The 230686-nt window shown below is 54.4% G+C and carries 167 protein-coding genes and 1 riboswitch (1 of these 168 cut by a window edge); of the genes, 87 read left to right on the top strand and 80 right to left on the bottom strand.

The features are described from left to right. The 6 genes from ABD920_RS11515 to ABD920_RS11490 form a co-directional block, all read left to right on the top strand. On the top strand, positions 1-428 hold the 3' portion of the coding sequence (locus tag ABD920_RS11515; RefSeq protein ID WP_345159141.1) for a hypothetical protein. Its footprint begins 202 nt before the window's first position; only the last 428 of its 630 coding nucleotides appear in the window; its start codon lies beyond the left edge, outside the window; the stop codon is at positions 426-428. Next, complete coding sequence (locus tag ABD920_RS11510; RefSeq protein WP_345159140.1) at positions 421-1530, top strand: DUF4097 family beta strand repeat-containing protein; 1110 nt, start codon at positions 421-423, stop codon at positions 1528-1530. The genes ABD920_RS11515 and ABD920_RS11510 overlap by 8 nt, the downstream gene beginning before the upstream one ends. A gap of 107 nt (positions 1531-1637) precedes the next feature. Further along, a complete protein-coding gene (locus ABD920_RS11505; RefSeq protein WP_345159138.1) occupies positions 1638-2084 on the top strand; it encodes a RidA family protein in 447 nt (148 codons plus the stop codon). Between the two features lie 18 nt (positions 2085-2102). Continuing rightward, entirely contained in the window at positions 2103-3920 is a 1818-nt protein-coding gene (locus ABD920_RS11500) for a MutS-related protein (protein WP_345159137.1), read from the top strand. 66 nt (positions 3921-3986) lie between these two features. After that, complete coding sequence (locus ABD920_RS11495) at positions 3987-4229, top strand: hypothetical protein (protein ID WP_345159136.1); 243 nt, start codon at positions 3987-3989, stop codon at positions 4227-4229. Between the two features lie 235 nt (positions 4230-4464). Next, entirely contained in the window at positions 4465-5865 is a 1401-nt protein-coding gene (locus tag ABD920_RS11490; protein ID WP_345159135.1) for a hypothetical protein, read from the top strand. An 80-nt stretch (positions 5866-5945) separates the two neighbouring features. Here the strand turns inward: ABD920_RS11490 and tsf are convergent, their stop codons facing one another. The 6 genes from tsf to ABD920_RS11460 all read right to left on the bottom strand — a co-directional run bounded on the left by tsf (position 5946) and on the right by ABD920_RS11460 (position 10633). Then, entirely contained in the window at positions 5946-6779 is an 834-nt protein-coding gene (gene tsf / locus ABD920_RS11485; RefSeq protein WP_345159133.1) for a translation elongation factor Ts, read from the bottom strand. A 200-nt stretch (positions 6780-6979) separates the two neighbouring features. Next, positions 6980-7747, bottom strand: coding sequence for a 30S ribosomal protein S2 (rpsB, locus tag ABD920_RS11480; RefSeq protein ID WP_345159131.1), 768 nt, complete (start codon positions 7745-7747; stop codon positions 6980-6982). A gap of 21 nt (positions 7748-7768) precedes the next feature. Further along, positions 7769-8155 (bottom strand): 30S ribosomal protein S9, encoded by a 387-nt coding sequence (rpsI, locus tag ABD920_RS11475; protein WP_345159130.1) that lies wholly within the window; start codon positions 8153-8155, stop codon positions 7769-7771. Positions 8156-8159: 4 nt separating this feature from the next. Beyond that, positions 8160-8609 carry a 50S ribosomal protein L13 gene (gene rplM / locus ABD920_RS11470; protein WP_161890047.1) on the bottom strand — a complete coding sequence of 150 codons (450 nt, stop codon included), beginning with the start codon at positions 8607-8609 and terminating at the stop codon, positions 8160-8162. Positions 8610-8838: 229 nt separating this feature from the next. After that, the gene (locus tag ABD920_RS11465; protein ID WP_345159125.1) at positions 8839-10266 is read right to left on the bottom strand and encodes a M56 family metallopeptidase; all 1428 of its coding nucleotides are present in this window, start codon (positions 10264-10266) and stop codon (positions 8839-8841) included. 1 nt (position 10267) lies between these two features. After that, on the bottom strand, positions 10268-10633 hold the full coding sequence (locus ABD920_RS11460; protein WP_345159123.1) for a BlaI/MecI/CopY family transcriptional regulator: 366 nt from the start codon (positions 10631-10633) through the stop codon (positions 10268-10270). 193 nt (positions 10634-10826) lie between these two features. Between ABD920_RS11460 and ABD920_RS11455 the strand changes: the two genes are divergently transcribed. Then, positions 10827-11807 carry an NAD(P)H-quinone oxidoreductase gene (locus tag ABD920_RS11455; protein ID WP_345159120.1) on the top strand — a complete coding sequence of 327 codons (981 nt, stop codon included), beginning with the start codon at positions 10827-10829 and terminating at the stop codon, positions 11805-11807. 239 nt (positions 11808-12046) lie between these two features. Here ABD920_RS11455 and ABD920_RS11450 read toward each other — a convergent pair whose 3' ends face one another. The 5 genes from ABD920_RS11450 to recA form a co-directional block, all read right to left on the bottom strand. Next, positions 12047-12766, bottom strand: coding sequence for an RluA family pseudouridine synthase (locus ABD920_RS11450; RefSeq protein ID WP_345159829.1), 720 nt, complete (start codon positions 12764-12766; stop codon positions 12047-12049). Between the two features lie 293 nt (positions 12767-13059). Further along, positions 13060-14097, bottom strand: coding sequence for a sensor histidine kinase (locus ABD920_RS11445; protein WP_345159119.1), 1038 nt, complete (start codon positions 14095-14097; stop codon positions 13060-13062). Between the two features lie 3 nt (positions 14098-14100). Continuing rightward, positions 14101-14790: a response regulator transcription factor gene (locus ABD920_RS11440; protein WP_345159118.1), complete on the bottom strand. Its 690-nt coding sequence runs from the start codon at positions 14788-14790 to the stop codon at positions 14101-14103. Between the two features lie 345 nt (positions 14791-15135). After that, the gene (locus tag ABD920_RS11435; protein WP_345159116.1) at positions 15136-15948 is read right to left on the bottom strand and encodes a DUF3108 domain-containing protein; all 813 of its coding nucleotides are present in this window, start codon (positions 15946-15948) and stop codon (positions 15136-15138) included. A 186-nt stretch (positions 15949-16134) separates the two neighbouring features. After that, positions 16135-17193: a recombinase RecA gene (recA, locus tag ABD920_RS11430; RefSeq protein ID WP_345159113.1), complete on the bottom strand. Its 1059-nt coding sequence runs from the start codon at positions 17191-17193 to the stop codon at positions 16135-16137. A gap of 160 nt (positions 17194-17353) precedes the next feature. Here recA and ABD920_RS11425 point away from each other — a divergent pair, with 160 nt between their 5' ends. Further along, a complete protein-coding gene (locus ABD920_RS11425) occupies positions 17354-18505 on the top strand; it encodes a hypothetical protein (protein ID WP_345159111.1) in 1152 nt (383 codons plus the stop codon). A gap of 34 nt (positions 18506-18539) precedes the next feature. Here ABD920_RS11425 and ABD920_RS11420 read toward each other — a convergent pair whose 3' ends face one another. Beyond that, on the bottom strand, positions 18540-19169 hold the full coding sequence (locus ABD920_RS11420; RefSeq protein WP_345159109.1) for a GNAT family N-acetyltransferase: 630 nt from the start codon (positions 19167-19169) through the stop codon (positions 18540-18542). A gap of 203 nt (positions 19170-19372) precedes the next feature. Between ABD920_RS11420 and ABD920_RS11415 the strand changes: the two genes are divergently transcribed. Continuing rightward, on the top strand, positions 19373-19540 hold the full coding sequence (locus tag ABD920_RS11415) for an SDR family NAD(P)-dependent oxidoreductase (protein WP_345159107.1): 168 nt from the start codon (positions 19373-19375) through the stop codon (positions 19538-19540). A 325-nt stretch (positions 19541-19865) separates the two neighbouring features. Here ABD920_RS11415 and ABD920_RS11410 read toward each other — a convergent pair whose 3' ends face one another. From ABD920_RS11410 to ABD920_RS11370, 9 genes are all read right to left on the bottom strand, one after another. After that, positions 19866-20294, bottom strand: coding sequence for a hypothetical protein (locus ABD920_RS11410; RefSeq protein WP_345159105.1), 429 nt, complete (start codon positions 20292-20294; stop codon positions 19866-19868). A 191-nt stretch (positions 20295-20485) separates the two neighbouring features. After that, on the bottom strand, positions 20486-21451 hold the full coding sequence (locus ABD920_RS11405) for an AAA family ATPase (RefSeq protein ID WP_345159103.1): 966 nt from the start codon (positions 21449-21451) through the stop codon (positions 20486-20488). A 7-nt stretch (positions 21452-21458) separates the two neighbouring features. Beyond that, positions 21459-22826 carry a peptidylprolyl isomerase gene (locus ABD920_RS11400; RefSeq protein WP_345159101.1) on the bottom strand — a complete coding sequence of 456 codons (1368 nt, stop codon included), beginning with the start codon at positions 22824-22826 and terminating at the stop codon, positions 21459-21461. A gap of 177 nt (positions 22827-23003) precedes the next feature. Next, positions 23004-25319 (bottom strand): peptidylprolyl isomerase, encoded by a 2316-nt coding sequence (locus tag ABD920_RS11395; RefSeq protein ID WP_345159100.1) that lies wholly within the window; start codon positions 25317-25319, stop codon positions 23004-23006. Between the two features lie 162 nt (positions 25320-25481). Next, positions 25482-25895 (bottom strand): ATP-binding protein, encoded by a 414-nt coding sequence (locus ABD920_RS11390; protein WP_345159098.1) that lies wholly within the window; start codon positions 25893-25895, stop codon positions 25482-25484. Beyond that, positions 25888-26226 carry an STAS domain-containing protein gene (locus ABD920_RS11385; protein WP_345159097.1) on the bottom strand — a complete coding sequence of 113 codons (339 nt, stop codon included), beginning with the start codon at positions 26224-26226 and terminating at the stop codon, positions 25888-25890. The genes ABD920_RS11390 and ABD920_RS11385 overlap by 8 nt, the downstream gene beginning before the upstream one ends. Positions 26227-26246: 20 nt before the next feature. Beyond that, complete coding sequence (locus tag ABD920_RS11380) at positions 26247-28343, bottom strand: GAF domain-containing SpoIIE family protein phosphatase (protein WP_345159096.1); 2097 nt, start codon at positions 28341-28343, stop codon at positions 26247-26249. A 342-nt stretch (positions 28344-28685) separates the two neighbouring features. After that, a complete protein-coding gene (gene guaB / locus ABD920_RS11375; RefSeq protein WP_345159094.1) occupies positions 28686-30155 on the bottom strand; it encodes an IMP dehydrogenase in 1470 nt (489 codons plus the stop codon). A 384-nt stretch (positions 30156-30539) separates the two neighbouring features. Next, positions 30540-30857: a rhodanese-like domain-containing protein gene (locus tag ABD920_RS11370; protein ID WP_345159092.1), complete on the bottom strand. Its 318-nt coding sequence runs from the start codon at positions 30855-30857 to the stop codon at positions 30540-30542. A gap of 130 nt (positions 30858-30987) precedes the next feature. Here ABD920_RS11370 and pnuC point away from each other — a divergent pair, with 130 nt between their 5' ends. The 4 genes from pnuC (at position 30988) to ABD920_RS11350 (ending at position 33514) form a co-directional block, all read left to right on the top strand. Continuing rightward, on the top strand, positions 30988-31614 hold the full coding sequence (pnuC, locus tag ABD920_RS11365) for a nicotinamide riboside transporter PnuC (protein WP_345159090.1): 627 nt from the start codon (positions 30988-30990) through the stop codon (positions 31612-31614). 121 nt (positions 31615-31735) lie between these two features. After that, positions 31736-31912: a hypothetical protein gene (locus ABD920_RS11360; protein WP_345159089.1), complete on the top strand. Its 177-nt coding sequence runs from the start codon at positions 31736-31738 to the stop codon at positions 31910-31912. Between the two features lie 189 nt (positions 31913-32101). After that, positions 32102-32635 carry an AAA family ATPase gene (locus ABD920_RS11355; protein ID WP_345159087.1) on the top strand — a complete coding sequence of 178 codons (534 nt, stop codon included), beginning with the start codon at positions 32102-32104 and terminating at the stop codon, positions 32633-32635. A gap of 3 nt (positions 32636-32638) precedes the next feature. After that, a complete protein-coding gene (locus ABD920_RS11350; protein ID WP_345159086.1) occupies positions 32639-33514 on the top strand; it encodes an aldose 1-epimerase family protein in 876 nt (291 codons plus the stop codon). 81 nt (positions 33515-33595) lie between these two features. Here ABD920_RS11350 and ABD920_RS11345 read toward each other — a convergent pair whose 3' ends face one another. Further along, positions 33596-33844 carry a hypothetical protein gene (locus tag ABD920_RS11345; protein WP_345159085.1) on the bottom strand — a complete coding sequence of 83 codons (249 nt, stop codon included), beginning with the start codon at positions 33842-33844 and terminating at the stop codon, positions 33596-33598. Between the two features lie 229 nt (positions 33845-34073). Next, positions 34074-34170: riboswitch (TPP riboswitch) on the top strand. A gap of 58 nt (positions 34171-34228) precedes the next feature. Here ABD920_RS11345 and ABD920_RS11340 point away from each other — a divergent pair. After that, complete coding sequence (locus tag ABD920_RS11340; RefSeq protein ID WP_345159083.1) at positions 34229-36700, top strand: TonB-dependent receptor; 2472 nt, start codon at positions 34229-34231, stop codon at positions 36698-36700. Positions 36701-36844: 144 nt separating this feature from the next. After that, complete coding sequence (locus tag ABD920_RS11335) at positions 36845-38023, top strand: acyl-CoA dehydrogenase family protein (RefSeq protein WP_345159081.1); 1179 nt, start codon at positions 36845-36847, stop codon at positions 38021-38023. A gap of 139 nt (positions 38024-38162) precedes the next feature. On the opposite strand, the gene ABD920_RS11330 is transcribed toward ABD920_RS11335, so the two are convergent. Beyond that, positions 38163-38660, bottom strand: a complete 498-nt coding sequence (locus tag ABD920_RS11330) for a phospholipase D-like domain-containing protein (protein WP_345159080.1) — start codon at positions 38658-38660, stop codon at positions 38163-38165. Positions 38661-38868: 208 nt separating this feature from the next. On the opposite strand from ABD920_RS11330, the gene ruvB reads away from it, so the two are divergent. Both ruvB and queG read left to right on the top strand, forming a co-directional pair. After that, complete coding sequence (gene ruvB, locus ABD920_RS11325) at positions 38869-39915, top strand: Holliday junction branch migration DNA helicase RuvB (protein ID WP_345159078.1); 1047 nt, start codon at positions 38869-38871, stop codon at positions 39913-39915. Positions 39916-40258: 343 nt separating this feature from the next. Further along, on the top strand, positions 40259-41203 hold the full coding sequence (gene queG, locus ABD920_RS11320; RefSeq protein ID WP_345159077.1) for a tRNA epoxyqueuosine(34) reductase QueG: 945 nt from the start codon (positions 40259-40261) through the stop codon (positions 41201-41203). 7 nt (positions 41204-41210) lie between these two features. On the opposite strand, the gene ABD920_RS11315 is transcribed toward queG, so the two are convergent. The 3 genes from ABD920_RS11315 to ABD920_RS11305 all read right to left on the bottom strand — a co-directional run bounded on the left by ABD920_RS11315 (position 41211) and on the right by ABD920_RS11305 (position 43377). Beyond that, complete coding sequence (locus tag ABD920_RS11315) at positions 41211-41402, bottom strand: hypothetical protein (RefSeq protein WP_345159076.1); 192 nt, start codon at positions 41400-41402, stop codon at positions 41211-41213. Positions 41403-41826: 424 nt separating this feature from the next. Beyond that, positions 41827-42627, bottom strand: a complete 801-nt coding sequence (locus ABD920_RS11310) for a ferritin-like domain-containing protein (RefSeq protein ID WP_345159074.1) — start codon at positions 42625-42627, stop codon at positions 41827-41829. An 18-nt stretch (positions 42628-42645) separates the two neighbouring features. Then, complete coding sequence (locus ABD920_RS11305) at positions 42646-43377, bottom strand: ferritin-like domain-containing protein (protein ID WP_345159073.1); 732 nt, start codon at positions 43375-43377, stop codon at positions 42646-42648. A 442-nt stretch (positions 43378-43819) separates the two neighbouring features. Between ABD920_RS11305 and ABD920_RS11300 the strand changes: the two genes are divergently transcribed. Further along, a complete protein-coding gene (locus ABD920_RS11300) occupies positions 43820-45262 on the top strand; it encodes a BatD family protein (RefSeq protein ID WP_345159072.1) in 1443 nt (480 codons plus the stop codon). A 2-nt stretch (positions 45263-45264) separates the two neighbouring features. After that, positions 45265-46344, top strand: a complete 1080-nt coding sequence (gene aroC / locus ABD920_RS11295; protein ID WP_345159070.1) for a chorismate synthase — start codon at positions 45265-45267, stop codon at positions 46342-46344. A gap of 202 nt (positions 46345-46546) precedes the next feature. Here the strand turns inward: aroC and ABD920_RS11290 are convergent, their stop codons facing one another. From ABD920_RS11290 to ABD920_RS11280, 3 genes are all read right to left on the bottom strand, one after another. Further along, positions 46547-47029 carry an ATP-binding cassette domain-containing protein gene (locus ABD920_RS11290; RefSeq protein WP_345159068.1) on the bottom strand — a complete coding sequence of 161 codons (483 nt, stop codon included), beginning with the start codon at positions 47027-47029 and terminating at the stop codon, positions 46547-46549. Beyond that, complete coding sequence (locus ABD920_RS11285; RefSeq protein ID WP_345159066.1) at positions 47022-47342, bottom strand: hypothetical protein; 321 nt, start codon at positions 47340-47342, stop codon at positions 47022-47024. Before ABD920_RS11285 ends, ABD920_RS11290 begins: the two co-directional genes overlap by 8 nt. A gap of 123 nt (positions 47343-47465) precedes the next feature. Continuing rightward, on the bottom strand, positions 47466-48854 hold the full coding sequence (locus tag ABD920_RS11280; RefSeq protein WP_345159064.1) for a sodium:proton antiporter: 1389 nt from the start codon (positions 48852-48854) through the stop codon (positions 47466-47468). Positions 48855-49209: 355 nt separating this feature from the next. Here ABD920_RS11280 and ABD920_RS11275 point away from each other — a divergent pair, with 355 nt between their 5' ends. Next, a complete protein-coding gene (locus ABD920_RS11275) occupies positions 49210-49821 on the top strand; it encodes a NifU family protein (protein ID WP_345159062.1) in 612 nt (203 codons plus the stop codon). A 739-nt stretch (positions 49822-50560) separates the two neighbouring features. Here ABD920_RS11275 and secDF read toward each other — a convergent pair. The 6 genes from secDF to ABD920_RS11245 form a co-directional block, all read right to left on the bottom strand. Continuing rightward, entirely contained in the window at positions 50561-53584 is a 3024-nt protein-coding gene (gene secDF, locus ABD920_RS11270; protein WP_345159061.1) for a protein translocase subunit SecDF, read from the bottom strand. Positions 53585-53756: 172 nt separating this feature from the next. Then, positions 53757-54089 (bottom strand): RNA methyltransferase, encoded by a 333-nt coding sequence (locus ABD920_RS11265; protein ID WP_345159059.1) that lies wholly within the window; start codon positions 54087-54089, stop codon positions 53757-53759. A gap of 97 nt (positions 54090-54186) precedes the next feature. After that, positions 54187-54879, bottom strand: a complete 693-nt coding sequence (locus tag ABD920_RS11260; protein ID WP_345159057.1) for a potassium channel family protein — start codon at positions 54877-54879, stop codon at positions 54187-54189. Then, positions 54876-55496: a uridine kinase gene (gene udk / locus ABD920_RS11255; protein WP_345159055.1), complete on the bottom strand. Its 621-nt coding sequence runs from the start codon at positions 55494-55496 to the stop codon at positions 54876-54878. The genes ABD920_RS11260 and udk overlap by 4 nt, the downstream gene beginning before the upstream one ends. A gap of 104 nt (positions 55497-55600) precedes the next feature. Continuing rightward, positions 55601-56179, bottom strand: a complete 579-nt coding sequence (locus ABD920_RS11250) for a non-canonical purine NTP diphosphatase (protein ID WP_345159054.1) — start codon at positions 56177-56179, stop codon at positions 55601-55603. A 186-nt stretch (positions 56180-56365) separates the two neighbouring features. Then, a complete protein-coding gene (locus ABD920_RS11245; protein ID WP_345159053.1) occupies positions 56366-56881 on the bottom strand; it encodes a phosphoribosyltransferase family protein in 516 nt (171 codons plus the stop codon). Between the two features lie 184 nt (positions 56882-57065). On the opposite strand from ABD920_RS11245, the gene ABD920_RS11240 reads away from it, so the two are divergent. From ABD920_RS11240 to hemC, 4 genes are all read left to right on the top strand, one after another. Further along, positions 57066-57311: a type B 50S ribosomal protein L31 gene (locus ABD920_RS11240; RefSeq protein ID WP_345159051.1), complete on the top strand. Its 246-nt coding sequence runs from the start codon at positions 57066-57068 to the stop codon at positions 57309-57311. 78 nt (positions 57312-57389) lie between these two features. After that, on the top strand, positions 57390-58583 hold the full coding sequence (locus tag ABD920_RS11235; protein ID WP_345159049.1) for a GlmU family protein: 1194 nt from the start codon (positions 57390-57392) through the stop codon (positions 58581-58583). Positions 58584-58770: 187 nt separating this feature from the next. After that, on the top strand, positions 58771-59895 hold the full coding sequence (locus ABD920_RS11230; RefSeq protein WP_345159048.1) for a DNA polymerase III subunit: 1125 nt from the start codon (positions 58771-58773) through the stop codon (positions 59893-59895). 115 nt (positions 59896-60010) lie between these two features. Beyond that, positions 60011-60964: a hydroxymethylbilane synthase gene (hemC, locus tag ABD920_RS11225; RefSeq protein WP_345159046.1), complete on the top strand. Its 954-nt coding sequence runs from the start codon at positions 60011-60013 to the stop codon at positions 60962-60964. A gap of 226 nt (positions 60965-61190) precedes the next feature. On the opposite strand, the gene ABD920_RS11220 is transcribed toward hemC, so the two are convergent. Beyond that, a complete protein-coding gene (locus tag ABD920_RS11220; RefSeq protein ID WP_345159045.1) occupies positions 61191-62744 on the bottom strand; it encodes an alanine/glycine:cation symporter family protein in 1554 nt (517 codons plus the stop codon). Positions 62745-63189: 445 nt separating this feature from the next. Here ABD920_RS11220 and ABD920_RS11215 point away from each other — a divergent pair, with 445 nt between their 5' ends. From ABD920_RS11215 to ABD920_RS11195, 5 genes are all read left to right on the top strand, one after another. Then, positions 63190-63837, top strand: coding sequence for a peptidylprolyl isomerase (locus ABD920_RS11215; protein WP_345159044.1), 648 nt, complete (start codon positions 63190-63192; stop codon positions 63835-63837). Between the two features lie 5 nt (positions 63838-63842). Next, entirely contained in the window at positions 63843-64757 is a 915-nt protein-coding gene (locus tag ABD920_RS11210) for an SDR family oxidoreductase (protein ID WP_345159043.1), read from the top strand. A 168-nt stretch (positions 64758-64925) separates the two neighbouring features. Beyond that, positions 64926-66578 carry a sodium-dependent transporter gene (locus ABD920_RS11205; RefSeq protein WP_345159042.1) on the top strand — a complete coding sequence of 551 codons (1653 nt, stop codon included), beginning with the start codon at positions 64926-64928 and terminating at the stop codon, positions 66576-66578. 5 nt (positions 66579-66583) lie between these two features. Next, a complete protein-coding gene (locus tag ABD920_RS11200) occupies positions 66584-66745 on the top strand; it encodes a hypothetical protein (RefSeq protein WP_345159041.1) in 162 nt (53 codons plus the stop codon). 7 nt (positions 66746-66752) lie between these two features. Beyond that, positions 66753-67703, top strand: coding sequence for a ComEA family DNA-binding protein (locus tag ABD920_RS11195; protein ID WP_345159040.1), 951 nt, complete (start codon positions 66753-66755; stop codon positions 67701-67703). A 101-nt stretch (positions 67704-67804) separates the two neighbouring features. Here ABD920_RS11195 and ABD920_RS11190 read toward each other — a convergent pair whose 3' ends face one another. After that, positions 67805-68305, bottom strand: a complete 501-nt coding sequence (locus ABD920_RS11190) for an NUDIX hydrolase (protein WP_345159039.1) — start codon at positions 68303-68305, stop codon at positions 67805-67807. 295 nt (positions 68306-68600) lie between these two features. Here ABD920_RS11190 and ABD920_RS11185 point away from each other — a divergent pair, with 295 nt between their 5' ends. The 3 genes from ABD920_RS11185 (at position 68601) to ABD920_RS11175 (ending at position 74535) form a co-directional block, all read left to right on the top strand. Then, complete coding sequence (locus ABD920_RS11185) at positions 68601-72539, top strand: AAA domain-containing protein (RefSeq protein ID WP_345159037.1); 3939 nt, start codon at positions 68601-68603, stop codon at positions 72537-72539. A gap of 179 nt (positions 72540-72718) precedes the next feature. Continuing rightward, entirely contained in the window at positions 72719-73576 is an 858-nt protein-coding gene (locus ABD920_RS11180) for an SdiA-regulated/phytase-like domain-containing protein (RefSeq protein WP_345159035.1), read from the top strand. Positions 73577-73662: 86 nt separating this feature from the next. Further along, the gene (locus ABD920_RS11175) at positions 73663-74535 is read left to right on the top strand and encodes an SDR family oxidoreductase (RefSeq protein WP_345159034.1); all 873 of its coding nucleotides are present in this window, start codon (positions 73663-73665) and stop codon (positions 74533-74535) included. 80 nt (positions 74536-74615) lie between these two features. Here the strand turns inward: ABD920_RS11175 and ABD920_RS11170 are convergent, their stop codons facing one another. Then, entirely contained in the window at positions 74616-76205 is a 1590-nt protein-coding gene (locus ABD920_RS11170; RefSeq protein ID WP_345159032.1) for a hypothetical protein, read from the bottom strand. A 10-nt stretch (positions 76206-76215) separates the two neighbouring features. Between ABD920_RS11170 and ABD920_RS11165 the strand changes: the two genes are divergently transcribed. Continuing rightward, positions 76216-76632, top strand: a complete 417-nt coding sequence (locus tag ABD920_RS11165; protein WP_345159030.1) for a hypothetical protein — start codon at positions 76216-76218, stop codon at positions 76630-76632. A gap of 437 nt (positions 76633-77069) precedes the next feature. Then, positions 77070-77261, top strand: coding sequence for a cold-shock protein (locus ABD920_RS11160; RefSeq protein ID WP_115565521.1), 192 nt, complete (start codon positions 77070-77072; stop codon positions 77259-77261). A 56-nt stretch (positions 77262-77317) separates the two neighbouring features. Here the strand turns inward: ABD920_RS11160 and ABD920_RS11155 are convergent, their stop codons facing one another. The 3 genes from ABD920_RS11155 to ABD920_RS11145 form a co-directional block, all read right to left on the bottom strand. Further along, the gene (locus tag ABD920_RS11155) at positions 77318-78418 is read right to left on the bottom strand and encodes an endonuclease/exonuclease/phosphatase family protein (protein ID WP_345159028.1); all 1101 of its coding nucleotides are present in this window, start codon (positions 78416-78418) and stop codon (positions 77318-77320) included. A 173-nt stretch (positions 78419-78591) separates the two neighbouring features. Next, a complete protein-coding gene (locus tag ABD920_RS11150) occupies positions 78592-79068 on the bottom strand; it encodes a gliding motility lipoprotein GldH (protein WP_345159027.1) in 477 nt (158 codons plus the stop codon). Further along, the gene (locus ABD920_RS11145; RefSeq protein WP_345159026.1) at positions 79061-80419 is read right to left on the bottom strand and encodes a PSP1 domain-containing protein; all 1359 of its coding nucleotides are present in this window, start codon (positions 80417-80419) and stop codon (positions 79061-79063) included. Before ABD920_RS11145 ends, ABD920_RS11150 begins: the two co-directional genes overlap by 8 nt. Positions 80420-80769: 350 nt before the next feature. On the opposite strand from ABD920_RS11145, the gene ABD920_RS11140 reads away from it, so the two are divergent. Together ABD920_RS11140 and ABD920_RS11135 are read left to right on the top strand one after the other, a co-directional pair. Beyond that, complete coding sequence (locus ABD920_RS11140) at positions 80770-82185, top strand: lipopolysaccharide biosynthesis protein (protein WP_345159025.1); 1416 nt, start codon at positions 80770-80772, stop codon at positions 82183-82185. Next, a complete protein-coding gene (locus ABD920_RS11135; RefSeq protein ID WP_345159024.1) occupies positions 82182-83216 on the top strand; it encodes a hypothetical protein in 1035 nt (344 codons plus the stop codon). The genes ABD920_RS11140 and ABD920_RS11135 overlap by 4 nt, the downstream gene beginning before the upstream one ends. 38 nt (positions 83217-83254) lie before the next feature. On the opposite strand, the gene ABD920_RS11130 is transcribed toward ABD920_RS11135, so the two are convergent. Further along, positions 83255-84412: a zinc-dependent alcohol dehydrogenase gene (locus tag ABD920_RS11130; protein ID WP_345159022.1), complete on the bottom strand. Its 1158-nt coding sequence runs from the start codon at positions 84410-84412 to the stop codon at positions 83255-83257. Positions 84413-84591: 179 nt separating this feature from the next. Here ABD920_RS11130 and ABD920_RS11125 point away from each other — a divergent pair, with 179 nt between their 5' ends. Together ABD920_RS11125 and ABD920_RS11120 are read left to right on the top strand one after the other, a co-directional pair. Beyond that, positions 84592-85461: a GNAT family N-acetyltransferase gene (locus ABD920_RS11125; RefSeq protein WP_345159020.1), complete on the top strand. Its 870-nt coding sequence runs from the start codon at positions 84592-84594 to the stop codon at positions 85459-85461. 176 nt (positions 85462-85637) lie between these two features. Continuing rightward, complete coding sequence (locus tag ABD920_RS11120) at positions 85638-85961, top strand: DMT family transporter (protein WP_425568608.1); 324 nt, start codon at positions 85638-85640, stop codon at positions 85959-85961. Between the two features lie 8 nt (positions 85962-85969). Here the strand turns inward: ABD920_RS11120 and ABD920_RS11115 are convergent, their stop codons facing one another. From ABD920_RS11115 to rsfS, 5 genes are all read right to left on the bottom strand, one after another. Further along, complete coding sequence (locus ABD920_RS11115) at positions 85970-86800, bottom strand: hypothetical protein (protein ID WP_345159019.1); 831 nt, start codon at positions 86798-86800, stop codon at positions 85970-85972. Continuing rightward, entirely contained in the window at positions 86790-87560 is a 771-nt protein-coding gene (locus tag ABD920_RS11110; protein WP_345159017.1) for a UDP-2,3-diacylglucosamine diphosphatase, read from the bottom strand. The genes ABD920_RS11115 and ABD920_RS11110 overlap by 11 nt, the downstream gene beginning before the upstream one ends. Next, positions 87544-88197 carry a LutC/YkgG family protein gene (locus ABD920_RS11105; protein WP_345159015.1) on the bottom strand — a complete coding sequence of 218 codons (654 nt, stop codon included), beginning with the start codon at positions 88195-88197 and terminating at the stop codon, positions 87544-87546. Before ABD920_RS11105 ends, ABD920_RS11110 begins: the two co-directional genes overlap by 17 nt. 11 nt (positions 88198-88208) lie before the next feature. Beyond that, complete coding sequence (gene ftsH, locus ABD920_RS11100; RefSeq protein ID WP_345159014.1) at positions 88209-90347, bottom strand: ATP-dependent zinc metalloprotease FtsH; 2139 nt, start codon at positions 90345-90347, stop codon at positions 88209-88211. 68 nt (positions 90348-90415) lie between these two features. Then, positions 90416-90790, bottom strand: a complete 375-nt coding sequence (gene rsfS / locus ABD920_RS11095) for a ribosome silencing factor (RefSeq protein ID WP_345159013.1) — start codon at positions 90788-90790, stop codon at positions 90416-90418. A gap of 50 nt (positions 90791-90840) precedes the next feature. Here rsfS and ABD920_RS11090 point away from each other — a divergent pair, with 50 nt between their 5' ends. From ABD920_RS11090 to rlmB, 5 genes are all read left to right on the top strand, one after another. Then, positions 90841-91590, top strand: coding sequence for a biotin--[acetyl-CoA-carboxylase] ligase (locus ABD920_RS11090; RefSeq protein WP_345159011.1), 750 nt, complete (start codon positions 90841-90843; stop codon positions 91588-91590). 584 nt (positions 91591-92174) lie between these two features. Continuing rightward, on the top strand, positions 92175-92765 hold the full coding sequence (locus tag ABD920_RS11085; RefSeq protein WP_345159009.1) for a T9SS type A sorting domain-containing protein: 591 nt from the start codon (positions 92175-92177) through the stop codon (positions 92763-92765). A gap of 125 nt (positions 92766-92890) precedes the next feature. Next, entirely contained in the window at positions 92891-95845 is a 2955-nt protein-coding gene (locus ABD920_RS11080; RefSeq protein WP_345159008.1) for a glycosyltransferase family 117 protein, read from the top strand. 91 nt (positions 95846-95936) lie between these two features. Next, complete coding sequence (locus tag ABD920_RS11075; protein WP_345159006.1) at positions 95937-97169, top strand: GWxTD domain-containing protein; 1233 nt, start codon at positions 95937-95939, stop codon at positions 97167-97169. Further along, a complete protein-coding gene (gene rlmB, locus ABD920_RS11070) occupies positions 97142-97966 on the top strand; it encodes a 23S rRNA (guanosine(2251)-2'-O)-methyltransferase RlmB (protein ID WP_345159004.1) in 825 nt (274 codons plus the stop codon). The genes ABD920_RS11075 and rlmB overlap by 28 nt, the downstream gene beginning before the upstream one ends. A gap of 141 nt (positions 97967-98107) precedes the next feature. Here rlmB and ABD920_RS11065 read toward each other — a convergent pair whose 3' ends face one another. Then, on the bottom strand, positions 98108-99184 hold the full coding sequence (locus ABD920_RS11065; protein WP_345159002.1) for a mannose-1-phosphate guanylyltransferase: 1077 nt from the start codon (positions 99182-99184) through the stop codon (positions 98108-98110). A 2-nt stretch (positions 99185-99186) separates the two neighbouring features. Further along, positions 99187-100158 carry a KpsF/GutQ family sugar-phosphate isomerase gene (locus ABD920_RS11060; RefSeq protein ID WP_345159001.1) on the bottom strand — a complete coding sequence of 324 codons (972 nt, stop codon included), beginning with the start codon at positions 100156-100158 and terminating at the stop codon, positions 99187-99189. Positions 100159-100220: 62 nt separating this feature from the next. Here ABD920_RS11060 and recQ point away from each other — a divergent pair, with 62 nt between their 5' ends. Together recQ and purD are read left to right on the top strand one after the other, a co-directional pair. Next, on the top strand, positions 100221-102401 hold the full coding sequence (gene recQ, locus ABD920_RS11055) for a DNA helicase RecQ (RefSeq protein WP_345159000.1): 2181 nt from the start codon (positions 100221-100223) through the stop codon (positions 102399-102401). Positions 102402-102559: 158 nt separating this feature from the next. Further along, on the top strand, positions 102560-103849 hold the full coding sequence (purD, locus tag ABD920_RS11050) for a phosphoribosylamine--glycine ligase (protein ID WP_345158998.1): 1290 nt from the start codon (positions 102560-102562) through the stop codon (positions 103847-103849). Between the two features lie 79 nt (positions 103850-103928). Here purD and ABD920_RS11045 read toward each other — a convergent pair whose 3' ends face one another. After that, the gene (locus ABD920_RS11045; protein ID WP_345159826.1) at positions 103929-104342 is read right to left on the bottom strand and encodes a BrxA/BrxB family bacilliredoxin; all 414 of its coding nucleotides are present in this window, start codon (positions 104340-104342) and stop codon (positions 103929-103931) included. 328 nt (positions 104343-104670) lie between these two features. On the opposite strand from ABD920_RS11045, the gene ABD920_RS11040 reads away from it, so the two are divergent. Beyond that, a complete protein-coding gene (locus tag ABD920_RS11040) occupies positions 104671-105063 on the top strand; it encodes a hypothetical protein (RefSeq protein ID WP_345158996.1) in 393 nt (130 codons plus the stop codon). A gap of 101 nt (positions 105064-105164) precedes the next feature. Here the strand turns inward: ABD920_RS11040 and ABD920_RS11035 are convergent, their stop codons facing one another. The 5 genes from ABD920_RS11035 to ABD920_RS11015 form a co-directional block, all read right to left on the bottom strand. After that, the gene (locus ABD920_RS11035) at positions 105165-107426 is read right to left on the bottom strand and encodes a glycoside hydrolase family 20 protein (protein WP_345158995.1); all 2262 of its coding nucleotides are present in this window, start codon (positions 107424-107426) and stop codon (positions 105165-105167) included. Between the two features lie 28 nt (positions 107427-107454). Then, the gene (locus ABD920_RS11030) at positions 107455-108777 is read right to left on the bottom strand and encodes a sugar MFS transporter (RefSeq protein ID WP_345158993.1); all 1323 of its coding nucleotides are present in this window, start codon (positions 108775-108777) and stop codon (positions 107455-107457) included. 88 nt (positions 108778-108865) lie between these two features. Beyond that, the gene (locus ABD920_RS11025) at positions 108866-109741 is read right to left on the bottom strand and encodes an ROK family protein (protein ID WP_345158991.1); all 876 of its coding nucleotides are present in this window, start codon (positions 109739-109741) and stop codon (positions 108866-108868) included. A 154-nt stretch (positions 109742-109895) separates the two neighbouring features. Beyond that, positions 109896-111821 carry a glucosamine-6-phosphate deaminase gene (gene nagB / locus ABD920_RS11020; RefSeq protein ID WP_345158990.1) on the bottom strand — a complete coding sequence of 642 codons (1926 nt, stop codon included), beginning with the start codon at positions 111819-111821 and terminating at the stop codon, positions 109896-109898. A gap of 66 nt (positions 111822-111887) precedes the next feature. Beyond that, positions 111888-113138: an ROK family transcriptional regulator gene (locus tag ABD920_RS11015; RefSeq protein ID WP_345158988.1), complete on the bottom strand. Its 1251-nt coding sequence runs from the start codon at positions 113136-113138 to the stop codon at positions 111888-111890. A 409-nt stretch (positions 113139-113547) separates the two neighbouring features. On the opposite strand from ABD920_RS11015, the gene ABD920_RS11010 reads away from it, so the two are divergent. From ABD920_RS11010 to ABD920_RS10980, 7 genes are all read left to right on the top strand, one after another. Further along, a complete protein-coding gene (locus ABD920_RS11010; protein WP_345158987.1) occupies positions 113548-116901 on the top strand; it encodes a SusC/RagA family TonB-linked outer membrane protein in 3354 nt (1117 codons plus the stop codon). Positions 116902-116927: 26 nt separating this feature from the next. Next, the gene (locus ABD920_RS11005) at positions 116928-118688 is read left to right on the top strand and encodes a RagB/SusD family nutrient uptake outer membrane protein (protein WP_345158986.1); all 1761 of its coding nucleotides are present in this window, start codon (positions 116928-116930) and stop codon (positions 118686-118688) included. Between the two features lie 236 nt (positions 118689-118924). Further along, positions 118925-122503, top strand: a complete 3579-nt coding sequence (locus tag ABD920_RS11000; protein ID WP_345158985.1) for a VCBS repeat-containing protein — start codon at positions 118925-118927, stop codon at positions 122501-122503. Positions 122504-123764: 1261 nt separating this feature from the next. Continuing rightward, on the top strand, positions 123765-126881 hold the full coding sequence (locus ABD920_RS10995) for a SusC/RagA family TonB-linked outer membrane protein (RefSeq protein ID WP_345158984.1): 3117 nt from the start codon (positions 123765-123767) through the stop codon (positions 126879-126881). Positions 126882-126905: 24 nt separating this feature from the next. After that, complete coding sequence (locus ABD920_RS10990; protein ID WP_345158982.1) at positions 126906-128495, top strand: RagB/SusD family nutrient uptake outer membrane protein; 1590 nt, start codon at positions 126906-126908, stop codon at positions 128493-128495. A 113-nt stretch (positions 128496-128608) separates the two neighbouring features. Next, positions 128609-129169 carry a DUF6252 domain-containing protein gene (locus tag ABD920_RS10985; RefSeq protein ID WP_345158980.1) on the top strand — a complete coding sequence of 187 codons (561 nt, stop codon included), beginning with the start codon at positions 128609-128611 and terminating at the stop codon, positions 129167-129169. Between the two features lie 153 nt (positions 129170-129322). Further along, positions 129323-132868: a VCBS repeat-containing protein gene (locus ABD920_RS10980; protein WP_345158979.1), complete on the top strand. Its 3546-nt coding sequence runs from the start codon at positions 129323-129325 to the stop codon at positions 132866-132868. Between the two features lie 2 nt (positions 132869-132870). On the opposite strand, the gene ABD920_RS10975 is transcribed toward ABD920_RS10980, so the two are convergent. The 11 genes from ABD920_RS10975 to ABD920_RS10925 all read right to left on the bottom strand — a co-directional run bounded on the left by ABD920_RS10975 (position 132871) and on the right by ABD920_RS10925 (position 155873). Next, the gene (locus tag ABD920_RS10975; RefSeq protein ID WP_345158978.1) at positions 132871-135159 is read right to left on the bottom strand and encodes an FG-GAP-like repeat-containing protein; all 2289 of its coding nucleotides are present in this window, start codon (positions 135157-135159) and stop codon (positions 132871-132873) included. 36 nt (positions 135160-135195) lie between these two features. Continuing rightward, positions 135196-138645, bottom strand: coding sequence for a CRTAC1 family protein (locus ABD920_RS10970; protein WP_345158976.1), 3450 nt, complete (start codon positions 138643-138645; stop codon positions 135196-135198). 202 nt (positions 138646-138847) lie between these two features. Then, a complete protein-coding gene (locus tag ABD920_RS10965) occupies positions 138848-140197 on the bottom strand; it encodes a vanadium-dependent haloperoxidase (protein WP_345158974.1) in 1350 nt (449 codons plus the stop codon). Positions 140198-140438: 241 nt separating this feature from the next. Beyond that, positions 140439-143948 carry a VCBS repeat-containing protein gene (locus ABD920_RS10960; RefSeq protein WP_345158972.1) on the bottom strand — a complete coding sequence of 1170 codons (3510 nt, stop codon included), beginning with the start codon at positions 143946-143948 and terminating at the stop codon, positions 140439-140441. 461 nt (positions 143949-144409) lie between these two features. Further along, positions 144410-145216, bottom strand: a complete 807-nt coding sequence (locus tag ABD920_RS10955) for a phosphatidylinositol-specific phospholipase C/glycerophosphodiester phosphodiesterase family protein (protein WP_345158971.1) — start codon at positions 145214-145216, stop codon at positions 144410-144412. A 252-nt stretch (positions 145217-145468) separates the two neighbouring features. Then, positions 145469-146323, bottom strand: coding sequence for an endonuclease/exonuclease/phosphatase family protein (locus ABD920_RS10950; RefSeq protein ID WP_345158970.1), 855 nt, complete (start codon positions 146321-146323; stop codon positions 145469-145471). A gap of 108 nt (positions 146324-146431) precedes the next feature. Beyond that, positions 146432-148231, bottom strand: a complete 1800-nt coding sequence (locus tag ABD920_RS10945) for a RagB/SusD family nutrient uptake outer membrane protein (protein WP_345158969.1) — start codon at positions 148229-148231, stop codon at positions 146432-146434. Between the two features lie 11 nt (positions 148232-148242). Then, on the bottom strand, positions 148243-151554 hold the full coding sequence (locus ABD920_RS10940) for a SusC/RagA family TonB-linked outer membrane protein (protein ID WP_345158967.1): 3312 nt from the start codon (positions 151552-151554) through the stop codon (positions 148243-148245). Positions 151555-152010: 456 nt separating this feature from the next. Then, a complete protein-coding gene (locus tag ABD920_RS10935; protein ID WP_345158965.1) occupies positions 152011-152889 on the bottom strand; it encodes an inositol oxygenase family protein in 879 nt (292 codons plus the stop codon). A gap of 181 nt (positions 152890-153070) precedes the next feature. Next, positions 153071-154942 (bottom strand): sodium:solute symporter family transporter, encoded by a 1872-nt coding sequence (locus tag ABD920_RS10930; RefSeq protein ID WP_345158963.1) that lies wholly within the window; start codon positions 154940-154942, stop codon positions 153071-153073. 364 nt (positions 154943-155306) lie between these two features. Then, entirely contained in the window at positions 155307-155873 is a 567-nt protein-coding gene (locus ABD920_RS10925; protein ID WP_345158961.1) for an RNA polymerase sigma-70 factor, read from the bottom strand. 259 nt (positions 155874-156132) lie between these two features. Here ABD920_RS10925 and ABD920_RS10920 point away from each other — a divergent pair, with 259 nt between their 5' ends. From ABD920_RS10920 to ABD920_RS10845, 16 genes are all read left to right on the top strand, one after another. Continuing rightward, on the top strand, positions 156133-157149 hold the full coding sequence (locus ABD920_RS10920; RefSeq protein WP_345158960.1) for a FecR family protein: 1017 nt from the start codon (positions 156133-156135) through the stop codon (positions 157147-157149). A 147-nt stretch (positions 157150-157296) separates the two neighbouring features. Beyond that, positions 157297-160752 carry a SusC/RagA family TonB-linked outer membrane protein gene (locus ABD920_RS10915; protein WP_345158958.1) on the top strand — a complete coding sequence of 1152 codons (3456 nt, stop codon included), beginning with the start codon at positions 157297-157299 and terminating at the stop codon, positions 160750-160752. A 20-nt stretch (positions 160753-160772) separates the two neighbouring features. Further along, a complete protein-coding gene (locus ABD920_RS10910) occupies positions 160773-162350 on the top strand; it encodes a SusD/RagB family nutrient-binding outer membrane lipoprotein (protein ID WP_345158956.1) in 1578 nt (525 codons plus the stop codon). A gap of 163 nt (positions 162351-162513) precedes the next feature. Continuing rightward, on the top strand, positions 162514-163464 hold the full coding sequence (locus ABD920_RS10905) for an RraA family protein (protein WP_345158955.1): 951 nt from the start codon (positions 162514-162516) through the stop codon (positions 163462-163464). 36 nt (positions 163465-163500) lie between these two features. Next, on the top strand, positions 163501-164784 hold the full coding sequence (locus ABD920_RS10900; RefSeq protein ID WP_345158953.1) for a mandelate racemase/muconate lactonizing enzyme family protein: 1284 nt from the start codon (positions 163501-163503) through the stop codon (positions 164782-164784). A gap of 269 nt (positions 164785-165053) precedes the next feature. Next, positions 165054-166559: a mandelate racemase/muconate lactonizing enzyme family protein gene (locus ABD920_RS10895; protein ID WP_345158952.1), complete on the top strand. Its 1506-nt coding sequence runs from the start codon at positions 165054-165056 to the stop codon at positions 166557-166559. 213 nt (positions 166560-166772) lie between these two features. After that, positions 166773-167705 carry an RraA family protein gene (locus tag ABD920_RS10890; protein WP_345158950.1) on the top strand — a complete coding sequence of 311 codons (933 nt, stop codon included), beginning with the start codon at positions 166773-166775 and terminating at the stop codon, positions 167703-167705. A gap of 186 nt (positions 167706-167891) precedes the next feature. Continuing rightward, positions 167892-168824, top strand: a complete 933-nt coding sequence (locus tag ABD920_RS10885; protein WP_345158949.1) for an RraA family protein — start codon at positions 167892-167894, stop codon at positions 168822-168824. Between the two features lie 50 nt (positions 168825-168874). Continuing rightward, positions 168875-170395, top strand: a complete 1521-nt coding sequence (locus ABD920_RS10880) for a mandelate racemase/muconate lactonizing enzyme family protein (RefSeq protein ID WP_345158947.1) — start codon at positions 168875-168877, stop codon at positions 170393-170395. 150 nt (positions 170396-170545) lie between these two features. Next, positions 170546-171607, top strand: a complete 1062-nt coding sequence (locus tag ABD920_RS10875; RefSeq protein WP_345159824.1) for a bile acid:sodium symporter family protein — start codon at positions 170546-170548, stop codon at positions 171605-171607. 112 nt (positions 171608-171719) lie between these two features. Next, complete coding sequence (locus tag ABD920_RS10870) at positions 171720-172148, top strand: nuclear transport factor 2 family protein (RefSeq protein WP_345158946.1); 429 nt, start codon at positions 171720-171722, stop codon at positions 172146-172148. A 242-nt stretch (positions 172149-172390) separates the two neighbouring features. Further along, positions 172391-175570, top strand: coding sequence for a SusC/RagA family TonB-linked outer membrane protein (locus tag ABD920_RS10865; RefSeq protein ID WP_345158945.1), 3180 nt, complete (start codon positions 172391-172393; stop codon positions 175568-175570). A gap of 42 nt (positions 175571-175612) precedes the next feature. Further along, entirely contained in the window at positions 175613-177157 is a 1545-nt protein-coding gene (locus tag ABD920_RS10860) for a RagB/SusD family nutrient uptake outer membrane protein (RefSeq protein WP_345158944.1), read from the top strand. A 313-nt stretch (positions 177158-177470) separates the two neighbouring features. Further along, complete coding sequence (locus ABD920_RS10855) at positions 177471-181010, top strand: VCBS repeat-containing protein (RefSeq protein WP_345158943.1); 3540 nt, start codon at positions 177471-177473, stop codon at positions 181008-181010. Between the two features lie 212 nt (positions 181011-181222). Then, positions 181223-182884 carry an AGE family epimerase/isomerase gene (locus tag ABD920_RS10850; protein WP_345158941.1) on the top strand — a complete coding sequence of 554 codons (1662 nt, stop codon included), beginning with the start codon at positions 181223-181225 and terminating at the stop codon, positions 182882-182884. A 566-nt stretch (positions 182885-183450) separates the two neighbouring features. Further along, positions 183451-186840 (top strand): ThuA domain-containing protein, encoded by a 3390-nt coding sequence (locus ABD920_RS10845; RefSeq protein ID WP_345158939.1) that lies wholly within the window; start codon positions 183451-183453, stop codon positions 186838-186840. Between the two features lie 212 nt (positions 186841-187052). Here ABD920_RS10845 and ABD920_RS10840 read toward each other — a convergent pair whose 3' ends face one another. The 3 genes from ABD920_RS10840 to ABD920_RS10830 form a co-directional block, all read right to left on the bottom strand. Further along, on the bottom strand, positions 187053-188012 hold the full coding sequence (locus ABD920_RS10840; protein WP_345158937.1) for a sugar phosphate isomerase/epimerase family protein: 960 nt from the start codon (positions 188010-188012) through the stop codon (positions 187053-187055). A gap of 89 nt (positions 188013-188101) precedes the next feature. Continuing rightward, on the bottom strand, positions 188102-189613 hold the full coding sequence (locus ABD920_RS10835) for a DUF1593 domain-containing protein (RefSeq protein ID WP_345158936.1): 1512 nt from the start codon (positions 189611-189613) through the stop codon (positions 188102-188104). Between the two features lie 57 nt (positions 189614-189670). After that, complete coding sequence (locus ABD920_RS10830) at positions 189671-191587, bottom strand: glycoside hydrolase family 3 protein (protein ID WP_345158934.1); 1917 nt, start codon at positions 191585-191587, stop codon at positions 189671-189673. A 123-nt stretch (positions 191588-191710) separates the two neighbouring features. On the opposite strand from ABD920_RS10830, the gene ABD920_RS10825 reads away from it, so the two are divergent. After that, positions 191711-192478, top strand: coding sequence for an NUDIX hydrolase (locus ABD920_RS10825; protein WP_345158933.1), 768 nt, complete (start codon positions 191711-191713; stop codon positions 192476-192478). A gap of 256 nt (positions 192479-192734) precedes the next feature. Beyond that, positions 192735-193280, top strand: a complete 546-nt coding sequence (locus ABD920_RS10820; RefSeq protein ID WP_345158932.1) for a TlpA family protein disulfide reductase — start codon at positions 192735-192737, stop codon at positions 193278-193280. Between the two features lie 87 nt (positions 193281-193367). Here the strand turns inward: ABD920_RS10820 and ABD920_RS10815 are convergent, their stop codons facing one another. After that, positions 193368-194129: a creatininase family protein gene (locus tag ABD920_RS10815; RefSeq protein ID WP_345158930.1), complete on the bottom strand. Its 762-nt coding sequence runs from the start codon at positions 194127-194129 to the stop codon at positions 193368-193370. 340 nt (positions 194130-194469) lie between these two features. Here ABD920_RS10815 and ABD920_RS10810 point away from each other — a divergent pair, with 340 nt between their 5' ends. The 4 genes from ABD920_RS10810 to ABD920_RS10795 all read left to right on the top strand — a co-directional run bounded on the left by ABD920_RS10810 (position 194470) and on the right by ABD920_RS10795 (position 199848). Beyond that, on the top strand, positions 194470-195345 hold the full coding sequence (locus tag ABD920_RS10810; protein WP_345158928.1) for a creatininase family protein: 876 nt from the start codon (positions 194470-194472) through the stop codon (positions 195343-195345). Positions 195346-195405: 60 nt separating this feature from the next. Then, positions 195406-196581 (top strand): acyltransferase family protein, encoded by a 1176-nt coding sequence (locus tag ABD920_RS10805; RefSeq protein WP_345158926.1) that lies wholly within the window; start codon positions 195406-195408, stop codon positions 196579-196581. 55 nt (positions 196582-196636) lie between these two features. Then, a complete protein-coding gene (locus ABD920_RS10800) occupies positions 196637-197563 on the top strand; it encodes a ChbG/HpnK family deacetylase (protein ID WP_345158924.1) in 927 nt (308 codons plus the stop codon). A gap of 107 nt (positions 197564-197670) precedes the next feature. After that, entirely contained in the window at positions 197671-199848 is a 2178-nt protein-coding gene (locus ABD920_RS10795; RefSeq protein WP_345158922.1) for a carbohydrate binding family 9 domain-containing protein, read from the top strand. A 228-nt stretch (positions 199849-200076) separates the two neighbouring features. On the opposite strand, the gene ABD920_RS10790 is transcribed toward ABD920_RS10795, so the two are convergent. From ABD920_RS10790 to ABD920_RS10780, 3 genes are all read right to left on the bottom strand, one after another. Then, positions 200077-201624: an FAD-dependent oxidoreductase gene (locus tag ABD920_RS10790; protein ID WP_345158920.1), complete on the bottom strand. Its 1548-nt coding sequence runs from the start codon at positions 201622-201624 to the stop codon at positions 200077-200079. Positions 201625-201633: 9 nt separating this feature from the next. After that, positions 201634-202026: a hypothetical protein gene (locus ABD920_RS10785; RefSeq protein ID WP_345158917.1), complete on the bottom strand. Its 393-nt coding sequence runs from the start codon at positions 202024-202026 to the stop codon at positions 201634-201636. A gap of 513 nt (positions 202027-202539) precedes the next feature. Further along, positions 202540-203832 carry a hypothetical protein gene (locus tag ABD920_RS10780; RefSeq protein ID WP_345158915.1) on the bottom strand — a complete coding sequence of 431 codons (1293 nt, stop codon included), beginning with the start codon at positions 203830-203832 and terminating at the stop codon, positions 202540-202542. 185 nt (positions 203833-204017) lie between these two features. Between ABD920_RS10780 and ABD920_RS10775 the strand changes: the two genes are divergently transcribed. Then, on the top strand, positions 204018-204194 hold the full coding sequence (locus ABD920_RS10775; protein WP_345158913.1) for a hypothetical protein: 177 nt from the start codon (positions 204018-204020) through the stop codon (positions 204192-204194). A gap of 60 nt (positions 204195-204254) precedes the next feature. On the opposite strand, the gene ABD920_RS10770 is transcribed toward ABD920_RS10775, so the two are convergent. From ABD920_RS10770 to ABD920_RS10760, 3 genes are all read right to left on the bottom strand, one after another. Next, the gene (locus tag ABD920_RS10770; protein ID WP_345158911.1) at positions 204255-204893 is read right to left on the bottom strand and encodes a DapH/DapD/GlmU-related protein; all 639 of its coding nucleotides are present in this window, start codon (positions 204891-204893) and stop codon (positions 204255-204257) included. Positions 204894-204935: 42 nt separating this feature from the next. Beyond that, on the bottom strand, positions 204936-205904 hold the full coding sequence (locus tag ABD920_RS10765) for a nitrilase family protein (RefSeq protein ID WP_345158909.1): 969 nt from the start codon (positions 205902-205904) through the stop codon (positions 204936-204938). Positions 205905-206227: 323 nt separating this feature from the next. Then, a complete protein-coding gene (locus ABD920_RS10760) occupies positions 206228-209089 on the bottom strand; it encodes a TonB-dependent receptor (protein WP_345158908.1) in 2862 nt (953 codons plus the stop codon). Between the two features lie 821 nt (positions 209090-209910). Here ABD920_RS10760 and ABD920_RS10755 point away from each other — a divergent pair. Further along, the gene (locus ABD920_RS10755) at positions 209911-210774 is read left to right on the top strand and encodes a chromate resistance protein ChrB domain-containing protein (protein ID WP_345158907.1); all 864 of its coding nucleotides are present in this window, start codon (positions 209911-209913) and stop codon (positions 210772-210774) included. A 240-nt stretch (positions 210775-211014) separates the two neighbouring features. After that, positions 211015-212376: a chromate efflux transporter gene (gene chrA, locus ABD920_RS10750; RefSeq protein WP_345158905.1), complete on the top strand. Its 1362-nt coding sequence runs from the start codon at positions 211015-211017 to the stop codon at positions 212374-212376. Between the two features lie 86 nt (positions 212377-212462). Here the strand turns inward: chrA and ABD920_RS10745 are convergent, their stop codons facing one another. The 3 genes from ABD920_RS10745 to ABD920_RS10735 form a co-directional block, all read right to left on the bottom strand. Then, entirely contained in the window at positions 212463-212927 is a 465-nt protein-coding gene (locus ABD920_RS10745) for an RrF2 family transcriptional regulator (RefSeq protein WP_345158903.1), read from the bottom strand. A gap of 254 nt (positions 212928-213181) precedes the next feature. Next, the gene (locus tag ABD920_RS10740) at positions 213182-213673 is read right to left on the bottom strand and encodes a DUF2231 domain-containing protein (RefSeq protein ID WP_345158901.1); all 492 of its coding nucleotides are present in this window, start codon (positions 213671-213673) and stop codon (positions 213182-213184) included. Position 213674: 1 nt separating this feature from the next. Then, positions 213675-213992, bottom strand: coding sequence for a hypothetical protein (locus ABD920_RS10735; RefSeq protein WP_345158900.1), 318 nt, complete (start codon positions 213990-213992; stop codon positions 213675-213677). A 356-nt stretch (positions 213993-214348) separates the two neighbouring features. Between ABD920_RS10735 and ABD920_RS10730 the strand changes: the two genes are divergently transcribed. The 5 genes from ABD920_RS10730 to ABD920_RS10710 all read left to right on the top strand — a co-directional run bounded on the left by ABD920_RS10730 (position 214349) and on the right by ABD920_RS10710 (position 222257). Next, positions 214349-215449: a DUF4856 domain-containing protein gene (locus ABD920_RS10730; RefSeq protein WP_345158898.1), complete on the top strand. Its 1101-nt coding sequence runs from the start codon at positions 214349-214351 to the stop codon at positions 215447-215449. A gap of 96 nt (positions 215450-215545) precedes the next feature. Beyond that, positions 215546-216661, top strand: coding sequence for an imelysin family protein (locus tag ABD920_RS10725; protein WP_345158897.1), 1116 nt, complete (start codon positions 215546-215548; stop codon positions 216659-216661). A 335-nt stretch (positions 216662-216996) separates the two neighbouring features. Further along, positions 216997-218370 (top strand): HTTM domain-containing protein, encoded by a 1374-nt coding sequence (locus tag ABD920_RS10720; protein WP_345158896.1) that lies wholly within the window; start codon positions 216997-216999, stop codon positions 218368-218370. Positions 218371-218376: 6 nt separating this feature from the next. Next, positions 218377-220803: a TonB-dependent receptor domain-containing protein gene (locus tag ABD920_RS10715; RefSeq protein ID WP_345158894.1), complete on the top strand. Its 2427-nt coding sequence runs from the start codon at positions 218377-218379 to the stop codon at positions 220801-220803. A gap of 329 nt (positions 220804-221132) precedes the next feature. Next, positions 221133-222257, top strand: coding sequence for a sugar phosphate isomerase/epimerase family protein (locus ABD920_RS10710; RefSeq protein ID WP_345158893.1), 1125 nt, complete (start codon positions 221133-221135; stop codon positions 222255-222257). 167 nt (positions 222258-222424) lie between these two features. Here ABD920_RS10710 and ABD920_RS10705 read toward each other — a convergent pair whose 3' ends face one another. Beyond that, positions 222425-222604, bottom strand: coding sequence for a hypothetical protein (locus ABD920_RS10705; protein WP_345158891.1), 180 nt, complete (start codon positions 222602-222604; stop codon positions 222425-222427). Between the two features lie 153 nt (positions 222605-222757). Between ABD920_RS10705 and ABD920_RS10700 the strand changes: the two genes are divergently transcribed. From ABD920_RS10700 to ABD920_RS10685, 4 genes are all read left to right on the top strand, one after another. Beyond that, positions 222758-223090, top strand: a complete 333-nt coding sequence (locus ABD920_RS10700) for a hypothetical protein (RefSeq protein WP_345158890.1) — start codon at positions 222758-222760, stop codon at positions 223088-223090. Positions 223091-223548: 458 nt separating this feature from the next. Further along, a complete protein-coding gene (locus ABD920_RS10695) occupies positions 223549-225714 on the top strand; it encodes a glycoside hydrolase family 20 zincin-like fold domain-containing protein (protein WP_345158889.1) in 2166 nt (721 codons plus the stop codon). Positions 225715-226058: 344 nt separating this feature from the next. Further along, a complete protein-coding gene (locus ABD920_RS10690; RefSeq protein ID WP_345158888.1) occupies positions 226059-226373 on the top strand; it encodes a hypothetical protein in 315 nt (104 codons plus the stop codon). Between the two features lie 439 nt (positions 226374-226812). Further along, the gene (locus ABD920_RS10685; protein ID WP_345158887.1) at positions 226813-230352 is read left to right on the top strand and encodes an SIR2 family protein; all 3540 of its coding nucleotides are present in this window, start codon (positions 226813-226815) and stop codon (positions 230350-230352) included. Positions 230353-230686 lie beyond the last annotated feature (334 nt).

Here is a 230686-nt window from a genome sequence, read left to right as displayed (position 1 = left end):
TGCTGGTGGGCTGCGGCCTCACGCTGTTCCTGATGAAGCAGCAGGCGCCGGAAAGCGGCAATACGCTGGCCGTGACACAGCCTGCCGCCTCCAGCATTGCGCCCGAATTGGCAGAGGTGGAAGCCTACTACGTGAGCCAGATCCGGGAGAAGAAAAGCAAGTTGAGCGAATATGACCTGCAGGTGCTGGGCCTGGACGGGCAGCAGGAAATTGATGCGGAACTGGCCCGCCTCGACAGCAGCTACATCCAGCTGAAAAAGCAATTATATACCAACCCGAATACAGATGAGATAATGAGTGCCATGATCCAGAACCTGCAGATACGGATCCGGGTGCTGAACCGACAACTGGAAGTACTTCAGAATTTGAATCAAATTGACGAGCAACCTGACCTAGAACCTCAAAAAGATGAGACCACAAATGTATAATTCTCTACACCGCCTGCTGCTGCTCACCATAGCATCTACCATGGCGCTGGCCCCGGTTATGGCCCAGTCCCCATGTCCGGAGCCCTCACCCGCCCCGGTTCCCGTAGCCCACCGCCAGGCATTGGCCATGGTTATACCCCAAACAGGTACGCACAGCCAGACAGGTACCCAAAACGAGGGGCAGCATACAGCCGAACAACCCGATGCCGCAGCCGCCTACGATGTGGAAAAGCGCAAGACGATCGACAAGACCTTTAAGGTAAGCCGGGCGGACATGCTCAACATCGAGAACAAATTCGGAAAGGTGCACATCAACACCTGGGCTAAAAACGAGATGCACGTGAAAGTAGACATCATTGCCCGCGCCGGCTCCGAAAGTAAGGCCCAGGAGGTGCTCGACAATATAAAAGTGGCAGAGAGCCGCGAGGGAAACACGATCGCTTTCAGAACCATTATTGAGCCGATGCGCATCTCCGGCAACAACAGCAAAGGCTTCGAGGTGAACTACACCATCAGCATGCCCGAGGAAAACCCGCTGACCGTGAAGAACAGCTTCGGGGATGTGTACGTGGCCGCCCTGAAGGGCAAAGCGGACATAAACGTGAAATACGGCTCTTTTAAAAGCGACAGGCTGGGCAACGCCGGCAATAACGTGAAGATCGCGTACGGCTCCGGCTCCTGTGGCTTCATCAACGGCGGAAACATGGACATCGCCTATGCAGATATGGACCTGGAGGGCGCTAACAACCTGCAGGGCACATCGAAGTACAGCGACTTTAAGATGGGCAGCCTGGGCGAAGTAATGGAAATGGATGTGAAATACGGCTCTTTCAAGGTAGACAACATCAGCCGAAACATCCGGAAAATAACGCTTGACAGCGGCTTTACGCCTATCAGCCTGAATTTTGCCCCGAACACCAACTTCAACTTTGACGTGAGCGTGCAGTTTGCTGATTTCAATTACGATAAGTCAGTCGTTAACATCACCTCGCTTGAAAAAGGCCATACCTCCGCAGCCTATAAAGGAGCTTTCGGAGGCACTTCTCCCAAAGGCATGGTGAGCATCAACTCCAAATACGGCGAGGTGAAGTTCACGAAATAAAAATTCATACTTGTTTGTTTAAGGTGAGCAAAGGAGCTGGCAGATTGCCGGCTCTTTTGCTTTTTACGTATGCCGGTGGATCATCCGTATTATCGTTATCTTTGGATATGGCGAAAAATAAACCAGTCCTTCCCTCTTCCAAAGCCCCGGAGCCGGTGGGGCTGTACCCGCATGCGCGGCGCGTGGGCAACCTGCTGTTCCTGTCAGGCGTAGGCCCGCGTGAGCGGGGCAAGAAAGAGATACCGGGGGTTGAGCTGGACGAGGCGGGGAACATTCTGTCTTACGACATCGAGGCGCAGTGCCACGCGGTGTTCCGGAACGTGCGCTATATACTGGAGGAGGCCGGGTCCGGCTGGGCAAACTTAGTGGACGTAACTGTGTTCCTGACGAATATGCAGGACGACTTCGGGATATATAACCGCATCTATGCTGAGTACTTCCAGGACAACCAGCCCTGCCGCACCACGGTAGAGGTAAATAAACTGCCTACGCCCATTGCCATCGAGCTCAAGTGCATTGCCACCATCGATGCGGACGGGCAGGGGCAGCAGTAATCAAAACAAAACAAGTCTGTGAGCGAAACAAGAGAAAACCTATATATAAACCGCGCCAGCACCTTCGCCGGGCAGGAGAAGCGCGCCTCCTCTAAATCGAAGTTGGTGTCGTGGCTGCGGGTGGGGGTGTTTGTAGGCGGCGTGGCGGCGGCGTACTATTTTTTCAGGCAGGACAACACGCTTGCCGGCACTTTAACCGTGCTGTTGTTTTACGCGCTGTTCGTGGTGGTGCTGCGCTGGCACAGCCGGCTCGACTTTCTGTACCAGCAACTGGTGCTGCTGCGGCGCGTGAACGAGCAGGAGGTGGAGCGGCTGCAAGGCAAGCTCAGGCATTTCGATGGTGGGGATGTTTTTATAGACAGTCACCACCCTTATACTTCCGACCTCGATATCTTCGGCCAGAACTCGCTTTTTCAGCTCATGAACCGCTCTGTTACCAGCATCGGCAAAGCCAGGCTGGCCAGTTGGTTTCGGGTGGCGGCGGCCCCGGCGGAGGTGCTGCAACGGCAGGAGGCGGTGGCAGAGCTGGCACAGCCGCAGCAACCGGACTGGCTGCAGGCCCTGCTGGCCCTCCCGATGCACTACAAGCACGACCAGGAGCCAGCCGATAAGTTCATCGCATGGTTTTCCGGCACAGCTTTTTTCAGGCAGCACCCTTGGGTGAAGGTGCTGCTGCTAGTGCTTCCGGTCCTGACGCTGGCGGCAATTGCGGCCTGGCTGTATGGGTACAGCGGCTGGATTGCGGTGGCTTTGCTGCTGGCACAGTATGGGGTGGCCCACCGTTTCCGGGCGGAGCGGGATGAGTATTATGAGAAGAGCATCGGCATATATGAGGCTATGCGCAGCTACACCCGGCAACTGCAGCATATAGAGCAGCACACCTTCACGTCGGAAAGGCTACAGCAGTTGCGGCAGGGGCTGCAGCAATCCGGCACCACCGCCTCGGCCAGTCTGCACCAACTGGCCAACATCATCGATTACTTCTCCTGGCGCCTGAGCACCCTGATGGCATTTTTCCTGAACAACACCCTGATGTGGGACTTTATATGGATGTACCGGCTGGAGCACTGGAAGGACAGGTACCTGAAGCAGCTCACGGCGTCATTGGATATACTGGCGGAGATCGAGGCGTTGGCAAGTATGGCCGCTTTCCGGCACGCCCACCCGGGCTATGTGGTGCCGCAGCTCAGCCAGCAGCCATTCGAGCTGAGGGCAACAGCCCTGGCGCACCCACTGATCTTTTCCGTTGCGCCTGTCGCCAACGATTTCGAGACAGAGGGCGCTGGCCATACCATCGTGATCACGGGCTCCAACATGTCGGGCAAAACCACTTTCTTGCGTACGGTAGGCATCAACATGGTGATGGCTTTGATGGGCGCGCCGGTCTGTGCCAGGCGTTTCCTGGTGGCCCCGGCGCAGGTATATACCGCCATGCGCACCGCCGATAACCTGGCGGAGAACACCTCTTCATTCTATGCCGAGCTGAAACGCTTGCGCATGCTGCTGGAACTGACGGAACAAGGGGTGCCCGTCTTTTACCTGCTCGACGAGATCCTGAAAGGAACCAATTCCCGCGACCGCCACCTGGGGGCCATGTCGCTTATCCGGCAGTTGCACCACCGCAACGCCTCCGGGCTCATCTCCACTCATGATTTGGAGTTGGGCGCGATGGAGGAAGAGCTGCCGCAGAGCGTGCAGAACTACAGCTTCAACAGCGACATTATCGGGGATGAAATCATCTTCGACTACAAACTGACCAAAGGCATTTGCCGCAGCTTTAACGCCAGCAAGCTCATGCAACTCATGGGCATCGACATCAAAGAAGAGGCCTTGTGAATTTAAACATCACATATAGTCCGCAAACCACGAAAAACGAAAAACTACACACGAAACACGACATATATGAGAATAGTAGCAGATATACCTAACCCGGATATGAAGGTCACGCTGATGGCCTGGAACGGGAAATACCTCATTAAGCTGGAGAAGGCCGACTTTGAGCAGACCTACAAAGTAAGCGAGATGGACGTGATGGGCGACGCCGGCGCCAAAGAGCTGCTGGACGAAAAGTTTCTGGAAGCCGCCCTCAACCGCTTCACAGACATGCGCGATGCGTTTGTATCGACGGTAAGGCGGAACGGGTAGCTGAACATGTAAGCTTTGGCAACCGTGCCTGCTTATTTATTTCACTAGTATGATTACAGCATCTACTGAAGCTGCTGTTGGAACCAATAATATTATTTGGTAGGAATATATTAATTTATTTGATAAATACAATTAATCTGCTACATTTAGCTTACGCTGATCAGCATGATATGTCTGCTGTATAGGCGCTATATAGAAGAAAAGGATCGATCAATTATTTGAATATCATTCACCTATGAAAACAGCAAATCACCTTTTCTATTCCATATCCGTGTCTGCGCTTGTTCTCCTGAACTCCGGCTGTTTAAAACATGATAAAGATATTCCTGAGCCTGAAATCAGTGTTATTTCTGAAGAAAACACAGGTGTAGCGCCTACTATTGTCGGCAATATTCCAGAAACATACCACCCAATGGATTATGCTGAAGAGCAGGAAAGGTTCGATTGGGAAAACCTCGCATACTTACCTTTCCCCCCGGGTAATGAGCTTGTTCCTATGCCATGGAGCGACCAAGCAAAAAGACAGTTCAGCGACGACATACGCTATGATTATAGAAAGTCTGATGGATGGGAATTATATCAAAGCACATTTTCATCCAAGTTCAAGGAAGCCCATATAGCATTCAGTCTGTATAATAAGTACAGGGGAATCCTGAGGTATTATTATTATGTAGGGTCAGGTACGGAAAAGTATCGTGATTATAAGATCCTGCAAAACTGTGTGGTTTCTTCAGAAGGATCTCCCCTGCTGAACTTTACAAGCCAATACATCATCGACATAAATCAGAATACAGCTTATTCTTATAGCTTTGAGCCCCAAGATTTTGCTGGTTCAGCATGGTACGCTGTTGAGTATGAACTGGCGTTTGACAAGAACATTTATAGTAAGGGCGCTGACTTTCAGATGGGTTCTTTCTTTTCCATGAAAAAGAAGAACTCCCTTTCCATCAATGGGAAGGAACAGGATGAGTTGAATGCAAAGGTTCGCGCGTTCGGTATAGATAAATCAGCCGAGAATATAACTTCAGCTGATGCATGTTACATCGTATACGGCGACAGGGATTTTAATCAAATCGCAAGCACGGACATCAATTATTTTGATAGGTTAGATGACAAGCACATACTCAGCGGTGTACTGTCCAAACCAGCAGCAATGCACATAAAATGGGGCGCAAAGTTAGATTTACAATTACCACCAAATGGCATTGGAGTATCAGATGAGAGTTTCTTTGTCAGCGGTTCTAACCTTTCGCGTATTCAGGGAAAGGCACCATATTATGAGAAGGCTTTAGGAGTATTTTATTTGGACAGGAAGCCTTTGTACGCTGTATCAGAAAATACTGAAAAGAGTCATCCTTACGAGTATACACTTGATGTGAGTTCGGTAGAATACCTGTTTAACCCTTCGCTTTTAGAAATAGCCGACGTAAACAACTTGAAACAAGAATTAGTAGCTACAGAACAGGAGTCCCTGATGCAAAATAATAACTTGGCTAATCTATATACAGGTCAGGTATTAAAATCAACCAAGCCTTTGTATATACAAGGGGTCAGGGTCAGTTTTGATGTTGTCCCTAAAGATGGAGGAGGTAAGGTGCATATGATCAAGACCTTTAGGGCTGATCTGAAAAGTTAGATTAAAAAGGAGTAAATACATCAGCCACAAAAAAAGCCCGCTGTAAAGCGGGCTTTTTATATAGGAACGGTTATATATAATTAACCGATAGCAACACGCTTAAACTCCGATACCGTCATGCCTTTGCTTGTCTTGTCAAGCAGCTGGGCAATGGAAAGCGAAGAGTCTTTCACGAACTCCTGGTTCAGCAGAGTGTTTTCTTTGTAGAACTTGTTCAGCTTGCCCTGTGCGATTTTCTCCAGCATCGCCTCTGGCTTGCCTTCGGCACGCGCCTGCTCTTTGCCGATCTCGATCTCACGCTCGATCGTGGCAGCATCCACACCGTCTTTGTCCAGCGCGATTGGCTTCATGGCAGCAATCTGCATCGCAATGTCTTTTCCAACTTCTGTTACCTCGGTGCCTCCGGTGTTTGTTAAACCTACCAGCACGCCCAGTTTGCCGTTCGAGTGGTTGTAAGAAACCACCTTCTCAGCAGAAACCTTCTCGTAAGACACCACATCGATTTTCTCACCGATCTTACCCATCAGGTCCGTGATGTGGTCCTGCAGCGAACGGCCGTCCGCCTGGGGTACTGCCAGTAATTCTTCTTTAGAAGCAGCTTTTGAAGAAACAGCCGTCTGCAAAACTGTCTGCGCCAGGTTACGGAAGTCCTCTACCTTCGAAACAGGCTCAGTTTCGCAGGCCAGTGCTACCACGATGCCTGTCGAGCCGTCTTCGCTCACCTGCGTCAGAACGATACCTTCAGAAGTCACGTTGTCGGCACGCTTGCTTGCAATTTTCTGACCTGCCTTGCGCAGGATATCTTTCGCTGCCTCAAAGTCGCCGTTGGCTTCTGTAAGCGCTTTCTTGCAATCCATCATACCTGCACCAGTTTCCTGGCGAAGTCTGTTAACGTCTTGTGCTGTAATAGCCATTTTTCTATAATTAAAAATTATGAATTAAAATTAGAAACTCTTCATGAGCGTATGGAAGAAGCGAACCATCTATAGACGATGGCTCAGAACGGGTACAAATCAAGCCCTTGTCTTCTTCCTTACTCCCCTAAAACAAACTGAACATTGAAGCAGCTTTTGCCCAATGTTCAGTTTGGTATAGTGCAATATAAACTTCAGGCTTATTGCTCGTCAGCTTCCTGCTTTGCTTTGATGCCTTCTTCTTCAGAACGCTTGCGCTCCGTCTCCTCTTTGTCGACCTTACGCTCAGACAGGCCCTCTTCGATTGCCTTGCCTACCAGCGACACGATCAGGGATACTGACTTGGACGCATCGTCGTTTGCAGGGATCGGGAAGTCTACCAGCTCCGGGTTCGAGTTGGTGTCGCAGATCGCGAATACCGGCAGGTTCAGTTTCTGAGCCTCCTTTACCGCAATGTGCTCACGCTTTACGTCCACTACAAACAGTGCAGCAGGCAGGCGCGACAGGTCAGCGATACCACCCAACACGCGGTCAAGCTTCTCACGCTCACGGGAAAGCATCAGCTTCTCACGCTTTGCAAGGGCTTTCGACTGCTCCGGGTCTTTCATCATCTTGTCGATGGTCGACATCTTCTTCAGCGACTTGCGCACGGTGGCGAAGTTCGTCAGCATACCACCCAGCCAACGGTCGGTTACATAGGGCATCTTCAGGCGCTTTGCCTCTTCTGCCACAATTTCCTGCGCCTGCTTTTTGGTAGCTACGAATAAGATTTTACGACCAGACTTGGCGATGTTCCTGATGGCGGCCGTAGCCTCATCAAGCGCAACCAGTGTTTTGTTCAGGTCAATGATATGAATTCCGTTCTTCTCCATGAAGATGTACGGAGCCATTTTCGGATCCCACTTGCGGGTAAGGTGGCCAAAATGAACACCTGCCTCAAGTAATTCTTTATAATTAGTACTTGCCATGTTGTTGATACACCTAAAATATTAACGTTTACTGAACTGGAATGAACGACGTGCTTTGCGCTTACCGAACTTCTTACGCTCTACCATGCGTGGGTCACGCGTGATGAAGCCTTCCTTGCGGAGAGCCGGTTTCGTTTCGGCGTTTTCAACTACCAGTGCTTTAGAGATAGCAAGTCTAAGTGCTTCAGCCTGGCCGCTTACACCACCACCTTTTAGATTGGCTTTTATATCGTATTTGCCAATGAGATCCAAGGTTTTGAACGGCTGATTCACAATAGTTTGAAGTACTTCGCTCGGGAAGTAATTCTTGATATCTCTACCGTTAATAGTGATATTCCCTTGCCCGGCCGTCATGTAGATACGAGCCACCGAGGTTTTTCTTCTACCAGATGTATTGATAACTTCCATTAAATTAAATATTGAGGGTTAGTTCTTTTGGTTGCTGTGCGGCATAAGGATGCTCGCTTCCAGCAAATACATGCAGATTGCGGAACAGCTCGCTGCCCAATCTGTTTTTTGGCAACATGCCGCGTACTGCGCGCTCTACTAACAGGGTAGACGATTTCGCTTTCAGCTCGCGTGGAGAAGTCCGCTTCTGACCGCCTGGGTAACCAGTGTGTGTCAGGTAGTACTTCTGGTCCCACTTGCGACCTGTAAAGCGCGTGTCATCAGCATTGATGATGATCACATTGTCTCCGCAGTCAACATGAGGAGTGTACGAAGGCTTGTGTTTGCCCTTCAGGATCTTGGCAACTTCCGATGCCACACGACCCAGGCTTCCTTGCCCGGCATCCACAATCACCCAGCCTTTGTTGGCTGACTGCTTGTTGAGGTACTGGGTTTTGTAACTTAAATGGTCCATTCTTGGTGGTTGTAAGCGATTTATTTATTTAATTATCTATTCTTCAAGTCTTTGAAAAATGGACACAAAGATAGAAGTTAATATTTGTATATGCAACAGATGCTTTAGAAATATACTGTGTAACAGGTAAATAGTAGGGGCAGCCGGAGGATATATAAACCAGGACAAAAGCAGAGGGGCTGAGGAATCACTTGTTCCTTCAGCCCCTCTATTAGCTATACAGGTTACTTTACTTGTTGTCTTTCCTCACGGGCGGAGGCGGAGGCGGAAGAACCGGCAACATCCCGTACTTCGCTTCAGCAGCGGCTACGCTCTTGCTGTCGCTCATATCATAGGTCTCCGATTCGCCGGATTGCAAATAAATGATCACCTCATTCATCCTATTGCCCGTCCAGCCAAGCTGTCTTACCGCCGTGTTTCGCTTCAGAAAAGCCTTGTAATCTGCCGGCAGGTTTGCTGCATCCGGTATATAGAGCGGGTCGGGCACGGATGGCGGCGGGGGCGGCAGGAGCTTTTTGTTAAACTGCAGCACCTCCGGAGAATTCTGGTTTTTCTTGGTGGTGACCGCAATCACTCCGTTGGCTGCCCTGTCTACAAACACCTTGGTAGCGCTTTCGCCTTTCAGCACATTCACGCTGTGGATTTCTTCCGGGTCTAACTGCTCCACCGCCTCGCTTGTCGCTTCCTTCCCATCAATATAGTAGATCGCAGTGGTATCCAACGCGCTTGCTTGGGTGGCGCCCTGTTCCTTTGCTGCAGCAGCGGTATCGGCAGGCGAGGCTGTCTCTGCCCCTTCTTCGCTGCAGGCTGCAAACAGTAGTGGGGCTGCCACAAGCGGTACAAGCACGGCATATCGGGCGACATGCAGCAGGGAAGACTGTTTTTTGTTCATCATGGCAATGCGTTTTTTTAGTTGTAGAAAATTGAATTGTGTGGCAATGGCTGGCTCCGGGGCACCCACCACTTTCAGGAGCAGGTACTGGTACGCTTTCCGGTCCATGCCGGTGCGCACCACGTGCTGGTCGGCGATGAACTCCAGGTTCTCTTTGACGGCATTTTTAAGAAGCCACGCGCCCGGGTTGAACCAGTAAAAGACGGTGCTCCACTCTGCCAGCAGCACGTCCAGCGTGTGCCAGCCTGTTACATGCACCTGCTCATGCCGCAGAATCGACTCCAGTTCTTCCGGCGAATGCTGTGCCGGATTCAGGTAAATGGTCTGCCAGAAGGAGAAGGCCTGGGTTATATGCCTGGTTCGTCGGAAGCCGATGCCCTTGTGGTTTCCGGGCGCAGAGGCAGCATGGATCCTGTGAAGCGATACAAGCTGCAGCAACAACCTGATGGCCATGATGCCGGTGCCAAGCCAGAACCCAAACAGGGGGATATCCCAGGGGTCTAACGCCGGCGCGTGTGCAGGCGCCGCGGTTGCTGTAACCCAAGCGGGCAGCGTTCCCATATAAGTGCTGGCTAGTTCCTGGTGCTGGCGGAATAGCCCCGAAACATCGATCAGAGGGTAGAGCGCTGCGAACAGAATGCCGAACACCAGGAAGAGGCGGTTCAGGTGGTAGAACGTGAGTCTGCGCAACGCCACATGGTAGGCCATGTAGAACAGCGCCAGCGCCACATTCGCTTTCAGCAGGTAGAGGATCAAGGCTGGCATGTCATTCTGCTTTCCTGTTCTCGATCATGTCTATAATCTCCTTCAACTCCTCTGCGCTGATTTTCTGGTCCCTGGCAAAAAACGCCACCAGTTCCTTATAGGAGTTTTTAAAATAGTCTCCCACAAAGCCTTTCATAAAGCGCTTTTTATAATCTTCCGCATGGATGAGCGGCGCGTAGCGGTAGGTGTTTCCCAGTTTCTCGCTCGAGAGATACCCTTTTTTCTCCAGGTTCTTGACCGTGGAGGCCAGCGTGGTATAGGGCGGCTTCGGCTCCGGCAGTTTCTCCAGAAAGTCTTTGATGAAGCCGCCGTCCTGTGCCCATATCACCAGCATGGCCTCCTCTTCTTGCTGCGTTAGCTTTTCCATAGTTCTACGATGTTTTCGTATAGTTACGAAATGTTCGTAGTAATAGCTATGGGAATTGTCTTTATTTTAAATTTCTTTTTACAAACAGGTTGATTCAGGGACCTGACGGGGGATTATCTCAGGAGGCTCTATATAGAAATATCCTTCTTGCATGCTCTTGCGTCTTACATTCTATATACCTAAAGCGAACAGGATGAAAGCGATACTTGTGAAACAACCGGGCGGCCCGGAGCAGCTGGTGCTGGGGGAGCACGAGCAACCCTTGCCCGGCCCTTCTGAATTGCTGGTGCGGGTGCACGCCACCGCCCTGAACCGGGCCGACACGCTGCAGCGACAGGGCAAGTACCCGCCACCTAAAGGCGCGAGCCCGCTGTTGGGGCTCGAGATCGCCGGCGTGGTGGAAGAGGCGGGCATCCGCTGCACGCGGTTTAAGAATGGCGATGAGGTGTTTGGCCTGCTGCCCGGCGGCGGATACGCCGAGTACGCGATCATCCAGGAGGATATGGCCTTGCCTGTGCCGGCAAACCTGACGATGGAAGAGGCCGCTGCCATCCCCGAAGTGTTCCTGACGGCATACCAGGCGCTGGTGTGGCTGGGCAGGCTGCAGGCCGGGGAGCGGGTGCTGGTGCATGCCGGGGCAAGCGGGGTGGGCACGGCGGCCATCCAGCTGGCGCGGGCGCTGCAGGCCGAGGTGCTGGTCACGGCCTCGGAGCAAAAACTGCAGGCCTGCCTGGACCTGGGGGCGCACCGGGCCATTAATTACAAGGAAGTGCCTTTTGAGGACGAGGTGCTGGCCCACACCAACAGCGAAGGCGTGGACGTGATCGTGGATTTTATCGGCGGCCCGTACTTCAACGCCAACATCGAGTGCCTGCGCCTGGATGGGCGGCTGGTGCTGCTGGCGACCTTAGGCAGCGGCAAAGTAGAAGCCTTTGATCTGCGTAAAGTGCTGGCAAAGCGCCTGCACATCATGGGCTCCACGCTGCGCTCTCGCACCCGCGGCTACCAGGCGCAGCTAACAGAGGAGATGTGGGCCTTTGCCAAACCGCATTTCGAGAGCGGCCGCATCAAGCCCGTGATCGATTCCGTCTTCGACTGGCAGCAGGTGGCGGAGGCGCACCGGTATATGGAGCAGAACAGGAACATTGGCAAAATTGTGCTGCGGGTCAGCTAACACCACTAAACCGATCCGGTGCAAAAGCCACTGCGCCTTATCTCTCCAATTTATATATACGAAGGGAGACACTCAGAAGCCTGTAGTCCGTTTGGTCAGCGTGAGAAACCTGTGCCATATAAGCTTCTCCTCCCGTTGACCAGGACGATGCACAGCTGGTCGTTTATATATAGGTGCAGGCGCTTTTGTTATATGGCAAGGGGAAAGGATCAACTTTGGTGAAGCGAGCGCCTCAGGCCTTACGAGTTCACCCGAAGCTGCTTCACGAGCACGGCGAAATCCTTCGGGTAAGGCGCTTCCACTTTCACGGGCTCCCCGTTGAGCAGCACAAAGCCCAGGTTAAACGAGTGCAGGGCGAAGCGCTTGATAAGCGGCAGTTCCTCTGTTTGCTCCTTCAGGTTGTAGGCCTTTTTGCGCTTCAGGCTGCTGAGGTACAGTTTCTCCCCGCCATATAGCTCATCGTTCACGATGGGGGCCTGCAGGTAGGCGAGGTGCACGCGTATCTGGTGCAGGCGGCCCGTTACCGGGAGGCACTCCACCAGCGTGTGCCGGCTAAAGTTTTCCAGGGTATTGAAATAAGTCTCTGCTGGCTTGCCCTGCGGGGTGAGTTTGGCGACTCCTTTCGCGCTTGTCGCGATGGAGCGGTTTACCAGCTGCTCCTCAAACGTATGGTTTCCCCAAACCACCGCATGGTACACTTTATATACCTCGCGCGCCTCGAATTGCATGGCCAGGTGGCGGTACGCTGCCGCGTTTTTAGCAAAAGCCAGGCAGCCGGAGGTGTCTTTGTCCAGGCGGTGGCAGGCCTGCAGTTCCGGGTTATACTGGCGGGCAATCTTGAGCAGGTTGGTGGAGTTGGGGGTGCGGTCCTCCAGCGTCGACAGGAACGGAGGCTTGTTTACAACAATATAATCCTCATTCTCAAATATAATCAGGTCTTCAAAAACCGGGTATTTCATGTGCTGCTGCGCTTTGATCAGGCACGGCTCTATAAACTGCTGTGCGTCCTGCAAAGGTACGCTTTTTTGATTGTTGATTGTCAGTTGCTAATTGCTGATTGTCAGTTGTCGATTGTTGAGATTAAGTCGTTAAATGGATGAATGGTTCTATGGTTAAAGCGCCAGCCATATATGATTTATATATCGGAGTTAAGCAGGATATATAATTTCATAAGCGAAAAGAACTGTATATACCTCTGCTCATCAATAAGAACATGCCAAAGCAATCAACAATTAACAATCAAACACCCAAATCAATCCTTCGCCTTTTGCAGTTTGAAGCGGATGGTGGTGCCTTTGCCGATCTCGCTTTTAACGGAGATAAAGGAGCGGTGCGCCTCCACGATGTGTTTGCAGATGGCCAGGCCGAGGCCGGTGCTGGTGGTGTCGCGGGCGCGGCTCTTGTCGATGCGGTAGAAGCGCTCGAAGATGCGGTTGATGTGCTCCAGGGCAATGCCCTTGCCGTCGTCTTTCACGGTGATGGTGTACTTTTTGCGGCCCTCGTTAAAGTCGACCCAGATGTTGCCGCCTTTGTGGCCGTACTTGATGGCATTGTCGAGGAGGTTGGTGAACACCTGCCGGATGCGGTTGGGGTCCGCGAACAGCAGGACCTTCTCGTCTGGCGGGGTCTCTAAATGGAACGTGATCTCGTGCTGCGCGGCCTTTTGCTCCAGTTGCTCGAACACTTCCCGCACCAGCGGCACCACATCAAAGTTGCGCTTCTGCATTTTCACCACGCCTTTCTCAAACTGCGAGATGCTGATCAGGTCCTGCACGAGCACATCCAGGCCATCCAGGCTCTTGGCCGCTTTCAGCAGGAACTTGTCGCGCACGTTCGGGTCGTCCATGGCGCCGTCCAGCAAGGTGTGGATGAAGCCCTGCGCCGCAAAAATCGGGGTTTTCAGCTCATGCGACACATCGGCCAGGAACTCGCTGCGCATGGCCTGCAACTGCTTCAGCTCGTCTATCTCCTGCTGCTTCCGCTCGGCAATCAGGTAAATGTCCTCTTTTATTTTCCGGAGCGGGTCAGCGGTAAACGTCGATTTGCTCTCTACTTTCTTGAAGTCCTGGCGCCTCAGCTTGTCCAGGCTAGAGTACACGTTTTTCACCTCCCTGAAAACCAGCGCCTCGTATGAAAAATGCACCAGTATAAAGCAGCTGATAAACACCAGCACCAGCGCCACCAGCAGGCCCTGGGACGAGAAGTAACTGGCTAAAGCAAGAAAGGCGGTGAGCACAAAAGCTACCGCCAGGGAGATGAAAAAAGCAAGCGTACGCGAGTTGAAATTCATGCACTAGTCATTGTTGAACTTGTAGCCGACGCCTTTGATGGTTTTGATGTTCTCTTCCCCGATTTTCTCCCGCACTTTCCGCACGTGCACGTCCACTGTCCGGGCAATCACATACACGTCGGTGCCCCACACATTGTTAAGGAGCTCCTCGCGGCTGAACACCTTGTTGGGCGTGGCCGCCAGGAACGACAGCAGCTCGAATTCCTTTTTGGGAAGTGTGATTTTGGTGTCGCCTTTATATACGGCAAAGCTGGTGCGGTCTATGCGCAGATCGCCTACCTCTATCACTTTGTTTTCCTCTTCCTGCAGCGCATCGCGCCGGGTAAAGGCCGCCAGCCGGCTAAGCAGCGCCCTCGGTTTGATGGGTTTGGTGATAAAGTCGTCGGCGCCGGCCTCGAAGGCGGCCACTTCGGAGAACTCTTCGGAACGGGCCGTCAGGAAAATGATGTGTGTGTTGCGGAACTCGTCCATCTCGCGCAGCTGGCGGCAGGCGGCCACGCCGTCCAGCACCGGCATCATCACATCCATCAGGATAATGTCCGGCTTCACGGCTTTTGCCACTTCAATGGCTTTGCTGCCGTTTCCCGCCTCCGATACCTCATACCCCTCACGTGTCAGGTTGTACTGTAGCATCTCCACGATGTCCGGATCGTCGTCTACTACCAATATCTTATAGTGTGTTGCAGTTTGCACGTTACAGTAGAATTAGCGTTGAATGGGACCGGCGCAGGCAGCTTAAATGGATATGCTATAGCAAGTAGCCTAAAGTGCTTTTATATGCTGCATATACCAGCTGCTCTACCTGATTCCGATGTAAATATATCACTCCTGCCTGCAATAAATTATCTCTTAATTAAATCATAATGTTTTGTTAACACAGGCCCTGAGTCGCATCGGCACAGGGAGCAACGGCTGAATTTTGCTTGCTGCATTGGCGCCTTCCTATTATATATTTCGCTGTTCTATATAACTGCAAAAGCTGCGTTTTGTCTGCGTGCCGCCTTATAAGTAAAAAAGCCGGCTGTGCAGCCGGCTTTTTTACTTCTGCGCGATCAGCGCTGTCTTGTGTTTCAGGTTCTTGTACTCGTAGAGGTTCACGTTTACAGAGCCGACAAACATCTCGGCCTGTATCAGCACTGGTATTTTGTTTTTGTCGTCGGAGAGGTACACAGTGATGGCGTCCTCGCCTTTAAACAGCTTGTTGTTTGGCATCCGGGGCACCAGTTTGATGGCCCGGATGTCTCCTGCCTTGGTGCTCACCACCTCGCGGCCTTTGTAGGTCACCTGCATGTCAAAGCTCTCCTCGTCGAAAAAGCCCCGCACGTTTATCTTGTCGCCCACACGCATCTTGTCATAGTCGAAGGTGCGCAGGTAGTAGAAGCCGCTCACGATATCCTGCGCGTTATCCGGCACCTTAAAGTTTTCTGTGTGCTTTGGCTTGTTCTTTTTCTTTTTCTCTACAAATGCCGTGTTTTGGTAATGGTCAAAGTCCACTGTCTCGCGCTTGCGGTAGTTGCCTTCCTCAATGTTGCGGAACGAGCGCTGCGGCACGATGGCGGCGGTGTCTATATAGGACTGCCAGGTGTCCCGTATCCGGATGAACAGATCGAAGGAGCTGTTGGTCTTGCCGGTAACGGTGGCGCGGTAGCAGGGTCTGTCGTTGATGCGGTGCAGGTTTGGGGCGATGTCTATCACAGCCTCTGCCGCCGTTATGGGGCCATAATGCACTTTGTACTTCAGGACTTCTCCTGAAGAGAAACTCTCATTCGGAATGCTGCGCATCCGGTCCTTTGTGGCAAAGGCAGCCAGTATCAGTGTCAGTATAAGGAGCCCGGGGAAAAACTTTTTCATAATGCCTTCAGTTGCGGATGAGTCTAATGCTTAGACTTTACGCTATTCAAGTTTTGTACCAACTGTGTCGTGTTGGCTTAAGGTAAACATACTTTAGGTGCCAATCAATTCAAAAATAAATAAAAAAGGGCGCTGTATTACTACAACGCCCTTCTCCGGATACTATTTTAGGTTCGCGAATAATGTTCATTCAGCATCCTCTGCGGCAGCGGCGGCAGAGTCGTCCAGCACGGCGGCCACTTTTGCCGGCTCGCCTTTCACGATGGCCCTGATCTTGGCTTCTATCTCCTCCATCAGTTCGGGGTTGTCGAGCAGGATCTGCTTCACGCCATCACGGCCCTGGCCCAGCCTGTTGCCATCGTAAGAGAACCAGGAGCCTGACTTGTTCACGATGTTCAGGTCCACGCCCAGGTCAAGGATCTCGCCTACTTTGGAGATGCCCTCGCCGTACATGATGTCAAATTCCACCACCTTGAAAGGAGGCGCCACTTTGTTCTTCACCACTTTCACGCGGGTGCGGTTACCGGTAATGTTGTCAGCGCTCTCCTTGATCTGGCCGATACGCCGGATATCCAAACGCACGGAGGCGTAGAACTTCAGCGCGTTACCGCCTGTGGTTGTCTCCGGGTTTCCGAACATCACCCCGATCTTCTCGCGCAACTGGTTGATGAAGATACAGGTACAGCCGGTTTTGTTGATGGTACCCGTCAGCTTGCGCAGTGCCTGCGACATCAGGCGGGCCTGCAGACCCATCTTGCTGTCTCCCATGTCGCCTTCCAGTTCGCCTTTCGGCACCAGGGCGGCAACAGAGTCAATTACGATGATATCGATAGCGCCGGAGCGGATCAGGTGGTCCGCAATCTCCAGGGCCTGCTCCCCGTTGTCAGGCTGCGAGATCAGGAGGTTGTCTATGTCAATGCCAAGTTTCTGGGCATAGGTCTTGTCAAAAGCGTGCTCCGCATCGATGAACGCCGCCAGGCCGCCTTTCTTCTGTGCCTCGGCAATGCAGTGCATGGTAAGCGTGGTCTTACCGGAGGATTCCGGCCCGTAGATCTCCACGACACGGCCACGTGGCAAACCGCCGATACCTAAAGCAATATCAAGCCCAAGCGAGCCGGTAGATATGGCAGGTATGTCTTCCACCTTGTTATCGCTCAACCTCATGACAGTGCCCTTGCCATAAGTTTTGTCAAGCTTGTCCATGGTCAGCTGTAGCGCTTTAAGTTTTTCGTTGCTTACACTCATGTGTTTTTCTTATTTAGCTTTATATTGAAGGTGAAATTACTACTTTCGGAGCCAACTTGCAAAAAAGTAGACAGGAATTTTGCTAATTTTTTTAGCTGGTTAACGCCATCTGATTACAACAACCTCCTGCTGCTTTTTGTGCCATCTGTTATGCTTTTTTATGGGCCTCGCCAGACTTTTATTTCTGTGTTTTTTCCTGATATATAGCCTCTTTGCCCATGCCCAGCTAAGCAACCGCGCCTTGCGCCACTCCATACCGGTAAATGCCAGCGATGCTAATGAAATTAGGATTGGTGTGCAGGCTTTGGGCTTCTCCAGGAACAACGAATACTTCAATAAGATTGCCGACGGCTACACGTTTTTCGGCTACCACCTCAACCCGAAACTCATTTACTACCCGGCTCCGTTTGTGCGCCTCGAGGCGGGTATTTTCCTGTGGAAGGACTTCGGCAGTTCCGGCTACCAGGACATAGCGCCCACCTTCACCGCCAAGATTCAGAAGGAAAACTGGGCGCTGCTGTTCGGGACGCTGGAGGGCAACCTGAACCATGGCTATATAGAGCCACTGTATGATTTCGAGCGCGTGATCACGAACCGGCTCGAGAACGGCCTGCAATATCAACTCAACACGCACGCGGTGGCGCTGGACGCATGGCTCGACTGGAACCATATGCTGTATAGGGGGGAGGAAGACCAGGAAAAGGTAAACGGCGGGGCTGCGCTGAACTTCCTGCTGCTGGAGCGGCAGGGCCGGAAGAACCTGGACGACACGCTGCGGCTGTCGTTGCCCGTGCAGTTCACGGCCCAGCACCAAGGCGGCCAGATAGACGCCTCCGACCTGCCGCTCACCACAGTGGCCAACGCAGCGGTGGGGTTTGGGCTGGAGAAGGTATATAACCGGAAGGTGCTGCACCGGCTTTACACCAGCAACTATATAGTCGGCTTCAAGGATTTCTCGAACGAGTACCAGCTGCCATACCGGCAGGGGCACGGAATTTACCTGAACATGGGGGCAGACACGAAATACCAGGATTTTATGCTTAGCTACTGGCAGGGCGACGGCTATATATCCGAGTTGGGAGGGAAGCTCTACCAGTCGGCGTCCACCACCTACAAGTACCCGGGTTACGTGCAGGAGGAGCGCCGCCTCCTGATCCTACGCCTGATGAAAGACATCGAGATCATCGAAAACCTGCACCTGACGCTGCGCCTGGAGCCTGTGGTAGACCTCGACAACCCAAAACTGGAGTTCTCCAACGCCTTCTACCTTACTTTCGACACAGAGTTTTTTGTGGCCAGGCCACGGAGGTAAAGCGAAGTCCGATAGCAACTCCGGCTATATATAATCAGGCCAGCGCCTCAGAGTTGGCCTGTTCCTGCTGCTGCGCCTGCTCAAAATCATGGCGCGTGATGCCGTAGTAGCTGAGGTCCAGCAGTTCGTCCGAGTCGGTGCCCCGGTAGTCGTTGCGGAACAGGCCCTCCTTCAGAAAGCCGCTTTCTTCCGCCAGCTCGCCGTACGCTAAGTTCGCGTTGGTGCAGCGCATATATACCTTGTTCATCCTGAGCGCGCCGAAAGCAAACTGAAGCACCGCCTGCAAGGCTTCTTTGGCCAAATGCCTGCTGCCGGGCCACTCGTTGAAGTAAAGGGCTACCTCTGCCTTCGGGATGCTGCGTTCCAGGTTCTTCAGAGCAATGTTGCCTATATAGGCGTCTCCTTCTTTCTGCCACACGCCAAAGTCGAAGGTGCGGCGGTTGTCCCACTCCGTGCGAAGCTGCCGGACCTGTACCCGCGCATCCTCCAGTGCCCGCACCCGTGCCAGGCGGTCCGCAAAGGCAGGGTTCAGGTATTCCGGGTTTTCCTTGAGCAGGTGCATGAAGTCCCCCTCGTCGCCCTCCTGGTAAGGCCGGAGGATAAGATGCGCTGTATCCAGTTGCTCCTCGAAGGAGCCGGGTGACGTGTTGTATAAAAAATTCATAGGCTGCTTCTTTTAAGGGTTGAGGTGTAGGTTATATATAAACTATATATAAATGTGCGGGGCGCTGTAGTCTAACATACGCGAACCACCGGAAAATGTATTTAAGCCCCGCGGCTGCGGCGCATGCGTTAACTGTGCGGGAGCGTTTGCCGTTAATACAAACTACCTGAGCACCAAAATAACCTATTAAAACTGAAAACAAAATGGGAAACAGACTTGAAGGGAAAGTAGCCATCGTGACGGGCGGTGGCTCCGGTATCGGCGAGGCCATCGCAAAGAAGTTCGCCAAGGAGGGAGCCAGCGTGGTGGTGGCCGGCCTGCCCGAAGACCCGGTGGAAGACGTGGCAAAAAGCAGGCGGAAGAAGACCTGAACCTCGAACACTCCAATGGCAGCCATATCTCCATCCGGAAGTAAAATGGCAAGGAGGATAAATTCGGGGCTATATATTGTATGTAGCTCCGAACATATTATGTATAGCTATATAACGCCGTTTGCTATATATAAGACCGGGTGGTCGTCGATGACTGAAAACCTGTCCTTCTCAGGAAGGAAATAAATTACTCTTGCAGAAATTCCTCTCCTGGCAAGTGCAGTGCAGCTTCAACGGTGCCATTGAAGCTATATATAATAAATACAGCCGCTGCCCCGAAAGGCAGCGGCTGTATTTATTATACCGCAATCGAAGCGATGTAAATTTACGCGTTCAGGTACGGGTAGTTAAAGTGCTTCGGGCTGTGCAGTTGCTGCTGGGCCATCATCACCTCCAGGGTGTGCGCCGTTTCCTTGAAGTACTCCAGCCGGCGGTACAGCATCTCTTTCTGCAGCACAATGCCCGTGGCGGTTCTCATATAGGCTTTCTTGTCTTCCAGCACGCGGTGCATCACGTCATTTACCTGCGTCTCGTTCTGAAGGTACCACTGCTGGAAGTCCTGCAGCCGCTTCGCTCCCGGCGTATCCGACCTGAAATCCAGCCCGTGCAGGCGCAGCACGTCGGCCAGCAGGTCTATCTCCAGCGGAATAGAGGTGTTGTAAGGCATCGTGCCTGTTTCCAGTTTGCTGTTGAGGATGCCGACCACGGTGGCCAGGTTCTCTTTAAAGCGAAAGAATAAAGCAGCCGCTTCCATATATATAAAGGGGTAGGGTGATATATAAATTACGGTGCAAAAGTACACCGATTTGAGTTACATGCAATGTGCCGTGGATGAATGGCTGGATTGCTAAATTGTTAAAATGGCTTAATTGTTAAATGGTTGATTTGTTGTTTTTCAAATTTTCTGATCCAACCATCTAGCCATCCAGCCATTTAACTATTTAATCAAAGCAACTCCTGGATGATGCGCTCCACGGTAACGCCCTCTGCCTCGGCTTTGAAGTTGCGCACAATGCGGTGGCGGAGAATCGGGAAAGCGACGGCCTGCACGTCCTCAATGTCGGGGCTGTACTTGCCGTTGAGCAGGGCATTGCATTTGGCGCCCACAATCAGGTGCTGCGAGGCCCTCGGCCCTGCGCCCCACTCCAGGTACTGGTTTGCCTGCGAAGAAGCCATCGGCATGTTGGGGCGGGTCTGGTGCACCAGCTTTACGGCATACTCCACCACGTTGTCTACCACCGGCACGCGGCGCACCAACTGCTGAAAGGCAATGATGTCATCGGCATGCAGGATCCTGTTCAGGCTGCTGACCGCGGCGCCCGTCGTGTTCTTCACGATCTGCAACTCCGACTCGTAGCTGGGGTAGTCCAGTGTGATGTTGAACATGAAGCGGTCGAGCTGCGCCTCCGGAAGGGGATAGGTGCCTTCCTGCTCAATCGGGTTTTGGGTGGCCAGCACAAAGAAGGGCCTTGGCAGGCTATACCGGTGGCCTGCCACCGTTACTGCGTGCTCCTGCATGGCCTCCAGCAGCGCCGCCTGCGTCTTGGGCGGGGTGCGGTTAATCTCGTCGGCCAGCACGATGTTGGCGAACACCGGGCCTGTGATGAACTTGAAGTTGCGGTCTTTGTCCAGCGTCTCCGCCCCGACGATGTCGGAGGGCATCAGGTCGGGCGTGAACTGCACCCGGTTGAAGCTCATGTCCAGGGAGGACGCGATGGTATGGATCAGGAGCGTTTTGGCAAGCCCCGGAACGCCCACCAGCAGGCAGTGCCCCTGACAAAAAACAGCTGTAAGTACTAACCGTACTACTTCCTCCTGCCCTACAATCACTTTCGAGATTTCGGAAGTGAGTTCCTTATATACGTGGTAGAGCGCGTCGGCTGCTTCTTTGTCGGAGGTAAACTGCTTCATAGTCTGGTTATTGCATGAGTTGCTGGAGACCACCGCAATCCTGGTACTCCGGATCAATTTCGATAAACACGGTCCCGAGGTTTTTACGGAACCAGGCGTCTACAGCCTTGCTGCGCTTCTCGGCCAGTGCGGCGTTCGAGATGCGCTGGTAATCATCCTGCAGGTTGGCCAGGTGCGGCTTCGACTTCCCTTTCAGGTAGATGATCCGCACAGCCTCTTTGCCATCCGCCGTTGTAAACGGGATCGGTCTTGTTATCTCGTCCACCTCCATGGTGTCGATCACGAAGAAGATGGCCGGGTCCACCTGGTCCATGGATATATAGTTACTGCCCGAGGCGCCGTTCTTCATCATCCCGCCATTGTCTTTGGTGACTTTGTCATCGGAGAAGTCTTTGGCTGCCTGCGCAAACGTAATGCTGTCGTTCAGGATCAGGGTCCGAATGCTGTCTAACTCAGCCACCGCCTCCTGCACGTCCACTGTGGCTGTGGCAGGCTTGATGAGGATATGGCGGGTGTTGAACTCCTGCCCGCGGCGCTCGATCAGCTGAATCAGGTGAAAGCCGAACTGCGACTCCACCACATTGGAGATACCGCCCGGCTCCAGGCGCATGGAGGCTGCCTCGTACTCCGGCACCAGCTCTTTCTTCTTGAAGAAACCCAACTCCCCGCCGGCCTGCGCCGAGCCTGGGTCTTGGGAGTACTGCTTCGCCAGCGTGGCAAAATCCTCACCGGCCAGTATACGCTTGCGCAGTGCCTCCAGTTGCTCCCGGGCCGCCTGCTTCTGCGTCTTGCTGATGGTGGCGAATTTCACGATCTGGCCAAGCTCCACTTCGCTCGAGAAGTAAGGCAGGCTGTCCGTCGGAATGTCGTTGAAGTATTTCCGGATCTCCTTGGGGGTTACGGTTACTTTGCCCGTGATCTCCTCCTGCATCCGCTCCATCACCATCTGCTCGCGCACCGTGCGGCGCAGGTCCTCTTTCAGCTGGTTGATGCTTTTGTTGTAGTACTGCTCCAGGCGCTCCACGCCGCCTACCTGGCTGGCAAGGTACTGGATGCGGCGGTCGAGCTGGTCTGCCACCAGCGCTTCCTCCACCACGATAGAGTCTATCTCGGCGCGGGCCAGCAACAGCTTGTCCTGCAGGAGCGACCGGAATATCTCGCACTTCAGCTCCTCGTTGGGCTGCTGCTTCGACTGCTGCAGGTACTGCAGGTAGCCAAACTCCACGTCGGAACGCAGGATAACGTGGTTATCTACCTTCGCGATAATGCCATCCACCTTGCGCTGCACCGGGGCCTGGGCATACGCAGAGGATGTGAAAGCCAGGAGGCAGATGACCGCAAAGGCTGTTTTGGCAAAAGATGATATATTTTTCAAAATGGTAACAATTGATATGGACACGTGCGCTTATAGCCTGTTTAAACTTTGTCCGGGAAAGCGCCATTTTGCGGCGCTGGATAAAGTTTTCGCAGGCCCTTAAGCCAAACGCACAATTTACTGCTTTATTCTGACTTAAGCCGTATATGCGGCTGCAAAAAAGGGGCCAGACGGATGTTACTGCTTCACCATCTTATCCACTTCCTCCTGCCGCACGCTCACAGGATACTTCTCGCGCAGCTGGTCTACCCATTGCTGCTCGAGGTAGTTCTGGTAATCAGAGATCGCGAGGCCGCGCACTTCGTGGAGTTCTTTGTAGGCAGGCTCCAGCACATCCTCAATAATCACGAGATACTCCCTGCCATTCTGCTGAAGGCTATAGGTTCCTTTCTCCCATTTCAAAGAGTCCAGGACCTTGTTTTCGCCCTTCTGGAACTTCTTCTCCGTAATCTGCACGCCGAGCGGGTTTTTGCTCTCAGCATTTAGCTTATCGGCGAGGGCGCCCAGCTCTGTGGTATGAAGCGTGAAGGACACGCGGCGGTTACGGCGGCGGCCGGTCTCTGTGTTATCGGGGCCAGCCTGCTCTTTTTGCCCCAGGCTGTGCGTGCTGAGCCGGGAGGCCGGTATGCCCTGAGCCGCCAGATAAGCAGCGGCCTTTTCGGCACGGAGAATTGCCAGTTTCTTGCTGGCTTTGGCTTCGCGGGCGTCTGCATGGCCTTTTATATCCACTGTCAGGCTTTCGTTTCCCTTCAGCAGCCCGGCCAGTTCATTTAGCTTGGCGGTGCCTTCCGGCGTCAGCGTCGCCTTGTTCTGCTCAAACAGGATATCGGTCAGGCGGGCGAAGTTAACGGGGTAGCGGCGATTGCTCAGTTGCTGCCGTGCCTGCTCCAGCAGTTTTTCGTTGGCGGCGCTTATCACCGTAGCCTGCACACGCGGCCCCCACTTGTACTTCTCCCTGTTCTGCTCGAAAAAGGCTTTTAGCCCCACGGAGTCCTCGATCGCTTTCGCCCACACTTTCTCATCCATCATCTGGAACAGCAGGATACCGTCGTGGTACTCCTGCACCAGCATCCTGAAGTCGGGGTGCTTGTTCTCCAGGTTGGCCTTTTCGTACTCCATCAGGCTTTTGTCCACGTAGGCATCGTAGAGCAGGCGCATGGCATGGGCGGCGGTGCCGCTGGCGCGTGGCTGCTGTGCCTTGTGCGCATATTGCCAGAAGCTGCCCACAGTGTAAGGCTTGCCCTGTATGGTGAACAACGTCTGCTCCTGCGCTTTGTCCGTCTCGTCATACGCCCATTTACCCTGCAGTAACTCCTCGGTGGCTTTGGCGATGGCGGCGGCTTTCGCCTCCTCATTCTCCTGAAACGCGTTCTCCCCCTTGATGCGCTTCATGAAAGCCGTTTTGTTCAGCTCTGAGCGGGAGTCTTTCGCTATCTTGTTGCGCAGGTTCTGCTCCATTTCCTCGAAAGGCAGCAGCCCGCGTTTCTCGATCAGTTTGATAATGTGCCAGCCATAGGGCGTGAGCACCGGCTCCGCCACATCGCCCGGGTTCTGCAGGCCAAAGGCGGCGTCCTCGAAAGAAGGGATCATGCGCCCCGTGCCAAACCAGGGGAGCTCTCCGCCGTTGTTGGCCGAGTTCGCATCCTCCGAGAACTCAGCGGCCAGTTTGTCCCAGTCCTCGTTCCGCTGCACGCGTTTATATATGGCGTCCACGCGCTGCTTTGCTGCCAGCGAATCGGCTTTGGGGATGCCCGGGGTGGCCCGCACCATAATGTGCGCCACCTGTACCTCGCCCTTTGCCTGCCGCTTGTCGTTTACCTTCACGAGGTGATAGCCGAAGCGCGTGCGCACCGGCATCGACACCTCGCCCACCGGGGTTTTATAGGCGGCGTCCTCAAACGGATAAACCATCTGCAGGGCCGTGAAGTAGCCCAGGTTCCCCTTGTTGTCAGCGGCAGACGGGTCCTGAGAGTTTTCCTGGGCCAGCTTGCCGAAATCCTCACCGGCTAGTGCCCGCCTGCGCAGGTCCATGGCGCGGTTGTAGGCGGCCAGGGTGTCTTCCGGGGCAGCGTCAGGGGCCATGCTGATGAGGATGTGCGAGGCGTTCACCTCCTGCTTCATGCGTTCATATGCCTCCTGCACCAGCTTGTCTGTCACGCTCTTCTCCGTCAGGTAGGGCTGTGCCAGCTGCTCCTTGTAGCCTTCCAGCTCGCGCTTAAACGCCGTGGTGGTGTCCAGTCCCTTGCTCTCCGCCTCCATCACCTTCAGCTTGAAGTTGGTGTACAGGTTCAGGTAGTCGGTGATGCTCTGGCGGGTGTAGGCGTCTTCGTTGCCGCTGTTGTTCTTGTCGTACACATAGCGGAACTCCGAGATAGAAACAGGCTGGGTGCCAAGGGTGGCGATGGCGGGTTCTTGACTGTCGTTCTTCTTGGTTGCGGTGCAGCCGGCTATCAGCAGGGCTGCCGCCGCAACAAGTAAGGGATTGCTGCGCATAGGTTATTTTAAGACAAAATCTTTCTTTCGCTGACCGGGATCAGATCATGCAATTTTAGTTAATTTTTCTGACAGATAAGTCAAAAAGCATAACCATAATCCAATAGCAAATGGTTTCGTTCCCGATAACGGATAATGCGCTGGTATAGTGTGCGGTTGGCTTTATTTGATCTTCTTAAACAGCAGGCAGGTGTTGTGGGATCCGTTGCTGCTGAACTCCACTTTGTCCATAATGCGGTTGACGAGCGCGATGCCCACCCCGCCTTTTTTGCCGAGCCGGATGTTCTCCTCTATGTCTGGCTCCTTGTAGTTAGAGCGCTCAAAGGCCAGGCCCTCGTCTGAGATCTCGAACTTAAGCGTATCGTCCTTTACCCGGATGATCTGGACGACAATATATTTCTTGGGGTCTTCGTGGTTGGCGTGGATAATCAGGTTGGCGCATATCTCATCCACGGCCAGCACAATCTGGTTCAGCAGGATGTCGGAAAGGGATAGGGCGCGCAGGTACTCCGTGACAAAGTCGCGTATTAACTTCAGGTTCTTCTTCGTACAGTTTACCCGAATGGAGTTATTCATTGGCAATACTCCTTGCTTCCTCGTAATCCGTTACGATCGTCATGAGCAGGTCGAGGCCGAGTATCTCGAACACGTTGCGCACCTTGTCCTGCATGTTGTAAAAAATCAGTTTGATGTGGGCGTCCTCGAAGCGCTGCAGGTGCGAGATAAACACCCCGAGGCCGGCGGAGGAGATATAGTGGAGATTCTTGCAATCGACCAGAATCTTGCTGTACTCCATTATTTCGGGGTCAGAGAGCTCTTCGTCCAGCATCACCGAGGAGCTGGCGTCCAGTTCACCATCAAGCGTCATGATGATGGTGTTTTCCTTGATTTCATGTGTTATTTTCATCGGCTTCCTTTACGGGTTTATCATTTGTTAGGTTCAACGGGTTTAAACTTAATCACCATCAGCGTCTGGTCGTCGTAGAGGTTGTCGGGGCCCGTAAAATCCTGCAGGTCGTTGATGATGGCGAACTTGATATCCTCCGCCTCCAGGTGGTACGTCTGCTGCAGCATATACTTCAACCGGTCTTCGCCGTATTCCTCGTTTTGGGAGTTGCGGGCCTCCACGATCCCATCCGTGTAGATCACCATCACATCGCTCGGGTTGTAGTCGTAGTACATCTCCCGAATATGGTTGGCGTAGCTCTTGTCCCGGATAATGCCGAGCCCCAGGCCGTCGGTCTGGAAGTAGAACACGTCATCCATCATGGCGTTGTAGTATAACGTATGACAGTGGCCGGCCCGTGCAAACATGAAGCCTTTCATGCTGTAATCGATGATATAAAGCGCCGAGGTGATAAAGGAGGTGCGCTCCAGGCACCGGCTCAGGGCGCTGTTGGCCTGCTTCATGAACTCGCTCGGGGCCATATCCTGCTGCATCAGGCCGTGGAAGATCCCCTTCATCTGGGCCATATGGAACGCGGCTGAGATACCCTTGCCCGACACGTCTCCGATGATGATGGCGATGCGCGACTCGCTCAGCTGCAGGAAGTCGTAAAAATCCCCGCCCACCTCTTTGGCCGCCACGGCATGCGTGCTTATCTCAAACCAGCTATCAACCGGAAAGTTTTTCGGGATCAGGCTTTCCTGCACCTGCGTGGCAATCTTCAGCTCCTCCTTGTAGCGCTCGTTCTGCAGCGACTCCGCCACCAGCCGCAGGTTCTCGATGGTGAGGATGGTCTGGCTGGTGAAGGTGCGCAGCACGTTCACGGTCTCGCGGTCAAAGCCCTGCTCGATGTCCTTGAGCAGGTACAGCACCCCGGCCAGGTGCTTCTTGGACTTGATGGGGAGGATGATGAGCGACTTCCAGGGCAGCATCAGGTCGCGGAAACCCGGGTTGCGGTTGAGGTTGTTGTTGATATAATCGATGTTGTGGATGTTGTAGGCCAGCAGCAGGTGCCGGATGCGCTTGATCTGGTCGTTGTTGACGTTGAGCATGTGCGTTACCTGCGGTTCGCTGTTGCGCACCAGCTCAAACCAGGCTGCGCTGGCATCGGAGGCTTTGATGGTGCTCTCGAACAGCATGTCATATACCTGCGCCTCGCTTTGCCCCTGCTGGATCGACTGGCTCAGGCGCTGGAAGTTCAGCAGGTCCTCGCTCTTCTGCTCAAACACGCTGGAGGTGGGCAGACTGAACAGCGACACCAGGAAAGCGGCCAGGGTATAGAAGCTCACAAACATCATGGCCAGCAGCAGGAAGCCCACGTTGGTGTAGTCGATCACCAGGTCCGGGTTGCCGGCCATGCCCCTGAAGAAGCGCAGGAAGATGTAGCAGCTCAGCAGGATGGCGCCCAGCAGCACCAGCGAGCGGCTCTTGTTGTTGAAGGTGAGGTAGGCCACCCACTTCAGGTTGGTGCAAAGGAAGAGGATGTAAAACCCCATCAGGGCCAGCAGCGGGAGAAAGATATAGCTGGTGTAGCGGAAGTTGAAGAGGGTGAGCAAAAGCGTGGCGCCCAGCAAAAGCTCAAACCAGTCCCAGGCGATCTGCAGGAACTTGTTCTTGTGGTAGAGCAGCAATTGCCGCCATATATAAAAGGCCTTCGCCAGGAACACCACCAGCAGGCCGAAGTTGATCTGGTACACCAGGTGCAGCAGCAACGGGGATTCCGTGTCGGCGTAGTTGGTCATCACCCTGTAGGCCAGGAAAAGGGCCACGCTCAGGTAGGCCGCCACGGCTGCTTTCGAGAACAGGTTCCAGAGGTAGCCGATGAAGTCGATGCCCTTCAGGGCATCGGTGCTCAGGCGCTGGAAAAGGAAAACAGCCACGATGAACACAACGATCAGCAGGTTGTTGATAAAGGGCAGCGAAATCCTGGCCGTGCCCTCCTGCCGCAGGCTTTCAGCCGACAGCAAGACGTTTGCTAACAGCAGAGCCCAACTGACGACAGCAGAAGTAACCAGTAAAGATTTCGCATTCGTCTTGTAAAGCATAAAACGGGTCTCCCCTGTCTTGTTTTCCTGCAACAGGATATGGCTACTTTTTGATGTAATATTAGTGAAAGGTAATAATTTTTTCTGCTCTTTGGCCAAGGTGTAAGATAGAGTTAGGAAAACCAACTTGCATAACGTAAAACGAAAGAAGGAGGTTAGCTTGTGCCAACCCGCTTCTTCCGCATTATATATGGCCGCTGACGGTGTAAAGAGGCACAGGATCTTCCAGGGTAGCTAATAGCGGGACAATTGCCCGTTGCTCCACACTTCTTTAACGGAAGCTGCCCTGGTCAACCCATATATGTATATGTCAGCCACGTGCCCTCATATACACATATGGGTTGACCAGGGGAAGGTGCCTTGGGAATGGGATGCCTAGCGGCTGTAGTTCGGGGCCTCGCGCACAATCTGCACATCATGCGGATGGCTTTCGCGGAGACCGGCGCCCGTGATCTTCACCATCCTGGCTTCCTGCAGCCTCGCAATGTTGGGCGTGCCGCAGTAACCCATGCCGGCGCGTATGCCGCCTGCCAGCTGGTAAATCACTTCCTGCACCAGTCCTTTGAAAGGCACGCGCCCTACGATGCCTTCCGGCACCAGCTTTTTGGCGTTCGTCTCGTTGCTCTGGAAGTAGCGGTCTTTCGAGCCTTCCTCCATTGCCTCCACGGAGCCCATGCCGCGGTATGTCTTAAACTTGCGTCCCTCGTACAGGATCATCTCGCCCGGGGCTTCCTCCGTGCCTGCCAGCAGCGACCCGATCATCACGGTGCTCGCCCCGCCGGCCAGCGCCTTTACGATATCGCCCGAGAACTTGATGCCTCCGTCCGCAATAACCGGAATGCCCGTGCCCTGCAAGCCTCGCACGGCCTCCATCACAGCCGTAAGCTGCGGCACCCCGATGCCCGCGATGACGCGGGTGGTGCAGATGGAGCCGGGGCCCACGCCCACTTTCACGGCATCGGCGCCTGCGTCGGCAAGCGCCCTTGCGCCCTCGGCTGTGGCGATGTTGCCGGCAATCAGGTCCACATCCGGGAAAAGGTCCTTAATTTTCCGGACAGCCTCCAGCACACCCTTTGAGTGGCCGTGCGCCGTGTCAATGCTGATCACATCCACGCCAGCCTCTACCAGCGCCTTCACGCGGTCCAGCACATCGGGCGTAACGCCAACGGCGGCCCCCACGCGCAGGCGGCCAAACTCATCTTTGCAGGCAAATGGCCTGTCTTTTTTCTTCAGGATGTCTTTATAGGTAATGAGGCCCACCAGCTTGCCTTCCTCATCCACCACCGGCAGTTTCTCGATCTTGTACTCCTGCAGGATGTCCTCGGCCTTCGACATGTCGGTGCCCTTTGCTGCCGTGATGAGGTTCTGGGTGGTCATGACCGACGACACGCCTTGCGTCAGGTCCTTCTCGAAGCGCAGGTCGCGGTTGGTGATGATGCCCGTCAGCTTGCCCGAATCATTGATGATCGGGATGCCGCCAATCTTGTTGTCGGTCATGATCTGCACGGCGTCGCCGAGGGTGGCGTTCTCGTTGAGCGTGATCGGGTCCAGGATCATGCCGCTCTCCGAGCGCTTCACCTTTCGCACCTGCTGCGCCTGCTTCTTGATCGACATGTTCTTGTGGATGATGCCGAGCCCGCCTTCCTGCGCCATCGCAATCGCCAGGTCAGCCTCTGTCACCGTGTCCATGGCCGCTGAAACAAGCGGGATGTTGATGCGGATATTGCGCGTAAGCTGCGAAGAAGTATCTGTTTGGTTGGGGAGTACCTCGGAGTAAGCCGGGAGGAGAAGCACGTCATCGTAGGTGAGCGCCTCAAATAAAATCTTAGACTGATCGGAGATCATGGCAAATAATTTAGGGGTTGTTATTTGCCGCGTAAAACTACGAAATTTTCTTTACAATAAGCTGCAAGGGGGTATATATATTTTAAGAGGCCGGCTGGGCCTTAATTGTTGATTGATAATTGTTAATTGGTGGATGAAGCATTTTTATATATAACTCGGCTTGATAGGAGACGCATGTTTAAATATAACCGGGGCTTATATATAACTTGCTATATGGGCTAGGTTTATATATAAAGTAATACATATTTTCGGGTCATATATAACTGCCATTTCTGTAGCTCTGCAGATGTTCATCGAAAGCTACGTTAGAGCATACTCAACGTCTATATAACATACAGCCGCCGTAACGGTATATAGCAATTAACAATAATCAATCAACAATCATCAATACGTCGGCATGGTGGGATCTATATGGGTGGCCCAGGCGTGGATGCCGCCTTTCAGGTTGAGGAGGTTGTCGTAGCCCAGGCGCTGCGTGAGGTAGTGGATTGCCTGGGCGCTCCGGAAGCCGTGGTGGCAGATCATCACGACCGGTATATCGCGGCGGATGCGGCTTGCCTGCTTCGGCAGCTCGCCCAGCGGAACAAGCTCGCCGCCCAGGTTGCACAGCTCAAACTCTGCCGGCTCGCGCACGTCCACCAACTGCAGGTTGGTGCTGCGCGACAACCGCTCCTTCAGTTCCTGTGCCGTGATCTCGTCCATGTTCTCTATGCTTCTTTCAGGTGTGAGGGTATCTGTTTAGCGCGACTACTTTCCAGTTTGTTTCGCGCAGCCCTCAAATTTAAGCAGCCGTTTGTTTACATCCCACGCCCCGCGCTTGTAAATTGCACCAATGGATATTCTGCAGAACATGACGGAGGCCTTGCGGGCCATGAACCTGATCGAGCTGGTTGGCGTGCTGACGGGCATCGTGAATGTGTGGCTGGCGGCCCGGCAGAACATATGGACGTGGCCTGTGGGGCTGGTGAGCGTGAGCATGTACGTGCTGGTGTTTTACGATGCCCGCCTGTATGCCGACATGGGCCTCAACGCCTTTTATTTTGTCACGAGCCTGTACGGCTGGTATATATGGCTGTACGGCGGCAAGAACCACAGCGAGCGAAAGGTCGGGCACGTGCGCAGGAAAGAACTCGCGGTGCTGCTCGGGCTGGGGGCCGTGTTCACGGTAGGGCTGGGTTACTTCCTGGACAACTACACCAATGCAGACCTCTCTTACGCCGATGCCGGCACCACCGCTATCAGCCTGATCGGGTACTGGATGATGGCCAAAAAGCAACTGGAGAACTGGCTTGTGTGGCTGGTGGTGGATGTGCTGTATGTGGGGATATATTTTTATAAAGAGCTGTATCTCACAAGTTTCCTCTACTTTGTGTTTCTGCTGCTGTGCGTCAAAGGCTACCGCGACTGGCAAAAGGATTTACAGGTCCGGAGGCCTGCAGCTGTAGAAGCTGGTGCATAATACTACAATTTCGTCTTTTTGTGAAAGTCCCGAAGCAGCCGCATCTCGTACATGTTAGCAGATACTGTTTCTGCGATCCCGCATTTGGGCGTAGCTTTTTTAACCACCAACCCTGCAGCATATGAGACAACGTAAACTGGAGTTACCTGAAGAGTTGAAGTTTGAGAACCGTTTGAAATGGGGCTACGAGTCTCCTGACGAAAGCCCGAAGCAAGTGCAGTTGAACCAGCATGGCGAGCAGCAACCGAAGGTAGTGGAGGTATATAACTTTTACGACTACAGCTTCTCGAGTAACTGACAACATACGAACAGCGTTAAGCAGAAAGAGGAAGGTGCGCAGGCACCTTCCTCTTTCTGCTTAAACTCTATCCTTTAAGGCGGCTGGATGGAAGTCGATTGGTAGCTGAAAGACGGCTTTCCTATATAATTCCAATACCTGCGGCTTTTATGCTACGTGTTTGTAAAGCATTTTCACGACCTTTGCCCTATGCTGAAAGTCGCCATAACCGGGCCGGAGTCTACGGGCAAGTCTACGCTGTCGGAGCAACTGGCCCGGCACTACGGCACGGTGTGGGTGCCGGAGTACGCCCGGACCTACGTCGGTAACCTGGGGCGGCCCTACACCTTGGCCGATATAGAAGCCATTGCCTGGGGGCAACTGGCCCTGGAGCAGGAGGTACAGCAGCAGGCGAGGCACCTGCTTTTCTCCGACACAGACCTGCTGGTGCTCCGGATATGGAGCGAGCATGCCTTTGGCCACTGCCCCGCCTGGATGCTAGAGAAACTAAAGCATCAGAACTACAACCTTTGCCTGCTGATGGGCGTTGATTTGCCCTGGGAGCCGGACCCACAGCGCGAGCACCCGCACCTGCGCCAGTTCTTCTACGACTGGTACAAGCGGGAACTGCAGGCGCTGGGGGTGCCCTTTGTGGAGATATATGGCCAACGGGAGGAGCGCTTGCAACTGGCCCGCCAGCACGTGGACGCGCTGCTTCAAACTCATCACCTTCTGAACAAATAAACGATGTTATATTTCTTAGAGAACGACCTGTATAAAGTGGGGGTAGAGAGCCTGGGGGCTGAGCTGCAGCACTTCGTGAAGAAAGACGAGGACCTGGAGCTGATCTGGGTCGCCGACCCCGCGGTCTGGGCGGCTCATGCGCCCAACCTGTTCCCGATTGTAGGGGAATTGCCGAACCAGCAGTATACCTACAACGGCAAAACCTACCACATGAAACGCCACGGCTTTGCCCGCCGCAGCGAGTTTAAACTGGTGGAAGAGCACCACGAAAAGCTGGTGTTCGAGCTAACCTCCAGCGAGGAGACGCTGGCGCAGTACCCGTTTAAGTTCAGGCTTCTGATCGCGTACCGGCTGGAGCAGAACGCGCTCTCCGTTACCTACCAGGTCACCAACACCGACCACGAGAAAATGTACTTCGCGGTAGGCGGGCACCCCGGCTTTAACGTGCCCCTGTACCCGAACGAGCGATACGAAGACTATTACCTGGAGTTTGAAAAGGAGGAAACCGCCAGCCGCCACCTGCTGAGCGACCAGGGCCTGCTGAACGGCGACACGGAGCGCCTGCTGGAGCAAACCAACATCCTGCCCCTCGACCGCAGCTTGTTCGACAAGGACGCTGTTGTGCTGGAGCGCCTGAATTCGGAGAAAGTGACGCTGGCGAGCCGTTCCAATCCGCGCCGGCTTGAGATGTCCTTCGAGGGCTTCCCGTACTTTGGGATCTGGGCCAAGCCGGGTCCTGCACCCTATGTTTGCCTGGAGCCCTGGTGCGGCATCGCCAGCAGGGTGGGAGACAGCGGTGAGTTGCAGGAGAAGGAAGGCATGAACGAGCTGCGCCCCGGGCAGATTTTTGAGCGCACGTTTACTGTTACCGTGCTCTAAAACGTACGGTTATATATAACGGGCGCGGCCCCCACTGAATTGATCAATTCAGTGGGGGCCGCGCTCGTTACGGGGCCGCGCTTAATGCAGCGAAGGCTCCGGAAACTTGGGTACTTTGATATTTCTGAAATCGTACTTCGGCTCAAAATCATTCAAGGGCAGTGATATGCCGGGTGGCAGGTCCAGGTCTGGCAAATCGTCGCCAAGCGGCTCGCCTCCGTCATCGTCGTTGTCAGTGGATGGTGGGCGGTTAAATCTCTTGCGCGGAGCGAATGCATAGTAGGCCAGTATGGTTAAAAGGGCTACGGTGTACAAAATGCTGATCATCATCGCGGTATAAGGTTAATACATTCCTGAGTTATGGTGTTTGTGCTACGGCAGAAAGTTCGCGCTCACTGGGCGAACAGCACGCTGCCCCGATAGTTTTTACAACGTACTTTTGCCCTAACTGGTTATCTGTAAAGGCAAATTTTGAGCAGGTGTTCAGCAGCAGCAGCGAAAACCTTTTTGGGGTGCCCTGAATCTTGCTTTGCATCAGAGCCAAAAGCCTCTTATCTTTGAGGGAGTTTAGGGGTGCCTTAATATAACGGGCTGAGATCATACCCATTGAACCTGATCCGGGTAATGCCGGCGAAGGGAAAACACGGTAAGGGAAATTTAACAGGATGCTAACCCCTGGCAGTCCTGTATGTTTCACCAATTCATTTCAAAACAATGCGTAATTTTTTGATTGCAGTGGCAGCTATGCTGTTGCCCTTGCAGCTGCTTGCCCAGTATCAACTGAGCGGGCGCGTAACCAGTGCAGCCCAGGGCGAGGCCCTGGCCGGAGCCAACGTGGTGCTGGAGAACACCGGCACAGGCGTGCCTGCAGGGGCCAACGGCACCTTCTCCTTCCCAAACCTGCCCGCCGGAAACTATACTCTGAGGGTGAGTTACCTCGGTTTCGAGCAGAAGCGGGTAGCGGTGGCCCTCGAGCAGGACACGGAGATAACCGTGGCGCTGCAGCCGCAGGCCCTCCGGGCGAGCGAGGTAGTGGTGCAGGCCACCCGCGCCGACGAGCGCACCGGAACAACCTTCACGAACGTGACCCAGGAGGAGATCGCCGCGCGTAACTTCGGGCAGGACCTGCCTTATTTGCTGGAGCAGGTACCCTCGGTGGTGGTGAACTCTGATGCTGGCGCAGGCGTAGGCTATACCGGCATCCGCATCCGGGGCTCCGACATCACCCGCATCAACGTGACGGTAAACGGCATCCCGATAAATGATGCGGAGAGCCATGGCGTGTTCTTTGTGAACATGCCGGACTTTGCCTCCTCGGTGCAGGACATACAGGTGCAGCGCGGGGTCGGGACCTCTACCAACGGGGCCGGTGCCTTTGGGGCCAGCCTCAACATCCAGACGCAGCAGGTGCGGCGCGAGGCCTATGCCGAAACAGACCACACCTACGGCTCCTTCGACACCTGGCGCAACAACGTGCGCTTCGGCACCGGCCTGATCAACGGAAAGTTCGCCTTCGACGGCCGCCTGTCACGCATTAAATCGGATGGGTATGTAGACCGTGCCTCTTCTGATCTCAAATCCTTCTATTTTTCGGGTGGCTATTACGGCGATAAAACCTCCGTCAAGTTCATCACTTTCTCCGGCAAAGAACAGACCTACCAGGCCTGGTACGGCACGCCCGAGGCGCTGGTATATGGCAACGCCGCCGACCTGCAAGCCTATATAAACCGCAACTATATAGGAGGCGCTGACTCTGCCAACCTCGTCAACTCGGGCCGCCGCTACAACTACTACACCTACGACAACGAGACGGACAATTACCAGCAGGATCACTACCAATTGCACCTGTCGCATGATTTTATGCCGGGCCTGAGCTTTTCGGGTGCGCTGCATTATACCTACGGGCGTGGCTATTATGAACAGTTCCGTGCAGACGATGACCTGGCAGATTATGGCCTGGCAGACGTGATGATCGGCGGCGATACCGTCTCCACCACCGACCTTATCCGCCGCCGCTGGCTTGATAACGACTTCTACGGCGTAACCTATGCATTGCAGTACAACCCGGATAACCGCCTGAACGCCACGCTGGGCGGCGCCTGGAACAGGTATGACGGGCGTCACTTCGGGGAGATTATCTGGGCGCGCTTTGCCTCCACCTCCAACATCCGGGACCATTACTACGACAACGACGGCCAGAAAACCGACTTCAACATCTTTGCGAAGGTGAACTATGGCCTGACGGAGAAGCTGTTTGTGTTCGGCGACCTGCAGTTGCGGAAAGTGAATTACGCTTTCCTTGGCTTCGACCATAACCTGTCCAACATCACGCAGGAGGCAGACTATACCTTCTGGAACCCAAAGGCCGGGGTAACCTATAACCTGCAGCCGGGGCACCAGTTATATGCCTCCTACGCAATAGGGAACCGGGAGCCCGTGCGCGACGATTTCACGGAATCCTCGCCCAGCAGCCGGCCGAAGCATGAAACGCTGCGCAACGTGGAGGCAGGATACCGTGGCCATATGGCCTTAACAGAACTCGCCGGGCAGTCGCTCTCAGCGGACGTGGAGTTGAACTACTTCTATATGAATTACAAAAACCAGCTGGTGCTGACGGGGCAGATCAACGACGTGGGCGCCTACACCCGCACTAACATCGACGACAGCTACCGCCAGGGCGTAGAGTTGGCAGGTGCGCTGCGCTTGGGAGAAGCCGCCACCCTGAGCAGCAACCTTGCCTTCAGCCAGAACAAAATCAGCGACTTCAGAGAGTATATAGACGACTACGGAACGGGAGACCAGGCGCAGAACAACTACAGCGAAACCACGATTGCCTTCTCGCCGAGCTGGGTAACGACGAACCAACTGGAGGTGCAGGTGCTGAAAGGGCTGCAGGCGGCGTTTATATATAAAACCGTGAGCAAGCAGTACCTCGACAACACCGAGAACGACAGCCGCATCATCCCGGCCTACCAGGTAGGCGATCTGCGGTTCCGCTATAAACTCAGCTTCAAAAGCCTACTGAAGGAACTGGAGCTGGGGCTGCTGGTCAACAACGTATTCAATGAGAAATATGCCGCCAACGGCTACACGTTCAGTTATATATATGGCGAGCAGATTACGGAGAACTTTTATTACCCGCAGGCCACGCGCAATTACCTGCTGTCTGTCGGGCTGAAATTTTAGGAGTTTGTTGATTATATATATAGGAAAAGCCTTGCCATCTGGTAAGGCTTTTTTTATGGATTGGCGGCTAATTTGCTAACTTGCTTATATAGATTGTTTCAGTGCTGAACAACAATCCACAACAAACAATAAACAAGCAAGACCATGGCCTACGAATCCGCTGGAGCACCAGACTACTTCAACATCGACGACCTGCTTACCGACGAGCACAAACTCATCCGGCAGACGATGCGCGACTTTGTGAAACGTGAAATCTCTCCCTATATAGAGCAGTGGGCGCAGGAGGCGCATTTTCCATCTGAGATCGTGAAGAAGTTCGGTGACGTAGGCGCTTTCGGCCCGACCATCCCGACGGAGTATGGCGGCGGCGGGATGGATTATATCAGCTACGGCATCATCATGCAGGAGATTGAGCGCGGCGACTCCGGTATGCGCTCCACGGCGTCGGTGCAGGGTTCGCTGGTGATGTATCCGATTTACAAATATGGGTCGGAGGAGCAGCGGAAGAAGTTTCTGCCCAAACTGGCCAGCGGCGAGTGGCTGGGCTGCTTTGGCTTGACGGAACCCGATTACGGATCCAATCCCGGCGGTATGGTCACCAACATCAAAGACATGGGCGACCATTACCTGCTCAACGGGGCCAAGATGTGGATCTCGAACTCGCCGGAATGCCAGGTGGCGGTGGTGTGGGCCAAGAACGAGGAAGGCCGCATCAAAGGTCTGATCGTGGAGCGCGGCATGGAAGGTTTCTCGACTCCGGAGATTCACAACAAATGGAGCCTGCGCGCCAGCACCACTGGCGAGCTGGTGTTCGATAACGTGAAAGTGCCGAAAGAAAACCTGCTGCCCAACATCGACGGCCTGAAAGGCCCGCTCGGCTGCCTCGACTCTGCCCGCTACGGCATCTCGTGGGGTGCTGTCGGGGCCGCCATCGACTGCTACGAATCCGCCCGGAAGTACAGCCTGGAGCGCATCCAGTTCGACAAGCCGATTGGTGCTTTCCAACTGATACAGAAGAAACTGGCCGAAATGCTGACCGAGATCACCAAAGCGCAGTTGCTGACCTGGCGGCTGGGCACCCTCATGAACGAAGGTAAGGCCAGCACGCAGCAGATTTCAATGGCCAAGCGCAACAACGTGGATATGGCCCTGCACGTCGCCCGCGAGGCGCGGCAGATACACGGCGGCATGGGCATCACCGGCGAGTACCCGATCATGCGGCATATGATGAACCTGGAATCCGTGATCACCTACGAAGGAACCCACGACATTCACCTGCTCATCACTGGCGCTGACATCACCGGCATACAAGCGTTCAAGTAGGCGTTTTGTTTGTTATTCGTTTATCGTTTTTCGGGTGGGATATATAGGCACGGAATTATTTTGACTGTTCAGTATATAGGAGCCTCGCAGGTACTCGCGGTGTCCGGAGGTCCCGCAAGCGTCTGGAAGAGAGAATTACTTATAAAGTTTCTTCAAACCCGTCTTTGCCATGGGAGGTGAAGGGCGTCATGCGGTCCCAGAGCTTGTCAAATTCCCTACGGTAATCCTGCACGATGCCGGGGTTGTCGGTAACCAGCACGTTCTCGTGGTTGTACAAGGCGGCGCTGCGGGTCCAGTTGTAGCTGCCGGTCAGCACTTGTGTATCGTCGAAAATAGCGAACTTGTGGTGCATATGGCTACGCGTTTTATCCACCCGCACCTCCAGCCCCTTGGCGGCCAGTTCCCTTATATCGGAGCCTTTGTCATACAGCTTATCATTGTCAGAAATTATTTTTATGCGGATACCGCTGCGGTGGGCACGCACAATGGCATCCGAGATGCGGTCGTCGCTAATGGTAAACACGCAGATCTTAATGGATTGCACAGCTTCATCTATGCCGGTAACAATGGCGTTCAGGCAATCGTCGCCAGGGCTGAAGAAGGCGTGGCTGTTAATTTTTTGCTGGGTTGGGCGCATGGCTTCTAATGTTACAAGTGAAGGTACATGGGATGGAAGAGGTTATATAGTAAAACTTTAAATTGCTAATCAAATTAGATTTATAAAGTTTATATATAAAATAATTAGCAAAAATCAGTAAATTCGTAAACTGAAAGGGAGCAAATCAGCAGCCGCAACTGTTATCTTTCAGTACAGCAGAAGCTGCAGAAAAAGTAGAAGATAGAAGATGAGAGAAGATTATCTCACTGGCGAGAAAGACAACCTGACGCCAGCCGAACGCGACATAGACAAGGCGCTCCGCCCGCTCAGTTTTGCCGATTTTACAGGACAAGCGAAAGTGGTGGAGAACCTGAAAATATTTGTGCTGGCGGCCCGGCGCCGGGGCGAGGCGCTGGACCACGTGCTGCTGCACGGGCCTCCGGGGCTGGGTAAGACCACACTGTCCCACATCATCGCGGCAGAGCTGAACTCGGGTATTAAAATGACCTCCGGTCCGGTGCTCGACAAGCCAAGCGATCTGGCGGGCCTGCTGACGAACCTGGAAGTAAACGACGTGCTTTTTATCGATGAGATCCACCGCCTGAACCCGATCGTGGAGGAGTACCTGTACTCGGCCATGGAGGATTACAAAATTGACATCATGCTGGACTCCGGCCCGAACGCTCGTTCCGTGCAGATCAGCCTGAACCCATTTACGCTGATCGGGGCCACCACGCGCTCCGGCTTGCTGACGGCGCCGCTGCGCGCGCGCTTCAGCATCAACAGCCGCCTGGAATATTATGATTCGGAGCTGCTGACCTCCATCGTGAAGCGTTCGTCTATGCTGCTGGGAGCACCCATCCACGACGACGCGGCCTTTGAGATTGCCCGCCGCAGCCGGGGTACGCCCCGTATCGCCAACAACCTGCTGCGCCGCACCCGCGATTTCGCACAGGTAAAAGGCGACGGAACCATCTCGGTAGATATTGCCAAGTTTGCCCTGCACGCACTCGACGTGGACCACAACGGCCTCGACGATATGGACAAACGCATCCTGCTTTGCATCATAGATAAATACAAAGGCGGCCCGGTGGGAATCTCCACCATCGCGACGGCATGCGGTGAGGAAGCCGAGACGATTGAAGAAGTATATGAGCCGTTCCTGATTCAGGAGGGATATATAAAGCGCACCGCCCGCGGCCGTGAGGCGACAGAGGCAGCGTACAGGCACTTAGGGAAAATCCCGCCGCAGCACGTGGCAGCAGGCGGCTTGTTCGACCAGACTGAAAATTAATAGCTGTTTGTGATTACGTTTATATATAAAAAAGCAGGCTCAAGGCCTGCTTTTTTTGTTGCTGCTTCATTGGGTTGTCTGTTCAAACGCTTGCGGGAGCTACGCACGCCGCAAGCGTTTAGCAAGCGCGGGATGTTGAGATTGAGACATTAGAAGATTGGATTATTTAGATTTATATATAAACCTTATCAGCAGAGACCGAGCATAAACTTCTGCAGACCTCGCGGCGTGCGTAGCTCCCGCGAGCTTCTGGGCTTGCACAAAGTAGCTTATACCGCATACGGATTTATTTTACCTTAATTTTGTTGAAGCAATTGAACGCAGCTGATTTTTACCATTCATTTTGAACAAAGCAACTTACACCCACCTGATCAAGCAGAAGGCCACGGAACTGGGTTTCATGTATTGCGGCATCTCGAAAGCTGATTTTCTGGAGGAGGAAGCGCCACGGCTGGAGCGCTGGCTGAACCAGAACATGCATGGGCAGATGCACTACATGGAGAACCACTTTGACAAGCGCCTGGACCCGCGCCTGCTCGTGGACGGGGCCAAGTCGGTGGTGTCGCTGCTGCTGAACTATTTTCCCGGGGAGGAGAACCAGCAGCCGGAGGAGGGGACCTACAAGATCTCGAAATACGCCTACGGCACCGACTACCACTTTGTCATCAAAGACAAGCTGAAGGAGCTGCTGGAGTATATAAACGAGGAGATTGGGGAAGTAGGCGGCCGCTGCTTTGTAGACTCGGCGCCGGTGCTGGACAAAGCCTGGGCAAAGAAAAGCGGCCTGGGCTGGGTGGGCAAAAACAGCAACCTCATCACCCCGCAGGTCGGCAGCTTCTATTTTATCGCCGAGCTGATCATAGACCTGGAACTAGAGCCGGACGGACCCATCAAAGATTACTGCGGCTCCTGCACGCGCTGCCTCGACGCCTGCCCCACCGGCGCTATCACCGAGCCGTATGTGGTGGATGGCAGCAAATGCATCTCATATTTCACGATTGAACTGAAGGATCAGCTGCCGCAGGAAATGGAGGGGAAGTTCGGGAACTGGGTTTTTGGCTGCGATATATGCCAGGATGTGTGTCCCTGGAACCGCTTCAGCAAACCCCACCGCGAGCCTGCCTTTGCGCCGCACCCCCACCTGAAAGAGATGAAGGCAAGCGACTGGCAGGAACTGACGCAGGAGGTGTTTTCACAATTGTTCAGGAAGTCGGCAGTGAAGCGCACCGGCTACAAGGGCTTGTTGCGGAACATCCAGTTTGTGGAGCAGCGGCCTGAAAACAAGTAAGCGGCGCCTACGCCTGCGATCTGGTGAAGACCTTGTTCAGGATAAGGAGGTACATTCCTGAGAACTGATCATAGCACCACTGCTTTAGTTGCTGTAGCTCTTCCGCTGCCAACACTTTGAATGCTTTTCTTAATTCCTTCTCAAACAGCATCTTATCGAAACTCACTTTCAATAAAATTGTCTTAATGTACTCTAACATCTTCTTGTGATACACTTTGATGGTTAACGGTATATCTTTTATACGTTGCAAAGTTATCAAAGTAAGTAGTCACTTACAAATTTATGTAAGATTTTTTAGATTAGATATGGTAAGTTGTTGTTTAGGAATGCTTTATCGATTGATAACAGTTGTTATATACGAAATAGACCGGTGAGTATTGTTATCGATAATGAGACTGAACAGGGTTGTTGATCCCATGGGAGATCATTCTCCTGTAAGGAGCCTTAGAAGGATGAGAGGCAAGGGCGCCAGTGCTACAACAGAAACTGTAAACTTCCATCCCAAAACCAGGCTTTCCTAAACTAATTCATGTGGCTTTATATCTACAGTTGATCATCCATATATAAATAAAGCCACCAGATGGCGGCTTTATTTATATATGCATGTATTGGTGGTGTTGGCTCTATGCGATAAAAAGTGAGGCGATGTTCAAGACTGCCTCCTTCGAAAGCGGCTCGTCAAAAGCCTCGGTTACGCTGGCGGCGGCAACACCGGAAACGGCGGCCACATCTATGCCGGCCTGCATGGTCTCGGCCTCCCCGTCATATACCGCCTGTGTAGGCACCGGCATGCCTGCACCGCGCTCGTCGTTCGTGATCCAGCCTTTCAGTCCGCGTATTCTGCGCACAATAGCGGCATGGCGCGCCTCTACGGCATGTATTTGCAAAGCAGCGGTCAGCACTTCATTGCTGCCCACCAGATTGGCAGCCTGTCCTTTGTAGGCACGCACGCCGGTGTCTTCAAACGCCTGCGAGAGTGCCAGGTAAGTTTGCGGGTTCGAGTTCCAGTCAGGGAACGCGCCGCCAGCTGAGAAATCGAACGTGGGCTTGTCTACCGGCGTGGCGCCGAGGCTTGTGAGCGCGCTCTTCAGAAACGCCACGTGCGCCACCTCATGGTCGCGGACATCCTCGAAAAACGCCCTGTTCTCGCTCGCAATGGCGCCGCTTGCCGCTAAACCCTGCATATAAAAATCAGCCTCCAGGTACTCCAGTGTAAGGGCGTAGTTCAGCACGTCCGCAATGCCGTTGCTCGACTGGCCGTAGGCTTTTTTAAACATGGAGCCCATGGCAATGGGCACTGCTGCCAGCGCTACTTTTTTACCGAAACTGCCGAAGCTGCTGAATGCCTGGCGGCGGGAAGCAAGGCGGTCATATACCTCGCCGTCCACTTTCTCTATATCCTGTATAATTTTAAATATATTCATATCCTTATCTCCTGTTGCTTATTTAGGTAAGTTGCTGAAGTTGATTTCTGTTGCGATGAAAGCGGATGCGGCGCCCAGTACCTCTGTCGGCGACATAGCTCTGTCTAAGCCGTTTGCGTCTATCATCTCGGCGCCGTACGCCCTGGTGTTGTTGCTGATCAGGTCGTGGATGGCGGCTGCGTGCCTCGCCTCCACTGATACAATCTTACCTGCCAGCAGGAGATAGTCCAGGCCTGCGCCTGTGTCTGTGAACAGCTTACCGGCTCCGTTATATGCGGCAACTCCCAAATCCTCGAACGTTTTGGCTGTCTGCAGCACGCTGTTCTTGTCCTTAAAGTTGATGGCGCTGAAATCTACCTCCAGGGCCGGGATAGCGTTGGAGCCCAGCGCCTTCTTGAAGAAATCGCGGTGCGCCACCTCATGGGCTTTCAGGTCCTGCATCACCATCATCTCGTCAGCAGAAAGCGCCGAAGCCGACTCTGCTACCACGGCGGTATAGAACGCCGCTTCCAGTTGCTCCAAAGCATAGGCGTAATTCAGGATCCCTACGTCGCCGGAACCCAGGTCCACGGCTTCTTCGTTCATGGGCGGGGTTACCTCGTCGTCATCGTCGCAGGAGGTGGTGAGCAAAAGTGTCGTGGCCGCTGCCGTGGCACCAGCATATCGGAAAAACGTGCGCCGCTGCATGGAGCCTCCCAGTGATTTCATCAGCCCTCCTGCTTTCTCTTCAGGCTTTGTCTGTTCTGTCATAATTTTACTGTTTTAGATGGATAATAATCATTTCGGCTGGCAAGCCTCGGAAACCATAGACCAGGGCACCAGTTTCTTTTTGATTGTAGCTGACCTACGGCGGTGCTTCCGGAGCGGATTTGGGCGGCTGCAAAAAAAATAAGGGTGGCGCAACATCGTTATATATGGGCAGGAGCTTTTGTGCCGGGGAAAGCCCACTGGAAATAAACTGACCTGCAGAAGCGGCATGATAGTTACATATTAATCTTGACGTGGATGTGAAGTTGCGGGGCATGGATGTCCTGCATCAAAGGGAACTCTGTACAGCCTGATTTGCGCGGCTTTGCAGCCATTTCCTTCGCCACGCCTGGGCTCCTGCTCCCGGCATTGCAGCTGCGCCTTTATATATTTATTATATTTGCTTTGTGCAAAGCATCCCTTTGTCTGTCCCGAACTCTTTGCTATGCGGTTTTTTGCTCTTGTTTTCCTGTTTTGTGTTGCGCTTGTTGTGCCTGCCCTGGCCCAGAAGATCGGCATTGAGTTAGGCAAGAGCCCGCTGCCCATCAACCAGTACTATACCATCTCCATCAAGCTGCAGGACCAGCCCCTGAAAGAGTACACCCCCTTCCCGGAGATAGAGGGTTTTAAGAAAAGCAACAGGTACTCCTCCACCAAAACCATCATCACGGGCGGCAAAACAACCACCGTGCTGACTGTTGTGCAGAATTATGCGGCCCTGGAGGAGGGGGAGTATGCCGTGCGGCCTTTCTCGATGAAAGTGAACGGGCAGATGGTGCAGTCGCAGGGGATGGCGATAAAAGTCACGCCCATGCAGGCCAATGCGCCCCAGGCCCTGAACCTGCCGAACCTGATCCTGGAGAACGATGACGCCCCCCCCGTGGAAGACGAGCCGGAGTTCATTGACAAGGAGGACAATGCCTTCATGACGATCTACACAAATAAAAAAGAGGTGTTTGTGGGGGAGGGTGTGAACGTGGTGCTGTATTTTTACCTGGCGGAGGCCGATCAGCCCCTGCTCGACTTTCATGATTTCGCCAACCAGCTGTCGGGTATCCTGAAGCAGATGAAGCAGCCGCACACCTGGGAGGAGACGTTTGACTATACCGAGATCACGCCTGAAAACGTGGTGGTGCAGGGCGAGCCTTACCTGCGGTTTAAGCTATATGAGGCCGTGCTCTTCCCGCTTAACCTGGAGCCGCTCCACTTTCCGCAGCTGAAGCTGCAGATGATCAAGTACAAGGTGGCCAAGAACCCGAGCCTGCTGACACAGGACCGGCAGGAGGGTTACAAGATGTTCTACTCGCGGGAGCGGGTGATACCCGTGAAAGAGCTGCCGCCGCACCCGCTGCGCGACGTGGTGCCCGTGGGGGATTACCGGCTGCGCGAAAGCCTGTCGAAGAAAAATATAGCTGTAAACAAGAGTTTTACTTATCTTTTCGAGGTGGAAGGGGAGGGGAACCTGGCGGCCATTATGCCGCCTGTGCCGGAAGTGCCGCCAGGGCTGGAGTTTTACCCGCCCAATGTGCGGCAGGATATAACCAAGCGCGCAGGCCGTGTGGTGGGTTCCAAATCGTTTGCCTACGCTGTGCTGCCGCGCCAGCCCGGGCACTACGACATGCGCGGAACGCTGCACTGGGTCTACTTTAACCCCACCACGGCAGCCTACGACACCCTGCGACCGTCGCTGCGGGTGCAGGTGACCGGCCGAAGCGCCAACAGCAATGGCGTAGCATTAACCAGAGACTTGGGATCATTTTATAATATCATCGAAAACGAAGACAACACGCTGGTGAACATGCACCTTCTCGACGAGATAAAGCGCTACACCAACATGATCCTGCTGGTGCTGCTGGCGGTGTCTGCCTTTGTTTTCCTAAAGAAATAGATATGAGCAATACCTACGGAAAGCTTTTCCGCATCACAACATTCGGCGAGTCGCATGGGGCGGCTGTGGGCGTTATCGTAGATGGCTGCCCGGCCGGGCTGGACATCAGCGCCGCTGAGATCCAGCACGCCCTGGACCGCCGCCGCCCGGGCCAGTCCGCCATCACGACGCCGCGCCAGGAAGAAGACAAAGTAACGATCCTCTCCGGGGTGTTCGAGGACAAGACGCAGGGCACGCCCATCGCCATGGTCGTGAACAACAAAGACCAGCACAGCCACGACTACAGCCATATACAGCACGCTTTCAGGCCCTCGCACGCCGACTACACCTACACCGCCAAATACGGCACCCGCGATTACCGCGGGGGCGGGCGCAGCTCGGCACGCGAAACGGTAGCCCGTGTGGCCGCAGGCGCCCTGGCAGCCAAACTGCTGCAGAAGCATGGCATCACGGTGCGGGCCTATGTCTCGCAGGTGGGCAAAATCAAACTGGCCAAGCCCTACACGGAGCTCGACCTGGACCAGATAGACGCCAACATTGTGCGCTGCCCCGACGGCTCCACGGCAGCCCGCATGATCGGGCTGATCGAGGACGCCCGCGACAGCCTCGACACCATCGGCGGTGTGGTGAGCTGCGTGATCCAGGGCGTGCCGGCCGGTTTGGGCGAGCCTGTGTTTGATAAGCTGCACGCCGAGCTAGGCAAGGCCATGCTGAGCATCAACGCCGTGAAGGGCTTTGAGTACGGGAGCGGTTTCGAAGGCGTGAAGATGCGCGGCTCGGAGCACAACGACGAGTTCTATACGGACGACGAGGGCAAGATCCGCACCCGGACCAATTACTCCGGCGGCATACAGGGCGGCATCAGCAACGGCCAGGACATCTACTTCAATGTGGCTTTTAAGCCGGTGGCCACTATCCTGCAGCCGCAGCAAACCATCAACGACGCAGGCGAAGACATCACCCTGAAAGGCAAGGGCCGCCACGACCCCTGCGTGCTGCCGCGCGCCGTGCCGATCGTGGACGCCATGGCCGCGCTGGTAGTAGCCGACTTTATGATGCGCCAGCAGGCCAGTAAATTATAACTTATTTTTCCGCAGCAGTGCCTGCAGGCATATAGCCCCGGTCGATGAGTTCGTCCGGATGTGTAATAAGCCTGCAGGCGCCGTCTGCCAACAGGATCAGCCGGTTGCTTACCCGGAGCACCGCCCGGTAATCGTGGTCGGTGATAAGGAACCCTTTGGTGGGCAGGTGGCTTCGGAGCAGCTCCTCAATCTGTTCTACATATTAGGGCTCCACCCCCGAGAAAGGCTCATCCAGCAGCAGGAACTTCACGTCGAGCTGCAGCAGCAGGAGCAACTCAAAATACCGCAGCTCCCCCTTTGACAGTTCATCAGCGCGTTTGGAAAGGTGCTGCCGTATCCGGCTATCACTTTCTATCTTTGCTTGCTTGTCCTTCTGCGGGAGGTAAAGGCGTGAGATGGCGGAGAGCGTCAGATTCTTTGGCAGGAAATCACGCTGCGGCAGGTAAGCGAGCAGGTTCGCGTGCCGGTATGGCTTTTGGTATACCGCGCCGTCTATGGCAATGTGCTTGTTATCCGTGTGTTTGGTGCCGAAGATGATTTTCAGCAAAGTCGTTTTCCCGCAGCCATTCCGCCCCAGCAGGCCTACAATTTCCCCTGTTTCGCACTTCAGGTACACATCGCTCAGTAGCCTCCTCTCCCCAATGGCGTACAGCACACTGTCCACCTCCAGTATATGCCTAACCATGCAGCAGGATGGCTCTAAGCAGATACAAAAGAACAACCAGCAGCAGGTTTGCCACCAGAGCGGCTACGGCCAGCTGCACCCTGCCCAGCCCCTGGTTATGGTAAAAGTAATATTGCCCGCTGTAGCGCTGCTCATATAGGTACAGGGCGACCAGGAAGTCCCCCGTGGTGAGGAACAGGCTAAACGTGTTCATCAACCCGATGGCCCCGTTCTCCCGAAGCGGGATGGAGAGCGTGGCCACCAGCAGCGAAAAGGGCAGGTTAAAGCTGAGGATGCTTCTGTAATAGTGGGAAAGCAGCTTTAGCTTTGTCATTTAGGCCGGTTCGGGTGCTATACGGAAGGTAGGTATAATTTTGGAAAACGCCTAAACCCAAAGCGCCACCCTTTTCAGAGGGTGGCGCTTTGGGTTCGCATCAGGTTTATATAGGCTGGGCCATTAAAACAGCCGCAGGTGCACCACCAGGAACCAGATCAGAATAAGGGCCGGCAGCAGGAACGGAATCGAGTAACGGATGATGTAAGCGAAGAAAGAAGGCATCCTGATACCCGCGCTTTCCGCAATCGCTTTCACCATAAAATTAGGGCCGTTGCCTATATAGGTGAAAGCGCCGAAAAGCACAGCCGCCAGGGAGATGGCTTCTAACTGAACCAGGGTTTCCAGGCCAGGTGCGCCGGTGCCCGTGGCAAATTGCCGCACGTCTACCGGCATGTTCTGCGCCATATCGTACTTGGCCATGGCCAGCGACAGGAAGTTGGCATAGGTCGGGGCGTTATCCAGGAAGCCGGAAAGAGAGCCCGTTGCCCAGTACAGGAAGTTTGGTGTGATGAACTGCGCGTACTCCGGCGCCGAGGCAATGGCGGCGGAAAGCTGCAGGGCGGGCATCATGGTGAAGAAGATACCGAAGAACAGGAATACCACTTCCAGGATCGGGTGGAAATTGAACTGGTTTCCTGCCAGCGCAGTCTTGCTGGAGTAGCGGAAGCACATGAAGGCCGCCGCCAGCTGAATAATCTCACGCAGGTAAGAGATCTTGCCCCCGTCATACGGAATGTGCGGCAGCCCCTCCACCACATTGGGGTCCAGGAAAACAGCGCCGATGATTATGCCCAGCCAGAAAAGGTTGCGCTTCCCACTGACGTAAAACTCTGTTTTCTCCCTGTTTTTCGCCACCACTTCCGCCTTGGGTTTGTAATTTTCCTTGTTACGCCTGTCCAGCACATAGAAAATAACGCAAAGGACAAGGATGGAGAGCATCCAGGGGACGAACAGATGCTGCAGCGTCCAGAAAAACGGCACCCCTTTCAGAAAACCGATGAACAGCGGCGGGTCACCGAGCGGCGTGAGCAACCCGCCGGCGTTACTCACAATAAAGATGAAGAAGATGATCTGGTACGGTTTGATGCGGTGCACGTTCAGGCGGATGAACGGGCGGATGAGGAGCAGCGAGGCTCCCGTGGTGCCCACAAAGTTGGCCAGCACAGCCCCTATAGCCACCAGTGCCACGTTCATCAGCGGTGTGGCATTTGCGTTGATGTTGATATATATGCCCCCGGCGGCTATATAGAGCGAACTTAGCAGCACGGCGAAAGTAATGTATTCCGCTGCGGTATGCACGGGCATATGATAATCCTGAAGCGCAAACAGGTAGTAGGCGAGCACGGTCAGACCAAGTGTAACGGCTACAGTTTTGTAATTGTGCTCCCAGAAATGGCCAAAGAAGATCGGGCCGGCGGCAATCATCCCGATGAGGAGCAGGAAAGGGATAATGAGGAAAACCGGAAGCGCATGCTGGGCCTGCGCCAGCAGAATAAAGTTGGTTAGCATGTTTGGAAATGTGCGGTGTTACGTCAGTTCGAATTTGCTTGCAGCGCAAAGATACGTTTTCTGAGGTAAATAGCTATTGAATACAGGCGCTTACACGCGTGCGGCTGTTGTCCCGGGGTGGCATAACAGGAAGGGCGGGCAAGCCAAAAACCACCTGGCGGAAGTGCAGCTCATTGGGCGGGGCAGTAAACGGAAACGGTAAAAATCATTGTGTGCCTGACCGGGAGTGGCTGGCAGAGGAGAATGCCCATTCCTGCTGCGGCCATATTCGCGCATTGCTACTTCTCAGAAATATTAGTTAATTTTGGAAACTTTCGGATATAACCTTAGGTTTTAACACTAAACAAGGAATCTCATGATAGAAAATAAAGAAAAAGTAGTTTCTGTGTACGCGGAAGCTAACCCAAACCCGGAGTCAATGAAGTTTGTGATGAACGTGCAGCTGCTGCCCGACGGCCAGAGCGTGGATTATCCCAACCTGGAGAGCGCTATGGAGTCGCCGCTGGCACAGGAGCTGTTCAACTTCGACTATGTTTCGCGCGTGTTCATCGCCAGTAACTTCGTGACGGTTACCAAAAACTCAGACCTCGAGTGGAGCAAGCTGATCCCGGAACTGCGCACCTTCCTCAAGTCTTACGTGGAGTCAGGCGGCCCTGCCTTCAACGAGGGCTTCACGGCCAGCAAACCGGAGACCACCGCCACGAACGGCGAGGCCTCCGCAGAAGACGCCGAGATCTCTAAAAAGGTAATCGACCTGCTAGAGAACTATGTGCGCCCTGCAGTGGAGCAGGATGGCGGTAACATCACCTTTAAGTCGTACCACGATGGTGTCGTGACGGTATTCCTGCAGGGGTCCTGCAGCGGTTGCCCATCGGCCACCGTTACACTGAAGGCCGGTATCGAAAACCTGCTGAAGCGCATGGTGCCTGAGGTAAAAGAGGTGGTAGCGGATGGCGTGACGATCTAAGTATCTACCTATATAGCATATTATATAGCAGGAAGCCAGCCTCTTACGGGGCTGGCTTCTTTATATATAGCTGTATGCCGGTGAAGGCTTGGAGAGCATCGGCATAAGCATGCGACCAGAATTAATTTACTTTCTTTTGTCAACCTGAAAGGATCTTGTGGGCAAGCCGCATTAGCTTAACCTCCATTCTACTAAGGTTCTTCCAGAATGACAGTTATTTTTTATGCTTTACTAATTCCGTTCCCACACATATAGTAAATTAACAGAGGGAGTTTATCATGCTAACGTAAACTTGGGAACTAAATTTAGCGCAATTCGCAGATATAATGATCTTTATGCAAAAGAATATATAATGCGTTGCTGGCACAAAGCGACACTTTTTCCAGTTTTTCCTTGAGGTGCCGGGGGTAGGGGCCCTCTATTTGTAAGTGATGTGGTGCCGAACGAAGTGAGGCAGCCCGCAGCGGAGCGAATAGAGGGCCCCTACCCCCGGCAGCTTCACTTACACAGCGCCGAGGGGGGAAACGAGGCCTCTCGGCCTGAGAGCACCACACTTAGCTATAGAATATGAAAGTTGTGAAGCCGGAGGGGTGGACAATTGTTAGAAGCTTAGGCAGAACAATTCCCCAGTCCACGTTCATGCTAAGAAATTGCCGGGCTATATATAGCCAAGACACCTTACATCATAAAAAAGCCCGAAGCAACTGCTCCGGGCTTTTCTGTTTTTATATATGGTTTATTAACGGGCCGAACGCGCTACCTGCGGTGCGGCAACAGGCGCTTCCTCATCCCGGATGGTGTCCACTACGATTGGCGTAGCAATGAACAGGGAAGAGTACGTGCCGAACATCACACCGATGATCATGGCCAGGGAGAAGCCGCGAAGCACTTCACCACCGAAAATGAACAGGATCACGACCACCAGGAACAGCGTCAGGGACGTGATGATGGTACGGCTGAAAGTGCTGATCAGGGCCGGGTTCACAACCTCTCTCACGCGCGAACGCGGGTTGTCGTGCATGTACTCACGCACACGGTCGAAGATCACCACGGTGTCGTTGATAGAGAAACCGATGATGGTCAACACCGCCGCGATAAATACCTGGTCAATTTCGTACGAGATGCCGAACAGGTCCAGGATAGAGAACACCGCGATAATCATGAGGGCGTCGTGCAGCAAGGCCACCACACCACCCAGCGAGAACTGCCACTTGCGGAAGCGTAGCATTACATACAGGAAGATTCCCACCAGCGCCAGCAGCATCGCGATCAGGGCCGTGTTCTGAATATCGTCGGCCATGGTAGCACCTACCTTAGAAGAACTCAGCACCTCCGGAGACAGGTTGTTATACTCCTGCAAGCCGGTCATCATGGCGGCTTTCACCTGCTCATCGGCCTGTATGCTTTCGTCGTCTGCCAGCCAGCTTGTCGTGATCTTCAGTCGGTTAGGCGAGTCATAGGTCTTCACCTCTGTGCCTGCCTCCTTGAAGTCGTCTACCAACGCGGTGCGGACATCAGATGCCGGTACAGCCTGGTCAAACTCTACTACATAAGAACGGCCCCCTTTGAAGTCAACACCCAGGTTAGGGCCGCCGTTGATGTACATCGCTACAAAGCCAAAGGCCAGGATGGCCAGCGAGAAGGCATATGCAGGTTTTCTGTACTTCATCACGTCAAATGTAATGTTCCGGAACATCTTATCCGCCAGTGAGGTGGAGAAAGCCAGCCTGCCGCCTTTCTTGAACGTATTCTCAACAAACAGCCTGGAGATAAACACGGATGTAAAGAAAGACGTCACAATACCGATCATCAGCGTAATGGCAAAGCCTTTTACAGGGCCGGAGCCGAAGAAGTAAAGAATAAAGCCAACGAGGAAAGTGGTCACGTTCGCATCCAAGATCGTGCTGAAGGCCTTTTCATACCCTTTGTTGATAACCTCGCGCATACTCAGGCCTTTGGCGGCCTCCTCGCGCATACGCTCAAAAATAAGCACGTTCGCGTCCACGGCCATACCCAGCGTGAGCACGATACCGGCGATACCGGGCAGGGTAAGGGCAGCACTAAACTGTGCCAGTACACCCAGAATAAAGAACACGTTGAAAAGGAGGGCCAGGTCAGCAATAAAACCGCCGCGGCTGTAGTAGGCAATCATGAAGATCACGACAATTCCAAATCCAGCCAGTGTAGAGATTAGGCCCTGGTTGATAGCTTCCTGTCCCAAGGATGGACCCACTACGGCTTCTTCCACGATACGGGTAGGGGCCGGCATTTTACCTGCCTTCAGGATGTTCGCCAGGTCCTGGGCTTCCTCCACGGTGAAGTTACCGGAGATGGAGGAACTACCGCCCGTTATCTCACCTTGCACCACCGGGGCCGAGTACACATAATCATCCAGTACGATGGCTACCTGGCGGCCTACGTTGTCACCTGTCAGGCGGGCCCATTTCTTGGCGCCGGTCGGGTTCATCGTCATGCTGATCTCAGGGCGGCCTGTCTGGTCAAAGTCCTGGCGGGCGTCGTTTATCACATCACCCGTCATCGGGGCATTTCCACCGCGTCCTTTTTTGATCGCGTAGAACTCCACAAACTCCTGGCGGTTCTCACCGGCAACAGGCTTCACGCCCCACAGGAACTTCATGTTCGGAGGGAAAATGGCGCGCACCTCAGGACGGCTGAAGATGTCGTTGATTTTAGCCGTGTCGCGCACGTTGGCACCGATGCCGCTTGGCATCTGTGTGAACAGGCTGGCCAGCACGCCTGTTTGCGGTGCGGCGGCACTGTCGAGCGCAGTTGCGTTGGTGTCGGCTGGGGTGGCGGCGGCAATGGTTGCCGAGTCGCCTGCAGCGGTAGAGTCGCCGGTGGCGGCCTGAGCCAGCACATCCTGGTCAGCCTCCTGTACGGTGGCTTGCTTGGCGGCGGCAGAGGCAAGCGCGTCCTGTTCGTTATCGGCGGTGTTGCCGGCGGCCAGGTTCAGTTTGCCGGCCTGCTGCTGCTTGTCCAGGTACTGGCCAAGTTGCATAAAGTACGGGCTGAATTCCTGTGGCGACCACACTTCCCAGAACTCCAGGTTTGCCATACCCTGCAACAGGTTGCGTACGCGGTCAGGGTTGTCGATACCGGGCAACTCGATCTGGATGCGGCCGGTGCCTTTCAGGCGCTGTATGTTTGGCTGGTTCACGCCGAACTTGTCGATTCGGGTGCGCAGGATGTTGAAAGAGCGGTCAATGGCGTCTTCCACTTCGGCCTCAATCACCTCCACCACTTCTTCGTTGGAAGACTCGTAGCTGATTTTGCCACGGTTGGCGGTGTTGGAGAAGATGCGGCTCAGGCGGCCATTCGGCTCAATCTCGCGGTAAGCCTCCGCGAAAAGCGTGGTAAAGCTCTCCTGGCTGTTTTTCTGCAGTTCCTGCGCGCGGTCCAGCGCCTTCAGGAAGTTCGGGTCTTTGCTGTTGCCCGACATCGAGCGGATGATCTCTACAGGAGAAACCTCCAGCACCACGTGCATCCCGCCTTTCAGGTCGAGGCCAAGGCCCAACTCGTTCTCTTTTACTTCCTGGTAGGTCATGCCCATATACACAGGCTCTTTCCAGATCGAATCGAGGTAGCTTTGCAGTTTTTGTTGGTTTACGTTGCCCTGTGCATCCGTGGCATATAGCTCAGCCTTGTTCTGCACACTGCGGGCAACAAAGGAGAATGACAGGTAGTAGAGGCAAAGCGCCGATACAATCACTGTCAGAACGATGATTAACGTTTTGTTCCGCATTGTTATTTAATAATAGAAAATAGGTATATATGAAATCGTAAAAGCTATGGTTTTCTCCCGGCTATATATCCAAAATGTAAACAGGACGGAATGCGTTCCGTGAGCGGCAGAATATTAGCCGGCGGGCACGCACAGGAAAGCAGGGAGCGGTAAAGCGAGAGGAAGGTACACCCTAGGGGGCGTTGGGCTGAATGATGATGGGGAAAAGCCGGGCCACAAAGCCGGCGCCAGGCGGCACCGCGGTGTAGGCAGGCAGCAGTTCGTCGGTCGGGTTAGGGAATGTCGGCTGTTGTGGCAGCGGCACCACGGCCTGCTGCAGGTTGAGGGCTACGAAAGAGGTGGTTGCCTCCAGCGACACCTTTTGCTTTACAACCGTCTTATTGTCTGAGGCGGGGGCCTTGACCTGCTCGGAGGCTGGTTGCTGCGCCGCGCCGTTTGCCGCTGAGGTATATGCCACCACTTCCTGACCGTTGAGCATGAGCGCCCACAGCAGGGTGAAAGACATCAGAAGATGCTTCACATGGCAGGATATGGTTTTTTTCTTCGGCATTTGTAGTGTACAATCACAAATGTAATGCCTTTTATCAGAAAAAAAGAAATACTTAGCGGTTTATATCTATAAAGCGCTTTACGTCGTGTTTTTTGCCGATAAGGATCAGGATGTCAGACGGATAAATGATGGTGTCAGCTTTCGGTACACCGATGACGTGCTCTACCTGTGTGGGCTTCCCGTCCAATATCTCCTCGAAAAAGCGCTTGATGGTAATCAGGTTCAGGTTGTACTTCTCGCGGAGTGATATTTTGGCGATGTTGCGGTTGGCGATGTTGCGCGGGGCGTTAATCTCCACGATCTCGTAGTTGTCCGGCAGCGACAGGAAGGTGCGGATGCTGGGCTGCAGCAGGCGCTCGGCCACCGTTTTGCCCACCTCGCCCTCCGGCGACAGGATTTCCTGCACGCCCATCTTCTCCAGGATGCGGCGCTGCTGCTTGTTGGAGGCGCGCGTGATCACGCGCTTCACGTTCAGTTCCTGCAGGTTGGCCGTGGTGATCAGCAGGGCCTCGAAGTCTTCGCCGATGGCCACGATCACCGCGTCCGTGTCCTGGATGTTCTGTGCCTCCAGCGCCCGGATGTCCGTGGCGTCGAGCGCCACGGCATAGGCCACTTCGTCCTTGATGGCCTCCACATGATCCTCGTTGTTGTCAATAGCGATCACCTCGGCGCCGCGCTCTGCCAGCGTGGTGGCGATGGACCTGCCGAATATACCGAGTCCGATTACAGCAAACTTGTGCCTCATGCTTTTATTTTTGCGTTCAAAAAGGTAGTAATCACGTCCAGCCCCCGCTCGAAGTGGTTGTTGTTCGGGATGATGATGTCAGCGTCGTTTTTATACGGCTTTATATACTTTTCGTAGGTGGGGGCCACGTGGTTGGTGTAGCGGTACAGCACGTCGTCCAGGTCGTAGCCGCGCTCAATGCGGTCGCGCGTGATGCGGCGCTGCAGCTTAATGTACTCCTTGGCGTCTATATATACCTTCAGGTCCAGCAACTTGGCCACCTCCTCGAAGTAGAACACGAAAATACCCTCCACCACCACAATCGGCGCCGGCCTGAACTCCAGCTGCCTCGGCACGGTGTCGGGGTTGTTAAAGGTGTACTCTGTGCGGTAAACGGTTTCGCCCTGGCTCACTTTCAGGATGTCGTGGGCGTAGGCCTCGTCGTCGATGCAGGAGGGCAGGTCGAAGTTAACGACGCCGTTTTGGTCGCTGGCCTGGTGCTCGCGCGATTTGTAATAGTTGTCCTGGGAGATGAGGCATATGTTTTGCGGCGCGAACGACGTCAGCAGTTTGTTCAAAAAGGTGGTTTTCCCTGAAGCACTCCCTCCTGTAATCCCGACGATAAATGGCTTTTGCATAGGAAGCTATGGTTTCAGACTACAAAATTAAGATATAAAGCAGAACAAGGCCACAAGCTTGCCTTTTTTTATAATTTTATATGGGTATGTAGGGCAAGGCGCGATCAAAGCGCCTTCAGGAACCCAACCAGTTGCCGCACTGCCCTGCCGCGATGGCTGATGGCGTTTTTCTCTTCAGAACTCATCTCGGCGAAGGTGCGGTCGTAGCCGTCGGGCACAAACACGGGGTCGTAGCCAAAACCCTTATCGCCTTTCCACGCGTCGCTGATGGTGCCCTCCACGGTGCCTTCGAACTGGTGCTGCCGCCCGTCTAAAATCAGGGTGATGCTGGTGCGGAAGCGGGCCTTGCGGTTTTGGTGCGGTGCCAGGTTCTGCAGCAGGAGGCGGATGTTATCGCTGTCGGAGCGCTGCGGCCCGGCGTAGCGGGCGGAGTAAACGCCGGGCGCCCCCCCCAGCGCCTCCACCTCCAGGCCGGTGTCGTCGGCGAAGCAGCTCACGTTGTAATGCTGCCACACGTATTCGGCCTTTTGTCGCGAGTTGCCCTCCAGCGTCTCCTGGTCCTCGGCCAGTTCCTCGTGGCAGCCGATGTCCTGCAGCGTCAGCAGCTCAAACTTCCCCTCCAGCATCTGGCTCACCTCCGCTGCTTTATGCCTGTTGTTGGTGGCAAAACAAAGTCTTTTCATCTTGTTAATTGCTGGTTGTTAGTTGCTGATTGTTAATTGTTGAATGGTTAAATTGCTCAATGGTTAAATGGCTGCCTTCAGGCATGATAGTATACTTAATGTAAGTAATATATATGAGCACATTAAATATAAATGACCACTCAAACAATCAACAACCAGCAATTTAAAAATTAAGCCATTTAACAATCAATTCAGATACGCGCCGTAGTTCTCCTCGTCCAGGTGCACCATGATGTGCTCGTTGAGGGTGGTGGCCAGCGAGTAGCCGGTGTAGGTGGCGGCAACCGGGTAAAGCGGGTGGTGGCGGTCGACGAGCGTGGCGACCTCCAGTTTTTTAGGGGCGTGCGACAGGAAGGAGTTAAGCGCGTAGGCCAGCGTTTTGCCGGTGTTCAGCACATCGTCCACCAGCACCACGACCTTGTCTGTCAAAGCGGGGCGCTCCGGTTCCAGCGCGACAGGCTCCTGCAGCGGAGCGGTTTTGTTTATCGAGATCCGCAGCAGCTGCACCTGGAGGGGGGAGATTTGCTGTAGCCTTTGGGCCAGCATGGAGGCCAGCGTGAAGCCGTTCGGGTGGATGCCCGCCAGCACAAGCTCCTGCTCTTCGAAGTTCTGCTCGTACATCTGGTAGGCCATGCGCGTGATCTTCTGCTCGATCTGCGCCTTGTCCAGGATCAGGTTCTGGGGATGTGGAGATGGTGTCATACGGGTCAGGGCTATGGTTGGGCCAACAGACGGGGTTGGCGAAGGCAAATTTAAGAAGATATTCGCATCAGCCACCGGAATTAAATCGCGTGCAAAATAATTTGGTGCTTAGCGTTTTACTTTCCGGAAATCTTGTTAAATTTGCAGTCCGATTCAGGATTAAGGTTAATTAACGTTTATAATAATGAAAAAAGGCATTCACCCAGCATACAGAGAGGTGGTTTTTCAGGATACTTCCAGCGACTACAAGTTCATCACGCGCTCTACCATGAACTCTGATGAGACCATCACCATGGAAGACGGCAAAGTATACCCGGTTATCAAAGTCGAGGTATCTTCTGCTTCGCACCCTTTCTACACTGGTAAAAACCTGTTTGTGGATACTGCGGGCCGTATCGACAAGTTCAAGCAGCGTTATCAGAAAAAATAAGCTGCTTTTTCCGGTTAAAACGTTTTAAAAGAAAGGTCTTCCTGAAATTATCGGGGAGACTTTTTTATTTTTGCCGCTATGAACATCATTCTTTTCGATGACCCCGCCATCCGGCAGAACCTGCTCCCGCTTACATTTACAAGGCCAGTGGCAGACCTGCGGGTGGGCATCCTCACCATCGCAGAGAAGTGGGGTATGCATCTGGGGGAGAACATTTCTTACCTCACGCAGCCCTACCTGCAGCCAAAGTTCAACACCATTTTTGGCACGATCAATTTATATATAAACGGGGCAGTGTGTCCCGACGAGCAACTGCTGGAGGCTGTCCGCGGCCTTAAAATCGGCGAGGCCCTGTATGATGGTGAAACGCTTGTGGCGGCTAACGGCGACAACCTGGAGGTGCATACCCTGGCAGAGCTGACTTCTCATATATCCTCCGGAAGAAAGGAATGCGGCCAGTGCACCATCATACAGGAACTGTGGGACATTTTCCTGCAGAACGGCCAGCAGATCCGCAGCGACTTTAAATTGCTGACAGCCGGACGCCAGAGCCAGCCCGTGAACGACAGGCACACGATGACATATGGGGAGGAGAATATTTTCATAGAGGAAGGCGTGAAGATACGCGCGGCTGTGCTGAACGCGGAAAATGGCCCCATTTATATAGGCCCGAACGCGGTGGTGCAGGAAGGAGCGCTGATTAGGGGGCCGTTTGCCCTGTGCGAGGGCAGTTATGTGAGCATGGGCGCCAAAATGCGCGGCGACGTCACCATCGGCCCCTTCTGCAAGGTAGGCGGCGAGGTAAGCGCCTCGGTTATCATGGCCTACAGCAACAAGGGGCACGACGGCTATTTGGGCAACTCCGTGATTGGCCAGTGGTGCAACCTGGGCGCCGACACCAACACCTCCAACCTGAAGAACAACTACGCTGAGGTAAAGATCTGGAGCTATGCCCAACGCGGGTTCAAAAACACCGGACAGCAGTTTTGCGGGCTCATGATGGGCGACCACAGCAAGTGCAGTATCAACACCATGTTTAACACAGGCACGGTGGTGGGCGTGAGCGCCAATATATTCGGGGCTGGCTTTCCGCACACGTTCATTCCCTCCTTCAGTTGGGGTGGCGCTGCCGGATTCGAAGTTTATCAAATGCACAAAGCAATGGAGGTGGCCAAAAAAGTGATGGAGCGCCGCAGCGTCCCTTTTGATGAGGTGGAGCAGGCGGTGCTGTCAGAAATATTCGTGCAAACGCAGGAGAACCGCATCTGGTAAACTGGTTGCTGATTGTTAATGGTTGATTGTTGTTTGGTTGGATGGGTAACTCGCTGAGTTCATGAATTTATCCAATAGGAAGCCAGTTTAAAGAATGATGAAAAGTTGCAGACCAAGTAAGAGCAAACACGAGAACAGTCATATAGCAAGCAACAATCAACAATTCACAACTAATAATTAATTTAAAGTGCAATTCGCAAATATCATAGGTCATCAGGAAACAAAGGAACTGCTGCTGAAATCGGTGCAGCAGAACCATGTGGCGCACGCACAGCTTTTCCTGGGGCAGGAGGGGAGCGCGAACCTGGCGCTGGCGCTGGCTTACGCCACCTATATAAACTGCGAGAATAAGCAGCCTGCCGACTCCTGCGGCACCTGCGGCAGCTGCACCAAGATGAACAAACTGGTGCACCCGGACTTCAACTTCGTGCTGCCTGTCACTACCACAAAATCGGTGAGCAAAGATGCGCTGAGCAGCAAGTTCATGAACGAGTGGCGCGAGTTTGCGCTGGCCAGTCCGTACCAGGGCCTGAACGAGTGGATGCAGTACATTGGGGCGGAAAACAAGCAGGGCAACATCTCGAAAGACGAGAGCCGGCAGTTGGTAAAACTGGTGTCGCTGAAGGCCTTTGAGGGGGCCTATAAAATCGTGGTGATCTGGCTGCCAGAGCTCCTGCACCCCTCTGCGGCCAACGCCCTGCTGAAGCTGCTGGAGGAGCCGCCGGCCCAGACGCTGTTCCTGCTGGTGTCGCAGTCGGCGGAGAAACTGCTGGCCACCATCACTTCCCGCACACAAATCATGCGGGTGCGCAACTTCACAGAGCAGGAGGTCATAGCTTACCTGCAGCAGCATTTCAACTCCGACGAAACCACCGCCTACCAGGTGGCACAACTGGCGGAGGGTAACCTGAACGCCGCCGCCAAGCTCACCTCCGAGATCAGTAGCGATTACTTCACCTTCTTCACCGAGTGGATGCGCCAATGCTACAGCTACAAGTTCGATAAGCTGATCGATATGAGTGACAAGTTCCAGACGCTGGGGCGCGAGAACCAGAAAAACTTCCTGCTCTATGCCCTCGGCCTGTTCCGGAAAGTCATGCTCTTCGGCGTGGACGGCGCCCTGATCTCTTTTCTCCCGCCTGCGGAGCTGGATTTTGTGCAGAAGTTCTCGAAGGTGATCACAGAAGCCAATGCCGGCCAACTGACCGAGGAACTGAACCAGGCGCATTACCACATCGAGCGGAACGCAAACCCGAAAATGGTTTTTGTGGATTCCTCTATACAGATTGCCGGTTACCTGCGTAAAAGTTGAACGGATGAATTGTTAGATGGTTAAATTGTAGGTTTTAATAATATAGAACTTGACCATTTAACAATTGAACCGCTAAAGCACATCAGGCTCCGGATAGAAGCAACAGAAATCATATATGGTAGAAGATATAAAGGACAGAATCATACGCATCGGTACACGCGGCAGCAAGCTGGCGTTGTGGCAGGCTGAGGCCGCCGCTGAAAAACTGCAGGCCGCCGGCCTTAAGACAGAGCTGGTCATCATCAGCACGAAAGGCGACCAGGTGCTGGATAAGTCACTGGATAAAATCGGCTCCAAGGGCGTTTTCACGGAAGAGCTGGAGGTGAGTCTGCGCGAAGGGGAAGTAGAGATTGCGGTGCACAGCGCCAAGGATGTGCAGTCCACGATCCCGGCCGACCTGGAGTTAATTGCCTTTATGGAGCGCGAGCAGGTGAACGACGTGATCCTGAGCTTCGACCCTGCTTTTAAGCTGGAGCGTGCGAGCAGCGCCGTTATTGGCACCTCCTCTACCCGCCGCAGGGCGCTGCTGAAGAAGTACTACCCCAACATATCCACGGCCGAATCGAGGGGAAACCTGCAGACGCGCCTGCGCAAACTGGAAGAGAAGCAGTTCGATGCCCTGATGCTGGCCTATGCCGGCGTGGTGCGGATGGGCTACGACCACCTGATAGTGCACACGTTCCCGGAAGATGAGTTTGTGCCCGCCGCCGGGCAGGGCAGCGTCGCCATTGAGTGCGCCCGGAACCTGGCCCCGGAGCTAAAGCAGGCCATCAAACAAGCGCTGGACCACACCGACACACACCTGTGCCTGCTGGCCGAGCGCGGCTTCCTGCGGACAATGGAAGGGGGGTGCAGCATCCCGTCTTTCGCGCTGGCTACGCTTGGTAATGGAGGCATCAGCATCACCGGGGGCCTGATTAGCCTGGATGGGCAAACGCTGCTGCAGGAAACACACACAGGCGCTGCGGAGAAAGCAGAGCAATTAGGCGAGCAACTGGCTACGGCCGTTCTGAACCAGGGCGGCGACGCTATCCTGAAAAGCATCAAGGCGCAGCGCAGCGAAGCATAACAAGAGCAGGCGGCCTATATAAAAAGGGAGCGCAGCCATATATGGCTGCGCTCCCTTTTTATATATCGCTCTTCCTTACGGCTGAAGCTAACGACTTAGGTCAGATCATATATACATCATTCCAGAGTAAATATATTACTGCCCCTCATTATAAGACAGCGCAGCTATATATAGAAGACAGTTAAGGCGACCTGGTATTATGTCAAGCACCAGATATCCAAAACGCCTAAACCTGCGCGGCTTCTACGGCGCGCTCGGTTAAGGGCTGCTTTTTAGAGGACCGGGCATATACCAGGAACGCCTGCATCTCCCGCTTCACGGTGGGGGCAAGCAGGTAAAGGCCGATCATGTTGGGAATACTCATCGCAAACAGCATCGCATCCGAAAACGCCACCACGCTGCCCAGTTGCATGGGGGCGCCCAGAATGATAAAGATACAGAAGAGAACCTTAAAGCTAATGTCTGCGGCCCGCGTGTTGCCGAAAAGGTAGGTCCAGGACTTCAGGCCATAATATGACCAGGTGATCATGGTGGAGAAGGCGAAAAGGATGACGGCACCGGCCAGCACCAGCGGAAACCAACTGATCACGGTGGCAAACGAGGCGGACGTGAGGGCGATGCCATCGCCGATATCCATGTTGTAGGCCCCTGTCACCACAATCACAAGCGCCGTCATGGTGCAGACGATCACGGTGTCGATAAACGGCTCCAGCGAGGCCACAAAGCCCTCCGTCACAGGCACGTTCGTCCGCACCGCCGAATGGGCGATAGAGGCCGAGCCAATCCCGGCCTCGTTAGAGAAAAGCCCCCGGCGCAGGCCCTGTATCATCACGCCCACCACGCCGCCACCGACGGCGCTGGCGGTGAAGGCGCCTTCGAAAATGGCAGCAAACGCAGCGGGTATGGCTGTGAAATTGACCAGGAGCACCACAATGGCGGCCAGTATATAGATGCCGCACATCAGAGGCACTATCTTCTCCGTTACCTGCGCAATGCTCTTCATCCCGCCGATGATGACGAGCCCCACGAGCACCGACATGATCAGCCCAAAGATCCAGGCGTTGCCGGCGGCGAAGAAAGAGGCCTCCCCGCCCGTTACGCTCACAAACTGCTGTGTGGCCTGGTTAATCTGGAACATGTTGCCGGCCCCGATGGAGCCGCCGATGCACATCAGGGCAAAAAAAGCGGCCAGAAACTTACCGGTTCTGCCCATGCCCCTCTCGCCAAGGCCTTTGCTGAGGTACTGCATCGGGCCACCCGACACGGTGCCGTCGGCGTGCACATCGCGGTACTTCACGCCGAGCGTGCACGACACAAACTTAGAGGACATGCCCAGCAGACCCGCCATGATCATCCAGAAGGTAGCGCCGGGGCCGCCAAGGGAGATGGCGATGGCCACCCCGGCGATGTTCCCCAAGCCCACCGTGCCCGATACCGCGGCCGTGAGCGCCTGGAAGTGCGACACTTCGCCGGGTGCGCCGGGCTGGTTGTATTTGCCGCGCACAATGTCGAGGGCATGCCTGAAACCCCGGACATTGATAAAACCCAGGTAAAGCGTGAAGAACACGGCACCGGCCAGCAGCCACACCAGGATAAGCGGAATGGGGGTGCCGGCAATGGTTACTTCATAAAAGATGATGTCAGAGATGAACTGTGCGGTCGGGGCAACGGCGGCGTCTATTTTTTCATCGATGGAGAGAGCGGGTGCTGCCGGCGCCTGTGCCGAAACGGTGTTGCCAAAAGCCAAGGAAAGTACTGTGAACAGTATCGTTTTATTCATTAGGTAGGATAAGTTGATTTATATGTATCTTAAAGATAGTCACTTTTAAGGGTATTCTGAAAAATGTACCTGATTTACCCCGGGTAGTGCAAACTATGGTTTATATATCACAACCGGATTGCGTAACGCGGCTAGGCGAGTCGCGGTAGGAGGGCGGGCAGTTTAAATGAGCAGCTGCTATATATAATCCTGCCACCAAAAGCGCTGACGACTACTTGCTTCAACCCCGATTCTCCGCTGCGTGTCCTTTTCCGGGTGAAACGGGACGGAGGGTGCATTGAGGTATATAGACGCTGCCGACGCGCCTCCCGCTGCTGTCAGGCGCCTGGGGGAAGGGCGCAGAAAATGACGGGAAAAAGAAATACAGTGCGAAAAAGGCTTAAATTTGAGAACCTGTAAACTATATATGGGTAAAGGACGATTCACTAAATTGATATTGTAGAACATGAAACTGCTGAAAAGTATTGCCTGTGTCATCCTGCTGGGGATGCTGGCACCTGCCCTTGTGCTGGCCCAGAAACTGAAAGGCAAAGACAAACTCGTAACGATTGAGACGCCGCAGGGCGAAATAAAGCTGGTCCTGTTTGAGGACACCCCGCAGCACCGGGCTAACTTCCTGAAGCTTGCCGAGGAGGGCTTTTACGACGGCACCACCTTTCACCGGATCGTGGACGGGTTCATGATCCAGGGGGGCGACCCCAACAGCAAAGACGACGTGCCCGGCAACGACGGCATGGGAAACCCCGGCTACACGGTTCCTACAGAAATCAACCCTGCCCATAAACATATATATGGCGCCGTGGCCGCTGCCCGCCAGGACGACCGGGTAAACCCTTCCAAGGCCTCCAGCGGCTCCCAGTTTTATATTGTCGAGAATTCAGACGGCACGCCGATGCTGGACGGGGTATATACCGTTTTCGGGCAGGTGGTAGACGGCCTGGACGTGGTGGGTAAAATTGCGGAGCAGCCCAAGGATGGCCGCGACCGCCCCCTGAGCGATATAAAAATGAAGGTGAAGGTGGAGAACGTGAAACGGAAGAAGATCGCCAGGAAATACAACTACGATTACAGCACGCAAACTCTGCAGAAATAAAACGCATGAAAAAGATCCTGATTACGGGCTCCAACGGCCTGCTGGGCCAGAAGCTGGCCGAACTGCTGCTGCCCAGGCAGGGGGTAGAGGTACTGGCCACCAGCCGCGGGGAAAACAAGCTGGCCGAGAGACTCCCCACGCTGCCGTTCCGGAGCATGGACGTGACCAGGCCGGAGCAGATAGAGCGGGTGGTGAGCGAGTTCCGCCCGACCCATATCATCCACACTGCCGCCATGACGAACGTAGACGAGTGCGAAGCAAACCACGAGGGGGCGTTGCTCCTGAACCGGGATGCCGTGCTGTATATAGCATGGGCTTGTGAGCGGTATGGCGTGCACCTGACACACGTATCTACCGACTTTATCTTTGACGGCGCGAACGGCCCTTATGACGAGGAGGCAAGCGGAAACCCGGTGAACTTCTACGGCAAGACCAAACTGCAGGCAGAGGAAATCGTGAAGCAGGCGAAGTGCAAATGGGCCATTGTGCGCACGGTGCTGGTATATGGCGTGGCGCACGACTACGGCCGCACCAACATCGTGCTGTGGGTGCGGGACAGCCTGCGGGCGGGCAGGGGCATCAAAGTGGTGACCGACCAGTACCGCACCCCGACGCTGGCCGAGGACCTGGCGATGGGGTGCTGGCTTGTGGTGGAGAAGGACGCGACCGGAATCTTCCATATAGCAGGGAGCGAGATGCTGACGCCTTACGAGATGGCCATGCAGGTAGCGGAGTTCTTTGCGCTGGATAATTCCATGATCGACAAGGCCGACAGCAGTACCTTCACACAGCAGGCCAAACGCCCTCCCCGCACCGGCTTCCGCATAGGCAAGGCGCAGGCAGAACTCGGCTACCGGCCGCACACTTTTCAGGAGGGCATCCGGATGGTAGCAGCGCAGGCCGCTGAGGAAGCACCCTGACGGGCAAACGCGGCAGGAGCGGCCTGTCGCGTTTGCCCGGCGCAATATTAAAATATTTGATTTTTATGGCGCTACCGGATGCTTTGTCTATATTGTATCCTTTATTTCAGCCTGAAAAAAGCAACACCATCATCAACCTAAACCAATCAAACACTTCTACCTTCCTTTATGAGTGCTAACAAAGAATCGTGGGGTTCACGGGTCGGCCTGATCCTGGCCATGGCCGGTAACGCAGTGGGCCTCGGAAACTTCCTCCGTTTTCCGGTGCAGGCGGTGCAGAATGGCGGGGGCGCCTTTATCATTCCCTATCTTATCTGCTTCCTGGTGATGGGGATTCCGCTGCTTTGGATAGAGTGGTCGATGGGCCGCTTCGGGGGCAAGTTCGGGCACCATTCCACGCCTTTCATCGTGGACACCATGGGCAAGAACCGCCTCTGGAAATATATCGGGGTGTTCGGAATCTGGACGAACATCGCGGTGGCCGCTTATTACTGCTATATCGAGTCCTGGACGCTTTCTTATGTCTTCCATTCCGTTATTGGCACCTTCAGCGGTATGGACCAGGATGCCGTTTCAAGTTTTTTCGTGGAGTACACTAGCCTGGGCATCTCTACACTGGGCATCCCGTACGAGCCCATCGTGTTCTATGTGATTTGCCTGCTGCTCAACACCTGGATACTCTCGCAGGGACTGGCTGCCGGGGTGGAGCGGGTGGCCAAGGTCGGCATGCCGCTGCTCATCCTGTTCGGCCTGTTCCTGGCCTTCAAAGGCGTTACGATCACGGCCGGTGAAAACGGCGCGATCAACGACAGCTCTGTCGGCCTCAACTTCCTCTGGACTCCCAATTTTGACCAGTTATGGTCGCCGACCGTGTGGCTGGCCGCTGCCGGCCAGATCTTCTTCACCCTGTCGGTGGGCATGGGCACCGTGCATTGCTACGCGTCCTATGTCCGCTCGAAAGACGATATCGCCCTGAACGCCATGTCGGCCGGCTGGATGAACGAGTTTGTGGAAGTGGTGCTGGGCGGCGCGATCCTGATCCCGATCTCCATCGGTTACCTGGGCATCGACCGGGTGACGGAACTCGTGCAGAGCGGTGGCCTGGGGCTTGCCTTCCGGTCCTTGCCTTACCTGTTCTACCAGTGGGGCGACATCCTGGGCGCCGTGTCCGGCGTGATGTGGTTTGGCCTCCTGTTCTTCGCCGGCATCACGTCGTCGCTGGCCATGGGCACCCCCTGGATCGGCTTCCTGCAGGACGAGTTTAACTGGAAGCGCAAATCCGCAGCCTGGTCGTTTGGCCTATTCGTTTTCCTGCTGGGCATGCCCACCGTGCTGTTCTTTAAGTATGGCGTGTTCGATGAGTATGACTACTGGGCCGGTACCGTGTCGCTGGTGGTGTTCGCCCTGTTTGAGTCTATCCTGTTCGCCTGGGTATTCGGAATGGACAAAGGCTGGCGCGAAATCATCTCCGGCTCCGACATCAACGTGCCCGGTATATATAAATTCATCATTAAGTTCATCACGCCGCTGTTGCTGCTGTGGGTGTTCCTGGGCTCCCTGTTCACGCCAAAGGGCGGCGACTGGGGAGCTGCCATCAGCGGCACCTGGGTGCTGGACAACAGTTCCATCATCAACAAGCTAAAGAACACCGACCTGAAGGAAAAGCTGGCTTCAGCCACAGATCCTGCCTTGATCGAGCAGTTACAGGACACGCTGTTCTTCGTGAATGCTTCGCGCATCCTGTTACTGGCAGTTTGGGTCGCCCTGGCGCTGCTGGTGTATATGGCCTACAAAAAAAGAGTTAGGGAAGGAAGAATCTAAAAGATATGAATACATCTGCACTTATCGTGATGCTCACCACCATTGGCCTGGTCACTTTCTTGATGATCTACTTCTTTATGAAAGTGATCAACACGCCCCCGAGGCCGGAGCCGGACTCCTATATCGACAACGATGACGAAGCGGACCGGCAGGTACCCGGCCATTAGCATCTAAATGAAGAGCATCAGGCACTGGATCCGGCGCTACTTCGGCTTTTCACAAGGCGAGGTAAACGGCTTCCTGTGGCTGTTAGGTTTGATGGTGCTGCTGATGGCGGCACCATTTCTCTTTCACGCCCTCCGCGCACCCGCCTTCAATAGCAGCAGCGCCTCCGACAGGCAAACGCTGGACAGCCTGGTGGCGCAACTGGAGGCGCGGCAGCCTGCGCCCGGCAACAACCGGTACAGGGTGCCCACGGTGGCGCTTCGCCCGTTTAACCCCAACCAACTGACCGTGGAGGAGTGGCAGGCGTTCGGTCTGCCCAAATACCTCGCGCAGCGCATCCTCAATTACCGCAGCAAGGTCGGGGACTTCAGCTACAGGGCGGAGCTGGGGAGGATATATGGCCTACCCGACTCTGTGTTCCGGAAACTGCAGCCCTATATCCAACTGCCCGAGGAGCGGCCCAGCAGATACAAGCGCCAGCCCTATGCGGCGCGCAGCGAGCGGCCGGCGCCCGTCCCTGATTGGGGCAGTAACCGCCCTGCGCGCGAGAAATTCATCCTGGCCCCTTTCAACATCAACACCGCCGACACCGCGCAGCTGAAGCAGATCCGGGGCATCGGGTCCAAATTGTCGGCGCGCATTGTGAAGTACCGGGACGGGTTGGGCGGTTTCCATAGCGCGGCCCAGCTGCAGGAGGTATATGGCCTGCAGCCGGAGATAGTGGACAGCCTGCAGAAGTACACGTTTGTGCCGGATGTATATACGCCGCAGCAGCTGAGCATAAATACCGCCACCGCCGACGAACTGAAGCTACACCCCTATATAACCTCCAATGTAGCCAGGGCGCTGGTGGCCTACCGCGAGCAGCACGGAATTTATGAGGAGCTGGAGGATGTACGGAAGGTGAAGCTCGTAACGCCTGAGCTCTATGAAAAGCTGAAGCCCTACCTCCGGTTGTGAGAGGTGTTATATAACCTTATATAGTGTGGAGAGAATATGTTGAATACCTGTTTCTGAAGCACGCTGCAGCGCCTCCCGCGGGCGAAGATTTGTGCCGCGGATTATAGAGAGCCGCGATGCGAAGGCAGTGCCTTCATCAGCTCGGTGGCTTTTTCCAGCGCTTGCCGCTCGCTCTTAAACGTCAGCAGCTCCTTCGCCTGCTCTGCCGGCACCCAGCGCGCCTCGTTTACTTCCCGGTCATGGTCGCTCACCTGCCCGGCTATATAGCGCAGCAGGAAAAAGTGGACGAACTTATGGAACCGCACGCGCTGCCGGCCCTGATCCCCCACGTACCAGTAATCTATCGTTTCAATTTTCTGAAGCAACTCCGTCTCGATACCCGCCTCTTCCCGCACTTCGCGCACAGCCGTTATCTCAGGTGTTTCACCTGCATCCACCAATCCCTTCGGGAGTTGCCACCGCTCTTCTGGGTCAACCGAGATCAGCGCCACCTCCACGCCGGCAGCACCGATGCGGAAAGCAACGCCGCCCGAGGAGACCTGGTTCACCACGGGGAGCTTTGGCCCCTGCGGAAATAAACTTAGCTGTTGCGGCTTTGTCATGGGGAGCATACTGCCGGATAGTGCAGTATACCTTTCTTTACTCGTCTGCAGCCCGCCGGGTTTTAGCCTGCCTGCCCTGCCGAAACACTGCCGGTTAGCGGTGGGAGCGATGGTAGAAGCTGAAGTGCCGGCATACGGGAAACCAATAAAACAGGGAGCTGATCGTTTCTCCGTCTAAGCACCTTTTCCAACACATCCAGAGGGTCCCGCACTTCCAACTCAACCCAAATCATAGTAACTTGCTTTTTTTTGATAGACTATTGCACACGTATCTCCGTTAACGGGGCAGCGACACATGAAAGACATCCTTAAAAACTACCGACGCAGGTTACTCAACTTAGGCTCCAGCAACAGAGCCCTGCTGCTGCTGCGCCTTTCGCGGGAGATGCACGTGGATGTGGAGGCGCTCGATTTCCTGAACAGCCAGCCAGCCTTTTCCGTGATTGAGAAACTACTGTCCGGCAAAAGCCGGGTCAGCCTGACCCCGTATGCCGACAGCCGCCATGCCCCGGTGGCGCCTGTCAGCCAGCGGCTGCGCTATATACGGCGCAAGGCAGAGATGATTTTCGAGGAGCGCGGCAGCCGCGAGCTATATATAGGATGGCCTTTTGTGCACGGCAAATTCTCTGATGGCACGGCCGTGCGCTCTCCGCTGCTGTTTTTCCCGGTGCGGCTGCAGGTAAATGCGGCGCAGGAGTGGGAATTGGTACCCGATGCCTCGCAGCCGCCGCAGTTTAACCAGAGCTTCCTGCTGGCCTACGCCCACTATATGGGCACCCCGCTGGCCGAGCCCCTCACCGAACTGGACCTGGGCACGCTGCCGCGCCAGCCGCTGGAATTCCGGACGCAGGTATATGAGCTGCTGAAGGCGCATCAGTTGGAAGTCAATGTCGGGAGCGGGTTTTTTGCAGACAAGCTCACCCCTTTCCGCGATTATAAGAAAGCTGATTTTGAGGGCGCGCATCAGCCGGGGCAACTGCACCTCGTGCAGGAGGCGGTGCTGGGCATATACCCGCAGGCGGCTTCTTACCTGCTTTCGGACTATGACGAGCTGCTGGAGCGGGACGGGTTGCAGGAGATGGAAGACCTTTTTGCCCCGGCGCCCGCAGAGAGCACACCGGCCGTTAACCAGGCGCAGCAGACGTTCACGGTGTTTGAGATGGATGCCTCGCAGGAGGCGGCGCTGCAGGCCGTGAAGCAGGGCAAGTCGCTGGTGGTGCAGGGGCCGCCGGGCACAGGCAAGTCGCAGCTCATCTGTAACCTGATATCGGACTTCACGGCGCGCGGCAAAAAGGTGCTGGTGGTGAGCCAGAAGCGTGCCGCCCTCGACGTCGTGTACAAGCGCCTGTCGCAGAAAGGGATGGGGCCGTTCACGGGTCTGGTGCATGATATCAACGCCGACCGCAGCGGCATATATGGCCAGCTGCTCCGGCAGATCGAAGCCATCGACGACTATAAAAAGCAGAACCTCGCCCTCAACAGCCTCTACACCGACCGGCAGTTTCTGGAAGTGAGCCGCGGCATCAACAGGTGCCTGCTAAAGCTTGGTTCTTTCAAGCAGGCCCTCTTCGACACCAGCCGCTGCGGCTGGTCTGCGAAAGAACTCTACCTGCGCAGCAGCCTGCAAGCCCCGCACATCCTGCTCCCGACCGACTTCCGTTATTTTACCGCCGCCACCGTCTCCGAGTTCCTGCCGCGCCTGCGGGAGTACCTGCAGGAGGCCGTGCCTTTTCAGAACGAGCACTTTATCTGGAAAGAGCGGCACAGCATGAAGGGGTTTGGCTGGCCGCAGCGGCAGCAACTGGAGCAGACCATCCGGGAGTTGCCGGCGCAGTATGCCGAGCTGCAGCAACAGATGAGCAGCCTGAGCGGCTATGCCTTTACATTGGCGAACCTCTCCACCTACAAAGTGGCGCTTCAGAACATCACAGAGCTTCAAAAGCTGCTGCAATTGCCAGGCGTGCTGCCAACGGTGCAGGCGCTGCTGCAGGGGCAGGTGAAGCCGGAGGAACTGCAACTGCAGGTGGTGAAGGTGCAAAAGCTATATATGGCCACGCCCGCACCGGACAGTACCATTCCCGCGTTGCAGCTGCCAGCCCTGAAGAAGGCGATCGCGGCATACGGCGAGCAGCGCGCAGACTGGCTCAGAAGCGTCGGGTGGCTTTTCTCGGAGGAGAAAAGGCTGCTGCAACAGGCGCTGGCGCTCTACCGGCAGGAGCTGAGCGAAGAGAACGTGGAGTTGCTGCAGCAGCGGCTGGCACTGCGGCAGCAGGCGCAGGAGCAGCTACAGCAGCTGAACAAAAGCATTGGCTACTCGTTGCAGGTCACGGATCCGAAAGAGACGGTGCTGCAGCAGCTGAAGGCCGTGGAGCAGGCGCTCGCGGTGCACAAACTGCTGCGCCAGCTGCACCGCGAGAAAGTGCTGGCAGAGGAACTGCTGCAAAAGGTGGATTTGGTCACGCACCTGAAGGAGCTGAGCCAGGGCATTCAAAACTTCGCGGTACGCTACGCCGAGTGGCTGAAATGGCTGCCGGAGGCGCAGGTAAAGGCGCTGGTGGCGCAGCCGCAACACAGCGGGAAACTGCTGGAGGGTTTACAGAAGCACTTCGAGTCGCTGGTGGCCCACGACACGGTATATGCCGCGCTCACGAAGCCGGAGCGGGAGGTGGCGCAACTGCTGATGGTGGAGTGCGGCGCCTCGGCGGAAGCGGGGGAGGAGCTGTTCCTGAACAGCCTGTACCTGGCCTGGATAAACGAGCTGGAGACCGAGCACCCGGAGCTGCGAATGCCCTCCAGCGGTGAGCTGGAACGCCTGGAGGCCGAGCTGCAGGAGCTGTTGCTCGAAAAACAGCGCCTTAGCGGGGAGATTGTCCTGTCGCAGTTGCGGGAGCAGACTTATACGCACCTGGAACAGAACCGCCTCGGCAACACCGTGACGTACCGCAGGCTGCAGGCGCAGGTGAGCAAGAAGCGCAGCCTGTACCCCATCCGGAAGCTGTTCTCGCTCTTCTCCGGCGAGATGCTGGACCTGGTGCCCTGCTGGCTGGCCTCGCCTGAAACCGTGTCGGCGGTGCTGCCACTGGAGGCTTGCTTCGACCTGGTGATTTTCGATGAAGCCTCACAATGCTATGCCGAGTCCGGCATCCCGGCCATGCAGCGCGGGCAGCAGGTGGTGGTGGCCGGCGACGAGCAGCAGCTGAAACCGTCGGACTTATACCGTGCCCGCTGGAGCGCAAATGAGCAGGAGGAGGCGGAGGAGCTGTCGGCAGAATCGCTGTTGCAGCTGTGCAGCCTCTACCTGCCCCAGGTCATGCTCACGCAGCACTACCGCAGCCGCTACCCGGAACTGATCGAGTTCTCGAACCACTACTTCTACGGCCATAAACTGGAGCTGATCCCGGAGCTGCAGGACGCCAACTCCCGTACGCCAGCGATCCAGTTTGTGAAGGTGTACGGCCTGTGGCAGGATAACGCAAACCTCCCGGAGGCGGAGAAAGTGGTGGAGCTGGTGCTGCAGTTCCTGCAGGCGGGGCAGGAGGAGATCGGCGTCATCACCTTCAACTACACCCAACAAATGCTGGTGCAGGACCTGCTGGAGGACAAGGTGCGGGAGCAGGGCATCCCTTTGCCGGCCTCTGTGCTGGTGAAGAACATTGAGAACATACAGGGGGATGAGAAGGAAGTGATCATCCTCTCCATAGGCTATGCGCCCGATGCACAGGGGCGGCTGGCGATGCAGTTCGGCAGCCTGAACCAGGCCGGTGGCGAGAACCGCCTGAACGTGGCCATCACCCGCGCCAAACAGCAGGTGCTGGTGGTGAGCAGCATCCGGGCAGAGCAGCTGCAGGTGGAGAACACGCTGCATCTGGGGCCGAAGCTGCTGCAGGCCTACCTGCAGTATGCGCAGCAGGTAAGCCGCCGGTACTTCGAGTACAAGCCCAGGCAAACCGCCCTCGCCACGCAGGTGCCGATGCTGAAAGCACGGCTGCAGGAGGAAATCGAATCGCTGGGGCAGGAAGTGCCTTTCGCCGACCTCACCCGCAAGCAGGACCAGCAGTACACGGGCGTGGTGCTGACGGATGATGATCTATACTACAGCCACCTCTCGGTGCGCCACTCGCACGCCGATGTGCCGCAACTGCTGCGGCAGCGGCACTGGCCATTCCTGAAGGTATACAGCCGCCAGTTCTGGGCCGACCGGGAGGAGGTGCTGCGCAGGCTCAGGGCTATATGATGTCTATATATAAATCTGCCTTTGCAATTCCCTTTTTATATATAGATGCTGATCAAAAACCGGTACCGACCTTGCTGCGCCGTTTGACCGGCAGGCTGATGGCAAAAACACGCACCAGCGGCGAAAACTTATATATACCGGTATTCGCAATGCCCTGTTTTTAGATAATCCATATATAAATGCTCATCAAACTCTTCACGGTATATGTGTACCTGCAGGCCGTATTCTGCGGCTGCGGCTCCGACAGGCGCAACAGCGACTTCGAACGGCTGAGGAAGGACTACCAGGTGCAGGTGCAGCGCATCAGCCGCCTCGACAGCCGCATTTCCGAAAGCTCCGGGCTCGCCCATGCCACCGATTCCACTTTCTGGACGCACGGCGATGGCGGATCCCCGAGCGAGTTGTACCGCTTCAGCCTGGAGGGGGAGTTGCTGCAGACGGTGCCGCTCCGGGTGCCGAACCACGACTGGGAAGATATAGCCGAGGATGGGCAGGGGAGTTTATATATAGGGGACGTGGGGAACAACTCCAACAACCGCCAGAACCTGCAGGTATATAAAGTGCGGCCGGCGGGAATGGCCGTGACAGACAGCATCCGATTCCGCTACGCCGACCAAGTGGCATTCCCGCCCCCGCTGCCGCAGCGCCACTACGACCTTGAGGGCTTCTTTTATCAGGCCGACAGCCTGCATCTTTTTACCAAAAGCCGGGCACTCCGCGAAACAGTCACAAGGCGCTATGCCTTGCCGGCCACAGGCGGAAACTACACGCTACAGCCGCAGGAAGAACTTCGGCTAAAATCACCGGTAACGGCAGCGGCCATTTCCCCCTCACAGGACCAGTTTGCGCTGCTGGGCTACGGCAGGCTATACCTGTTCGGGATGGAAGATGGCCTTGTTAGCCTAAGCGGCAAACGAAGCTGCCTGCCCATCGGTAAAACCGGCCAGGCCGAAGCGGTTTTATATCTATCCCCGACCCAGCTCCTCCTCACCAACGAGAACGGAAAACTGTACCTGGTAACGCTGCAAAAGAAATAACGCCCTGTTACGAACACCCGCAAGCCGCCTCAAGAACAGAACCGCCCCTAAGCCGTAGTAGAAGGAAACAACGACACGAATTATATATGCATACTACGATACTAGTAACAGGGGCAACAGGCACTGTAGGCAGAGAGGTGGTCATACAACTCTCCATCATTGATGGCGTACGGGTTCGGGCAGGAGTGCATTCCATCATAAAAGGCGAGAACCTGAAGCGCCTGCCGGATGTGGAAGTATGTGAGATGAATTTCAAGGACCGGGACTCGCTGCATGCTGCCTTTACGCATGTAGACAAGGTTTTTCTGATAACTCCCTTCTCTGATGACCAGGTGGAGATGGCAAAGACCCTGGTGGATGAGGCAAAGAAAGCGAACGTGAAGCACATCGTGAAGCTTTCTGTCATAGGGGCGGATACGGAGCCGGGCCTGCAGTTAGGGCGCTGGCACCGTGAGGTCGAACAGTATATCATAGACAGCGGTATCGCCTATACGTTTCTGCGGCCGTCCTCCTTCATGCAGAACTACTCCAACTTCGACGCTTCAACCATCCAAAAAGAAGGCCGGTTCTATCATTCGACAGGCAACGGCAAAGTGAGCTGCATTGATGTAAGGGACATCGCCGCCGCCGGTGTAGAGGCGCTTATCGGGACAGGGCACGAGGGGAAGGCCTATGAGCTTACTGGGCCGGAGGCGCTCACGAACCAGGAGGTGGCCGGCATCATCAGTGAGGTAACCGGAAGGCAGGTGGAGTTTGTGGATGTGCCGGAAGACGCTGCAAAAAGCACCATGCTACAGCACCATATGCCCGAGTGGATGGTGAACGCAATGCTGGAGTTGGAGCGATCGTACAAGGAAAACCAGTTCAGCGAGACCACCGACACCGTGCAGCAGCTGACAGGCCGCCCACCCCATTCTTTCCGGCAGTTTGCTGAAGACTACAAAGAGTGCTTCGTGTAGCGGCAATTTGCTGAGGCGATGACATAAAAAAGCCACTCCCGTAACAGGAGTGGCTTTCTGGTTATATATAGGCGAGACTGCTATTGGTCTCTGTCCATGTTTCTGTAACGCTCACTGCGTCGGGACTCGAAACGGTCCTGATCGCTGCGGCCTGAACCGGAAGCACCGTATCCGCGCTGACTGCCCTGGTCCTGGCTGCCGTAGCCACGGTAGTTCTCACGTGAGCTGGATCCGCGGTTATCGCTGTAGTACGATGTGCCGCTGTCCATGGAGCCGTAACGGCTTTGATCGCCACCACGGCCGCCCTGTCCGTATCCGCCGGCACTATAGCCACTTTGCCCATATCGGCCTGAGAAATCGCCGCCCTGGCCGGAAGAACTGCCGGATCCGTAGCCGTAGCCACCGCTCATGCCGCGGCTGCTGTTGCTATCGCCGTAGCCGCCCCTTTCTGATCTGTCAGACGAGCCGGAGCCATAGCCGCCGCCCCTGCTTGAGCGATCACCGCCGTAAGCAGAAGAGCCGTAGCCTCCCTGGCCATAGTCGCTACCCTGTGAGCCATAGCGGGCAGCGCGTCCGCTTTGGCTGCTGGTGCCATATTCATCGTTATAAGAGCCGCCTCTAGAGCCGCCGTAACCACCCTGGCTGCTGTAGCCACCCTGCATCGAGCGTTGCGAGTCGTAGCCCCTGGATGATCCCTGGTTGTCGCTGTCGTACTCGCTCATGCCTCTGGACGAGCCGTAGCCCATGGAGCCATAACGGTCTCTGTCGCCGTAACTGCCGCTACCGGATGACCTTGTCGGGCCTGAGCCTGTGAAGCTGGAGCCATATCCGCCCTGGCCGGAACCATAGCCGCCGCTCTGGGAGCCATAGTCCTGCGAGGCAGACCCGTAATTGCCCTGGGAGCCATAACCGCCCTGGCCACGTGAGCCCTGCTGGTTGTAGCGGCCCATGCCACCTTGGTCGTTCATCATGCCGTAGCCTCTGTCACGGTCCTGGTTGCCGCTTTGCCATGAGCCGCTGTAGCCACCCTGGTTGCTACCGTAGCCGCTCTGGCCTCCGTAGCCTCCCTGAGAGCCATAGCCGCCGGATTGGGAGCTGCCGCCCTGGCCATACCCTCCGCCGTAGGAGGAAGAGCCGCCCTGGCCGCCCCTTGAACCCTGGTTGCCGAAGCCTCTGCTCTGGCCACTTTCGTAGCTGCCGTAGCCTCCCTGAGAAGAGCTGCCCTCCATGCCGAAACCACCCGATGTTCCCCCGGAGATGATTCCGCCCTGGTTATCGCCCTCTCTGTCTTGGTAGCCGCCTTGCATGCCGCCTCTGCTGGCTCCAAAGTCCTGATCCTGGTTTCTCACGCGGTTACCTTCCATGCCGCCCTGGCTGCCATAGTTAAACCCTCCCTGTGAGCCGGAGTCGTACTGGGAACCGTAGCCGCCGTATCCACTGCCACTCTGGCCACCGGAGCTGCCCTGGGAGCCGTAATCGCCCTGGTAACCATAGCCGCTCTGGCCGCCATAGTTGCTGTTCTGCGATCCATACCCATAGCCTCCCTGCGAGCCGTAGCCACTGTTCTGGCTGCCCTGGCTACCGCCAGATCGCTGGTCATAAATCTGGTTGCCGTAGCTTCCCTGGCCGGTGCCTGTTTGTGAGGTTTGGTCTGAACTTCCGCTGCTCATAGAGCCATAGTTGCCGTATTCGGAAAGCTGGCCCTGGCCGCGGCCGGAGTCTGAAGTGCTGCCGGATGATGAACTGCTTCCGGCAGATTTACTGGCTGAGCCTGTTGCTCCTGAAGATGATTTCCCGCTCTTGGAATCAGATGTTTTACTGTCCTTTTTAGAGCTGGAAGTGGAGCCTGCCTTGGCTTTCGTTGAAGATGATTTTGAGCCGGAGGCAGATGAGGATTTATTGCTATCGTCTTTCGCTGAAGTGGATGAGGTAGAAGAGCCGGATGTGGCACCCATACCAGAGTTCTGGTTAGATCCGAATCCGCTGGTGCTGCTTCCGCCGCTGTTATTGCTACTATTGCTTGCAGTGCTGCCTGATGACGAACCCTGCATGCTAGACGAATTATCTGATGAATTTTTCGCTTGGCTCGAGTTCTGATTTTTCTCTGTGTCTTCCATAGTTTGTTCTCCTTAGATAATAGTTAAAAATTAAGTTTGTTGAAGGCCCCACACAGGGTTAGCCACAGGGGCGCAGATGTGGCACTCGTATGTTTCAGTTACACCAAAATACATAGTGATGATGCTGTTTTACAGTGTAACTGAATGTCTTAACTATACGAACTGCACGGCACATAGTTATTACAGGGCATCTCTTCTAAGTCCTGTTGCAAGCGTGAACCATATAGGGTAAGACAGGCGAGAAAGGAAGCCCGGCAGGGCGCGGACGGACTACGATAACAGGGCGCAGATCTGGCTGAAAAGCCCTTGGAAACAGGGTAAGTAACTGAGGGTGTTTCAGTTATTTATTTTTGAAAACAGGTAATTATTTCAGAACAAATAATTACCTTTGCTACATTAATTAATTAATTTATTATAATGAAAACAGGTAAAGTAAAGTTCTTCAACGTTTCTAAAGGTTTCGGTTTCATTGTTGCTGATGACACTAACCAAGACATCTTCGTGCACCAGTCTGGTCTGATCCACGAAATTCGCGAGAATGACCGCGTGTCCTTCGAAGTGAAGGATGGCAAAAAAGGATTGAATGCTATTAACGTAGAGCGTATCTAAGTTAAAGACATATAGTGCCGCAAGGCAAACATTCATCTATTTTGACCCGCTCAGTGCTACTGAGCGGGTTTTTTATCTTCCAGCTTTTCCATGTTGCGCTCTTCGCCCTTCTCAAGCCCCTCCTGTATCAGTTCGTTGGCTTCCTGGCGGTCTTCCTGGCCGGCCACCGGGTGCTCCTGCGCCTCTTCGTGCTGTGGCTCATAGTTGAGTGTGATGGCTATCGGGAAATGGTCTGATCCGAACTTTTCCAACCTTCTCAGGGAAACCAGCCTGAAGGCCGGATCATAGAACACGTGGTCCAGGGGGTAGCGGAAGAGGGGGACCAGCGCACTGTACGTATTGTAGAAGCCGCGGCCCACGCGTGGGTCAATTGTGCCGCTTATCTCTTTAAACAGCTTCGTGGTTTTAGACCAGGCCACGTCATTCAGGTCGCCGGCCACCACGCTGGGGTACTTCGTCTTCTTCAGTTCCTTGGCCACCAGCAGCAGTTCCGCCTCCCGGGTCTCCGTGTTTTTCATCAGGCGGGGAGGCTGTGGGTGCACCGTAAAGAGATCGAACTTCTTGCCGCTCGGGAGCTCTACCACGGTGTGGAACGACGGGATGCCGTCTTCAACCAGGTACCTGATCTTGCTTTCGTGCAGCTTTAGCTTGCTCCACAGCAGCATGCCGTAGGTATTGTCCAGTGGCTTCTTAATGGTGTAGGGGTAGTGTTTTTCAAGCTCGTGCCGCACATTCTCATGCCATGCCTCGTCTGGCTCGTTCATCACCAGCATGTCCGGGTCCTCCTTTAGCACCAACTGCAGGAACTTATCATACTTCCTGTTCACCATGCGCACATTCGAGATCATCAGGGTGAAAGCATTGCGGGGTGTGGCCTGCTCGGTGCGCAGTGCCTCTACCTTTGCCACGCGGGTAAAGTTGTAGATATAGCGCACCTCGTTCAATACACCCAGTACCCAAAATGCAACCATGGCTGTTTCTGCGGCCCCCTCCACACCGAATATTGCCACATACGCTATGATGACGGCGGAAAGCAATACGGCGACGTGAAGGCGCGGGAAATCCAGCACCCTTATCCACCACAATGGCGTCCGGATAAGCGGAAGAAAGGAGAAGAGGGAGAAAACAAAGCCAAGTGTAATGAGGGTGCTTTTCATTGTCTTTAGGTGCTAATGGGCTAGTACATACTGCTGCAAAACATGTTTTGTTGTCTGTGTAAAAGCTATCAAGGAAGAAGGCGGATACCAGGCAAAATCAAAGAGCATATATAAAAACAGCCCCTGCCAAGCACCAATTGCCTGGCAGGGGCTGTTTGAAGGCGCCTGGAACGTTACTGCGCGGATGCTTTGGCTACCCGCACGCCTATCGCCAGCACCTGGGGCAAGGGGTCACGGCGCATATACTGCGTAAGCTTTAGCTTATAAGTACCCGCCTTGGGGAAACGGATCTCCTTCAGCGCAGGTGTCTGCAGGTCATAGGTGTCGCTGGAGCCGCTGCCAAGCGGCTTTCCCGTTTTAGGGTCCATCAGCAGCAACTCATGTAGCGACGCTGACAGCTGCGTGCTGTCAGGCCCTATGAGCTGGTGGCGCAGGTACAGGTTGTAGTAATCGTACTGCAGGTTGTACCGCACATTAAAGAAAATGGTATATACTGCCGCGGTATCCTGTATCTCAAACTCAAAAACAGGGGTATTGTCAATTTGCCAGTTACCTTCAGGCAGCTCCACGTTCTGCTCATATATACGGTCCGGGTCGCAGCTAGCCAACAGCAGCAAAGCTGCTACCCATATCACGACGATTCTAAGCATCAGTGCGCGGCGGTTTAGGTTGGTCCGGCTTTTTGCCCCTGAAAGGCTTACGCGGCCGTGGTTTCCTGTTAGGCTGCCCTTCAGCCCCCGGCTGGGGAGCAGGCGCCTGCGAATCTGGTTTCACCGCCTTGGGTGGCCTGTTTTCCCTAACTTCACGGCCTTCTTTGGGTTCGCGGTTTTCCCTGCCTTCGCGTGGCATTCTCCCGTCTTTGCTGCGGCTTCGGTTGCGCGGGGGGCGTTGCTGCCTTCCAGCTCCCTCTTTCTGCTCACCAGGCTGGCCCGGTATTCTTTCCTGCTTCAGTGCCTGCTCCTGCGCCACAGCCTGCTCAGGCGGTGAACCCTCACCAAATGGCCTTTTGCTTTTCTTCTTTTTCTTCTTTTTACTTTTGAACTTGTCATCCAGGCGCTCCAGGTTTCCTTCTACCTGCGCCACGAACTCATTCTGCTTCGGCTCATCCGGCACTGACACCAGCAGGGCCTCTACGGCCACCCCTTTGGCATTTTCCTCGAGAATCTCCTGCACCCGCTCCACCGGCACCGGGTACCAGTTGTTGTCGCCTTTGTAGCCAAACCACATCATCCGTTTAAAGATATCCGTCTTCTGTAGCATGGCGTCGCCCTGCTGTGTCTGCAAAGGGCGGTTAACGGTAGGGATATCCTTCAGGGCCGACATATAGGTCTCCAGCTCATAGTTGAGGCAGCACTTCAGGCGCCCGCACTGCCCTGAGAGCTTGCTCGGGTTGAGCGAGAGGTTCTGGTATCGGGCAGCAGTGGTGGAAACGCTTTTGAAGTCTGTGAGCCAGGTAGAGCAGCAGAGTTCGCGGCCGCAGGAGCCGATGCCCCCCAGTCGCCCGGCCTCGTGGCGCAGGCTGATCTGGCGCATCTCGATGCGCACCTTGAACTCGTCGGCCAGTTTTTTGATCAGGTCCCGGAAGTCTACGCGGTCGTCGGCGGAGTAGTAGAAGGTCGCCTTGCTTTTGTCTGCCTGGTACTCTACATCCGACAGCTTCATCCGCAGCCGGAGTTGCTGTATAATTTCGCGGCCGCGGTACATGGTGCCGGCCTCCAGGTCGCGCACCTCCTCGAACTTCTCCATGTCGCGCTCGTTGGCGATGCGGTAGATGCTGCGGATCTCCTCATTGTTGTCCACCTTCTTCTTCAGCATCTGCAGGCGCACCAACTCGCCTTTAAGCGACACGAAACCGATATGGTGGCCATTGGGCACGTCTACTACCACCGCGTCGCCGGTTGTCAGGTCCAGCCGACTGGCATTGCGGAAGAAGTCTTTGCGGCCTCCTTTAAATCTTACTTCGATGATATCGAACTCCTCAAACGACGTTGGTAATTCCATGTCGCTGAGCCAGTCGAATACGTTTAAACGGTTGCAACCTCCTGTGCTGCACCCGCCGTTGCTTTTGCAGCCGCTTACGCCGGTGCTGCATCCGCCACTAGAACATGAACTACATCCCACTTTTATATCTCCTTATATAGCTAGGCTATTCTTGTTTTCTAATATACTTAATTAACAAATATAATAATTTTTTAAGGCTTTTCCGTGGCAACCTTCAAAACTACCGGGCTTTGCGACTTCTGCGGGGCGTGTTTGGTGCAGCAATCGCCATGAAATACGTTACTAACGGGCAAACACTAAAAAAGGCTTCAGGTAAGGTTGGGTTGGAAATTAAAGTATAATTTTAGGTGATGCTTCAGAAACTTCTCTCACATGCCGCCATCTACGGGCTGGCAGCTCAGGTGCCGCGGTTGGCAGGAGTACTGGCGCTACCCATCATCACCCGCTACCTGACCACGACCGATTACGGCGTGGCCGGGGTGGTCACGGCATATGCCAGCGCGCTGGGGATCATGCAGTCGCTGGGGCTGTCGGTGGTGATGGTGAACAGCTTTGCCCGCCACCCGGCACGCTATAAATGGATTTGGCGGCAGCTGCACGGTTTTACGCTGCTGTGGTCGGTGGTGTACGGGCTGGTGCTGGGCATTGTGCTTTACTGGGCTATACCGGAGGGGGCGGCAGAGAACAGGTGGCAAATAATCGCGTTGAACGTTTTGCCTGCCATGTTCTTTCACAGCATGGGGTTGTTCGGGGGGCTGTATTACCAGATGCAGCAGCGGCCCCTGCCCATCGCTTTAAACTCTTTTGTGGTGGGGGCGCTGGTGGTGGCACTGAATATTTACACGATCGCCTATCTCCGGCTGGGGTATATGGGTTGGTTTTACTCCAACTTTATGGGTGCCGCCGCCGGCTTCCTGCTGTATGGGTATATGATGTACAGGCACGAACGGATGTGGCCTATCTTCCGGTTTAAGTGGCAGCGCATCCGGCACTCGCTTCGGGTGGCGCTGCCCGTTGTACCCCACCATTTCTCGTTCTTCCTGCTGGATACCTCCGACAGGCTGGTGATGGATGTGTTGCGGGTGCCGGTTTCCCAGATCGGCCTTTACAATGTCGCTTCGAGCTTTGGGGTGTACTTTTCATCGGCATCCAACGCCATCGTGCAGGCGGCGAATCCGCTCTATATGCGACTGTATTCCGCCTCTGCAGATGATGAGGCCGCGCTGCAGGCAAGGCGCCTGACGTTCTCTCTGCAGGTGTTGTTCCTGGTGGGGACCTCGCTGCTGGGGCTTTGGATGAAGGAGGTATTTATTCTCCTGATCAGGAATGAGGCCTTGCAGTCTGCCTTTCCCCTGGCCATTATCATCCTGATGGGGTATAACTATAAGCCAATGTACCTGGCGGTGATAAACCAGCTGGTGTATCGGGAGAAAACGAAAGCCCTCTGGAAAATATCTACGGTGGCAGGCGCCGGCAACGTGGTGCTTAACTTTGTTTTTGTGCCTGTCTTCGGGATTGAGGCCGCCGCCTTCACCACTTTCGCTGCGCTCATGTATATGGGTTACGCTGGCTACCTGCTGAAAGAATATAAGCAGATCAGGCGTGTAAATTACTTGCCTTGGATTTGGTTGCCGGTTAATGTAGCCGCCCTGCTTGGCGTTTACTTACTGGCGGATGCGGAAGGGGTGGTGAAGATCACAGTTACAGCATTGTTAAGCGTGTTGGGATTGGCTTTTGTGTTGTATCATAGGAGAGGAGCAGCATGAAGCATCTTTTTTACATTCATAGTCACATCACCTACCATGTAAGTCTGGAGGTTATCAAACATGAACATCTGGAGCTTTCTGACTGCGTTTTCATGTACGGAAGGAAGTTTCAGTCTCTTGCCGCGCCTTCAGCCATCAAGCAGGTGAACCTCCCCTTCACGCATCACCCGACCAATAGTTTTGCTGTAGACAGGAGGTTTTGGAAGGGCTGGAATAAACTCGCTGCATTCGATCGTTTCGCCCGAGGTCTTGTTGGGGGGCACAGGTTTAAAATCTACACCAACCAAAGCGGCATTGACTTTATCAGGTTGTTTATCCGTCATAAGCAGTGCGCCGGGTTTAGTTTTTTGGAAGAGGGGCTGGCATCTTATTATACCCTGGAGCAAGTGAATACACAGCTTAGTCCTTCAGGTGGTTCAACGGCATTTTTTAAATTGCTCTTGTTTTTGAATTTTAAAGGCAGGCTAACGCCAAAGAAGTGGTTTTATAACAGCAGGTATGATCGTGCTTACGGCATATCCAAGACATCATTCCCTGGCTTTGAACGAAGGGAGACGCTGCCATTCCCCTTCCATAACAGCTCGCCGATGCCAGCCTATCAACACATCCTTGTGCTGGATGCAACTGCTGAATATGGCGTCACATCCGTTAAAAATATGCTCTGCGCCTTAGAAAAGGGACTTCAGCAGCTAGTGGAAAGAGGGGTTGAAAAGCTTTGGGTGAAATACCACCCGGATCAGGCAAACTTTGTTGAAGTGAAGCGCCTGTATAAGGAGGTGTTTGACCGGTGTTCGGAGCTTTTATCGATACAGGAATTGCCACAGCATATCAGCCTGGAGTTTGTGGCAGGAAATGAACTCAACTCCCAAACTGTATTTTATATTTTCCTGAGTTCGGTGGGGATTTATGCGGCCCAATGCGGCCGGGAGGTATATTCATTCGCATCCTTTGTGTCAGCGCTTGATCAGGAGTATGCGCAGCGGGTGCAGCGTTTACCGGATGCTTTCAGGGAGAAAGTTAAATTCCTGTAAGCAGCAACTGATGTTGCTGCTTACAGGAATTTAACTTTCTACGGCTTCAGCACCACCTTCACGCAGTTATCCTCCTTCTTGTTGAAGATATCATAGGCATGGGCGGCTTGTTCCAGCGGAAGTGTGTGGGTAATGATATCATCCAGCACGATTTTACCCTGGTCTACCCACGTGTACAGCTCGTCCACGAATAGCTGAACAGGCGCCTGCCCTGTTTTGATGGTCAGGCCTTTGTCGAATACCTGGTGCATAGGGAAATTGTCGTAAGGAGAGCCATATACGCCTACCACGGATACAATGCCGCCGCGGCGCACAGCGCTCAGGCACATCTTGAGCGCATTGATCGTCCCTTTCTCCATATGCACCACAGACAAGGCGCGGTCGAGGATCGACTTGTCGGCTTCCATGCCGACCGCGTCGATGCAGACGTCGGCGCCGCGTCCGTTGGTCATGTCCCGAATGGCCTCGATGGGGTCAATGTCCTTCAGGTTGATGGTTTCTGACTTAGCGGAGCGCTGCGCCATGTCGAGGCGGTAATTCTCCAGGTCCACGCCTATAACGCGCTTTGCCCCTTTTATCCAGGCTACTTTCTGGGCCATCAGGCCTACCGGGCCACACCCGAAAACGGCCACTGTTTCGCCGCCTTTCACCTCGCCCCAGTGCACGGCCGCATAGCCGGTGGGGAAGATGTCTGTGAGGAAAAGCACCTGCTCGTCTGAGAACTGGTCGGAGACTTTCACCGGCCCTACATCGGCAAACGGCACCCGTACAAACTCGGCCTGCCCGCCGGCATAGCCGCCATATAAATCGGTGTAGCCATACAGGGCGGCACCCTTTTCAGAGAGCAAGCCACCCTCTGGGCCGTAGTGCTCGGGGTTAGAGTTCTCGCAGTGGGGGTAATGCCCGTGCTGGCAGAAGAAACAGCTGCCGCAGGAAATCGGGAAAGGCACAATGACGCGGTCTCCCTTCTTTACATTCCTCACCTGTGCGCCTGTCTCCTCCACAATCCCCATGAATTCATGCCCCATCACCATGTTGCTGCCCTGCGGGATCATCCCGTTGTAGATGTGCAGGTCGGAGCCGCAAATGGCGGTGGAGGTAACCCGGATGATGGCATCGCGCGGGTCCAGGATTCTGGGGTCTTCCACGTTGTCTACCCGTATGTCCTTCATTTTGTGAAATACTGCTGCTTTCATAGCTTATGGTTTATTTTTAAAAATTGCGTCGCCAGATGCTCTGGCATTGTATGTAGGTACTATAAACGGGGCAGGTAATGAACGAGTTATAATAAGGACTGACATCAATGTGGCGGCGAAGGCAACTATCCTTCCGGGGTTAGACGTAAACCCAAACGGCCATATATGATACCGCGATAATGCCGGACTTCCGATTTACCTTCCTCACTGAAAAAGAGCTCCCCGAACTACACGAGGCATTTCTACAGGCATTCGCGGATTACCTGGTACCCATTCAGCTGAGTGCGGCGCAGTTCAAGACAAAAATCAAGCGCGAGGGAATTGCCCCCTCTTTTTGTGCCGCGGCCTACGTGGGCACCGAGATGGCGGGTTTTATCCTGACCGGCCTGGGGGAGTGGCAAGGCATGCCTACTGCCTACAACGCCGGGACAGGCGTGTTGCCGCAGTTCCGGGGCTATAACCTGACGCAGCAGCTATATGCCTACCTGCTGCCCAAGTTAAGGGAGAGCGGTGTAGAACAGTGCCTGCTCGAAGTTATCCAGGAAAACGCCCCTGCCCTAAGGGCCTATAAAGCTGTGGGGTTCAAGGTAACGCGGACGCTGGACCTGCTCAGGGCCAAAAAAGGAGAGCTGCTGCTGAAGGTAGAGGAGCCGGAGCACATCACCATCGCGGCCACTACTAAACCCGACTGGAAGACATACGCCTGTTTCCGGGACGGGGAGCCATCGTGGCAGAATTCTGCGGAGGCTATCAGGAAAAGCCCCGATGAAAAAGTAATGCTGGAGGCGCGGGACCTGGGGCAGGAAGCCGTCGGCCATATACTGTTCTTCCCGAACACTGGCTCTGTGGCGCAGTTTGCAGTGGACAGGCGCAGCCGCGGCAAAGGCATTGGCACTGCGCTGCTGCGCGAGGCCGTGCAGCGCTCAGCGGCCCCTTCCCTCATGTTTGTGAACATCGATACCGCCGCCACCTCACTACTATCATACCTCGAGCGGCGCCATTTCAAGCTTGTGCTCAGGCAATATGAAATGCTGCTCCCTATCGTATAGGCTCTTCAAGGCAAAATCATAGTGCCGCGGCATATATAAAATGCGCCATTAGGCCAAAAAAATCAGCGCGGTACCCAGGATGCGGGGCTATATAAATTCGCGCGGGCAGGCGCAGGGAGCTGGCCTGCCGTTACGATTGTGTATCTTTGCGCTTCAACTAAAGCAGCACCTGAAAGATGAACATGGCGTGGGTATACCTGATATTGGCGGGCATATGTGAAATCGGCTGGGCCTTTGGGCTGAAGTACAGCGAGGGATTCTCAAAGTTAGGCGTGAGCGTGATCACCGTTATCGTGATGATCCTGAGCTTCGTGCTGCTCGCGCAGGCGATGAAACAGCTGCCGCTCGGCACCGCCTACGGCATCTGGACGGGAATCGGGGCAGCGGGCACCGCGATCCTTGGGATTGTTTTCCTCAACGAGCCGCGCGACCTCATCCGGATTATATGCATTCTGCTGATTATAGCAGGGGTGGTGGGGTTGAAGGTGTTTGCGAAATAGGATGTCCGCTACTGCCAGTCATATACATCCACCTCGTTTTCTGTGAAAAGGAAAAGGCAGTTGTCTCCGGCGAGTGCGGTTCTATATAGCTTCTCCCCCGGCAGGTCTATGGTTTGCTTCCCGGAGGTATATAGATCATAGAAGTGTAGCTTCCCCTCCTGCACAAAGTACAGCTTATTTCCCCGGAAGCCTATATGGCTCAGGCCTTTTAAAGAAATGCTTTTCTTATAATTACCCAGATTGTCAAACACATAGATACCGTTGTTGAAGTCCAGCAGGTACAGCATGTTCTGGTATTCCCGCAGTTGCCGCACATCAAAGCGCTCCCGGTCCAGAATCAGGTTGAGGGGCGTTTCTACTGTTACGCTGCGCTGGCGCAGGTCCAGTTTGCTGAGTGTCAGGTTTGTCTCGTCAAAGAGCCAGAAGCTGTCATCGGAGGCGAGTGTGGCAACCTTGGCGATGCCTTCGTAGTTGATGTCGCGGAGATCGGTGCTGCTGATGGGGCGCAGGAACCGGTCGAGCAAAAGCAGCGACTGCCGGTCTTCGTAAAAGAGCAGGATCTTCATCGGGTTCCAGGCCTGCATGTTGCTGATGCGGCCACGGGCAGGGGGCGAGAAAGTATCTACAGGGCGGCCCAGCGAGTCGAGGCGTACCAGGTTGTGCAGCGGGTCCAGCAGGTATATATAGCCGTTGCGGTCCTGCGAAATGGTGGTGGGTGAACTCTGCGGAAAGCTGTGGCTGTAAAGCAGCCGACCTGTTTCCTGCCCCTGGGCAAACGCATACCCGGGTGCCAGGAACAGCATCAGTAGCAGGAGGTATATAAATGCCTTAGCCTTCAAAGGTCTTCAGTTGTAAAGTATCGCCGTCATATACGGCATAAGTGCAAAAATTAACCCATTCCCCCAGATTCATATAGCGGCTGTGTTCCCCGATGGGCAGGTCGAGGGGCAGGTGGCGGTGACCGAACACGTAAAAATCATGGTGCCGGGTGCCTTCCACCTCCCGGCAATACTGCAGCAGCCACTCGTCTTCGCCGAGAAAAGACTCATCTTTCTTATTGTTGCTGATGCGGCTTCTCCTGGACCACATGTTTGCCACTCCGATCCCTAGATTAGGGTGAAGCCGCGCAAAGAGCCATTGGCAGGCCTTGTTGTTAAACACCCGCTTCAGCAGCTTATAGGTGTGGTCGCCGGGGCCAAGGCCATCGCCATGCCCTATATAAAAGGTCTTATTTCCGAAAGTAGTGGAGATAGGCTCGCGCAGCACCGGGATGTTGAGCTCCGTCGGGAAGTAATCGAACATCCACATGTCGTGGTTGCCCGTGAACAGCAGCACCGGGATGCCGCTATCCGTCAACTCGGCCAGTTTGCCCTGTAGCCGCGCATATCCCTTCGGAATCGCGTGCTTGTACTCGAACCAGAAGTCGAATATATCGCCGACCAGCAGTACTGCCGCCGCATCCTGGCGCGCCATCTCCAGCCACCGTACAATCTTCTGCTCTCTTGCTTTGCTGGTTTCGGCATCGGGCACCCCTAAATGGAAATCAGAGGCAAAGTATACTTTCTTACCGGGTAAAAGCTCGTTAATGCGGAAGGTCATCAATCAGGAACAGGACTAAAGCTTTCGGGCCATGGGCACCCATCACCAGCGTCTTCTCAATATCGGCGGTGCGGCTTGGCCCACTTACCATCGAAACCATGGAAGGGAAGTTCTCTTTGTATTTGTTGCGCAGGCGCTGCAGGGCGTCTTTTATATCCGGCACCAGCTGGCTGGCCTGCGCCACCACGATATGGGTAGGCGGGTAGATGCTCAGCCGGCGGCCTCCGGCGTTGGCCGAGCTCACGAGCAGGCTGCCTGTGCGGGTAATCAATGACTCGCAGGTGGTCAGGCTGGCCTCCGCATCGCGCACAAAGGTTTCTTCGTCGTCGCTGAACTCGATGCCCGCGTGCGCCAGGGCGGTTTGCAGATTGCGCTCCCATACATACAGGTGCTGCAGGTTCTGCTCTTTCTTGTATATATAAAGCTGGTCGAAGAAGTCTTCCTGGCTTTCGCAGTAGATGAACACACCGGCATTGCGGATAAAGTTCTCCGCGAACAGGATCGACATGTCCTCGATGGGCATCACCGGGTACAGCGGAGAGGTGAAGTCAGGGGTAGGAGGCAGAAAAGGCGCCGACTTAGCCAGCGCCTCTCTTACTCGTCTTAAAACTATTTCTTTTGATTTTGCTTCGTACATGCCTGTTTAGGTCAAGCTGTTCTTGAATTTACAGAATCATCCTGCTCGGCCGGGATATTGCTTTTGCCGTTCAGGGGTGTTCCCGACACGTGGCCTTCTTCCTGCTCCGGGTGCTCGGTCAGTCCTTGCTCCACTACCGGGGCGTGCGGCTCCACTTCGCTCAGCGTCTGGCTGCGGTCTGTGCCGGCCGTATGCGCCTGGTAAGCTGTCAGTGCCTCAAAGGGGCGCGGACCAACCAAACGCTCCAGGTCGCTCTGGAACAGGATCTCTTTCGCCAGCAGTTCCTGTGCAATGATCTCCAGCTCAGGGCCTTTGTCCGTCAGTAACTGCTTCGTGCGGTCATATGCCGCCTGGATAATGATGCGGACTTCCTCATCTATCGTCTCGGCAGTGGCCTCAGAATACGGTTTGTTGAAGGTATAGTCAGAGCTCTGCTTCGAATCATAAAACGAGACGTTGCCGATTTTCTTGTTCATACCATACATCGTCACGATGCTGTACGCCATTTTTGTGATGCGCTCCAGATCGCTCAGGGCGCCTGTAGAGATCTTGCCAAAAACTAGCTCCTCCGCGGCACGTCCGCCCAGGGCCATGCACATTTCATCTATCAGCTGCTCGGTGGTATATAAAAACTGCTCTTTCGGAAGATACTGCGCATAGCCTAAGGCAGCCACGCCACGCGGCACGATGCTTACCTTCACCAATGGGTCGGCATGCTCCAGGAACCAGCCTGCTACTGCGTGACCGGCCTCGTGATAGGCCACTATTTTCTTCTCTTCCGGAGAGATGATCTTGTTCTTCTTCTCCAAACCACCTATCACACGGTCAATCGCGTCGTTAAAGTCCTGCTGGTCTACCGCTTTCTTGTTCCGGCGGGCAGCGATAAGGGCCGCCTCGTTACAAACGTTCGCGATTTCGGCGCCGGCAAAGCCCGGTGTCTGGGCGGCAAGCTTTCTGGCATCCACATCAGCTGCCAGTGTCAGCGGCTTCAGGTGCACCGCAAATATCTCAGTACGGCCATTGATGTCCGGCTTGTCGATGCTGATCTGCCTGTCGAAACGACCGGGGCGCAGCAAAGCAGAGTCAAGTGTATCGGGGCGGTTGGTTGCGGCCAGGATGATAACCCCTGAATCCGTCGCAAAACCATCCATTTCCACCAGCAGGGAGTTCAGGGTGTTCTCGCGCTCGTCATTACCGCCCGGGGTAGAACCGCGGCTACGGTGGCGTCCGATCGCGTCGATCTCATCAATAAAGATGATACATGGCGCCTTCGCTTTCGCCTGCTTGAACAGGTCACGCACACGGGCAGCGCCCACTCCTACAAACATCTCCACGAAGTCAGATCCGGAAAGCGAGAAGAACGGCACGTCCGCCTCGCCTGCCACGGCCTTCGCCAGAAGGGTTTTACCTGTCCCCGGAGGGCCTACCAGCAACGCGCCTTTCGGTATCTTACCCCCCAGAATGGTGAACTTCGCCGGAGTCTTGAGGAACTCCACGATCTCCTGCACCTCTTCTTTCGCCTCTTCCAGGCCGGCCACGTCCTTGAACGTGATCTTCACCTTGTTCTCAGCATCAAAAAGCGCCGCCTTTGATTTGCCGATGTTGAAGATCTGGCCACCTGCGCCACCCGTGGTGACACGGCGCATCAGGAACCAGAAGCCAAACACCAGCAGGATCAGGAAGCCCCACTGCAGGAAGAAATCGGCGAAACCCGTGCGGTTTTCGAGCGTGTAGCCCACCCGCTGGTCTTTCTCTGTGTTCTCCTGCAGTTCTTCAAGGTCCTCTTTAAACGTTTCGGCGGAGATAATCTGGAAGTGGTAGTGCGGTCCCTGCTCCATCCCCCCGATCGTGCCCCGGTTGTTCAACTCGGTCTTGTACTTGTCGTTCTGCAGCGCCTCCTCTTTCAGGGCCACCTCCACGGTCTTGCCATTTACGATCGTCAGCCGCTTCACATCGCCGCTCAGCAGCATCTCCTCAAATTCCTGTTGGGTGGTTTCTACTGTGGAGTTGCTCTTGTTTAAGTAAGTCAGCCCGAAGATCAGCAGAATAAGCACCGCCAGCATCCACAACTGCATTGTGGGGCGTGGAGGCGTATTCGGGATCATCGGCTTTTTCTTCTTGTTATTGCCTTTATTATTTTTTTCAGCCATTGATGTTTAAATTCAGATACATGAGAAACATGGGCCGTTACGAATTGTTCGTGTACGGCCGTAAATGTTTATTCAGACGCTACGTGCTCTATTTTGGCGTCGCCCCAAAGTTCTTCCAAGGCATAGAACTCGCGCTTGTCTTTCAGGAAAATGTGTGCCACTACGTCCACATAGTCCAGCAGCACCCACTCGTTGTTGGTGCGGCCTTCACTTTGCCACGGGTTTTGCCGTACGGATTTGAAAACTTCTTCTTCGATGGAGGTCGCGATGGCGTCTATCTGTGTGTCGGAGTTAGCGGATGCTATTACGAAGTAGTCTGATACAGCGTTTTTAAGTGATTTGAGGTTTATCACAACAATATCGGTGGCCTTCTTTTCCTGCATTCCCTTCACTACAAGCTCTGCCAATATGTCTGAAGTAGCCTCAACCTTGGTTTCTTTCATTTGTGCTCTTTAAATTTGATCTGTAAAAGTACTAATATTTACGCTTATTTATGTTGCCTCATACGCTGTTTATAGGCCAGCAGCTTTATTTTCTGCCAGTTTGTGAATCTACTAACTCAGAAGCCTATCAGCTTCTTATCAAAAATGAAGCCATAGAGGGTTGCACCATTGTGGCGGCGCACCAAACCAGGGGGCGCGGACAGCGCGGTAATTCCTGGGAGGCGGAGCCCGGTAAAAACGTGACGCTATCGGTTATATTGTCACCCTCGTTTCTAATGGCCAGGCAGCAGTTTTACCTCAACATGGCGGTATCGCTGGCTGTGCTCGACCTGCTCCGCGAGCAGGGCCTGCCGGAGGCACAGGTCAAGTGGCCGAATGATTTGTATTTTCAAGATAAGAAACTCGGCGGGATTCTGATAGAAAATTCAATAAACAGCTATAAGATACAACACAGCATTGTCGGGATTGGTTTAAACGTGAACCAGTTACAGTTTGAATCCCCCACGGCGACTTCTATGGCCCGCGAGCTGGGCCGTGTGCTGGATATGGAAAGCGTGACGGAGCGGCTGCTGGAGCTGCTGGAGAAGCGCTACCTGCAACTGCGCAACGGCCACACCGGCCAACTGCGGCACGCGTACCTGCAGGCGCTTTACCGGTACCAGGAGGTACACGCCTATATAGCAGACAACCAGCAGGTGCAGGGGCAGATCGTGGGCGTGGACGAAGACGGGCGGCTGGCAGTAGAAATTGAAAACCAGCTGCGTTACTTCAGCTTCAAGGAGATCGCTTATTGCATATAGCCTTGCCTTTTGCGGCGGAGAAGGCCTCACTCCATCCTGCCGCCTCTTTCCAATCCTCCCTAGAACACATCAGGATTCAGGGCGCCCCTGAACAGGGGGTATGGGCTATATATGGCTGAGCCCGCCGGTGGTAATAAATATCAATTTTGCACAGGAAAATGGCCGTACATACCCTTGCCTGCAACGTGCAAGGGCAAATGCAGGATATGGTTTATATAGCTGAGGAATAAATATTTCTGAAATGTGCTGTATATGCCTGCCTGAAATGTGGAGCAGGGGGGATTTGTCCGGCTGGAGCCTCATTTTAAGATTGCACCAAAATACTGCAAGTGAAAGGGATGGGCGCCTGGATATGAGCGCACCCGGAAGTTTAGTGAGGTAAATAAGCCATGCACAAAAAGAGGGGCATGATAGTTGATATTTCAAATATCAGGAAAAGGCAAACGCCGCTAACGGCTGAAACGCAACAGTAGTATGCTTTGTGGATAGATAATTTAAATAATGTCTAAATTATTATGCATTTTTAAGCTATATTTGATGTGTGTAAGCCATTTTCTTGTCGGTTTTACAAAAATGAGTAGTATATGAGAATTTTTACAAGAGCATTCCTGTTAGTTACACTGATCACAACGCACTTGCTCAGTTTCGCGGCAACCGGCGTGGGCGGGGGTGTGGCTCCCATCAATAAAGGTGGCAACACCATCTGGAAGCTTATGACGGAAAAGTCTGGGTCGCAACTGGTTGTTTCGGCAAATAACTCGCGCCCTGCGTTCGTGATCAATAACGAGAAGCACACATGCTCGAAGCTATATGCCTCTTCCGTGAGCCAGGCTTTTCATGTGGTGGAAGCAAAGGCCGATAAGGCGATGTTTGCCAGCATTACGCTGGCCGCGCTGGCTCCGGGCCGCGGCATCAAGCCCATGCCTTCTATCAATGCGTACCCGAACCCGTCGCGCGGCATTACGCGTTTGGCGCTTAACCTGCCTGGCGACAATACCTATAAAATCCGCATCTCCAATACCATTGGCCGCGTGATCAGGGTGCATGAACTGGCGCCAGCCGAAACGATGGAGGTGGAACTCGACCTGAGCAGCTACCCTTCGGGCATTTACTTCTACAGCTTGTTGGTAAACGATAAAACCGTGGAGACAAAACGCCTTGTGCTGCAGAAATAAAGCTGCCTCTACACGCATAGAACATGAAAGCCGGCCAATTGGTCGGCTTTTTCTTTATAAACATCTAATTATTCCGCAGCCGCTTTACATTATTTATTATTTTCGGGGCTGAATTTACTATCGTTATGACGAATTATCGGAAGATAAATAACCTTGTGGGCTGGGTCGTTTTTTTTATCGCGACCATGGCCTACGTGCTCACGCTGGAGCCGACGGCCAGTTTCTGGGATGCTGGCGAGTTCATAGCCAGTTCCTATAAACTCCTGGTGCCGCACCCGCCGGGCGCCCCTTTCTACCTGCTGGTGGGCCGCCTGTTCTCCATGTTCGCTTCCGAGCCTGCGCAGGTCGCCTGGTGGGTAAACCTGCTCTCCGCGCTTTGCAGTTCTTTCACGGTGCTGTTCCTGTTCTGGACCATCACGATACTGGCGCGCAGGCTAATGGTAAAGGAAGGCGCGGAGCCGACAAGAGGCAACCTGATCCTGATCATGGGAAGCGGCGCCGTGGGCGCGCTGGCCTACACCTTCTCCGACTCTGCCTGGTTTTCGGCGGTGGAGGCTGAGGTTTATGCCATGTCCTCTTTCTTCACGGCCATTGTGTTCTGGGCCATGCTCCGCTGGGAGGCCAAGGTCGGGGAGGCTTACTCCGACAAGTGGCTGATCCTGATCGCTTACCTGGTGGGGCTTTCTATCGGCGCGCACCTGCTCAACCTGGTTACCATCCCGGCGCTGGCATTTATATATTACTTCCGTCTCTACAAGCCGACTTTCTGGGGAGGGGTTATCGCCTTTGCCATCAGTGCCGTTATTGTGATCGCCATCCTCTGGGGGATTATACCGGGGCTGCCAACCATGGCGGGGGGCTTCGAGGTGTTTTTTGTGAACACCTTCGGGCTGCCGTTCGGCTCTGGCCTGATCGTGTTCGTTATCCTGCTGGTTGGGTTGGTCGTGTTCGGGCTGCGCTACTCTATCCGGCACAGCAACCGCGTACTCAACACGGCTCTGCTCAGTTTTGTGTTTGTGGTGATCGGCTACTCTTCCTATATGATGATCCCGATCCGCTCTTCCTACGACCCGACCATCGATGAAAATGACCCGGATGATATCCTGTCGTTTGTGGCTTACCTGAAGCGCGAGCAGTACGGTGACCGCCCGCTGCTGTACGGCCCGCAATACAATGCCCAGCCCATAGCGCAGGAGGAGGGCGCGCCGCGCTACATACGGGGCGAGGACCGCTACCTGCCTACAAACCCTAAAATTGAGCCCATATATGACAGCAAAGACAAAACCCTGCTGCCGCGCATCTACAGTGACCAGCCGCAGCATATAGAGGCGTATAAAAAGTGGGTGGACCTGCGCGAGGGGCAGGCGCCAACTTTTGGGCAGAACCTGAGTTTCCTGATGCGTTACCAGTTGGGCTTTATGTACTGGCGCTATTTCCTGTGGAATTTTGTTGGGCGCGAGAGCGATGTGCAGAACGCCGGTGTGCTGTGGTTCCCCACAGACGATCCGAATGCGCCGGCGCGTGTGCTGGAAAGCGAGGCTCGCAATTATTTCTTCCTGCTGCCGCTGCTGATCGGTATCCTGGGGCTTATATACCAGGTGCGGAAAGCGGAGCGTGATGCCTTTGTGATCGGCCTGCTGTTCTTCTTCACGGGCATTGCCATTGCCCTGTACCTCAACCAGCCGCCCGTGGAGCCGCGCGAGCGCGATTACACTTTCGCCGGGTCGTTCTACGCCTTCAGCATCTGGATTGGCCTGGGGGTGATGGGGCTGGCTGACCTGCTGGGCAGGTTCCTGAAAGAAAAACACGCGCGGGCAGTCACCGCTACCGTCATCGGATTGGCGGTGCCCACCGTCATGGCCGCCGAGGGCTGGGACGACCACGACCGGTCAGACCGCTACCACTCCGTGGACTCTGCCAAGAACCTGCTCGATTCCGTTGCTCCTAACGCCATCCTGTTCACAAACGGCGACAACGACACCTTCCCGCTGTGGTATGCGCAGGAAGTGGAGGGCTACCGCACCGACGTGCGGGTGGCGGTGCTCAGCTACCTGAACACTGACTGGTACATCGAGCAGATGAAGCGCCCTTCCTATGAGTCGGAGCCGTGGCCGCTGACACTGGAGATGGAGAATTACCGCCAGGGCACCAATGATTACCTGCCATACGTGGAGCGTGCGCAGGTAGCGGCTGGCATCGACCTCGACCAGTACATCGGCCTTGTGAAGCAAAACCACCCGGCCCTGCAGGTGGAGTACGGGCAGGGCACCACGCTGCTCACCATGCCTACCAAGATATTTAGCCTGAACGTGGACACGGAAAGGGTGAGGAAGATGGGGTTCGTGGCGGACGAGAAGGAGGACGAGATCGTGAGCCGCATGCAGTGGACGATCAACAAGTCGCTGCTGGAGAAGAAGCACCTGGTAATGCTGGACCTGCTGGCCACAAACGACTGGGTGCGGCCTGTGTACTTCTCCACCACCGTGAACAGCGCAGATTTTATGGGGCTTTCTGAGTACTTCCAGTTAGAGGGGCTGGCTTACCGGGTTGTGCCTGTCAAGTCAACGGACACGGAGGATGTAGGCTTTGTGAACAAGGAGGTGATGTACGAAAATATGATGAAGGAGTTCGAGTTCCGTAACTTCGACGACCCCGATATCTTCTACGATGAGAATTACTACCGCTTCTCTGCTAACGCCCGTGATAAGTTCGCCCGCCTGGCAGAGGCTTACTTAGAAGATGGCAACATCGCCCGTGCGAAAGAGGTTGTCGAGTACGCTTTCAAAGTACTGCCGGGCAGTACCGTGCCTTACGACTACTATACCCCGCAGTTCATTCCGCTATATGATGCCCTGGGGGAGCAGGAAAAGGCCGAGCAGCTGCTGAACGAGATGGCGCAGGATTCGCAAAAAGCCCTGGACTACTACTTTGCCAAAGGCGCCCTGTTCGATACCGAGATACAGACCAACATGGTGGTGCTGCAGCAGCTTATCGGCGCAGCCGAGAGCCTGGGCATGCAGGACCGGGCAGCGCAGTTGCAGCAGCAGTTTATGCAGTACCTGCAGCGCATGCGCCGTTAAACAAAACAAAGGCACATACAGTAAATAAGGCCGGACAGTAGCAGTACTGTCCGGCCTTTTAAGTGATAGCCGGAACGTAAAACAACGCAACATGAAAATCCCCTCTTTGCTGCTCTTTTTGCTGTTACTGATGACAGGGTGTGGCGGCAACATGCCGCCGGCTAGGCTACAGCCCGTTGTCGTGAAGCAGGAGTCGCCGGAGATGACGTTGCAGCACAGCTACTACACCAGCAACGACAGCCTGCACCTGTTCCTGCGGTTTGAGGATGCCCGGAAAGTGATAGACCCGCTGCAGGCGGCGACCTCCTATGAGTTCGACGTAAGGTCTGGCAGCACAGAAAAAGATGAACTGGTGGCGCGCGACTCCGTGGACATGCCCAAAAGAAAGATAACAGACACGGAGGGGCAGGTGACGGTGGAGGTGCTGCTGCCGGCCCAGGTGGTGCAGGAGCCGAACGTGCTGCACCTGCGGCTGTGGCAGCAGCTGATGGGGCAGGAATTGATGGGCACCAAGTTCAGGCTGCCCCTGCACCAGCGCATGCTGCAGAAGAAATACCTGCTGATGAACGCCGCGACGGGCAAACCATTGCTGCAGAACTACGCCACTACCTCCGATAAATTATATGTGCAACGCTACGGGGCCGACTCGGCCAATGTAACACTGCAGCGCTTCGACCCCGACTTTATGCCCGCTGCGCCGCCCATGTCCATGCGTCCCCCTGCCGGCCCCCGCACGCTCTCCGCCACCGACGTGTATACCATTGGCCCGGCGGATACGCTTTCGCTGCAGCAGGAAGGGATATATAGGGTAGACCCGAACACAAGCTACGCCAGGAGCCTGCTGGTGCTGCCCGGCCGTTTCCCGCAGGTGACGCGGCCACAGGAGATGCTGCAGCCCCTCGTGTACCTGACAACGTCTGAGGAGCGGGAGGCGCTGCTGGAGGCCCGGGATACCAAGGCCGCGATCGATAGGTTCTGGCTGGACCTGGGCGGCAGCAAAGCGGCGGCCCGTACCCTTATCCGGGAGTTTTATAGCCGGGTGGAGCTGGCGAACAGGCTTTATTCCTCCCACAAGGCAGGCTGGGCCACCGACAGGGGCATGATTTACATCATCTTCGGCCAGCCCAGCCAGGTCAGCGAGGTGGGTTCTACCATCACATGGTTATACCGCGATGCGGAGGAGGCACCCTTTATCAAATTCGTTTTTACCAAAAAAGAGAATACCTTTACTGAAAATCATTATGAGCTGATACGGCGCCGCGAGTACGGGGAGAGCTGGTTCAGCACCGTAGCAAAATGGAGAGCAGGCAGAATAAATACATAGGTAACCGGACCGGTGGCCCCAGGGCATCAAGAGACGACAAGAGCGAGATGATTTTCGGCACGCGCCCCATCCTGGAGGCGCTGGCGGCAGGGAAAGAGCTGGAGAAAATCTTTCTGCAGCGAGGAGCAAAAGGCCCCGCCACGGATGAAATCGTGCTGTTGGCCAAACGCTTCGAGGTGCCCGTCGTAACGGTTCCACTGGAGAAACTGAACAACCTCACGCGCAAGAACCACCAGGGCGCCGTGGCCCTGATCTCACCTATTACCTATGTTCCGCTGCAGGAAACCGTGACGGCGCTGTTTGAACAGGGCATAAACCCCCTGCTGCTGATCCTGGACCGGGTGACGGATGTGCGGAACTTCGGCTCCATTGCGCGTAACGCCGAGTGCCTGGGCGTGCACGCCATCGTAATCCCGAGCCGCGGCGGCGCCCAGATAAACGCGGATGCCGTGAAGACCTCCGCGGGAGCACTGCACCTGATGCCGGTGTGCCGCGAGCCGAACCTGAAGGATACCATTGATTATTTAAAGGATTCGGGATTCCAGGTGGTGGCCTGTACCGAGAAAACAGAGCAGAACCTGACGGACGCGGAACTGGACATGGTAGGCCCGACCGCCATCATCATGGGAAGCGAGGAGGACGGTATATCGCCGGAGTACCTGAAACGCGCCGATGCAAGGGTGCGCATTCCGCTGATGGGCCAGATCGGGTCGCTTAACGTATCCGTGGCCACCGGCATTATTCTATATGAAGCCATGAAACAGCGCCTCCACGACGGCAGCAACGCCAGCGTCTGAAGCCACAAGCCAAGCTATTTATATATCACAGGATATAATAAGAAGAAGGGCGAAAAAGAAAGGATGCTATATGCACGCCTTTCTTTTTCGACCTTCTTCCTTTGCCAGAGGCGGGAGATGCTTTCGCACCCCGCCCGTTGCCTATATATAATCCGGGCCTTTCTTAGACTTGGCGTCGGCCATAAAATCCTTTACCTTCTGCTCTTCTCCCTTCTTACAGATCATTAGCACATTGTCATACTCGGCCACAATATAATCCTCCAGGCCCTGCAGCACCACCAGTCTTTCCTTCGGCGTTTTCACGATGCAGTTTCTGGTGTCATATAGCATCACTTCGCCGTCCACTACGTTGCCGTTCGCGTCTTTCTCGTTGATGGTGTAGAGCGAGTTCCAGGTGCCCAGGTCAGACCACCCGATGTCGGCCAGCAGCACAAACACATTGTCCACCTTCTCCATAATGCCGTAGTCGATGGACACGTTGCGGCAGTGCGAGTAGGCCTTTGTGATAAAGTTCTGCTCCTCCGGCGTATTCATGACCGCGGTGCCTTCCTCAAAAATCTCCGTTATTTCTGACAGTTGCTGGCGGAAAGCGCGGATGATGCTCTGCACGTTCCATATGAAAATACCGGAATTCCACACAAAGTCGCCGCTGTCCATAAACATCTGCGCCAGTTCGAGGTTCGGCTTTTCAGTGAAGGTCTTCACTTTTTTAATGCGCTGCGACTCGTCGTTGATGTACTGTATATAGCCGTAGCCGGTGTCGGGTCGGCTTGGCGTGATGCCCAGGGTAATGAGCACATCGTCTTTGGCGGCAGCCTCCACCGCTTCTTTTATCACGTGGGTAAACTCATCCTGCTTCAGCACCACGTGGTCGGAGGGAGTTACCACCAGGTTGGCGTCGGGGTTTAGCTGCGCGATTTTATAAGAGGCGTACGCGATGCAGGGGGCGGTATTACGGCCGACAGGCTCCAGTAGAATCTGGTTATCGCTCAACTCAGGGAGCTGCTGCTGCACGAGCGTTTTGTAGTCTTTGTTCGTCACCACGAAAACGTTCTCGATCGGGCATATATCCCGGAAGCGGTTCATGGTCATTTGCAGCATGCTTTCGCCTGTTCCCAATACATCGTGGAACTGCTTCGGGTAATTCGTGCGGCTAAAGGGCCAGAAGCGGCTTCCAATGCCGCCCGCCATAATGACCACATACGTGTTGTTTCTCATATCTATATAAGTCCTTCTTTTAGTAAATCGTGCAGGTGCACAAAGCCCCCAAATTTACCTGAATTTGTCACAATAAGTTGTGTTATGCTTTTATTCTGCATCAGGGCCAGGGCTTCCACGGCATATTCAGCCGCTTCGATGGTGAGCGGGGCCGGTGTCATGATGTCTGTGGCGGTGATGCCCTCGATCGAATCATACTTGTTGAGCATGCGGCGCAGGTCGCCGTCTGTGATAATGCCGACCAGCTTTTCTGTGCCCGCTTCCAAAACGGCGGTGGCCCCTAATCGCTTGGAGGAGATCTCGATGATGATCTCTTTCAGCCTGGCGTGCTCCGATACGTACGGCGCCTCGTGCTGGGTATAGAGGTCGCCTACTTTCAGGTACAGGCGTTTGCCAAGGGAGCCGCCCGGGTGCAGGTGCGCAAAGTCGGCGCTGCTGAAGCCCCTGGCCTCCAGCAGGCACATGGCCAGCGCGTCGCCTAAGGCGAGGGCGGCGGTGGTGCTGGTAGTGGGGGCAAGGTTAAAGGGACAGGCCTCGCGCTCAATATTTGCGTTTAAGATATAGTCTGCGTTTTTGGCCAGGTAAGAATCGGTGCTGGAAACCATCGCCGCCAGTTTAGAGCCCTTGCGTTTGAGCAGCGGCACCAGCACTTTTATCTCGGGGGTATTGCCGCTTTTAGAAATGCAGATAACGAAGTCGTCCTGCTGTATCATGCCCAGGTCACCGTGTATGGCATCCGCAGCGTGCATAAACAAGGCCGGCGTACCCGTTGAGTTCAGCGTGGCCACGATCTTCTGTGCGATGTTTGCACTCTTGCCGATACCCGTCACCACCACGCGCCCTTTGATGGAAAGAATGGCTTCGACACATTTCTGAAACCCTTCGTCGATAAATTCTGCCAGTCTGGCGATTGCCTCCGCTTCAAGTTGTAAGACTTTTTTTGCAGTGAGGGTTATATTATGTGGGAGATTCAAATTAAATTTGTATAGTATACTCTAAGGGAGTACGTTGCTACCTGATTAAATAGTACGGTTACATGTCAGTAAAACAAGAGATAAATCTCAAGAACAAATTAAAAGAAGTTTTTGGGTATAATCAATTCAGAGGAAACCAGGAGTTGATAATAAACAACATTATCAACGGCCGGAACACTTTCGTGATTATGCCGACAGGCGCGGGCAAGTCGTTGTGCTACCAGTTGCCGGCCCTTTCTTTGCCCGGCACCGCCATCGTCATCTCGCCGCTGATTGCCCTGATGAAGAACCAGGTGGACCAGCTCAACGCCTTCGGGGTGAATGCCCAGTTCCTGAACTCCACCTTATCGAAGGCGGAGATAAACAAGGTGAAGAAGGAAACGCTGGCCGGCGAGGTGAAACTGCTCTACGTGGCGCCGGAGTCGCTTACGAAGGAGGAGAACATTGAGTTCCTGCGCAATTCGAATTTGTCTTTTGTCGCCATAGACGAGGCGCACTGTATCTCGGAGTGGGGGCACGACTTCCGCCCGGAGTACCGTCGCATCCGGGGCATCATCGACCAGATAGGCAACCTGCCCATTATCGCGCTCACCGCCACGGCCACGCCCAAGGTGCAGCTCGACATACAGCGGAACCTGCAGATGGACGAGGCCTCTGTGTTCAAATCCTCTTTTAACCGTACCAACCTCTATTACGAGGTGCGCCCGAAGCACCACACCAAGAAGCAACTGATCCAGTATGTGAAGAAGCACAAGGGCAAAAGCGGGATCGTGTATTGCCTGAGCCGCAAAAAGGTGGAGGAGATCGCGGAGCTGCTGCGCGTGAACGACGTGAAGGCGCTGCCGTACCACGCCGGCCTCGACTCGAATGTGCGGATGGCCAACCAGGATGCCTTCCTGAACGAAGACGCCGACGTGATCGTCGCCACCATTGCCTTCGGCATGGGCATCGACAAGCCGGATGTGCGCTTCGTGATCCACTACGACACGCCGAAATCCATTGAGGGCTATTACCAGGAAACCGGCCGTGCCGGGCGCGATGGCCTGGAGGGAAACTGCATCATGTACTACAGCTACGATGATATCGTGAAGCTGGAGAAATTCAACAAAGACAAGCCGGTAACGGAGCGCGATAACTCCAAGCTGCTCTTGCAGGAAATGGCCTCGTACGCTGACTCCGCCGTGTGCCGCCGCAAGCAGCTGCTGCACTACTTCGGCGAGACGTACGAGAAAGACTGTGGCTTCTGCGACAACTGCCTGCACCCGAAAGAGCGGTTCGAGGCGCAGCAGGAGGTGCAGCTGGCGCTGAAAGCGGTGGAGCAGACAGGCCAGCGTTTCACAATCGACCATATAACAGCCGTGCTGACGGGCCTGCGCAACCAGTACGTCACCAGCTACGACCACGACAAACTGGATGTGTTCGGAGCGGGCAAGGAGAATGACTCCCAGTTCTGGAGTTCAGTGGTGCGGCAGGTGCTCTTGTCGGGCTACCTGGAGAAGGACATCGAAAGCCTTGGGTTGGTGAAGCTGACGCAGAAAGGGATGGACTTCATCCAGAAGCCCCACGCGATCCAGCTCACGAAAGACCACAACTACGAGCAGGAAGTGAAGGAGGACGAGGAGAAGGAAGAGACGCAGGCCTCTGCCGGCCACGATGAGGTGCTGTTCGACCTGCTGAAGAGCCTCCGCAAAAAACTGGCGAAAGAGAAAAACCTGCCGCCCTACGTGCTGTTCCAGGATCCGTCGCTGAAAGAGATGGCCACGGTATACCCTACCACAAGGGACGACCTCGCGCATATAGGCGGCGTGGGCATGGGGAAGGTGCAGAAGTTCGGCAAGCCTTTCCTCGACCTGATCACCAAGTATGTGGAGGAGAACGACATTGTGACGGCGGCTGACGTGGTGGTGAAAACCACGGTGAACAAGTCTAAGATCAAAATTTATATCATTCAGCAGATCGATAAGAAGGTGGAACTGGAGGAGATCGCGGCGGCAAAGGACCTGACCATGCAGGAGCTGATAGAGGAGATTGAGCATATATGCTACTCCGGGACGAAGCTCAACCTGAACTACTATATAAACAATGTGCTGGACCACGAGCGGCAGGAGGAAATCTACGATTACTTCCTAAATGCCAGCACCGATAACATCGCAGAAGCGGTGAAAGAGCTTGGCACCGACGACTACACCGAAGAAGACCTGCGCCTGATGCGTGTGAAATTCATGTCGGAATACGCGAATTAAATTGTTACATGGTTAAATTGTTTAATTGTTAAATTGCCGGGTAACTTATGGTCTCAGTTTTGTGCCGTTTTTAATTTGGTGCATACGCAGAAGCTTTGTACTGTCTATGAGATCAACAATTTAACCATACAACAATTTAACAATTAAGCTACCAACGAATGAACGTACTGATAATAGGATCCGGGGCGCGTGAGCACGCCATTGCCTGGAAGCTGAGCCAGAGCGAATACTGCGACAAGGTATTTGTGGCGCCCGGCAACGCAGGCACTGCACAATACGGCACCACCGCTGCGGTAGATATCCACAACTTTGATGAACTGGCCAAGTTTGCCACCGATTTCAACATCATGATGATTGTGGTTGGGCCGGAGAACTCATTGGTGGAGGGCATTCACGATTACTTCCAGGGGTCGGAGTACCTGAAGCACATCCTGGTGATCGGGCCGAAGAAGGCCGGCGCCATGCTGGAGGGGAGCAAGGATTTCTGCAAGGCGTTCTTTCAACGCTACAACATCCCGACGGCTGCCTACCAGACCTTCACGGAAGACACGTTTGCCCAGGCGACGGCTTACCTGCGGGAGGGCAGCTTCCCGATCGTGCTGAAAGCGGATGGCCTGGCGCAAGGCAAAGGCGTGATCATCGCCCAGAACTACGATGAGGCGGTAGACGCCCTCGAGGACATGCTGCGCAACAAGCGCTTCGGCAATGCCAGCAGCAAGGTGGTGATCGAGGAGTATATGGAGGGCATCGAGGTGTCGGTGTTTATCCTCACGGACGGAAAAGAGTACGTACTGCTGCCGGAGGCGAAAGACTACAAGCGCATCGGCGAAGGCGATACCGGCCTGAACACGGGCGGTATGGGGGCCATATCCCCGGTGCCTTTTGTGGACGACGTGTTCATGCAGAAAGTGAAGGAGCGCGTAATTGAGCCAACGCTGCGCGGCATGCAGGAGGACCAGCTTGATTTTTCAGGTTTCCTGTTTATCGGGCTGATGAATGTGAACGGCGACCCGTTCGTGATTGAGTACAACGTGCGCCTCGGCGACCCGGAGACGGAGGCTATCCTGCCGCGCATCAAGTCAGATCTGTTTGAGCTGTTCAGGGCGCTGCACGACCACAAACTGGGCGAGTTTAAACTGGAAATCGATCCGCGCACGGCTGCTACCGTCTTCCTGGTGTCCGGCGGCTACCCGGAGGGGTTCGAGAAAGGAAAGGAAATCACGGGCATTGAGAACGTGCCGTCGGATGTGCTGGTTTTCCATGCCGGCACCAAGCTGGTGAACGGCAAGCTGGTGAACAACGGCGGCCGCGTGATAACGGTAACAGCCCTTGCCGATACCATGGAGGAGGCGCTGGAGAAAGCAAACGCCGCGGCGGCCGCTATCAAATGGCAGGATCGCTACTACCGTCATGATATTGGCTTTGACCTGAGAAGCACGCTTGCCTGAAGGCCATATATAAGTTAAACTAAAAAGCGAAGGCCGGTGAATCTCACCGGCCTTCGCTTTTTAGTTACTGCACAGATGCTTAGCAGTACTCCTCGAAAGCACCCTGCAGGTTGTCAACGATGCGGTTCAACTCGTTGCCCTCGATGTGGTAGCGCTCGATCATATGCACCAGCTCACCGTCCTTAAAAAGGGCGATGGATGGGGATGACGGCGGGTAAGGCAGCATATGCTCACGCGCCTTGGCGACGGCGTCCTGCTCCATGCCGGCAAAAACCGTTACCAGTTTCGCCGGCTTTTTGTCGCTGGCGGCCACCGCCATTTTAAGGGCCGGCCGTGCTTTAGCGGCTGCGCAGCCGCAAACAGAGTTTACGGCCAGCAGCACGGTGCCTTCCGATTTAATTGCCTGGTCTACTTCTTCAGGTGTCATAAGCTGCTCAAAGCCAGAAGACGTAAGGTCCTCGCGGATAGGCGCAACCATATATTCAGGATACATTGCCATATGAATTCAGTTTGTAAGTGTAAATGTTCTGCAAAGTTAACAAATCAGAACCAAAAAAGATAGATGCCGTTTCCGGAGAGCTCGCTCAAGGAAGGAAGGCAGGATTTATTCAAATATTAATTTGATTATATATAGAATATTCATAAATCTATTTATAAAGCATAACCCTTTCGTTCCTAAGGATGTATAGGCTAAAATTACAGCACATGGCAGCGTGTCGCAGCCACTGCAACGCAAGGGAGCCGGGTAGCTTTTACCTGCCTGCCGAGCGTCTTTGCCCTGTCAGTTTTTGGGCCGGAGAAGGAGATACTGCAGGTTGCTGTTGCATTACAACCAAGCTCAGAAGAACAGAGACACCCTTATTGACATGCTCACTTTCAACCAAAAAAGCACATCCCCCTGTGTGCGGTATTTTTACCTGCCCGCTAACCCTTCGAAGCAATCGGAGGTTATTGAGGTGCTCAACAGCGGCTCCGACGTGGTGCAGGTGCCCATGCGGGAAGAGGACCTGGAGCTAACCGCCTTTTTTGAGCGCGGACTCACCCCACGCGAAAAAGCCCTGTACAAAAGCAGCGAGACCTGGAAAGTATTCAGCTATTGGGAGGAGCTACAGCACGACCATTTGCAGTATGGGCTGAAAGACGAGGAACTGCGTATCCTGCTAAGCTTGAGAAACCGCTACTCCCTTGAAGACGATGCTGCGGTCTCAGCCTGAGCAACCTGCTGCGCTTAAAAAACTCATTTATATATAAAAGGCCGCTCCACCATATGGTGGAGCGGCCTTTTATATATAAATGAGGGCGGTGTAGCTGCCTGTTAATTCACCTGAATCTCATCCAGGTAAAGCCACGTCTTCTCACCGGCGCCGCGTTTGCCTTCCGGAACGGTCTGCGTGTTCTTCACCGTCACTTTCACGTAGCGCACTGTCGCGGGCTTCACGTCTACTTTCATGATGGCCTTAGACCCGGCTACTTCCGCAACGGCATCGGTGGTGCCCATTGGCTGGAAGCTCTTTCCGTCGGTGGAGCCATATACCTCTACGCCTTTCGGGGGATATACGTACGTGCCCCCCGTGTTCAGGGCGTGCACCACCACGTTGCTTACCTGCTGCGCGGTTCCCAGGTCGATCGTCGCCTCCAGGTCGTTTCCGGAGTAGCCGATCGATTTCTCATCGCGGCCGCCTTTTTCGTTGATGATGCCGTCGACGAGCGTGAAGGCGCCGTTCCCGGGAAAGCTTTCCGAAGGCTGCTCTTTCAGCGAGATGGCTTTCCCGGTGGCCTTGTTGATGTTCAGTTTCAGGGTCAGGGAATCAACCAGCTCGTCGCCCTTATAGAAGAGCCCTGTTACCTGCGCCGACTCTTTCAACTGGAGCGGACTGGTGTACGCCTGCGTGCCCTGCTTGCCTTTGATCGAATACAGCAGCTTGCCCAGGTCTTTCTTGCCGTCCATCTTCACCGTGATACCGTCACCGCCTGGTGTGGGCGCAACCTCCGCGTTAATGTCGTAGTAGGCCTTGCTGTAGTTCGCTCCCCACAGGTCGTAACGCTTGAACTGTGTCAGCAGCCGTTTCTCAAAGTCATTCCAGTCTTTCTTCTCCGGGGCGGTCCACAGCACCTCGCTCAGGGCGGTCATCCTCGGGAAAACCTGGTATTCCACCTTGGCCGGGTTGTTCATATACTCTGTCCACACGTTGCCTTGTGCGCCCAGTATATACTTTGCCTGTTCTGCCGTCAGTTCCTTCGGGATGGGGTTATAGCTGTAGGTTTTCTGCACCGTGGTGAAGCCGCCGATGGTCACGGAGTCTTCGCGCTGGCTCTGGGAGTGGTCCAGGTACACATGGGAGCCCGGGGTCATGATGACATAGTGGTTTTGCTGGGCCGCCGCGATACCGCCTGCCTCGCCCCGCCAGCTCATCACGATGGCATTGGGTGCCAGGCCGCCCTCCAGGATCTCGTCCCAGCCGATGATGGTCCTGCCCTTGCTGTTGATGTACTTCTCCATGCGCTGGATAAAGTAGCTCTGCAGTTCGTGCTCGTCCTTCAGGCCTTCTTCTTTGATGCGCTTCTGGCACAGCGGGCATACCTTCCAGTTTGCCTTGGGGCTTTCGTCGCCGCCAATGTGGATGTACTTCGACGGGAAGATAGCCAGCACCTCATCCATCACATCCTCCAGAAAGGTGAACGTGGAGTCTTTTCCGGCGCAGTACACATCATCAAACACCCCCCAGGTCTCCTCTACTTTGTAGGGGCCGGTGCCGGGGCAGCCTAACCAAGGGTAAGATGTGAGGGCTGCGCTGGCGTGGCCGGGCATCTCGATCTCCGGAACCACCGTGATGTGCCTGTCTGCGGCGTATTGCACGATCTCCCGGGCTTCTTCCTGGGTGTAGAAACCGCCGTAAGGCTTGCCCGTGTTGCCGGTACCGGGGAAGCGGCCAATGATGGTGCCGTTGCGCTGACCGCCCACTTCCGTCAGCTTCGGGTATTTCTTGATCTCAAGCCGCCAGCCCTGGTCTTCCGTCAGGTGCCAGTGGAAGTAGTTCATCTTGTGCAGGGCCAGGTAATCGATGTACTTCTTGATGAAAGACACCGGGAACATATGGCGGCCCACATCCAAGTGCATGCCGCGGTAAGCGAAACGCGGCGCATCCGCTATGGCCACCATCGGAACCGCCAGCGAAGCGCTTTTCTCCACCGGCAGCAGCTGGATCAGGGACTGCAGGCCATGGAAAGTGCCGGCATGCGTCTCGCCTTCTATCACCACGCCACCCTCGGTCACGTTCAGGCGGTAGGCGTCTTTTGCCGCAGCGTCTTTGGCTGGCTTGCGCGTGGTGAGGCGTATATAGTCCTTCTTTTCCTTCTTGTCGATGTCCAGCTGAAAGCCATATACCTCCTGCAGGTACTCGTTCAGGAACTCGGCTGTTTTCCGGTCTGCCTTGTCTTTTACCGCGATCGTTGTGTTTTTCGTGATCGTAAAGTTCCCGGGCTTCACCTGCACGCTGGCAGGCTTCGGGATGATGTTCACTTCCTGCGCTGACGCCACGTGCGCCAGCAGGAGAAACAGGAAAAATAACTTCTTCATGTAATCTGGTTTAGGTAAGAGGGTTTAACTATAAAGGAAGGCTGCCTGATACCGGTTGCGCCGTCCTGATCTTGTGCCCATATATGGCGAAGTAAAAGATTACAAGGTAGCAGGGCACCATGATCCAGTAAGCCTGCTGCGGGTCGATGGTGTCGGCCAGCCAGCCATATAGCAGGGGCAGTACGGCGCCGCCTGCAATACCCATGATCAGCAGCGAAGAGCCTATCTTGGTGAAGCGGCCCAGGTCCGCGATGGCCAGTGGCCAGATGGCAGGCCACATCAGGGCGTTTGCCAGTCCCAGCAGGGAGATCGACATCACGGAGACGTAGCCCTCAGAGAAAATAGCGACCAGTGAAAGGATCACGCCCAGCACCGCCGACAACTGCAGCGCCTTCGACTGGGATATATACTTCGGAATGGCGAAGATGCCGATGACGTACCCCACCAGCATCGCGATCATGGTGTAGGTGGTGAAGATCTTTGCATCCACCAGATCGATGCCCTTGGAGGCGCCGTAGCTGATCACGGTATCGCCGGCCATTACTTCCACGCCTACATACAGGAACAGTGTAAAGGCACCCAGCAGCACGTGCGGGAACTGCATGATGCTTGTTTTATTTGTATTGGCAACGGCTACGGTTTCGTCTTCCTGGTCGGTGTCTATTTCGGGCAGGGCTGAGAAAGAAACCAGCACGGCCAGCACCACCAGCACACCTGCCATCACCAGGTAAGGCGTAATCACCTTCGTGGCCAGCGCATCCAGCTCCAGGGCCTGCTGCGCGGCGCTCATGCCGCCCAGGCTGTTCACCAGGGCATCGGCGTTATCCAGGATAATGGCGCCAAGGATGAACGGCGCGAGCGCCCCGGCCACTTTATTACAGATACCCATGATACTGATGCGCTTTGCTGCACTCTCGCGGGGGCCCAGTATGGTCACGTAGGGGTTCACCGCCGTCTGCAGGATGGCCAAGCCGGTACCCTGCACAAACAGGCCGATCAGGAAAAAGAGATAGGTTCGCGTCATGGCGGCCGGAATAAAGATCAGGGCACCCAGGGCCATGACGCCCAGCCCCACCGACATCCCTTTCTTGAAGCCGGTTTTCTTGAGCACCCAGGCCGATGGGATGGCCATCACCAGGTAAGCCACATAAAAAGCGAAGGCCACCAGGTACGACTCGAAGTTGTTGAGCTCGCAGGCGATCTTCAGGTAGGGGATGAGGACGGAGTTGAGCCATGTTACGAAGCCGAAGATGAAGAACAACGCCCCTATGATCAGCATTGACCGCATACTGCCGCTGCTCTGTGAGGCGGTGGCTGATTTTTCTTCTGTTGCTAATGATTTTTGTGCCATCGGATAATGCTGTTTAGCTGTTTATAGGATAGGTTTTAGTTGATGCTTGTTGCTGGTAAGGTCTGGAAATTTAGTTCAAACACCGGCTTTATACCAGTGTAGCGCTGGCTTTATCTGCGCTCCGCAGCTGGAAGAGTGCCGCGGCACCCAGCAAAGCGGCGTTATCGATCTCGGACGGCTCGATAACCAGCCGGGCAGTCACCCGCTTGAACGGGAAAGCCCGCACGCATTCCAGCATCGCCTCTTTATATAAGTGGAACGACTTGCTGACAGAGCCGCCCAGGAAGATCGCTTCCGGGGAGAGGGTATATAAGATGAGGTTGACGACGTTTCCAACATGCTGCCCATACTCATGGAATGCCTCGATTGCCTCTTTGTTCCCGGCTTCCGCGCTCTTCCTCATCTGGCCTCCTTCTTGGCCGTACCGCTGCTGGAAGAACTTGCCGCCGCAGTAGGCGTCATAGGTTTTGTCTAAATAAGGGATGCTGCCGAACTCCCCCGCACCGGAGAGGGTGCCGGTGTAGAGGCTGTTGTTGATGATAATGCCTGCCCCCATGCCCGTGCCGAGCGTTATCCCCACCACGTTCTTGTAGGGCTTCGCCTTGCCATATACTTTCTCGCCAAGCACAAACGTGTTGGCGTCGTTGGTCAGGTACACGGGTATATGGAAGCGGTCCTCGAGGTACGTGCGGAGGGGCACCTCCTGCCACGAAGGGATGTTGACGACATCGTACACACAGCCGGCTGCCTCGTCCACCAGGCCGGGCACGCCAATCCCGATCCCGGCCACCTGCTCATCTATGAGCGGCGAAACCCCTGCCGCTATTTCCGCCAGCACCTGCTTCTGCGAAGCATGTGCGGAAGTGGGCAACTTTACCTGCTTCAGGAGTACTCCATCCTGTATGACGCCGATATGGACCTTGGTGGCCCCCATGTCTATACAGATGATCTTTTGGCTTTTCATAGCGCGTTATATATGGCTTATTGGTTAAGAGCGGCTGTCGCCCGGTTGCCCGGTGTGCCTTTCCGGCTCTCAAAAGAGAAATCACCGGTATCCCTTTATGCAGGACACCGGCTTTTTCACCCTCACAAAATGTTTCTGCTAGTAACCCGGCAAACTAGAAATGGTACCTGACAAATGCTTCCATCGCTTCGTAGTCTGCCAGCCCCAGGTTGTCGTAATCCCGGGCGGTTTCTCGGTTCCGCTCCTCGGCCCGCACCCAGAACTCGCGGGCGTCGTCTCCCGGGAAAACCGGCCTGTCTTTCTGCGACTGGTGCTTGAAGATGGCGTTCCTTTTCCGCTCCACCTCCTGGGGCGACAGCGGCACGGCCATCTCTATCTCGTGCGTCTCGAATTCGTGCCAGGCGCCACGGTACATCCACAGCCAGCAGTTCTCGATCCAGCGCTCTGTTTTGCTCTCGCGGAGGCGGCGCAGGGCCTCAATGATGATCCGGAAGCTGACGATGTGGGTGCCGTGCGGGTCTGCAAAGTCGCCGGCGGCAAACAGCTGGTGCGGCTTTACCTGCTTCAGCAGGTCCATGGTCAGTTCAATATCGCGGTCCGTCACGGAGTTCTTCCGCACCTTGCCCTCTTCGTAGAAAGGCAGGGCCATGAAGTGGATGTGGTCGTCCTCGAGCCCGGCATAGCGCGCGGCGGCAATGGCCTCGCTCTTCCGGATGAAGCCCTTCACATTGCGCACCTCCTGGGTGTCCGGCTGGTTTGGCTGCTTTGTCTCGAAGAACGTGCGCATCTCCTCATATATGGCCTTCAGCCGCTGGCTGTCTTCCCCGATGCTCTTGTCGAAGTCAATGGCGAATTCCATGTACCGCAGTACGTCATCGTCCCACACGGCCGTGTTGCCGCTGGTCTGGTAGGCCACATGCACGTCGTGCCCCTGGTCCACGAGGCGGATAAACGTGCCGCCCATCGAAATGACATCGTCGTCGGGGTGCGGCGAGAAGATGATGACGCGCTTGCGGGCGGGCTCGGCGCGCTCTGGGCGCTGCGTGTCGTCGGCGTTGGGCTTGCCGCCCGGCCAGCCCGTGATGGTGTGCTGCAGCTTGTTGAATATATGGATGTTGATGTTGTAGGCCGGGCCTTTCTCCACGGCCAGCTGCGCCATGCCGTGGTTGTTGTAGTCTTCTTCCGTCAGCTTCAGCACCGGCTTATTCATGGTGTTCGAGAGCCAGATTACGGCTTTCTTCGTCAGCTTTTCGTCCCACACGCAATCCTTCACCAGCCACGGCGTATCGAAGCGCGTCAGGGCGGAAGCGGCGTCCATGTCCAGCACAAACTCCACCTTGTCCGACAGCTGCAGGTAGGTGGCGGGCACATCAGAGGAAATCTCACCCTCCACGGCCTTTTTAATGATAGGGGCCTTCTTTTGGCTCCAGGCCATCAGGATGATCTCGCGGGCCTTGAAGATGGTGCCGATGCCCATGGTGATGGCCTTGGTGGGCACGTTCTCCTTGCCCCCGAAGTCGCGCGAGGCGTCGCGGCGTGTCAGGTCGTCGAGGGTGACGAGGCGCGTGCCCGAGTTAGGCGCCGAGCCCGGCTCGTTGAAGCCAATGTGGCCGGTTCGGCCGATGCCCAGTATCTGCAGGTCCAGCCCGTTCAGCTCCTCTATCTTGCGTTCATAGGCCAGGCAGTAGGCCACAATCTCATCCTTGCTGAGGGTGCCGTCTGGTATATGGATGTTCTCCTTCGGGATGTCGATATGGTCGAAGAGGTTCTCGTTCATGAACGTCACGTAGCTCTGGGCGGCGGTGGGGCTCATGGGGTAGTACTCATCCAGGTTAAACGTGACCACGTTCTGGAAGCCCAGCCCTTCCTCACGGTGCAGGCGCACGAGTTCGGCGTACATCTCGACGGGGGTGGCGCCAGTGGCTAGGCCTAGCACCGCGCGCTCCCCCTGGCGCTGCTTGCCCCGGATCAGGTCTGCCACGCGGTGGGCGACCTTCACGGAGGCGATGTGCTCGTCGGGGTACACCGTTACCGGCAGTTTTTCAAAGCGTGTTTCTTCCAGAAGATTTAATCGGGCCATAGTTTTAAGCTGTTATATGTTTTATATATGATTTCGGGGAGGCGATCCACAGCCTGCCGCCTCCTGTCACTTCACAGACGCTATCTGCTTCTCAAAAATATTCTCCATCACCGTTGCCACGGACCCCAGTATGCCGGCGTCCTTGCCCAAGTCGGAGAGCGCCAGGGAGGTGTTTTCCCGCAGTTGTGTCATGCAGTAGGTGTTGATGGACTGCTGGATCGGGATGGTGATATACTGTCTTGCCTCGGCGATTTTTCCGCTCAGGATGATCGTCTCCGGGTTAAAGAGCTGGATCAGGATGGCGATGCCCTTGCCCAGGTGCCTGCCGGTCTCTGCCAGTATGCTGATGGCGTACTGATCGCCTTCGTTGGCGGCATTGATGATCAGGCGGGGCTCCAACTGCTCCAGCTGCTCCTCTGTGAGGGAGCGCAGCATAGTGCTCTGTCCGGACCGGATGCCTTCCCTTGCCATGCGCGCCAGGGCAATGCCGGAGGCCACGGTCTCCAGGCAGCCCCGCTTGCCGCAATGGCAGAGCGCGCCGTCTTCTACCAGCGGGATGTGCCCGAACTCCCCTGCGAACCCGGAAGCGCCGGTGCGCAGCTTGCCGTCAATGATAATGCCGAGCCCCAGGCCCCAGTCCATCGAGAGCACCAGCACGTTCTTCTTGTTCTGGGCGAGGCCGAACCGGTACTCGGCCAGTGTCGCGCTCTTCACGTCGTTCTGTATATAAACGGGCTTCTCAAACTTCTTCTCCAATACCTCCTGCAGCGACTCCTCTACCTGCTGCGTCAGCAGATATGTGTGGTTCTTGCCGCTCGCAGAAGCCACCAGCCCCGGCATGCTGACGCCAATGCCCATCAGTTTGTCCGTGTTGATGCCGGATTCCCGGATCAGGCTGCTGGCATAGGCGTGCAGCTGCTCCACGGCACTCAGGTCTTTGGATATCTGCAAAGGGTAGGTTTGGGTGGCGGTGATCTTGTTGTTGTTGTTGTCGAAGATGGTCATGCGCGTTTTGAAGCGCTCCATGTCGATGCTCAGCACGAACAGCGAGTTATCTTTCAAACCGTAGAGGTCGGGCTTGCGCCCGCCCACGGACTTGCCCTGCCCCTGTTTCTCCACAAAGCCCTCCGCGATCAGTTCGTTCAGGATGCCCATCGCAGTGGGGGGGCTGATATGGAAGCGGGTGCAGATCTCCGTATTTGTTTTGGCGCCCTTCACATACAGGTGCTTTATAATCCTGAGCTTCTGCAGGTGTTTTTTGCGCTCCAGGTTGTTCAGGCTACCTATATGCCTCTCTTCTATAAGTGTCGGCTCCATTGCTGCTAAAATTTACGCTAAATTGAATAAAACTTTAAAATCGACAAAATCTTTTATTAATTTTTTTAAAAAGTGCCGGTATTTATAAAAAAGCAAGATGTAATGCCTGTTCCTTAAAAGTGTTCTTAAAGTTATTAAATGTAATTTATACAGTTTATGTAAGTTGTTTAGCTTGAAAGAAAAAATATTTTTATTCTTTAGTAAATATGGTTTTTTATCATAAATTTGGAGATGATACAGCATTTGAGTGCTCAATCACTGTGTTTGTGTACCACTTTTTATTACACTGTAGTTTCTTCTATTACGCTTCTTTTTCACTAAATGCTCAACAGCTTCAGATGCTTGGAGGCTATATATAGCTTAGCTCTCCTATAGAGTTGAAAGTTATTCTAATCTCAAATAACCTATTATGAAACAGAGTTACTTTAGTACATGGATGCTCTCGCAGCGCAGCCATCTGAAAACCGTACCTCAGAAGAAGGTACTCGCCCTGCTGCTGGCAGCTGCCTGCCTCTCGCAAGGGCAAGTGCAGGCAGAAGCCTACACTGACAACTCAACTTCCTCCCTCTACCACACTGAAAGCGGAAGCGCCTTCTTGATGGAAGGGATTGTGCTGCAGGGCACGGAAATAAGCGGAAGAGTGACCGGCGATGACGGGCAGGGGGTGCCCGGCGCAACGGTGGTGGTGAAAGGGACCACGGTGGGTACCGCCACGGATGCCAACGGTAACTTCACGCTCAGTGTGCCGAGCGGCAGCAATACCCTGGTTGTCTCCTTTATTGGCTATAAGTCGCAGGAGGTTCTGATCAATAACCGCTCAACCGTGAATGTTTCGCTGGCTACAGACGCGCAGGCGCTGCAGGAAGTGGTCGTGACAGGCTATGCCACGCAGGAGAAAAAGGACCTGACGGGTGCAGTGGCCGTGGTGGATGTAACCGAAATGACCAAGCAGCCAGAGGCCCAGGTGACAAGCATGTTGCAGGGTAGGGCAGCCGGTGTGACGGTGGTTGGCTCAGGGCAGCCGGGTGCTGCACAGCAGGTGCGTATACGCGGTTTTAACACGTTCGGGAACAACAGCCCGCTCTATGTGGTGGATGGTGTGCCTACGCAGAACATCAACGACATCAACCCGAACGACATCGCCTCTCTGCAGGTGCTGAAAGATGCCGGCTCTGCCTCTATTTACGGCTCCCGTGCCGCCAACGGCGTGGTGATCATCACCACAAAACGAGGGAAGAACAAAGTAACGGTGCAGTACGACGGGTACTATGGCACGCAAAGGCCGCCTGAGGGCAATGTATGGGATCTGGCTGACCCACAGGGGATGGCCGAACTCAACTTCCGTGTTGCGCCTAATGAGACATTATATGGCGCAGGAGCGAACCCTGTGCTGCCAGACTACCTGGCTGTCGGCAACAATACCGGCCTGATGGAAGGCGACCCACGGACAGACCCTTCAAATTACAACGTGAATCCTTTTTACACAGGAGGTAGCAGCGAACTGGGGTCTTTCTATCGCATCGTGCGCGCAAATAAAGAAGGCACCAACTGGTTTGAGGAAATCTTTGATCCGGCGCCTATCCAGAGCCATAACGTAGCCGTGAGCGGTGGTAGCGATATGGGGAATTATTATTTCTCAGCCAATTATTTCGACCAGCAGGGAGCCCTGATGAACACCTACTTTAAAAGGTACACCGTCCGGGCAAACAGCACCTATAATGTGACGGAGAAGATCCGGGTGGGGGAGAACCTGTCGTACTCCATCATCGACAACGTGCAGGTTGGCGGCGGTGAAAACGCTATCAACATGGCCTACCGGCAGCAGCGGATAATCCCGGTATATGATATTATGGGCAACTTTGCCGGCTCGTTTGGCAATGGACTGGGGAACGCCCGTAACCCTGTGGCGCAACTTACCAGGATCGGGGATAACAATGCGCTGAACAACCGCCTTTTTGGTAACGTGTTCGCAGAGGTAGACTTCCTGGATGGCTTCACGGCCCGCACCAGCTTTGGGGGCGAGATGTACAACAACTCCAACAGGTCCTTTACTTATCCGGAGTATGAAAATGCCGAGAATAATACGGTGAACCAGTTTAACCAGAGCGCCAGCAACGGCTATAACTGGACCTGGACCAATACGCTGGCCTATAAGAATACCTTCAACGACATACACGACTTGGGTGTAGTGGTAGGAACGGAAGCCTATAATAATTTCTATAATGAGGTAGGCGGCTCCACGCAGGGCTACTTCTCTTTTGATCCTAACTTTACCACGCTCAGCACCGGTTCAGGCACCCCGACTAACTTCAGTGGCAGAAGCGAAGATGCGCTTTTCTCCCTGATCGGAAGGGTGGATTACAGCCTGCTGGACAAGTACCTGCTGGGATTGGTTATTCGTCGGGACGGGTCTTCCCGCTTCGGGGAGGATGACCGATATGGGGTGTTCCCGGCGGTGAGTGCCGGCTGGCGTATATCCGAGGAAGCCTTTATGCAGGATGTGGCCTGGATCACGGACCTGAAGATCCGCGGGGGGTATGGTGTGATGGGGAACCAACTGAACGTGACACCCGGCAACGTCTTCACTACGTACGGTTCAAGCAGAACTGTTTCCTTCTACGATATTAATGGTACCAACAGTCTTAATGAAGAAGGCTTCAGAAAGAGTCGTATCGGTAACCCGAATGCGAAGTGGGAAACCAACATCAACAGCAACATCGGTTTTGATGCCACTCTGTTCAATGGCAAAATAGACGTGACCGCTGACTATTATGTGAAGGAAATTGAGGACCTGTTGTTTAACCCGGAACTCCCAGGTACCGCAGGTGCTGCAGCCGTGCCGTTCGTGAACATTGGCCAGATGCGGAACCAGGGGATTGATGCCGCTGTGACCGGGCATATTGAGGCTACCTCTGACCTGAGGTTCGACATTACCGGTACGCTCACCACGTATAACAACGAGATTCTGAAGATATCCAATGGTGCGCAGAATTTTGACCTGGAGTCACGCCGCTTTAACGGCAGTAACATTATCCGTAACCGGGTGGGTGATGCGATGAGTTCTTTCTTCGGCTATCAAATCGAAGGCTTCTGGGACGATGCGGCAGAGATCAACGCTGCCAACGATGCAGCGAAGGCAGCAACAGGCAATCCTGATGCTGTTTACCAGTCAGATGTGAGCTTAGGCCGCTTCCGTTATGCCGATACAAACGGGGACGGCTTCATCACCCCTGATGACAGAACGATATTGGGAAGCCCGAACCCGGATTTCACCTACGGGCTGAACATCGCGGCTAATTACAAGGGCTTCGACTTCAGTATGTTCCTGTATGGTAGCAAGGGCAATGAGATCTGGAACCAGGTAAAATGGTGGACTGATTTCTACCCGAACTTCCTCGGGGCAAAAAGTAACACTGCCGTGTACGATGCCTGGACACCTGAAAACAAGAATGCCACAGCGCCTATTCAGGAGAACGTCGGCTCTTTCAGCACTTCGAACGTTCCCAACTCCTATTACGTGGAGGATGGCTCTTACCTGAGAGCGAAGAACGCGCAATTGGGCTACACCCTGCCAACTGAACTGATCAGCAAATACGGAATGGGCAGTCTGAGGGTGTATGTGCAGGCAGCTAACCTGTTTACGATTACAGACTATTCGGGCATTGACCCTGAGATTTCGGGAGGCACAACTGCCTTTGGTATAGATGAAGGCAATTACCCGAACATGCGCCAGTACCTGGTAGGGCTTAATGTTTCCTTCTAATTTTTTGTCTTAATTAATTCCGATATATGAAAAGGTTTAAATATATAGTTTACGCGGCCATGGTGGCAACCATGCCGCTGTTTATCTCCTGCAGCGATGACTTTCTGGAAAAGCCAGCCATAGGCGCCCTGAGTGATGATGTGCTGGCCAATAAGGCGGGTGTGGAAAAACTTCTGATTGGTGCCTATGCATCCCTGGATGGAATAGATATAGGCAACTGGGAAGTAGCCCCCTCCAATTGGGTATATGGTAGCGTGGCCGGAGGAGAGGCACACAAAGGCAGCAACGGCGCAGACCAGCCTGCGATCAACCCTATTGCAACATTCAACATAGATGCAAGCAATGGCTTTATAAACCTCAAGTGGCGGGCGATGTATGAGGGCATTTCCCGTACGAACTCGGTGCTGAATGTACTCGCCGTGGCAGAAGGTATTTCGGAAGAGGACAAGCAGCGGATTGCAGCGGAGGCGCGTTTCCTGCGCGGACACTACTACTTTGAACTGAAGAAGATGTTCAACATGGTGCCTTGGATTGATGAGACAACCACTGAGTTCAACCAGCCAAACAACGTAGACATCTGGCCAAATATTGAGGCAGACTTCCAGTTCGCGTTTGATAACCTGCCAAACACGCAGGCGCAGGTGGGCAGAGCGAATAAGTGGGCAGCAGCCGCTTATCTGGGTAAAACTTACCTGTATCAGAAGAAATATGCGGAGGCAAAGGGTATGTTTGACCAGGTTATCACAGAAGGCGTTACCAGCAATGGGCTAACGTACGGCCTGGTAGACAAATTTAAGGACAACTTTGATGCCAGCGCTGAGAATAACAAGGAATCGGTTTTTGCGGTGCAGATGGTGGCCAACGACGGTACCAACACCATAGCGAATGCTAACCAGGGCGAGATGCTGAACTTCCCGTACAACAGCCCTTTCCGCTGCTGCGGCTTTTACCAGCCGACCCTGGACCTGGCAAACTCGTACCAGACAACCCCGCAGGGCCTGCCTGTGATAGACAATTACAATGCGGACCCACTGAAGAACGATCAGGGCATCGGATCTGACCAGGCCTTTGTGCCAGACCAGCAGCCGGTGGACCCCCGCCTGGATTGGACAGTAGGTCGCCGGGGCATCCCTTTCCTGGATTGGGGACTACACCCAGGGCAGGCCTGGATTCGTGAGCAGTCTACTGCCGGTCCGTACTCTGCCAAGAAGCACATCTACTGGCAAGCCACCGCAGACACCTATTCAGACCAGAGTTCATGGGCGCCAGGCTCTGCCATAAACGTGCTCATCATCCGTTTCGCGGATGTGCTGCTGATGGCGGCCGAGGCCGAGGCGCAGTTAGGGAACCTGGAGCAGGCGCAGGAGTATGTGAATATGGTGCGCGAAAGGGCCGCAAAGCCTGAGAACATCGTGAACACCTACGTAGACCCAGCCGAACCGCTGGATGGCTTCACAAGCCAGCCGGCAGCCAATTACAATGTAGCGCCATACCCGGCTGGCTATTTTGCAGGACTCGGTCAGGAAGGGGCCCTGGAAGCCATTTACTTTGAGCGCAAACTGGAACTGGCCCTGGAAGGCCACCGTTTCTTCGACCTGGTGCGTTGGGGAAAAGCTGCCGAGGAGTTAAATGCTTTCTTCGACTACGAAGGAGCCATTCTCCCGGATGTTGAGGGTGGGTTTTTCACGACCGGCAAAAATGAATACTACCCTATCCCGCAACGACAGATAGACTTGCAGACTGTGGGCGGGGAATCTGTGCTGACACAGAACCCGGGTTATTTGTAGAATGCCTTGTGTCTTCCTTTTTCTATGACATAAGTTAAAACAAAATTATCATGGAAGCCTCCAGAGCCAATGCTCTGGGGGCTTTTTGCTTCCTTGCGGCAGGAGGGAGAAAGTGTTTCTGAAATTTGCTTTTATTTCTGCATATTGATTGCGGCAAAGAACCTAATAAACAGCTGTTTGGTTTGTAAAGCAGTGAGTGCCAGGTAATCAACATGCCCTGTCTGTTTCTGTTATATATGATGCGTTATTCCTGTAACACCCTTCTCTTACTACTCTCCCTGTTTCTTCTGTTACCGGCATGCAGGCAGCAGGAAAAGCATCTTTTTGAGAGACTGCCTTCCGACGAAACCGGCATCAGCTTCTCTAACCGCATCACCGAATCTGATACGATGAACGTCCTCAAGTCGGAGTATATCTACAATGGCGGCGGCGTAGGCATCGGGGATTTCAACAAGGATGGCCTGCCCGACATTTACTTCACCGGCAATATGGTCGCCAACAAACTGTACCTAAACAAAGGCGATTTTAAGTTCGACGATATCACGGCGAAAGCACGGGTGACGGGCGAGGGCAAATGGTGCTCGGGCGTGGCGCTGGTGGATATAAATAACGATGGCTGGCTGGATATATACGTGGGTGCCACGATGAAGAAAGACTCGCTTAGCCGGGCGAACCTGCTGTACATCAACAACGGCACAGGCAAGGACGGGGTGCCTACCTTTACCGAGTCAGCGGCACGGTACGGCATTGCCGACACGGGCTATACAACCAACGCCGCTTTTTTTGATTACGATAACGATGGCGACCTCGATTTATATGTAGTTATCAGCGTTATCAATACCGGGGTGCCCAGTACATACCGCAAGAAGATAACCGACGGCTCCGCCCTGAACACGGACCGGCTTTACCGCAACAACGGGGATAACACGTTCACCAACGTGTCGGGCGAGGCCGGGATCCTGACAGAGGGGTTCGGTCTGGGGATTGCGATCAATGACATAAACCTGGATGGCTGGCCGGATATATACGTTACCAACGACTACCTCTCCAACGACCTGCTTTATATCAACAACCAGGACGGCACCTTCACCGATAAAATCGGGGATTACCTGAAGCATACCAGTTACTCGGCCATGGGCAACAGCGTGACCGATATCAACAACGATGGTTTGGTGGATATTCTGGCGCTGGACATGCTGCCGGAGAGCAACAAGCGGAAGAAAATGATGCTGATGCCAAATAATTACGCCACCTACCTCAACAACGCCAGGTACGGGTATCAGCACCAGTATTTCCGGAACACGCTGCAGCTTAACCAGGGCATGGCGCCTGAGGGGCATCCGGTGTTTAGTGAGGTAGGCCAGCTGACCGGCCTCTACCAGACCGACTGGAGCTGGGCCCCGTTAGTAGCGGATTTTGACAATGATGGCCTCCGGGATGTGATCATCACCAACGGTTTCCCAAAAGACATCACCGACCAGGATTTCAGAGTATACCGAAACGGGCCGGCAGGCTTTGTAGGGAGCTACGAACATCTCGCCGACTCTATCCCGGTGGTGAAGGTCTCGAACTACGCCTTTAAAAACCGTGGGGACCTGTCCTTTAGCGACGAGACGCAAAAGTGGGGATTAGACATTCCGTCTTTTTCGAATGGCGCGGCCTATGCTGACCTGGACAATGACGGCGACCTGGATTTTGTTGTAAACAACATCAACGACAGTGCCCTGGTCTATCGCAACAGTCTCTACACGGCCGAGACAGGCCCAGCCAATAATCATTTCTTGCGCCTGAAGTTTAAAGGCAATACCCCGAACGGAGCCGGATTAGGGGCTACGGCCACCATCTACTATGGCAAGGGCAAAACGCAGTTCCACGAAAACAGTGTTTACAAAGGGTACCTGTCTACTGTTGAGAACGTCGCCCACTTTGGGTTAGGGAACACGCAGCAAGTTGATTCGCTGAAGGTGGTGTGGCCGGGGGGGAAGTACCAACTGCTCAGAAATGTAAAGGCAGACCAGGTGCTGACACTCGACCAGAAGCATGCGACCCTACAGGCCGCCCCCCCTGCAAAAGAGGGAAACCAGCTACAGCAGACCGCTTTCACAGAAGTTGCCGCAGCACTCGGGGTCAGGTACAGAAGCCGGGAAGAGGACCGGGTAGACTTTGACTGGCAGCGTACGCTGCCGCATAAACTTTCGCAGTACGGCCCCGGCATAGCAGTAGGCGATATAAACGGCGATGCGTTAGACGACTTTTATATAGGCGGTTCTGCGGGCAATGACGGAGGGCTGTTCACACAGTTGCCGGACGGCACGTTCCGGCTGGCGCAGGGCAATATCCCAGGGGGGGAAACAGGGGAGGATATGGGGGTACTGTTCTTCGATGCGGACAACGATGGCGACCCGGACCTATATGCCGCCAGCGGAAGCTATGAGTTCATGGCGGGTTCTGAGGAGCTGCACGACCGACTCTATATAAATGATGGGAAAGGCAACTTTAAACCTGACGCTACGGCGCTTCCAGCGTTGAAGGCAAGCAAGTCCTGCGTGAGAGCAGCTGATTATGACAAAGACGGTGACCTGGATCTGTTTGTGGCGGGCCGTGTAGAACCGGGCAGGTATCCTCTTGCGCCGCGGAGCTATATACTCAGAAACGACAGCGGAAGGTTTACGGATGCCACGGCTTCGGTGAGCCCGGAACTGCAGCGCCTGGGTATGGTAACGGATGCTCTGTGGTCTGATTTCGATGGAGACGGAGCAGTGGACCTGGTGCTGACAGGGGAGTGGCTTCCAGTTACCTTTTTCCAGAACAGGAACGGCAAGTTCAGAAACGTGACCCGGGAAGCCGGGCTCGCCGCCTATACTGGCTGGTGGAACAGCCTGGCGGCCGGTGACTTCGATAACGACGGCGACACGGACTATATGGGCGGCAACTTAGGCCTGAATACAAACTATGTAGCCTCGGAGAAACAGCCGCTGCGCATCTTTGCCAAAGACTTTGACAGCAACGGAAGCATAGACCCGGTATTAGCGTGCTACCTGAAAGCGGAGGATGGCACGATGCAGCCTTTCCCGATGCACACCCGCGATGACCTGAACGCGCAGATGCCCCGCACCCGCAGCATCTTTCGCCGCTATATCCAATATGCCAACGCAACGATAGATGACGTGTTACCGCTGGCCGAGCGCGAGGGGGCTGTCATGATGCAGGCCACGCATTTCGAGAGCAGCTATATAGAGAACCTGGGAAAGGGTAAATTTAAGCTGAAGCCGCTTCCAAAAGCAGCACAGCTTGCCCCCATCTACGGCATGCAGCCAGACGATATAGACGGAGACGGAAACCTGGATCTGCTGCTAGTTGGGAACGACTATGGAACAGAGGTTTTTACAGGCCGCTATGATGCCTTTACCGGGTTATACCTCAAAGGCGATGGGAAAGGAGGGTTCAGGCCGGTGCCTCTTTCGGAAAGTGGTTTCTTTGTGGACGGAGATGCCAAGGCAGTGGCGCAGCTCTTCGGTGCCAAAGGGCAGAAACTGACCTTAGTTACCCAGAACAACGATAGCCTGCTGATTTTTGCCCCTACTACAAGAGTGGAAAATCAAGCGAGCGTTCTGGCGCTGCAGCCGCTGGATTGCCTGGCTACGATCACCTTCAAGAACGGTAAAAAGCAGGTGAAGGAATTTTACTACGGCCATACCTACCTGTCGCAGTCGTCGCGGAAACTAATCATTACCAGTGACATGGCATCTGTCGTGCTAAAGGACTTCAGCGGACGCACACGGGAGATAAAGCCTGCGTATATTAGCCGAAGATAACCAGCATGAAGTCCTGCTGTATCCCTTTTACATATAATACAGGAACAGCTTCTTCTTCGGCCAGCGGGATTGTTACTGGAAAGCATAACTTGTTTTTCTGTGTGTCCCTCATTCAATTACTACCGGAACCTCAGTATGAGGGGTTTTTGCCATAGGCCGGCCCTGCGATACATCAGCTTATATATCGCCGCATACATTACCTGCTTAGGTGCATATGAGCCCCAATCATGTTGAATCAATGCGAAACCCCTTTCCAGTTTTCAGAGCCCCTTCCCCGGCAGGGAACTTTGTATAGCGCCATGCTGCGCCGAACATAAAATCAAAATAGGGCTCTTGTCATCGTATACCCATATCCGTTGGACCATGCGCCTTGCAAACACCCTGTCTGCAGCTGCCCCTCCTTGCAGGGACAGGAGCGGGTGCGCTTCGTGGGCAGGATGCAGATGAGGGATATAATGCCAAGTAGCCTCAAGCCTCTTCCATATATGGATATGGCTTCCTCCTTTTGTGTTAAAGGGGACTGGTATTTTAACTATAGCGATGGAAAAAAGTATATAGGAGCTGGTATAACACGGGTGTACCTTGCAATCTGATGATTGATTGTGGCTCCTGCGGACGTATCATGTAAGCTGGCTTGCTTGAAAAACGGAGTTTCAGGACATAGCTATGGTTAACGTAAAAAAAGCTGCTTTGCTAAGCTCTGTTTTTGAGCCTTTACCAATATGCGGCCTAAATAGTGGCTGGCAAGGAGCTATAAAGTATGATAACTAACTTCTAAGTATAGTTAACGTACATAAGGGAATGTTTCTATCAGTGCCCGGCTTCATTTGACAGCACCCAGCTTCATCTGATAATCAGCAGCTATTTAGGATCAATTATCGCAGACTATTTAAGATCGAAAACCATTCACCGCTTCTGCTGTTGTACTGCTGTATTTTTGAGGGTAAAGAAATTTATATACCTTATTTTGAGCACCTTACATAAAGTGTAGATAGTGATCAATCATTCATGTTGGTTAATATTATATATTTGGATAATATTAGGGTTTGAGCGCTCAGTCACTATGCCTATGTAACATCACTACTATCCATTGCTTTTGTTAGTTTTAGTACTGCTGTTTAGCGTTAACACTTCACATTCAGCGAAATCAGTTGTGCATGCCTGTTGGCTGTACCTCATGGTTGAAAGATTTTCTAATCACAAAAAACCTATTATGAAACAGAGTTACTTTAGTACATGGATGCTCTCGCAGCGCAGCCATATGAAAACCGTACCTCAGAAGAAGGTACTCGCTCTGCTGCTGGCTGCTGCCTGCCTCTCGCAAGGGCAAGTGCAGGCGGAAGCCGGCACTGCCAACTCAAACGCTTCGCTGTACCTGGCAGCAAGCGGTGCCTCTTTACTTGAGGGGGTTGTGTTGCAGGGCACAGCGGTGACAGGAAAAGTGACCGGCGATGACGGGCAGGGGGTACCCGGCGCAACGGTAGTGGTTAAAGGAACCACGGTGGGTACCGCCACGGATGCCAACGGTAACTTCACGCTCAGCGTGCCGAGCGGCAGCAATACGCTGGTCGTATCCTTTATCGGCTACGAAACACAGGAAGTGGCTATCGGCAACCGCTCGACCGTGAATGTTTCGCTTGCGACAGATGTGAAAGCTTTGGAAGAAGTGGTCGTGGTGGGATACGGTACGCAGGAGCGTGCTGACGTGACGGGAGCAATCTCATCTGTGCAGGGTGACGCGCTCGAGCGGATTCCTACTCCAACGGTAGCGCAGGCTTTGCAGGGGCAAACACCGGGTGTGCAGGTAACCGCCAACTCTGGTGCGCCGGGCGCCGGATCAAGCATCCGCATCAGGGGTGCTGGTACCATTGGTAACAACAACCCGCTTTATGTAGTGGATGGCGTGCAGGTGGAAGGAAACATCAACTACCTGAACTCGAATGACATCGCCTCCATCGAAATCCTGAAAGACGCCTCTGCCACGGCCATATATGGCTCCAGAGCGGCAAACGGTGTAGTTGTTGTGACGACCAAAAAAGGCAAGGCGGGAACGTCTGAAGTAAACTTCTCTGCTTACACAGGCGTGCAGTCTGCCTGGAGAGAACTGGACATGACGAACGCTGCGGAATATGTCGCATTAGATAATCTTGCAAGACAGGCAGCAGGTCTGGAGACTAATCCTGATTGGGCTAACCCGCAGTCTTTAGGCGAAGGCACTGATTACCAGGACGAATTATTCAGAACAGCGCCCATCTCTAACTATCAGTTGTCATGGTCTGGTGGTAACGAAAACTCGACACTCTATGTATCCGGAGGCTATTTCAAGCAGGAGGGTATCGTTATCGGGACTGATTTTGACCGCTACACCTTCCGTCTGAACACAGACCATAAAATCGGGACGAGGGTAAAAATCGGAAATACCCTGCAGCTAAGCTCAACAGAGGAAGCGCTGGTTCCGAACAACGAGGGCCTGAACACAGGAGTGCTTGAACGAGGTATCCGCCAGTTGCCTACTGTGCCGGTATACAACCCTGATGGCACTTTTGCTGGCCCTACCGGTAACTTTCAAGGCGAGTCTGAGAACCCTGTGTGGTTAGCGCTGGAGTCATTCAACAAAAACAGAAACTACCGCGTGCTGGGTTCTATTTATGGAGATGTCGAGATTGTAGAGGGTTTAACGTTCCGTTCGAGCTTTAACCTGGATTTTAACTACTTCAGGAACCAGAACTTTGATCCAGCCTATGCGATAGGTAACAGGCGAAACGATGCTAACTCGATGAGTGTTAACAATAGCACGAACAGAGCATGGCAGTGGAGTAACCTCTTTAACTACGAAAGGACTTTTGGCGAGCATGATCTTTCATTGCTTGCAGGTGTTGAAGCGCAGGATAATTACTACCAAAATGCCTTTGCCAGAGGAGGCGGCTTTCTGAAGAACGCAGAAATCCAACACTTAAACCAGGCAACAAGAGATTATTTTGTGAGTGGCGGTGCAAGCGAGAGCGCCATCTTCTCACAGTTGGCGAGGGTAAACTATAGCTTTGGCGACAGATACCTGCTTACAGCCTCCATCAGAAGAGACGGTTCCTCCAAGTTTGCGAATAACCGCTACGGCGTGTTCCCTTCTGCATCCGTCGGCTGGAGAGTATCGGAAGAAACTTTCTTCAAAGATAACGTTAGCTTCGTAGATAACCTGAAGCTGAGGGCCAGCTGGGGAGAAACCGGTAACCAGAATATTGGTAGCAACTATCCAACCTATGGTGTGATCCAGGGAGGCGGTAGATACGCGTTGGGAGCTGACCAGATTCAGGTGCCAGGATTCTTCCAGGGTACTCAGATTAATCCGGATATTAAGTGGGAGACTACGGAGCAGGTTAACTTCGGTCTGGAATCAGGCTTCCTGCAGAGTAAGCTGACTTTTAGTGCCGATTACTTCGTGAAAACCACGAAAGACATGCTGCTGCAACTCCCAATACCGGAGAGTACAGGTCCTGCGGCTGCGTTCACAAATGCAGGTAGCATCCGTAACAGTGGCTTTGAGTTCGCTTTAGGCTATCGTAACATGGACAATGCCTTCGGCTATGGCATCGGCCTGAATGTGACCACTGTTGAAAATAAAGTGTTGGACCTGAATGGACTGGTGCTAAACCAGGAGGTCAGCCGTACGCAGGAAGGCAAGCCACTCGCGCAGTTCTTTGGCTACCAGACTGCAGGCATCATCAGAACACAGGAGGAACTTGATCGTGTTAAGCCAATACAGCCGAATGCCGCATTAGGTGACATCATATTTGTGGATAATGATGGTGACGGTGCTATCACAGGCGATGACAGAACGTTTATGGGCAATCCCCTTCCTGATTTTACAGCAGGTCTGAATGGTGAGTTGACCTTTATGAACTTTGACCTGAACTTCCTGTTTAACAGTAGTTTCGGTAATGAAATCTTCAGCCCTATTGCCCGTTTTGGTTATTCTCCGGATCCAGGTAACAAGTTCAGAGAACTGATCAACAATACCTGGACGCCTGAGAATCCGAATGCAGAGTTCCCTAGGCTGATAGCGGGCGACCCGAACCAGAACATGAGACCAGATTCAGACAGATGGATCAGAGATGGGTCTTATGTTAGGCTTAAAAACCTGCAGCTAGGTTACAATGTGCCGACAGCTATTTCCAGCAAAGCGAAAATAGAGCGCCTGAGAGTGTATGTAAGTGCCGCTAACCTGTTTACCTGGACGAAGTATGATGATGGATTTGATCCGGAAATTGGCTCTGCCCGATTCTTAGAGGGGCAGTCAAACAGCGTGCTGGAGATCGGCGTTGACCGGGGCATTTATCCACAGTCAAGAACATTCTTATTCGGAGTAAATTTCGGTTTTTAACTAAAGTATTAATTCAAACGAACCATGATAAATTTTAAGAAAACGATACACCTGTCCTTTGTCATTGGGGGGCTGATTACAGGTGGGTTGGTGTTGCAGGCCTGTGAGGATGAGTTTCTGGATAGGCAGCCACTATCTGAATTAACAACCGCAAACTTCTATACTACAGCTGATGATGCATTGGCAGCCCTTAACGCCGCCTATGATCCCTTGCAATGGGATGTGCACTCGCGAATGGACTGGATATTCGGGGATGTAGTAGGCGGTGACACGGACAAAGGAAGCACGGACGACCAGGACTATGCCGAAATCCTGCAGTTTCAGAACTTTACGCAGGTGGCTACTGCCCCGCTGTTGATGGACTTCTGGAGCCAGTCGTATGACGGCGTTTACCGTACGAACCTGGTGCTGGAGCGTGTGCCTCCTATTGAGGGTATGGATGAAACGCTGAAGGCAAGAATACTGGGAGAGGCCAAGTTCCTTCGGGCGCAGTATTACTTTGACCTGGTGAAAGCCTATGGTCGGGTTCCGATTATTACGAAGGTGCTTGACCCGGATGAGGTGTTTGTTCCACGCCCTGCCTCTATTGCTGAGAACTGGGCCCTGATAGAGCAGGACCTGACGGAGGCCATACCCGTGCTGCCGCTGACGTATGGTGGAGCGGATGTAGGTAGAGCAACAAAGGGTGCTGCACAGGCTCTTCTGGCGAAAGCAAAGCTTTGGCAATCCACACCTGAAGGCTGTAGTGAAACCCCATATGCTACAACTGACCAGTATGAGGAGGTTGTTCAACTGACGAACGAGATCATTAATTCAGGAGTTTATTCCCTTCTGCCGAACTACCCGGATTTATTTACGCTGGCTGGAGAGAACAGCTCAGAGCATATATTCTCAGTACAAGGCGTAGGCGGAACTGGTGGCTGGGCCAACGAAAACGATGGACTAGCCCTGAACCAGTGGCTCTCACCACGTACTGCGGATATATCAGGCTGGGGTTTTAGTACACCAATCGGTCCTAATACACCTGCTGGTTACGGTGGTAATCCTAAAATCAAGGTGAATAATATTTATGAGGCGTTCGAGCCGTGTGATCCTCGCCTGGAATATTCCATTCTTGAGCCGGGCGATGTTATCAATGGCCTTACGTATGATGCATCATGGGCGCGTTCCGGTTATAGCATCCAGAAGTTCTTGATCCCTGAGTCTGAATTAACGGGTGCTGCTAACTCGCCGCTCAACATTCCGCTTATGCGTTATGCGGATGTTCTTTTGTGGAATGCGGAAGCCCTGAATGAACTGGGCAGAACAGCAGAGGCACTGGAGTCCCTGAACAAGGTGAGAGCCCGTGCCCGTGAAAGCATGGCTGGTGCAACCTGCCCACTGCCTGCTACCACAACAAGCCAGGCTGAGCTCCGTGACCTCATTATACAGGAGCGTCGTGTTGAGCTTGCTTTCGAAGGACACCGCTTCTTTGACCTTGTGAGAACCTGCAGAGCGTCTGAAGTGCTGAATGCCATGGGAAGACCATTCCAGGTAGGCAAGCATGAGCTGTTCCCGATACCGCAGGCCGAGCTTGACAGAAACCCTGAACTGGTGCAAAACCCCGGCTTCTAATCTTTTAGATTTAAAGAAGGAACAGCAACAGTTCTATAGCAGTTAATAAGAAAAAGGATCGCAGGTTGTGATCCTTTTTCTTATTTTAACGGGATGGTAAAATGGGATTTCAAATGAAAGACATATATAAAAAAGGCAGCGGCTTGTTATTAGGCGCTTTATCAGGCCTGCTGGCGCTTTCGGGCTGCAGCGATAACGATGCGCCGACTCCTGTTAGCACAGAACAGAGTGGCATCACGGCAGTGGCCAATGGTGCAGATTGGGCATCATCCAAAGGGAATTTTAAACTGGGCACGCGCACCGTCACCAACGGAGCCAGCGCATATGTAGGCGCCGGAGACACGCTCACCATCATTGGGGTGCAGGTGCAGGGCGCAGATACCACAGCCATTGTGCTGTCGGTGAAACTGGAGGCGGAAAAAGTGGGTTCTTACCGCCTCGGGAATGGCACTACCGCCGAGGGGACTGCTTATTATCTGACCCGAATTTCAGGTGATGCCTTGCAGGAGACGAAGGAAACCTACAACGGGGGCATTACCAACGGAGAACTTCGGATTACGGAGTACGATGCTTCAGACTATAAAGTGTCCGGTGATTTCGGGTTCAGTATGTCCGCTCCCGGAGAAACGACTTACACTGTGGTGGCCGGTAAAATTGAAAATGTCACTTTTTAGGATATAAAGTTGTTACCTACTTTCAGGTGCTTCACCCCAGCACATGCAAGCGTGTAGCCTCCTTCGCATCCGCAGCCTACGAGCCCTATATATACCATGATTCTGAATTTCAATAGCAGCTCAATTCTCTTAAAGATACCTCTCTTTCTGCTTGTGGCGGTAGCTTTTGCCGGCTGTGGCCAGGAAGAAAAACTGTTTGAGCTACGGTACCCGGCCGAAACGGGCATCACGTTTAAGAACCAACTCACCTCCAACGATTCCATCAACCTGCTAAATTTTGAGTATTTCTACAACGGCGGCGGCGTGGCGGTGGGCGATCTGAACAACGACGGCCTGCCCGATCTGTACTTCACCGGCAATATGGTGTCTGGGAAATTGTACCTGAACAAAGGTAAATTCAAGTTTGAGGATATAACGGAGCAGGCGGGCGTAGAAACCAGCAACTGGGCAACGGGTGCCTCTATCGTGGATATAAACAACGACGGCCTGCTGGATATATACATCTGCATGTCGGGATATAAAGCTGCCAACCGGCGAAAGAACCTGCTGTTTATCAACAAGGGTATCGGTGCTGACAAAACACCGAAATTTGAGGAGGAGGCGGAGAAATACGGGCTGGCCGATACGGGCTACTCTACCCAGGCCGCGTTTTTTGATTATGACCGGGACGGGGACCTGGATATGTACCTGGCAACCGTGAACCGTGCGGATGTGAATCCCAATGTGATTGCCTCCAAGCCGGGGCAGGGCAAGGGCTCCAGTGTGGACCGGCTATATAGGAATAACGGGAACAACACATTCACCAATGTCGCCGGGGAAGCGGGCATCACAAAAGAGGGCTACGGTTTAGGCGTGGGTATCGGGGACATTAACCAGGACGGATGGCCGGATATCTACGTGTCGAACGATTTTATATATGACGACCTGCTCTACATCAACAACCAGGACGGCACCTTCACCGAGCGCATCCGCGATTACCTGAAGCACACCAGCCACTTCTCGATGGGGACGGATATAGCCGATTTCAACAACGACGGACTGCCGGACATTATCAGCGTGGATATGATGCCCGACGACAGCCGGCGGCAGAAGCTCATGAACGGGGTGAAGAACTACGATGAGTTTCAGTTGGCGCTGCAGCGGGGCTATATGCCGCAGTACGTCCGCAACACCCTGCAGCTGAACAACGGCAACGGTACTTTTAGTGAGATAAGCCAGTTGGCTGGCATCCATTACACCGACTGGAGCTGGGCGCCCCTGTTTGCCGATTTCGACAACGACGGGAACCGCGACCTTTTCATCACCAACGGCATCCGCAAAGACATCACGCACCTGGATTTTGCGACGTACTATGTCACGCAGGCGAGGTCCAGCTTTGGCAACGAGGGCACCGGCAAGCACCTGGTGAAGATCGCCGAGACCATGGAGGGGGTGAAAAAGCACAACTTCATGTACCGGAACAATGCCGACCTCACCTTTACCGACGAATCGGTGAATTGGGGGCTTGGCCAGGAGTCTTTTTCGAGCGGGGCTGCCTATGCCGATCTGGATAATGACGGTGACCTGGACATCGTGCTAAATAACGTGGACGAGGAGCCTTACGTGTACCAGAACATGGTGTCGGAGCGGCGCGGGGAGGGAAAAGAGGGAGCAGGCAACAGGAATTACCTCCGGTTGAAATTTATGGGGCCCGATGCAAACAAAGCAGGTATTGGGGCGAGGGCTGTGCTGCGATATAACGGGAAAATGCAGGTGGCCGAGCAGTACCCTTTCCGGGGCTTTCAGTCGACGGTGGAGCCTTTTCTGCACTTCGGGTTGGGGGCAGTGACGCTGGTGGATGAGCTGGAGATCACATGGCCCGACGGGAGGCAGCAGGTGCTGAAGCAAGTGAAGCCCAACCAGGTGCTCGTGGTGAATTACAGGGAGGCAACAGCGAAAAAGAGCGGGCCTGCAGAAAGGGCGGCTCCCCTATTTAAAGATATAACAGCGGCTGTAGGTATTGCCTACCAGGACAAAAGCCAGGAGTATATAGACTTTAAGTTGCAGCCACTGCTGCCGCACAAGTACTCGCAAAATGGACCGGGTATTTCGGTAGGGGATATAAACAGCGATGGGCTGGAGGATTTTTATATAAGTGGCGGTGCTTCCCAGACCGGCATGTTGTTTCTGCAGGGCAGCGATGGAAACTTCAGCTCAAGAGCGCTTTCTACGGGGGAGAAATACGGGGAGGATATGGGCAGCCTGTTCTTCGACGCGGACAATGATGGCGACCTGGATTTATATGTCGTGCGCGGCGGAAGCGAGTACCCCGCCGGGGACAGCGCCTACCAGGACCGGCTCTATAGAAACGACGGGAAAGGCAATTTCGCCCTCGATGTTAAGGCACTACCACCGATAGACGCAAGCGGTTCCTGCGTGGCAGCAGCAGATTATGACCAGGACGGCGACCTAGACCTGTTCGTAGGGGGAAGGGTGCAGCCGCGGAAGTTTCCACTGCCGGCGAAGAGCTATATCCTGCAGAACAACGGCGGGAAGTTTACTGATGCCACCCAGGCTGTTGGGCCGATGCTCTCTGATTTAGGCATGGTTACCTCCGCACTCTGGACAGACTTTGACAACGACAACGCCATAGACCTGGTGGTGGCAGGAGAGTGGATGCCGCTCACATTTCTGAAGAACACAAACGGCAAACTAAAAAATGTGACCGCCACGACAGGGCTCCAAGGTACCAGCGGCTGGTGGAACAGCCTGGCAGCAGGCGACTTTGACAACGACGGGGATACAGACTATATAGCCGGCAACTTAGGGCTAAATTCTAAGTTCAAAGCTTCGGAGAAGCAGCCGGTGCAGGTATATGCCAAGGACTTCGACAAGAGCGGCACGACAGATGCCGTGATGACGCATTATATCCAGGGCAAAGAGCAACTGGTGCACGGGCGGGACGATATGACGGACCAGATGGTGTCTTTGCGCCGGGAGTTCAGGACCTACGAAGACTACGCCAGCAAATCGTTTAACGAGATTTTCACGGCAGAGCGGCTGCAGGACGCGTACGTGGCGAAGAGCGAGAACTTTAAAAGCAGCTACATTGAGAACCTGGGCAATGGGAAATTTAAAATGACACCGCTTCCAATGCGGGCGCAATTCGCCCCGGTGTGCGGCATCACGGTAAACGACTACGACGGCGACGGGCACCTGGACATGCTGCTGGTCGGTAACTCTTACGCGACCGAAGTGGTGGTGGGGCGGTATGACGCCTTTACCGGTTTATATATGAAAGGCAACGGAAAAGGGCAGTTCGCACCGGTTGCTATAAACAAGAGCGGATTTATGATAGATACGGATGCCAAAGGCATGGCAGAATTAAACACCGGAAAAGGAAGTCCGCTGGTACTGGTTGCTTCGCACAACGATAGCCTGCGGGCATATAAAAGTGCGTATCCAGCGGCTGAACTATATGTTGTTCCCGTGCTGCCATCCGACGCCTACGCCGTCCTCACACTACCTAACGGCCAGAAAAGGAAGCAGGAATTCTACTTCGGCTCCGGGTACCTGTCCCAATCCTCCAGAACCCTGTGGCTGCCAGCCGGGACAAAGTCAGTGCAGATAATAGGCAAGGCAGGAAAGGTCCGGACAATGATATCAGACGTAGCGCAGGCAAAACTCATTGCCACCAAAGGCAGGCCAACGAAGCAATAGGTTTAATCCTGATGATTTGGGAGGTGCGCATGGTGCAAATCATGCGCACCTTTTTTCTTCTGTAAGTTCAGCTTCCGGATATCGAGTTTCTTTACCTGACTGTCTTCTTCTATTATATGGATAAACTGGTTGGCGGCAATGTTCTCCAACACCTGTTTCCGGTTTGAACCGGCCCACAGAATCTCCAGTTTGTCAATTTTGGTTGCCTGCCCCAGTCCTATTTCAGATCGCAGCGCAGAGGCGCCGAAACTTCCCCCTGAGTTCACGTCCCGGTATATGCTTCGCTGCTTGCCCTGCTCCGTAAACGTTATTTTCAGGCGGGTGCCGATGGCGGCCTTGTTGGCTTTTACCCCTTCCAGCTTTATGCTCACCCAGTTATTGCCAGCCGGGGCGCTTCCCTGGTAGGTATTCTTAAACAGGGCATTCCTGTAATTATCGCCCTCATACGCGCCGCCCATCACGGTATATATATCCTGGTCGCCGTCGTTGTCTATATCCCCCACCGAAACGGCGTGCCCTTTCTGCAGGTGCCCCACACCCGCAGCGGTGGTGACATCCTGGTAGGCCTTACCGGCCTTGTTGCGGTACAGTTTGTTCGGGATGATGGACTCGAAACTGGGGTCGCCGGTGCCGAGGTACATATCCAGCCAGCCATCGTTGTCCATATCCATGAAGTTGCTGCCCATGGTATATAAGGATTTATTGATGCCCGCTGTTTCGGCGATGTCGGTGAAGGTGCCGTTGCGGTTGTTGCGGTAAAGCCTTGCTTTCTCAGCCTCGTTCGGCAGGCCCAGGTACTCGGCCGCCACATTATAGGAAACGCTCGGGTCGTTGCTGAACTTGAAGCCAGAAACAAAAATATCGAGCCAGCCGTCGTTGTCGAAATCATAAAACCAGGTCGGGAACGACATCATCGGCTTGGCCAGGCCCGCCTTATCTGTCACGTCCTCAAACTTAAGCTGCTCGTTGCGCCCAAGCCCCAGGTTCCGAAACAGAAAGTTCTGGCCATATAGCGTGGAGATATATAAATCCTGCCAGCCATCGTTGTCGTAGTCGCCGGAGGTTACGCCCTTCACATATTGATTCAACTCGATGCCCACGTCTTTCGCCACATTCTTGAAAACGCCCCGGTGGTTTATATATAACTCGCTGGGGTTCGGGCTGAATTTGTCCGCTGTTTCGTTGCCGATGAACAGGTCGAGCCAGCCGTCGTTGTTAAAATCGCTCCAGGTCGCTGTTTGGGTAGGGTAAAAAGAAAGCAGGCCAACCGCTGCCGTCACATCCGTAAACGTGCCGTCGCCGTTGTTTTGCAGGAGCGAGTTGGGCTGCTTGCCGTGCTGCTCAAACCAGGCGCCCCGCAGCACCAGCACATCTATATAGCCGTCGTTGTTATAGTCCGCCTGCACCATGTTCAGGCTGTTGGTGATGCCTTTCAGGCCCGCTTTCTCGGTATGGTCAGAGAAGGAGCCGTCGCCGTCGTTGTGAAAGTACCGGATCTGGTCCCGCAGCCCGTAAGAAGAGGCCATGATGTCGAGGTTGCCGTCGTTGTCGAAATCCTCCAGAATAGATCCTCCGGAGATGGCATCCACGTCCACGCCCAGGTCTCCGGCCACCTCCTCAAAAGGGGCCACAGCAGCTTCAGACTGGCTTTCCAGCGGTATCAGCCATTGCGCCGGCACTTTGTCGGGGTATTCGCCCAGAGTCATATAGGCAATGTTCAGGAGCCAGCGGTAGTGCAGTGCCTCTGGGTTTCGCGTCAGCAGCGCGGTATAGTGCTCAATGGCTTTGCGGGAGCCTTGCGGCAACTGGTGAAACCCCGGGCTGGCAATGGGGAAGATGCAGGAGGCGGAGGTGTGGTTGATGAGGCAGTTTTCCTGCTCCCCGAAGCGCAGGTAAGCCTGCGCGATATCCGCCTGCAGCCTGTCGGCCAGTCCCTGGTCTTTTGGGGTAAAGCTGTAGGCCACCTGCGGCAGTTCCTGGTGCAGTTTCTCAAACAGTTTTGCCGCTCCTTCCGGGTCTCCCGCCCGCAGCAGTTCGGTGGCTTTCTCATATTCGAAGTCGAACTTCTTGCGGCCTGAGGCTTTGGCGGCCAAGGTATCGAAGTGGGCGACGCGGGCATGGTTCGCAAACCGGTTGCCGGGCACGTAAAATTTCTGCGCCACCTCTTCGAGGAGCGTTACCATCCCGATGTGACCGTTTTCCTGCTTTTCCTCGCTACAGGAAGCCAGCAGGAACAAGGCAGCAAGCAATGTGCAGGAAATGGCCCTGCTATATATAGGAGGCGGGAACATTATATATGTTTTGTTTAAATACCTTAAGCAGCAATGTTATTTAACCTTCCTGCTTTTTCCCTTAAAATCGAAAGCCACCACCGATACGGCATTCTGGGGCAGGGCAACACTTCTGGTGGATTGCGAAAGATAACCGGAGCCGTAATAAAGCTCTTTCACGATTTTCTTCCCTGAATCAAGTGTAATCTCCAGTCTTACGTCTGAAGGCATGGTGCGAATAACCTGTGCGTGGCTTCCGGTGCCCGCGGTATAGGCCAGCAGCGGGCCGTTGTTATTGGCTGCCAGCACAAGCGTTTTCCCGTTATACAGTGTCAGATTCGCCATTCCTTTCGCATCACCGTCCACCACGAAACCGCTTTGCTGAAGCGGCACTGGCTGGAAACTTCCCTGGCCGTTTCCTTTGAGGTACAAGCCGGTAAAGGCATCGTAGGCGCCGCTGATCACTTCCGGGGCCTGCGAATTGCCTGTGAGCAGCGCGTCCAGATTGCCGTCGCCGTCATAGTCATGCACCGTAATGCCAAACACCGGCGCAAACTGGGCCTCCACAGGCAAGGCTTTGATCATGAATTTGCCGTTCTCGAGGTTCTCGATGTAGCTGGAGTGCATGTTCACGCTTTTCAGCACATAAGAACGGTTCAGTTCTGCTGGAGACAAAACCTCCGTGACAGAGGCGCGGGCATAGCTGTCGTAACTGGTAAAACGCCGGCGCATGGACACCATCTGGTCGAAGATATCATCCCGCGGCCGCACCGGCACGTTTTTGCCCATCACGTAGTGCGCCACGATCGGGTCCATGCTGCCGTTGCCGTCATAGTCGGCGGCATATACGCTCACGGGTTCTCCCCCTGAGGCTTTCAGCTTGGTGTTCAGCCCCAGGTTGCCGGCTATATAATCTATATCCCCATCATTGTCGAAGTCACCCCCTGCCAGGCTGTTCCACCAGCCGCTGGTGTTCGGCAGCGTGGTGGCGGCCGTCACGTTCTGCAACTTGCCGTTGGCGTTACGGAAAAACGTAATGGGCATGCCTTCTCCTGTCACAATCAGGTCTACAGCACGGTCATTATCGAAATCAGTCCAAAGGGCGGCGGTGAGCATCCCTAGCTTTTGCAGGTCCGGGCACACCTGTGCCGTAGCGTCACGGAATCTCCCTCCTTCGTTCAACAGGATATAGCTCTCTGGCGGGGCCGGGTACTGCTGGGGCGACATCCTGCCGCCCACAAACAGGTCCAGGTCGCCATCCGTATCCACGTCAGCAGCGGTCACAAAAGAGCCGCTGGAGGTTGTACGGGGCAGCGCCTGCGCATCCAGCGTAAAATTGCCTTTGCTGTCGTTTCGGTAAAGCTTGTCCTGATAGTAGGGGGAGTTGGCCGGAAACTCGTTCCCGCCGCTCACGATATATAAATCCAGATCTGCGTCGCCGTCTGCGTCGAAGAGCAGGCTGCCCATGTCCTCTTCGTACTTCGTCTGGTCGGTGATAGCGGCACTTGAGAAAGTGCCGTTCCTGGACTGCAGGAAAACCCTGCCGGGGTATTTGAAGGCCCCGCCCACGTAAAAATCGTCCAGCCCGTCGCCGTTCACATCCCCTACCGCTATGCCCGGCCCGTTCTGCGTGTATTTGTGCGGCAGCAGCGGCTGCACCTTGAAATCTATATAGGGCTCCTCCTTGTGCGTGTAGGCTATCCTGTGCGTCGCGTTTACCTGCTGGAACAACCGGGGTTCAGGTGTTTCCTTTGATGCTTTCACGGCGGCGGCATCTTTCTGCTGCAGCGTGAGCACCTGATTTGCCTGCACGTTCCCAAGGCGCTGAACTTTGCCATCCGGCCACGTAACCTCCACGGCGGCCACCACCGAATCCTGCCCCAGCCCGAAATGTAAAAAAGGCTCTACCGTGGACATGAAGCCGCGGAAAGGGGAGAACTCCTGGAACTGCTCTTTGCCCTCCAGCGTCAGTTTCACCTTGGCGCCATATCCGGCGGCGTTTGCCTTGTCTCCCTGCAGCTTTATCCGCAAAAAATTGTTTCCGGACTGCTTTTCCGTGTTGTTGCGGTATAAAAAAGCTTTTTCGTTGATGTTGTTGGTGACAAGGTCCAGGTCGCCGTCGCCGTCGAGGTCGGCATAGGCTGCGCCGTTTGAGAAAGATGGCACATCCAGGCCCCAGGCGCTGGTCTGGTTGCTGAAGGTGAGATCGCCTTTGTTGCGGTATATATAATTTGGCTTTTTGGCACTCGGAAGCTTTTTTATAACTTCCATCAGCTGCTTATTCAGCACGTCCATCGGCATGCTGCTGTTGAGGCCCTGCATGCGGTACATGATAAAGTCGCGGTTGGTGATGTCCTTCGGAAAGCCGTTCGTGATGTGCACGTCCTTGTAGCCGTCGTTATCGAAGTCGGCCAGCAGGGGGCTCCAGCTCCAGTCTGTGCTCTGCACGCCGGCCAGCTGCCCGATCTCACTGAAGGTGCCGTTGCCGTTGTTCAGCTGCAGCGTGTTGCGCATGTACTGCGGCGTATAGCCGTTCATGAGCTCGCCTGTAAAGCGGTCGTAGTTCATGCCCGCGAACATCAGCTTGCTCCGGAGGTTGTCCTCGGGCAGCATGTCCACCGTGATAATATCCACCAGTCCGTCGTTGTTGAAGTCGGCCACGTCGTTGCCCATCGCCGACTGGCTCTGGTGCTTGAAATAAGCCGCCGCCTTGTCGGTGAAGGTGCCGTTTTTATTGTTCAGGTACAGAATGTCGTTCGACAGGTAATCATTCGACACATAGACGTCCGGCCATCCGTCCTGGTTGATATCGCTGACAGCTACACCCAGGCCGTGCCCTTCCACGAGTATTCCGGCCTGCTTCGAAACATCCGTAAAGGAATTATTGCCGTTGTTGCGATACAGCCTGTCTGTGTTTTTCCCGGAACCGTCCTTCAACTGGGGACGCAGCAGGTTCGGGTTTTTCTCCTCGAGGGTGTGGTTGAGCAGGTACAGGTCCAGGTCGCCGTCCTTGTCGTAGTCCAGGAAAGCGGCATGCGTGGAGTAGCTGTCGTCGGCAAGGCCGTATTGCTGTGCTGCTTCTGTGAAGGTGTTGTCCTGGTTGTTGATATAGAGCAGGTTCTTGCGCTGCTGCGGCGCGGCTTTGCCTGTCACGCAGACATAGATGTCCTGAAAGCCGTCGTTGTTTATATCCGCTAAGGCCACGCCGCTTGCCCAGCGGCCGGAGGTGTTGATGCCCGCCTGCTCCGTTATATCCTCGAACTTCAGATTGCCTTTGTTCAGGTAGAGGCGGCTGGGCACCATATTCCCGGAAAAGAAGATGTCCTGCAGGCCGTCGTTGTTAAAGTCTCCTACCGCCACGCCGCCGCCATTGTAGAAGTACTCAAACTCCAGCACGTTGAGGCTTGCCGTCTCGGTAAGCGTGTTGGCAAAGGCTATGCCTGTCTCTGAGGCGGGGATGCTTTCATATAAAAACGGCGCTGCTGCTTTTGCGGGCTCTGTTGCCAAAGGGCTCTCCTTATCCTGTTCGGCATTGCAGCCTGTAATGAGTAAGAGAGCAGCAAGGGCTAATCCTTTCAGTTTGTGAGGCAGGGCGTTGGTGAGGGGTGCGTACATGTAATATGAAATTGAAAAAAGCAGCATGCCGGTTGCTGACCTGCGCAGACTGCTTTTTTTAAGGGATCATCTAATACGGTGGTCAGGCAGATGGTTAAAGCTTTGCTGTTTGGGCCGCTTTGCGGGTTCTTAGTTTAGAGATAACGAGCTCTCCTACCTCCTTGCCCTGCTTGTAGCCAAGGTCGCAGGCGGGGCGGAAGTGAATCCCTCCGTAGATTCTGCTTTCCCCGACCTCCACCGCCGCCTCATCAAAGGAGTTGAATTGACGAACCGGCAGGCCGATGGCCATCTGGGTAGAATCAACGAAGGCATACGCGCCGCCGAACTTATGGGTGAGCACCGTGGCGGCAGCGGATGAAATCACGCTGTGCCCGCTCGGGAACTCGGGGAAAGGAGGCGTCTGCAAGATCGGATCCCAGTCTGCGTCGATGTAACGCTCTATATAGGTGTCGGGGCGAATCGAATTGTAGGCGTACTTGGCATCCCAGCAACTGATAAAGCCGTCAGCCACTGCAGTGGCCACCATCACGTAGGTCTCGGCCGCCTCCATCATGTCCAGTTTATTCTTGCGGATAGCAGAGCTGGTAATAGACATCCAGTGTCCCGGGGGCGTTAGCTTTTGCTTGAAGTAGGTAACATGGCCGGTGGTGTAAGACACGTTCGGGTTATCGTCCCAGAAGCGCGCGATCAGGAGTTTCTCTTCATCTGTATCCTTCACGAGCTTGTACACCTCCATCGCTTCCTTATAGAAATCGGAGGTAGCCACGGAATCAAAAGCAGTTGCCATCTGCGGCTTGCACTGCGCCGCAGAATCCATCACAAACGGCCTGATCTTACTCCAATGCGGCTCTACGGCAGGCATATAATCCGGGGCGGTCGGCTGCCAGGCATCGGGTTCCTTTGAAATGACATGGCGCGTGAGGGCCCGTGTTTCCACATACCCGTCCTTCTTCGACCAGGCCAGTACATGCTCTCCCACCTGGCGGCCATAGGCAATGGAGTTCTTCAACACCTCTTCCCTAATACCGATCTTCCTGATCTGCGCAAGGTAATCTGCCTCATATGCTTCCATCAGCAGCTCGTCCAGGATCAGCTTCTTGCTGACGGTAGAGAAGGCGATGATACTGGACACCGGCAGGTACAGTTCCTGGGTGGCGTCAGGCTGCGGGACAGCGCTCAAGCCGTTAAGCTGGCTGGAGAGCGAGTGGTAAGCAGGGTAGGCTGGGGCCAGGGCCTCATAGGCCGCAATGTTCGGGTAGGAGTAGATGCGGCTGGCGACAGGCGGGGTAAAGATATCTTTGATGATGATCTCACTCAAATGGCCGTTCCATACGATCAGCTGCGACTGTGAAAACGTATCCAGCCCTGCTACATCATGCTTTTCTTCACACCCGAACAGCAAGGGAACAGCCAGTAAGAGGAATAGGAGTTTAATGCTTCTCATGGTTCCTGAAAGGGATTTTATATGCCGGTATTCGTTTGCAGCCGTTTCCTGTCGCATGCTTCGGCGCTCAGGCTACAAGCGTGCATGTAAGTAACCAATTACTTTCATCTAAAACAAGTTCCGGCGCGGGCAACTATATTTAAGAATCATGGAGTATGATTTTTTCGATGCTATCTGCTTTTAACCAAAGCAGTTGCGACAAGACATGGCAGCTGCCGTGAAGAGGGCGAAGCTGCGCCTGCTAAGGGCGCAGGGCCACCTTGTCGTCAGGGAAGGAAACCAGCCTGCTCTTCCCTGAAAACCCATATATCGTTGCGGCCCTGGCCCCTGCGGGTACAGCCCATGTTCTGGATGACTGTGACAGGTACGCGGAGCCGTAGTAAAACTCCTGCCGCATTTTCCTGCCGTCCTGCAGCGTCACGACAGCCCAGGCATCGTCAGGCCGGAGCGGTATGGTTTCTTGCTGCCGCGCATACAGGAAAGATTTTAGAGGCCCCTGGTTAGAGGCGGAGAGTATCATGCTTTTGCCGTTCGGCAGCGCAAGCTCGGCCAGGCCTTTCGCATCTGTATCCACAAAAAAACCACTCCGGGTCGCACGGGCGGGCGCTAAGTTTCCCTTGCCGTTGCCCTGCAGGTACAGGCCGATGGAGGCATCGTACCAGCCCGTGTTTACCTCCGTCGCGTAATTGTTGCCTGTCAGCAGCAGGTCGAGGTTGCCGTCGCCATTATAGTCGTTTACCGCCATGCCGAACACCGGGGCAAACTGTGCCTGCACCGGCAGCGGGCGCACGCTGAATTTTCCGCTTCCCAGGTTCTCGATGTAGCTGCTCTGTAAATGCGTGCTTTGGGCGACGATGGCGCCTGATAACTCCTCCTCCGAGAAAAGCTCGCTGTAGCCTACGCTGGCGTATTGTTCGAACGTCTGGAATTTCCTGCGCAGCGAAACCATCTGGTCGGTCATGGCGTCGCGGGGGTGGGCCGGGTAATTCTTGCCCATCAGGTAGCGGCCCAGCACAGGGTCGATGCTGCCGTTGTTGTCGAAGTCTTTTGCCGTGACGGTAACGGGCTCTTCGGGGGATGCCTTGTAGTCTGAGTTGAGTCCGAAGTTGCCGCCTATATAGTCCATATCCCCGTCCTTGTCGAAATCACCGGCCACCAGGCTGTTCCACCAGCCTACGGCGTGCTGCAAGCCAGAGCCCGGGGTGGCATTCACAAACCTGCCGCTTTTGTTTTTGAGTAAAGTCAGCGGCATCCATTCCCCGGCAAGTAGCAGGTCGGTGTGTCCGTCCAGGTCTGCGTCCGTCCAGAGCGCGGCGGTAACCAGTCCGATCTGCTTCAGCTCCGGGCACACTTTTTCTGTCACGTCCGTAAATTTCCCGCCGTTGTTCTGCAGTATATGGCTACTGGCGGGCAAAGGATAGCGCTGCGGCACCACCCGGCCCCCTACAAACAGGTCCAGGTCGCCATCCTGGTCGTAGTCTGCCGCCACCACGCAGGAGCCGCTCGACTTTAGGCCCGGCAACGCGGCGGGAATCAGGGTAAAGCCTCCCTTGCCGTCGTTCAGGAACAGCCGGTCCTGGTACTCCGCAGCCCCTTCCTTAAACTCGCTGCCCCCGCTTACGATATATAAATCCAAGTCGCCGTCGTTGTCCGCGTCGAAGAACAGGCTGCCCATGTCATCGCCATGCTTCGCTGCATCGGTTAAAGTGCGCCCCCTGAATTTGCCAGCCGATGCCTGCATATATAGCTTGCCGGGAGCATCGGAGGAACCCCCTATATAAAAGTCATCCAGGCCGTCGGCGTTCACGTCGCCCACGGCAATGCCCGGGCCTCCCTGCGAATACTTCTGCATGAGGAGCGGCTGCAGCTTGAAATCCACAAAATCGCTCTCCTGGTGCCGGTAGCTGATGCCGGTGGCGGTGCTGTCCTGTGCCTCGAAAATCGTTGCGATGGTTGTGTGGGCAGGCGCAGTGCCCGGTGCAGTGGCATCTGCATACCGTACCGTCAGCACCTGGTCAGCTTTGATGTTTTGTATCGTTTGCTGCCTGCCGTCCGGCCAGGTTACTTCCAGCGCCTCGGCCTTCGTGGCTTTGCCGAGGCCAAAATGAACAGCGTTCTCTACCGTGGACTTATATCCGCGGTACACGGAGTGGTCGTGGTACTGCTGCTGGCCATCATATGTTAGGGTGAGCTTTGCTCCGAGGCCGGCTTTATTTTTCGCGTCGCCCTCCAGCCGGATGCGCAGGTAGTGGCGGTCGGGCAGGGTGTTGGCATTGTTCCTATATATAAAAGCGGCTTCATCGATGTTGTTCATGATGAGGTCGAGGTCGCCGTCATTGTCCAGGTCGGCGAAGGCCGTGCCGTTGGTGTAGGAGGGGGCATCCAGGCCCCATTCCTCAGACTTGTCCGCAAAGGTGAGGTTGCCGGTGTTCCGGTAGATATAGTTGTGCACCTTTACGCCGGGGAGCTCCTTGATCAGCTTCGCCATCGCCTTTGACTGATGCGACTCGTCCCCGAAGCGCCCTTCCTGGCGCTTGTATATGATAAAGTCGAGGTTGGTGACGTCCTTGCGGTACCCGTTCGTGATCAGCAGGTCGCGGCGCCCGTCGTTGTCGTAATCAGCGAACAAGGGTGCCCAGCTCCAGTCTGTCCGGTGGATGCCCGCCAGCTGGCCGATCTCGCTGAAGGTGCCGTTGCCGTTGTTCAGCTGCAGGGTGTTGCGCATATACTGCGGCTGGTAGCCCAGCGTGAGGTTGTGCCGGTAACGGTCGTAGTTGGGTGCCGCGATCATGGTTTTCTCCCGCTGGTTATCAGGGGGCAGCATGTCCACCGTCATGATGTCCAGCAGGCCGTCGTTGTTGAAGTCGGCTATATCCGTGCCCATCGCATTCCAGCTCTGGTGCTTCAAATACTGTCTTGCCCGGTCTGTAAACGTGCCGTCGCCGTTGCTGATGTAGAGGATGTCGTTGGTGATGAAGTCGTTCGCCGCGTAGATGTCCGGCCACCCGTCGTTGTTGATGTCGGCAATGCCCACGCCCAGCCCGTAGCCCTCCAGCAGGATACCGGCCTCCCTGGAGGCGTCTGTAAAGGTGTTGTCGCCGTTGTTGCGGTACAGCCTGTCGGTGCTCAGCCCCTGGCCGCCCGTTTTCTTGGGGCGTGAGTTGTTGCGCGGGAAGTTCTCCAGTGCATTGGTGAGCAGGTACATGTCCAGGTCGCCGTCCTTGTCATAATCCAGGAATGCCGCCTGGGTGCTGTATCCTGTGTCTGCCAGGCCATAGGCCCTGGCAGACTCCGTGAAGGTGCCGTCTCCGTTGTTCACGAACAGCATGTTCGGTTTCTCCGCCGTTTTATCAGGCCCGGCCACGCAGATATAAATATCGGTATGGCCATCGCTGTTTACGTCAGCCATCGAAACGCCCGTCACCCAGCGGTCGGTTACAACGCCTGCCTGCTCGGTAATGTCCTCAAACTTCAGGTCGCCCTTGTTCAGGTAAAGCCTGCTGGACACCATGTTGCCGCCGAAGAAGATATCCTGCAGCCCGTCGCTGTTGATGTCCCCGATGGCCACACCAGCCCCGTTGTAAAGGTAATCGTATTCAATGGCGTTGAGGGTGTCGTTCTCAGGCAACGTATTGCTGAACGAGATGCCCGTCTCATCCGGCGACAGCAGCTGGAAGAGCTTAGGCTCTTTCTCATCGCAGCTGCTCAGCAGGAAGGCGGCGCCTATAAAAAAGAAGAATATATGCTTCATATCATGCATGGCAAACAGATCGGGGGCAGAAGGCGTAGGGTATGTTCAGACATAAGAAAGCTTCCAAATTAGTATATCTTGCCGCAAGTTCAAACATATAAACACCCGAACAAAACCAATTTTTCGTCAAGGAGCAGGGCGCCGGGAACGCATGCTTCAGAAATCAGGCGCTGTGCGCAGGCGATAGGGGCTCCTCGCTATGGAAACAGCTTTGCAGCCGCTTGAATGGTTAGCAGTTATCGCAGAAATAAAGTTCACTTTGAGGCTTAAAAGAAGCGGCTCCCGGAGGTAGGCGTCTGGTTCCGGAGCCGCTGATGCAGGGGGCGCCACACCGTAAGGCGGTGCGTGGGGCTGTCGGCAGGAGTGGTGTTTTGCGAAAGGAAGAAATGGTTGACCAGCCTCGGCGTAGCCCAGCTAGGCAAACGAAGGCTCCGTGCCGTCGGTTAAAAGCCAAGAGCGGTTTACCGCTCCTTATGCCGGGGTTTATTGGCCGGTGACCCTTGCAGGTAACCGGTCAGTCCCGCGACATCATCCGTGCCCAGGTAATCGGCCTTCAGGCGCATCAGCGTTTGCCACGACGTTTCTGTGTCAGGCGTTGCCCAAAAACGGAATTTCTTATGCAGCTGGTGCACGCTGTCTACCAGTTGCTCAATTATAGCGCGTTCATTGCTGTCCATCGGCCCCTTGCCATTCCATTTGGTGTACTTTCTGAAATTGTCGCTGAACACAGGTATCCGCTGCAGCTCTTCCGGGGTATAGGGCTCGCCCGGCGTGCCGTCGAAACGGATAAAACCCGGAAACTGTGACCAGGTGGCCGGGGCAGGCTTGTTGCCGCTGATGACAACCTGGATAGCGGGGTTAGCGCTGATCTCCGGGTACTTCTCGAGCATTTTTACGAGTACCGGCAAGGTCGCTTTGCCGTCGGTTTTCAGGTCGATCAACAATTGCAGCTTCGCCTCCGGCTGGCCATAGGGGGTTCCGTTGTGCTTCTGTATCTGTTTCCGGAGCGGCTTGAGGTAAAGTGCCTCCAAAGTGCGGTCCGGTTGGATTTCTTTCAGCTCGTGCGCTACATACAAGTCCCCGTTCTGCAAAAACACATCCGCCTCGATAGAGCCAACCTGTTTCGAGTGCGCCGTGAAAAAGGGGACAGGCTGCTGGTAGTCGTTGTGGGCATGCACATTCGCGGGTGTATAGCGCCTCTGAGCCGACAGGCCCTGGCTTAGGGAAATGAGCAACAGGAGCGGGAGAATCGTTTTTTGGATGCGCATCAGAGACCTTTAAGATTTGAATTTAACGTTAAACCAATATTTGAGCAAGCTTCGGCAATACAACCTTTTCATTCTCGCGCTCAGGTGAAGGCCATATACGCCAGTTGCAGAAGAACCTCCTATACTTCAGAAAACTTGAAGTATAGGAGGTATATATAGATTTGTGAGGTAGATGCCTATATAGAGCCGGAGTTTTCAAGCGCGCTTGCGCTAAAGGCTCCCGCCCTAACTGTCCGCCTCCTGATCAGGCAGTTATTTTTTTGAAGCGTAATTCAGTTCAACCAGCACAGGGAAGTGGTCGGATGGGAACTTGCCGTGATAGGTATCGGTCAGCAGCCCCCACTTATTCACTTTGAAGTCTCCTGTAACAAATATATGGTCGATGATTTCATCCCTGTCCGACTGCTGCTTGAACCCGTTGAAGGAGGCGTTGCTGGCGTAGGGGTGCTCCACTTGTTTGTAGGTGTCTTTCAGCAGGTCGGAGTTGGCGAGCGTCTGATACCATTCGCTCGCATGGTCGCCGTTGAAGTCCCCTGACAGGATCACGGGCTCTTTCCCTGCTATCTCCTTTATCTTGCGCAGGATAAGCTTGCTGCTCTCCCTGCGGGCCTGCATCCCCTGGTGGTCATAATGGGCATTGAAGAAGTAAAATTTCTTTTTCGTGCTGAGGTCCTGCAGGTATACCCAGGAAACGATGCGGTTGCAGCAGGTGGCGTCCCAGCCGAGCGAAGGCTTTTCCGGTGTCTCCGACAGCCAGAAATCCCCTTTGTCCAGCAATTTGAATTTATCCTTCTTGAAAAAGATAGCAGAATGCTCGCCTTTTTCTATCCCATCGTCCCTGCCTACCCCGTAGCGGGTGTATTGCGGCAGGGCGGTGCTGATATCGTCGAGTTGGTTCTTCAGGGCTTCCTGCGTGCCAAACACGTCAAAATCGTGGAAGCGGAGCAACGCCGCCACCACAGGCGCACGGTCCACCCACAGGTTCCCGGTATCGCCGGGGTTGTCGTAGCGCACGTTGTAGGAGCCAACCGTCAGTTGCTGCGCGAGGCTGAAGGCGGTGAAACCGCAAACAAACAGAAGCGAAAGAAGCAGGGACTTGATTTTCATATATACCTTTTTGTTTTAAATGGGATGTAAGTGTTATATATACCTTGAAAGACCGGCTTCCTGAAATTAATAATTCAAGCCGGTCTTTCAAGGGAATACAGCATGATTTTACCAACCAGGGTTTTGCCCAAGCGCCGGATTCAGCAGCCTGTCGGTTTCAGGAATAGGATACAGGTAATATTTGTCGTCCCATACCCTTGGGATGTTGGCGAGCCACGTCAGCTCTCCATGCGTGTCCTCTGACAATTGCTGGGGATTTTGGTTGCCGCCGCTCAGCGTCTCAGCCACGTTCACGTAAGTGACGCCGGGCACCGGGTCCGCGGGCATTTTTTTGTAGAAGCTCACGTCCGGCACACCGTCCTCGTTCAGGTCGAGCGGCTGGTTAAGCGCGGGCACGTAGAAGCCGTTCCAGACCATCTCCATGAGTTCCCCCCGTTCCCACCTGACGATGTCATCAAACCGGAAACCCTCCAAGGCCAGTTCGATGCCTCTTTCCCTTCGCACCTCCAGCAGGGCCGGGTCCGAGATGCTGGGGAAGTAATTGGCCTGCAGGTAAGGGTCGGCTGCCTGTGGCTTGGCTTCCAGCCCACCCGTGATACCGGCCCGCTGCCGCAAAGCCCCGACGGTCATTACCCAGTCCTCATCCGTGAATGTGCCCAACTCGGCTTTTGCCTCCGCATAGTTCAACAGCACCTCGGCGTAGCGGATGATGGGGATGGAGTTGGTGTTCCGGCTCCCACCGTCAAAGTAGGTGTCGTCCAGCGTCCACTTGATGGGCTGGTAGCCGGTGTAGGTGTAGGAGAAAACGGGGGGAGCCGGCACCGCGGTGCCTCCGTTTATTCGCTTGTAATCCCCTGTCCGGATGGTTTGCTCCAGGCGCCTGTCTCTTCCCTTCACTTCCTCCGCGAACACCATCGTCTGGTAGCCGGGCGTATCGGTAAACGGGGTGCCGTCTATGTTCATATAGGTGTTCACAAATGTCCGGATCAGGCTCACCCTGGCGCCGTACGTGGAACTGGTCCACCACCAGTTGGCATCGTTGAACACGCTCAGGGCGGGGTCTACCACGGCCGCCAGCATCACTTCCGACGCAACCGGACCCTGGCTCGTGAAGAGCTGCCGGTAGGCATTGTCCGGCCCCCCGGCTGTGTTCAGGCGGAAGCCGCTCTCCTGCATCACCTTTTCTGAGGCGGAGACAGCCTCCTGCAGCCAGGCTTCGGCCGTGCTCCCGAGCTGCAGTTCCGTGTGGTATTTCCGGTAGGTGCCCTCATACAGGCATACCCTCGACTTGAAGGCATAAGCAACATATTTCGTGATCAGGCTGCGGGAGTCGTCGCCGGTGGTGGAGATGTTTTCGCAGGCATAGTCCAGGTCCGCCAGCACTGAGTCCATCACCAGCGCGCGCGGGTCGCGGCCGTTGTACAGGGCCGGGTCGTCCACCGCCATCGGGGTGCTGATCCAGGGCACGTCGCCGAACCGTTTCACCTTATCGAAGTAGAACCAGGCGCGGAAGAACCTGGCCAGCCCCATATAGTGGCTCCGCACGGCCGGGGAGATTGCCGGGTCATTGTTGTTGGCGATGAAGTAATTGATGTTCCGCAGCTCTCCCCAGTTCCAGCCGGAGCTTTCGCGGGGCCCGAAAGCGCCCGCCCTCAGAAAATCAGGCACCTGTGTCCTGGCGGAGTAATCAGCCATCGCATCGCCCCGGTGCACATCGTTTGCGCTCGGCAGCACATCATAAAAGGAGTTGGCATATAACTCCAGACCTCTCTCGCTGGTGAAAACAGCCTCTTTAGTGGCGGTGGCCACCGGGGCCTGGTCCAGCTTCTCGCAGCCTGCAAAAAAAGCGCTTAAGAGCACAAGCCACACCAATTGCTTCTTCATGATAGTATATAGTAGGTTATTCATCTTCCTGCTGTTTAGAATGTAAGGGACAAGCCCATGCTGACGCTTTTCAGGATAGGGTAATTGTACCCGTTCCCACTCGTGCCACTGGTAAGCACCCTGTCAGACCCGTTGATGCTTTCCACATCCAGGTCCCTCGTAAGCTTGTAGAGAGGTGACCAGGTCCAGAGGTTCTCCCCTGACAGGAAGACCCTCGCGTTGCTCATGCCCGCTTTGCCGATCAGCGCCTGCGGCAGCATATAGCCCACCTGGATGTTCTTCATCCGCACGTAAGCCACGTTCTGCAAATACTTGGTTTGCACCTGTGCAAGCTCCCCGGAACTGTTCTGCGCCACATACCCTCGGTACCTGGGCAGGTAAGCATCTGGGTTTTCCTCTGACCAGATGTTGCCCAGTTGCCACTCCGGCAGCTTATTATAGGGCCTGTTGTATTGCCCCCAGAAGGTAGAGGCTTCCCTGCCCGGGTACCAGTCCTGCTTTGCCACTCCCTGGAAGAAGGTCGTAAAGAAGAAGTTGTTCCAGTCCAAGCCCAGGTTAACGCCATAGGTGTAGCGCGGCAGGGAGTTGCCGATAATCTTTCGGTCGCCGGGGCTGTCCACCGTATTGTCCCCATTGTTGATGACACCGTCGTTGTTGATGTCCGCGAACTTGATGTCGCCGGGCAGCAACTGCCCGCTGGTAGATGCCCTGATCAGGGCCTGTGACGGGGAGTTCGCGATGTCATCCTGTGAGGTGAAGTACCCGTCGGTCACGTACCCCCAGATCTCGCCTACCGTCTGCCCTGCGTAATAGTCGCTCAGTCTCTTTTCCGGGTTGTTGTACTTGGTAATCTCCGCCGTGTAGTCTGCCAGCGTTACCCGCAGGCTGTAGTTCAGGGGCTTTGATGCGACAGTAAATACGTCCTGCCAATTGGCGGCCAGTTCCCAGCCCGTCGTTTTCAGGTCAGCGTAGTTCCCCTTCGGTACGGCCGTCCCGAATACGGCAGGAAGCGTCATGCCCACGGTGAACATATCAGTGGTCGACCGGATATAGGCGTCCCCGTTAAAGGTCAGCCGGTTTGAAAGCATGCTCAGGTCCAGGCCGACGTTCTGTGTGGTGGACGTTTCCCAGGTCAGCCCGTCCGGAATAACCCCAGGCTGGCTTGTCCGCTGCGGCCTCACCCCGTTCAGCACCCTGCCGGACTGGGAGATGCCGAACTGCTCCTGGAACGCATAGGAGGCGATGTTGCCGTTGCCAAGCGAACCGTACGATGCCCTGAGCTTCAGCTCCGAGATCACACGGGGGGATATCTTCCAAAACGGCTCGTTGGAGATCCGCCAGCCGGCCGATAAAGAGGGGAAAAAAGCGAACCGCTCATCCTCCGGGAATTTAGATGAGCCGTCGTACCGGCCGCTTACTTCCAGCAGGTACCGCTCTTTGAAGGCGTAGTTAAGCCTGAAGAATCCCCCCGCGATGTTCCACCGCTCCCAGCCGCCGCCTGTGCCTATCGATTGCCCCAGTGCCAGGTTGATATCCTGCGCCCCCTCGAAGATCAGGCCGTTCCGCTGTGTCCGGAGCCCCTGGTACGTGGACTGTTCATAATTGTAGCCAGCCATGGCTTTGAAGTAATGCGCATCGCCAAAGACGGACTCATACTCTCCGTATAGGTTCGCAGCCAGGTACCTGGTTTCCCGGTAGGTTTCCTGAATGTCGTTTGTGTTCGTACCCACATATTCAATCACGCCCGGTATTCTGCTGTAGGGAACCGGAACGCGTATCTGCGTCTCGTCATCATCCATGTTCTGAAACGTGAAGTTGCCGTTGACCTTGAACTTGTCGCCGGGCAGGGTGGCGGTAAAGCCCGTCGTGTTCCGGATGAGGCGCTCATTCATGTCAATGCCGTTCTTGCCATACCAGAAGTCGCCCACGGAATAGGCTGCCGAGTAGGTCAGCGTCCCGTCCGGGTTGAACATGGGCACCATGGTGTGCCCCTCATCCGCAATGTTCCGCCAGATGCCGCCGCCCTCGCCCACGTTCAGCGGGTTGTGGTAGGTCATGTTCGAATAGCTGGTGTTGTTGTCGATGTGGAGCCACGGGAACAGCTCTACAGAACCTTTTACCCTGAAGTTATACATCCTGTAATCGTCCGAATTGTAGCGGAACAGGCCTTCCTGCCCGAAGTACCTGCCGGTGACATAGAAGCTCGCCTTGCCGCTGCTGCCGGAAACGGAGAGGTTGTGCTCGGTGGCGCTGGTGTGGTCTTTATACAGTTCCTCGAACCAGTCTGTGTTCCCATAGTACATATACTCGCCGTTGGGCCCAACCTCCACATCCGGCAGGCTGGGGTCATTCGCCCGCCGCTCCAACTCAGCCAGGTACTCCGGGGAGAACTTTACCGTCTTGTTCACGTTCTGCGGCGACTGGGAATAGTCGTTCCAGGCTGTCCAGCCTTCATTGAACATTTTAGCGAACGTATAGCCGTCGGTAACATAATCCGGAACGGCCGTGGGGCTCTTGATCGCATAGTTTCCGGAGTAGGTGACGCTCGTTTTGTCTTTAGAGGGGTCCTTGGTGGTGATGAGGACAACGCCGAATGCACCCCTGGCTCCATATATGGCCGCAGAGGAGGCGTCTTTCAGCACCGTGATGCTGGCAATGTCGTTGGGGTTGAGGAGGCTGGGGTCGCCTTCCACGCCGTCTATCAGCACCAGCGCGCTCCCGCCCTGCCCGATAGAGGTGGTACCACGCACATTAAAAGTGGGGGACTGTATGGGCTTTCCGTCCGTTGGCACCAGGTTCAGGTTGGGCAGAACGCCCTGCAGCCCCTGGGCGAGGTTCGGGACCGGGCGGTTCTCGAACACCTCAGCCGTTACCTGGTCCACGGCACCCGTCAGGTTGGCTTTCTTCTGCGTGCCATATCCTACCACCACCACTTCGGAGAGCGCTTTGGTGTCTTCCAGGAGCGTGACATCCAGGGTGGCCTTGTTGCCCACGGCCATCTCCTGGCTCACAAAGCCGATATACGACAGGACCAGCACCGGTTCCGCGGTACCAGCCGTGCTGAGGGTGAACCTGCCTTCCGCGTCGGTAACGGTTCCGGCGGAGGTGCCTTTCAGCGACACCGAAACGCCGGGCAGCGGCTGACCAGTGGCGTCCTTCACCTGGCCTGACACCGCATCGTCCTGCCTTTTCCCCTCCCGGGAGGGCATTGCCACTGTCGAACCGAAGGCGGCGAACGCAGGCCCGCTTGAAAAACCATCTGCCGGTACCATGCCGAGCATGGCCAGCAGCAGCAGCGAGCACCCCTGGGAGGCCCGTTTGCTTTTGACTTGTAGTTTTGATTTCATATCGAAAGTTTAGTATTAGATAGTTTGTGCTTCGTCTCCAGCAGCGCCTGGAATTGATTGCAGAATTGGTTTTGAACAGGAGGGGGTTTATAATTTGACGCCCTGTGGCCAGATTATTAGTTGGAAGAAAGTAAGGCCATTATATATGCCTTTGAAGATTGTAGTGGGGAAGGCTGTTATTTCTGCTCATAGGCTGCGCTGTTTCATTTTCTAAGTCCGGGTGCAAAGAAAGACCGCCGACGTTACCTGAACATTGAGCAGATGTTATTGATCTGTTATGAAAGCAGGGGGTGCGGGTAAAATGAACAATCCCTGTCGAATAATTTGGGGAGCAGTTTATTACTGCTCCCCAAATTATTCGACAGGGATTGCCGGCAATCAAATGGTACTTATATAGGCTTCTTTGAAATGGCAGGCGTTCCGTTTAAGCCTGTGCCTGTCTCTTATATATAGGTATCAGAACTTTAATGTTGGCGGGAGGTATTTGGCCACCAGGTTTTCGTAGTAGGGGCGCAGCTTATTCCAGTCAGGGGGTGTCGGGGTTTTGGAATACAGATCGTATGGGTTGAAGAGCTTCACCCATTCAAACATCTCATGGTCATGGCTGTCCATCAGGTGGTCATATGCGTTTTCGCGGTGCTGCGGGTAGAAGGAATGGTATCGGAGCATATATAAAGCGGGCTCCGGCAGGTGGTTTTTCATCATCTGGTACACATACTCATCGTGCCCCCACGACATGTGCACGTTGCGAAGGCCGCAGTTCGGGCTGTACACCCCGAACCTGGTATTGTAACGGCTATCGTTGTAGTCCGGGTTGTCTTTGAAAAACTCTGAGAAAACGATTTTGTCCGAAAAGGCACAGCCTACCGGGAAGGTGTCGCCCACCACGGCCCATTGCGGTTCCCCGAAGAGGCAAAGCACTTTGCCCATGTCGTGCAGCAGGCCCACCAGCACCATCCAGTCCGGGTGACCGTCGGTGCGGATAGCCTCCGAGGTTTGCAGCAGATGCTGCATCTGGTCAAGGTCGGTGTCGGGGTCAGAGTCATCCACCAACTGGTTCAGGAAAGTAAAGGCGTCCCATATCGGCATCTCTTTCTTATCGAAGCGCAGGAACTCCTTCTCCTTCTGCAAAACAAAGTCATAGGTCTGGTGAAGGTGGTTGAGCCGGTAAAACTCCTTCACCGTTTCGCGGGCAGGGGTTTCGTAATTGCGGTATTCCTCCTTCGTTTTATCCTGTACGATGTTGTCCGGGTCAGGGAAACGTTCTAACAGGTCTTCTTCCCAAACATCCAGGCTCTCTAATGGGTTTTTTTCGTCTATATTGGTGGCTTTCATAATCTTGATTATTTTAAAATGAAAGTATTTTTATTCAGTGACTTACCTATTGTACTAAATCTAAGAAATTTCGTCCTGTAAATCCTTACATTATTTAGATTAACTACGAAAATCGGATTGAACCTCCGGCCCTGCACATCAGATTCCCCAGCCAAAATTTCCAGCAGCCATATATGCCAGCCTACCAGAAAAAGTAATACAGCGTGCCGATGATCGCGAGTATCCCGCCGGCGGCTATATTGAACGTAGGCTGCGTTTTGAACAATACCGGGTCCGAGACAATCGCCTTTTTATCGGCAGTATCCATTTTAACGTTTGTGTAAATGATCATGCCGAGCATCAGGAAGATCATGGACAGGGTATAGATCGACTCGATCCCGAGATAGCTGTATTCAGCCGAGTAGAGTATTCCGATTATCAGGCAAACCAAGGCCAGCAGAAAAAGGAGATAGCTCGTCTTCAGCAAGCCGTCGTGTCTGCTGCCTTTTGGCCTTGGCACCACTACCTTCTCTCCTCTCTCCATAAAGCTGATGGCAGAGGCCAGCACACAAAGGAAAATAAAAACATAGCCGATGCGCAGAATAAAGGGCATTTCGGGATATATAAGCTTGAAAATGATGCCAGCCGGGATAGTGACAATAGCCGTCCAGAGGGCGGCGTTTTGTGTCATCTGCTTCCAGTACAGCCCCATCACAAACACCACGATCGTTCCCGGGTATATATAACCGGTGTATTCCTGGATGTATTGATACACCTGGTCCAGCGTTTGCAACTGCGGGGCAACCAGGGCGGCTATGGTGAGTGCCAGGATGGCAACAAGCCGCCCTACCCGCACCAACTCCCTGTTCCCTGCCTCCGGCCTGAAGAAGGACTTGTAAACATCGATGGTGAAAATAGTGGACGTGCTGTTGATGATGGATGCCAGCGATGAAACGACGGCAGCGGCCAGGGCTGCAAAGGCGAGCCCTCTGAAGCCGGACGGCACAAAGTTTTTCAACAGCCACGGATAGGCCTCGTCAGACTTTTCGATGGTGCCCACGGAAGCCAGCGGTTTGCCTAAAATGGCGGCCAGTTCCGCAGGGCTGTAGTCGTTGAAGAGCACATACGCCGTAATGCCCGGGATGACGACGATCAGCGGGATCAGGATTTTGAGGTAGCCCGCAAACAGAAGCCCCCGTTTCGCCTCAACGATGCTCTTTGCCGCCAGCCCCTTCTGTATGATGAACTGGTTAAAGCCCCAGAAGCCCAGGTTAGTCAGCCACATGCTGCCCAGGATAACGGCCAGGCCGGGGAGGTCCTGGAAGGCGTCTTTTGTGCCCCCCGCGCCGTCTGGCACCGCTATCCGGCCTTCCGGGATGACCATGACAAAGTGATCCCTGGCCCTTTCATATATGTTGGCAAACCCGGCAAAGACACCATCGCCCCCACCCACGGCGTCTAAAGCGATATAGGTGGTGATCAGCCCGCCGCCCACCAGGAAAATCACCTGCACCACGTCCGTCCAGGCCACCGCTTTCATGCCCCCATATATAGAGTAGATGCCCGAGAATACCAACAGCCCCACGATGCCGTACACCAGCGGCACCCCCATGATCTTCTCCAGCGCCAATGCGCCCAGGTAACTTACAGCGGTCAGGTTCACGAACACATACACCAACAGGTAGAAAATGGCAAAGGCCGTGCTCACGCCTTTGTTGTACCGCTGCTGCAAAAACTGGGGCATGGTGTATATCCCCTTGTCCAGAAAAACAGGCAGGAAATACTTGGCTACAAGTATCAGCGCGATAGCGGCGATCCACTCGTAGGCCGCAATGCCAAGGCCAATGGCAAACCCCGAGCCCGACATGGCGATAAAATGTTCTGCGGAGATATTGGCGGCGATCAGGGAAGAGCCAACGGCCCACCAGGTCAGGGATTTGTCGGCCAGGAAGTAATCCTGGGCCGTCTTCTGCACGCCCTTTTTAGACCTCGATACCCAAAGGCCCAGAAATACGATGATCGAGGCATATAAAACAAAAACGATGTAATCAAGGGTGGAGAGCGTTGAAGTCATAAAGCCCGGAGCGGTTTATTTTTTAGTTGATGATGAAAGGCGTGCCTGCTCCATATACCAGACAGGTCATAGCAGGTATCGGATACAGAAGGAGGTCGCGTACAGGTGGCCGGCTTCTGTCCCGCCCCGGAAAAGGGTTGAAAGAAGCTGCCGTTAGGCTTAAAATCCCGGTGGAGCCGGTATGGGAAGCTGGGTTGGTGCAGGTATCGGAGGCGGAAGCCAATGTTCTGCCGTGCGCACCGGCGCCAGCAGTGCTTTTGGAAAGACCTTCTGGGGGTGTGCGGGTGGGTGACCGACCTGGCAGGCCGTGCAAACAGGGTTGGTTCAAGGTGCGGCGGGCGTTACATCTGCGAAGAGGCTATGCTCAGGCACATAGTGCCGGAAACGGTAGGGAAGCGGCGGCTTCCGGTAAGTAGGCCAGAAAAAACATATAGGCGATTTCGTAGCCCTTGAACCTTTCTTTGATTGACTTGAGCGCCTTGTTCAGGTGGTTTTCGATGTTGCTGTTGCTGGTGTTCAGGAGCCGGGCAATCTCACTGTTGCTCTTGCCCTCCACGCGGCTCATCACAAACACCTGCCGCCGGATGGGGGGGAGCGTGGCGTAGGTTTCTTCCAGTAGCTTTACCAGGTCCCGGTAAGCAACCGTCTCCTCTGTGAAACAACCCGCGTGCTCGCCTGTCGCGGCAACATACTGCGTAAACGCGAACTCATATACCCTGCGCCGCGCTTTGTTATACACAAGGTTCCGGGCGATGCTGAAGAGATAGCCGTCAAAGTTCTGGTCCGCATCCAGCAGGTGCCGCCGTTCCCACACCTTCAGAAACACCTCCTGCACGATTTCCTCCGCATCCACTTTCTGCCGGGAGAGATGCAGCGCAAAAGCATAGAGCCTGGGCTCAAACAGCTTGTAAAGGCTTTCGAATGCAGCCATATCGTCTTTTTTAAGAGCCGATAGGACACTGGCCAAACATACAATACTTCCTGACTTCATATAAAATTAGGCTGAGGTGAGGTGATGAATCTTAAGCAGGCACAGCTATGCAGAGCGATAACTGGAAATCATTACATCGGAAAGTAGAAAATAAAAAACGAAACTGCAAAAGTGAGTACTTAATTAATTTATTTTTCCTCTGGAGGTGGTGCAGGCACGGAGTTGTGTGTAATCCCTATATAAACCCCAGGATAAGTAAATGAAGAAAGGCTTGCTTGATAGATTTTATAGAGGCGAATGCTCGCAGGAGGAAGTGCAGACGGTGCTCAGGTGGTTTCAGGATGAAAACATGGGCCCTGAGAAAGAGCAGGAACTGCATGGCATATGGGAGCAAGCCGGAGAGGGGAGGGCGGCGGAGTCCGGGCATGATGCAGAGGGGATCTTCCGCAGGATTAAAGCCCAGATACAGGAGCCGCAGGAGGAAGCCGGCACAGCAAGCCGCTTCCTGCGGCCGCAACAGCCGCAGTTCTGGTTTAAGGCAGCCGCTGCCGTGCTGCTGCCCTTGTGCCTGATCTGGGCGCTTGTGCAATATGCCTCCTCCGATAGGGCTGCCGCAGTATATGTGTCTGTTTCGACTGCGCCCGGTGTGAAGAAAACAATCAACCTCTCCGACGGCTCCGTGATCACGCTGAATGCAGGCAGCAAGGTCTCCTTCCGCGAAAACTTTGCCGCAGACAAACGCGAGATAGTGCTGCGCGGTGAGGCTTTTTTCGAGGTGGCCAAAGATAGCCTGCGCCCGTTCATCGTGCGCACCGGCAATATCTCCACCCAAGCACTGGGCACGTCCTTTAACATCAACTACAGCTTGTACGACACGGCCATTACAGTGGCGCTGGCCACGGGCGTGGTGCAGATCGAAAAGCAGGAGCGGGACGAGCAGCGGCACTTAGCCAGGCTGGTGCCGGGCCAGAAGCTGTCCTTTAGCAAGGTGTCGCAGCACCATGCCGTGGCGCCCTTTAACAGGAAAGAGGTGCTGGGCTGGAGACAAGGGGTGCTGTACTTCAGGCAGGCCAGTATGGACCAGGTCATCAGGAAGCTGGAGAACTGGTATGGCGTGGATATAACAGTGGACACCCGCGGGATGCACGGGGGGGCGTGGAACTATACCGGCGAATACGAAAAAGAGTCGCTGGATAAGGTGCTGGAAGGCATTGGCTTCGTGAAAAATTTTACCTACAAGCGGACCGAGAACAAAGTGAGCATTGTGTTTAACTAACTTCCAATATGAATGAGCAGATAGAATGAAAACAGCCAGACCCTGAATGGAGCTGGCTGTGGTTGCCCCCCAAAGAAACCTGTTGACGCATTTTCTTTGTGAGGGGCTGTTGTTTAAAGAATTCACTTAATTAAACATCCCAAATTTATGGAAAACAATTTTTACTACCTACTAAAAGGTGGAGCAAGAAAGGCCTTGAGTGTAGCCCTGACGCTGTTGGCCACTGTTTTCTTCGCCTCTGCAGCAGACACAGCGCTCTCGGAGGCTGACATGCAAAAAGCAAGAGTAACGCTTTCACTGACCGAGGCCCCGCTGAAGGAATTTATACAAAGCGTGGAGACCCAGACGCCTTTTCGGTTCACATTCGATGAGAAAGAACTGACCGGGAAAAAGGTGATCACAGTAAAAGCCAGGAATGAGCCACTGGATAAGGTCCTGACACGGATCGCGGCGGAGGCGGGCCTGGAGTTTAAGCTCATCAACAACAACATCCATATCCGCCTTTCACCGGCGCATAAAACGCTGCCGGCAAACATGCCCGCCGCCAGGGCGCAGGCGCAGGCCCCGGTTACCGGGCGCGTGACAGATAACAGCGGCACAGGTTTGCCCGGAGTGAGCATTGCCGTGAAAGGCTCGAGCAGGGGAACTGTTACGGATGCATCAGGGAACTTCTCGTTAAGCGCTTCCCCCGGCGACGTGCTTGTACTCTCGTATATAGGCTATGAAACCAAGGAGGTAACAGTGGGTAACCAGAGCACCCTGAATGTGGTGCTGGGCGAGGACGCCGAGGCGCTGCAGGAAGTGGTGGTAACGGCTCTGGGCATAAAGCGGGAAGCGAAGAAACTGGGCTATGCCACGGCTACCGTGGATACGGAGGCACTTTTAAGCAGCCGGTCCACCAATGTAGGCAATAACCTGGTTGGAAAAGTTTCCGGGGTAAACGTGCAGGCCCCTGCAACCGGACCGGGCGGTTCCTCCAAGATCCGTATTCGCGGCCAGTCGTCGTTTGGCGGCAATAACTCTCCGCTGATCGTGGTGAACGGGGTGCCGATCAATAACAGTGCCGGTGGTCGTGGAAACGGTGCAGGCGAAGGCTTTGCCGGGGAGGCCATGTCAGACACCGGCGATGGCCTGCAGAGTATCAACCCAGAGGATATAGAGTCCATGACCGTGCTGAAAGGCGCCGCTGCGGCTGCCCTATATGGCTTCCGGGCAAAAGACGGTGCCATCATCATCACCACAAAGTCCGGCAAGAACCAGACGGGTATCGGGATCACCGTTTCGTCTACGGTGCAGGCCGACCGCGCGCTTGACTTCACGGATTTCCAATATGAGTATGGCCAGGGCGAAGGCGGCGTGCGCCCTCAGAGCGTGAGCGATGCCCGCTCATCAGGCGTTTGGAGCTTCGGCGAGCGTTTCGATGGCCAGCCCACATGGCAGGTCGACGGAGAGCAGCACCCCTATGTGCCTTTCAAAGACCGCACCCATGCCTTCTACCAAACCGGGCTGATGTTGCAGAACAGCGTGGCCCTGGCAGGCGGAAACGAGCAAGGAAGCTTCCGGGTGTCTTTTTCCGACACCGACTCAGACGCTATCATCGAGAAGTCCGGTTTCAACAGAAGATCTGTGAACTTGGGGGTGAATTACAACCTGACAGACAAGCTGTCCACGCAGGTAAACGCCAACTACTCCAACGAGTACAACAAGAATCCGCCGGTTGTCTCCCAGCAGGACTACAACATAAACTCGACCCTCTATACGCTTGCCAACAGCATCGACCCAAGATGGATGGAGGATGCCTACAAGGACCCGGTAACGGGTCGCGAAATCAACCCGGCGCGCTTTACCAACCGCACCAACATGTACTGGACCATCAATGAGCGTTTCGAGAACCGCAAGCGCGACCGCCTTTTCGGCAACGTTTCGTTGCGATATGAGCTTACGCCCTGGCTTTATGTGCAGGGGCGTGCAGGGCAGGACTTCTTTTCCGTGGACCATGAGGTGAACCGGCCGACAGGCACCGCTTTCCTGCCGCCGCCGTCAACAACCGGCTTTAACGGCAACTACTACCGCGACAAAGAGACCTTCCGCGAACTGAACCTGGACTTCCTGGTTGGGGCAAACCGTGAGTTCGGGGACTTCAGTGTCGACGCCACCTTTGGCGGAAACTCCATGGAGCAGACGTCTCAGACACTAAGCACCTCTGTTACCAACTTCTATGTCCGCGACCTGTACACCATCAACAACGGCCAGGTAAAAGAGCCGGATTTCGACTACTACAGAAAGAAGGTGAACTCCTTGTACGGAACCGTAGACTTCGGCTTCCGGGAATATCTGTTCATAACGCTGACAGGCCGAAACGACTGGTTCTCTACCCTGAACCCGGAGTCGAACAGCTACCTGTACCCGTCTGTGAGCACCAGCTTCGTGTTCAGCCAGGCGTTTGCTTCTTCGCTGCCCACCTGGATTAGCTTTGGTAAGCTTCGCGCGGCCTATGCCGAAGTGGGCGGTGACACAGACCCTTATACCAACCAGCTTTTCTACTCGCTGAACAACAACACGCTGAACGGCGTGCCGCTCGGAACCATTGCCGGTTCCACAAGCCCGAACCCCAACCTGAGACCGCTGAAAGTGAAGGAAGCGGAAGTAGGCCTGGAACTGAAGGTGTTTGACAACCGCATCAACCTGGATGTGGCGGCTTACCGCAAGAACACAGAGGACGAGATCCTGAACGTGGACATTTCCAACGCCTCCGGCTATGGCCAGACAAAAGTGAACGTGGGCAGGCTGCGAAACGAGGGCGTCGAGATGCTGCTGGGTTTTATGCCGGTACGGAACGCCAGCCTTACCTGGGAAACCGCCTTAAACCTGACCTACAACAAAAGTGAGGTGCTGGAACTGGCAAACAACCAGCAGCGCATCGACGTGGGAACAGGCGAATTCATCGGTATTGTGTCGCATGAGGTGGGCAAGCCGCTGGGATCGCTGCGCGGCGTCGATTTCAGGCGCGACGACCAGGGCAATGTGGTAACCTCTGAGGGCAGGATGTTAGGAGGGGAGATCGTGACCTACGGCAGTGCTGTTCCGACGCACACCGGAGGCTGGCTCAACACCGTCAACTTCAAAGGCTTCCGCCTCTTTACCCAGGTGGATTTCAAGGCAGGCCACAAGATGCTCTCGAACTCCAACTTTAACTGGTACCGCCATGGCCTGCATAAGGCAACATTAGAGGGCCGGGAAGGAGGCGTTATTTATCCAAGTGTAACCCCGACTGGTGAACCTAATATAACGGCTGTGCTCCCCGGAACATTCTATAACGGCGTGCGCAGCTTCAGCATCGCCACTCCTTTTGTGTACAACGCCAGCTTTGTGCGTTGGCGCACCGTGTCGCTGGGCTACGACCTGACTAAGTTCCTGAGCGGCACCTTCATCAAAGGCCTGAACCTCAACGCCTATGTTAACAATGTTTTGATGATCAAGAAGTACGTGGATAACCTTGATCCGGAATCACAATTCTCTGCTTCTGATAACCTGGCCGGGCTTGAGGGGCACTCGCTTCCGACTACCCGCAGCTATGGCCTGAACGTGAACATCAAGTTGTAAGACCCTATATGAGCAACACCATGAGAAAGAACCTATATATAACGATGGCGCTGGTTGCCCTGCTGTTTGGCACAGGGAGCTGCGACAAGGATTTTGAAGAAATCAACACCAACCCGATACAGCCTACTTCGCTGAACCCCGAGTATCTCTTCTCGAACGCGCAGCTGATTTCTGCAGTCAACTCGCTGGGTTATCAGGCACCCATTGTGCAGCAGGTGCAGATTCCCTATATGGGGAACCCTGCAGGCGGTAATCTTAACGTGGTGAATGAAACGCAATCTGCCCCCATTTTTAACGACCTGTACACAGGGGCGATCCGGAACCTGACGGATGTGATCGACAAGACGAAGGACGACCCGTCGAAGAGCAACCTCTACAACATGGCCAGGATCTGGCGGGCCTACTGCTTTCAGATTTTAGTTGACACCTACGGCGATGTGCCTTATTTTGAGGCAGGCAAAGGCTTCCTCGAAAGCACGTACCTGCCTAAATACGATGAGGCCTCTGTTATATATGAGGACATCCTGAAGGAGTACCAGCAGGCCACAGACGCGCTGGACCCGAACGGTGACATTGTGCAGGGAGACCTTTTCTACCAGGGCAACATCGAACAGTGGAAGAGGCTGGGCAACTCGCTCCTGCTGCGCACCGGGATGCGTTATACTGAAATTGACGAGGCAAAAGCTCAATCTATTGTAACAATAGCGGTTGATCCGGCAAGAGGCGGTGTCATAACTTCCAATGAGGGCAATGCCTATGTTTCCTATAGTTCGATTTTCATCCATCCCTTCTCAGCTCCGCTAATGGCTACTGAGCGGCATAATTATTATGTGGGAGCTCCGTTCGTGGAGTACCTTCAAAGTACGGATGATCCGCGCCTGGAATACATTGCCGTGAAATACGAGAACCCCGTGAACCCGCTCGAGACAGCAGGGGCAGAGAACACGAATCCAGAAGATCAACAGGGTATGCCGTACGGGTATGATGATACCAACATAGCCAGCGCGCCTGGTTTCCCGGGCAAGATCAATGCTGCTTTCGCCTACTCTCAGTTTAACCGCAGAACGATACTGCGCCTCGACAGGCCGGAGTTTCTGGTGACCTACGCCCAAACGTCGCTGCTCTTAGCCGAGGCAGCGCACAGAGGCTATATTCCGGGTGGTGAGGCTGCGGCTCAGGAGTATTACGAAACTGGAATCAGGGCGCACATGGAGCAGATGGAAGCTTACAGTGGTGATACTGAGAATGCCATTATTGATATTTCGACGGAGCAGGTGGACGCTTATTTGGCACAGCCACAAGTTGCTTATGATCCGGCCAGAGCGCTGGAGCAGATCAACACACAGTATTGGGTGGCATCTTTCCTCCAATACCACGAAGCCTGGGCTAATTTTCGAAGAACTGAATATCCAATCTTGGAACCAATCAATTATCCAGGTCAGGATCCTTCTGTAAATGAAACCGGGGGCGGCTTCATCCGCAGGTTACCTTACCCGCTCAGAGAAAGGTCTGTAAACGAAGACAATGTAGACGAGGCAATTGCCCGGATGGGAGGCAACACCCTTGGAAATCCGGTTTTCTGGGATGTTGTGCGGTAGCGAAGTAGCTGCTTGCCCTACCGAGTAGATTCTATTACTCTTTTTTTATGTGAATATCAGCAAATTTTAGAGGGTAAAACTTATGACGTTAGGTTTTACCCTCTAATAAAGGGTAGGATAAATAAGGATAAGCTGAATGCAGCAGAACCACAAACCAAAGTATATGAACAAAATTTACGCACTCTCTTTCATCGTATTATGCTTTTGCCTTTCCACCGCCGCGTTCGCGCAGCAGATTTCCCGTGAGGAGCTCCTCTTCCTCACGCCTGAATGGAAAGGCGAGCGCTTCCCCGACGGGCGCCCGAAGGTGCCGGACGCGATTATCGAAAGGATGAAACAGGTGACCCACGAAGAGGCCTGGGCGGTGATGAAAGGGGAAAACTACAAGTACCAGTACGCCGAAGGATGGCTGGTTATAAACCCCGACAGCGTGCTGGTGGGCCGCGCCCTCACGGCTACTTTCATGCCGGGCCGCCCGGACATTCAGCGCGTCATAACGGAGAAAGGCCATAAAAAGGATGGCCGGATCAAAGACCAGAATTCCTGGCCCATCGACATGCTGGTAAAGGGAGACGTGTACGTGGCGGACCAGTTCGGGGCGCACGAAAACGGGCCGACCATCGGCGACAACCTGGCCAACTCCATCTACGCCAAATCGGGGAACGGGATTGTGTATGAAGGCGCCATACGCGATATCGCCGGATTAAAAGAGTTAGGGTCCTTCACCTCCTTCGTACGAAGCTATCATCCCTCGCATCACCTGAACAACCCGGACGGGGAACTCAACACAACCCTGATCGGGATCAACAAGCCAACTAGGATAGGCAAGGTAACCGTGATGCCGGGCGACATTGTGCTGGGCCGCGACGGGGGCGTGAGTTTCATCCCGCCGCACCTGGCCGAGAAGGTGGTGAAAACCTCGGAGGTGGTCAGGCTGCGGGATATGTTCGGACACCAGCGCCTCCGCGAGCAGAAATACACGGCAGGCCAGATCGATAACCGCTGGTCTCCGGAGATCGAGAAGGATTTCTCCAAGTGGCTGAACGACCACCTGAACGAATTACCGGTTCCGAAAGAGCAAATCCAGGAAATGTTAAAAACCCGCACCTGGTAGGTTGGTGCAGGGAATCATATATAAAAGACATATAACATGGTAAATAAACACTCCAGGCGCTCCTTCTTAACAAAGGGTGCCATGGCTGGCCTCGCTGGGGCCGGGCTGATGTCGGGTTTTGGAAACGAGCTGCAGGCCGCGGTCGCAAAAGGACCCCTGCAATCCAAGCCCTCTGACCTTAAAATAACGGATATAAAAGCCGGCTACATCCGCAACGGGCACAGCCTGTTCGTGAAGGTATATACCAACCAAGATATATGGGGGTGCGGCGAGGCCGTGGATGCCACGCCCGGCACTTACCACCTGGTAAAGATGTTCGGGGAGCGCATAAAAGGGAAAAACCCGCTCGATGTGAACCGCATTTTCGAGGATGTGCGGCGCGGGGGATTTTTTGAAGGGGCGCAGGCCGGTATGTACATCGCGGTGCTCTCAGCCATTGAAACGGCCCTTTGGGACCTGGCGGGAAAGTCGCTTGGCGTGCCGGTTTACCAGTTGCTGGGCGGGAAGTTCAGGGACAAGATCAGGGTGTACTGCGACACGGCCGCCTACCGCGAGAGGAACCCGACCCCGAAGATGTTCGGGGAAGCCGCCAAGGACGTGGTGAAGCGGAAGTTTACCGCAGTGAAGCTGGACATCGACCAGGCGCAGGACCCTAACAAATACGATCACTACAACTGGACCGCCAGCCCCGCCGAACTCGACAGGATGTACAACCAGATTGCCGCCGTGCGGGAAGCAGTGGGCCCCCATATAGATATATGCGTGGACATGCACGGCCGCTACGACACCACCACCGGGCAGCGCGTCGCCAAAATGATGGAGCCGCTGAACCTGATGTTCTTGGAAGAGCCCATCCCGGCTGAGAACGTGGACGCGCTCAAACTCATCAGTGACTCCACCACCACCCCGATCTGTGTGGGGGAGAACCTGTACCTGGCCCACGGGTTCCGGAAGTTGCTGGAGATTGGCGCCGCGGATATGATCATGCCCGACTTGCAGAAAGCCGGCGGGCTGGGCGAGGGCCAGCGCATTGCCAACCTGGCGAACCTCTACTACGTGCCTTTCTCGCCGCATATGGTCGGCTCTTACCTGGCCGCGATGGCCTCAAGCCACGTGTGCGCCTCGGTGCCCAACTTCGCCATCCTGGAATGGCAACTCTACTTCCACACCGATCCCATGTTCAAAGACATCGTGACGTTTGATGGCGAGATGATCGAAGACGGGTATATCGTCCTGCGGAATAAGCCAGGCATCGGGGTGGAGATTAATGAGGAGGGAATGAAGAAGTACGCGACCAAGGGGTACCCCTTCTTCGTCTGATTTTAGGCAGCGAGCATAGCGGCAGGCAATAGGGAAACAGGACCCCATAACATAGGGTATCCTGCGTCCATCAGGTAGGAGCGTGCAGACGGCCGGTTTCTTGCCGGAGTACAAGCGCCGGGCTTTCATATGGGCTTCGGCTGGTGGATGTTGCAGAGAGCATATTGGCCGGTTGAAAACATAGAAAGGTTCTATAACAGGTTCGAACCTCTGGATAGAGAAGAATCAATATTTCATACATCATATTAAATCATAACTAATAATTTTCTATGAAAAGTATTATACATCAGATTTCTGAGAGGTTTAAGGCGGAAGAAAAACAGGAAGCGATTGCAAGGCAGGCAGAACTTCAGGACCCTGCAACCACCAACAACCGCCGTGAGTTTCTGAAGCGTACCGCTTTGGGTGGAATTGCACTGGGGGGCTTAATGTCCTGTGCTCCCATAGAAGACGTCATGGCCCAAACCACCTCCAAGGTAAACCGCTTGTCGAACCCGTCTGACCTGAAGATAACCGACATGCGGGTGGCCGTACTGCAGGTAACAGGCCGCCAGCCCGTTATCCGCATCGACACGAATCAGGGCATATATGGCCTGGGCGATGTGCGCGACGGCGGCGACGAGCGCTACGCCCTGATGCTTAAGAGCCGCCTGTTGGGCGAGAACCCCTGTAACGTGGAGAAACTCTGGAAGAAGATCCGGCAGTTTGGGTACCACGGGCGGCAGGGCGGCGGCGTGTGCGCCGTGGAGATGGCCCTCTGGGATCTGGCGGGCAAGGCTTACGGTGTGCCGGCCTGGCAGTTGCTGGGCGGCAGGTACCGCGACAAGATACGCCTCTACGCCGATACGCCGGGAGCCAACAGTCCTGAAGAATTTGCAAAAACAATGGAGTTAAGGGTGAAGGACCAGGGATTCACCTGGCTGAAAATGGACCTGGGCATTCATGTGGTTGCTAACCAGCCCGGCACCATCGTGAACAGCAAGTTCTGGTCCGGGGCAGACGGGAAAATGCAGGGCCAGTACGACACCCGCGACTATATGAGCTATGGCAGTACCCTGCACCCTTTCACGCAGGTACAGATAACGGAAAAAGGGTTGGACGCCCTGGCGCAGTACGTGGAGCAGGTGCGCAACGCGGTGGGCTATGAGATTCCGCTTTCCTCCGACCACTTCGGCCACTTCGATGTGAACAACTCGATTCGTTTCGCAAAGCGAATGGAGCCCTACAGGCTGGCCTGGGTGGAGGACATGGTGCCGTGGATGGACACTGAGAAATGGAAGGTGCTGACGCATGCCATCGAGACGCCGACCATTACCGGCGAGGATATCTTCGGGCTGAGAGGGGGCTTCAAGCCGCTGATCGACGCGCAGGCCGTGGACCTGATCCACCCGGACCTGGGCACCTCCGGCGGGCTGCTGGAGACCAAGCGCATCGGCGACTACGCCGAGGAGCAGGGCATCGCCATGGCGATGCACCAGGCCGGCTCGCCCGTCACGTTCATGGCCAACGTGCACTGCGCGGCTGCCACGCAAAACTTCCTGTCGCTGGAGCACCACTCCGTGGATGATCCCTGGTGGGAGAAGCTGGTGAAGCCGACGGGCAAGCAACCCCTGATCACCAAGGGCTTTGCCAACGTGCCGCTCGACGCGCCGGGCCTGGGCATCGAACTGAATGACGAGGTGATGAAGCAGCACCTCCATCCAAAAGCAAAGGGCTATTTCGAGCCGACACCGGAATGGAACGAGCCGCGCTCGCATGACAGGCTCTGGAGCTGATTTATGGAAGGCAGGTTTGGCAGCGTTTCTCTGTTAAGCCTGCCTTTTTATTACCAGGGATGATTTTTTGATGAATAGCAGCGAGGAGTTCAGGTTCAGATAACGGCTTAATCTTTTTTTAGGGGTATCTTCTGATCCGAAAGCCCAATAGTGGCCGGACCATTCTTTGGCGGATGGTCTGTAGCCAATGTGTAAATAATAATGCGTGATATCATGAGACAAAAAGTACTGCTACTGATAGCCTTATTTTTTTGCGGTTTTGTTGCCCAGGCCCAACGGCTGGGGGCCTCCCCTGAGTACGTCAAAATGCTGACCTCCCAGTGGAAGGGGGAGCGCTTTGCCGACGGCCGGCCCAAGGTGCCGGACATTGTGCTGGAGCGGTTGCAGCACGCGACTCTGGAGCAGGTGTGGGGCTATCTGGGAAACAAAGGCTACCGCAACCAGGTGGCCAAGGACTGGGTGATCCTCAAACCCAATGAAACCATGGTGGGGCGCGTGGTAACCGCACAGTTTATGCCCACCAGGCCTGACCTCGACAGCCTTGTAAGGGCGCAGGGCAAAGCAGAAGGGCGCTCCCAGAAGGGCGGCATCAATATATGGCCGATCGATATCCTGACGAAAGGCGATGTGTATGTGGCAGACGGTTTCGGGAAGGTGAAAGACGGCACCCTGATCGGGTCCAGTCTGGGCAACGCCATATATGGCAAGACCGGGAAGGGCGTCATCTTCAACGGCTCTGTCCGGGATATGCAGGAACTGAAGGCCACCGAGGGGTTCAATGCCTGGGTGAAAGGACACGACCCCTCTTATATAAAAGACATGACACCGACCGCTATCAACGCCCCCATCCGCATCGGGGAGGTGACGGTGTTCCCGGGTGATGTGGTGTTTGCCAACGAGTACGGCGTGGTGTTCATTCCGGCCCATCTGGTGGAGGGGCTGGTGTCTGCCTCCGAAATGACGGCCCTGCGCGACGAGTTTGAGCGGGTGCTGCTGCAGCAGGGCAAGTACCCGTCCGGGGAGATCCACGGCGACTGGTCCGACAAGATCAAGAACGAGTTCAGGGCCTGGGTTGCCAAATACCCCAGGAAGCTGGCCATCACATCAAAAGACATCGAAGCCTACCTGGCGAAAAAGGATAATTGATGGGGCAAAAAGCAGTTAGCCGAAGCAAAAGTACGCTGGCCAACAGCCCAAAACGATACAGGCTGAAGGGCAGGTTTTCTGAAGGGATATAGCGGTTGGCCTCAGGCGCTTTTTCCCCCTTCTGAAGGATTCAATAAAGCAACTTTAAAAATCAAATACCTACGTCTCAATACCAAAATCTAAAGAATGAAATTCAAAACTTATCTAATACTGGCGCTTGGCATCAGCCTCTGCTGTGGAGGCGCGCTTTCTGCCCAGACTATTCCGAAGGACGAGCTGATCTTCCTGACCTCAGAGTGGAAAGGCGAGCGTTTTCCTGATGGCCGCCCCAAAATTCCGGATGCCCTGCTGGAGAGGGCAAAGCACATCGGCATCGATGATGCCTGGACGGTGCTGAAAAACGAAGGCTACACCAACCAGTACGCCGGCGACTGGAAAATGGTGAAGGACGACGTACCGGTGATCGGGCGCGCCGTGACGGCCATGTTTATGCCGAGCCGCCCGGACGTGGAGAAGAACATAAAGGAGCGGGGCACGACAAAGCAGGGCCGCAAGGGCAACACCAACGCCTGGCCCATCGAGGTGCTCACCAAAGGCGACGTATACGTGGCCGACGGCTTCGGGAAGATCGGCGGGGGTACGCTCATGGGCGCCACGCTGGCCAACTCCATCTACAGCAAATCGGGCAACGGCGTGGTGTTCAACGGCAGCGCGCGCGACCTGCAGGAGATACAGAACATCGAGGGGTTCAACGCCTTTGTGCGCGATTTTCACCCCTCTTTCCTGGAGGAGATGGTGTTGATGGGCCTTAACACGCCCATCCGCATCGGTAATGCCATGGTACTGCCCGGCGACCTGGTGATCGCGCAGCGGGAAGGGGTGTTGTTTGTGCCGGCGCACCTGGCCGAGCAGGTGGTGGGCACGGCTGAGTTCGTGACCCGCAAAGACAAGTTCGGGTTTGAGATGGTGAAATCGGGGCGATACACGACCGGCCAGATCGACAGCCAGTGGACGGACCCCATCAAAAAGGATTTCCTCAAGTGGCTTGACCAGCACCCGGAACTGGGCAAAATGACCCGGACGGAACTGGACCAGGTGATGAGCAAGCGGACCTGGTAAGCCAACCTGAAAGCCTGTCCGGCAGAGTACGCAATCTCTAACAAGCAACTATGAAAAGTATCCTTCAGCAAATTTCCGATAAATTCAGGTCAGAGGAAAATAAGGCTGCTCTTGCCATGCAGGCAGAAATCCGGAACCCCGCCACGGGCAACGAAAGGCGCAACTTCCTGAAGAAGACGGCCCTTGGCGGCATCGCTTTGGGCGGTTTTATGGGGATGTCGTTAGAAGACACGCTGGCTCAGGCCACCTCCAAAGTGAACCGCGCCTCCAGCCCCGCTGAACTGAAGATAACGGACCTGCGGTATGCCATCACGTTCATCAAAAATGAGCCTGTGGCGGAGGGAAGCACCTCCGGGAAATGCGCGATCATCCGCATCGACACCAACCAGGGCATATATGGCCTGGGCGAGGTGCGGGATGGGGCGGATGTACGCTACGCCCTGATGCTCAAGAGCCGTATTTTAGGCCAGAACCCCTGCAACGTGGAGCAGATTTTTAAATCCATCAAGCAGTTCGGGGGGCACGGCCGGGCCGCGGGCGGCGTTTGCGGCGTAGAAATGGCCCTTTGGGATTTGTGCGGGAAAGCCTACGGCGTCCCTACCTGGCAGCTGCTGGGCGGCAGGTACCGTGACAAGGTGCGGCTATATGCCGACACCCCGGAGTCCACGGACATATCCGAGATGAAGGAAAAGGTGCGAACCCGGCTTCAGGACCAGGGCTTCACCTGGCTGAAAATGGACTTGTCGATCCGGTCGTTGCAGGGGATGAAAGGGGCTACTGTCAACACCGGGTTCTGGGGTGCGGGCGCGGCCTCCCAGTTCAATGACCCGTCGATCACCTCCTATGCCAACACGCTGCACCCCTTCACCCAGATCCAGATCACAGAGAAAGGTTTGGAGCATATGGCAAGCGTGGTGGAGGGCGTCCGGAGCGTGATCGGCTATGAGGTGCCGCTTTCCTCCGATCATTACGGGCACTTTGATGTGAACAACTCGATCCGGCTGGGCAGAGCGGTGGAGAAATACCGGCTGGCCTGGCTGGAGGATATGGTGCCCTGGTTTTACACGGACCAGTGGGTAACGGTAACGCAGGCGCTGGAGACACCCACCATTACCGGCGAGGACATTTTCCTGAAAGAAGAGTTCAAGAAACTGGTCGACCGGCAAGCGGTGGACCTGATTCACCCGGACCTGGCTTCTTCCGGCGGCTTGCTGGAGACGAAGCGGATCGGGGACTACGCCGAGGAGGGCGGTGTGGCGATGGCGATGCACTTTGCCGGAACCCCGGTTTCCTTTATGGCCAACGTGCACTGCGCGGCGGCCACGCAGAATTTCCTGGCCCTGGAGCACCACTCCCCGGATGTGCCTTTCTGGGAGTCCCTGGTGAAAACAACGGATAGCCGCAAACTGATCGAGAAAGGCTTTGCCAATGTGCCCCATCTGGCACCAGGGTTGGGGGTTGAGCTGAACGAGGAGGTCGTGAAGCAGCACCTGCACAAATCTGACAACAGCTATTTCAGGCCAACACCGGAGTGGAACGACAGCCAGTCGCACCACAGGCTGTGGAGCTGATACAGGAGAAAGGCAGCCCAAGGGCTATTTCTCTATCGCCTGTCTATATAATTCATCCTTTACACTTAATAGCGTTTATCTGTGAAAGACTCAAAAATATATAAGATAGCCCTTGGCCTTGCCACCGTCTGCCTGGTGGTGGCGCTGGTGATGGCACTGACCGGGAACCTGTCGCAGGCGGGTCCCTTTTTCATCGCCTTCTTCGCCGGGCTCGCCATCGGTTTCCGTGGCTACGAGCGTTTCAGGGGCTTCTCCTACACGGTTATGATCTTCGCGGCCGTTACAGCCGCCCTCTACTACCCCCAGTACTTCGTGGAGGTGAACGGCTTCAAGTTCGCCGTGCTCATCACCCCGCTCATCCAGTTGATCATGTTCGGCATGGGCACCTCCATGAGCGTGCAGGACTTTGTGGGGGTGGCCAGGATGCCGAAGGGGGTAATCGTCGGGTTGCTGTGCCAGTTTACCATCATGCCCTTCCTGGGCTTCGGCATCGCCAGCGTGAGCGGCTTCCCGCCTGAGATCGCCGCCGGCATCATCCTGATCGGCTGCTCGCCGAGCGGGCTGGCCTCGAACGTGATGAACTACCTGGCCAAGGCTAATCTGGCCCTCTCCATCACCATCACCGCCCTGGCCACGCTGCTGGCGCCGCTCTTCACCCCGCTGCTGATGAGCCTGCTGGCCGGCGCCCTGGTCGAGATCAACGTGCTGGACATGATGTGGGACATCGTCAAGATGGTGATCATCCCCATCGGGGCAGGGCTGCTGTTCAACAAGCTGCTGCACGGTAAGGCTAAGTGGCTCGATGAGGCCATGCCGCTGGTGTCCATGTTCGGCATCGCCTTCATCATCGTCATCATCACCGCCGCTGGCCGTGACAGCTTGCTGGACATCGGAGGCATGCTGATCCTGCTGGTGCTGGTGCACAACCTGGCCGGCTACACCCTCGGCTACTGGGGCGGCAGGCTGTTCAGGATGGACGAGCGCGACTGCCGCACCATCGCCATCGAGGTGGGCATGCAGAACGGGGGACTGGCCTCGGCCATCGCCAAGGAAATGGGCAAGATCGCCACGGTCGGTTTGGCCCCTGCCGTGTTCGGCCCGCTCATGAACATCACCGGCTCGATCCTGGCCTCTTACTGGCACCGGAAGCCGCCGGTGGGCGACCTGGATGAGCAGCTGGACAAAGATGAGGTGGAGCTGGTAAAGCGGTAACCTGTTCCACTGGCCGGTTTCATCCTAGGATTTACCGCAGCGGTTATACCTAGAGAGTAGGCCCAGCATCACTGTAATTCATATATAAATCATTTACCTAACTATACCACCGATGAAAAAATGCCTCTTCCCCTTTCTGCTTTTCCTTTTGCTGACAGTTGTCGCCTGCGCGCAGGCGAACGACGAGAAGGGCGTGGCCGCAGCAGTCGCGAAATTTAACCAGGCCATGGTGAGCGCCGACAAGAGCCAACTGGAGCGGCTGACGGCCGCGGAGCTCAGCTACGGCCACTCGAGCGGGAATATTCAGGACAAAGCCGCGTTTGTGGAGGACGTGGTGAGCGGGCCTTTTGATTTCCTGACCATAGACGCGGCGGACGAGACGATCACGATGGCGGGCAACACGGCCGTGGTGCGGCACGTGTTCTCCTCCAAGGCCACCAACAACGGCACCCCCACCGACATCAGGATCGGGGTGATGCAGGTGTGGCAAAAGCAGCGTGGCGAATGGAAGCTGCTCGCCCGGCAGGCATATAAGCTGTAGCGCGTGCTACCGAGCACCAGAGGGAAACCTTCAGCTCCTTCGGCTTTCAGCTGTTTAAGCAAGGCTATATATAGATCAGACAAAACAAAATAAGTAAATAAATGCTTACAAAAGTTATATATAATTCGTAGCTTCAGTGCTTCCTTTAGTGAGTGACTAACCACAGCCTTTACCTGTGCTGGTTCATGCATACAACCAGACATAAGCCCTAATTTCTCTCAACACTTAACAGTATTGCCTATATGGAAAGATTTACACAGAATTGGCAGAAGGTATTGTGTGGTTTGGCTGTCGTTAGCACGCTCAGCGCGCAAGCGGAAGCCGCGCCGTCCTATTCCGGTGAACCAGCGCCTGACATGCACGCTGCTCCGGGCAGCAGTTCCGCAAACCTGTATTTCGACTGGCCGATCACGGGTAAGGTGGTGTCTTCTTCCGGAGATGCGCTTCCGGGGGTAACCGTGCTGCTGAAAGGCACTACCCGCGGGACGGCGACCGGCGCAGATGGTACGTTTAGCATTGAGGTGCCGGAACAGGCAGGCACACTGGTGTTCTCTTTCGTGGGGTCAACGAGCGTGGAGCGGGCATTCACAGGGCCGACCACGATGAACGTGACCCTGGAGGATGATACGAAGGCGTTGCAGGAAGTAGTGGTGGTGGGCTACGGCACCCAGAAGAAAGAGGCCGTTACCGGTGCCATCTCGTCTGTGTCATCCAAGGAAATTTCCGAATTGCCGGTGCCCAGTGTGGCCCAGGCAATGCAGGGGCGCGTGGCCGGTGTGACAGTTGTAAATACGGGAACGCCCGGTACAGCACCGGTGGTCCGCATCAGGGGCGTGGGCTCCGTTAACTTCAACTCCGAGCCGCTTTACGTGGTGGACGGCGTGCCGACAGGCGGCCTCACCGGCATCGACACGAAAGACATCGCCTCGGTGGACGTGCTGAAAGACGCGGCGGCTACGGCCGTTTACGGTTCCAGGGCGGCAAACGGGGTGGTGATCGTCACGACCAAATCCGGGGGACGGGACGGCAGGATTCGGGTGACACTCGATTCAAACATCGGCACCCAGCACGCCACCAAACGGCTGGACCTGCTGAACACGGAGCAATACGTGCAGTATGCCACTACGCTCATCAAAAACTCTGACCCGGACGCAAACCTGCCTTCCAGGCTGAGCCCGGAGGAATTTAACCAGCCTATATATCCCGGCGCTTCCCAGACATACGCGCAAACCAACACCGACTGGCAGGACGAGCTTTTTACCTCCGGCATCATCACACAAAACAATATCACGCTATCCGGGGGTAACGAAAAATCGCAGTTTTTCACCAATGCCGGTTACTTCAAGGAGGACGGTATCATGGAGGGCGTTGGTTTCGAGCGTTACAGCTTCCGGATCAACTCCAACCACTCTTTAGGGAAGGTGTTCACGGTCGGGCAGAACCTGATGGGTTCCTACAGCGACCAGCGGTATGACGCTGCCGGGAACAGGAGCAAACTGGTGAATGCCATCCGCTCGCAGCCTTATATACCCGTATATGACCCGACCAAGTTAGGCGGGTTCAGGGAGGCGGATGCCTTGGACAGTTCCGACCCGACCAACCCGATCAGGGAGGCGGTGATGGATGAGTATTTCAACCGGGACGTGAAAATACTGGGCAATCTTTTCGTGGAGGCCAAAATCACCGACTGGCTGCGTTTCAGGTCTACGGGGGGGCTGGATTACTACAACAACCTGAATGATATCTACCTGCCGATATATAACACGGGCGGCCTGGTCTCGCGGCCAAACGCCACCATCCAGAACAACAGGACCTCAGGCCGTTCGCTGCTCATAACGAACCAGTTGACTTTCGACGACACCTACGGCGACCATTACGTGAATGCGATCGCGGTACAGGAGCGGCAGGGGTTCAAGAACGTAACGGAGAACATGTCTGGCAGCCAGCCGAATAACATTGTGCAGACGCTGACAAATGCCGCCAACCTTGCGGTGAGCGGCGGGTATGAGGAGAGCCTGATCATCTCTTACCTGGGCCGCATCAACTACGAGTTCAAAAGCAAGTACCTGCTGAGCGCCTCCATGCGCTATGATGGTTCTTCAAAGTTTGCCCCCGGCAACAAATGGGGTTCTTTCCCCGGGGCTTCCGTTGGCTGGCGTATCTCAGAAGAAGAGTTCATGAAAGGCGTCGCGGCGGTGTCTGAACTGAAACTGAGGGCAAGTTACGGCAAGGTGGGCTTCAATGGCCTGGGCAACTATCCCTGGATGGTGCTGGCACAGGTAAACGCCAACGCGTATCCTTTCACAACGGACGGCAACCCGGTACTGGGATCGTACTACTCGGGGATAGCAAACCGGGAACTGAAATGGGAAATCACCAGCATGATAAACGGTGGTGTCGACGTTGGCCTCTTCAACAACAAACTGACGTTCTCTATCGAGTATTTCAGAAGGAAGACGGACGACAAGTACGGCCTGATCCTGAGCGTGCCGACGCCTAACTCCTACGGTTTTGGCGGTGCCGGGGTATTCGCCAACGTGGGCACCATGGAAAACAAGGGCTTTGAGTTTCAGGCGGGGTATAACGAGAGCGAGAAACCCTTTAAATGGAGCCTGAATGCCAACCTGAGCAGGATCAGGAACGAGGTAGTGGAACTGACGGCTGCCAGTGCCGTGATCGATGCCGCCGGAAACCAGGATTTCGGTTCTAACCAGATCACCCGTACGCAGGCGGGCGAGCCGATCCAGTCGTTCTATGGCTGGCAGGTTGACGGCATTTTCCAGAGCGATGATGAAGTGGCGAACGCGCCTACCCAGGAAAACGGCACCAGTGCCGGGGATATCCGTTTCAAGGACCTGGATAACAACGGCGTGATCAATGACGCGGACAGAACGTTTATCGGCAGCTACCTGCCTAATTTCAGCTACGGCCTGAACGCAACCGCCGGCTACAGAAACTTTGACCTGACGCTGTTCTTCCAGGGCGTGCAGGGCAACGAGATATATAACGCGAGCCGGGTCATCATCGAGGGCGGGCAGCGCCTGTTCAATGCGGGTACGCAGGTGCTGGATGCCTGGACGCCCACCAACACCGACACGGACATCCCGAGAATGGTGGCCGGCGACCCGAACCGCAACAACCGCGTGTCTGACAGGTTTATCGAGGATGGCTCTTACTTAAGGCTGAAGAACCTTGTGATCGGCTACACCATACCTGCAGAGGCACTCAGTTCTTTCGCGGGCGGCAAGCTGGGCAGTTTAAGGGTTTACTTTACTTCTCAGAACCTGTTCACGATCAGTGACTACACCGGGCTGGATCCTGAAGTTGGGACCTTACAGGGAGGGCTGCTATCCAATGGCGTTGACTTTGGGCAGTATCCTACCCCGCGCACCCTGATGGGGGGCATCCAAATCACCCTGTAATTTCTTGTTTGAATAGTAAACCCAACTTAACCCGACCTGAAAATGAGAAAATTATATATAGCCGCATGCTTGTCAGGGGCTTTTTTCCTGACAAACTGCCACGATGAGTTAGACAAGGTAAACCCCAACTATATAACCACAGAAATTTATTTCAAGGACGCGGAGGACCTGGAGAAAGGCGTGACCGGCATTTACGCCGTCGCGCACTCCAACCTGTTGGTGGCAAGGGAGTGGTTTTTCACGCACGCCCTGCGCAGCCCCGACTATGCCACGGGCGGGGCGCAGCTGGAGGCCCCCAGGGCGCAAATCCTCAACGGCGGCACTTCCCCGGACAACTCCGTGGTGGGCGCTATCTGGACAGGCTTTTACACCATGATTCACAGGGCCAACACCGTTATCGTGAACGGCCCGGAGGCCACCGGCGATGCGGAGAAAATCAGGCTGATGGTGGCGGAGGCTAAGTTTCTGAGAGCCTGGGCTTATTACGAGCTGGTGAATTTCTTCGGCCCTGTGCCTATCTACACCGAGCCGGTGGACGCTGTGGCTGACTTCCAGCCCCGTGCGCCGGTCGCCGATGTGTACGCCCTGATCATGGCCGACCTGCAGGCGGCGCAGGCGGAACTGCCCGCCACCCGCTCGGCGGGAGACCTCGGCCGGGCAACCTCCGGGGCGGCCACTTTCCTGCTGGGCAAGTCCTATATGCAGCAGGGAGACTATGCAACGGCAAAAACAGAACTGGAGAAGCTGCTTGGGAAATACGCGCTTACTGACAATTACCTGGATAACTTTAGGGAGGAGACAGAATATAACGTGGAGTCTATATGGGAGATCGGGTTCCAGGGCAGGAGCGACAACGGGTACAACTGGGGCAGTGGGGACGGTCCTACGCAACCGCAGTCTTCGGTGCGCAACCAGGAGATTAACCCTATCTCATGGCGTAACCTGATCCCGTCGAACGACCTCCTGAACGAATTCGAGACGCCGGAGAACGGGGCTGCGAAAAGAGACCCCCGCTTAGACTACACGGTCTATTTCCCGGGTGATGAATTCAACAACGGCGCCAATAAATTAACAGAGGATATGCAGGGCGGTGCCGGCTCCTCGATCCTCAACGGCCAGCCCATCAAGGTGAGCTGGCAAAAATACACGAACCTTTACAAATCGGATTCGGGTTTTCAGCCTGCGGGCATCAACACCCGGATTTTCCGCTATGCAGAGGTGCTGCTGCTGCTGGCTGAGTGCGAAAACCACCTCGGGAACCAGGAGAAAGCAGTCGAGTACCTGAACATGATCCGTGACCGCGCGGATGTGATGATGCCGCATTACCCGACTGCCCAATTCCCGGTGGCCACGCAGGAGCAGGTCTTTGCCGCCATCATGCACGAGAACCAGGTTGAGCGGGGAGGGGAAGAGGGCCGTGACTTTGATGTGCTGCGCTGGATAAAAGAGGGTAAAACCGCGCCTCCTTTCACCACCTACACCTTTAAACCTGAAAAGGACTTTGTGTTGCCGATTCCGCAGGATGAGATAAGCAGAAACCCGGAATTGGGTGCAGGCGGTATCGAGCGTCAAAATCCGAATTATTAAATACAACTCACTAAAAGGCCCCGGCGCATATAGCCGGGGACCTTTTTAAGTGGTTTTAGCCGTTGCTCCGGCGGGTTGCAGTAAGTGCAAGCTGACACCGGGTATGGTGATCCATATATCCACCAAAGTAAACGGCCTGCACCGGATAGGCCGTTGCCAGATCCTGCCTGCATACATCCCGTAACCTGAAACAGGAGGAGAAGAGAGGCGTTCTTTCCCCTGGGGAGGGGTTCTGGAAGGGTTGGAGGGCAGGCGCTGAAGGCAAGCAGCATCTGTGCGGTGCAACGTTTTTTATGGTTGAGCTTTTTCGCTGATGGCATTCAAAAATTTCCTGTTTACAAGCCTACTCCTTTTCCTGTTTAACAGCTGCGACATGTTTCGGCAGGAGGAGCCCTTGTTCACCTTGCTGGAGCCAGAAGCCACGGGTATAACCTTTGCCAACACCATCACTGAGTCGGACACTTTTAATGTGCTGACCTATGGTTATATATACAATGGCGGCGGCGTGGCGGTAGGGGACGTGAACAACGACGGCCTTCCGGATATCTACTTTTCCGGCAACATGGTCTCGAGCAGGCTGTATCTGAACAAGGGGGATTTTCAGTTTGAAGATATAACGGTGCAATCCGGGGCCGCCACCAGGTATTGGGCGAACGGTGTCACGATGGTGGATGTAAACCAGGACGGGCTGTTAGATATATATGTTTGCACGGTCAGCCCCCTCGCGAGCCAGCCGCAGCGCCCTAACCTGTTGTTCATCAACCAAGGCAAGGGCAAGGACGGAACACCTGTTTTCAGGGAGGAGGCGGAGGCCTATGGCTTAGCCAGTGTCGGGAACAGCACGCAGGCGGCTTTCTTTGACTATGACAAGGACGGCGATCTGGACGTGTACCTCCTCCGGAATGCGGCCGACAAAAACCTAAACCCCAACATCAGCCGCCCGAAAATAACAAACGGAAGCTCCCCCAGCACGGATAAACTGTTCAGGAACAACGGCAAGGGCCGGTTCACCGATGTGTCGGGGGAAGCCGACATTCTGCAGGAGGGCCGGGGTTTGGGCGTGGCCATCAGCGACGTGAACCAGGACGGCTGGCCGGATGTATATGCCTCCAACGACTTTTTGAGCAACGACCTGCTCTGGATAAACAACCAGGACGGCACCTTTACGAACAAGGTGGCCACTTACCTGCGGCACCAGAGCTACAACGGCATGGGCACCGACATCGCCGATTACAACAACGACGGCCTGCCGGATATCATACAAGTGGATATGTTGCCGGAAGACAACAAAAGGCAGAAGACCACCATGGAGGCGGGCAACTACGACCGCTTTATGCTGAACAGGCGCCTTGGCTACGAAGACCAGTACGTGCGCAACACCCTGCAGCTGAACAACGGCAACGGCACTTTCAGCGAAATCGGGCAGCTGGCGGGCGTATATGCCACAGACTGGAGCTGGAGCGCCCTCTTCGCAGATTATGATAACGACGGTTGGCGCGACCTTTTCATCACGAACGGGTATTTAAAGGACATGATCGACCTGGATTATATCCGCTATAACTCGGAGGAATCCATGTTTGGCACGGATGAGGCGATTGAGGCGAAACTTCAGAGTGAATTCGAGAAGCTGAAGCCCATTGTGGTGCCCAGCTATATATACCGGAACGAGAAGGACCTGACCTTCACAAACCGATCCGCTGCCTGGGGGCTGGATGAGCCATCCACTTCCAACGGGGCGGTTTACGCGGACCTGGACAATGACGGGGACCTCGACCTGGTCGTCAACAACATCAACAGCGAGGCCTTCGTCTACCGCAACAACGCCGAGAAACTGACCGGGGGCAACAGCTACCTGAAAGTCAGGCTGCGGGGGCAGGCGCCGAACCTGGGCGGGATCGGGGCCAAAGTCCGGCTGCGGCATCGGGGCGGGCAGCAGGTATATGAGCATCACCTTTCGCGGGGCTTCCAATCGTCGGTGGACCAGGCGGTACACTTCGGGCTGGGGCAGGCAGCCACCGTTGACTCAATAGAGATCACCTGGCCCGACGGCAGGTACCAACTGCTGACCAACGTGAAGGGCAAGCAGGTGCTGGAGGTGGACCACAAAAATGCCATCCATGGGAACCCTGCTGCAATGCCCGCCCCGGAACCTCTTTTCCGGGCCGCCGCAGGTGCCTATCACATTGCCTACAAGCACGAAGAAGAGGATTATGTCGACTTTAAAAACCAGCCGCTGCTGCCGCACAAGCTCACCCAGAACGGCCCGGGCATATGCGTAGGCGATATAAACGGCGACGGGCTGGATGATTTCTTCGTGGGCGGCTCTGCCCGGCGCACCGGCACCGTCTTCCTGCAGGACGGCCAGGGCGGGTTTAGCGCCAGACCGCTTGGCAGCGAAACTAACACAGCGGACGACGCCGGCGCGGTGTTCTTCGACGCCGACGCCGACGGCGACCTGGACCTGTACGTGGCAGCGGGCGGGAACGAGGAGGCGGCGGGCTCTGAAAGTTACCGGCACCGGCTCTACAAAAACGACGGCAGCGGAAACTTCCGGCCTGACCCGCGCGCCATTCCCCGGCTAGTGTCCGGCGGCTCCTGCGTGGTGGCGGCCGATTTCGACGCTGACGGCGACCTGGACCTGTTCGTGGGAGGGCGCAACAGCCCCCGGCAGTACCCGCTGCCCGGGCAGAGCAGCATCCTGCTGAACAAGAACGGCGTCTTCACCGACGCCACGGAAGCAGTGAGTAAGGAACTCCGGAAAATTGGTATGGTGACCTCGGCCCTGTGGACGGACTTTGACCTTGACGGGCAGGTGGACCTGGTGGTGGCGGGAGAGTGGATGCCGGTCAGCTTCTTCAAAAACGACAATGGAAAGCTTGCTAATGTAACTGCAACCGTAGGACTGGAGCATACGAACGGCTGGTGGAACAGCATCGCCTCCGGCGATTTCGACAATGACGGCGACACTGACTATATCGCAGGCAACCTGGGCCTGAACACGCGCTTCAAGGCCTCCAAAAAAGAGCCGGTGTGTATATACGCCAAGGACTTCGACGGCAACGGCGTGATTGATCCTGTAATCGGCCGCTACATCGGCGGGGAGAGTTACCCGGTCGCCACCCGCGACGCGCTCACCGACCAGATCGTTTCCATGCGCAGGCGATTCACCAGCTACGCCGCTTATGCAGAAGTGAAGCTGGACGAGCTATTCAGTAAGGAGGAACTGGAGGGGGCGTTCATCGGCAAAAGCTACCTATTTAGCAGCAGCTATATAGAGAACCTGGGGAATGGAAAGTTCGCCATGAAGGCCCTGCCGGCGCGGGCGCAGTTCTCCCCGGTTTTCGGGATGTCAGTGGCAGACGTAAACGGGGATCGTAACCTGGACGTGGTGCTGGTTGGAAACTCCGACGCCTCAGAAACCGGCATGGGCCACTACGACGCCTCTTACGGCACGGTACTGCTGGGCAATGGAAAAGGCGGCTTTGTGACTTCCATGTCAACTGGGTTCGTGGCGGGCGGAGACACCAAGTCCCTGGCCCGCCTCATCACGGCAGAGGGAAGCCCCCTGCTGCTGGTGGGTGTGAACGGCGATAGTATGAAGGTTTTTGAGGAGGCGAATGCCGGTGCCCGTCAGGTAGTGAAGCTGCGGGCTTCGGATGCTTTTGCGGACCTCCGTTACAAGAGTGGCAAAAAGAGGCGGGAGGAGTTCAGTTATGGTTCCGGCTACCTGTCTCAGTCCTCGCGCACGCTCCTGCTGGAGAGCGATAAGCTGGAGGAGGTAATTATCACAAGCTACCGGGGCGAGCGGAGAAAGGTGGAGTTGCAACAGGACCTGATTGTGACCAAGCGCTAAATGGAAGAAATCAACGCTGCCATTTTATATGGGATTGATGTGCTAACAGAACCGGTGCCGGATAATCGCGCTATGTCTGGGTTATACAGAAGTTTAAACACGCGTGTGGCTATATATAGCAGCGCCTTAACAGGACAGATGACGGGAGCCCTCGTTCACCCCCATATATAAACAGATCAAACAGTTATATATCACCACACCTGGTAAATCCTATGAGATTAAAACGTAATACGCTGCTACTGCTCCTGGCAACTGCTGTTTTGCCCATCAGCGCGTTCCAGCCGCAGCCCGCCCCGGCATATACCACCGGCACGCCTGCGCAGACGGATACAAGGGCGAGGCTTGCCGCCGAAATAGAGAACTCCATCAAAACAGAGATGCTGAATAAATGGTATCCGCAGGCCGTAGACAAGCAACACGGCGGGTTCACGAGCACCTATACCCACGACTGGAAACCCACAGGCCCGCAGGATAAAATGATCGTGACGCAGGCCCGCCATATATGGTCGAACGCGAAGGCGGCACAGCTGTACCCGGAGGAATCGCATTACCTGAGCAGTGCCAAACACGGGGTGGCCTTTCTGAGAGACAAGATGTGGGACAAAGAGAACGGTGGCTTTTACACGTTGGTTGACCGGCAGGGGAAGGTGAAGGAGGAGGCGAACAACAGCGGCTATGCGGGGGCAGCCAAATCGGCCTACGGAAACGCCTTTGCCATATATGGCCTGGCCGCCTACTACCAGGCCTCCGGCGACACAAGCGCCCTGAACCTTGCCAAGAAGACATTCAGGTGGCTGGAGGAGCACAGCCACGACCCGGTGCACAAAGGCTATTACCAGGCGCTGGAGAAAGACGGCACCCCGATGCAGCGCACAAGCCAGACGCCTCCCGGGTCGTCCGTCGGCTACAAAGACCAGAACAGCTCCATCCATATACTCGAGGCGTTGGCAGAGTTGTACCAGGTGTGGCCCGACCCGCTGGTGCGGGAGCGGCTGGAGGAGATGCTGGTCCTGATCCGCGACACGATCGTAACCGACAAAGGCTACCTGACCCTGTTCCTGACACCGGAGTGGGAGCCAGTCACTTTCAGGGATTCCTCGGAAGAGGTGATCAGGAAGAACCACCACCTCGACGAAGTCTCCTTTGGACACGATATTGAAACGGCCTACCTGATGCTGGAGGCCTCGCATGTGCTGGGGCTGGAGCACGACAGCAAAACGATGCAGGTGGCGAAGAAAATGGCCGACCACACCATCCGAACCGGCTTCGACAAGGCCGTTGGCGGCTTCTATGACGGCGGGTACTATTTTAAGGGCAAGGACGGGATCACCATCCTCCGGGACACCAAGAACTGGTGGGCGCAGGCGGAAGGGCTGAACACGCTCTTGCTCATGGCAGACCACTTCCCGGAGGATGAGTTGCGCTATTTCGACCTGTTCCGGAAGCAGTGGGAGTATATAGACAAGTACATCATTGACCACGAGCACGGCGACTGGTACCCGGGCGGCATCGACAAAGAGCCGAAGCAGAAAACGGCCCTCAAGGCGCAGATATGGAAAGCCTCTTACCACCAGTTCCGTGCGCTCGCCAACGTGGTGCAACGGCTCAGGCCAGACGCCGCCGCGCCCTCTACGCCGAAGAACCTGAAGGTGAAAGCCGACAGGAACAACCTGGTGATGCAATGGGGCAAGTCGACGGACAACAGGAACCTGCTCGGTTACAACCTGTACCTCGACGGCAAGAAGGTCGGCTTTACCCCGCTTACGAGCTTTTCGATGCCGGCCGCCGCCAGGCTTAAAGGTAAAAAGCTCACCGTCCGGGCCGTGGACCTGCACGGAAACCTGTCGCCATCCAGCAGCGCGCAGGCCATCTGACCCCGCGGGAAAACCCAGTGCTTTGTTGTTTTTGCCATCCCGGTCGCCTCCTACGAGGCGCTTCGCGGAGATGGTGTGTCGCTTCTTCTATAGGAAAGTATATATTGATCTCAGCTGGTTCCTGCGCATGGCATTTTACTTGTCTGCAGATTTCCCTCCCGGGAGGGGAAGGGGTGGGCTCTGTAGCACAATTCCAGGCGCGGTATTGGGTTGATAATGGTATTATTGCCAAACCTATATACTTCCTTTTATAACTACAGGAAAAATGCCGTTCCCTTTCATTTTATTGAAAAGGATAATGCCATATATGGAAGAAGGTTTAAACTACTTGATCTTACGACCAAAAACAGGGTATTGCACAACAGCCGCCCCCCGGAGTATGCATGTGACGAATGCCCCGCCGCTGCGGACAACTTCATGCCGTTTGGTTTGTATCTGGCAGCGCAGTAAAAGGTGATCCGGCATTTATTCGTGCTGAAGTTGAAACACCAAACAGCAGGTGCTCTGTTTGCCTAAGCGGCCTAAAGCTTGTAAATTAGGGGCAGTAATTTCAATAAGCTCTACACATGACATTAAAGAAACACCCTCGAGAAATGTTCAGGTATCTCCTGTACTGTACCCTGCTCACAGTGCTGTGGAGCTGCGCCGGAGAGAAGGAGAATCGCATCCTGATCTTCTCCAAAAGCAACACGGGGCAGCAGGTGGCGGAGGAAGGGATGAAGGCCCTGGCTGCCTACGCTTCAAAAAATAACATAACCGCAGACACAACCACTAACCCCGCTTATTTTGCGGAGGACTCGCTGAAGCACTATGGCGCTGTCGTGTTCCTGCACACCTCGCAGGATGTGCTGAATACCCGGCAGCAGAACGAAATAGAGCGCTTCGTGCAGGCGGGCGGCGGCCTGGTGGGCGTGCATGCCCCGGGCAGTTCGCAGTACCAGTGGCCCTGGTACAACACCATGCTGGGCGCAACCTATATACACCAGCCGGACAGCCTGCTCACGGAAACGGATGTAACGATGCAGGTGGTGGGAGAGGAGAAAGAGCTGACTGAAGGGCTGCAGAAAAGCTGGAAGCAGCAGGACGCGCTTTACAGGATGGAGTCTTTGACGCCAGATGCCCACGTACTGGTGGAGGCGCAGCAGAAAGTGCCCGTTTCCTGGTACCGGGAATATGACGGTGGGCGCATTTTCTACACGGCTGCGGGCGGCACGGCCGGGAGTTACAATAACGAGAACTTCCTGCAGCATATCCTTGGCGGCATAAAATATGCGCTTCAGGGGCATGCGCTCGACTATGACAAAGCCTATACCGCGCAGGTGCCGGAAGACAACCGTTTCCTGCAGGTGGTGCTGGATACGTATTTGCATGAGCCCATCGAGATGGAGATCCTGAACGATGGCCGGGTGCTGTTCATTGAGCGCCTCGGCAGCGTGAAGCTATATGACCCTGAAGAGAAAGCGACGAAGGTGCTGGCCAAACTGGAGGTGAATACCGAAGGAAACTACGAAGACGGTTTGCTTGGCCTGGAGCTTGACCCGGACTTTGACCGCAACAACTATATATACCTTTATTACTCGCCCGTAGGGGATAAGCCGGTGCAGAACCTCTCGCGCTTCAAACTGCTGGGCGGCGACAGCCTGATCATGCGCTCAGAGAAGGTGGTGATGCAGGTGCCGGTGCAGCGCGAAACCTGCTGCCACTCTGCCGGGAACGTCTATTTCGGGCCGGACGGCTTGCTGTACCTGACCACCGGTGACAATACCAGTTCCAAAGAGTCAGACGGGTTCACGCCGATAGACGAGCGTCCGGGCCGCGGGCCCTTCGATGCGCAGAAATCCTCGGGCAACACACATGACCTGCGCGGCAAGATCCTGCGCATTAAACTAAAGCCGGACGGTACGTACGCTATCCCGGACGGGAACCTGTTTCCAAAGGACGGTTCGCAGGGCAGGCCGGAGATCTATATCATGGGTGCCCGTAACCCGTACCGCATGACCGTGGACAAACGCGGCTACGTGTATTGGGGAGACGTGGGCCCGGATGGCGGCATTGCCAACGAGCGCGGGCCGCTGAGCCAGGACGAGTGGAACCAGGCCCGCGGTCCGGGCAACTACGGCTGGCCGTATTTTGTGGGGGACAACAAGGCCTATGCGGACTTTAACTTTGCCACCAATGAGGTGGGGCCGAAGTTCAACCCGGCCCGGCCTTTAAACGAGTCTCCGAACAACTACGGCTCCAGAGTGTTGCCTGCTGCCCGCAAAGCCATGATCTGGTATCCTTACGGCGAGTCAGCGGAGTTCCCGATGCTGGGCACCGGCTCCCGGTCAGCCATGGCGGGGCCGTTCTTTTACGTCAACGACTACCAAAAGTCGCGGTACCGTTTCCCGAAGTACTACGACAACAAGATGTTCATCTTTGAGTGGGCGCGCGACTGGATGAAGGTGCTGACATTTGACGAGGACGGAAACCTGCAGAAGATCGAGCCATTCCTGGAGAGTCAGGAATTTGCGCATCCCATTGATGTGAAGTTCGGGCGTGACGGGGCTATGTATGTGCTGCAGTACGGCGCGAACTACTTTGCCCGCAACCCTGACGCCACGCTCGTGCGCATTGAATACGCAGAGGGCAACCGGCAGCCGATTGCCCAGATCGAAGCGGAGAAAACGGTTGGCGCCGCCCCGTTCAAAGCAAAACTTTCGGCGGAGCAATCCTATGACTATGACAAAGAAGACGAGCTGACTTTTGCCTGGGAGTCAGGGGCAGGAGAGGAGTCTTCGGAGGCTGCGCCTGTTTTCACTTACAGCAAGCCGGGCGTTTACAGGCCCAAGCTTACAGTGACTGACAAAGAAGGAGACAAAGCAACCGCTGAAGTGGAGATCAGGGTGGGCAACGAGATTCCGGAAGTGAAGGTGGCGATTGCCGGCAACAGAAGCTTTTACTTCGATAACAGGGCTGTAACTTACAAAGTGAGTGTTTCCGATAAGGAAGACGGGCAGTTGAACAAGGGCATTGCCGCCAACCAGGTGAATTTCGCGGTTGATTACCTTTCCGAAGGAAAAGACCTTGCCCTGTTGAGCTCTAACAGCCAGAACGCCGAGGCCGGATCGATGAAGTATTTGCGGGGCAAAACCCTGATCGCGGAAAGCGACTGTAAATCCTGCCATGCCGTGGCTGACAAATCCATCGGGCCGAGCTACAAAGAAGTGGCGGTGCGGTACAAAGGAAATAACGCGGCCTTGCCGATGCTGGCCAGGAAAATCATTTCCGGTGGAAGCGGCAACTGGGGCAAAAACGTGATGGCCGCGCACCCGCAGCATACCGAGGAGGAAACAACCGAGATGGTGAAATATATCCTGTCGCTTGCCGACGGAGAGCAGGCAAGCCTCCCGCTGGCAGGCACGTATGCCCTGAAGGAGCATATGGGCGCAGGCGAGTCCGGGACCTACGTGATCACCGCTAGCTATACCGACAAAGGCAGTAAAGTGACCGGGCCGCTGACGGGGCGTGAGGTGGTACTGCTGCGCCATCCGAGGGTGCAGGCAGAGGATTTTGATTCATTCCGGAATGTAGGGAGGCAGCAACCGCACGGCGACGGCCCTTCGGTGGTGAGCGATATCAAAGACGGGTCCTACATAAGTTTCCGCGGGATAGACTTAACGGGTATTCAGCAGCTCACTTTTAACCTGGCCTCCGGCACAGACGCCGGAACAATCGAGGTGCGGGCCGGGTCCCCGACAGGGAAGCTGGTGAGCACTGCCACCGTGCATGCTTCTGCCGATAACAGTGGCTGGAGTAAGCTGCGCACGGTGTCGGCGCCGGTGCAGTCGAATCCGGGCGGCACGCAAGAGCTGTTCTTTGTATTCCGCAGCAAGGACGCCAAAGACAAACGCTTCATGGTGCTGGACTGGATATACTTTGATGCCGGTACCGGCGATGGTATGACTGTTAATTAAGCCGTTTCTAATCCAGCTACCAAAAAGGCTCCCTGTTTTTGCAGGGAGCCTTTTTGGTATAGAGGTGTAGCTGTGTTCTTGTGTTAAAAAACCGCCACTCCAGAAAGGGACTGGCATTAAGATTCAGCGGTTGCCATATAGAAAGCAGGCCGAATTATAACGGGCTATCTCTATATATAAACTGTTGAAAACATCAGCCTCATCCTTTCAGCCTACCCCAATATTTTGGTCAGGTTCTGGTAGCTGGTGGCGATGCTGTCCATCGGGTTGCCTGGCGTCTGGTCCTGCTCCACAAAGTAGTACTTCATGCCGGCGAGTTCCGCTTTGTCGAAGATGCGCTTGAAATCGATAGAGCCGTTGCCTACCTCGGTGAAGAACTTCTTCTCGGTGGTGTCCATATCCTTCACGTGCCACATCGGGAACCTGCCGGGGTATTTCTCAAACAGGGCAACCGGGTCGTTCCCCGATTTGGTGGCCCAGTACAGGTCCAGCTCCATCTGAACCAGGTCCTTGTCCGTCTGCGCCAGGATCAGGTCATATGGCCGCTGCCCTTCCAGTGTCTCGAACTCAAAATCGTGGTTGTGGTAGGCAAATCCCAGGCCCGCCTTTTTGCACGCTTCGCCGGCCTTGTTAAAGAGCTCGATGGCACGCCTGTATTGGTCGAGGGTTTTGTGTTCGCTCGGGAACATATAGGCGCAGGTCAGGAAGGCCTGCCCGGATTCCGCGGCCATGTCCACGAGCTGCTGCATCCCGTTTGTCAGCGTCAGGAACTCAGGCGGCAGGGGCGCCTCCTCGGGCAGCTGCGTTCCCAGCAGCACGTGGCTGCTGCGGAGCTTCATGCCCATTCCCTCCACCAGCGAGGCGAATTCTTGGGGCTTCATGCCGTAGTAGTGGCCTTTCATGCCGGCGGCGGACTCCAGGTCTTTGTAGCCGATGTCGGCTATTTTCTGCAGCGTGCCTTTCAGGTCCTGGTCCAGCTGCTCCCGCACGGTGTACAGTTGCAGGCCAACGGCCAGGTCTGTGGCAGGTGAGGCAGCCGACGGGCCGGCCGCGCTTTCAGCCGCTTCCGTGGTTTCAGCCTTTGAGGTGGTGCCATCGGCGCAGGCGGGGAGCAGGAGGCTGCCTAAGGCCAGCGCGCCTGTAGTTTTAAAGAATTTCCTTCTGTTCAGCATTCGGTTGTGTTCAAATAAGTTAATGGATATGAAATGATATTTTTAAGCTTTTGGGGCGCTCATTGGAGAGAGGGCGGCCATTGTACGTCCTATTCAACTGTCACAATTACCCGCTGGTATCTGGTTAACTGGGGCGTTCCAGCGTCGGTCACTTCCAGTATAAGATGAATCGTGTCGCCGCTTCCGGCGTTTTTGGGCACCGTGAAAGAGGCCTTTCGCCTGTCATGGTTCCGGATAGTTACTTTTCCTTGGTAAGTATCGGCCTCCTCATACTGCCACCAGCGGTAACCAAGGGCGTCGCCATCCGGGTCAGTGGCCCCGCCGCTGAGGGTTACCTGACCGCCTGGCTTTGCCACCAGGTCCCTGGCATTGTTGAGTTTCACGACTGGGGGGTGGTTGGCTTCTTCGTAGGTCATAACGCACCAATCTGCACGGGCCGCAAAGTCGTTCTGCAGTACGTCTATCCAGCGGGTTTGGGGATAAGTGGTGTCCTCTTTTTTCGTGTGGGGGTTAAAGTCGGTAACCTGCTTGCCATCTTCCCAGCGGTTGGGGTTTTCCGCGGACTGCACCATGCGCCCGCCCCAGCCGCCGTAGGAGGCGTCTTCCATGCTCCGCAGCCCCACGTCGAGCAGGTAAAAGAACGCCGGCGAGTCGCCCTCCGATATAAAGTCGTACTGGCTGCGGTCAAATTTCCGCGCTTCCGCCATATCGCCGTGCGTGTGTTCCGGGTCGCCTGCAATCTGATTGCCGTCGCCCCACAGGTAATACTCCGCGAGCAAGGGGCCGTGGTTAAACTTGATGTTCTCGGCAAACCACTTCCCGCTCAGGTACGGTTGCAATTCCACCGGCACCACCCTGGGCCAGAGGTAGGCGAAGCTCCAGAACTGGTCGGAGTTGTAGAGCACCTTTATCTCCGGCCAGTGGGGGGCAATGTACTTCTGGTAGGTGGCGTCCTGGTCCAGCACGGCGTAGATGATTGCCTTGTCATTCACTTTTTTATATATCCCCGGCCACTGTGGCGTGCTTTTATACTCCTCCTCAATGGATTTGAGGGCACGGGCCACCGTGTTGGTACCTCCCCAGATCTGCAGGTACACCGGGCTGGGGTTCTCGTCCAGCAGGACAGACTTGATATAATCCGACCCTTCGGTGTCCTTTTCCATCTCGCCCTCGAATTCGATGTTTCCTACCCGCACGATGCTTTGCAGGTAATCGGGCGAGGGATATCCTGGCGCATGCTTCCGGAGGTTGTCATATACCTTGCCGTACTGGCTGATGTAGTGCTGCATCCAGGTGGTGCCGGGCCAGCGCAGCTCGGTGCGCTCGCCGTACCGCTCCGCCGTGCTCTGCATCTCGGAGGTGAACAAGGTCCCCTTTCCGTCCCCGGCGTAGTGCCACTGCGAGCTGCTGTACACCAAACCTGCTATGTCGAACTCGTTGGCGTACAGCAGGAGCCGGATAAAAGAGTCCACATCGTCCACCTCGCCATCGGTGGTGACGATGGTGCGGGGCTTGGGAGGCTTTTGCTGCGCCGTAGCCAGGGGCGGGGCCGCTACCCAGGTAGCCCAAAAGATCAACCATATTGCTCCTAACACACGCATAGATCAGTGATTTTTGTCCTTTATATATAACAGTAAGTTGTGCCGGTGTTAGGGCACTTACTCATATCGCAGCCCGAAGCCAAATTTGTACAGCGGGTCTTTGGAGTCGTAGGGTACGTCCTCTTTCTGGTTGCGCACGGCCTCCATAGACGACGGCAGCTCGAACGGCAGGTTGCCCTCCGGCTTTGCCTTGCCGAAGATCACGTCCAGCACGGCGGCATCACTGGCCCCAAAGTCAGCCAGCAAGCTTTTCGCGTTCCGGCTGATCTCCGGGATTACGGCCGGGCGGTCCAGGTAGATGTCCACGACGGTCGGCACGGTTTTCAGCAGCTGCAGGATCTCCACTTTTTCCTTGCCCTTAAAATCGAGGTCGCCGTGGTGGAAGCTGCGTGCGAAGGGGTTCTTGGTCTCCACCGGGTACCAGGGGGCCTTGAGGCGGATAATGGCCATGTCGGCCTCTTTCGGGTTTTCGACCACCGTGCCATAGAGGGCGGCCACTTTCGGGTCCACGTTTTTCACATAGAGCTTCAGCTTGCCCGGCTGCAGCGGCAGCACCTTGTTGTCGTTTTTCAGCAGCGTCATGGCGCGGCGCTGCGAGGCTTCGCCTGCCGCTTTAAAGGCCGGGTTGCGCAGTACCTCCACCGCCTTCTCCACCTCCACGTAAGGGTTGTCGAAGAGGCCCAGCTGGAACTTCTGGCGCAGCAACCGGCGCACTGACTCATCGAGGCGCGCCTCGGTAAGCTTGCCGTCCTGCACCAGCTTCACCACCAGCTCCGGCACGCTCTCGCCGCCAAACTGGTCTACCCCGGCGTCGATTACCTTCTTCACCCTGTCTTCTTCGCTCAGGCTCTCTACGCCCCAGGCGCGGGCAGGCCAGATGGTGGTGCCCATGTTTACGTCCGTTATCAGGCCCCAGTCGGTGCACACCACGCCATCAAACTTGTACTTGTTGCGCAGCAGGCCCGTGATAATGGCTTTGTTGTATGCGAAGGCCACGTTCTCCTCCGTCTGGCCTGTCGGCACGCCATAGTAGGGCATGATGGCAGCCGTGTTGGCCTCGAAGGCCGCCTCAAACGGGATGAGGTGGTAATCGAAGTTGTTGCCGGGGTACACCTGCCCCTTCTGAAACTCGAAGTGCGGGTCGAGGCCTTCTTTCTGCGGGCCGCCTCCTGAAAAATGCTTCGTCATGCAGGCCACGCTGTTCGGCCCCAGCTCCTCACCCTGGAAACCCAGGATATAGGCCTTCGCCATGCGGGCGGTGAGTTGGGCGTCTTCGCCGAAGGTGCCGCCGATGCGCGCCCAGCGGGGCTCGGTGGCCAAGTCTACCTGCGGGTGCAGCGCCTCCCGCATGCCCACGGCGATGTACTCCTGCCGGGCGATGTCGGCAAACTGCCGCGTCAGTTCCTCGTCGCCGATGGCGGCCAAGCCCAGCGGCTCGCACCACTGCGAGAAACCGTCTGCCGCCATCGAGAAGATGCTCTCGCTGAAGTGGTTGCGCGGGTCGGAGGCAATGGTGACCGGGATGCCCAGGCGCGTGTTCTCTGCCACCTTCTGGATGGCGTTATACCCGGTGGCCAAGGCGCGGGTGGCAGGGGCATCCCATAAATTAAAATGGTTCATGTGCTTACCGGTGATAGATTCTTCCGCGGTCGGCAGGCGCGCGGCCATGCCCTTTGTCTCCGCTGTCTTCACGATAGAACCGTCGGCGTTGATAAAGGTGCCGTTGATGAACATCATGCCGGCTTTCTCCTCGAGCGTCATCTGTGCCAGCAGGTCGCTGACCCGCTCCTCCACCGGCCGGGTGCTGTCTTCATACACATCCAGACGGCCGTTCTTGTTCAGGTCGCGGTAATTGGCGGGGGCTGCGGCTGCGGTGGCAGGGGTGTCTGCGCTGCCGGTTGGCTGGCTGCTGTTGCAGGCCATGGCAGTGAGCAACAGGGCCAGGGGGAGCTGCCTCGTATAATTTATTTTCATGTGTGGTCTCGCCAAGATGAAAGGTTTTGTAATGTGTCTTTCTAACACAATGTAGATAAATTTCTTATTCTTTTGTGAATCATCGGGGTATATTTGTTACTTAAATCAAAAAAAGAGCGGGCTGTGGAAGAAAATGCCGGAAGCATACTACAAAACGGGGGAGCGCTTTTCCTCCCCGGCCTTTCAGTGGACTGCGTGATCTTCGGTTTTCATGATAACCAACTGAAGGTTTTGCTCCTCAAGATGCGGCATGCGGAAAAGTGGGCGCTTCCGGGCGGTTTTATATACAAGGAGGAGGAAGTAGAGCATGCCGCCGTGCGGGTGCTGCAGTCGCGCACCGGCCTCAGCAACATTTTTCTCCGCCAGTTTCACACATTTGGCGAACTTTCGCGCACCGACAAACTACTGAACAAAAAGCTGTTGGTTTCCTCCGGCCTGCAGGCAGACGAAAATCATTGGTTTCTGCAGCGCTTTGTCACCGTGGGGTATTATGCGCTGGTTAATTTTTCGGGTGCCGTGCCCCGGCCCGATGCCACTTCGGAGGCCTGTGCGTGGTGGGACCTGCAGGAGGTGCCGCCCCTGAACCTGGACCACGGTGACATTCTGCAGAAAGCACTGGAGACATTACGGAAGCAACTGAGCGACCAGCCGGTCGGGTACAGCCTGCTGCCGGAGAAGTTTACCATGCCGGAACTGCAAAGGCTGTACGAAACCATCCTGGGCAAGCAACTGGACCGCCGCAACTTCCAGCGCAGAATGCTGGGCTACGGCATTCTGAAGCGGTTAGAGGAGCGGCGGAGCGGTGGGGCTCACAAGGCTCCCTACTTATATTGTTTTGATACAGATCGCTACCAGGACGCACTGCTGAACGGGCTGCAGCAGAAATGGTGAGCGCCAAAGGCGGTGTTCTGCTGCCCGTATCCCGCTGCGAATATGATTTCCGTCCCTGAGATAAACCCATTAATGGGGTAAATTCAGATTTTCAACAAATTTGCTTCTTATATTAGGGAGACAAAGAAAGAGCATCAGGGTTTCCTCCTCCAAACTGCGGGAACGTGGAACAAGCGTGCCTTCGTTGCTGTTGTGAGCCAGGTAGTTACAGCAGTTATATATATGAATCAGGCTATAGCGCAGAAATGTTGGTAATATGAAAAAAGGAATAATAATCATAGTAGTGATAATATTGGCGCTGGCCCTTATATTTTTCCTGGACTCCCGGGGCAGCAAGTCAAGTTCGAAACAGTTGATTTCGGCACCGGAAGTGGCTTCGGCACCGGGGGCGCCAGTAGCAACGCCGTCAAGCGACCTGCCCATGCTGCCCCTCACCACGCTGGATGGCACTAAACTGATGGTGAACGAACTGGAGGGCAGTACTGTCCTGGTACTGTTTCAGCCGGATTGCGACCATTGTCAGCGCGAAGCCGCCCAGATACGCGAGCATATAGAAGCCTTCCAAGACTATAAAATTTACTTCGTGTCGGATGCCGGCATACCGCAGCTGAGCCAGTTTGCCGAAACATACAAACTGGCAGACCAGCGCAACGTGTACTTTGCCCAGACCTCGATCAATGAGATACTGAACCAGGTGGGGCCGATAGAGGCGCCTTCCCTGTTCGTGTACTCGCCGGAGGGGCGCCTGGTGAAATCCTTTATCGGGGAAACGCCGATCGAGGAGATACTGAAAGTGCTTTAAGCCGGTTGAAGCCAGCTATATATGCAGAGCGCCTGCTACCGATGAAGTGTAGCAGGCGCTCTGTATATATAGCTGGCTGTTTACCTTTTACTCGTACAGGTCGTCCAGTTTTGCCTTGGCCAGGTCAACAAAGAGGGTGCTTATTTTGTCTGTCACGGCGTTAAAAAAGCGCTCGCCTTTTTCCTTCGTCGCCTTTTTGGGGTTGCCCACACCCGTGTCCTCCGTCACCTGCGACCATTTCCGCTCGGCCCAGGCCCAGCCTTCCGTAAACGCTTTTATCTTCGGTTTCCGGGCGTGGCCGTCGCCGGCTTCCTCCAGCGGCCGCACCAGGTCGGGGCGCAGGTGCAGGATCAGGCTTGTCTCCATCTCATCGGCATGGTCGCCTGCGTGCTCAAAAAATTCACCCTTGTTCATCGCCTGAAACCAGTTACAGCTCGAGATAAACATTTTCGGGTACTTCAGCCCCAACTCCCGGATCATCATCTTAAAGTCGTTGCCGCCGTGGCTGTTTAGCAACAGCAGCTTGTGGATTCCCTGCCTGTTCAAAACTTCCAGCACATCGTTCAGTACGGCCGCCTGCGTGCTCGGGCTCATGTTCATGTCCAGCAGGATATCCGTTTGGCCGGTGTTCACGCCAAACGGAATGGTAGGCAGTACGATCACTTTCGCACCGGCCTCCCAGGCCTTCCGTGCCGACTCGGCTGCAATGTGGTCGGCTTCGATGATATCCGTGGCATAAGGCAGGTGGTAATTATGCGCTTCGGTGGCGGCCCAGGGCAGGATGGCTACTTCAAACTGCTGTTCTTTTATATCCTTCCAGTTGGCTTCAGCTAATATGTATGGTCTCATAAAGTAAGTTATATATGATTTAAGCTTAGTGGCATACAGGTTTGTACTGGTTTCGGACAGGCCAGGTTCCTGTTCCTTCCTGAACGTGCGATTCGGCCGCATCGCATGATCGGCTCTTTGCGAATATATGATTTCTGAAGCAGCCATATATATAAAACGGCTGCGCTTCGTCTTCCTGCCATTTCGATCCCTGTTTTTAATCTCCTGTAAAATTAAAAGCCGCTCGGAATAGGTTATGCCGTACTTTGATAAAATTTTAAGAAAACTGTGTTATGAAAATTTAAATGTTGTTATATTGACTAAGCTATCTCAAAAGTTTTCATCCTTTATTCGTTCTCATATGAAGCTTGTCTATATACTGTCCTTCCTGATGCTGCTTGCGGGCGGTGCCAACACCCAGAACCTGCCCTCGCGCTGGGACGAGTTAACCGCCTCCGACTGGCCGTTGGCCCTGGAGAAATCGAACCGTACCTGTATTCTGCCCATCGGGATTCTGGAAAAGCACGGCCCGCACGCCCCCCTCGGCTCCGACCTGATTCATGTGCGGGAGTGGGCGGCGCGCGCCACCAAAAACGAGTACGCCGTGGTGTTCCCCGACTACTTCTACGGCCAGGTATATGAGGCCCAGCAGCAACCGGGCACCTTTGCCCTGCCAAGCGAGCTGGTGTGGGACCTGCTGCACGCCACGGTGGAGGAAATCGCCCGAAACGGCTTTAACAAGATCGTGATCGTAAACGGGCATGGCGGCAACCCGCAGCTGCTGCGCTATTTTGTGCAGTCGCAGCTGGAGAAGCGCCGCGACTATGCCGTGTATTTCTTTGACCCGGCGCAGGACCAGGCATTTGCGGAGAAGGCAAAGAAAATGCGCAAATCCGATCCTGCCGGCGACCAGCACGCGGGCGAGAACGAGACCTCCTCGCTGCTGTACCTGCGCCCCGACCTGGTGAAGCAGGAACGGGCCACGCAGGAATCGGGCGAGAACCTGAAGCGCATGGCGTCTCTGCCGGATCTGTATACCGGCATCTGGTGGTATGCCAGCTACCCGAACCATTACGCCGGCGAGGGGGCCAAAGCCACGAAAGAGTTTGGCAAGCTGATCACGGATAACAAAGTGGAAGCCCTGACGAAGGCGCTGAAAGCAGTGAAAGCGGACACCAAGACCCTGGAGCTTCAGAAAGAGTATTTCGATAAGGTAGATAAAGTGGGCGGGAAGTAAGGCCCTGGCTTCGTTGTGAAATGACTGTATATATAAACCGATTGCTAACTGTGCCTCTATATGAATAAACTCTTTACTGCGCAGGCTATTTCTCCGGATGGCCTGCTGAAGGAAACAACGCGCCAGCGCTACCTGTCGCTGGACGTGCTGCGGGGCATGACGATTGCCCTGATGATTGTGGTGAACACGCCCGGAAGCTGGCAGACCATCTACGCGCCTTTCCGGCACGCCGCCTGGCACGGCTTCACCATCACCGACCTCGTTTTCCCGACCTTCCTGTTTGTGGTGGGCAACGCCATGAGTTTCAGCATGCGCAAATTCGATGCGCAGGGGGAGGGGGCTTTCCTGAAAAAGGTGTTGACGCGGACGGCGCTGATCTTCCTGATCGGCCTTTTCCTGAATGCTTTCCCGTTCGTCTCCTATACCGATTCCGGGGAGCTGGCGCTGATGGATTTCTCCAGTCTCCGGATCATGGGCGTGTTGCAGCGCATCGCGTTGTGCTATGGTATTGCGGCGCTGGTGATCCACTACTTAAAGGTGAAGGGGGCCATTGTTTTCAGCGCCGTCGCCCTGCTTTCTTATTGGGCCATGTTGTATTACTTCGGAGACCAGCCCGACCCCTACAGCCTGGAAGGCAACGCGGCCCTGAAGTTCGACCTGCTGCTGCTGCCTGCCGAGAATTTATATGGCGGCTACGGCATTCCGTTTGATCCGGAGGGGCTGCTGAGCACCCTGCCCGCCATCGTGAATGTCATCGGCGGTTTCCTGGCGGGTTTATATATCCAGCGGAACGGCAACAACAGGGGCACCGTGTTTAAGCTTGCTTTGGCTGCAGCGGCCTGCATTGTGGTGGCGCTCGTCTGGGATGTTTATTTCCCCATCAACAAGCCGATCTGGACGAGTTCCTATGTGGTGTACACCATCGGCCTGGACCTGCTGGTGCTGGCCGTGCTGATGCTGGTGATTGAGGTGGCCGGCTACAAAGGCTGGACTTATTTCTTCGAGGTGTTCGGCCGTAACCCGCTGTTTATATATGCCTTGTCGGGTATCATCATCGAGTTGCTGGGCCTGATCCCGGTGGGGGACACGAGCCTGAGAGGGTGGCTATATGATAACCTGTACCTGTCGTGGCTGGCCGGTAACAACGCCTCGCTGCTGTTTGCCATCTCCTATATGCTGCTGCTCTGGCTGATCGGGTACTGGATGGATAAAAAGCGGGTATATATAAAAGTGTAAAAGGGGCTTTCCGCTTCAGCTATTTCCACAAGACATGTTATTTTATATATCAATCATGCGAAAGCTCGCCTGTTTATTCCTGTTGAGTTGTATCTCGGTATTCCCGTTGCAAACGGCTACGGCACAGAAAACCAAGAACCGGCTTCCCGAAGTGCTGCTGCGGATAGATGATATCGGCATGAACCACGCGACCAACATGGCCATCGAAAAGCTGGCCCAAACCGGCATGCCATTCTCGGCTTCGGTGATGTTCGCGTGCCCCTGGTACCAGGAAACCGTGGCGATTCTGAAGAAATACCCGAACGCTGATGTAGGCGTGCACCTCACTCTGACGGCCGAATGGAAATACTACCGCTGGGGCCCGGTTACCGGCCGCTCCGCCGTGCCCAGCCTGGTTGATAGCCTGGGTTACTTTTTCCCGACCGGTGAAGCGTTGCGGGAAAATAATTACCAGCTCGAAGAGATAGAGAAGGAGCTGACGGCGCAGATAGAAAGGGCGCTGGCGTCGGGTGTGCACATCTCGTACATCGATCCGCACATGGGGGTGGCGCTGTCTACGCCCGAACTCCGGGCCATCACTGAAAAACTTGCCCGCAAATACAAATTGGGCATCTCTACCCTGAATGAAAACACTTACTTTGGGGAGACATATACCGATATGTGGGGCGTGCCGGTAGAGACGAAAAAGCAGGAATTCATGAAGTTCATCAACAACCTCCACCAGACGAACCCCAACCTGGTCATCATCCATATAGCCGAATCGAGCCCGGAGATGGATGTGCTGGTGGATATGAACAGCAAGCTGATGAACACCGCAGACGGCAAGCCCAAAGCCAGCCTGCACCGGCAAACAGAACTGGACATGCTCCTGTCACCGGAGTTCCGCAGCCTGGTGGGGAAGAAGTTTACGCTGATCAACTACCGGGGCCTGATTAAATCAAAAGGTTTGGATAAAATGAAAGTCGCTACACAGAAACTGTAACGGAGCCGCTCATTTCGGCGGCTGCCGGGAAGGGGATGTGCCTCTGTTTTTATATATCCCTCCATCTTCAACATTAAGCAAGTCCGTGGCGGGCTAACCAAATTATAATGCTGAAAAAATACTTCCTGCTGTGTTTACTGGGGCTTCTTTGGCTGCCGGCCATCGCCCAAAAAAAGAACGAGGCCTTCCAGTTGCCTATCCGCAAAACCACGCTGCCTGTGAAGATAGACGGAGTGATGGACGAGGCGGCCTGGCAGGAAACGGCGGTGGCCGACGACTTTTTTATGGTGTTGCCCATGGACACCAGCAAGGCGCGGGTGCGCACCGAGGTGCGGATGACGTACGACGACCAGAACCTGTACCTGATCGCCCATTGCTACAAGGCCGTGCCGGGCACTTACTTTGTGGAGTCGCTGCGCCGGGATTTCGAATTCGGCAAAAACGACAACTTCCTGCTGTTTATGGACCCTTTTGAGGACCAGACGAACGGCTTCTCCTTTGGCGCCAATGCGGCCGGCGCGCAGTGGGACGGCACTATGTACGGCGGCGGCAGCGTGGACCTGAACTGGGACAACAAATGGGTGTCGGTGGTAAAGAACGACCCGGAGAAATGGGTGCTGGAAATGGCGATTCCGTTCACCACCATCCGCTACAAAAAAGGCATTAGCCGCTGGGGGATCAATTTCAGCCGCCTGGACCTGCAGACCTCCGAGAAATCGAGCTGGGCGCCCGTGCCCCGGCAATTCCCCACCGCCTCGCTGGCCTATTCCGGCGTGCTGGCCTGGGACCAGCCTCCCCCGACGACAGGGGCAAACGTCTCGGTGATCCCTTACGTGCTGGGCGGCGTGGCCAAAAACCACGAGACGGAAAAACCGTCTGTCTACCAGAAAAAGATTGGTGCTGACGTCAAGATCGGCATCACCTCCGCGCTCAACCTCGACCTGACCATCAACCCCGATTTTTCGCAGGTGGAGGTGGACCGGCAGGTGACCAACCTCGACCGTTTTGAGTTGTTCTTCCCGGAGCGGCGGCAGTTTTTCCTGGAGAACGGGGACCTGTTCGGCAACTTCGGCAATCCTGCCATCCGCCCCTTCTTCTCCCGCCGCATTGGCCTGGGGGTGCCGATCCGGGCCGGGGCGCGGCTCAGCGGCAAGCTCAACAAAGACTGGCGCATCGGGGTAATGGACATGCAGACGGCCCGCGTGGAGGAGACCGGTTTGCCGGCGCAGAACTTCGCGATTGCGACGCTGCAGCGCCGGGTGTTTGCCCGCTCCAACATCGGCTTCCTTTTCGTGAACAAAGAGTCTCTGGATTATCACCCGGAGCGGGATACCTTACAGCCAACCTACTCGCAGTATAACCGCAACATCGGGCTGGAATACAACCTGGCCTCGGCTAACAACATGTGGGTGGGGAAAGCGTTTTTGCTTAAATCCTTTTCGCCGGGTAAATCGGGGGATGACCTGGTGCAGGCGGCTAACCTGGAGTACCGGAGCCGGCATTGGACCGTGCAGCTGCAGGAGGAGTATGTAGGGGAGAATTACACCGCCGAAGTAGGGTATGTGCCCCGCAACAACTACTTTAAAATCAACCCGGCAGTCAGTCGCCTGTTCTTTCCACGCAGTGGCCCCATCCTCAGCCACGGGCCCAAGGCAAGCATTATGTATTACTTTGATAATGCCCTGAACCGGACCGATAACCTGAATATGTTATTTTATACGCTCACCTTCCGGACGCAGAGTAATTTTACGGTGGCCCTGATTGATGAATACGTCCATTTGCTGCAGCCCTTCGACCCCACCAATACGGGCAGAGACACTTTGGCACGCGGCACGAAGCACCACTGGAATGCCTGGCGGACTGAGTTTGTTTCAAAGCCCCAGAGTGTGTTTACCTATGCGTTTAACACCCGCTATGGCAGGTACTATGCGGACGGCACGCGCCTGAACCTGGCCGCTGAAGTTGGCTACCGCTTTCAGCCTTACGTGAGCATCCTGGCGAACGCCAGCTACAACGACATCCGCCTGCCGGAGCCCTGGGGAAAAACAAAGTTCTGGCTGGTCGGCTCCCAGGTAAACGTGACCATGACGAACAAGCTGTTTTTCTCTACTTTTCTGCAGTACAACGAGCAGGCCAACAACGTTAACATCAACACCCGCTTTCAGTGGCGGTACCAGCCGGCCTCGGATTTATATATCGTCTATACCGACAATTACTTTCCGGCGCCCTTCGCGATCCGCAGCCGCGCCCTGGTGCTGAAGCTTACCTATTGGTGGAACAGGTAGCAACGGAAGTGAAAAAGAATTGCGGCGGTTATATATGGCTATTATTTCCTGGGATGCCTTTACCAGGCTTTATGCTGCTATGATTTATGGATGTGATGAAGGGGGCGCAACTTCTGGCAGAAGCGCATCGCGAGGGGAGGTATATAGGTTGTAGCGTGCAGGTGCTGTTATATAGGCTGCCCTGTCTCTGCTTGACCGGAAATCCGAGGACTTCCTTCCTATATAGGTTTAAGCGCTCTGGTTGATCTTCTGCTTTAGATGATCAGAAAGCCGCAACGACAGCGCAACCAGGGAAAGTGTCGGGTTTGCGGCGCCACCGGTGGTAAAGCAGGAGGAGCCAGCCATATATAAATTACGTATGCCATGCACTTTGCAATCAGCGTCCACCACACCCTGCTTCGGGTCATCGTGCATGCGGGTGGTGCCCATGTGGTGCCAGCCTCCGCCTAAGGTATCGGGCCAGTTGGTGTCGTTCTCTTCCTGCAACCAGTCCTGAACCCGCACTCTCCCGATACCGGCCATGCCTATCTGCTGCCCGATAAGCTGATACAGTTTGTAGATGCTTCTCTTTTCCAGGGGCAGCAACTGCCAGTCCAGCACCACCCGCGGCATACCCAGCGCATCCTTTTCCCTGTCCAGGGTTACCCTCGATAAGGGGTTTGGAGACTGTTCCATCCGGGTAAAGAGTGAGAACTGCTTATATAAGGCGGGCGGCTTGCTCTCTGTTTTACCCGCTTTAAACTGCTGCTCCCTTTCCTCCCATTCGCGTACTGTTGCCTGGGCACTATCGGGGAAGGTGTCAATAAAAGCAGGCGATTCCGTATCCTGCGCTTTCGGCCACAGTGAGGCAGTGCCGTTCAGAATCTTGTACGCTTCCTGCTTTTCTGCGGTGATCGCTAATTCTGTCCGCATCTTGGTTGTGAAGAACTCCCAAAGGTATAGCCGCAGTGCTGCAGGGGATGTGAGGAAAAGGTCAGCGGAGGCTACTTCCAGGTGTTCCATGAAATAACGCCCCACCAGATCATGGTCGTTGCCCAGGCCGGATGGCGCCTGCTTGTCGGAGGCCAGTAGCAGCCGTGCATTCTGGATGGCCGAACAGGCGAGTACAAAGTGACGCGCTCTTACCGTGTGGGTTTTCCCCGCCAGGTTCTTCACGCTTATCTCCTTTACCTGCGACACGTTTTCGTCTGCCCTGATATCCACGGCGTTGGCGTAGGTATATAGGTGGATGTTTCTGGCTTTCAGGATGGCATCTCGGTAAGTGTTGCCGAAGCGGGTGGGAGGGCTGAACTGCCACACCTTGTTCCAGAACACCTTTTCGTCCAGCGGTAAGGGCGTCAGGCCCGGCTGCTGCTTTTGCCAGTAATTCAAGCCATATTCATATGGGCCTAATTCCAGGAGTTTCTGCGCTCTCGGATAAAAGGGATCTAAGTCACTGAATTGTATAGGCCAGCCACTATGCGGCACCCAGGCTCTTTTCTGGAAATCAATCGGGTCCAGGGTGGAGCAGAAACCTGCCCAATGGCCACTCGTTCCGCCAAAATAATGCAAGCGGGCCGATTGCAGCGGGAAGTAACGCTGCCCAATGGATTGGCCACGGTAGAGGTCCTGTACATCACTTTCCACCTCAAATCCGCCGCCCTCCAGCAGAATAACCTTATAAGGGGTGTTCTGCCATTCCAGCGCCATGCTGATGCCAGCCGGACCCGCGCCGACGATACAAATATCCCCCTCGATCAGTGAACCGTTCTCCAGTGTTCTTGCGTCAGTGTGCATACTAAAAGTTTAGGATGATTTTAAAGAAAACAAAGCGCACTGGCGGGCTTCGGTTTCGGATAGCATCCAGCCAAGCAAAGTCACGATACGGCCTGCTTCAAAATCCTGCTTTATTTTGTTGCTCAGGAAAGCATGGAGGGCGTTGTTATCCGTTTTCGTTGGTAGCGGATTGCCGGAGGAGGCTTCTAAAAGCCGTTCTGTAAGGGCTTCTTTACCTGACTCAGCCGGTACCTTTGCCCGGTATGCCTCCCCGATCTTCTGAATTGTGGGGGCATCGCAGAGGCGCATCAATACCTGCGGCTCGGCTAAGGCTTCCATCGGCTTTCGGTCCAGGCAGCCTGCCACAGGCAAAGCCAGGACGGTTGCGCTCAGGCTATACAGCAGAAAAGCTCTTCTTTTCATATTATACTTCTTTTTGCATAAGAAACGAAAGCCAGCTGTTCCGGTGAGGGTGTTTACCAGCGCGATACACTGCCTCCCGTAAAGCGCTGGCGCAACGGAAGGGGCCTTGTTTCCCGTTCCGATGTTATACGGATGCGGCGCCTCTTGCTCTCCTCCCCTCGCCTGAAATTTTATCCGGAGTACCCCCTCTGCCAACACGCAGGTTCTACAGGCCCGAAGCCAACGCTGCTTTAAAGTTTGGCCGAAACCCGCTTGAGTATATATGCCCTGTCCTGTATCATCCTTAAACTGATAAGCAAGGGTTCTGCCAACCTGCGTTCGCCGCGTGGCTGGCGCCTGAAAACAACTCGCTGCAGCTGCTCGGGTACTGGATAGACAAGCGGAGGGTATATATATAAGGGCATGCGCTTTGGCCAGATCCGATAGGCAAAGAGGCGACTGACTATGTAGAGCAGCCGCCTCCGTGCAAATCAGCTCTCAGACTTTGGGAGGTGCCGGCAAGGAGTGTTCCGGTTATTTGCCGAACAGGTAGTTGATGCCTATGTTCGTTGAGCCGGTTTTATACTCCCTGCTGGTGTACCGGGTGATAGTGCCGGGTGCCAGGTACATGGCCGTTACTTCATACCTGTTACGGAGTGTTATTCCTGCTCTAAGTGTATAAGAGGCCCAAATAGGCTGCAGAACTCTGTAATCTTTATTTTCATATACCTTTCCTTCCTGGTTGAGCCTTGGGTAAAAATGCTGTGTTGTGCTGTTGTTCTTATTGTAAAGGGAGTAGTTCAAGGCTAGCCCCGCCCCGGCGTATATTTTAAAATCAGGACGATTGTAGATATTGTAAAGAACCTGGGGAGATATGGAAACCGTGTGTTGCGCCACGTAATAGAACCTTTCATCATAGCCACCCCCTCCGGTTTCCTCTGTTGTTTTATGTTTGAAATCAGCGCTGGTGAGACTTGCCTCAAACCTAAAACGAAGCTTTTGCACGTTGCTGTTCAAAAAGATATCGTTGCCAACAGTCAGGCGTGGCATGTAAGAGACCGGGTGCTCGTCTGCCTGCGCAAAAGGGTCATCCCCATAAACGCTCATCGTGCTTCTGCTTAAGGCTACCCCGGCAAACAGCCGGGAGCTTATTTTTCCCTTGCTCTCCAACCGGGTGTCCTCCTCGCTCAGCCCATTTAACTTACTTACTACCCTGAGCAGGTCGTGCTCGGAGTACGCTGCCTCTTCTATCTCGCGCTGCAGTTTGTTGGTGAGGGTGCCGTAGTGGCGGGCAACGTTCAGCAACTGGCCTATGTAAAAGCGCTGGGTTACCAGCTGGGAGCTGTTGGAGGCTTTATAGTATCTTCTATAGCTTAGTTCCTGCAGGTTTTCCTCGCCTCTCAGCCGAATGAAAAACCGTTCTTTCCATTCATCCTTGTAGCGGTACAGCGTTACCTTGTCTCCATGCTGCAGTATGTTTAGAAACAGAGCGTCCGTAGCCACCCGGGTATCGGCCTTGCCCACAACCAAATTGTCTTTGTCCACCTGGTCCATTGAAATAGGCCCTTCGTAGCTTTGGAAAGCCTCCATGCCTGTGATCTCAACATAGCGGGCGGTTTTAGGCGTGTACTGCTGTTCGGCGTTGCCGCTTGCCGTGTTTCGAAACGTTATTGCTTTGGGGTTCAGGTCCCATTCCCGGTAGTCGATCGCACCGCGAAGCGTGTCGCCAGCTGGTGTGACCACCAGGGCCGGTTTGAAATTTGACTGCGCGAAAGTCAGGGAAGAAAACAAAAAAGTAAAGAGAAAAGGGGGGATAAGTCGCTTCATTTAAAATAGAGTTGAGGTAAATAAGTCAGGGGTTATATATTAAGCGTTAAATATATAGTTTATTTGAACTTATATAGGATGGATCGTGAATTTTTTCGAGATAAATGTAGAAGTGGATTCGAAGAGCAGAGCAGGAGCCGTCCGGCCCGGAGATGGATGTGCTGGTGGATATGAACAGCAGCCTGATGAATACCGAAGACGGCAAGCCCAAAGCCAGCCTGCACCGCCAGACCGAGCTGGACATGCTCCTGACCCCGGAGTTCCGCAGCCTGGTGGGCAAGAAGTTCACCCTCATCCACTACCGCGACCTGACCTGGGCCAGGGGGCTGGAAATCAGTAAAGCCGCTGCAAAGAAGCATTAACGAAAGGGTGCGCGTACGGCGGGTGCGTTTGGGCTGAAATAAAAGAGGTAGGGGCGCAGCCTACTGTTTCTCCTGCTCCTGCCCTCCGTGTCGCACCGTTTGCTCCACCAACTCCAGCCGCTTCACAACGGTGCCTTTCGCCAAGATGGTACCGGGAGAAAGCACCGCATTTGCCCCGATTTTACAGTTATCGCCCACCAGCGCGCCAAACTTCTCTGCACCAGTGTTGATCATGCCGCCATTCAACACGACCCATATCTGCTTTTCTGCCCGCTCATTGTAATGGTTCGCGACGATGGAACCGGCCTCGAAATTGACGTTGCTCCCGATCAGGCTGTCGCCAACGAAGTTGAAGTGTGCAACAGCGCTTTGGTGCAGGATGATGCTTGATTTGATCTCACAGCCTGTCCCGACCGTCGTGCCTTTACCCAAAAACACACCGCCCCTTATATAGGCATGCGCCCCTATAAAGCAACCTTCCGAAACAATAGCAGGGCCTTTCAGCACCACGCCTTCCTCTACCGTGGCCGATCTGTGAACAGCTATCCCGTTTTTCATGATGTAGCTGTCGTCGAGGCGGCGGATCATCTCCTCTATGATACCGGGCAGGTCTTTGGTGAGTTGCCATGGCAAGGCATCCTTGTGCGCGGCAAAGGGGCCGGAGAAGCCGGCGATATAGCTGTCTATATATAAGTTCATGTGCGGTGAAATGTTAAAGCCTAACCTTTGGAGGCGCTTGTTTCAGGATTTTTCAGTATCAGGTTCTTTGTCCTTCAGCCAAACGGGCTTGGTTTCGGATTGATGGGCTGCCCCTAAAATATCGCCGTACAGCTCCGGCTTGCGGGCGTTGCGGTAGCGGTACCCGCCGGCAAGGGTTAGCTTGTCTTCGGTGAGCGTGGCGACGCTTATCTCGTTTTCGAAGCTTTTTATCTCCGTCAGCACCTCGCCGTAAGGGTCGAGGATCAGGGCATTCCCGTTTTTGAGATGCTCGCCGTCGTACCCGATCGGGTTGCTGAACACATAATACACGCCGTTGTCGAAGGCGCGGGCCGGGAGCCAGCGCATCAGCCACCTGCGGCCTTTGGGCCCGTCGAACTCGAGCCGGAGCGGCACCGGGTCGGTGTGCCTGGCCTGCCACAGCGCGTCGGCCACATAGCCCCGGCCCGGCATGGCCGACGGCGTGCACATGGTGACGTGCGGGGCAAAGATAACCTCAGCGCCTAAAAGCGCGGTGGCCCGCACATTTTCGACTACGTTGTTGTCGTAGCAGATGAGGATACCGCACTTCCAGCCTTTCAGGTCGAATACGGTATAGGCCGTGCCTGCTTCCAAATAGGTGCTGATGAAGGGGTGGATCTTGCGGTGCTTGGCAATAAAGCCGTTTTTATCGACGCACACATAGGTGTTGTAGAGCTTGTCGTCTTCGATTTCCACCAAACCAGCCAAAATGATAATGTCATACTGCTGTGCCAGCCGGATGAGGTGCTGCGTGCTTGGCCCGTCCGGCACGTTTTCAGCGAGCGCCACCAGTTCCTCCCGCGTCAGGTCTTTCAGAAAGGTGTAGGCGGTGATGGAGAGCTCGTGGAAGCTGATCACCTCGGCGCCACGCGCCTTCGCTTTGGCCGTCAGTTCCTCTATCACGGACAGGTTATAGGCTTTGTCGCCGTCTTTTGGCTCAAACTGGGCAACGGCTACTTTCAGGTTTCTCATCCAGCGTTCATCTATGGGTTGATATGAATGGTGCATATGTACGATAATCAGCAAAGCGAATCTCCTGAAAGCCGGTAATATATAGCCTTCAACTGATTTGTGCTGAGCCTGACTAAACCAGGCTGCCGGTGACTTTATGCCGCCAGGTTCCCGGGCTTTTATCGTAGGATTAAGATAAGGATTTATAGGCCGGAACCCAAAAGAAGAGAATGGCCTCACATGCTTTTTTGCCTGCTGCCCTTACTGAAAACACAGCCGGCCCGGGTATGGCATTGCTTCAGAAGCAACGCCATACCCGGGCCGACAATATCCAATCAGATTATTTACTTAGCCAGTAATCCATCAAAGGTGAAGGCGGCATAGTAAAGCGCCCCAATGGTGGGACCTGCCGCATACTGGATATAACGGTTGTTGAAGATGTTGGCGCCTCCCACTTTCACCGTCGCCTTCAGGGACGGCACTTTCAGCGTTGCCTGGGCATCCACGGTATGGTAGGCGGACACTTTGCCGTTGGCCAGCGGACTCTCCCACAGGAAAGCATCCTGCCACCTCCAGACGATGTTGAAGCCGAGGTTTTTCAGCACCTCGCGGTTTCCGAAAGACAGGTTGGTTGTCCATTTGGGGGTGTTGAAGCCCGTCACGAATATATCCCGCTCCTCATTCGCCCGGATGTTGTTGTAGTTGACGTTGCCAGCCAAAGTGAATTTACTGAAGAAGTTGTAGGTAAGGCCCAGCGACGAGCCGTAGTTGCGGTAGGTGTTTTTCGCGTTGGTATATACCCGGTACCTCGTTTGCCTGGCTCTGTTTGCCGCGAGCATGTCCAGCACGCCGGCGTCAGAACCCACCTCCCCGGAGGCTGGCACGGCCACCTCCACCTGCCCCAGAAAACCTGAGTAGGCATTCAGGTAGGCATCTACGTCTATCACAAACGAGTTTTGGAGCAGAACGCTTCTATAACCAACCTCAAAGGAGTTGATGCGCTCTGGGCTGGTGGCGGCCAGGTTGGTGATGTTGAGCAGGCTCTTGTTTTGCAGCGCCGCCTGGTCTGCTGTCAATCCGTTTGTCACGTCGCGGTTTACGGCCGCGTTAAACGCATTCACGGATGCCAGGGTGTAGGAGTTGTCGAGGTAGCCCAGGCCCTCGTTTATATAGGACAGGCCGCCCACGCGCCGCACGTTGCCGTTGTTCACGTAAGAGAGCGCCTCGAACAGCGACGGGAATCGAAAGCCGTTCTGCACCGATGCCCTAAAGTTGTGGTGCTCCGCCAGGGTATATACCGCCGCGAGGCGCGGGTTAAGCTTCGGGTCGAACTCCGGGTTGTAGTCCAGGCGCAGCGAGCCGTAGAGCTTCAGTTTGTCTTCAAAGAAAGCCTTCGTCAACTGGCCGAAGGCGCCGAACTTCTTGTAGTAGACGTTGTCGCCGCCCGGCAGTGTCCGCTCATTTATCGGCCTGGAGAAATCCACGAAGTTGTTGCCGTCCGGTATCACCTCATATACCCGGGCATCCACGCCTAGCAGCAAATCAGCGAAATCCAGCTTGTCTTTCAAGTCCCACTGGGCATCGGTGTGGTAGAGGCGGCTTTGCTGGGTGAGCCAGGCTCCCCCGGTGGCCGGTGCCCCCGGAATCACGGCCCCGTTGTCCCAGTTGTTGATGCCGATGATGGTGTTCTTCAGCGCATCAAACGCTGCGGTGCCCGGCTCCACCCGGCCCAGGTCTGCCGCCTGCCTTGCCCGCTCCATGGCGGTGGCCAGGTCCGTGTCCTGGTCCAGCTCGGCCTGCAGCGCGGCTTTGTATTTGGCTCCCCACACCGGGTTGGTGCCCCCGCTGGTTATATCCAGGTTATCCACCAGCGGCTTCACGTTGTAGGAGTCGCCGGTGTTCTCGATGGATAGATAGGACCTGACAAAATAGTTGGCCCCTTTCAGCTCCAGCCTGTGGTTCTGCACCAGCACATTGTCGAGCTGTATTTTGTTGCCCCGCTGGAACACACCGTCCATTTTGCCCACACGGTAACCGTAGGACAGCTCCGCATTTTCGTTCAGGCGGTAGTGCAGGGAGGCGTCAAACTTCAGATTGTCTACGGTGGGGCTCACCACGTCGCGCTCCCAATACCCCGTTCTCCTCACCAGGAACGTCTGGCTTTTGCCGCCGTATTGCACCCCGCTGATGGTCACGGCGTTGTTGTTCTCGTCGCCGTACTTGTTCCAGGCGTCGTAGGCGGGGTTGTTGGCGCCGGCCAGCTCCGGGAAAGCCGGGTTCGCGGTGTTCAGGTTATTCGGGTTCTGGTCGGTGGCGGTGTTGGCGCGCCAGTCGGTGCCGCGCATATAGCTGGCGTTTATCTTAAAGGCCCACTTGTCTTTGAAGGCTTTGGCATACCGGATGGCTGTCTCTGTCAGAATACTGGGGTTGTGGTCGATGCCGTCTATATGGTTCACCCCTGTCTTTTGATATATGCTCAGGCCCTGGTACAGGAAGGGGCTTTTCGTGATGAGGTTCGCCATGCCGTTGATGGCGTTCATGCCATATAAAGCGGAGGCGGCACCAGGTGTGATCTCCACGCTGGCGATGTCCAGTTCCGTGGGCCCGATGGCGTTGCCGAGCGGCACACCCAGCGTGGCGGCCTGCATGTCCACGCCGTCCACCAGCTGCATAAACCGGAAGTTGTTCGGGATATTAAACCCACGGGTGTTCGGCACTTTGAAGGTAAGGCTGGAGGTGGTCATTTGCACGCCTTTCACGTTCTCCAGCGCATCGTAAAAGCTGGGGGCGGGCGTCTCCCGGATGGCCCGGATGTCGAGTTTCTCGATGGCCACTGGAGATTGCAGCTGGCTTTCCTCCATGCGGGAGGCTGATATAACCACCTCCTTGCCGAGCATGGTCTGCGTCACCAGCGCGATGCTCAGCCGCGAGCCGATGCTTTGCACCTGTACTTCCTGCGGCTGGAAGCCAATGGAAGAGAACACCACGGTAAACGGGAATTTCAGCTTGGTGCGGAGCACAAACGCACCCGAAACGTCGGAAACAGTGCCGGTAACGGTGCCTTTTATATAGACGCTTACGCCAGGCAACGGCTCTTTTGTGTCCTGATCCACCACCTGGCCGGTGACTTCTATCAAATTGCTTTCCTGCGCGAAGGCAGCAAAGGAAAGGAACAGTAGGTATATAAAGAGAGAAATTTTTTTCATGGTAGATTTCTTGAAATTTGATTGATAGAACACAACTCCTCCTGACTTTCAAGCCACAGCATCAGCCGGTGATTGACCTTCCCACTTCTTCTCTCAGTCTTCCGGTTGCTGGTATGGCAGGAGAATTACTTGATATAGAAGCAGGGGAAAGGCCGTTAGCGGCGTTAGAAAAAGGCAAAGCATACTTAAATCAGCCTTGCAAGGGATTCCGGATTACAATGTTAGCCGCTCTTCTAAAAAGAAGATAGCACGGAATTAACCTTTGGCATCCATTTTACCTTTCGGCGGATTTTTAATCAGGAGAAGCGTTGTAAGATTTTAACTGACTGAAATATTTACCCTCGGGATGGAGGGATTTGGAAGTGCGGCAGACAAGGATGCTGCGCAGCTGCTGGCATTAGCAACAACAGCAACAATTGTTGTGCGTGATAGAGACTGATGCGGTGCTGGCGGAGGTGAAATAAACTGTTCTCATGGTGTAGGGAAGTTTATTATATAATCTCTATAGATTTAGTATACAAATAAAGTGCTTATAGCAATCTCCTCCAAGAAAACAGCTGAAATTATTTTTCTACTTCAGAAAAAAACCGAAGTATATCAGGATAAAAAATTTGAATGATCTTTGTCGTTTATCCTGAAAACGTAAACTTGTTGCCCTATATAGGATAATACGGACTATAGATTTGAAAGCCTTGGCTGCTTCATTAATCAGGTTTATGGTTATATATACGCAGGGCCGGATCAAGGCGCGACACCACAAAGCAACACTTCCCGTAATGACTGATAATTTTATTCGACCCTACCTGTAAAATCGTTGGCTGATGAAATGGATCACGCGCGAACGCCCCAAGATCGACCGGCTGGCCTGTCCCTGGCTGATCAGGAGATTTATTGATGAAGAAGCGGAGTTCATCTTCGCGCCCCTGCCCCAGATCAGGGAGAAGGCCCTGGAACTGGAGGCTGTCCCGTTTGACATTCCGGATGTGGAGTTTACGCACTACGAGGACCGCTGCACCTTCGATTACTTTCTCCGGAAGTATAACCTGAAGGACCCGGCGCTGCAGACCATGGCGCCTATCGTGCGGGGCGCCGACACCGACGACCACAGCCTGGCCAGCCAGGCTTCCGGGCTGTGGGCCATCTCAGCGGGGCTTGCCTATAATATAAAAGATGACCACGAGCTGCTTGAAAAAGGCATGCTTCTCTATGATGCCCTCTACAGTTGGGCAAAGCATCTGCAGCAGGAGAAACACACGCAAAGCCCGACCGAGCAGCTGCTCCTGCAGGTGTTCCACCGGTACATCAGGCAAAAGAAGGGGGCCGGAAAGAAGGTGCCGGCCTGGGCCGAGGGGCTGCGGGAGGTGATCCAGGACCAGATAGACACCAACCTGACCCTTAGCCTCAAGGAGATCTCGGAGGGACTGAACGTGCATCCGGCTTACGTGTCGCGGGCGTTCTCCAAGTACTTCGATAACCTGTCGTTTGGGGAGTATATCCGCAAGCTGCGCATTGAGAAAGCCATTCACCTGCTCCACACTTCGGCGTATTCTTTATCGGAAATAGCCTACCTCACCGGCTTCTCCGACCAGAGCCATTTCACGCGAACGTTCAAAAAACACACCGGCAAAAGCCCGTCGGCCTACAAAAAAAGCCTGCCAAAAGGTAAAGACGGTTCCAAAGGTTAACACTGTGCTATTTTTTACCTCCAGGACCTGTTACTATTGTACAACAACATATGCAATGGGAGGAGGACCCTACCAGTGCATTGTTCCTCTGCACCGGGGCACCTTTAGCTTTGAGATACCTTCTGGCTGGCCCTATACTTAGCTGCCCTGTAGAGTACCGAAGCGGGGCTGCACGCATGGCGTAGGATGTGGGAATTTATATATGCAATATGTTAGCCGCCGGGGAATCTTATGGAACAGATGACGTATCAAAACAACGAAACAAAGAAAGAAGTGACGACCACACCGCCACCTGCCAAGCCCAGCTTCCGGGAGGCCTTTTTGTTCTGGCTCAAGCTGGGCTTTATCAGCTTTGGCGGGCCAGCCGGGCAAATCGGCATCATGCACGAGTTTGTCGTGGACCAGAAAAAGTGGGTTTCCGACGCCAAGTTTCTGCATGCCCTCAATTATTGCATGCTGTTGCCCGGGCCGGAGGCGCAGCAACTGGCTACCTATATAGGCTGGCTGCTGCACGGCGTGCGGGGAGGCCTGGTGGCAGGTGTTTTCTTTGTGCTGCCCTCGGTGTTTATACTGCTGGGGTTGAGTTTGGTGTATGTCACCTACGGCAGCATCCCGTGGGTGTCGGCGCTGTTTTATGGCCTGAAGCCTGCCGTGGTGGCCATCGTGATCCTGGCGCTGCTCAAGATCGGTAAGAAGTCGCTGCACAGCTGGCTGCACTATGTGGTGGCGCTGGCGAGCTTTATCGCCATCTATTTCGCGGGAATTCCTTTTCCTTATATCATCCTGAGTGCGATGCTGCTGGGATATGTGGCGCAGAAGCTGCTTCCCGCTTTCTTTGAAAACAACAACGGCACCTCCTCAAAGAGCGAGAGGGAGCAGGAGTATTACATTAATTCCCAAAGTGCGACGGCTGAGACTAAATTTAATGGAGTACAGATTGTCAGGAGAACGGGCATCGCGGTTGTGCTGTGGGTGCTGCCATTCCTCATTTTCTATACCGCCAGCAGCGGGTTTGGTTTCTGGAAGGAACTGTCGCTGTTCTTCACCAAAGCCGCACTGGTTACGTTTGGCGGGGCTTATGCGGTGCTGCCCTATGTGGCGCAGGTGGCGGTGGAGAAGCTGCACTGGCTGACGCAGCTGGAGATGATTGACGGCCTGGCGCTGGGCGAGACCACTCCCGGCCCGCTGATCATGGTACTGGCCTTTGTAGGGTTTATGGCGGGCTACCACGAGTACGGCGGATCGCTGCTGATGGGCGCCCTCGGGCTCTTTACCACTACCTACTACACGTTCCTGCCGTGCTTCCTTTTTATATTGGTGGGAGGGCCTTTAATAGAACGGACGCAAGGCGATGCCCGGGTAAAATCTGTGCTGGGCGTGGTGACGGCTGCCGTGGTGGGCGTGGTGCTGAACCTGACAGTTTACTTCGGAAGAGCGGTGGTATTCCCGGAGGGTGCGGGCAGCGTGGATCCCTTCAGCCTGGTCTGGATCATCCTGTCTTTTATAGCCATGTACCGCTTCAAAGTGGGTATGATCACCTGGATCATCGTCAGCGCACTGGCCGGGCTGGGGCACTATTTAGCGGGTATATACCTTCTGTAAAAGTCGCAGGCGGCTTTCGAGTAGCATGCGCGATCGCGCTGGGTGTGAACCGGGTGAGAAGCGATACTTTTATATATAAGCCGGGCTCAGGCTTTTCTATCTGTGGGGATGCTGTCTTCCGCTTCCGCCACCAGGCCCGAGAGGGCCTCGAGGTTGCTGAGAAAGGTGTTGTCGAGGATTTCGGCGGTGGCGTCGCGCACCTTTTTCATCACGATCCGGATCTCGCAGGTGGCCTCGTCCTGGCACTCGTCGCACTTGCGGTAATACAGCTGGCTCACGCACGGGATGGGTGCCAGCGGGCCATCCATCATCCGGATAATATTGCCGACAGAAATCTCAGTGGGGTTTTTAGCCAGATAATAGCCCCCGTTTTTGCCCCGCACACTTTGCAGCACCCCGTTTGTTTTCAGGTCCACCAAAATCGCCTCCAGGAACTTACGCGGTATCCGCTCTCGCTCAGCTATCTCAGAGATGATGACCAAACCTTTGTCGTACTGCCTGGTGAGGTAAAGTAGCGCCTTAAGGGCGTATTTCGCTTTTTTTGAAAGCATGCGGTGTCGTTATGTTAGAGGCAAAGTTACACCTTTACAAGATAAACAGGAAGCACATAGTTCCTCCGGCCCCTGTGCGTGATTCGTGAAGGAAGGGGGATATAGGTGCGCTGCCACCTTCCTCTGGCCGAAGACAGGCAGAGCCTTGATAAGGGGATGGAATACCTCTATAGACCAACTGTACTGTCCTATATAAAACAGGCCCTTGCCAGTAGTGGCAAGGGCCTGTTTTATATGGGGCTTTCGCCTTTGGCTTAGAAGCCGGCGCAGTCGCCGGCAGGTACGTTTACGCCGCCTGCCTGCTGGTACACCACGCGGGCACCCAGGTGCCCGGCATAGGCCAGGAACCCCGAACCTACCACCATCAGCAGCACGACCACTACCTGCAGCAAGCCTGTTTTAAACCTCACCAGCTTCAGGCGCAGGCCCAGTTCCAGGGCGGTTGCCGCCGAAAAGGCATAGGCCAGGTTGTAGGCCGCTATTTCGTGGTCCTTCAGCACCGTGGGGTCGCACAACTTCCGGGATACGATGCCGTCCGCCATATCGCCGGTGTAGATGCTCAGCCAGGCCAGCAGGGTGCCGGCGTACAGCAAATACGCGCCGCCTCTGTGCCAGAAGTCCGCACGGCTGTTGGGCAGGAAAAGCGCAAGCAGCTTTGCAATGGTTGCCAACAGCAGCAGCGCGATTGGGAAGTGCACCGAGAGCGGGTGCCAGATCTCGGTCCGCCAGAAGGTTGGGTCACTCATGCTATTCCAGGATCCTGACCGCGATCGGATCCAGTCTTTGTCCTACCTTCTCTACCTGCACCTCCACCTGCTGGCCTGTCTGCAACTGGTCGAACGCCACCGTCTCGCCGTTTCTGGTGAGGGTGGTATTATCTGTGAAATACAGTTCCAGTACCTGGCCTTCGGCTGTTTTTACATAGATCTCTGTCTTATCCGCCTCTACTTCGTCCACGGTGCCCTGGTACGTGCCTGACTCCACCACATCCGTGCTTTCCTGGCAAGAGTAGAGGAACGGAGCCATCAACAGAAAGAGAATGGCAATCAATTTTGCGTTTTTCATAGTGCTTACAATTAAATATGAATTTTATCAAATATAATAAAAAATGTAAAAGTGCCTGAATAAAACCGATGAGCCGGCAATCCCGCGGGTGCACTGGCTTTTAATTTCCCGCCATAACAGCCGCTGTTAATAGAAACAGATAGGGCATTCGCATTTTTAAGCTTAGGGCTACAGAGCACGGTTGTCGATATATAATCGGCGGTTATCTTCCCCCTACCCATATTCTTAGTTCTCCCACATAAAGTTCCACCTTATTTAAAATAATTTTAAATAAGCCTTGACTGGTTGAGCAGTTCGGCTTAGCTTTGCTCAACTATTTATAATAAGTCTAAATTAAAACAATAGAATTTATAGCAATGATGTTTACAAATTTCAATTTCCGCTCGTTTGCGTTTGCCGTTGCGGCTTGCATGGCTTTTTCTTCCTGCTCCGACGATAAAGATGATGCGCCTTCTTATACTGTTCCGGAAACCTATGATTTTGAGAACGTAAGCTACTCCGGGCAGACGCAGCGCATGCAAATGCTGTCTGAGTTGGACGCCTACATCAAAACGGGTAACACTGGCGATCAGTTAAGCGCCCTGACAATGAAGCAGATGTACGCCAATGCGAATACCCCGTTCGCGGACGCGGGCCTGAACAGCTCGGGCAAGCAGCTAAGGGATAAAACAATCGAGACAGCGCAGCCAGAGTTTGAGGGTTATTTTGAGGCAGTGGCTGCGGCCAGTCTTTCAGACGGCGCGTCTGCGTCAAATGGCAACGCAGGTTTGCTGACTACTGCAGACGGAACCAGAACGTACCTGGTGGATGAAAACGGGATTGAATACGGCCAGCTGATCCAGAAGGGCCTGATGGGGGCCGTGTTTTACTACCAGGCGGTAGAAGGGTACCTGACCGATGAGAAAATAGGCGCGGCGGTAGATAACAAGACTGTTGCCGAAGGCGAGGGCACGAAGATGGAACACCATTGGGACGAGGCTTTCGGCTACTTCGGTGCCCCGAAGGATTTCCCCGCCAACGTGAGCGATGCCAAATTCTGGGCGAACTACAGCAACCAGGTAGATGCCGCCCTGGGAAGCAACGAGGCCCTGATGGATGCCTTCATTAAAGGGCGTGCTGCCATCTCCGCGAATGACATGGCTGGCAAAGACGCTGCTGCTGCGACTGTTCGCACAGAGTGGGAGCGCCTGGTAGCCGCCGCCGCCATACATGAATTAAACGCTGCAAAAAACAACCTGGCCGACCAGGCAAAGAAAAGCCACTACCTCTCAGAGGCGATCGGCTTCGTGATGGGCCTGAAATATAAAACAGATCGCAAGCTGACGGATGCTAAGTACAGCGAAGTAATGGACAGGATCGGCGAGAACCTCTACGACACCACCGGAGACGACATCGCCGCTGCCATCGACATCATCAGCACCGCCTACGACATGAACGATATCAAAGGGCAGTTGTAGGCTGGCTGCGCCTTTAGAGGAGCATAACTTATATATAAGCAGCAGTAGTGGCCGACAGACCACCACTGCTGCCTTTCTCATTCATATATGCGTCACATGAAATTGTTTAAAACCTATACCGCCGCCATGGCCTGCCTTTTCGCGCTGGCGGGCTGCGGCTCCGAATCAGAGGGAGACACGGATCCGAAAGGCGAATTCGACCGGCAGGCCATGCTCGCCAATTATGCCGACAACCTGGTGGTGCCGGGCTACGAAGCCTTCGCTACCAAAGCCAAGGCCATGGAAGCCGCGGTGGCAGCGTTCACCGGGGAGCCTTCTGCCGCCACGCTGGCTGCCGCCCGCGCCGCATACCAGCAGGCTTATATGGCCTGGCAGGGGGTGAGCATATATGAATTCGGGCCGGCCGATGAGCAGATGCTGCGCAACAACCTGAACATATACCCGACCGCCGCGAGTAAGATAGAGAGCAACATCGCCTCGGGCAGCTACGACCTGCAGGCGGCGGCCAGCCTGGATGTCAAAGGTTTCCCGGCGCTGGATTACCTCTTGTATGGCGCTCCTTCGCAGGAGGGGGAAGTCGCCCTATATACCACGGATGCCGGTGCGGCAAACCGGAAACAGTATCTGCAGGATGTGGCCAGCCTGGTCAGTCACCGCGCGGAGGCTGTCTACAACGGCTGGACCAGCGGCAACTACGCCGATACCTTCGAGCAGGCGGCGGGCACGGCGGTGGGCAGCGCCATTGGCAACCTCGTGAACCAGCTTAACTATGATATTGACCTGACCAAACGGGCGAAAGTGGGCTTCCCGAGCGGCCGTTTTACAGCGGGCAGCGCCTTTCCGGAGAAAGTGGAGGCCTATTACAGCGGCACTTCGCTGAAGTTGCTGAAGCAGGCCATCCGCGCCGAGAAAGCCGTGTTTATGGGCCAGTCGGCCAGCGGCACCAACGGCCCGGGCCTGGACGATTACCTGGACCATGTGGAGGCACCCTACAACGGTGGGTTGCTTTCGGAGGCCATCGAAGCGCAGTTTGATGCCGCGCTGGCCGCCGCCGAGGCGGTACAGGGCCCGCTTTCAGAGGCTGTGAATACGCAGCCCGAGGCCGTGACGAAAGTATATGACGCCATGCAGAAGCTGATCGTGCTCACCAAAACCGATATGCCGGCCGCCCTGGGCGTTACCATCACCTACACCGACAACGACGGGGATTAACGTGTAATTTATATATATAGGGAGAACTTCAGCAAAAGCAGCATCAAACCATGTGCAAGCCATTGGCAGACAGTTCAGAGCGAGATAGTTTCCAATTTTTACTCGAGGCGCCTTGTAGATGATGCGGTGCCGCGAATGCGGCAGCCGGAGCAGAGCGGAGGCAGCTTCAACTACACAGCGCCGAGGGGGAAAACGAGGCCGCTCGGCCTGAGAGCACCAATGGCAGCTATAGAAATTATGAGTAGTGAAGCCGGAGGGATGGGCTGTAGAGAGCAGTGAAGGCAGAATGATTTCCGAGTTCACGTTGATTTATTAAACAATATCCTATTTAGTATATGCCTGAGAGGCTGAAGCAATACCTGACCGCACCTGTTTCTGCCGCCCCGCTGGCCGTGTTCCGCGTTATTTTCGGCGGGATGATGCTGGCGAGCGTGCTGCGCTTTATGGCGAAAGGGTGGGTGACGGACCTGTACGTGCAGCCCAAAGTGTACTTCCCTTACTACGGCTTTGAGTGGGTGCGGCCGCTGGGCGAGACCGGTATGTACGCGCTGTTCGTGGGGATGGCGCTGGCGGCGCTGGGCATCCTGCTGGGGCTGTTTTACCGCTGGTCGGCGGGGCTGTTCTTCCTCAGCTTTACCTACGTCGAGCTCATCGACAAAACCAATTACCTGAACCACTACTATTTTGTGAGCGTGGTGGCGCTGCTGCTGGTGCTGGTGCCGGCGCACCGGCATTTCTCACTGGATGTGCTGCGCAGGCCGCAGATTTGGGTGAGTCACGTGCCGCGCTGGGCGGTGCTTATCTTTCAGCTGCAGCTGGGGCTCGTCTACTTTTATGCCGGGCTGGCTAAACTAAACCCCGACTGGCTGCTGGAGGCTATGCCGCTGCGCTACTGGCTGCCGGCGCACACGCACCTTCCGCTCATCGGTCCGCTTCTGGATAAAGTGTGGGTGGCATTTGTGTTCTGCTGGTTCGGGGCTTTCTACGACCTCACCATTCCTTTTTTCCTGAGCTGGCGCAGGAGCCGGGGGCTGGCCTATTTAACCGTGGTGGTGTTCCACGTGCTGACGGCGGTGCTTTTCCAGATCGGCATGTTCCCCTATATCATGATCGCGAGTACGCTGATCTTCTTCTCAGCAGGGTTTCATGAGCGGGTGCTGCAGGGGCTGCGGGGTTTGGCGAACGTGCATGTGCCGGCCTATCCTGCTATGGCGAAAGTGTCTGCCCAACCGCTGCTGTTAAGCCTGCTGGGGATATACTTTATGTTGCAGGTGTTGGTGCCTTTCCGCTTCGCGCTGTACCCCGACAAGCTTTTCTGGACCGAGCAGGGTTACCGCTTCTCGTGGCGCGTGATGCTGATGGAGAAGACCGGCACGGCTTTTTTCTATGTGCGGGACCCGAAGACAGGCCACGAAGTGGAGATCAACAACCGCGAGTACCTGACCGTCAACCAGGAGAAGCAGGTGGCTACCCAGCCCGACATGATCCTGCAGTACGCCCATATGCTGCAGCAGGATTTTGCCGCCCGTGGCATACCCGATGCGCGGGTGCGCGCCGAGGTATATGTGAGCCTGAACGGGCGCGGCAGCCGCCTTTTCATCAACCCGACTCTTAACTTAGCGGCCGAAAATGAAAGCTTCCTGCCGAAGCCCTGGATTTTACCTTTTGAAGAAATGGCTCCGCTGCAAGAGGCGGTGGGGCAGAAATAAAATACAATGCGCGCAACGCTAACTATCGCTCTGTTGCTTTGCAGCTGTCTGGCTGCGCTGGCACAATCGTACACCATCACTGGCAAAATTACCAGTGCCGCCACACAGCAGCCCGTGCCGCAGGCCGAGGTGCTGCTGAGCAATACCGGCGCTTTGTTCAAAGCTGATGCCAAAGGAAATTACACCATCAACAACCTCGCCCCTGGCACCTACACCCTGACTGGCTACAGCGTGGGCTGGGGCTCGGCTACGCAGCAGGTCACCCTCAGCAACAGCAATCTTGTGCTTGATTTCTCCTTGAAACCGCTGGAGGGACAACTGCGGGAGGTAAACGTGAAGGGGGAGCAGGAGAAAACCTTCGGTATTACCCGGCTGAACTCAGTGGAAGGCGCCGCCATATATGAAGCCAAAAAAAGCGAAGTGGTGGTGCTGAGCGACATTACGGCGAACCTGGCTACCAACAACAGCCGCCAGGTATTTGCCAAGGTAGCCGGCCTGAATATATGGGAAAGCGATGGCGCCGGCCTGCAGCTGGGCATCGGGGGCCGTGGCCTCAGCCCGAATCGCACCTCCAATTTCAACACCCGGCAGAACGGCTACGACATCAGCGCCGATGCCCTGGGTTATCCAGAAAGTTACTACACCCCGCCTACCGAGGCATTAGACCGCATTGAGGTAGTGCGCGGCGCGGCCTCGCTGCAGTACGGCACGCAGTTCGGAGGCATGATCAACTTCGTGATGAAAGAGGGGCCGGAGGACAAGCCGTTTGAGCTGACGACGCGCCAGACGGCAGGTTCATGGGGACTGTTCAACTCCTTTAACAGCGTGGGCGGCACCAAAGGCAAGTTCCATTATTACGGCTTCTACCAATACAAGCGCGGCGACGGCTGGCGCGACAACGCCGGCTTCGATGCCCACACGGCTTTTGGCTCGGTGCATTACAAGCCACACGACAAGCTGGAGATCGGGTTTAACTATACTTACATGGATTACCTGGCGCAGCAGCCGGGCGGGCTGACGGATGCGGACTTTGCGCAGGACGCGCGGCAATCCATCCGCGACCGCAACTGGTTTAAGGTAAACTGGAACCTGCTGGCCCTGACGCTGGATTACCGCGTGAGCGAGCGCACCAAGCTGAACATCCGCAACTTCGGCTTGCTGGCGCAGCGCGATGCCCTGGGCTATATGGGCAAGATCAGCCGCCCCGACGACCTCACGCTGCCACGCACGCTGCTGCAGGACCAGTTCAACAACTTCGGCAACGAAACCCGCCTCATCTACCGCTACGACCTGGGCAGCTCCTTTTCTACGTTGCTGGTGGGTGCCCGCTATTACCGCGGCTTTACCGACCAGAAACAGGGCGATGGCTCCACGGCCGCAGACGCTGACTTCCGGTTCTTTTCTGAAACGGGTGCCCCTAACGCCTCCAGTTACGATTACCTGAGCCGAAACGTGGCCTTTTTTGCCGAGAACATCTTCAACCTCACCCCAAAGCTGAGTCTAACGCCGGGCGTGCGCTATGAGTGGATCAACACCAACGCCGACGGCAGTTACCGCGATGTGGTGGCCGACCAGGCGGGTAATGTCCTCCGGGATGAGGTGATTCCGGAAGACCGCAGCAACTCCCGCAACGTGCTGCTGCTGGGCCTGGGGCTGAGCTACAAGCCGAGCGAGCAGATGGAGGTATATGCCAACTTCTCGCAGAACTACCGCGCCATCAACTTCAACGACATGCGCGTGCTCAACCCGAACCTGGTGCCGGACCAGAACCTGAAGGACGAGTCCGGTTACAGCACCGACCTGGGCTTCCGGGGCAACATCAGCGGTGTCCTGAACTACGATGCCAGCCTGTTTTACCTCGCCTATGAGGACCGTATCAACTTCAAGAACATCGCCGGCACCACCAACCGCATCCGCACCAACGTGGGCGACTCGCGGAACATGGGCCTGGAGACGTTTGTGGAGGCGGACTTCCTCAAACTTATATATGGCCAGGAGCACCCCACCAGCCTCTCGGCTTTCTCAAATGTGACGTTCGTGAACACCCGGTACAGCAGCCCCGACAAAGCCATCGATGGCAACGAGGTGGAGCTGGCGCCAGCGTTGATCGCCAAAACCGGGCTTTCCTTTAAGCGCAATAGCTTCAGGCTGGCGTACCAGTATGCCTATACTTCCAGCCAGTACACTGATGCGGAGAACACTGGCGCAGCGCCTGGCCAGTACGATGTGACGGCAGTAGTTGGCAAAATTCCTGCTTACTGGGTGATGGACCTCTCCGGGAGCTACACCTACAAGCGCTTCACGCTGGAGTCCGGCATCAACAACCTCACCGACAACCACTACTTCACGCGCCGCGCCACCGGCTATCCCGGTCCCGGCATCATCCCCTCGGACGCCCGCAACTACTATGTAACGCTGCAGTTTAAGCTGTAAATTAGTTGCTGATTGATTATTGCTGGTTGTCAGTTGTTGCTGCAGTTATAAAAAGGCCCGGCTTTTCGTTTCTGTCATCCTGAAAGGACCTTGGTGGAAAGGAGATTTAGCCTTTGGCTCTGGTTCCGGGAGCCTTTAGAAATGACATGCCGGTGTAGTTATATACTGTCTATATACCTTTTTTTGATAGGCTCCTGCCATGTGAAGCCCCTATTCGATACCCTATATGATTTGGAGGAAGGGGAAGAATCCGCTAATTTGGATGAATAGGCAGGCTGTCCCTATAGGGACAGCCTGCCAAGGACTGTATATATAAACAACACAAACGCATGAACAACCAGATATGGATCATGACCTCAGCCTTTGACCGGCTGAGCCTGGATGAGGTGATAGAGAAAGCCAAAGAGGTGGGCGTGCAGGGCCTGGACCTGTGCGTGTTCCGACGCGACGGCACCCGCAACGACTTCGTGGCGACACACCTCGACTACGAGAACTTTGGACCGGACGACGCCAAAGCCCTGCTCGACAAGTTCAACAAAAACCAGCTGCAGCTTTCGCTGGGGGCGTTTGATAACCTGATTGGCGGCGATGAGGCGCAGCGCGTGAAAAACCAGAACCACCTGCTGCGCCTCATCCGGATGGCGCACCTGCTCGGCGGCGACACCAACGATGTGAAGGTGGGCACTTTTGTCGGCTACAACCATGAGCTGGGTAACCAGGAAAACGGCTTCCAGAAGAACCTGGAGGCGTATGCCGAGGTGTTCAGGCCCATCATCAAATATGCAGAAGACCTCGGCGTGACCGTGCTCTACGAAAACTGCCCGATGGAAGGCTGGCGCGCCGCCGGCTACACCAGCACCTTCAATAACCTGACCGGCGTGCTGGCCGCCCGCAAACTGATGTACGAGCTCATCCCGAGCAAAGCTCACGGCGAGATATACGACCCTTCGCATGATGTGTGGCAGCACGTGGACCCAAGCGAGGTGATCCGGCACACGGATAGGACGCGCCTGCACCGCATCCACGTAAAGGCCACGCGCCGGGGCAACAACGTGCACTGGGGCAACATGTACCCGATGCAGCAGGTGGAGGCCGGCCTGGCAAAGCGCGCAGGCGTGCCTGTCCCGAAGAACGAGTGGGACCGGCACAACTACGAGGCGATGCTGCCCGGCTTCGGCGGCTCCGACAGCATGGACTGGCGCGCCTTCGTGGACACGCTGCAGGAGCGGGGCTTTACGGGTCCGTTTGAGATTGAGAATGAGGCAGCCTTGTCGAAAGGCACCGGCAATATGGGCGCCATCATGCAGGGATACAAAGCCACCACCTTAAACCTGGCCCCCATGCTCTGGGAGCTTACCGATGCCGGCTACCAGTACAACACAGACGGTTTCCGGGAGCTGAAGCAGGCAGTAACACAGGATGTTCCGGTCATAACGATGGAAAAACTAAGGTAGAAGGGCGAGGTTTTGTTGGGCCAGGGAATTGTTGACGTCCAGAGGGAGACGGCGCGGCTTTCTGCTACCCCTATATGGTTGAAGGATAACTGAAAAACCTGTCTTGCAAAGCGTTTATAACTTATGTGTTATATATATTTTTATTTAGATATAATTGATTTGGATTATCAGATCCAATAGTTACCTTTAGATATTAAGTTTGTTTTCATAGCTTGGAAAGGCACCCTGTTCTGCAGGGTGCTTTTTTGTTCTATGCCTTCTTCAGATTGTGCTGTTATGGAGGCGGGCACCGTCTCTGTACGTGCCCGGGAAATAAAAAATATCCTGCCTGCTAAATATTTTTTCATGGGTTGTAACAGTAGGTATATAGACAGATATAATAAAAACACGCTGCATTTATAACTTAATTATGATATATAATATTTATAAAATATAATGCAGGATTTATGGTGTGAGCCAGATAGGATGTCATTATCTTTATGCATTAACTTAAAAACAAAATGGCACAGCTCAACGCTCATGTTTTGTCCCTGATCACCAACAACACTTTACATTTCAATGAAGCCAATAACAGCAAGGGGTCGATAAGCATCGACAGCTTTGAGTCGAGTTTCGAGCTTTTGGCCGCCATTGAACTGCCTAATATCGAGCAGTACACCTATTTCTACAGAAAGTACACGGCGCCAAATTTGGTCATGAACATTAAAATAGCCCATAACAGGCTGAGCGCTTTACTACGGACATATGACTTCTTTAAGTACAGGCTGGAGTCCATTTTGAGCCCTACCTTGTTTCTCCTCGTTCTGGTGCTGCTGACGGCCACCGCGGCTTGATCTGAAAATGAGGGAAGTGAAACGGTTCCGGCTTTTCAGGCGGCGGCACCGCCGTGGAGGAACAGTTTAACAACTGCTGTGCGAGCCTCCTGGCAGAACAACGGTTTTTCATTTTGGGGAGGAAACGAACGACAGCGCCTTTGGCCGGCACCCGCACGGGAAATCACAGAACGCCTACGCGCCAGACGCAAGTGAGGCGGTAGGGAAGACGATAGAGGTTGGCTAATTCGTTATGGGAAGTTGCCATCAGGCTTCGCATCTGGCAAATAAATCCAGAGGAGAAGTGGTGCGCAGGCGCAGTTAATTGTACTTGATAAGTCGGCTTTATTGATCTGTTTGCGCTTGTTCCCTGAAGGCAGGGGGCAGCGTTAGCGTTTACAGCCGCTCTTGACAGTGGCCGCTGCACCGCTTTTCTAAGATGCAACAGCTGCCGGTTTGCATCCTCAACTTTATTTTGCATGGAAAAGATACTTTCTTGCCTTGTCATATGCCTTGTTAGCCTAAGCCAGCTAGGGTATTCCCAACGCGTGGCCATACAGTACACCGGCGACCTTCCGCAGCTGGTATATGCTGCCGGGGCATTAGAGAAATCGCTTAGAGAGCAGGGCTACTCCGTAAAAGACGACGAGCCGGAATACACCCTGCACCTGGCGGTGGATGCCGGGACGCTTGGAAGCGAGGCCTATTCCATTTCACCGGCCGGCAAACGCATCACGGTTACCGGCGGAGACGGGAGAGGCGTTATATATGGCAGCCTTGCGCTTGCCGAGGAGGTGCGCAACGGCGTTCCGCTTAAAAAGATCAGAGCCAGCAGCGAAAGCCCCAATTACCCTTTCCGCGCGATAAAATTTGACCTGCCATGGGACACGTACCGGCACAGTTATTCCCTTGATCAGCACCTGGAGACCTGCCGCGACACCACCTACTGGCGTGATTTCCTGGATATGATGGTTGCCAACCGCTTCAACGCGCTCACGCTCTGGAACCTGCACCCCTACACGTTTATGATCAGGGCGAAGAATTACCCGGAGGCAACGCCGTTCAGCGACGAGGAACTGAAGGCGTGGCAGGACCTGCACCGGGCCATCTTTAGGATGGCGAAGGAACGCGGCATCGACACCTACCTGATTCCTTTCAATATATTCGTCAGCCCCGAGTTTGCCAAAGCACACAACGTGGCGATGGACAACCTGGAGCACCAGCACTTTGTGGACGGTGATACCGCTGACATCATCAAAAAATATACCCGCGAGAGCGTAACGCAGGTGTTGCAGGAGTATCCGGACCTGACCGGCTTCGGACTTACCCTGGGGGAGGCCATGGGCGGCATGACCCCGCAGCAACGCGAAGACTGGATGAAGGCAACCATCATCGAAGGCATGCGGCAGGCAAACCGGAAGTCGAAGCTCGTGCACCGCATTCCGTTTTCCAGCACCACGGGCTCCCTGGGCATCACCAGCATCGAGACAGAAAAGCTCACGCGCAAATCCATAGAGGAGGAAGGGGCGATGCCGTTCATAGAAGGCCCGGTGTGGGCCGACCTGAAATATAACTGGTCGCATGCGCACTCCACGCCGCAGCTGGTAAAAGTGCACGGGGGCAAACTGTACGACACCTATTTCAAACCGGAACCCGAGCTTTACAAAATTACCTGGACCGCCCGTAACGAGGATTTCTTCTGCCTTCGCTGGGGAGTGCCTGATTTCATACGCGCCCACATCGCCCATAACAACCAGTCTTATGTCGGGGGCTATTTTATTGGGTCCGAGACCTATATACCGGCCAAGGATTACTTTACGAAGCTGGAAGACCCTGTTGACTGGAAGTATGCCTTTGAACGGCAGTGGCTGTTCTATAAACTGTGGGGCAGGCTGCTCTACAATCCCGCAACGCCCGACGCGCTTTTCAGGCAGGAGTTTGTGAGGCGCTACGGCCCGAAAGCAAGCCCGCTGCTGGAGGCCTACGCCCTCGCCAGTTCCACGCCGTTGCGCCTGGCCTCGTCCTACGATTTTACCTGGGATTTCACGCTCTACAGCGAAGGTTTCCTGGCCCGGGACAGTAAAACGGAGCGGGTGGAATATATTTCGGTTGACAAGCAGATAAACCAGCCGCCAACCGACCCGGACTATGTGTCCGTGCTGGATTACGTGACGGCAAAGGCAGCAGGCAGGACCTTTGAGGCGGGCAAGGTAACGCCGCCTGTGCTGGCGGAGATGCTGGACCAGGACTGCCGGAAAGCGCTGCGGCTGGTGAAAGGCATCAAAACTGCCGGTAACAATTCGCTGCGCTACGAGGTGGCCGATGTGGTGGTGTGGGCGAACCTGGGGCTTTACTTTTCTGAAAAGCTGAAAGGGGCGGTGGCGCTTCAGACTTACCGGATGCAAGGCGGGGAGGAGAACAAGCAAAAGGCGGTGAAGCACCTGAAAAAGTCGCTGCAGCACTGGGACGAAGTGGTGGCCATCACAAAACCGCTCTACAAGGACATGCCGCTGGTGCATTACAGCGAGCAGAGCGATAACAAGGCGCAAAACGACCAGTTGCGCTTCCACTGGGAAAAGCTGCGTGCTGAAGTTGCCAAGGATGTCGAGATTGCCGAAGCCGCAACGGTTGTCTCCCTAAAATGAGCGGGCAGTGCGCAAGTATGAGAATGCTCGCGCTTTTCAAACTTGGAAAATTATAACTAAAACCTTCCTACATAAGCAGGCAAGACTTGCCGATCCACACCGTGCTGGATGAAGCGTGGCAACTGCCTGCGTGTGCAGGCGGTTAGCTGTTGATGGCTCCTCTTGCCCGCTTTTATTGATCTCATATATAGAAGGCCCGCTCAGAGGATCGGGCCTTTTTCTTTCTACTCTCCCTGTTATTAATTTCTCAGAAAGCGGCTTCCTTTTTTGTGAAAAAAAATATTATAGCACAAGTTCTATATTTAGATTGTAAGTTATATATTCAGGAGATCAAAGAACGAAAAATGGACAGAATAGAAGCAAGCGGCAAATTAGCCGAGCGTCACCGTCTGACAGAGGGGCAGCGGGTACAGTTAGAAACAGATATCGCGGGTTTGATAAGCCGTGGCAAGACCTCCTGGGCTGAAATGGGAAAACCCAATGCGCTGGTGGAACTGACAGGCAGCCAGAGGCTGAAGGGCAGGTATTTTAATTTCCTGGCATGGTACGACCCGATGACGAACTGCCTGGACATCAACGAGTTTTCAGAGCTGTCCCTGAACGAGTACCTGGACTTTTTGATTGAGTCAAAAACTGAAACCGAGTGGGTGGATATATAGCGTAAGCGCAACTCACCGAAGAGGGACCTTTCAATCCTCGTTACGATGGATGAGGTACCACAAAGCCACCTGCTAGCAGGTGGCTTTGTGGTAAAAGGTAATGGGTATATTGTATTAAGTTTTGAATTGTAATAGCCACTACATAACCTGACACTGTTACTATACTTGATAGAAGCAGGCTTACAGGTTCATTTTTCTTTCGCAACCCCTCCATGTTTGAGTGAGAGGGGATTATGAAAGAAAAATGTTAGGTTAGGATTGTCAGTTATGATAATGTTAGATGGTACAGAGTGTCAGCTTACATCCTAACTATTTCAAATTAAAATATTTCTTTTTCATCAAAATAAGGTTTCAACCCCCTTTGATTCGTTCTGCTCAATTTGAGCAGCTTTCTATTTTAGTATATTTATATCTTCACATATAAACGAATATTTTCATAATGAACTACATAATACCTAAGGAACTGCGTGAGGCAATTTCTAATAACAAACTTATTGTGTTTGCTGGCTCTGGTCTTTCAAAGAAGTTTAATCTACCTGATTGGGAAGGTATGGTGATTGATGTTATAAACAATATCGAGGATGATAGCCTAAAGCCATTCGTGTCCCTCCTTAAATCAAAGAAAATGCAGCCTATTGATGTATTAGAAGGGTTACAGGATAATAAAAAAGATATTCATCTTTATATCAAAAATAACTTTACTATCAATGAAGATAATAATTTAGCCACGCACAAAAAAATTGTAAAGCTAACTTCAAAGATAGTTACGACTAACTATGACAACGCTTTTGAGAAAGCAGATAATAAACTTTCTACTGTTTATTACTTTTCTCCATTCAACATAAATAATATTAAAAGTGATGAGAGGTTTTTGTTCAAATTACATGGTTGTAGTGCATCTGATGCGTCTAAATGTGTAATTTTTAAAAAAGATTATGAAGATTTATATTCTAATGAAAATGCAGCTATTCTCAAGCTAAAGGATTTATTCATTAATAACACAATATTATTCATTGGATTTGGCTTCAAGGACCCATACGTGAATACGGTGTTTAGCAATCTTGATAGAATATTTGAGGGGTACAATAAGCATTTTGTTCTAACTCCTAATCCTGATGAGTTTAAGGAGTTTAGTTACATAAAGGCAATAAAATTAGAGAGTCATATTGACATTGAAAGTATTTTAGACCAACTATTAGATATTAAGAATCAAAATATAGAACCCTTCCCCTCTACAACAGCGCTTGACCCAGTAACAAACAGCTTAGGCAAGCCTAAACCTAAAATAGCTTGCTTGTATCCTGAGCCAGTTGATACCTTCCTTGGCCAGGACCTCTCCAAAGCAGCTAATAGCTTAAACAATTTGGATGCAGAGATTTATAAAGGCTATTTGAATTTACGTAGTCTTCAATTGATTGATGATTATGAATATCTATTCATCTTCACTAAACATTATAAAAACAAAATATACATAGAAGGGGAAAATCTTGAAAGTGCTCTAATAACTATAGAGGAGTTAAACAAGAACATTCTTAATGATAAAACTATTAGGGTTTTGGTTACAGATGAAGAAATTGAAGTGACAACACAATCTCCCTTTGTTCATATTACTAACCTTAAGAGTGCCATTATAACTAAATTCCTTTTCAAGGCTTTAAGAAACAGCGATTTGAATTTCATAGAAAAAGAAATCAGAGTTCAAAACATAGATAAAACACCCCAGAAGGTTGAAAAGGGTAAATCAAGAATAATATCCTTATATGGAGACAGGCCTCCTCTCAGTTTTAGCCAAAAAGCTTCACATACTATCGTAGGTAGAGTTGAAGAACAAAGTATGATTGCTAACAGAGTCATTAAAATTATAGACTCAAACAAGCTGTTAAACATCAAAGGCTCTGGGGGATTAGGGAAAACTACTTTAATAAAGAAAGTTAGTTATGACCTTTATCAAAGAGGATACTTTGATAGGGGTGTTAGTTTTATTTCTTGTGAGAATGTAAAAAGCTATAATGACTTTGAAGATGAGCTTATAAGAGGTTTTAAGCTTCAAAGCATCTTAAATTTCAAAGAGTATTTGATTGAAAATCAATCAAAACTTGATTTACTGATTATACTCGACAATTTTGAAACAGTATCTAATTTAACAGATAAAGAGGACTTTAATCAAGTTCTTAAACTTATAGAATTTGCTACTGACTATGCAAGTATTGTTATAACTTCGAGAGAAAGCTTATTAGTTGATTTTGAAGATGTCTTCACTCTAGGTACTCTTATCACTGATGATGCTCAAAAGTTATTCCTACAGAATTACCAAGGAAATGTTAAAGATGAGGAAATAAAAACCCTTAGAAGCGATATTCTTGAGAACCTACTGAACAATAATCCACTTGCTATAAAACTTGTAACAAAAACTGTAGCTCAGTATAGAACTGTTGTTGAACTGAGGGACCAATTAAACAAGCACTTTTTTGAATCTACTAGTGAAGAATTTAATTCAATTTATAGAAAAGATGCAGACTTAAATATTGAGAGAACTAAATCTATTTACCAATCAATTAACTACTCATATTCAAAATTAACTTCTAAACAAAAGTTAGCGTTTGAAATACTTCACCTTTTTCCTGACGGTATTAGTTTACCTAGCCTCAAATTTTGGTTTAACAAGCAAAAGCAATCAGCAAACAACATTAGTGACACTGAATTAAGACACCTTCAGGATAAATCTTTGATAGAAAATTACGAAGGACAGCTGCAGTTGCAGCCTATTATTAGAAGGTTTGCTGAGTTCCAGTTTTCCAAAAGAAATAAGGATACAAAGCAGAAATATTACAACGACGCCTATAGTTGGAATGGCAATGTATTGAAGTACCTTGAAATAACAAAAAAGAAAAAGTCACTATCTGTGGCACTACACTTACATGAGTCTGTTAAAAACAACCTTATGCTTGTTTTAGATTACATGGACCAAGTGGAAATATCAGAGAAATCACCAGTACATAAAAAAAGCTATTTCCTTAACTACATTAACACAGTCAAGGATTTTGTAGTGAGTGAAAAACAAGTATCTGGCTTCCAAGAAAAGCTCAAATCTTTAGTCGCTTTTTTTTCAGATATGCCTAATGCTAAGATTTTTCTAGAAGTGCTACACTCATACATGACTTATTATAACAAGAACTTTAATAATGCTTATGAAACCCTCAGCTCTTTTTTACCTCCTCAAGAAATAGAAGAACGAAAATTTCAAAGTGAAGAGTATATAGAAAACTTATATAAAGGAGAAATCTCTCACATCCACAGCATGGAGGGTTTTACCATCAATTATGTTAATTCCTTTATCAGAAATGATGACTTTTCTAATTATTTGTCTCAACATTTCTTTTACCTAGGAATATTCGACTTTATTGGAAAGCCTATGAAAGGCTTCTATGAATTCGAGAAAGATTTCAATAAAAACTCTTTGAATATTGATGAATTAAAGAAATATATAAACTCATTATTTGTAGAAGAGCACCTTGAAGAAATGCAATGCACTTATATCTTGTCTAAAGCTATAAAGCTTAAGCAGGAAAAGATTAAGAAGCTTGTAATTACGAATCCTTACACTAAAGGACTAAAGGAATTGATGTTTGCCTTCAATGAGACAGACCTTTCAAAAAGGAAGAAGCATTTTGAGAATGCCCTAAAATCCCTATATCATATCAAATATTACTACATCGAAGCTCTTTACTTTTATAGTGAATTTTTAAATGTTATAGATGACCCTTCGTTTCATAAAATTTACAACGAAGGGTTAGAATTAAGTTCAAAATACTATTACCAGTATCTAGAGTTTAAATTTAGAAGCCTTATTAATTCTGATAGTTCTAAGTATAATTGTAGCTCTGAATATTATCCTGTCAAAGGGATAGTAGAATATCTACATAAACATAACGAAGAATGGAAAAGAATCTATAGCCAAAAAGAGTATTTAAATGTATAGCTTGCATATAAGTCAAAGAAATCTGAAAATAGATATTTCACTAGAAATCGCGTTATTTCGAACTTAATAAGTGGTCACAGAATATGTAATGTTTTGTTTTATAGTAATTAAACTAACCTTGAAAAATCTAATAAATTTTATAATTTAGCCCAGTAATCTAACTGATAATGAAATTAGTGAATTAATCATTGACCTAGTTCAGAGTTTAGTTTCAAATAGACCTAGCCACTCCTTCATATAATAAAAATTCTGAGAGGCTGTTTTGATTTCATTTAGATAATTTCTTAAGCATGATATGTATCATGGTAATCTGAATCATGGTCTCAGCTGATTT

This window comes from Pontibacter saemangeumensis, from assembly GCF_039541895.1.
GTDB classification, from domain to species: Bacteria; Bacteroidota; Bacteroidia; order Cytophagales; family Hymenobacteraceae; genus Pontibacter; species Pontibacter saemangeumensis.
Note: the sequence above shows the minus strand (reverse complement) of the source record. Positions and strands in the feature narration are given on the sequence as shown.

Excerpts from the sequence above, each read along its gene's own strand:
- ABD920_RS11510 (WP_345159140.1), top strand. The coding sequence starts at position 421 with ATGTATAATTCTCTACACCGCCTGCTGCTGCTCACCATAGCATCTACC.
- ABD920_RS11505 (WP_345159138.1), top strand. The coding sequence starts at position 1,638 with ATGGCGAAAAATAAACCAGTCCTTCCCTCTTCCAAAGCCCCGGAGCCG.
- ABD920_RS11495 (WP_345159136.1), top strand. The coding sequence starts at position 3,987 with ATGAGAATAGTAGCAGATATACCTAACCCGGATATGAAGGTCACGCTG.
- ABD920_RS11490 (WP_345159135.1), top strand. The coding sequence starts at position 4,465 with ATGAAAACAGCAAATCACCTTTTCTATTCCATATCCGTGTCTGCGCTT.
- tsf (WP_345159133.1), bottom strand. The coding sequence starts at position 6,779 with ATGGCTATTACAGCACAAGACGTTAACAGACTTCGCCAGGAAACTGGT.
- rpsB (WP_345159131.1), bottom strand. The coding sequence starts at position 7,747 with ATGGCAAGTACTAATTATAAAGAATTACTTGAGGCAGGTGTTCATTTT.
- rpsI (WP_345159130.1), bottom strand. The coding sequence starts at position 8,155 with ATGGAAGTTATCAATACATCTGGTAGAAGAAAAACCTCGGTGGCTCGT.
- rplM (WP_161890047.1), bottom strand. The coding sequence starts at position 8,609 with ATGGACCATTTAAGTTACAAAACCCAGTACCTCAACAAGCAGTCAGCC.
- ABD920_RS11465 (WP_345159125.1), bottom strand. The coding sequence starts at position 10,266 with ATGCCAGCCTTGATCCTCTACCTGCTGAAAGCGAATGTGGCGCTGGCG.
- ABD920_RS11460 (WP_345159123.1), bottom strand. The coding sequence starts at position 10,633 with ATGGAAAAGCTAACGCAGCAAGAAGAGGAGGCCATGCTGGTGATATGG.
- ABD920_RS11455 (WP_345159120.1), top strand. The coding sequence starts at position 10,827 with ATGAAAGCGATACTTGTGAAACAACCGGGCGGCCCGGAGCAGCTGGTG.
- ABD920_RS11450 (WP_345159829.1), bottom strand. The coding sequence starts at position 12,766 with ATGAAATACCCGGTTTTTGAAGACCTGATTATATTTGAGAATGAGGAT.
- ABD920_RS11445 (WP_345159119.1), bottom strand. The coding sequence starts at position 14,097 with ATGAATTTCAACTCGCGTACGCTTGCTTTTTTCATCTCCCTGGCGGTA.
- ABD920_RS11435 (WP_345159116.1), bottom strand. The coding sequence starts at position 15,948 with ATGAAAAAGTTTTTCCCCGGGCTCCTTATACTGACACTGATACTGGCT.
- recA (WP_345159113.1), bottom strand. The coding sequence starts at position 17,193 with ATGAGTGTAAGCAACGAAAAACTTAAAGCGCTACAGCTGACCATGGAC.
- ABD920_RS11425 (WP_345159111.1), top strand. The coding sequence starts at position 17,354 with ATGGGCCTCGCCAGACTTTTATTTCTGTGTTTTTTCCTGATATATAGC.
- ABD920_RS11420 (WP_345159109.1), bottom strand. The coding sequence starts at position 19,169 with ATGAATTTTTTATACAACACGTCACCCGGCTCCTTCGAGGAGCAACTG.
- ABD920_RS11415 (WP_345159107.1), top strand. The coding sequence starts at position 19,373 with ATGGGAAACAGACTTGAAGGGAAAGTAGCCATCGTGACGGGCGGTGGC.
- ABD920_RS11410 (WP_345159105.1), bottom strand. The coding sequence starts at position 20,294 with ATGGAAGCGGCTGCTTTATTCTTTCGCTTTAAAGAGAACCTGGCCACC.
- ABD920_RS11405 (WP_345159103.1), bottom strand. The coding sequence starts at position 21,451 with ATGAAGCAGTTTACCTCCGACAAAGAAGCAGCCGACGCGCTCTACCAC.
- ABD920_RS11395 (WP_345159100.1), bottom strand. The coding sequence starts at position 25,319 with ATGCGCAGCAATCCCTTACTTGTTGCGGCGGCAGCCCTGCTGATAGCC.
- ABD920_RS11390 (WP_345159098.1), bottom strand. The coding sequence starts at position 25,895 with ATGAATAACTCCATTCGGGTAAACTGTACGAAGAAGAACCTGAAGTTA.
- ABD920_RS11385 (WP_345159097.1), bottom strand. The coding sequence starts at position 26,226 with ATGAAAATAACACATGAAATCAAGGAAAACACCATCATCATGACGCTT.
- guaB (WP_345159094.1), bottom strand. The coding sequence starts at position 30,155 with ATGATCTCCGATCAGTCTAAGATTTTATTTGAGGCGCTCACCTACGAT.
- ABD920_RS11370 (WP_345159092.1), bottom strand. The coding sequence starts at position 30,857 with ATGGACGAGATCACGGCACAGGAACTGAAGGAGCGGTTGTCGCGCAGC.
- pnuC (WP_345159090.1), top strand. The coding sequence starts at position 30,988 with ATGGATATTCTGCAGAACATGACGGAGGCCTTGCGGGCCATGAACCTG.
- ABD920_RS11360 (WP_345159089.1), top strand. The coding sequence starts at position 31,736 with ATGAGACAACGTAAACTGGAGTTACCTGAAGAGTTGAAGTTTGAGAAC.
- ABD920_RS11355 (WP_345159087.1), top strand. The coding sequence starts at position 32,102 with ATGCTGAAAGTCGCCATAACCGGGCCGGAGTCTACGGGCAAGTCTACG.
- ABD920_RS11350 (WP_345159086.1), top strand. The coding sequence starts at position 32,639 with ATGTTATATTTCTTAGAGAACGACCTGTATAAAGTGGGGGTAGAGAGC.
- ABD920_RS11345 (WP_345159085.1), bottom strand. The coding sequence starts at position 33,844 with ATGATGATCAGCATTTTGTACACCGTAGCCCTTTTAACCATACTGGCC.
- ABD920_RS11340 (WP_345159083.1), top strand. The coding sequence starts at position 34,229 with ATGCGTAATTTTTTGATTGCAGTGGCAGCTATGCTGTTGCCCTTGCAG.
- ABD920_RS11335 (WP_345159081.1), top strand. The coding sequence starts at position 36,845 with ATGGCCTACGAATCCGCTGGAGCACCAGACTACTTCAACATCGACGAC.
- ABD920_RS11330 (WP_345159080.1), bottom strand. The coding sequence starts at position 38,660 with ATGCGCCCAACCCAGCAAAAAATTAACAGCCACGCCTTCTTCAGCCCT.
- ruvB (WP_345159078.1), top strand. The coding sequence starts at position 38,869 with ATGAGAGAAGATTATCTCACTGGCGAGAAAGACAACCTGACGCCAGCC.
- ABD920_RS11315 (WP_345159076.1), bottom strand. The coding sequence starts at position 41,402 with ATGTTAGAGTACATTAAGACAATTTTATTGAAAGTGAGTTTCGATAAG.
- ABD920_RS11310 (WP_345159074.1), bottom strand. The coding sequence starts at position 42,627 with ATGAATATATTTAAAATTATACAGGATATAGAGAAAGTGGACGGCGAG.
- ABD920_RS11305 (WP_345159073.1), bottom strand. The coding sequence starts at position 43,377 with ATGACAGAACAGACAAAGCCTGAAGAGAAAGCAGGAGGGCTGATGAAA.
- ABD920_RS11300 (WP_345159072.1), top strand. The coding sequence starts at position 43,820 with ATGCGGTTTTTTGCTCTTGTTTTCCTGTTTTGTGTTGCGCTTGTTGTG.
- aroC (WP_345159070.1), top strand. The coding sequence starts at position 45,265 with ATGAGCAATACCTACGGAAAGCTTTTCCGCATCACAACATTCGGCGAG.
- ABD920_RS11290 (WP_345159068.1), bottom strand. The coding sequence starts at position 47,029 with ATGGTTAGGCATATACTGGAGGTGGACAGTGTGCTGTACGCCATTGGG.
- ABD920_RS11285 (WP_345159066.1), bottom strand. The coding sequence starts at position 47,342 with ATGACAAAGCTAAAGCTGCTTTCCCACTATTACAGAAGCATCCTCAGC.
- ABD920_RS11280 (WP_345159064.1), bottom strand. The coding sequence starts at position 48,854 with ATGCTAACCAACTTTATTCTGCTGGCGCAGGCCCAGCATGCGCTTCCG.
- ABD920_RS11275 (WP_345159062.1), top strand. The coding sequence starts at position 49,210 with ATGATAGAAAATAAAGAAAAAGTAGTTTCTGTGTACGCGGAAGCTAAC.
- secDF (WP_345159061.1), bottom strand. The coding sequence starts at position 53,584 with ATGCGGAACAAAACGTTAATCATCGTTCTGACAGTGATTGTATCGGCG.
- ABD920_RS11265 (WP_345159059.1), bottom strand. The coding sequence starts at position 54,089 with ATGTCTTTCACCCTGCTGTGGGCGCTCATGCTCAACGGTCAGGAAGTG.
- ABD920_RS11260 (WP_345159057.1), bottom strand. The coding sequence starts at position 54,879 with ATGAGGCACAAGTTTGCTGTAATCGGACTCGGTATATTCGGCAGGTCC.
- udk (WP_345159055.1), bottom strand. The coding sequence starts at position 55,496 with ATGCAAAAGCCATTTATCGTCGGGATTACAGGAGGGAGTGCTTCAGGG.
- ABD920_RS11250 (WP_345159054.1), bottom strand. The coding sequence starts at position 56,179 with ATGAAAAGACTTTGTTTTGCCACCAACAACAGGCATAAAGCAGCGGAG.
- ABD920_RS11245 (WP_345159053.1), bottom strand. The coding sequence starts at position 56,881 with ATGACACCATCTCCACATCCCCAGAACCTGATCCTGGACAAGGCGCAG.
- ABD920_RS11240 (WP_345159051.1), top strand. The coding sequence starts at position 57,066 with ATGAAAAAAGGCATTCACCCAGCATACAGAGAGGTGGTTTTTCAGGAT.
- ABD920_RS11235 (WP_345159049.1), top strand. The coding sequence starts at position 57,390 with ATGAACATCATTCTTTTCGATGACCCCGCCATCCGGCAGAACCTGCTC.
- hemC (WP_345159046.1), top strand. The coding sequence starts at position 60,011 with ATGGTAGAAGATATAAAGGACAGAATCATACGCATCGGTACACGCGGC.
- ABD920_RS11220 (WP_345159045.1), bottom strand. The coding sequence starts at position 62,744 with ATGAATAAAACGATACTGTTCACAGTACTTTCCTTGGCTTTTGGCAAC.
- ABD920_RS11215 (WP_345159044.1), top strand. The coding sequence starts at position 63,190 with ATGAAACTGCTGAAAAGTATTGCCTGTGTCATCCTGCTGGGGATGCTG.
- ABD920_RS11210 (WP_345159043.1), top strand. The coding sequence starts at position 63,843 with ATGAAAAAGATCCTGATTACGGGCTCCAACGGCCTGCTGGGCCAGAAG.
- ABD920_RS11205 (WP_345159042.1), top strand. The coding sequence starts at position 64,926 with ATGAGTGCTAACAAAGAATCGTGGGGTTCACGGGTCGGCCTGATCCTG.
- ABD920_RS11200 (WP_345159041.1), top strand. The coding sequence starts at position 66,584 with ATGAATACATCTGCACTTATCGTGATGCTCACCACCATTGGCCTGGTC.
- ABD920_RS11195 (WP_345159040.1), top strand. The coding sequence starts at position 66,753 with ATGAAGAGCATCAGGCACTGGATCCGGCGCTACTTCGGCTTTTCACAA.
- ABD920_RS11190 (WP_345159039.1), bottom strand. The coding sequence starts at position 68,305 with ATGACAAAGCCGCAACAGCTAAGTTTATTTCCGCAGGGGCCAAAGCTC.
- ABD920_RS11185 (WP_345159037.1), top strand. The coding sequence starts at position 68,601 with ATGAAAGACATCCTTAAAAACTACCGACGCAGGTTACTCAACTTAGGC.
- ABD920_RS11180 (WP_345159035.1), top strand. The coding sequence starts at position 72,719 with ATGCTCATCAAACTCTTCACGGTATATGTGTACCTGCAGGCCGTATTC.
- ABD920_RS11175 (WP_345159034.1), top strand. The coding sequence starts at position 73,663 with ATGCATACTACGATACTAGTAACAGGGGCAACAGGCACTGTAGGCAGA.
- ABD920_RS11170 (WP_345159032.1), bottom strand. The coding sequence starts at position 76,205 with ATGAGCAGCGGAAGTTCAGACCAAACCTCACAAACAGGCACCGGCCAG.
- ABD920_RS11160 (WP_115565521.1), top strand. The coding sequence starts at position 77,070 with ATGAAAACAGGTAAAGTAAAGTTCTTCAACGTTTCTAAAGGTTTCGGT.
- ABD920_RS11155 (WP_345159028.1), bottom strand. The coding sequence starts at position 78,418 with ATGAAAAGCACCCTCATTACACTTGGCTTTGTTTTCTCCCTCTTCTCC.
- ABD920_RS11150 (WP_345159027.1), bottom strand. The coding sequence starts at position 79,068 with ATGCTTAGAATCGTCGTGATATGGGTAGCAGCTTTGCTGCTGTTGGCT.
- ABD920_RS11145 (WP_345159026.1), bottom strand. The coding sequence starts at position 80,419 with ATGGAATTACCAACGTCGTTTGAGGAGTTCGATATCATCGAAGTAAGA.
- ABD920_RS11140 (WP_345159025.1), top strand. The coding sequence starts at position 80,770 with ATGCTTCAGAAACTTCTCTCACATGCCGCCATCTACGGGCTGGCAGCT.
- ABD920_RS11135 (WP_345159024.1), top strand. The coding sequence starts at position 82,182 with ATGAAGCATCTTTTTTACATTCATAGTCACATCACCTACCATGTAAGT.
- ABD920_RS11130 (WP_345159022.1), bottom strand. The coding sequence starts at position 84,412 with ATGAAAGCAGCAGTATTTCACAAAATGAAGGACATACGGGTAGACAAC.
- ABD920_RS11125 (WP_345159020.1), top strand. The coding sequence starts at position 84,592 with ATGCCGGACTTCCGATTTACCTTCCTCACTGAAAAAGAGCTCCCCGAA.
- ABD920_RS11120 (WP_425568608.1), top strand. The coding sequence starts at position 85,638 with ATGAACATGGCGTGGGTATACCTGATATTGGCGGGCATATGTGAAATC.
- ABD920_RS11110 (WP_345159017.1), bottom strand. The coding sequence starts at position 87,560 with ATGACCTTCCGCATTAACGAGCTTTTACCCGGTAAGAAAGTATACTTT.
- ABD920_RS11105 (WP_345159015.1), bottom strand. The coding sequence starts at position 88,197 with ATGTACGAAGCAAAATCAAAAGAAATAGTTTTAAGACGAGTAAGAGAG.
- ftsH (WP_345159014.1), bottom strand. The coding sequence starts at position 90,347 with ATGGCTGAAAAAAATAATAAAGGCAATAACAAGAAGAAAAAGCCGATG.
- rsfS (WP_345159013.1), bottom strand. The coding sequence starts at position 90,790 with ATGAAAGAAACCAAGGTTGAGGCTACTTCAGACATATTGGCAGAGCTT.
- ABD920_RS11090 (WP_345159011.1), top strand. The coding sequence starts at position 90,841 with ATGTTGCCTCATACGCTGTTTATAGGCCAGCAGCTTTATTTTCTGCCA.
- ABD920_RS11085 (WP_345159009.1), top strand. The coding sequence starts at position 92,175 with ATGAGAATTTTTACAAGAGCATTCCTGTTAGTTACACTGATCACAACG.
- ABD920_RS11080 (WP_345159008.1), top strand. The coding sequence starts at position 92,891 with ATGACGAATTATCGGAAGATAAATAACCTTGTGGGCTGGGTCGTTTTT.
- ABD920_RS11075 (WP_345159006.1), top strand. The coding sequence starts at position 95,937 with ATGAAAATCCCCTCTTTGCTGCTCTTTTTGCTGTTACTGATGACAGGG.
- rlmB (WP_345159004.1), top strand. The coding sequence starts at position 97,142 with ATGGAGAGCAGGCAGAATAAATACATAGGTAACCGGACCGGTGGCCCC.
- ABD920_RS11065 (WP_345159002.1), bottom strand. The coding sequence starts at position 99,184 with ATGAGAAACAACACGTATGTGGTCATTATGGCGGGCGGCATTGGAAGC.
- recQ (WP_345159000.1), top strand. The coding sequence starts at position 100,221 with ATGTCAGTAAAACAAGAGATAAATCTCAAGAACAAATTAAAAGAAGTT.
- purD (WP_345158998.1), top strand. The coding sequence starts at position 102,560 with ATGAACGTACTGATAATAGGATCCGGGGCGCGTGAGCACGCCATTGCC.
- ABD920_RS11045 (WP_345159826.1), bottom strand. The coding sequence starts at position 104,342 with ATGTATCCTGAATATATGGTTGCGCCTATCCGCGAGGACCTTACGTCT.
- ABD920_RS11035 (WP_345158995.1), bottom strand. The coding sequence starts at position 107,426 with ATGAAGAAGTTATTTTTCCTGTTTCTCCTGCTGGCGCACGTGGCGTCA.
- ABD920_RS11030 (WP_345158993.1), bottom strand. The coding sequence starts at position 108,777 with ATGGCACAAAAATCATTAGCAACAGAAGAAAAATCAGCCACCGCCTCA.
- ABD920_RS11025 (WP_345158991.1), bottom strand. The coding sequence starts at position 109,741 with ATGAAAAGCCAAAAGATCATCTGTATAGACATGGGGGCCACCAAGGTC.
- nagB (WP_345158990.1), bottom strand. The coding sequence starts at position 111,821 with ATGGCCCGATTAAATCTTCTGGAAGAAACACGCTTTGAAAAACTGCCG.
- ABD920_RS11015 (WP_345158988.1), bottom strand. The coding sequence starts at position 113,138 with ATGGAGCCGACACTTATAGAAGAGAGGCATATAGGTAGCCTGAACAAC.
- ABD920_RS11010 (WP_345158987.1), top strand. The coding sequence starts at position 113,548 with ATGAAACAGAGTTACTTTAGTACATGGATGCTCTCGCAGCGCAGCCAT.
- ABD920_RS11005 (WP_345158986.1), top strand. The coding sequence starts at position 116,928 with ATGAAAAGGTTTAAATATATAGTTTACGCGGCCATGGTGGCAACCATG.
- ABD920_RS11000 (WP_345158985.1), top strand. The coding sequence starts at position 118,925 with ATGATGCGTTATTCCTGTAACACCCTTCTCTTACTACTCTCCCTGTTT.
- ABD920_RS10995 (WP_345158984.1), top strand. The coding sequence starts at position 123,765 with ATGAAAACCGTACCTCAGAAGAAGGTACTCGCTCTGCTGCTGGCTGCT.
- ABD920_RS10990 (WP_345158982.1), top strand. The coding sequence starts at position 126,906 with ATGATAAATTTTAAGAAAACGATACACCTGTCCTTTGTCATTGGGGGG.
- ABD920_RS10985 (WP_345158980.1), top strand. The coding sequence starts at position 128,609 with ATGAAAGACATATATAAAAAAGGCAGCGGCTTGTTATTAGGCGCTTTA.
- ABD920_RS10975 (WP_345158978.1), bottom strand. The coding sequence starts at position 135,159 with ATGTTCCCGCCTCCTATATATAGCAGGGCCATTTCCTGCACATTGCTT.
- ABD920_RS10965 (WP_345158974.1), bottom strand. The coding sequence starts at position 140,197 with ATGAGAAGCATTAAACTCCTATTCCTCTTACTGGCTGTTCCCTTGCTG.
- ABD920_RS10960 (WP_345158972.1), bottom strand. The coding sequence starts at position 143,948 with ATGAAGCATATATTCTTCTTTTTTATAGGCGCCGCCTTCCTGCTGAGC.
- ABD920_RS10955 (WP_345158971.1), bottom strand. The coding sequence starts at position 145,216 with ATGCGCATCCAAAAAACGATTCTCCCGCTCCTGTTGCTCATTTCCCTA.
- ABD920_RS10950 (WP_345158970.1), bottom strand. The coding sequence starts at position 146,323 with ATGAAAATCAAGTCCCTGCTTCTTTCGCTTCTGTTTGTTTGCGGTTTC.
- ABD920_RS10945 (WP_345158969.1), bottom strand. The coding sequence starts at position 148,231 with ATGAATAACCTACTATATACTATCATGAAGAAGCAATTGGTGTGGCTT.
- ABD920_RS10940 (WP_345158967.1), bottom strand. The coding sequence starts at position 151,554 with ATGAAATCAAAACTACAAGTCAAAAGCAAACGGGCCTCCCAGGGGTGC.
- ABD920_RS10935 (WP_345158965.1), bottom strand. The coding sequence starts at position 152,889 with ATGAAAGCCACCAATATAGACGAAAAAAACCCATTAGAGAGCCTGGAT.
- ABD920_RS10930 (WP_345158963.1), bottom strand. The coding sequence starts at position 154,942 with ATGACTTCAACGCTCTCCACCCTTGATTACATCGTTTTTGTTTTATAT.
- ABD920_RS10925 (WP_345158961.1), bottom strand. The coding sequence starts at position 155,873 with ATGGCTGCATTCGAAAGCCTTTACAAGCTGTTTGAGCCCAGGCTCTAT.
- ABD920_RS10920 (WP_345158960.1), top strand. The coding sequence starts at position 156,133 with ATGAAGAAAGGCTTGCTTGATAGATTTTATAGAGGCGAATGCTCGCAG.
- ABD920_RS10915 (WP_345158958.1), top strand. The coding sequence starts at position 157,297 with ATGGAAAACAATTTTTACTACCTACTAAAAGGTGGAGCAAGAAAGGCC.
- ABD920_RS10910 (WP_345158956.1), top strand. The coding sequence starts at position 160,773 with ATGAGAAAGAACCTATATATAACGATGGCGCTGGTTGCCCTGCTGTTT.
- ABD920_RS10905 (WP_345158955.1), top strand. The coding sequence starts at position 162,514 with ATGAACAAAATTTACGCACTCTCTTTCATCGTATTATGCTTTTGCCTT.
- ABD920_RS10900 (WP_345158953.1), top strand. The coding sequence starts at position 163,501 with ATGGTAAATAAACACTCCAGGCGCTCCTTCTTAACAAAGGGTGCCATG.
- ABD920_RS10895 (WP_345158952.1), top strand. The coding sequence starts at position 165,054 with ATGAAAAGTATTATACATCAGATTTCTGAGAGGTTTAAGGCGGAAGAA.
- ABD920_RS10890 (WP_345158950.1), top strand. The coding sequence starts at position 166,773 with ATGAGACAAAAAGTACTGCTACTGATAGCCTTATTTTTTTGCGGTTTT.
- ABD920_RS10885 (WP_345158949.1), top strand. The coding sequence starts at position 167,892 with ATGAAATTCAAAACTTATCTAATACTGGCGCTTGGCATCAGCCTCTGC.
- ABD920_RS10880 (WP_345158947.1), top strand. The coding sequence starts at position 168,875 with ATGAAAAGTATCCTTCAGCAAATTTCCGATAAATTCAGGTCAGAGGAA.
- ABD920_RS10875 (WP_345159824.1), top strand. The coding sequence starts at position 170,546 with ATGGCACTGACCGGGAACCTGTCGCAGGCGGGTCCCTTTTTCATCGCC.
- ABD920_RS10870 (WP_345158946.1), top strand. The coding sequence starts at position 171,720 with ATGAAAAAATGCCTCTTCCCCTTTCTGCTTTTCCTTTTGCTGACAGTT.
- ABD920_RS10865 (WP_345158945.1), top strand. The coding sequence starts at position 172,391 with ATGGAAAGATTTACACAGAATTGGCAGAAGGTATTGTGTGGTTTGGCT.
- ABD920_RS10860 (WP_345158944.1), top strand. The coding sequence starts at position 175,613 with ATGAGAAAATTATATATAGCCGCATGCTTGTCAGGGGCTTTTTTCCTG.
- ABD920_RS10855 (WP_345158943.1), top strand. The coding sequence starts at position 177,471 with ATGGCATTCAAAAATTTCCTGTTTACAAGCCTACTCCTTTTCCTGTTT.
- ABD920_RS10850 (WP_345158941.1), top strand. The coding sequence starts at position 181,223 with ATGAGATTAAAACGTAATACGCTGCTACTGCTCCTGGCAACTGCTGTT.
- ABD920_RS10845 (WP_345158939.1), top strand. The coding sequence starts at position 183,451 with ATGACATTAAAGAAACACCCTCGAGAAATGTTCAGGTATCTCCTGTAC.
- ABD920_RS10840 (WP_345158937.1), bottom strand. The coding sequence starts at position 188,012 with ATGCTGAACAGAAGGAAATTCTTTAAAACTACAGGCGCGCTGGCCTTA.
- ABD920_RS10835 (WP_345158936.1), bottom strand. The coding sequence starts at position 189,613 with ATGCGTGTGTTAGGAGCAATATGGTTGATCTTTTGGGCTACCTGGGTA.
- ABD920_RS10830 (WP_345158934.1), bottom strand. The coding sequence starts at position 191,587 with ATGAAAATAAATTATACGAGGCAGCTCCCCCTGGCCCTGTTGCTCACT.
- ABD920_RS10820 (WP_345158932.1), top strand. The coding sequence starts at position 192,735 with ATGAAAAAAGGAATAATAATCATAGTAGTGATAATATTGGCGCTGGCC.
- ABD920_RS10815 (WP_345158930.1), bottom strand. The coding sequence starts at position 194,129 with ATGAGACCATACATATTAGCTGAAGCCAACTGGAAGGATATAAAAGAA.
- ABD920_RS10810 (WP_345158928.1), top strand. The coding sequence starts at position 194,470 with ATGAAGCTTGTCTATATACTGTCCTTCCTGATGCTGCTTGCGGGCGGT.
- ABD920_RS10805 (WP_345158926.1), top strand. The coding sequence starts at position 195,406 with ATGAATAAACTCTTTACTGCGCAGGCTATTTCTCCGGATGGCCTGCTG.
- ABD920_RS10800 (WP_345158924.1), top strand. The coding sequence starts at position 196,637 with ATGCGAAAGCTCGCCTGTTTATTCCTGTTGAGTTGTATCTCGGTATTC.
- ABD920_RS10795 (WP_345158922.1), top strand. The coding sequence starts at position 197,671 with ATGCTGAAAAAATACTTCCTGCTGTGTTTACTGGGGCTTCTTTGGCTG.
- ABD920_RS10790 (WP_345158920.1), bottom strand. The coding sequence starts at position 201,624 with ATGCACACTGACGCAAGAACACTGGAGAACGGTTCACTGATCGAGGGG.
- ABD920_RS10785 (WP_345158917.1), bottom strand. The coding sequence starts at position 202,026 with ATGAAAAGAAGAGCTTTTCTGCTGTATAGCCTGAGCGCAACCGTCCTG.
- ABD920_RS10780 (WP_345158915.1), bottom strand. The coding sequence starts at position 203,832 with ATGAAGCGACTTATCCCCCCTTTTCTCTTTACTTTTTTGTTTTCTTCC.
- ABD920_RS10775 (WP_345158913.1), top strand. The coding sequence starts at position 204,018 with ATGAATACCGAAGACGGCAAGCCCAAAGCCAGCCTGCACCGCCAGACC.
- ABD920_RS10770 (WP_345158911.1), bottom strand. The coding sequence starts at position 204,893 with ATGAACTTATATATAGACAGCTATATCGCCGGCTTCTCCGGCCCCTTT.
- ABD920_RS10765 (WP_345158909.1), bottom strand. The coding sequence starts at position 205,904 with ATGAGAAACCTGAAAGTAGCCGTTGCCCAGTTTGAGCCAAAAGACGGC.
- ABD920_RS10760 (WP_345158908.1), bottom strand. The coding sequence starts at position 209,089 with ATGAAAAAAATTTCTCTCTTTATATACCTACTGTTCCTTTCCTTTGCT.
- ABD920_RS10755 (WP_345158907.1), top strand. The coding sequence starts at position 209,911 with ATGAAATGGATCACGCGCGAACGCCCCAAGATCGACCGGCTGGCCTGT.
- chrA (WP_345158905.1), top strand. The coding sequence starts at position 211,015 with ATGACGTATCAAAACAACGAAACAAAGAAAGAAGTGACGACCACACCG.
- ABD920_RS10745 (WP_345158903.1), bottom strand. The coding sequence starts at position 212,927 with ATGCTTTCAAAAAAAGCGAAATACGCCCTTAAGGCGCTACTTTACCTC.
- ABD920_RS10740 (WP_345158901.1), bottom strand. The coding sequence starts at position 213,673 with ATGAGTGACCCAACCTTCTGGCGGACCGAGATCTGGCACCCGCTCTCG.
- ABD920_RS10735 (WP_345158900.1), bottom strand. The coding sequence starts at position 213,992 with ATGAAAAACGCAAAATTGATTGCCATTCTCTTTCTGTTGATGGCTCCG.
- ABD920_RS10730 (WP_345158898.1), top strand. The coding sequence starts at position 214,349 with ATGATGTTTACAAATTTCAATTTCCGCTCGTTTGCGTTTGCCGTTGCG.
- ABD920_RS10725 (WP_345158897.1), top strand. The coding sequence starts at position 215,546 with ATGAAATTGTTTAAAACCTATACCGCCGCCATGGCCTGCCTTTTCGCG.
- ABD920_RS10720 (WP_345158896.1), top strand. The coding sequence starts at position 216,997 with ATGCCTGAGAGGCTGAAGCAATACCTGACCGCACCTGTTTCTGCCGCC.
- ABD920_RS10715 (WP_345158894.1), top strand. The coding sequence starts at position 218,377 with ATGCGCGCAACGCTAACTATCGCTCTGTTGCTTTGCAGCTGTCTGGCT.
- ABD920_RS10710 (WP_345158893.1), top strand. The coding sequence starts at position 221,133 with ATGAACAACCAGATATGGATCATGACCTCAGCCTTTGACCGGCTGAGC.
- ABD920_RS10705 (WP_345158891.1), bottom strand. The coding sequence starts at position 222,604 with ATGAAAAAATATTTAGCAGGCAGGATATTTTTTATTTCCCGGGCACGT.
- ABD920_RS10700 (WP_345158890.1), top strand. The coding sequence starts at position 222,758 with ATGGCACAGCTCAACGCTCATGTTTTGTCCCTGATCACCAACAACACT.
- ABD920_RS10695 (WP_345158889.1), top strand. The coding sequence starts at position 223,549 with ATGGAAAAGATACTTTCTTGCCTTGTCATATGCCTTGTTAGCCTAAGC.
- ABD920_RS10690 (WP_345158888.1), top strand. The coding sequence starts at position 226,059 with ATGGACAGAATAGAAGCAAGCGGCAAATTAGCCGAGCGTCACCGTCTG.
- ABD920_RS10685 (WP_345158887.1), top strand. The coding sequence starts at position 226,813 with ATGAACTACATAATACCTAAGGAACTGCGTGAGGCAATTTCTAATAAC.